Origin of the sequence: Paenibacillus sp. ClWae2A (assembly GCF_032452295.1) — a bacterium.
Taxonomy (GTDB): Bacteria; Bacillota; Bacilli; order Paenibacillales; family Paenibacillaceae; genus Paenibacillus.
Window position 1 is genome coordinate 57,672 of the sequence record NZ_JAULSQ010000004.1, and the last position, 230,686, is coordinate 288,357.

Genomic DNA, 230,686 nt, shown 5'->3' on the forward strand with positions numbered 1-230,686 from the left:
AGTAATTTTGAGCCAGAGTATACGCTGATAGGTTTTGTGATTGGCCCCGATTTGATCGGGAAGGTTACAAGCCCAAGTCCACCCGCTGTAAAGTATGAATATCCATTTGCTACGGTTGGGTCACCATATCCATTCAGACTGTGAAATTCTAAATTTGAATCGTCTCCATGCAGGAAGATTTCAGTTCGGTTGTTAACAGGTTGCCCCTGCTCATCGTAGACAGCCAACGTATAATTTAGATAACCCGAATAGGAAGAAGGCTGGGATGCCGCAATTAACTGGACATGATGTGCGGCAGTTGCTGGTTTATTACTTTGAATATTGAGAATATTAATTAGATTGCCAGATATATCAGGGATAGAGTTATCTGGAACCCATGCTATTCCATCCGTTTCAGCGTATCCCCCGACGATCTTTTTATTAATATCCATGATAGCTTCTACACTGCTGTTAACTCCGATATCTGGAACCTGTACAACTTCTCCACTGGAATACCTGAAGAATACTTGAGTACCTTCGTTCGGCTTATCATTGGGATATTGTACTATAATGGAACTTTTGTTGGTTACACATCCGCTTAATAAGACTGCAAACAAAGCCAGTACTAATCCTGCTTTTCCTATTTTGAATCTGTTCATCTTCAATCTTCATCTCCTTATATTCTGGTTACTACATTTTAAAATAAGTATATCTGGCTCCAATGACGGCAAAATGACAAAACCCATAATCAAGCGTGAGTAGGCTCTTGGTTATGGGTTTATATTGGTTATTTTTAGATGTTTGACATTGGCTTCTTGCGATAATATACTTAGTACACCTAATTAATTGTGCATCTATTTAATTGTACTGCTATTTAATAGATGTCCTATGATGTTGGATGTCTATGGAATGATAAAGAAAGAAGGAGGAATCCATTATGACTGATGTAGATCCGGTAGCTCAGAAGCTTTTGTACTCCATCATGCAGTTTAATAAAGGCAAATGGAGGCAACATAAACCTCATGGGCGCAATCACAATGAAATTATGGTGCTGGCTTGTTTGCTGCATGGTACGCATCCGGGAGAACGTCTGGATTGGCGGGATAATCCGCCAGATTTTGAGAGAGAGCTGAATGAGAGTCGCCCAGGGCTAAAAGTATCGGAAATCAGTTCGTTACTGCGGGTGAAATCACCAACGATAACCCCGGTTATTCGTGGGCTTGAGGACGAAGGGCTGGTGGAACGAACGATGGACCCGAAGGATCGCCGTGCGGTGCGTATCACCATTACGGAGGCAGGGCGAAACATTATTCGGGCGGCACATGAGGAGCGCATGCAAACGTTCAACCAGCTCGTCGAGCATTTGGGTGAGGAAGAAAGCATTCATTTGACGGAGTTGTTGACCAAGGTTTATACCTTTTTTGATACAGTGGTTTTCCAACAGACGGAGACGTCCACACAAGGAGATGATACGCCATGATGAAACTGTTTCGCATGCTGAAGCCTTACCGAATACCGATTATCTTCATTCTGGTTTTGGTACTGTTTCAGTCGCTTGCTGAATTGTACCTGCCTACACTAATGGCAGATATCGTGAATGACGGCATTATTAAAGGAGATATCCCGTATATCTGGCAGATTGGTGGATGGATGCTGGTTATCGCGATTGGCGGAACAGCGTGTTCGGTGATCGCCAGTTACCTCTCATCTCGAACAGCGGGTGGATTTGCCAAACAACTGCGTAGCAGAGTTTTCCGCCATGTGGAGAACTTCTCGCTCCAGGAGTTCGATAAGATGGGTACTGCTTCACTGATTACGCGTACGACGAATGACATTACGCAGGTACAGAACGTACTTACGATGATGCTGCGTATGATGATTATGGCTCCGCTCATGTGTATCGGGGGGATCTTCATGGCGGTATCTCAGGACGCCAAATTATCTACGATTTTCCTGGTCGTGCTTCCGGTACTGGGTGGAGCCATTGCGCTAATTGGTGCCAAGGGTTTACCTTTGTTCAAAACCATTCAGAAAAAGCTGGACCGACTCAACCTGGTGCTGCGGGAGCAGTTAACAGGGATTCGGGTTGTTCGTTCCTTTAACCGTGGGGAGCATGAGAAAGTGCGCTTTAACGGGGCAAATACAGAACTGAGAGATTCATCGATCAAAGTTAATGTGCTCATGGCGACCATCATGCCTGTGATGATGCTGGTTATGAACTTTTCGATGATTGCCATTCTTTATTTTGGTGGAATGCGGATCGATAGTGGCAATATGAACATTGGTGCATTGATTGCCTTCATCCAATATGCAATGCAAATCATGTTCTCACTGATTATGGTTTCGATGATCTTTGTTATGATCCCAAGAGCTTCAGCATCGGCAGAACGGATCAACGAAGTGCTTGATATGCAGCCGGATCTTAGCAATCCCGAGCAGCCTCGTGGCATGAAATCCATGCAAGGTATGATTGAGTTTGACAATGTAACTTTCCGTTATCCGGGCGCAGAGAATCCAGCTTTGTCCGATATATCCTTCACAGCTCGCTCAGGTGAGACAACAGCCATCATTGGCGGTACGGGTTCTGGGAAATCGACATTGCTCAGTCTTATTCCACGATTTTATGATGTGACCGAAGGCAGTGTTCGGGTAAATGGTACGGATGTGCGTGAGCTTCGGCAGGAAGATTTACGTGCCAAAATTGGCTTTGTACCACAAAAGGCAGTCCTCTTCACGGGTACAATTACGGAGAATATTCGTCACGGGAAAGACGATGCCACAATGGATGAAGTTGTTCATGCGGCTCGTACGGCTCAGGCAGAGAACTTCATTACCGAGATGAAAGATGGATATGACAGCCTGATCGCACAAGGTGGTAACAACGTATCTGGTGGACAAAAGCAACGTTTGTCCATCGCCCGTGCACTTGTTCGCCGTCCGGAAGTCTATATCTTTGATGACAGTTTCTCTGCTCTCGATTTCAAAACGGATGCTAAACTTCGTGCTGCGCTGAAGTCCGAAACGACAGAAGCGGCTGTGCTGATTGTTGCGCAACGCGTAAGTACAGTAATGGATGCCGATCGCATTCTGGTTATGGATGAGGGCCGAATTGTCGGTTCAGGAACACATAAAGAGCTGTTGGAGCACAATGAAGTGTATCGCGAGATTGTATCCTCCCAGCTGACAGAGGAGGAGATCGCATGAGTGAACGTACAGAACGCAAGTCGCCTCGTCCCCATGGTGGGCCGGGTCCAGGTCCCGGAATGGGCATGCGACCTCCCGCTGAGAAAGCAAAAGATTTCAAAGGCACACTGCGGCGCTTGATTCGTTATCTCCAGCCTCATAGTTCTCGTCTGCTAGGTGTGCTGGTTGCAGCCATTTTGAGTACCGTATTCAGCATCATCAGTCCAAAAGTTATGGCAGAAGGAACGGATATTCTCAGTAAAGGCGCCATTGCCATCCTTCAGGGTGTACAGGGAGCCGGGATTGATTTTCCTGCATTGATGAAAGTATTATACCTGCTTGGCGGACTCTATCTGTTCAGTGCTGCATTTATGTATGTTCAGCAATACCTGATGGCTGGTGTAGCCCAACGTGTTGTGTATGACATGCGTGAGCAGATCAGTGCGAAGGTTGGACGCCTTCCTTTGAAATATTTTGACTCCCGCACAACTGGGGAGACACTTAGCCGTGCCACAAATGACGTGGACAATATCAGTAATACACTTCAGCAAAGTTTGGCACAGTTCATTACGTCTATCGTCACGATTGTCGGCGTAATTATCATGATGCTGACGATTAGTCCATGGATGACGCTGATCACGATTTTGACCTTGCCACTTAGTGTGGTTGTTGTCATGCTGGTCGCTTCCCGTTCGCAAAAACACTTTGCGGGTCAACAGAAATCCCTTGGGGAATTGAATGGTCATGTCGAAGAGATGTACACGGGACACAAGGTTGTCAAAGCATTTGGACGTGAAGAACAATCGGTACAGCAATTCGAGAAGGTCAATGAAGAACTGTATGAATCCGGCTGGAAAGCCCAGTTTATCTCCGGTATTATCATGCCGCTCATGAGTTTTGTCGGTAACCTGGGTTATGTGTTGATCTGTGTGGTTGGTGGGATTTTCGTTACACGCGGATCGATCTCTATCGGGGATATTCTGGCCTTCACACAGTACTCCCGTCAATTCACACAACCGATTAACCAGATTGCAAATATCTCCAATATTATTCAATCTACGATTGCTTCGGCAGAACGGGTATTCGAGTTGCTGGATGAAGAGGAAGAAGTTGCTGAGTCCAGACAACCTGTGCAATTACAGCAGCCTAAAGGTGCAGTAGCATTCCAAGGTGTTAATTTTGGATATAAAGAAAATGAACTGCTCATTCATAACATGAATATTGATGTAAAACCGGGACAGACGGTAGCCATTGTTGGACCAACGGGAGCCGGTAAAACAACCCTGATCAACCTGTTAATGCGTTTCTACGAAATTCAGGATGGTCGGATTACGATTGACGGTGCCGACATTAAGGACATGGAGCGTGGCAAGCTGCGCAGTCTGTTCGGTATGGTGCTTCAGGATACCTGGTTGTTCAATGGAACGATTCGGGACAACATCGCCTATGGTCGAGAAGGTTCTACGGAAGAGGATGTAATCAAGGCAGCCGTTGCGGCACATGCGGATCACTTTATACGTACACTGCCTGATGGATATGACACGGTGCTGAATGAAGAGGCGTCGAACATCTCTCAAGGGCAGAAACAGTTGCTGACCATTGCAAGAGCGATTCTGGCGAACCCGGCCATCCTCATTCTGGATGAAGCGACGAGTAGCGTGGATACACGGACCGAAGTGTTTATCCAGAAAGCAATGAATGATCTGATGAAAGATCGCACAAGCTTTGTCATTGCACACCGGTTGTCTACCATTCGCGGCGCCGATCTGATCCTGGTTATGGATCATGGTAATGTGATTGAACAGGGCAATCATGAGGAGTTAATGGCGAGTCAAGGATTCTACGCCGATCTGTACAATAGTCAGTTTGCGGAGCAACAACCGCAGGCGATCTGATTATAGATGTAACTAACAAGAATAGCCGGGAGCATCCCTAGGGATGCTCCCGGCTATTTGTCGTATCTCCAGAGGATTGACGCTGAGATATGAAGTATTTATTTACTGATCCTTAGAATCCTTCGCAGGTTCATCAGCGTCGTTGCTAGAGATCGACTTTACTTCTACCTTCGCGTCGTCGCTGTTAGCTTCCTCCAACGCAGACGGAGCGGGTTCACCCGGAATCAATTCGCGCTGCTCAATCATACGTTTCACAACCTCATAACAGTCATCCACATGTTTGTTACCCACATAGCGCATGGCTGTGAAGCTGAGTGCGGCAGCCAGTCCCTGTCCAGCAAATGGGACGAATTTGGCGACGGATTTGGTAGCTACGCGTACGCCAACTCTTTTCAGAACCTGTACCACCAATTCCTTGGTGATCATACGACCAATGACTTTGCTTCCGATGGACATGACGAATCCATAGATCATGGATTTGGTCTCGGGGTCCATGCCGTCCAGCTGTTTTTGTGATAATCCGAATTTATTGTTAATGGCAGGCAACAGCTGCATCAGCATCCCCACATCAGCCAGTACATCTGTACCGGGCAGCGGAACGAGTGTTGTACCGGCAGATGCGGTAGCTCTTTTGCGAACCATGGTACGGCATTCCTTGCGAACTTGCTCCAATTGTTCCAACGTTGCCGGAATCATAGGGAATCCCTCCATTCGTATATGGTATAGATATAACCGTTTTGACTCGATTTGAATGGGTTCTCACCAGCAAAATTTGCAGCCTTATGACATTAAGGTGCGGAGAAACCCTTTTTCTCATGCATACATCTGGTTAAACAAGGAAATGGTTTTATAAGATAAACGGGTCATCTAGCTATTACGAATGAATGAGGATTAGGATGCATACCTGATTGGGAAACCTATTCGGATTCATGATGAGTGCTTAGCGTAGGGCTTGTTTACGGCTTCAACCTTTGTGGGTAAAGGTTAACAAGCGTTGGAATGGAGGAAGAGGGATGGAGTTTAACAAAGCGTTGTTAATTCATCATCATCATTCGGGCAAGGCCAATCGTGAGCATACAGTGGGCCTTGTGGCTGGTGTGCTGGCTCCCGCTGTCCATGAACTCGTCATTGTGCGTACGGATGAACCTGGTGAAGGAGAGAAGTTGTGTCGTGAGCGCGGGGAACAATTCGATGTGGTGTTTATCCTGGGTGGGGATGGCACGGTGCATGAATGCGTGAATGGACTGGCTGATCTGCAACATCCTCCGTTGATTGGTACATTGCCTGGAGGCACGTGTAATGACTTTGCGCGTTCGCTCGGCATTTCACCGGATGCAGAGACTGCGGCACAAGAAATGCTGGCAGGTCGAGTGGTATCCATTGATGTTGGACAAGCCAATGATCGGGTGTTCACGAACTTTTTCGGTATTGGCTTAATCAGTGATGCTTCGCAGAATATTAACGAGAATCTGAAAGGCGCGCTGGGGAAGCTCAGTTATTTTATCAGCACCTTACAGACAATTAGTCATACAGAGCCGTTTCGATACCAACTGGAGGCGGATGGGAAAGAGATGGAAGGCGAAGCGGTGATGATCTATGCAGCCAATGGCCGTTTTCTGGGAACAAATGCATTGCCCTTTGCACCGGATGCGTTGCAGGATGGCGAACTGGACGTGCTCATTATTCATGAGACAGGCATTCCGCTGCTGCGAGAGATTCTGTCACACAAGCCAGAGGGGGAATGGCAACCTCAGAGTGAGAGTATTTCATACTTCAAGGCATCTACGTTAAAAGTGAAGACCGATGCGCCGATGTCAGCCGATACAGATGGCGAATTGTACATGAAGACACCCGCCGAGCTGTCGGTGCTGACGGGTCATCTGAATTTTCTAACCGGGGAGGGTTATTAGATCCCCCGGTTTTTTGGTTTGATTTTAGCTGATTGGAAACCTAAACATTCCCTGCCTGATCTTTCATATGACGTTGTCTAAACTCATCCTCCAGCATGCTCATCTGAATGGCATCATGGTATTGATGGTTGTAAAACAACACATCCCGCTTCACACCCTCGCGCTGGAATCCAAGCTTCTCATACGTGCGAATGGCTCGCTCGTTGAAGGCGTACACTTCAAGCTCGATTCGATGCAAATTACAGATGCCGAAGCCGTAGTTCAGCATAAGCAGCAAAGCCTCGCTACCGTAGCCTTTTCCTTGATGCTCCGCCTGACCAATGGCAACCCGAATATGTGCACTGCGATTCTTGGCATGCATGTCCATCAGGACGACATCTCCGATGATCTGGTCATTTTCCTGTAATGCAATAAGTAGCATGAGTCTGGTGTCATCTTGTGCAGCGCTCTCAACATAACGTTCAACCTGAGCGCGTGTGAAACTGTTCTGTGTTCCTGTCAGCCTACGCATCTCGGCGTCAAACAGGCCAGGGAAATAAGCTTCCACATCTGTAATCTCGAAAGGGCGCAGGTATATGCGCGACGTTTCTAGCAGACGGGGGATGCGTGGTGATGGTTTTGGTGGTGACATGGTTGTTTCCTCCTATAGGTTCAAGGCGGGACTTATCGAGATGGCCCTGCCTCTTAAAGTTGGCGTTACATATTGATGATGACATGAGTATATCTCAATACTGTATACTTCCAAATATACAGTTTTAATTAATTTTACAGGACAGATGAGGTGTACATGATGATTACATTACCGAAGTTGGATGAGAACGATAGTGCGCCAATCTATGTACAGCTCTCGGATCATATCAAAAGGGAAATCATTCACGGGGATTGGGCTGAACATAGCCGATTGCCTTCGGTGCGAAAGCTTGCCGAGATACTTGGGATAAGCACCACTCCGGTGGAATGGGCCTATCAGCAATTAATCGCCGAAGGATATATATACAGTCAGCCACGTCGGGGCTATCGGGTTCGTGCCATGGTGGATAGCTATGGTGCTATGCAGATTGGGCAAACAGATAAACAGACAGCCAGACACGCTACCCTGACCCGAACGACGTGGTCAGATCATCAGGCCATACGTCCTGCCCGAGCAGTTCAATATGATTTTCATATGTCACGCAATGATTTCAGCCTGTTTCCAATTGCCAAGTGGCACCAATATGTTAATCGAATCTGGCGGGAAGAAGCGAAGGAGCTATTGTTCTATGGAGACCCTCAGGGAGAATGGGGACTACGATGTGAGATTGCTGTCTATCTTGCGCAGTTCAGGGGAGTTAGTTGTTCTCCCGAGCAGATTGTTGTTGGTGCTGAACAGCATCTGCTAATGTCTCTATTAGCACAGACCCTTCTTCACAAAGGAGAATCAACGCATTCCATCGGTGTAGAGAATCCAGGATACCGACTGTTACCCGGCACATTCCGGAATTATGGCTATCAGGTTGTCCCGATATATCTGGACCCTGAGGGCATAAACTTGACGGAACTGGAACAGGCCGGGGTGAAATTGGCGGGTGTGTCGCCCTCTCACCAATTTCCACTAGGTATGACCATGCCGATTACTCGCAGATTAGCGTTGCTGGATTGGGCGGAACGAACAAAGGCATACATTATCGAGGATGATTACGATGGAGAGTTCCGGTATCATGGAAGACCAATCCCTTCCATGCAGGGGCTACGCGAGAGAAGTCGCGTAATTTATATGGGTGGTTTCTCGCAGGTGCTTGCACCTGCTCTTTGTATCCATTAAATGGTGCTTCCGAGAGAATTAATGGATGATTTTCGCGAAATGTATAAGACTATTCTATTCGAACAGTCAGCTTCACGGCTCCATCAACGGACATTGGAGATGTTCATGCGTGAAGGGGAACTGGGCAAACATATTCGTAAAATGCGTAATGTCTACAAACGAAAGCATGATCTGATCGTTCAGGCCATTCATCTGCATTTCGGGGATCGGGTTGAAATAAGGGGTCAACATTCTGGATTCCATCTGGTATTGCGAATGGCGACCAAACAGTCAGCTACAGATTTGGTAACCGCAGCGATAGAGGCAGGGATACAGATCAGTTCAACGGAATATTTGTGGGCAGACGGGAGCGAACCAGTAGATGGCAAAAGAGAGTTCATTATCGGTTTTGCCGGAATAGAACCGGAACGCATTGACCCGGGTATTGCCGCATTGGCTAGAGTCTGGGGCGATTATTAGTTCCGCCTAACAGCGCCATCCAGAAATAGCCCCACCAGTTCCCGTGCAAGTTCCTCGATGCTGCCGCCATTCATGTTGCGTACATCTTCGCGGTTCGCGAGCATGAGCAGTGACGTAAACGCATGGGCAAGTAGCATGGGGTTCCCGACACGCAAATAACCATTGTCCATCTCCTGCTGGAAGTGGGTTGCAAGCACTTCGAAGATGCGAACTTCGGCTTCCCAAATCTGGGCGAGTTGCTCTGTGTCCAGATGTTTCTCGGCTTCTCGCATCATGGTTTCCGTTTCAATATGGGAGTGCTGCATCTTCGCTTCAGCAACCTTAACCAGTCGTTCTTGCAATGAGCCGGGTTCTTCCAGACGGAGCGAAGTCTGCTGCATGCCCATCGCCATCATTCGGGTAATGGCAACGGTGAACAGATCGGCTTTGCTGGAGAAGTGATAATAGATCGATGCTTTGGTTACATTGCATAATGAAGCAATCTGCTGGAGAGAGACGGGCTCATACCCGTATTCCATAAACAATCGTGAAGCTGTCATCAATATGTTGGATTGCACAGATGCTTGATCCACACCTGTTTTGGGTCTACCCGGTGAACGGGGAATGTTTGTTTTTTTGCTCATAAGTACATACCTCTTTACGTATTTAATTGCTTGTTAGAAGTGTTCACAAAATTAGGCATTGCAAAATTAACCTTCCGGTATATATAATTAACTCGATTATACTATGACCCGTGGTTCATTACTACACCATCATATATATTAGGGCTTCATAGAAACAGAATAGGGAGATGAAGAGACAATGCAGGAAGGTTCGGGTTACGGCCGCTGGGTTGCCGGCAAACGAAGCAAATGGATTACGCTGTTGGTATGGATCATTATCGCCGTTGTGCTTGGCATGGTATGGCCTGCTGTAGGTGATCGTGAAACCAATAACGCACAGGATCTTAGTGAATCTAAACCATCGGTTCAGGCAGCTGCGCTTGCCGAGAAGGAATTCCCTGGCGGTGAAGGATTGCCCGCGCTGATCGTATGGCGTCAAGCTGGCGGTCTGACGGATGAGCAGATTCAGAACATTCAGGCATTAACGGAGCGACTGGATCAAGATCCGGTAGAGCAACAGCAGTCCGTTGTGCCACTCTATCAATTACCACCACAGGCATTGAAAGGCCAGCTTTCGGAAGACGGAAGTACTTTGGTTATGCCACTTTTCTTCAATGAAGGTGCCGATTCGGAACAATTGAAGGAAGCTATTGAAGCACTTGAGCAAAAAACACAAGACATCTTCGGGGCAAACCCGTTCGATGTAGCCATAGACGATGCCAATACACTGATTGCCCGTGTAACAGGGCCAGTAGGGATATCCATTGATGCGAGCGGACTATTCTCCTCCGCCGATGTATCCTTGCTGATTGCTACGGTTGTACTGGTATTAGTACTGCTGTTGTTGATCTATCGCTCGCCGGTACTGGCGATTATCCCGATCATTGCCGTTGGTTTCGCATATATGGTGACAAGCCCGATTCTGGGATTCATGGCGGATCAAGGCTGGATTACGGTGGATGCACAGTCGATCTCGATCATGACTGTATTGTTATTTGGAGCAGGAACGGATTACTGTCTGTTCATGATCTCCAGATACCGCCAAATTCTCTATCATGAGCCGGACAAAAAGAAAGCCATCTTCCAGGCAATTACCGGATCTTCCGGCGCCATTGCCATGAGTGGATTCACGGTCGTTGCAGCACTACTGGTGCTGTTGCTGGCTGAATATGGTGCATATCATCGCTTTGCCGTACCATTCAGTCTGTCCATCTTTATTATGTTTATTGCAAGTCTGACGCTGGTTCCGGCACTTCTCGCAATCTTCGGCCGGGGTTCATTCTACCCGTTCGTACCGCGTACCCATGAGATGGAAGTGGAGCGTGCGAAGAAAAAGGGTAAACCGGCTCCTGCCCCACGCAAAGTGAAGGAAAGCTGGATTGGCCGTGTTGTAGTAACAAAGCCATGGACCGTTCTTGCAATTACGTTGGTATTGCTGGGAGGACTGGCGGCATTCTCTACTCAGGTTAAATTCACGTATGATCTGTTGTCTTCCTTCCCGGAAGATGTGCCTTCCCGTGAAGGCTTTACAGTCATCGGCGAGCAGTTCTCCCAAGGGGAACTGGCTCCAGTGAAAGTGATCGTTGATGCCGAAGGCAAAGAAACCGATCTGAAGCAGCGTCTCGAATCGCTGGATTACATTAGCAAGGTTGGTGACGCTCAGCAGGGTGCCGAAAATGCCAACATTACCGCCTATGACGTGGAATTCAATCTGAATCCATATTCCATGGAGGCGATGCAGCATATTCCGGATCTGCGGGCTACTGCGGAACAGGCGCTTCAAGCTGCTGGAGTAACCAATGTGGACGGTCAGGTCTGGATCGATGGTCAGACGGCTGAACAGTATGACATTGAAGTCACCGGAGAACGGGATGCCAAGATCATTATTCCGGTCGTGATCGGTATGATTACATTGCTACTGTTGTTGTACTTGCGTTCAGTTGTAGCCACGGCGTACCTGATTGCAACGGTTGTTCTGTCATATTTCTCTGCACTGGGTCTGGGTTGGATTATTATTCACTACGGTCTTGGCGCAGATGCCATTCAGGGAGCGATTCCGCTGTACTCTTTCGTATTCCTTGTGGCACTGGGTGAAGACTACAACATCTTTATGATCTCAAGCATCTGGCAGAAACGCAAAACGATGCCGCTCCGTCAAGCTATCAAAGAAGGCGTTGGCGAGACAAGTTCCGTGATTACCTCTGCGGGTCTGATTCTGGCAGGAACATTTGCAGTACTTGCAACCTTGCCTATTCAGGTATTGGTGCAATTCGGGATTATTACGGCTGTGGGTGTCATGCTGGATACCTTCCTGGTTCGTCCGTTCATGGTGCCGGCAATCACAACATTGCTGGGCAAATGGGCTTTCTGGCCAGGCAAGTATGTTCCGATTGCAGAGAAGAATGAGGAGAAACAGACCCAGTCCATGTAATGCATGGATTGGTGAGATGGACAGCGGTGCTTCAAGCCTGCTGTCCATTTCTTTATTTTCCTAACGATAATGACCTTAACCAGTTGTCCTCCTGAGATGGAATGGTGGAACTGTAAAATATCCGCAGGATGAGGTGTGATCCTTAGTTTCTTTGCATGGGGAAGGTTTACGTAGCCAAGTGTTTTGGGACATAATAGAGGAAGCGTCGGCCTTGGGCAGACGGAAGAATTAACAACAATGGGATAACCAGGGGAAGGATGAAAGCAAGCATGACGAACCAACTTAATGTGTATTTCAACCATGACGGCGGCGTAGATGATCTCGTATCGCTGTTCATGCTTCTGCAAATGGACAATGTACATGTAACCGGCGTATCGGTTATTCCGGCAGACGGATATCTGGAGCCAGCAACAGATGCCAGCCGTAAAATTATCGATCGTTTCGGTACATATTCCGTAGAGGTATCCAAATCCAACTCCAGAGGGAAAAATCCATTTCCTCCAGCGTGGAGACTGCATTCCTTCTATGTAGATGCACTTCCTGTACTGAACGAATCCGGTAAAATGGAAGCACCACTCTCTGCCGTTCCGGCACACCAGCATCTGATCGAGAAAGTGCGCAATACCGAAGGTAAAACGTTGCTCCTGTTCACAGGCCCACTGACTGACCTTGCGCGTGCACTGGACGAAGCACCAGACATTGAAGAGAAAATCGACAAACTGGTATGGATGGGTGGCACATTCGAGCGTGGTAACGTTGAAGAACCTGAGCATGATGGTACAGCAGAGTGGAACGTATTCTGGGACCCGGAAGCGGCTTACCGTGTATGGCAGAGCGGCATCCAGATTGATCTGGTTGCACTGGAAAGCACGAACAAAGTACCTCTGACTCCAGCCGTTCGTAACCGCTGGGCAGCAGAACGCCGCTTCGAAGGCGTTGATTTCCTAGGGAACTGTTACGCAGGTTGTCCACCACTGGTGTACAGTGAGACAAATTCCACATACTATCTGTGGGATGTGCTGACAACGGCTTCCGTTGGACGCGAGGACATCGTGAAGAAGAAAACCGTAAACTGTATTGTCATCCCGGATGGTCCTAGCCAGGGCCGCACGGTGGAGCAAGCAGACGGACGTCCAGTACAACTGGTGTATGATACCGATCCGGAAGCGTTCTTTACGTACATGACGGACTTGGGTAAAAAAGCTGCTCCGCAGCGCTACTAATTGAGGCAGCCTCAGGGCTTGCCATCCTTAAAGGTACAACAAAAATAAAGCCGCAGGCAGTGGTCTGGGTATGGGGTTGAACCCCATGATCCCTCCCTGCCGTGCGGCTTTTTGTTTTGGGCTGATCTGCAATCTAAGCTACCCGCTATATTTTAAATCGACTAATCAATCCGTTCAGCTCACTGGACAGTACCCGGAGAGATTCGGCGGATGCACTCATCTCATCCATGGATTGCAGTTGGCTTCCGGTAGCATGCGACACCTGTTGGATACTTGAAGAGGATTCGCGTGAGATATGTTCCATATCCTCCACAGAAGCGGACACTTCTTCTGCACTGGCAGACAGCTGCTCGGATGCTGCGGATACTTCGTGCAGACGTTCATTGATCGTCTCAATCCCGGTATGAATGGATGTGAACGAACGGCCTGCCTCCTGAACAACAGCAAGACCGGACTGGACTGCTGATGTGCTGGCTGACATATGTTCGGACAACAGGGCAGTCTGGCGTGTCATCTCGGCGATCAGTTCTGTTACATATTGGGACGATTGCTCTGATTCCCCCGCAAGTTTACGAACCTCTGAGGCAACTACCGCAAACCCGCTGCCATACTCTCCTGCACGAGCCGCTTCAATACTTGCATTAAGTGCGAGCAGATTGGTCTGTGAAGCGATGCCTTTCATCAGGTGTGCCACCGACTCAATTTTACCTGAGTACTGCTCCAGCTGAGATGTGGAGGCAACCATCTGCACATTCGCCTGATGAATTTTGTCCATGCTGTCAATCGCCGTGTTGATGTTGGCTTGACCTTGCACTGCGTTATTGGTTGTTTCCTGTGAGACATCCGCGACCATAGAAGAAGAATTTGCAATGTGCTGCATGCTGCGCGTAATCTCTTCCATGGCTACGGTAACTTCGCCTGCACGTGCCACCTGTTCGGTAGCTCCACTGGCCGTATGATTGGTATGTTCGGCAATACGCTGACTGGCTTCCGCAGTCGCCTGCGAATGTTTCGATACACCTTCTGCAGCTTGCAGCAGAGAATCGGAGCTTTGACGGATGCCCGTCATGACATCACGGGTACCTGTAACCAGATGTTTGAACTCGGAAGCGAGTTGTCCCACCTCATCCTTGCGGCTAAGTTCAACGTTAACGGTCAGGTCGCCTTTTCCCACCTGGGTAATTAACTTCTTCAACTTCACCAATGGTCGGGTCAAGTAATGGGCGAATCCATACACCAGCAAGACACTAAGCAGTACAATAGCCAAGGCTGTCCAGATCATGGTCATACGGTTGCGAGACATCAGTTCATAGACCGCAGTGGAGTCCAGATCCGCACCGACCAGCCCCAGTACTTTTCCGTCATCTCCATGGATCGGCACATACGCAGTAATGGTAGCGCCATATTCATCCTGTGTGAGTTCACCCCGAATAGGCTCATTCTGTTCAAAAGCTTGCAGCATTCCTTCATAATGGGTCTCTTCTGGGGAGCCGTAAGGGGAGAAGTCATCCTCTGCCACATCGGCAGCTGCCCCATCCACAACATAGAAGTATGCATTTGTTCCATTTTCTTCGCGTGTACCAAGTGTATACAGATATTTGAGCCCATTGGCCTCGCGCAGTTGACTGAGCTGCTCACGCAATGTACCGTAATACGCTGTCTCGTCCTGTCCGGTACTGAGTGGTGCATACAGAGAGGTGTCAATTAATGCAGCTGCCCGTTCAGCTACAGCCTGTGCCTGCATCCCCATCGATTGTTCGACTAACTGGGCAGATGAACGGTACATGGTAATGCCAAGAACCGCACCCGCGGCTAGCATCAGACAGGAAAAAAATAAAAAGATCCTCATAAACAAACTGTTCATTGGTAAAAGTGTTCCCCCTTGATCTGTTGAATCAATCGTCTCTTTGTCTCTTTACTTGGTGCTCGTCGTTCTTCTTTGGTTCGGTATGTATTGTATATCAAATATACAGTTTTCTACTTGAAATATCGGCATCTGGTCGATAAAGAATTAGCCCCCGAGTCAATTTGATCCGGGAGCTAATTCCGTTTCAATCCGATACTGACCATGCCTATCATTGGAAAAAACCTCATTGTTACAACTTAGAGGGGCTTAACATGACTGAGTGATTACCTCATTACATTGTTCCGCCGCCCTGGCGAACAGAGGCAGGAATCTTTTCAGGTCCCTGATTAATATATTTATTGATAAAAGTACCCACCTTGGCATCGTCGAATTGGTCGAGCTTCATCGTTTTGGTCCATGCGGTCACCACGACTTCACTGCCTTCGGGAATATCCTTATTGGGTACGGCGAGTATACCTGCCCCGGCTTCGCGGAATTTAGCAAGGTATTTCAGATGCTCCTTCAATTCATCGCTTGCGTTTTCACGATAATAGATGATGATGTCCCCATGCTCCAGATTGTGTACCAGGTAATTATAACCCGGGAAGTTGGTGTAAAATCCAAACTTAATATCATGCGGATTATGCGGCCCTGAAGTCGGGATCTTCATCTCATACTGAATAGGGTCCTCCGTATGGTCAGCTCCATAATATTTATCGTCAGTCACGTCGATTGTCGCGTTGGATTCCAGATCAGCCACATTATATGTTTTACCTGTCCCTTGCATGAAGAACAAGCCAAACGTAACAATCGACACAGCCATCATTATATGTGCAGCCAGCCGAAGGGATCGACTTTTTTTCTGGATGTCCGCCCGTTCTTTCTTTTTCATGTGGCCCAGGATTTTGCCCTGTGTGCGTGATGCCCAGATATAGGCGGCGATGGAAAACAGCAACACGATCATACCTACGATGAGCCACAGGTAGGATGTGCCAGCCTCGTGATCCATTTGCATATGATCCATATGAGTCATGTCCATTGAGAGTTCCTCTGCTTTCTTTGTAAAATGAGTAATTAAAACACTACACAATGTAGTGTTATTGGCAATGGTAATCCACTCAATACGTAACGGGAGTTGCTAGATTCGGGTGTGTTACGTAAATAAGAACATACCTGTTGCACTACACATTATAGTGTATGATACATGCTCGGCGCAACGCCGCCATAGAAAACCTAAAAAAGGCCTTCCTGGCATGAGCAAGGAAGGCCTTAATATAAATCCAAAGAGTCAGGAAAATTAATATTTATTGGAATAACCATTTACACGAAACGTAGAGGACAGAAAGAACCTGAAGAAGCGGAAGCGTTCGCCTTTATCTCCAGATTTTCACCTTTGTAAAAGTGAATAAAAAAATCTGGAGATAACAGCGATCGGAAGGTTGTTCTGTCATCGAAGTAACGAGTGTGAACAGCTTTATTCCAACTGAACTATTTTAAAGACGACCAAACGGGGAAAGCATCAGGCTGATCAGTCCAACAATAATCTCACCCAGCGATTGATACAGAATAAAGAACACGACCGCATTGGCGATCAGCACACTGTACATGCTGTCGATGGCTGCTTTGGTGCGATTCAGTGGATATTGGAACAGCACCGAGTTCAGAGCGACAAAGACAATGATATACGAGACAGCGAGCAATGAGATTGCGATAGAATACGAGATGATAATAAACAAATTCGCCAGAACAAGGGATACGACAGCAGGAACAAGCAATGTACCGAACTGGGCAACCAGTGTTTTGGGACGGAAGGTTATTTTTTCAATCTTCAGAATAGCGTACATCAGTGCAATAGAGGCAATCAGGATAATGACGGTGAACAATAGCGGCCTTAAAAATCCACCAATGAACAAGCCGTCCATGCCTATGCGACTAAAGGTAATTAAGAAGTATGTAGAAGATAGAACTGCAATCAGTGCCATCGTTAGCCATCCGTTTAGTGAATGCTGGTCGCCAACGGTTTTCATCGTCTGATAAGGACGGGCCAATACACTGAGGAAATAGGATAGATACTGTTTACTTACTTCTTTGGCTTGCTGAACTTTCTCATTCTGCACGATATTATTCCACTGATTGGAGCTATTGTCTCCTGCAGAAGCATGGTCAGTGGTGCCTGTTGATTCTCTTGTCTGTTCCTTGTGAATAGATACGGATGGTGTGTTGGATGGAGCGGATGCCTGGGAAGATGTAGCCTGGGTGCTGGACCAACGGGTATATTCGGGTTCGGAAGCAGCAGATTCCGGGTTTGGTACAGGAGTGGGTGAAGAGGTGGTTTGCGTTAGATTAGAGCCGCACCTCTCGCAAAAATGAGCATCTCCATTTTCATGATTACATACTGGACATTTCATGGGTTAAGCCTCCAATTTCTAGAAAATAAAAACATGTCAACATTGTGTCTCATTTTAACGGTTAATGACGAAGTTTGTCTATGTTTCGCAGGAATTAATACCCCAAATACACGACGTGAAATCAGGGATAAGCCTATCTCTTATTTTCATATTGACATAAGGATAACGCGGACTTATGATGTCATTACCGAAATTGATAATCATTATCAATAAGAGAACGTTTATCAAGAGATTGTACGTCGTGGCATTTGTGCACAAAAGGTTGACCTAATCTGCATATTTAATAGGGAGTGTATCATGTTGAAAAAAATATTGGCATTGCCAGCTGTTGTGCTGGCTACTTCGGTTTTACTCGCCGCTTGCGGCAATAATGAGGCTGCTTCAGACCAATCTTCAGAGACACCGGCCGTTGTTACTGAAAGCCAAACATCTGCGGATAGTGGAAATACAGCAGGTCAGGATGCAACGGCAGGCGATTATACCACAGCTGTTGACGGCTATCGCACGTTTGCTATACAACAGATCGATGAATTTGTGAAGGAAACGGAAAAGTTCACCGATGCAGTAAAAGCCGGAGACTTGGACACCGCAAAATCATTATATGCTCCAGCTCGTATGTACTATGAACGAATTGAACCGGTAGCCGAGGCGCTGGGTGATCTGGACCCGAATATTGATGCGCGTGACGGAGACGTTGAAGCGGCCGACTGGCGAGGATTCCACCGAATTGAGAAAGCATTGTGGGAAGATAACACCACTGAAGGCATGACAGAATATGCGGATACACTGCTGAGTGACGCGAAGCTGCTGCGGGCCAAGGTCGAGACGATGGACATTGATGCCAGCCTGATGGTGACGGGTGCGGTGGAATTGTTGAACGAAGTATCCTCCAGCAAGGTGACGGGGGAAGAGGAACGTTACTCGCATACGGATCTGTATGATTTTGCAGCGAATGTGGAAGGTGCACGCGAGATCTATAATCTGCTCAAGGATGATTTGGCTGCCAAAGACAAGGACCTGAACCAGCAGATTGCAGACCGATTTGATGCGCTGGAGAAAGAACTCGCGCCATTCAAGGATGGAGACGGATACGTTTCCTATGAGAAGCTGAAGGATGAGGACGTACGTAAACTGAGTCAGAATCTGGATGCGCTTGCGGAGCCACTGTCGAACATGGGACAGGTACTGGGAGTGTAGAACGATGACCGACAAGAAGGAAGATTCGCTAAAAAAGCCGTTGTCACGGCGTGAAATGCTGAAGCTGACCGGCGTAGCCGGTCTCGGTCTGCTTATAGGCGGGGGCGGAGCCAGCGGCCTGATGGCGCTGGGTCGCAAGAGTCTCCCGGCATCTGCTGTGGAGCAAGCCTCGCCGAATGAGAAGGGCTTGCCCTTCTATGGTAAGCATCAGGCGGGCATTATCACCCCGGCTCAGGATTTCATCTGCTTCGCCGCCTTTGATGTGACCGCGGGCAACGTGGAGGAGTTGCGCCGCCTGTTCCAGAATTGGACAGCGGCTTCCGCCGCCATGGCTGCCGGACAGATGATCGGCGAACATAATACCACGCTGAATACGCCGCCCACCGATACGGGCGAAGCGGCAGGCCTGACACCGTCACGTACCACGTTGACGTTCGGTGTGGGGCCCTCTTTGTTTGACGGGCGCTTCGGATTGAAGGGCCCGAAGCCCCGGGGGCTGCGTGATCTTCCGGCTTTTGCCGGTGATGCGCTGGACCCGCAGTGGTGTGGTGGCGACCTCTGCGTACAAGTCTGCGCAGACGATATGCAGGTCGCCTTCCATGCCATCCGCAACCTCGCGCGTATTGCGCGAGGGCATGCGGTATTGCGCTGGACCCAGGAGGGCTTCCAGCGCACGGGCCGAGCCGACCCTGCGGGTGGAACACCGCGCAATTTGCTCGGCTTCAAAGATGGCACCGGCAATCCCGATACCTCGGATGCGGTGCTCATGGACCAGACCGTCTGGGCACAGCCAGCGGATGGTCCGGGGTGGATGGCCGGCGGCAGTTATATGGCCGTCCGCCGGGTTCGCATGCGTGTGGAGGTCTGGGACCGCTCCACACTGAAGGACCAGGAGGCGACCTTCGGACGCCACCGGGATAGTGGAGCGCCGCTGGGCAGCCGTGGAGAGTTTGATCCGGTGGATCTGCAGGCGAAGTCGTCCGGCGGACAACCCATCATTCCGGCAACCTCGCATCTACGTCTTGCCAAAGGAGATGGCAGTCAGCAGATTCTGCGCCGCTCTTACTCCTATTCAAGTGGATTGGATGCCAAAACAGGGCAGCTGGATGCAGGGTTGCTATTTATCAGTTACCAACGGGATATGGACAAGCAGTTTATTCCGATTCAGGAACGACTCGCGAAGAATGACAAACTGAACGAATATACGGTGCATGTCGGCAGTGCGGTGTTTGCCTGTTTCCCAGGATGCTCGGAGGGAAGATATATTGGGGACACGCTGTTCTGATGGAGCAGCAGGATCAGGTTAGGTTCCAATCATGAGGAGGAGCGAAAATAAGATGAACATGGGAATCGCACACAAGCAATCGCTAATCAGGAAACGTACAAGAAGAGGATTGCTGCGTATACCATTGACTATGCTCATATGCCTGATGATCACATCCGGGGTGACAGGCTATGTGCCTGACAGTAATGTCGCCTATGCTGCCAGCTCATCTTCCAAGGCAGAGCTTGCTGTGGAAGATCTACTGGATTCCCTGCTTCCGCCTGTGGGAAGTGCGCTGGTGGAAGCTGGTCAAGGCAAGCTTACGGAAGCGATTCGGGATGTAGGCGAATTCCAAGAGTTATGGAAGCAGGCAGGTACACTGCGACCGGAACAAAACGCAGATCAGGTAAGCGGCTTGGCGGTTACCGTAGACAATACCTTGGCGAAGGCCCAAGAGTCTTTGCAAAACAAAGATACGGATACAGCTAAACAGGCGCTTGCGGACCTGGCTCGTGCAACCAATCAATATATTGAGGCATTTCAGGGTACGGAAGAGAGCAGTGATGCAGGTCGGAAAGCGGCTGAAGGACTGTTGCCTGATGCTCGTAACAGTCTAAGCGCAATGGAACAGGGCGACTGGACTCAGGCCGAGACCGCCTACAAACGAATCGTTACCGCTTGGAAGGGTACAGAAACTCCGATTCGTCAGGATCATTTTGGCGTATACAGCCAATTGGAGAAAGAGATCAGCTTAATTCGTGTTGCGATGCAGGCCGAGCCCCGCAAGGAAGCAAAAGCAACCGAGCAGATGCAGAATCTGGTCACGTTGCTGACAGATTACAGTGCCGGAACGCTCAAGGAAGGTGAAGTTGAAGACACCACAGCCGATTCGGGCGTGTCCTCACTGGCCGATCTGCTGAAATTGCTAGAACAAGTCCAGCAGCAGATTGAGGCGGGAGACACGACTGCGGCTGCTACGGGGCTGGAGCAGTTTATCGTCACTTGGCCATCGGTGGAAGGGCAGGTGCAGATCTCTTCTCCCGCTTCATATAAAGCGATTGAGAACGAGATGACGGAAGCTTCTGGATATCTCGTGTCGAATCCACCAAACACAGCGAAGGCAACCGAGGTGGTCTCTCGCATGATAGACCGACTGGAGCCATTAACCGCCGCGACCTCTTATACGGCATGGGATGCGGCGTTGATCCTGCTCCGCGAAGGTCTAGAAGCCATTCTGGTGTTGGCAGCTTTGCTGGCTTATGCCAAGAAAAGTGGGCAGTCCGCTGCCCGCCGCTGGATCTGGGCTGGAGCAGGTAGTGGTCTCGTGCTCAGTGCTGTAATGGCAGTTGTTCTCACACTCGTTCTGGCTGCGGCAACTTCAGGCAGTACTCGCGAAATGATTGAAGGGTTTACTGGCCTGGCAGCAGTGGTTCTAATGTTGACCGTAGGGCACTGGATGCACAGTAAATCCAACGTACGATCCTGGAATAGCTATGTGCAACAACAGGTAGGTGGTGCGCTGGCACGCGGAAGTTTATGGTCTCTTTTTGCCGTAGCAGGACTTGCCATATTGCGAGAGGGCGCGAAGACTGCCATATTTTATATCGGGATGGCACCTGCAATAGAGCTGTCACAGTTACTGATTGGGATTGGCGCAGCATTATTAATCCTGATTATTCTGGCGATAGCCATCATTCAGTTCAGTGTGCGTCTGCCTGTACGCTGGTTTTTCCTGACGGCTACGTTGATGATCTATTATCTGGTATTTCGTTTTCTTGGGGAGAGTATACACGCTCTTCAAGTATCGGCAACGATTGGCGCACATGTTGCTCCTGAATTGCCTACACTTAGCTGGCTTGGTATGTATCCAACCTGGGAAACGTTTATCCCGCAGATGTTGGTGCTGATTTTTATGATCTTCAGCTTGATTCGCACGGAAAAACGTTCAGCAAGAGGTGCCTCGAAAGTCTCTGCCTGAACAACACGCTAGAATTTCAGACATACTATGATGATATTCAACCGTATCTGATCTCTTTGGAAGGGAGAGGAAGATGCGGTTTTTTTCCATCGATTAGATCCTGACGAATATGATGAATGCGCGGATAGAAGCCTGGGCTTTAGGATATAATTTCAACTGTAGTATGCTTCTGTACACGTTTATGTAAACATATGAAAAAACGATAAGATCATGGCAATGTTCGCTTCTGTGTGTGATTTACATGTTAAGTATATCTTTTGGGTTGCTCATTTCAGAAGATTTATGTATAATCAATCGTGTTAACACGTCGAATGTACGGTAGTAAGAGATGTGGGTGAGTTCATGGAACTACTGGACAGCAATGAGAGCAAGAAGAAGATGTGCCAGTATTATAACGAAATCTCGAAGGAACTGTTCGGATTTGGCACCACTCTCCTGAGAGTGACCATTGACCAGAATATTGTGACCTTCTACGCGAAGCACCGACGTTCACCGCGCTCTGACGCCCTGGAAGGGGAGGCCCCCGGCTTAAAGCTGGAAGTGGACTTCCGCATGTCTGTCTTATATAAGAAGAAATTCCGGGAGAAGCTCGAGCAACACATGGGTTTGCCAATTGAAGCTATATTACGGGATTATGATGCGTCCACTCAGTGGGCGATCACAAATGTGATTCTGGAACAAGCCTAAGGGTGGATCGGCAGGATTGATTCTTGTTGAACCATACGGAGGATGTGGTCCGGATTCATGATGAGGTTCCGTACAATTTCATATGATGGCGTCTGTCTTTGGATTGATTCTGAAGCAGAAACCGATGATGTACCGGCAGCGGGTGTCGCTTTCCTTTGTTTACGAAGAAAAGTGTTCTTGTTTATACAAGAGCACTTTTCTTTTTGTTTTTTAAGTCGAGCTAACCCTGTATAACACATCATATTCTTCGAAAATCAGGAAGACCCTTCGATCGCTGTTATCCCCGGATTTCTTTTATTTCCTTTAAATAAGGGAGAAATCTTGTGATAAAGGCGAACACTTCGTTTCTCCAGGTTCTTTCTGTTTTCTACGTAAGATGTGTTATCAATTTAGTTCAACTTAATGGTTGGGTTGTTAAAACACATATATCAGGGGGAATCAGGATCATGATGAAAAAGTGGATTAGCGGTTTGGCAGCAGTGGCAATGACATCGGTATTACTTGCAGGTTGTGGCAGCACAGAGGATGCAACAAGCGGTTCAGGCAGTGGGGGAACAGCAGCGAACAAACTGGTGATCTCCACTTGGGGCTTCTCGGAAGATTTCTTCAATGAATCGGTATTCGGTCCCTTTGAAAAAGAACATAATGTAGACATCGTGCTCGAAGTCGGCAATAACGCTGAACGTCTGAACAAAATCCGTCAGGGTACATCAAATGTCGATGTCATCTACCTGTCTGACTACTATGCACAACAAGGTATCGATGAAGGTCTGTTTGAGAAAATCGACCGTTCCAAAATTCCAAATGTAAATGACATTTATGATATTGCCAAGGCACCACTTGGTGAAGATTATGGCCCGGCCTACACGGTTGGACAGCTCGGTATCGCTTATAACCCGGACCTCGTATCCAAAGAAGTGACTTCATGGAGTGACCTGTGGGACCCGGCGTTCGAAGGTAACCTGACTATCCCGAATATTACGGCAACGGCTGGCCCAATGGTTGTGGATGCAGCTTCCCGTGTAGCTGGGAACGATACGTTTAATGAAGATGCGGCATTTGCTGAATTGAAAAAACTGAGCGGCAATGTGGTGAAATTCTATAGCCAAACGTCCGAGTTCGTGAACATGTTCTCCCAAGAAGAAATTGCGGGTGGACCGATCATGGAAATGTATTTCAAAGATCTGAAAGCAGCCGTGCCTAATGCGAAGTTTGTTACACCTAGCGAAGGTGCATATGCCGTGATGAACACAATCAATGTCGTGAAGGGCAGCAAAAACAAAGAGCTGGCTGAAGAGTTCATCAACTGGCAGCTTAGCCAAGATGTACAAGCAAAATCTGCTAAAGCTAAAGTCGATTCCCCGGTTAACACGAAGGTTGAACTGACTGCTGAAGAAGCAGAAGGCGTAACATATGGCGCTGACGTTGTTGAAAAGCTGAACAAGCTGGATATGGAATTCGTGAATCAACAGGTTAAAGGCTGGACAGATCGCTGGAACCGCGAGATTGCACAATAAAACATGTAACCGACTAAATAGTTATCTTTGATCTATATAGTTTAACTAAACTTTTTACACGAGAACGGAGAGGGCAGAAATAACGTGAAGAAGCGAAGCGTTCGCCTAAAAGCTTTCTGAAAGAAAGCTGCTTCGGAAGCACGCGCTATCCCCGGATTTTCCCCTTGAAGAAGGGATTCAAAAAATTCTGGGGATAACAGCGATCGGAAGGTTATTCTGTCATCGGAGTGGTAAGTGTAAATATTCTTTAGTTCAACTTATCATTTGCAGCAAGCAACCATATCACCGCATAGGAGTTGAGAACGGATGAGTGAAGCGCGTAATCGAATCATTATGGATGTGGACACGGGGATTGACGATGCACTGGCGATTTTGCTGGCGGTCAAAAGCCGGAAGCTGGACATCCTCGGCATCACCACGGTTTGTGGGAACGTATCACTCCAGCAGGCAACAGAGAATACGTGCAAAATTCTTGAACTCGCGGATGCACCTGAAATTCCGGTCATTGCCGGAGCAACTGGACCACTCACTCGCAAGTCGCATTATGAACACCGGGTACATGGACAGGATGGATTGGGCGGCGCGCTGCCTGATCCGGCTGTTTCCAAGCAAGCCGAGGAAGGTTTTGCGCCAGACTTTATCGTAGAGCAAGCCAAGTTATATCCGGGCGAATTGACATTGATCATGACGGCCCCGTTAACGAACCTGGCACTCGCGTTGATGAAGTGTCCTGAATTGCCTTCTTTATTGAAGGAAGTCATCTTCATGGGTGGTGTTGTTCGCGGACATGGCAATATTACACCAACCGCCGAGTACAACACATACGCTGATCCAGAGGCCGCACGCATCGTATTGCACGCAGGCATCGAGAAGCTTACTCAAGTCGGACTGGATGTGACGCGTCAAACATTGCTGAATGAAGCAACGATTGAGCGTCTCACACATCCTGCACTGCGCGCGTACGTTGCTCAAAGCACGGAGATTTACATCAACCGTTACGAACAAATGAACGGCGTCCGCGCGTGCGCTTTACATGATCCACTAGCCGTGGGCGTAGCCCTTGCCCCGGAACTGGTAGGACGCAAATCGTATTACGTCGATGTCGAAACCGCCAGCCGCCTGTGCGATGGTCAGATGGTATGCGACTTCCAAAACCGTTTGGGCGAGCAGCCCAACACCCTCGTCTGCGAAACCGTAGACGCAGAAAGCTTCCTTGAACTGTTTATCAACGCATTAAATGCGTAGCTATGATAGTTAAATTCATGTTTTACACAATAACGTAGTGACAGAAGAAAGCTGGAGAAGCGAAGCGTTCGCCTTTATCCCCGGATTTCACCTTTTCAATAAGGATCAAAAAATCTGGGGATAACAGCGATCGTAAGATTCTTCTGGCACGGAGTGAGCTAGTGTAAAGTTGTGCTTTTAACGTGTGAATTAAACCATTTTACAAGTCAGGAGTATCGCGATGAAGAAATCAGTAATCTACTGGCTATTGCTGCCGGGATTCGTGTTTTTGGCGGCATTTATGATCATTCCGATTGTCCTGACGATCGGGTCGACGTTTTTCCAAGAGAACTCCTTCACGTTTGAAGGATACATGCATTTTTTCAGAGACCCATATTTTTTGAAAATATTGCTTACGACGCTGCAAGTCAGCGTGGTCACCACCATCGTCTGTGTGGTGCTCGGATTCCCGACAGCTTATTATATTTCGCAGAAAGCGCCGCGCCGCAAAGGCATTTTGCTGGCACTGGCGATCTTCCCGCTGCTGACGAGCCCGGTCGTGCGCTCGTTCAGCTGGATGATTATCCTTGGACGCAAAGGGCTGATCAATAACACCCTGGTTGGTCTGGGCATCGTGGACAAGCCGCTGGACATTCTGTATACGCCGGCAGCCATGATGATCGGTCTGACGCACCTGTTCCTGCCACTGATGATTATCTCTCTGGTGGGCGTATTGGAGAACATTGATGGCGATCTGCTCAAAGCAGCACAAAGTCTGGGCGCATCGCGCATTACGGCATTCCGCCGGGTTGTGTTCCCGCTGGCTGTGCCAGGACTTGTGATCGGAGCCGTGCTTGTCTTTGTCGGAAGCCTGACGGCGTATACCACACCTGCCCTCCTTGGAGGCAAACAGCGTGTAATTGCTACGTTCCTGTATCAGAACGCCATGACCCTCAACGACTGGTATCTGGCCTCGGTTGTTGCCGCGATTATGATTGTAATTACATTTGTCGTGGTTGGTGTCATGAACAAAATGGCCAAAACTTTAAATCCGAAGGGGTAGACATATGCGGGAGAAACATATCGGGCTGGGCCTGTTCAGTCTGCTGGTCTTTATCTTTCTGCTGGGCCCGCTTCTGATCATATCGGTCACTTCGTTTGAACCGGGAACGGTACTCAAATTTCCGCCGGAAGGGTTCTCCTTCCGCTGGTATGAGAATATTTTCAACACAGGCGGTTTCCTTCGCACATTCCAGACGTCCATCATCATTTCCCTGCTGGGGAACCTGTTGGCACTGGTGCTTGGAGTTCCGGCTGCGTATGCACTCAGTCGTTACGATTTCAAAGGCAAGTCCGTGCTGAACGCACTGTTCCTGTCACCGGTACTGATCCCGGGAATCGTGCTTGGTTTTACATTGATGAAATACCTGATCGTAATCTACCATCTGCCGATGTATCTCGGATTGTTGATCGGTCATACGATTATCATGCTTCCATTTATCATTCGGGTTATCGCATCGAGTCTCTCAAGCTTTGATTTTGCAGTGGAAGAAGCTGCGCTGAGTCTTGGTGCGGGACGGGTAAGAACGTTCTTCACGATCGTGCTGCCTAACATCCGCTCAGGAATTATTGCTGCGGTGCTGATTGCCTTCTTGGAGTCGTTCAACAACGTGGACATCTCGGTGTTCATGACCGGACCAGGGGTAAGCACATTGCCAATTCAGATGCTGACGTATGTGGAGAATTATTTTGACCCAACGATTGCAGCAATTTCCGTGCTATTGATGGTACTGACCGGACTTTTAATGTTCGTGATCGAACGGATCATGGGCGGATTTTCATACTTTACTAAACGTTAATTGGAGGCGCAGAACGCTATGGCATTGCTGACATTAGACCACGTATCCGTGGCATACGATAAGCAGACAATCCTGAAGGATTTTCAGTTGGAGCTGGAAAAAGGTAAACTGCTCTCCCTGCTCGGACCGAGCGGTTGCGGCAAAACAACTACGCTGCGCCTCATCGCCGGATTTCTGGAAGCATCACAGGGCAAATTTATGTTCGGCGGCAAGGATTATACGAAGGTTCCGGCGAACAAGCGGAACTTCGGATTTGTATTTCAGAGTTATGCGTTATTCCCGCATCTGTCTGTCTATGACAACGTGGCCTTTGGCCTGCGGATGCGTAAAGTCAAAGACAAGGATATCTCTTCCCGTGTGATGCGAATCCTGGAAGTGGTTAACCTGAATGGATTTGAGAAACGTTTTCCACAAGAACTGTCCGGTGGACAGCGTCAGCGTGTAGCAATTGCTCGTGCATTGGTCATTGAGCCTGACCTGCTCTTGTTCGACGAACCGCTCAGTAACCTGGATGCCAACCTGCGCCTTAACATGCGGGTGGAGATTCGCCGGATTCAGCAAGAACTGGGCATTACAACGTTGTATGTCTCTCATGACCAGGAAGAGTGCTTCTCGATCTCGGATCAGGTAGCGATTATGAACAAAGGCGTGGTCGAGCAACTCGACCGCCCGGAAACGATTTTCAAATATCCGGCAACGGAGTTTGTAGCACGATTCATCGGGTTCCATAATTTCATTGAATTCGCTGAGCGTACTGATGCAGGTGAAGTGATCACACTGAGCGCAGGTGGACGAACATTTACTGCAACAGCACATCCCGGAACAGCACGCCCCGGTGCTCGTAAAGGCGCGATTCGCCCAGATGATCTGATCGTTAGTGGAGATACTTCTGCGGATGTGGTGAATGCTTTGCCGGGGATTATCAAGGTCAGCACGTATCTGGGACGCAGTTATCAGTATGTGGTTGAGACGGAACTTGGTGACTTTACGGCCAATCAGGAGATGGAAACGCCGTACCTTAGTGGGCAGCGTGTTAATCTGATTTTCCCACAGGACAAGCTTGTACTGGTGGAGTAGTCGTGAATGTAGAGAATAGCTTGAAGAAATAAGAGCAGTAAAGAAGGCATTTCATACGATGATTCCGGACGAGGCAGTGTTGCGCCATCAAGTGCAGTACAGCAGAATAAAGTGCAGGTTCATTGTCCGGTTCGCATCGCGGTGAAATGCTTGTGAAGAAGGAGATTATGCCCCATGCGTGCAAATCAACTGATTGTGAATGTACATGTGTATAACAGTTATTATAAACGGTTTGAAATGAACAACGTTGCTGTGTTGGGCGGCAGATTCCTGTATGTTGGACCCGGTGGACCTGAGATGATTCAGGCAGACGAAGTCATTGATGCGCGGGGAAGATACATGATTCCTGGCTTGATCGATATCCATCTGCATATCGAAAGTACAATGGTGACACCAGAAACTTTTTCCCATGGTCTGATTGGCTGCGGGGTAACGTCCATTGTAGCTGAACCTCATGAGATGGCGAATGTATTTGGGCTGGAGGGTGTGCAGGAGATGATGGCTGCGAGTCGGGAGACGACGGTGGACATGTTCTATGCGATCCCAAGTTCCGTTCCGGCAACCCCGATGGAGACAACAGGTGGTTCGATTGAAATCGAAGATATGGACGTGTTGCTCGCCACTGGCGAGATCATCTGTCTGGGCGAGATCATGAACTATGTTGATGTCATCCGTGATCCGGAGTGCAAGACCAACCAGATTTTACAGCATATTCGCAAAAACTATCCCGATCTGGTGATCGAAGGTCACACACCGAAACTGCTTGGACTCGATCTGCATCGACTGATCTACGCAGGTATTGATTCTGATCATACTCATCAGAGCATTGAGGGATTACAGGCGCGGATTGCGGCGGGTATGTTTATTGAAATTCAAGAGAAATCAATGACCCCGGAAGTCATGGAGTATCTGATTCAACATGATGTGGCGCAGCATTTCTGCTTTGTAACGGATGATGTGATGCCGGATTCACTGGTGGAGCATGGTCATTTGAATCATATCGTACGTAAAGCGATTCAGATGGGGATGCGCCCGGAAGATGCGATCTACGCTGCAACGTCTACCCCTGCTTCCCGGATGAAAATGACCGATCGTGGCAGCGTTGCCCCAGGCAAAGTGGCCGATTATGTGTTGGTATCCAACTTGGAGGATCTCTCTATTGATCAGGTGTACAAAAACGGCCGCAAAGCTTATGACGATTATGAACCGTATAAGCAGGAACGGATCATCGGGCAATTTCCACCTCACTTCTATAAGAGTGTGCAGCTGGAGAAGCTGGGCCAAGCAGATTTTGCAATTCAGTTGTCAGACCCAAAAGTCAGCGGATCAGGTGTAAATCTCGCTGGTGAAGGTGAGTACCAATGCCGTGTGATGATGGTGAAGGATGGTTCTACTTTTGTGGAAGAACATATTGCACCGGTTCAGTCTTTGGATGGCGAATTGTTATGGGAAGAAAGCGGATATGCGCAAATTGCGACCTTTGAACGTTATGGAGTGAACGGCAATCGTGCACACGGTCTGATCGGTGGAGACACCATCAAACGCGGCGCCATTGCAACGACATATTCACATGATAATCACAACCTGCTGGTTGTAGGACGTAATCGTGAGGATATGATATTGGCAGCTAACAAGGTGATTTCGAGCCAGGGTGGTTTCTGTGTGGTGGAAGACGGCAAGGTGCTGTCCCATCTGGAACTTCCTGTAGGTGGCATTTTGACGGAAGAACCCCTTGCAGTGGTGTCCCATCAAGTGAAGGAACTCAGAGCAGCCATGTTGTCTCTTGGATATGTGCATTACAACCCGATCATGTCGATCAGTACTCACTCGCTTGCGGTAAGTCCGGCGCTGAAGATCACGGATCACGGTCTGATTGATGTGAATGCAGGTAAGCTTGTATCGTTGATTGTATAGACTGAAGACACATATGTCGTGAAAAAACACCCTATTTCACAATTGTGAGCTAGGGTGTTTTTGTCTGTGCTTGTTGGAATTATTATTTTAGCAACTTCTCTGGGTTCTTCACTTTAATGGAAACAACTTCGCCGCAATCCAGACAAACCGTGTACATTTTTTCCACACCGAGAGTCATTTTCTTATCCAATGGACGAAGGTTGATGTAATCCGATGCTTCTACGAAAGATGTTCCTCCGCAATCATGACATTTCTTTTCTGATATACTCATAAGTTCATTCCACCTTTTAATCATTTGTAATGTGTTCATTAATATAATATTCATTAAATGGAAATACAAAATTATCTAATTATTCATCGTAGATTAGGGTCCGTTAGTCCGTGTAACCTAAATTTTTATTTTGCCTTCTAAAGTCCACTCCAAATATTTGGACACTGAAGGTGCGACCCATTTTCGGCTGTCATTTTCATGATTCCACACAAACACGTCATCTCTACACGTTCCATCCCCTGTCACAGGAAAAGCAAATAAATCCCCAATCCCACTTTCCCCGAAGAAGAGCAGGTGATCAAAGGGCATGTAGTAATCTTGGGAGTGGTCATCCCGATAATGTCTGTTTTCATTCTTAATTCGATCTTCTGACCAGATAAGTCCCAAATCGTAAATAGCTCTGACTCCATTGGTTTCGAGCAATATTTCTTTTAATTCACGAGGGAGCGTAACCTGTAAGGAGTCTTCCACCTTTGCAATGTCATCACCAGATGCAGGGGGACTGAACGTATACTCCTTCGAAATGCTATGAAGATGCTCTTTCCACATGAATAAAGGCCTCCTCGATATGTTCTAACTGTCAGTAACGAATGAAACGGTATGTAATTGATTGAAAAAAGAAGTCCTTCTTAACTTAAAAGGCTACTGATTTTGATGTAGCGCAGTAATGTTATGTAAGGACTACTCTTCTAACTCCAGTTTACCAAGTTAGCCAACCGCTCGTTCGTTTATAGTTGTGCAGAAGATCGTATTGCTCGTGGTGCATGAGACGCTTCATTTTGGTTCTATACAGACGATAATCATGTTTACGATCGGGTTTACTTTCTTTGTTGTAATGCGTGCTCTTGATTCCTTTACGGTGATCTTTCAGCTTTTCTTTTCTTGGATCAATGAACTTCTTGTTGTGTCTCTGTGCAAAAGCTGTTTCATTTTCCCATGATTGAATCTCTTCCTGTGTGAACATCTTCATCCCCGTTGTACCGGGCTAGATTTTGGCTTGAGTAGCCAGTGCCTTGAGCACAACTAATAGAAGAAGAATTTTGGGTTGAACATCGTCATCACCTCAGATTTAATTATTTTAACATATAAAGCCGTCCGATCAATTCTGGTCTAAGCGTTATTATGGGCACTGTTCTGGAGTAGAGATGATCACGAAAAAAATACCTTTTGGACGAGGCATAGGAATACATATATAGTAGTAAGAAAAGAGTGTTTGGACGCAAAAGCAGGAGGATAGACAACCATTATGAGTGAAATAAATAATGCTAAAACCATATTTTTCGACGTGGATGATACCTTATATGATCACTTGCAGCCGCTTCGTGGCGCGTTGCAAGACGTTCTCGGCTTGCCGGATGACTTCCCTTATGCTGAGGCCTATCACCGTTTTCGTTATTACAGTGACTGGTTGTCTGCACAAGAAGATTTGTCTGCTGTACCGGAGCCAGATGCGGTGGAGCGAATGCGCCATCGTAGGTTTGAGTTGACGATGGAGGAGTTTGGACTCCCCTTACAGTTGGGACAGGCTGAAGAACTGCAAGCACAGTATCTGAGCAGACAGTTCGAGATTGTACCTTTTCAAGGAGCATATGAGCTGATAAGAAGGCTTCAGGCAGAAGGCCATACCGTTGGACTAATCACCAATGGAGAAGGAGAGCATCAGCGCCGCAAGCTTGAAGCACTGGATGTGCTCAGTCTCGTGGACGAGCATATGGTCTTCATCTCCGGTACGTCTGGTTATGCGAAGCCGGATCGCAGGTTGTTCGAATATGTGAGTCAGCAGTCCGGGACAGATGCCCGTTCCAGCTATTACATTGGCGACTCGTGGCGTAATGATGTGGTAGGTGCAGTGGATGCGGGCTGGACAGTTATCTGGTTCAACCATCGGGAGGCGCTGCCGGAGTCCGATCATCAACCCCATTTTGTAGCACGGAGTTATGAAGAAATCAGTCGTATTCTGACTTTTGAATATGTTCGAGTTTAAGGAGATTTATGTTTAAAGGAGCAGTCCTGTTACCGTTTTTAGGTGCAGGTCTGCTTTTTTTAATTGTACTTTCTATAAAGGCACCAATAATGAGGCGTCTAACTCCTCGCTTTCAATTACAATTGCCATGAGTCCAGCTTCTGTTTTGGTTTCGTGCCATTCATGTTTATCCCAGAGTACGGCCTCGCCACAATGCACTTTAATGTATTCATTTGCTTCGCCTCTAACCCAACCCTCTCCGCTTACGATCAAAAGGAGTTGAGGAACCACAGCTTGGTGATAACCTACTACTCCACCCTCAGCCAAGTGCATACATCCTATATGGGCTTCTTTATGGGTCTGCGTAATACGTGACATTACGAAATTAGATTCGAATTTGGTAATCTTTTTGCCTGACTCTTGTTTAAATTGAAATATCCTCATGTTTACCTCCGCAATAGTGACTAAGTTAACTTCCTATAATGGTAACTATCTTTAATCTTTATGATGGGTATCATCCTATTCCACTAATTTATGGATAATCCAATCAGATGAGTCTATCATAGCTCCAATCATTTAGGAACAATTTGCTTACATTCATCATTTTGTTAATTGTCTGTGCCAACGTTTCTATGAAGCTCTGCTTCATGAAATCTTCATTCGAAAGAGTAGTTCAGAGCCTTCCCAAACAGGATATGCGGTGTTATAATTAAAACAAGATTTAGATTAAGTCTAAATTAAAATGAACGAATCAAAGTAGTCCATAACAATCATTCAAATTCTATTTTTATATTCGAGAGGGGATAAATTCCATGAGCACAATCCAAACTAGAAACAACACTTTTGCTAACAACGCCACAGCACTTCAAGATGTCCTGAACCGTCAAATCGCAGGCTGGTCCGTACTGTACACGAAACTGCATAACTTCCACTGGTATGTCCAAGGACCTCATTTCTTCACACTGCATGCCAAATTCGAAGAGCTGTACAACTTGGCTACAGCAAATATGGACGAAGTTGCAGAACGTTTGCTGGCTATTGGTGGACGTCCGGTGGCTACGATGGGTGAACAGTTACGTCTGTCTCCGATTGAAGAGGCACAAGGCCAGTTGTCTGCTGAGCGTATGGTAGAGTCGGTGGTTGCTGATCTGCGTACGATGGTGGATGTGATTCATCAAGGCATTCACGAAGCAGGAGAAGCAGAAGATAACGCAACGGAAGATATGCTGATTGGATTCACTGCTGCACTGGATAAAGAGGTTTGGATGTTAAACGCATTTTTGGGCAAATAAGCAAGGTTACCCTTCATCCTGACAACGATATGTAGAGTCCGTGAACAAAGTGTCCGTTCGCTTACAAATCCGGTGCGCTTGCCGTATAATGATGGCATTCAAGATGTACAGAATGGTGGAATGAATAATGCGGTCAGACCTGGAACAATTGCAGGAAGAAGCTGAACGGTTTATATATACATGTTATGAAGAGCTGGGCTATTCGCGTGAAGACGCGCAGGCCCGGCTTGCTGTCGTTATGGGCGAGATCGAAGTAACGGGTACTTATGTGCATACCAAAGAGGAATTGGAGCAGGGTTGCAAAATGGCCTGGCGGAACAGTAATCGCTGCATCGGACGGCTGTTCTGGGACAAACTTCGGATCGTGGATGCCCGTCATGCCGATACGGCAGGAACGGCAGCGGATGCGGTGATGAATCATATTCATGTGGCATCCAACGGAGGCAAAGTAATTCCGATGATTACTATCCTTCCACCGGATGGGCCGAATGGAGCTCCGGTACGTCTCTGGAATCATCAGCTTATTCGATATGCAGGATATGAGACGGAGCAAGGCATTATTGGAGATCCTGCTTCGGTGGAACTGACCAAGGCGGCGATGTCACTTGGCTGGCAGGGGGCAGGTACCTCATATGATGTATTACCGCTTATTATTCAGGCACAAGGACAAGCGCCAGAGTGGTATGTTGTACCCGAAGAAGAGATTGTGGAAGTGATGATTGAACACCCGGAGCGAGTGGAGATTGCGGAGCTGGGCATGCGCTGGTACGGTGTACCGATGATCGCCGATATGCGACTGGAGATTGGCGGTATATCCTACCCGGCAGCGCCATTCAATGGTTGGTATATGGGTACAGAGATCGGCGCCCGTAATCTCGCGGATACGTTCCGGTATAACAAGCTGCCTGCGGTGGCAGCAGCATTTGGATTGAATACGTCGAGTGAAACGACATTGTGGAAGGACCGGGCTTTGGTGGAGCTGAATGTAGCTGTGCTGCATTCGTTCAAAAAAGCAGGCGTGAGCATTGTGGATCACCACACGGCGGCAGCGCAATTTGCTATGTTTGAACAGCGGGAAGAGAAGGCTGGGCGTGAGTTGACCGGGGATTGGGTGTGGCTGATTCCGCCGGTATCTCCGGCGACAACGCATATTTTCCACAGCTCCTATCGTAATGAGATTGTGAAGCCGAACTTTTTACATCAGGATCAGGCGTATACCCTGAAAGATGGCGTGGCATCTGCCGCAGAGCCGCGAAATAGCGAGCAGCAGAATGCACAGGTAGAGAATCACCAGCCACAGGCCGGAGATGCACCAATGAAATGCCCGTTTGCACATTAAATTGTGCAGGCGGGTTATTTTTTGTGATCCTTTTTTATCAAACGAAGAACTACCCCTCTTTCAATCGATACCGACTTCGCATCACAGCCTGAACTACAATGGCAGCAGCAATCAGCACCAGATTGAACACAAACACGGAGTACAGCGAGCCAACTTCCGTAAGCAACGCAGCAACCAGTGGAGATACGATGGAGCCGATCTCGGCCGCAGAGACAATTTTGCCTATAACGGAGCTTCGACTCTCATCCGGGATATGATCACCAATATGAGCAAAGAACGAATCCATGTAACATGCACCGCCAACCCCGCCAATCAGCATGCCAACGTAGACCCATAGATGGGAGGACGTGCTTAGAAATACAGCGACTTCGATTCCAATCAGGAACATACCGAGCATGCAAAGCAACAAACGATCGCCCATCCGGTCAGAGAGATAACCGACAAATGGGGCAGCAGCAAGCGTAGAGATCCCTGAGACGGTGAAGGCGAGACTGGTTGCAAAGGGGTCCCAATGCATGATGTGAGCTGCATACAGTGCAAAATAGGTGAGGAATACCGCATAGGCGCTCATCTCCAGAAAATGTACTGTACCGTAGCCAATCAGCTGTTGCCGTTGTGTAAACTCTGTAGTTGGGCCAATCGTTGTTGATTCGGGAGCTTGATTGAATAGGGAGGTATACTCAACAGGGGAGTCAATAATAGTGTCATCATCTGAAACGTCATCTGTAGAGAGTAGTGAATGTGTTAAGTTGTCCAGAGGTTCTTGGTTCACAGTAGCCAAAGGTTCTTCTAATTGATAATCACTTAACGTCCCCCCAGATTCATGATTAGCCCTAGCTTGTGACGTCGTCTTAATCCCCATCGCAGCGACCACGGCCATCAGACAACAGACGGTAACGAGCAGAAAAGGAACCGACAAGGGCCAGTGCAGCGCGAGCCAGCCACTTATGACCGGACCGAGTACCATACCGCCGCCCTCACTGCTGCTGATATACCCATTGTACAGGCCGCGGTTGTCTACATTACCCCCATCTCCGATGATGGATCGCACAACGACAGTAAGCCCGGTGGAAGCGAGTCCTTGCAGCAGTCGGAGCAGGCCGAACAACACCGCAGCGGAAGACACCGCGAAGCCGCCCATGCAGACAGCGAGCAGGATCAGCATCAGGATGAGCGCATTTTTCCCTCCGAGCTTTTTATAAATTGCCGCAGCAGGAACGCCACCAATCACTTTCCCCACATAAAAAAGTGCAAAAATAACCCCCATCATCCAGCCGGACAGGCCGAATTCCTCAATAAACAAAGGAAACAGGGGCAGGATCATGAATCCTCCCATCTGACTTAAGAAACAAATGGTCATCAGCAAAGGCAGGTTACGACGAATATCCAAGAGCCAAGACTCCTCTCACACATAAAATGGAATCCCAAACGTGTTTCATTTACTCCATATGGGTACGTATTATCGACATTACCCGTAATGTATGCAGAATTTTAAAAAATAAGAAGAAATGACACGCGGCGTTTACATCAAAACCATTGCGGATATACCTGAATCATATATAATAGATGGGTTATCTATAAGGATGCATGAACGAAAGTGTACAGAATTAAGAGGTACCTCAAGTATAAGGGGGCGATGTGAAGCATGTTAGAACAACAACCGATTATCCGCTTCGAAGCGGTGACTCAGCAATACGATCAGGATGAAGCCGTATTGAAGGCAGTCAGCTTTGAGATTGAGCGGGGTAAATTTTATACGCTTCTTGGCCCATCGGGCTGCGGGAAAACAACGATATTGCGGCTGATTGCCGGTTTTGCGGAGCCGACACAGGGCAGTATTTATTTTAATGGTGCGCTCATCAACCGGGTGCCTGCCCACCAGCGGCAGGTGAATACCGTATTTCAGGATTATGCGTTATTTCCACATTTGAATGTATTTGAGAACGTAGCTTTTGGTTTGCGGATCAAAAAGATGAAAACGGCTGAAATTCGCAGCAAAGTGTTGGAAGCCCTCAAGTTCGTCAATCTGTCCGGATATGAGAACCGCGAAATTGGTGAAATGTCTGGCGGACAACGGCAGCGTGTTGCGATTGCACGCGCAATTGTGAACGAACCCGAAATTTTGCTGCTGGACGAGCCGCTCTCAGCACTCGATCTGAAGCTTCGGACTGAGATGCAGTACGAGCTGCGCGAGTTGCAACAGCGACTGGGCATCACGTTCATTTTTGTTACGCATGACCAGGAAGAAGCCTTGGCGATGTCCGACGAGATCTTTGTCCTGAATGGCGGCGTGATTCAACAGAGTGGTACACCGAATGATATCTATGATGAGCCGATTAACCGCTTTGTAGCAGACTTTATCGGGGAATCGAACATTGTATCGGGCAAAATGAAGCAGGACTTTGTGGTGGAATTTGCTGGCGCACAGCACGAGTGTGTCGATCAGGGTCTCCAGCCGGATGAGCCGGTAGAGATTGTCATTCGTCCAGAGGATCTGGAGATTACAACCGAAGACCAAGGCAAGCTCAAGGTCAATGTGGACTCCCAGTTATTCCGCGGGGTGCATTACGAAATATCCACATACGATGATGCGGGCAATGAGTGGCTTGTTCATTCAACGAAGAAAGCCGTTGTCGGTGCGCGGATTGGACTTTATTTTGACCCGGAAGCTGTACACGTTATGCGCTTTAACGAGACCGAGGAAGAGTTCGACAAACGACTCGAAGCCTACCAAGAGGCCGCTCATGCAGACTAAAGCCAGCACACGCAATGCGTATCTGATTCCATATGTATTATGGATGGTGTTGTTTGTTGTGGCGCCGGTTCTGCTGGTCATCTATTATTCATTCTTCGATGTGGAAGGTAACTTCACGTTTGGCAACTACGCCCGGTTCTTTACACCGGTGTACTTGCAGATGACGCTCAGTTCGTTCTGGTATGCATTTCTGATTACGGCGTTCTCGCTGCTCATCTCGTATCCAACGGCATATATGCTGACCCGGACGAAGCATAAGCAGCTGTGGTTGCTGCTGATCATTCTGCCAAGCTGGATCAATCTCTTGTTAAAAGCGTATGCCTTCATCGGCCTGTTTGGAACGTATGGTCTGACCAACTCCCTGCTTGAAGTTGTGGGGATTGGCACACAGCAGATTTTGTTCACCGACTTCAGTTTTATCTTTGTCTCGGTGTACATCTTCATTCCATTCATGATTCTGCCGATCTTCAATGCGCTGGAAGAAATGAACCCATCGTTGATCTATGCGGCGCGGGATCTGGGTGCCTCATCGTGGCTGACTTTCCGCCGGGTTATCTTTCCGCTGACCATTAGCGGGGTGAAATCAGGCTGTCAGGCTGTATTTATTCCTGCGCTGTCTCTGTTCATGATTACCCGCCTCATTGCGGGGAACCGTGTAATTACGCTGGGAACAGCGATCGAACAGCATTTTCTCGTCACCCAGGACTGGGGGATGGGTTCAACGATTGCCGTCTTTTTGATTATTGCGATGGCGATTATTATGTTCCTGACTGGATCAGGCAAGAAGGAGGTGCGTAATGGGAAGAAACGGAAAGCTGTCTAACGTCTATCTGGCCGTTGTATTCGCCATACTGTACGCACCGATTGCGTACCTGATCTTCTACTCCTTCAATAGCGGCGGTCACATGCGCAGCTTTGAAGGATTCACGCTCGAATGGTACAGAGAGGTGTTCGCCGATACACGGCTGCTCATCATTGTGCTAAATACATTTATCATTGCGCTCCTGTCATCGGCGATCTCAACGATCCTAGGTGTAGCAGGAGCACTGGCGATCTACCATGTGCGTCGCAAACGGACCAAGAACACCCTGCTGTCACTCAATAACGTGCTGATTGTTAGTCCGGATGTCATCATTGGTGCATCGTTCCTGATTCTGTTCACCATGATTGGAATCAAACTGGGCTTCACTTCGGTCCTGCTATCTCATATCGCATTCAGCGTACCCATTGTCGTGATCATGGTCCTGCCAAAGCTGCAGGAGATGAGCCCAACATTAATGGATGCGGCACGCGATCTGGGTGCTGGATCATGGCAGATTCTGACGCGTGTGGTGCTGCCATACGTGAAACCAGGTATTTTTGCCGGATTCTTCATGGCCTTGACGTACTCGCTCGATGATTTTGCGGTAACATTCTTTGTCACGGGTAATGGATACTCCACACTCTCGGTAGAGATATACTCCAGAGCAAGGCAGGGCGTATCGTTGTCCATCAATGCGTTGTCTACCCTGTTATTCCTGCTCACGGTGCTGCTGGTGGTTGGATACTACTTCATTAACCGCCGTGCAACACGGATACCACCCGGAGGAAAGGGGCTGCGTCCATGAAGCAACTGGTACGGACATTTGCGCTTGTATTCGTGGCCGCTTTTGCCCTGATGATTCTGGCTTCGTATCTGAACAAGAGTCAGGGGTATTCTGGCGGCAACACGCTGACCATCTACAACTGGGGAGATTATATCGACCCGGATCTGCTCAAGGAATTTGAGGATGAGACTGGCATGAAGGTCATTTATCAGACGTTTGATTCGAATGAAGCGATGCTGACCAAGATTGAGCAGGGCGGTACTACGTTTGATGTGGCGATTCCTTCCGAATATGCGATTAGCAAAATGAAAGAAGAAGACCTGCTCGTTCCACTCGATCATAGCAAATTAACCCATCTGGACAACATTGATCCGCGGTTCATGGACTTGTCCTTTGATGAAGGTAACAAGTACTCCATCCCTTATTTCTGGGGAACGGTGGGAATTGTGTACAATCCTGAGCTGGTGGATGGATTGACGTTTGATAGCTGGAATGACCTTTGGGACCCACGTCTAAAAAACCAGATCCTTCTCCTCGACGGTGCACGCGAAGTCATTGGTATGGGATTAAACAGTCTCGGGTATTCCCTTAACGATACCAACGAAGATCATCTGCAAGAAGCGCTGAAGAAACTGTCTACATTGACACCAAACGTCAGAGCAATTGTGGGTGACGAGATCAAAATGTTACTCGCCAATGAGGAAGCAGCCGTTGGGCTCGTTTGGTCCGGGGATGCATCCGAGATTATGGATGAGAACGACAAGCTGGATTACATGGTGCCGGAAGAAGGCTCGAACCTTTGGTTCGATAACATGGTTATTCCAAAGACGGCGAGTAATATTGAAGGGGCACACCAGTTTATCAACTTCATGCTGTACCCGGAACATGCCGCCCGCAATGCCGAATATGTCGGGTATTCCACTCCAAACGCCGAGGCGCTTAAGCTGCTGCCAGAGGACATCTCCGAGGATGAACGGTTCTATCCAGACGAGACACTGACAGGTAAGCTTGAGGTCTACGATAATCTGGGCAAAAAAATGCTCTCGCATTATAACGACCTGTTCCTGGAGTTTAAAATGCACAGCAAATAACCGCCAATAACGTGTGCACAGTTCGTTAGATTTGCAAAAAAGACAAAAAGGTTGCTGCTCGTCATTTCAATTGAATGACGGGCAGCAACCCTTTTTTTACCTACTTCAGAGCAAAAGCTCAGGTTATATTATTTTCATACACACGTTAACGGAGGGGACAGAAACAACGAAGGAAGCGTAGCGGTCGCCTTTATCAACGGATTTTCCCATTTCAGATGGGATTCAAAAAAATCCGGGGATAACAGCGATCCGAAGTTGTTCTGTCACCGCAGTGATCAAGTGGAAACGAATAAAGGGTTACATGCGCTTTTTGCGACCCACCATGATCCAAGCCCCACCCATAATCAACACAATCGCCACGAAAGGCTGGATAAAGCTCAAGCTGCTCAGCATCGTGCCAATCGACATCACGGCGAAGAACAGCAGTGATATAACCGTTAGAATGTTGATCGGGATCAGCAACCATTTGTTCCGACCACCGAACCAGTATAATTCAAACAAACCAACAGCTACAGCCAGAATGAAGCCCGGCCACATCGTACCCCAGTTGTTAAACAGCATGGCGATCTGACAGACAATACCAACCGTGAGCAACAATCCACCGGGTACCAGCAGTCCAACCCCTCTGCCAATCATGGAGAAGTAGAGCCAGTGGAAGAACAGTCCTAGTGGAATCACGAATAACGTGGGCCAGAAGGTCGCGAAGATTGTACCCGGACCGAGTGAACCTCCCTGGTTCAGAATCAGGTACACGCCCAGCAAAATGAGAACAGGCGCAAGGATCGTACGTTTAGCCATAATATCTCTCCTTATCAATACAAGATCAATTTCTGAACGGTTGTATGTAGAGCAATTACTTTGTTATTCACAGCATACCATGAACTGGAAAAGTCTATCCTCCGTCTTTGGAGTTAAAATGAACCTAGACCAAAGTCTAGGTTCGAAAGATGCTCAGCCGCTTTTTCATGCAAACAATCCGTGCCAAACGGTGGTGAACAAGTTACACAGAAAAATGTGATTTAGGCTTGCATGTTGCAAGAGAGAATTATCATTGCTTTCGTAGCAGATGCTCCCAGTTTGTAGGGAATCCCAAAAGGGATATATCAACTATAGTGTGAGCTTCGATTAATGAGGATAGCTCAGTCACCCAACTATCCCAGATTGTTCTATCCTTTATCAGGTACTTCGCATTGTAGATAGCTCCAAAAAGAAAGGCTTTGTCTAAGCCTAATAATTCATCATTTCGTGTGTATCTTATGGTAACAGGGATTCTATAATTAAAAAGTCTGCTGTAGTGAGCACATCTATTCCTAAAAACAGTTAAGACGTGGAACCAGTTCTCAAGTTCCCTATAACTTATGTTTCGAGAAGGGTAGTATTCTCGATCAATAGACTTTTTGTCAGACGTTTTGAGATTTTTATAGAGTGAGGACATCATAGAAATTGTACTGACTTCAAAGGCCGCCCAGATAGGATATCTATCTTGGTAATTCTCTCTATGATGAGCAATAAGCACTTCTTTGTGCTGTTTTTGAATGCATTTTTGCAAATCCTCCATAAAACGTTGGTGAAATTGAATTTTAGAAAAATTAGCGGCATTCGTATATCCAAGAGCACCGTACTTGTGGGCGAGCTTGTATGAAATCTGTGATCTTAAGGCAATCTCGATGTACTCGACAATCTTCATAAAGTGATTTCTAAGGGCTGCATCAAACAAATAATGCTTATACACTTTGTTGAAAGTCGTTCCTTCAATGTAGTTGTCCGAGGTATCCTGTTTAAAAGTTAAGGCATATGCAGTAAACCTGTAATAGTGAATGCGTTTCAGGATTGTAATCGCTTCTACATCATTTTCAATTGTCATTTTTCGGTTTTTAAACTTTTCGAGCTGTTCTTCATATGTAGTAGGCGCTTTCATTTCACGTAGCTGAACATCATCTGGCAAGGAAAATACCCCCATAACGCAAAAATGTCTCGCCCTGTTCCACATGCATAAGCAGAGGTGCGGGCGAGATCTGTTATTAACAATATACGATTCGTTGACTGTTTAGTCAACAGTTAAACTTAAATTGAGCAACTACTGAATGGTAAAGCTGAGTCATCCAAAGCGAAGCTTGTTATTTCACCACATCCGAATGTTTCTTGCCCCAGCTGTTCACACCGTCATCCTCAATAATGGAGATGGCAGCGTCGGCGATGTCGGGGTTCGTCATCAACTTCTCCTGAATACGGAACTTGATGTCATCTGCATCAGCCAGGCTGAGTCCTTTGGTCAACTCAATCAGACCTTCAACATGATAATAACGGCCTTCCTGAATGATACGCATCATCTGAATGTCGGCAACGTGTGTGTCTGCCAGAATGGTTTGGGACACTTTGTCCTCAATATCCTGAGGAGCCGCTACACCAATCAATCCGATCATATTATCGTAACCGACACGGAAGGCTACAGCGATCATCAGACATCCAATAATCGTTGTCACAATGCCATCGAGCAATGCAAAATTGGTTAATGCAATGACTACAACGGAGATCAAGGCGAGTGTCGCACCGAGTACTGCTACAACATCTTCGTAGAATACGAGACGGGTTGGTGGCGCAGCACGGCCTACATTTTTGATGGCAGCAGGGACCAAGGCCAATCCGGCGGCTTTGGGTGCGCGTGCTTCTTTGAGGATTTCCTTCATGGCTTTGATCAGGATGGCCCCGTCAATGACAATGTTCAGAACAAGCACTCCGATGTTAATCCAGAGACCGCCGGTATGACCAACAGGATGCTGCAACAGATGTATGCCTTCATGGATCGTTTCATACGCCATAATGGTAACAACAATCACGGCGATCATGCAGAAAATGTTAATGACCCGTCCGAATCCGGTCGGGAAGCGGCGTGTAGGTTTTTTCTCGGACAACACACTTCCGACAAAGACAAACCCTTGGTTAATGGCATCAGCGAGTGAATGCATCGCCGAAGCGAACATGGCGCCACTGCCACTGAATAGGAAGGCTCCCCCTTTGCACACCGCAAGAACAGCATTACCTGCCATCGCTACGGCGGAGGATGTGTTTCCTTTTTTGACGAGAGACATAAAGCTCTCAGACTTCGGTTGTTCAGCCACTTCGTGTGTTCCTCCCAGATCAATGTATTAGGTGTAGAAAAGGCAGTTTATCTATACAGCATGTGCATTTCCACTAAATGTTATTATAACCGCTTTGACATATCCCAGCATTATGCAAAAAAGGTCATATCATCATGTGCATCTCAGTACTCAATGGCCTCCAAGGCACGTAAATTCCGGTTGGACTGTTCCAACAGTTCCGTAAACGTCCCAGCGACATAATATACAAAATCCGGGTCATGTACGTACATAATAATTTGCCCAACCCTTCCTTGCTCTGTCGGATCAAAATCGAACATCAGATACAGTGAGCCACCTCCAAGCATGCCAAACGTAACCCAATTCTTTTGAAAAAGGTAGGGTTTGATTCGGGGATCAAGCTCACGGATCTCTTCTTCGGTAAAATAATCATCCATGCGGTTCTCCACCAGCGTGGACTGCTCCTTTTGAATCTTTTCCAGGGATAACAGGTAAAATGGCTCGGACTCTCGTCCTTCCTCGAGGCTTGGATACAAGACGTGAAAGGCATAACCGCTCCCATTTTTACGTTTATAAAACGCACGAAAATCAGCAGGTAATCGAATACCGTGTTCCTGCTCGAATGCGTCGAGCTGCTCATCCGTCACGCCTTCAAACTCGCGATATGCCTCCAAGAGCTCCCGGTTTTCCTCATCTTGTACCTTCTCCTCCAGCAACATATCCAGTTCATCCATCAATTCATATATACGCTGTTCTGGCATCCAATTCCCTCCGTATGAGCTATTCAGATAATATGGTGAGTGATATGCGAGCAAACTGTGCCTGATATCACCTCATATTATAGTTATAATCCGGAAAAGCACACAAGAAACCGGAGTCCTTGCTTACATGCAACAATGGTCTCATTATTTATAGGCGGTAACAAAAAATAAAGCGTGGGTTACAGGGGCAATCCCTGTAACCCACGCTAATTATTTATCTACTTTATAAATGAAACTAATCTTTTACACGAAAACGTAGAGGACAGAAATAACCTGAAGAAGCGAAGTGTTCGCCTAAAAGCTTTCTGCAAGAAAGCTACATCGGAAGCATACGCTTATCCCCAGATTTTCACCTATATATAAAGTAAATAAAAAAATCTGGGGATAACAGCGATCGGAAGGTTGTTCTGTCATCGGAGTAGCGAGTGTAAATACTTTAGTTCGTTTTATAGAGTCCTCTTTAATCAAACTTCCAGCAGGACAAGCTCAGGTTACCATACTGATAGGCTTTGAACAGGAGTGATGCCCGCTTGTTCTGATCTCCCGCACCCATGGCGAGTAACAGCGGTACAAAATGCTCCGGCGTAGGCACGGCGGCTTGAGCTGAAGGTGCCAGTTTATCATAGGAGAAGAGAGACTCCGTATCCCAGCTCACCAGCTTGTCATGCAGCCAGTTGTCGAACTCTGATGCCCACGGGTCAACGCCGTTACTTTCCCAGTTCAATCGACGTAGATTGTGGACGGTTCCTCCGCTGCCAATGACCAGAATGTCTTGCTCACGCAAGGAAGCGAGCGCTTGTCCGACCTGATATTGCTGCTCACCTGTCAGATAGCGATTCACGGACAAGGCAATTACAGGAATATCCGCATCTGGGTAGAGTAGGCGAAGAACAACCCAAGCGCCGTGATCCAGGCCACGAATGTCATCCGTCTGTACCGGAATCCCGGCTTCTGTGAATAAACGCTCCACTTCGGCAGTGGTTTCTGCCTGCCCTTGAGCCGGATACTTGATCTGGTACAGCTCTGGCTGGAAACCGCCGAAATCATAGATGGTTTCATAATTGGCTACCGAGGATACAAGCTGAGTTGTGGATTCCCAGTGAGCAGAGAACAATACGATTGCTTTAGGTTTTGGCAGTTCCTGTCCAAGTTTCTGCAAAAATTCAGTGTACACATTCTCCTCCAGTGCCAGTGATGGGGCACCGTGAGCAATAAACAGAGATGGCATCATTATGAATTCAGTCCTTTCGGGTCTTCGGTAGTCAGATTTGCATCCGTCCGAAGCCAGTGTTGGAATTGTTGATATAGATCGGGGGTCACCTGGTGTCCACCGTTGTAAGGTACATATGTGACGTGATCGGTATGTTGACGAAAGAAATCGGCGTTATCTTCGCCCAGTTGCAGCGGGAATAGATGATCCTGATCCCCATGCGAGATGAACACAGACAGCTCCGAATCGGGTTGCAGCTTGTACTCGTCTTTCACAAATTGCGGGATGTACCCACTCATCGCTACAATGCCTTTAATGGCATCTCCCATAATCAGCGATAAAGTCATCGCCATAATGGCGCCTTGGCTGAATCCGGCGATATAACGCCGCGTGGGATCAATAGCATATTTGGCGGACAGATCAACAATCAACTGTTGCAGTCCCTGAACGGAGGCATCATACAATTCACGGATGGGGTTGCCGATGCTTTTGATCTGAAAATAAGCATAACCACTACCCTGAACGATAGGCCCACGGATGGCAACAATAATAAAATCAGACTGCATAGGCTCCATTAATCGAAGCATATCCTGTTCATCTGATCCCATTCCATGTAAGGCGAAAATGACAGGATAACGTTGATCTGGATTGTATTGAGACGGTAATCGGACTTCATGTATATAAGGAGAATTCATTGAAAACACCACCTGATGAGGATTGAGTTAATATATCGACCCGACGATAAAGTTCACTAATATGAAATAAATATTCTTATTTATGAACAAAATTTATCATGGTTTGATTGTAGGGTCAATACTTTTTTTGTATGATGAATATATGTTGTTTATAAGAAAAGTTAAAAACAGTTAATAGATAAGTCACTGCGAAGGATTCATATCTTATTCCCAAGGACGTGATCAGGATGTTAAAGCGTATCGTGCCTATTTTGAGAATATTTGATGAAAATAAAGCTAAAGAGTTCTACCTTGAATACTTGGGTTTTCAATTGGATTGGGAACATCGATTCGAACCGGATATGCCCTTATATATGCAGGTTTCGCTTGATTCCATCGTGATTCATCTGTCCGAACATCATGGAGATTGTACACCTGGAGCTGCCTTGCGCGTGGAAACGGATAACTTGGATGCATTACATGGTACACTTCGTCAGAAAGAGTACAAACATGCGAGACCCGGTATCGAGGAGACCCCTTGGAATTCAAGGGAGATGACCGTGACCGATCCGTTTGGTAATCGGATTATATTTGTTGAGGCAAGCGCCGAATAGATAACCTGGAATAGCTAAGATTACGCCTGGTATCTGATATAGATCAATAGAAGGGGAGGGACGCGATATGGATATTGGCTTGGCTATTCGTACGATCCGCAAGCAGAAACAGATTACGATCATGCAGATGTGCGAGGGAACGGGGTTGTCCAAAGGTTTTATCAGCAACGTAGAAAATAACAAAACGTCACCTTCCATTGCTACGCTTGAAAGTATTGCGGATTATCTGGAAGTGCCACTTCCCTATTTGCTGCTGACACCGGAGCAACGGATGAATGTGGTACGTAAGAACGAGCGCAAGCAAACAACGGCCGGAAGCGGACAGATCAAAGTGCAGCATCTTACAGCCAAAGGTGCGATGCGTATGTCCATTGTGGAGTTGCCGCCAGGTGCATCGACCGGGGTAAGCAAACATGCGGGAGAAGAGAGTCATCTTTTATTGCAGGGCATGATTCGTGCGCAACAAGGTGAAGATGTGGAAATTCTGGAAGCGGGAGATTCGTTTACCTGGAATGCGATAGTGCCCCATGAAGTGACCAATATCGGTGAGGAACCTGCGGTGGTGCTCATTGCGGTGTCCAAAGAATTGGGTCTGGATCATTTGTAGAATAAAAAAAGGACGGCTTCCAAGTCATGAACATGCGAACATGCATACATGTACAACGGGAACGTCCTTTTTAATATTTCTAACGAACTGAGTGAGCCCTATTAGATCATTTTAAGCAGATTTTGAGATGTAACGAATCTCAGACGCTTTATTTCACTGCTGTGTGTGTAATTTGTCTACATTCCACAGACTTCTGGCGAAATAACGTCGCTGAGATTCGTTACGTTTCTCATTTTCTGCAAAAGAGCACAATAAGGTGCGAGAGATTCGTTAGAAAAATCAGAAGCACTCTGGCTATTGTGGATTGGTCGTCCAGATGCCTGCTGCTTTGACAAAGACACGGTCGGACAGCTTGAGCGTTGCGAGTGCAAGTTCAGCTACATCTTCCGCTTGCATCATGCGATCTTCGTCGCCAATTTTCAGTCCGGCATTGGTCGCTAGCTCCGTATTGACTGTACTTGGTGTCAGTGCAGTCACACGAATGTTGGACTTACGCACTTCCTGCATCAGAGATTCAGTCATGCCTAGTAACGCAAACTTGGATGCACAGTATGCCGAACCTGTAGCGAATCCGCGCTCACCTGCAGTGGAAGCAATATTGATAATGCTGCCGCTACTTTCCTTGATCATGCTTGGAAGGACAGCGCGTGTGACGTAATATGTACCCATAACGTTAACATGCAGGATGCGTTCCCACTCTTCCGGCTCCATCTCCATGAACGTTCCGAACTTTCCGATCCCCGCATTATTGATAAGGATATCCACCGCGCCAAGTTCCATCTCAATAGCTGCTACAGCGGCTTCCGCTTGTGTTCGATCCGAGATATCTGCTGCAGCACTGGTTACCTTCACACCGTATTTTTGACTAAGAGACTGTTGCAGAGCCTGAAGATCGGAAGCGGTACGTGCAATAAGGCCGAGGTGCACACCTTCTTTGGCAAGTGCTTCAGCGATCGCACGACCGATACCTTTACCGGCACCTGTGATGATAGCTGTTTTATTTTTAAGTTCCATGTGGGTAATTCCTCCTTAGAATTGGACTGGCATTTGATTATACTATATTACCCACAGTTCGGAAATTTGCTTCATCATTATTTGGTAATCTCGATGCTGCCAGAAGAGGTACGGGCCTTGATCACTTCCCGGCTCACCATTGGCGATTCAGGTACATCGACACTTCCGGAAGTAGCCTTGGCGTCATAAATTCCGTCAAAATCGGGTGCAGCTTGAATGAAAATATCTCCTGATGTTCCAGACGCATTAATCGGGGCGGAATGGGACTGTTCAATATGAATGCTACCCGAAGTGAATTGAACATCGGCTGCACCGTTTAATTCAGTGATCTCAATATCTCCTGATTTAATCTTACTGTTTACTTGACCAACTACCTGATCAGCAGTGAAGCTTCCGGATGTCTGTTTCACGGTCATGTCTCCATTAATCATGGAAGCGGTAATGTCCCCCGAAGTCAGAGCCAACTCAATATTGGGTACCTTGATGTTTGCTAGACGTATGGAACCTGAGGTGTTATTCAGCTCAAGCTGATGGGCGCTCAGATCCGTTAGATCCCAGTCACTTGAAGAGGAGTCCAGCTTAACCTCATTTAATTGGTGTCCTTCAGGCAGGGCAACGGTTATTGTGGAGTCTTGATCATTCCAGTACAGGGTGAAAAATTGCAATCGTTCACGTTCTGTCTGTGCCAGATGGAATGTGCCGTTGGATATGGTGGCCTGTTCGAAGCTTTTGACTACGGCAGGGTCCCATTTACCATCCACTTCGATATAACCATTCGAATCCGGGCTTATGACAAATTCAATATCTGCACTGAAATTAGCATTCATGATAATGTTCTGCAATTCATCTGCTTTGAAATCCCATCGTTTAGAATAATGCTCCCGTTCATCCCCGAACTGAACGCCATAGATGGATGTCCCAAGTAAACCTATTCCGATACATATCACGGCAAGCGCAAGCCATTTCTTGGTACTCATGAGGAAACATCTCCTTTCATCATATTTTTATTCCATTGAATGTATTGAAGAGTAGTGTTTTTGAAGGCTCTAAAAACATACTTCGATGCGATGGCAAAACAAATGCCGACACCGAAGGCCCCAATCGCAACGAAGATCTCTGCTTTATCGAGTTGGCTAAGGAATACAAAGTCCACAACCGCTGCCACAGGAGCCAATACCAGTAAGGACAGGCTGGCGAGCGTAAGCCATACTGACCATAGCGTGAGACCAAGAGGAATGCCAAGTATCAAATTCAGGAATAACAGGCCAACGGCTGTGAAGAAGTTGCGAGTGGCTCTGGTGCTGTTTCTGGGGGATCGCATCTCGCGATACGTCGGTGCATAGAACGCGTCTGAACCCGGCGTATGAATGTCATAACGATCACCGAGTGCTTCCTTGGCGATCTCTTCCGGCTGTCCCAGTTCCCGAGCGATCTCTTCTTCCAGTCTGCCTTCTCTGAGCCCAAGTTCGAAATGTTGATCATAATCTGCGAGCAATTCAGCCCGTTCCTGCGGTTCCATCGGCCGTAGATGAATTTCCATGGCCTGCATAAATTGTTGTCTATTCATTGTGAGTTCCTTCCTCAATCAGATTTGCGACATTGCGCACAAAATCATTCCACTCTGTCGTCAGTGCCGTCATGTAGTCGCGACCTGTATCGGACAGTCGGTAATACTTGCGCGGCGGTCCTTCGCTTGATTCTTGCAGATAGGTGGTGCAGTAACCGTCATTTACAAGCCGGCGAAGCAAGGGATACAGTGCACCTTCAGCAACTTCGATATGTTTGGAGACCGCCTGAGCCAGTTCGTAGCCATACCGATCCTGGCGGTTAATTAATACCAGGACGCACAGCTCCAATACTCCTTTTTTGAACTGGATGTTCACATTCACACAGGTTCCTCCTTAGTAGCTTCATTTATAGCTAGTGTATATTATTCAGTAGTGGTGAAGTCATCATAGCATCCGGTACTGTTTAATGCAAGGTAGTGATTTTAAAATAGGTCCTGATCATGATATATCGATAATATGTTTGTTTTAATACTGTTGCTTAGCTGAAGCTGTCTGTTTAGCTATAATTCAGCATACGCAAAAACCGGATCGGTTACTTCCGTCTGGAGGCGGATTCCGATCCGGTCTGTGAGATGAACTTTTGTTTCTTTGGTTTACAGGTTAATCGCTAGATGTGGGTTATTCTTGTGCATCCAGAACTTTAAGGTCTTCCACAGCAGGGCCCTCAATGACATGGCCTGCATAATCGAAGCGTGAACCATGGCATGGGCAATCCCACGAACGCTCGCCCTCGTTCCATTCGACTTCGCAACCCAGATGGGTGCAGGTGGTATCCACCAGAAACAGCTTGCCACTGGTGTCCTTGTAGGCGCCAGCACGTTTGCCATTATGACGAACGACGGCTCCTTCGTCTTCACCAATATCGCTAACCTTTTTATGCACAATGCCTACTTTACCGGAGATTAATTCCTTTGCTACATTCACATTTTCCACAATAAAGTGTTTCATACCAGGATCGGCCTTGAATCTTGCCGGATCGAATATGGCAGCATGAGGGTTGTCACGTCCAGTGATGCGATCTGCAAGAAGGTGTCCTGCCATCGTGCCAGTTGTCATTCCCCATTTGGCAAACCCGGTCGCCACATAGACTCGTTCATGTCTTCCGGTAATCGGTCCGATGTAAGGCACCTTGTCGATGGAGATCAGATCCTGGGCTGACCAGCGAAAAGGAATGTTGCGAATGCCAAATGTCTCTGCTGCGAACTGCTCTAGGCGTTCATAATGACCAAAGGTACAGATGCCTTGTCCAGTTTTGTGATTTTCACCGCCAAAGAGGATAAGTTCCTTACCATCATGTAAGACGGTACGCAAGGAGCGGTACGGTGTATCGTCCGAGATGTACATGCCACCCGCATAGGCTTTCTCCGGTTCGACTAATACAGCGTAGGATCGTTCGGCGTGTAATCGTGTGAAATAAAATCCGGGATCATAGACGGGAAAATGAGAAGCCACGACAATATGTTCCGCTGTTACGGATGGGCCATCTCCATAGGTTCTGACATGCAGGGAAGCATCCTCCTCCACATCGGTTACGGTGGTATGCTCATAGATACGAACCCCTTGTTTCACAGCGGAATCGAGCAAGTAGTGCAGGTAGGCCAACGGATCAAACCGTGCCTGACCCGGCATGAGAATACCTGCCCTTGCGGGAACTGGAATAGGGAGTGGGTCTACCCACTCACCAGGGATATTGAGTTTGCCATAGGCGGTCAGCTCGATCTCCAGTTTTTTGATGTTTTCCTCCGATTGAATGTAGACGTAGGCATCTTCCTCTGCCCACTGGCAATCAATCTGTTTTTCCTTCACCAGATTGCGCATCCACTTCGCGGCATCGGCATTGCCTTCATAGTACATCCGAGCCTGTTCTTGTCCGAAGTGATGCATAATTTCATCAAATATGACGCCGTGCTGTGCAGATATCTTGGCAGTGGTATGACCGGTCGTGCCATCCAATACTTTTCCAGCTTCTAGCACGACTACACGCATACCCGTCTGCGCGAGCAGATAGGCTGTAGTGATCCCGGCAATACCGGCACCAATAATCGCTACATCCGCGGTGATATCTTCGGTCAGTTTTGGATAGGCATCGAATTGATGCGTAGCACGCCACAGCGATTCGGGGACCGGGGGCAGACCCGTCTTGGGCTGCTGATTGTCGCTCATTTTTTTTCCTCCTTGATTATCTTCAATCTATCGCATGGGGTGTTGTTCAGCGCACATCGTTGTACTCATATTCATGATTGCCAGACTATGCCAGGAAAAAACGGTGCTGTTCAGATTTTGCAGGGGGGATGTTCACAATTTCCTGCACAAAACCTCTATTTTTTTTGTTAAACATGCTATATGATAGGATTACCGAAATCGTTTTAGGTTTTGAAAAGGAGATCAAGTTTTATACCTGTAAACGTTGATTATAAAAGGATTAATCTGTCCATCGGAAGAAAGATTTTATCCGAATTAACCCCCGTTTTTTCATAAGATATGTATTCGCTATCATTTTAATTAACTACCGATAACCAAAGGAGATTCCATATGAAGACCAACCAAACGAAATATCCGTTTCAGGATACAGCACTAGAGTTAGACATCCGGGTGAAGGACCTTGTATCCCGCTTGACTGAAGATGAAAAAATTGAATCCATGCTGCAGTATCAGCCGGCAGTAGAACGCTTGGGTGTGCCTGCATACAAACACGGTACAGAAGCGGCCCACGGCTTGGCCTGGCTTGGAGAAGCAACATCTTTCCCACAACCGGTGGGACTTGCATGCACATGGGATGCGGATCTGATGAAGGAGATTGGCTCCGTGCTCGGAGACGAGGCGCGTGTATTTTATAAACGAAATCCGGCCGCGAACGGTCTTACGCTGTGGGCACCTACTGTAGATATGGAACGTGACCCGCGCTGGGGACGAAATGAAGAGGCGTATGGTGAAGATCCGGAACTGACAGCCGAGCTGACGACAGCATTGGTCAAAGGAATTCAGGGCGACCATCCGAAGTACTACAAAGCGGTAGCTACTTTGAAGCATTTTCTTGCGAATAATAACGAAGTGGATCGTGTAAGCGGTTCGTCCAGCATTGATCCGCGTAACATGCGTGAATATTATCTAAAGGCGTTCGAGAAGCCATTTAAGGAAGGCGGCGCACAGTCCATGATGACGGCGTACAACTCCATTAATGGTACACCAGCGTTGCTGCATCCTTTTGTAAACGAGATTGTCAAAGGCGAATGGGGCATGGATGGTTTCATTGTCAGTGATGCAGGCGACGTAATGGGCATCAAGAACGATCATCAATACTATGATTCCCACACACCGGGTACGGTAGAGTCCGTAAAGGCAGGAATTGATAGCATCACCGATGATGCTGAGCTGTCCAAACAGGCACTGCGTGAAGGGTTGGAACAAGGTACACTCACGATGGATGACATCGACAAGGCATTGTTTAATACGTTCCGTGTGCGTTTCCGTCTGGGAGAGTTCGATCCGGAAGAAGGCAACCCATATGCGGCTATTGGTGAAGAGTCCATGATGACGGAGAAAGCAAAAAAATTGTCCCTCAGAGCTGCCAGAGAACAAGTGGTGTTGCTCAAAAACGACAAAGGCACGCTCCCGTTGGACAAAACAAAAGCTGGTAAAGTGGCTGTGATTGGTCAATTGGGTGGAACGGTCTATCGTGACTGGTATGCAGGCACCATGCCGTATAACGTATCCCCACTTGAGGCGATCCGTGGCAAAGTAGGCAACGACAAAGTGGCGTTCAAGGATGGTAATGATCGTATTACGTTAACTTCCGTGGCGAATGGGAAGAAGATTGGACTGGCGGATGGTGAGAAATCACCTGTTATTGCTTCGGGAGAAGCGGAAACGTTCATGGTGTCCGACTGGGGCTTCGGAAGTTATACCTTACAGGCGGAAAGCAACGGCAAATATCTGACCACAGATGAAGAGACCGTAACGGCTTCCGCAGATGAAGTGTACGGCTGGTTCGTGAAGGAAGTATTCCACCTGTTGCCACAACAGGACGGAAGTGTAGGTCTGACCACTTGGAATGGAAAAACGGTGACTGCACCTAATGGCGGAAACGATGCATTTGCAGTATCCGAAGAACTGAAGACCTTTGGTGCCACAGAGACATTCAAGCAGGATGTGGTTGTGAATGGACTTGAGGAAGCGGTAGCAGCTGCCAAGGCTGCAGAAACGGCGATTGTCTTTGTTGGTAACAATCCGCTTATCAATGGTAAAGAAGAGATTGATCGTCCAAGTCTGGATCTCGCCGAATCCCAGCAACGTCTGGTTGAAGCAGTCTATGCCGCGAACCCGAACACGGTAGTCGTTATCGTGGGTAGTTATCCGTTCACATCCAACTGGGTTCAGGAGAACATCCCGGCGGTATTGTACACTTCACACGCAGGACAGGAACTGGGTAACGCAGTAGCAGACGTACTCTATGGCGACTATGCGCCAGCAGGCCGTTTGAACATGACATGGGTACAATCAGCAGATCAACTGACCGACATCAAGGATTACGATATCATTCAATCCGGTCGTACGTATCAATATTTTGAAGGTAATGTATTGTATCCGTTTGGACATGGTCTGACGTATGCAACGTTTAAATACAGCAATTTGGAACTTAGCCCAGCTCAAGTGGGTACAGAGGGCAGCGTTACGGTAACTGTAGATGTAACCAATACGGGTTCAATTGCCAGCGACGAGGTTGTACAGTTGTACGTTCGTGCAGGCAAATCCCGGGTGAAACGTCCACTCAAAACGTTAAAAGGATTCCGTCGTCTTCATATCGAAGCGGGAGGTACAGTGAAAGTCAGCTTCACCTTGCCTGTTCAGGAACTGGCAATCTGGGATGTAACTCGTGATCGTTATGTCGTGGAAAGTGGAACTTACTCCATCATGGTTGCCAAGTCATCCTCTGATGTCCAACTGGTTGCAGACCTGACGGTAGAAGGAGAGACAATCCCTGCCCGTAATCTGGGTGTGGCTACTCGTGCTGAGAATTATGATGCTTACCTGGGTGTTGATCTGGATGAGAGCAAAGAGGGCGGAAGTGCTGTCCGTGTAGTTGGCGAGCAAGGATGGATTGCTTTCAAGGATGCCGATCTGGGTAGTGGGGCAGCAGCAATTGGAGCGCGTGTCTCTGCAGAACAAGCAGGTGCTGTGTTAGAAGTTCGACTCGGTTCACCAGACGGTACGCTCGCAGGACGTGTGGAACTGGCGCAAGGTGAAGCCCAGCAGTGGTCTACCGTGAAGGCTGAACTCACGGGTGTATCAGGTGCGCAGGATGTATACATTGTGTTGTCTGCAGGTGTGCGCATCAGTCACTTCGAGATTCGTTAAGTCAAATAACTCATGAAAAAGCCTCCGAACTTATTCGGAGGCTTTTGTTTGTTGTTTTCTATCAAACGCATTTTTTATCTTCATCAAACGTATTTCTATTTTCCGTCAAACGTAATCATTTTTTGCACAAATTGCTTCAATTGTTTGTTGGTTTCATTCAGCTGTTCAATTGTGCTCATAAAATTGTTTACGAGTTCAGCCTGCTCTTGGGAGCTTGCAGTGATCTCACCAAGTTCATTCTCCATGCCTTGAATGGATTGCCGAACCGAGAGAAGAGAATCTTCAATCCGCGCCGTTGCTTCTTTGGTATCCACAGACAGTTTGCGAATTTCTTTGGCAACAACGCCAAAACCTGCACCAGCTTCCCCTACACGAGCAGCTTCAATGGCTGCATTCAAGCCGAGCAGATTGGTTTGTTCGGAGATTTCACGAATGAAACTGGCAACCTGAGTGACATTTCCTGATTTCTGTACGGCTTGTTTGGAGTTGTTCCGGATCTCTTCGGTTGTGGCACTGAGTTCCTCGGAGTGTGCAGCTACATGCTGTACACTGTCAATTAACTGGTTGGTCAGATTTTCGGTAGCATCCATGAGCTGTTGCAGCTGGTCCTGGTCATCCATACTGTAGAGCAGGTTAAACAGGGCGATGACTTCACCTTTCTCATTTTTAATGGGAATAAAAGCCACGTCAAAAGGAACACCGAATAAATCTTTAGGATAGTGATCGAATCGTTTGACTGTACCGCCGTTGAGATCAGCAAAATTTCGATTTCCATCCAATAGAGGGTCGCCGGGTTGATAATTCAGTTGCTTTAACGATTCCCCTGCTGAGAAATATAGAAATTTCTCATGATCAATAACGGAGAGGGTTACATCCTGACGAATCGTATCTCGAAAGAAAGGCATACATGTAATTAATGCTTGAACAATATCCATATAAAAGATGATTCCTCCCTGGTTACCTTATGTAAACGGTTAAATTTTAAACGCTAAATTACTAACTACCTATATTATATATCGTCATGCAATAGAGAAGAAAATAGAGAGAATGGATAAAACTCATTTCTTTAAAGAAGGCGGCTATACGCGAAAAAGACACGAGTCCGCGGGGACCCGTGCTTTACTAATTGGTGAGGGGGATAAAACCAATGTTTACAGCATACTGAGCTGCATTGTAACGATGGTTCGAGTGGCTAGTGTTGCACTGACATCAATCAAACGCTGATTCCGGCTGCCGCGGAAGGGAAGGGAGACATCACGCTCTGCTTCAATGTATCGCCCGTCGATAATGACATCGCACAATCGGGCAAGCTCCGCTCTCGCAGGGTCGGTAATCAGTTCTTCATATTCGAATCCCGTGTAGGCCCATACCGTCAGATCAGGACGTGCAGCGCGGAGCTGCTGAACCCAGGATGTACATTCTGCTGCCGAGAAAAAGGGATCACCACCACACAACGTAACGCCGTCCAGCAACGGATGGGTCGTCACTTCATGCAGAATCTGCTGCTGCCGCTCCTCTGTAAAGGGCTCACCCGCTCGAAAGCTCCATGAATCCGGACTGAAGCAGCCCGGACAGGCGTGACGGCAACCGCTGATGAACAACACGGCACGCAGGCCTGTCCCTTCATTTACCGATTCCGGGATGTAACCATACAGATTCACCGGTGCTTCACCCGATCCTGCACTTCGGCCTGCTTCGCAGCATTGAAGCGTACTTTGTAATCTCCGGTCAGATAGCCAGTTACGCGGCGTAACCGTTGGAAGTGTACATGATTCTCGTGGGCTTCACAGCCTGGGCATACATCACCGATGACGCCTTCAAAACCACATGCAGGGCAGCGATCAATCGGATGATTAATGGAGAAATAACCGATATCCTGCGCCAGTGCATACTGTACAATTCGCAGGAAAGCTGCGGTGTTGGCCCGAACGTTTCCGTCAAGCTCCACATAGGAGATTGCACCCGCATTACATAACATATGGAACGGGGCCTCCAGTTCAATCTTCCGATAAGCTGGGAGAGTGTGGTATACCGGGATATGGAATGAGTTCGTATAATACTCCCGATCATTAACCCCGGCAATTAGGCCGTATCGCTCTCTGTCAATCTTCGTGAATTTGCCCGACAACCCTTCAGCAGGTGTGGCGAACAGTGTGATATTTAAGTTATGCTGCTCGCTCATCCGATCACAGAACTCTCTCATGTTCCGAATAATGTTGAGCGCTTCGCGATGCACATGGGGGTCCTGCCCATGATGGCGCCCATACAGAGCTGTCATACATTCGGCGAGACCGATAAAACCAAGCGATAACGTTCCATGCTTTAATAGATCGGCAACCGGCTCGTTCGGGCCAAGCTGTTCTCCACCTTCCCATACACCCTCCCGCATCATGAAGTCCGATGCCTTGGCAGGCTGTGCTGTCTGGATACGGTAGCGATGCAACAGTCCGTCAGCAGCATTATGCATCACGGATTCCAAAGCAGTATAAAAACCGGCCCGGTCAGCGACAGCTCTGGCACCTTGGCAGATGCCAAACCGAATACCCAGCTTGACGAGATTAATGGTGTTGAAGGACAGATTACCTTTACCACTTTGACGATTGCGACCAAACCGGTCTGCCAGTGTACGTGTGCGGCATCCCATAGTTGCGATGATCGTATCCGGATCTTCCGGATGATAGAAAGGCAGATTGAAAGAGGCATCCACATTGACAAAGTTAGGATACATCCGCCGGGATGAACAGGTGACTGCGAGCCGGAACAAATCATAGTTCGGCTCTCCTTGAGCCTGATTGATCCCCTGTTTACATTGGAAAATATGTTGAGGGAACACGGGAGTCTCCCCGTTGCCCAGGCCACGAATGGTTGCTTCCAGCAACGAGCGTGATACCAACCGTCCTTCTGCTGATGTACATAATCCATAGTTCAGTGAAGTAAATGGAATCTGACCACCTGCCCGGCTACTCATTGTGTTCAAGTTATGAATCAGTGATTCAGCAGCTTGTCCTGTCTCCAGTTCAGTCTCTTCATAGGCGAAGGCATATGCACGTGGGCACTGATTCTTTGCTTCGATACTGTCCAGATGAAGCTGTTCATCCTCGAGCAGGGCATGCTCACCAAAGAGGCGTTGCCCTTTGCGATAATGTTTGCGGAAGGAACGCTGTACATAAGGGGCCAAATCCCAGTCAATCTTATTGGCCGATACACCGCCATATTGACTGTTCTGCTGGGATTGGAAGATGATCGCAACCAGGGCCATTGCAGACATGATCGTCTGAGGTGTGCGAACCGATCCATTGCCTGTATTGAAACCCGCAGCAAGGAGACGGTCAAACGGTATAAAGATGCAGTTGGTTGTTCCGAGTGCATACTGATCCAGATCGTGTACATACAGATCCCCATTCTCCACAGCTTGGGCAAGCTCTTCCGGCAACACATGACGCAGAGCATGCCACTTGGCTGTCTCCGAACCGAGCCTGCTCATCTTGCCGCTGAAGGAGTCCCCGTTCAGATTCGCATTTTCCCTCAGCGTATCGGCGTCTTCTGCGCCAATAATTCGTCTTCCCAGGTCGGATAATAGATCGGATGCCGGTGGAGTGGCATGCTCAAGCATGTTCATGTAAGGTTCCTCCTAAAATGATTTTGGTTATCATTCAATTTCCACATAACACTATATGTAGGTTCGTATTATCCATTTATAAACTATATGTGGTTTTTTGGGTGTGATAATGGTCACACAACTTATTGGACCGAGTGGACTTTCCTTTAATTGCTGCGGATAAAGGTTTCCAAAGCCTGAGTAGAAGCGTATAATTTCTAGTTATCCTGCAAGGATAATATTCGAAGTTGTACAAGATGGACTTTAATCAAGCTGAAAAGGCGATTTGCAAACCATTTTCCGTTATTAAACCATCAGTTCAAGACCTGCTTTTGTCCAAAAACGGGCTATCGGCAGGCAGTATGATTCTCTTTTACTTTTACGGTGTTAATCATATAAGTATAGATTGTGACAGCTATTCGGATTCTTGATGAACCCTTGTACGTGATTAAACATTCTGATATACAGATTTGAAAGTGCAGCTAAGACAAAAGGGGTGGATCATGGGGACGGCAGAAGGCATTACGAGAGGCTTCTATGAGGATATAAAGGAAGCTGCGGCCCATATCGTAGACGTATTAAGTGGTATATTGAAGGTCAATACCATCTTTGTTGCCACGAATGACGGGGTGACCAATGTCATTTTGGAGGCCTTCAATCGTACGGAAGAGTTAGTTGTTAAAGGCAGTGCACTTCCATTTACGGATTCATATTGCAGCCTGGTATTAAGAGACAACGGTAGTGTTCTTACGATCCCGGATACATCTGAACATCCGATGACACGATCCATGGGCGTTACGAGCGGACTTGGCAATCGCTTCTTCGTGGGCGTGCCTATTATGAAAAGATCGGGCGAAACATTTGGTACCATCTGTCTGATGGATGATCCTGGTTATGTGATCAGCGAAACCGATATGAAGACACTGAAGGCGATGGCTGTATTCCTGGGCTATGTTGTCGATCTGGAAAGCACATTGCATGTTCAGGAGCGGAAATTGAGTGATTCGGAACAAATGCAAGAACAGCTTCAGGCGGAGAAAGAACGTGCCGAATCCGAGGCCATGACCAAAACACAGATGTTGAAGCTGATGAGTCACGAGATTCGCAATCCCCTGAACGGTATTTTGGGACTGACAGATCTGATGCGCACACCGGATATGCCCGAGGAGCAGTCTGAATATGTGAACATGATTGAGACAAGCGGCAATATTTTGCTTTCTTTGCTGAATAATATGATGAATTTCAACATTAATGAAGCAGGTAAAACGGTTATACATGATGATCCGTTTGATCTGGTAGGCACCATTGAGAATACCGTGTATCTCTATGCCGGCATTGCGACGGGCAAGAACATTGAGCTGGGATTAAATCTTGAACTGAATGTATCCCAAGTGTTCGTTGGTGATGAAGTCAAGATCGGACAGTTGCTTGCACACGTCATTCAATATGCTCTCGATTCAACGCGTGAGGGTTCCGTTCTGATCACAGCAGTGGTGAACGGAGAAGAATTGGAGGAGACCGGGACACTTCTGCTCAAGGTGAAGTATACGGGTCAGATGTTATCGGACAAGAAGACACAAACCTTTAACAGCCAGGATGAAAATTTGAATATCCAAAAACTGATTGGAAGCAATCTGGGTTTAGCTGTAAGCCAGAATCTGGCCATTCTCATGCATGGCCGTATTCAGGTGAGTAGTGTGGAGGAAAATGAGACGGAATTCAACATTTCCCTTCCGTTACGCAGATACTGGGAGTTACCTCAACTCGCAAGTGTTCAGCAGCGATTAAAAGGGAAAAAGGTGTTGCTTGCCAAGGACCCTGACATTTTGCAAGGTGTCTCTTCCCTGATGCGTAGGTGGGAGATGGATGTACACATGACCTCAGGTTTGACAGTAGCACATGATTGGATCAAGGAAGGATTCATGCCGGATGTAGCCGTTGTGGATATGGGGTTACTGGAAGGTGGCGCGGTTGATTTTGTACATGAACTGAAACAGCGACTGGAGAATTTGCCCGTCATTGTTCTGGTTCCCTATGGGATGCACATTGAATTGCATGAAGCAGAAGCCTTTGATGCTGTTCTGACAAAGCCAGTCAGACAGGCTGATCTGTTGAATGCATTGAGTATTACTTTGCCTTAGATCATGATCAGAGGACAAATCTTTATTCAGCGCACCGGTTGTTGGTGCGCTTCTTCGCATCTTCCATTGCATTTTCCATTTTCTGAGCCAAAGCCCTTTTATTCCGAGCTGGTTACGTTACAATAGGATATGAACTTCATCTTTATAACCAACAGAGGAGGATATGCAATCAATGGATTATCGCAGATTAGGTGGAAGCGGACTGAAAGTGAGCGAGATCAGCCTGGGAAGTTGGCTGACGTACGGAGGGTATGTGGAACGTGAAAATGCGGTGAAATCAATTGAAACTGCATTTGATGAAGGCATTAACTTTTTTGATACAGCCAATGTATATGAACGGGGTGCAGCAGAAGAACTGCTTGGACAGACGCTCAAAGCATATTCCCGTGACTCTTATGTACTTGCAACCAAAGTATTTGGCAAAATGGGTGATGGTCCGAATGACCAGGGGTTGTCTCGCAAACATATCAAGGAGCAATGTGAAGCCAGCTTGAAGCGCTTAGGCGTTGAATATGTGGATATCTATTATTGCCATCGTTATCATACCGAAACACCAATTGAAGAAACACTCCGCGCGCTCGATGATCTGGTACGCCAAGGCAAAGTGTTATATGTTGGCGTCAGCCAGTGGACTGCGGCTCAGATGGAAGCTGCATTGGGTACAGCAGACCGTCTTCTCCTGGATCGCATCGTGGTCAATCAGCCGGTGTACAACATGTTTGACCGTTATATCGAAAATGAAATTATCCCGCTCGGTGAGCGTAAAGGCATCGGACAAGTCGTATACTCCCCGCTTGCTCAAGGTCTATTGACCGGGAAATATACGTCCGTTTCCGATATCCCAGAGAATAGCCGTGCGGCTAAGCTAGGATGGGACGAAGGAAAGATCAATGCGGATCGTATCGGGAAAGTTCGTCAACTGATTGAAGTGGCGGACAAGCTGGATCTGAAGGTTGGCCAACTGGCCCTTGCCTGGATACTGCGCCAGAACAATGTATCCAGTGCACTTGTAGGGGCGAGTCGTCCCGAGCAGGTAAAAGAGAACGCGGCTGCATCTGGCGTGAAGCTGGATGCTGCCATTGTCGAGGAGATTGAGAGCATCCTTGCTTGATCTTCTGTCAGCACACAAGCTGAGATGATATGCAATGATCCATAAAAGCAAGGGATGTCCTGTGCGCCTGAATAGGCGAACGAGACATCCCTTTTTTGAGAACGTTGAAAGGTTAGATTATTGAAAGGTAAGATCTTACATTAAAGTGTAAGAGGCAAGGAACGAAAATTTAAGGCACACACACGGTTACGCCCTGTATTCTTGGCTTCATATAAAGCACGGTCGGCCTGTTCGAAGAAGTCGTCATCGTCATGAGCATCACAATGATCCGGATACACGGCTACACCAATGGAGATGGTTAGACGTGTTGTGTGTCCGTCGGGCAGAGCAAAATGGTATTTCTCTACCGCCTGCCGGATAGATTCGGCGGTAGCCAAGGCCTGACGTTGTCCACAGTCAAGCAAGAGAATGGCGAATTCTTCCCCACCGTTTCGTGACACGATATCGGCAGAACGTGCATGCTCAACGAGCAGTTGTCCAAGTTGCTTCAGGACCGCATCGCCGGCAGAATGACCATAGGTGTCATTTACCTTTTTGAACCGGTCAATATCGATGGCCAGCAAGGACAGCTTTTGTTGGTAATCCCGCGCATGCTGAAGCTCGGATTGAAGTGATTTTTCGAACTGTCGTCGATTGCTAAGGTTGGTAAGATGATCAGTAGATGCTCTTCTCTCCAATAGAAATAACATTTCATTGGATTTATTAATGAATTCTGCGATGAAATAGATAAATAATCCACCGACAAAGGAAATAGTCATTTGTAACGGATATACCTTCATTAATGAATTCATACTGTCCGTGTTCAACATAAGGATGATAAAGATTAACGTTATGCCGAGCAGATTCATCGTAATTATTTTGGTCAGTCTGGACCAGGAAGCATAAGCAAAGTATACACCGGACAGTCCGATCAGAGTCATGACAAATCCTGCATCTATGGCAGAGGATGATATGCCAAACATCAGAATACGAAGGACCGAGATAACAAGTCCCGTAACGACTGAAGCTAGCCCTCCCAGATATACCGCTGCGGTAACGATGGCCAGATGCCGTAGATCAACAATCGTAGTCTCGTTCAGAGGGAAGGAATAGTTCATGAGTACTGTGCCATATATACCGAATAATAAGCCGCCGATCAACTGAACACGTAACGAGGGAAAAGGCAATCGGATACTATAGAACTTCGTGATGATCCCGGACACATACATAAACGTAATCATGACACAGATATTAATGAAAAAAGTGCTAAACAACCGACATTCCCCCTTTTTACGCACATCTCTATATTTTATCTGAAAAGTGGTGCTGTAGCGAACCATATTATCCCAAATTTATGAGGCGATTGCTGGGAAAGGTATTTTATTTGCATATCCAGGATGTTGGAGTGATATTGACTTCAATATACAATAAGATTTATACTTAATCTAAATCAAAATTTATTTCTTCATTTTTGGGAAGACCATCATAAGTAGAAGATCAGTGTCTAACTTCATATAAAATGGATCAATAATAAAGGAGAAATGGTTGTGAGAACTTTAAATCTAACGATACAACGGCAAGCGGTATATGATGTGGTGCGCCATTCAGAGGATCACCCGACAGCTGCTGATGTCATGAACCGACTCGTGGAACAAGGATATAATCTGGCCTATGGTACGGTGTATAATTCTCTTCGTTATCTAACGGACAAAGAATTGATACGGGAGCTTAAACTGGGAGAGACAGCAAGCCGGTACGATGCCCGTATGGATGATCATCAGCACATTATGTGTGAAGTGTGCGGCAAAGTGGACGAGGTGATGACGGAAGTTCCTCCACAATGGATGAAACAGGTAGCTGAAGAAACCGGATATGCAATCGATCATGCTCATGTGGTCTTTGGAGGTGTCTGCGGGGAATGCAGAAACAAACGGATCAAGTAAAAATAAAACTGCCTGGCCGCCGTTTACCCCTTAGGGTTAAACCAGCCTTGTCCGATTCAGCACCTCTTGTGGACAATTGTCCTGTTACACGGCGTGTTATTCTGATCAGCCCGATGCCGGGGCAGGTTCATGAACTGGTAAAAGCCTTAACGGATAGCTGCTTTGATGTACTGGTCTTTCATCGCTGGGAACCGGATCTGCATGAGCGTCTTGTCTTTGATCTGTTGATATATGATCTGTCTGTTGCCGGAACGATCGATGCATTTGCCGGCATTAGCAGCCGATTGAATCGTGAGGCTGAGCATACAACCCCTTGTCTGTATCTGGTCGGTGAGAAGATGATCGGCAGCGCGAGTGGACCAATGCTTCAGGAGGAATTGCTGGTGTGGCCTGCACGCCCGCAGGAAGCACTTTACCGGGTGCAGCGCATGATTGGCAACAGTCCTGCTTTGCCCAACCGTGGATTTTTGCCTGAAGAAGGGCACCGTATCGGTTTCAAAGATCTGTGGCTCGATCGTGAACGGATGAGTGTGCAGCGCGATAATAACCGGATTCATCTAACGAAGACCGAATATGATCTGTTACTCAAGCTGATTGATGCCAAAGGTGCGGTCATTTCCCGTGAGGAGATGCTCAGCGATATCTGGGAGACTGATTTTACAGGTGGAAGTAACGTTGTCGATGTTCATATCAAAAGCTTGCGCAAAAAATTGGGCGATAATGCGTCATCGCCGCAATATATTGTCACTGTAAGAGGAGTGGGCTACCGCCTGGCGGATTAGTCCGCTTTTTTTTGTTTAATTTTATCGTTCACCTCATGTGTTTTCGGGTAAAGCCTAATAGATAGAGTAAATCCGAATCACTTTCGTAAAAAGATGTTCATAGTTCATTCATGAAGTGGTGAAGAAACTCATCTTAATCTCATGTGAACCTCATGCAAGAGCAGAGTGGGACATGTTAGAATCAATTTAACAGTTAGATCAAGTCTAAATGTATATTTAAACCGAAGCCGAATATGATTTTAATAGTAGATATATAACAGCCGTGAGACCCATTAGAGGAGGACGACATGATGACCGAACGTATGACAACGAATCAGGGAGCACCTGTAGGTGACAACCAGAATTCCCGCACAGCAGGCAGAAGAGGGCCGACACTGCTTGAAGACTACCATCTCATTGAGAAAATAGCCCACTTTGACCGTGAACGTATTCCCGAAAGAGTCGTACATGCAAGAGGTGCCGGAGCTCATGGTGTATTCACGCTGGAGCAGAGTATGAAGGCTTATACAACAGCGGACTTCCTGCAAGATCCGGGTACGGAGACGGATGTACTGGTTCGTTTCTCAACCGTTATTCATGGTACGGGATCACCAGAGACTGCACGAGATCCGCGTGGATTTGCCGTCAAATTCTATACACGGGAAGGCAACTATGATATCGTCGGCAACCATCTGCCTGTGTTCTTCATTCGTGATGCCATGAAGTTCCCTGACATGGTGCATTCCTTGAAGCCAGCTCCGGATACGAATATTCAGGAACCAGCTAGATATTGGGACTTCATGACTCTCTCACCAGAATCAACGCATATGATGACCTGGTTGTTCTCTGATCTGGGCACACCGGCCAGTTATCGGGAGATGGATGGATTCGGCGTACATGCTTTCAAATGGATCAATGCACAGGGGCAGGTCCATTATGTAAAATATAAATGGGAATCTGTACAAGGGGTGCGAGGCTTCTCTCGTCAGGAAGCTGCTGAGGTACAGGGCCAGGACTTTAACCATGCTACCCGTGATCTGCGTGAACATATCAAGAACGGGCAATACCCGCAGTGGAAGTTACAGGTACAGCTCTTGAAGCCGGAGCAAATGGATGATTTTGCTTTTGATCCACTCGATCCAACCAAAACATGGCCTGAAGATGTATTGCCGTTCCATACGGTAGGGACCATGACCCTGAATCGGAATCCGCAAAACTTCTTTGCTGAAGTGGAACAGGCGGCCTTTTCTCCTAGTGCGCTTGTACCTGGAATTGAGCCTTCCGAAGACAAATTGCTGCAAGGACGCCTATTCTCCTATCCAGATACACAGCGTCACCGGCTTGGAACGAACTATTTGCAAATTCCGGTGAATTGCCCGTACGCACCTGTTCGTAATCATCAACGTGATGGACTCATGAATGTGAATCAGGATCCATCTCCAGTGAACTATGAACCCAACAGTTCCGGAAACAGACCGCAGGAAGATCCGGCATACCGGGACAGTCAGGTTCCATTGCAAGGGCATGTTACACGCGAGAAAATCGAGAAAACGGATGATTACACACAGTCAGGGGAGCTTTTCCGTTCATTTACCCCTGTAGAGCAGCAACATTTGCTGGATAATCTGATCAATGACCTCAAGGGAGTATCTGTCGATATTCAAATGCGTGCCCTGTGCCACTTCTTCCGGGCGGATGGACAGCTTGGCGGACGTTTGGCTCATGGACTCGGTGTGGATATTTCTGCACATATGCCGTCACAGGATGGAAAATAAGTTACATTTTGACCATATTATCGCAACATCATAATGACTGATATTCAGTGAAGACCGGGCAAACCGTGAACGTGCGGAGTTTCCTGGTCTTTCGCTTTTTTTTGGTGAAATGGAAAACAAATTTACAAATCATTTACATAAAATAGCTGACATAGAGGTTGACTTCTCATTTGATGGCACTACAATGGGTAGTGTGAGGGGTGTCAGAACATGAGAATACACAATTTCAAAGTGGGTGAGCGTGGGCTCAACCGATTTTTCGGTCCGCTGGAGGCCAAGATCATGGACATTTTATGGGCTCGTCCTGGCAGCAGCATCCGTGAAGTGCAGACTGCACTTGAACAAGACAAAGACGTCAATTTTAATACAGTCATGACCGTGATGAACCGGCTCGTGGACAAGGGACTTCTCGGAAAGTCTCAGAAGGGCAGAACATCTTTGTACCAACCGGTACAGAGTAAGGAGGAGTTTATGAACGACCAATCCAAGGAACTGTCACATGAGTTGGTGGATGAATTCGGAGCTCTGGCATTGAATCATATGCTGGATGCGCTGGACGAAGCAGATGCGGGTCTGATTGAACGCCTGGAACAGAAGATCAAACAATGGAAAAAGGATAGCGATTAAGATGTGGAAGACCCGCTCGAAACTTTTGTTTACCGTCGGGTTTGGCATTCCGTTACTCGTGTTCATGCAGATGTTCATGTACGCGATGTACAAAATTTTTGGCTGGGATATCCCGTTTAACTTGCTCTGGCTCTGTAATCATTGGATGAGTCGACTGGGATGGTTATCCGTGGGACATTTCCTGCTGGCACTGGTATTGCTGACATTTGCGGGAACAGGCTGGTTGCTAACGGTGCGTATGATGAAAACGAGAGCAGCCGTACGTAAACTTCGCTCCATGGAAGTGCGTGCATTGTCCCGCAAATTGGAGTCCAAGTATCACCATCTCGGACAGCCGGGATTCATTGTGGTGGACAAGTCATCTCCGGTTGCATTTACAATTGGTTTATGGAGACCTTGCATCGTACTCTCCACGGGGCTTCTGACGATGCTGGATACAGAAGAGGAGACGGCAGTTGTGTATCACGAAGTCCATCATCTGTGGCACCGTGACCCACTGAAGACGACACTGTTATCGGTATTTGCAATCATGATGCCGTATATTCCCGTATTGAAGCATACTTCGAAACATTACAATATCGTTAGAGAAATTCTGGCAGACAATGAGGCCATTGAGCGTACAGGCAATGTGGCAGGCATTGGCAGTGCTTTGCTCAAGCTGCTCCGTGCTTGTCCTGAACCTTGGGGAGCCAAAGAACTGACCGTTCAATCCTCATTTGCGGATACGTCGGTGAATGTCCGAATTTCACGTCTGCTGGACCCAGAACAGGACGTGACGCTGAGGTTGCCACGCTACGCCGTTCTGATGTCGGCTACTGTTTTCCTGTTGCTGTCTATCTTGTTTGTTTGGTCCATTGGATGAATCAACTTAGCTAAATGCGAGTTCGTGTATAACACTAGGAAGGATGATGAACATGAATAATAAAAGTGTAGAGATTGGATTATTTTTCTCAAGGATTATGATCGGATTGATCTTTGTATTGCACGGCTGGAGTAAATTCGAAGGTGGAATCAGCGGTACAGTAGGTTTTTTCGAAAGTATCGGTATTCCCGGATTTCTTGCATCCGTTGTAGCCATTATTGAGTTGGTGGGTGGTGCAGCGATGATTCTGGGTCTGGGAACACGTGTGTTTGCTGCCCTGTTTGCCATCGTGATGGTTGGCGTTCTGTTTACAGCCAAAATGGGTGAGCCGTTCCTGAGTGGTACCGAGTTAGATTACCTGCTGCTGGCGGGTTCCCTGACACTGCTCTTCACAGGAAGCCGCTTCCTGGCCGTGGATTATCTGTTCTCCAGACAGGGGAGCGCTCGCCAGAATGTGAGTGCTTGAATTGACTAACGATTACTAAAAAATAATGAAGTGCAGGATGAGTCCTGTAACGAGGTTCTTTATTGGCCAGGCCGGTTCGGGAATTGTATCTGCGAACCGGGCTGATCAGTAGAGAACTTTTTTCGTTTGGACGACATGCCTTTGGTTTGTTACAATGAGAATAAGTATGCTACTAAGAAAAAATAAGGAGGATGCATTTTATGATTAACGTCATTCCATCCGATGCCCGCTCCAGCTTCGATCGAGGCTGGCTCCGTGGTAGTCACAGCTTTTCTTTCGGAGAATACCAAGACCCGGAGAATACGGCGTTTGGACCGATGCGGGTAGCGAACGACGATGTGATTGCGCCTGGTCGAGGTTTTGGGGCTCACCCGCATAGTGACATGGAGATTGTATCGATCGTACTCAGCGGCAAGTTACGACATGAAGATAATCTGGGCAATGTAGCCGTTACAGGCTTTGGCGGTATCCAGCGGATGTCAGCAGGCAGTGGCATGATTCATACCGAACATAATGCATCCGATACCGAAGAAGTACGTTTGCTTCAGCTCTGGTTCATGCCACAGACAAAAGGGTTGGAGCCCTCCTATGAGACGACATCATTTGATCCAGCGGCATTGGCAGGAGCACTCGTGCCGATTGTATCGCCAGATGGGGGACCAAGAGTTGCGACCATTCATCAGGATATGACGATCTACCTTGGCCGATTAGCCAAAGACGAAACGTTAACCTTTAATCAGGATGCAGGCCGCCGAATGTACATTTTCTCCATCGAAGGCAAGCTGGGATTGGATGGAGAGTACCTGTTGAACGAAGGCGACACGGCTCGTGTGGAACAGCGGGATTCAATCGAACTGCAAGGAAACGAAGATACGTTCTATATGATTATTGATTTGCCGTAGATGGCTGATGAAATGAACTCCAAGATGAAGGAGGATATACACATATGGCGCAACAGGAATGGTTTATGGTCAAACATGCGGTGACCGGGCGAGGATTGGCTAATAGCAAAACAGATTCGTTGTCCTACCGATTCCAACAGGAGGGTAAAGGTTTCATATTTACCGTTACGGGCCTGGACAAGCAGATTGTGGAACAGATTATGGAGCTTAGACAGGAGCTAAACGTATTTCGCTTCGTCCAACGCAAGGATCAGCCCCTTTTGAAACACTGGTACTATGTAGACGGTGAACGGGTAGTCTACGACAGGGAGAGTCACACGCTAAGCATCTATGCGAAGTCAGAGATTCGTTATGTGCCTGAAGATTATTTTGCGGACTAACTAAAATAGGTTGAACAGTTTTTTGAATAGTTAAGGAGGTCTCTGTTAAATACAGAGGCCTTTTTGCTGTCTGAAATTAGAGGATTTAATCGTAATTTTGCAAAAAAGACCACATAATTCCCCGCTATCTGGCACAAGCTACCTTGTATAAAAAACAAGAACGGAGGGGCGGCATATGGCGGACAAAACATCTGGGAAAGACAAGTCCCGACAACCGGGACGAGCTTCAGAAGAGAAAAAACATATCCCTTTGGGACTGCCGTCCCCGCCTTTTCTGCGGCAGCCGATTAGTGCAGTACATGCAACTCAGATTCAGGCGGTAAAGGAGATCTTTTCCGATTGCTCGGATGTGGTTTTTCGCAACGTTATGATTACGCCGGAAGTGAAAGGACTGCTCGTCTATATTGAGGGTATTGTCAATTCGGCTGATATCCAGGAACACATGCTGCGTCCGATTATTCGTGGGCTGGTACAGCAGCGTACAGATGAACCTGATGTTCCACTGGATGATACAACCGTTGAACTAACACAGGTGAAGCGTGTGAAAACCTGGGCCACCGCGGCTGAAGGGGTGCTGGCATCCTCCGCACTTCTGGTGGTCGATGGAAGTAGCGAAGCCTGGATGTTCAACGTCAAAGGCGGCGTCAGACGTGGCGTGGAGGAACCTCAGACGGAATCCGTAATTCGGGGACCACGGGAGGGATTTACCGAAACACTGCGCGTGAATACGGCTTTACTGCGGTTCAAGCTGAAAACCCCCTCTCTCAAGATGGTAAGTATGACACTAGGCACAGAAACCAAAACCGATATTGTTCTGACCTATCTGGACGATATTGCTGATCCGAAGTTGATTCGGGACGTGAAGAAACGTCTGGAAAAAATAAAGATCGATGGCATTCTGGAGACGGGTTATATTGAGGAACTGATTGAAGACCACCCGTATTCTCCATTCCCGCAGATGCACTATTCCGAGCGCCCGGATACAGTAGCAGGTAACTTGTTGGAAGGACGATTTTCCATTTTAGTAGACGGCACTCCCTTTGCGTTAATTGCTCCAGTCACGATGTGGCAGATGCTTCAGGCCAGTGAGGATTACTATGAACGATTCTTCATCAGTAATCTGTTGCGTTGGATACGGTTTCTGTTCGTAGCTATTGCACTTTTCCTCCCAGCGCTGTATATCGCCATTACCACATTTCATCAGGATATGTTGCCCACCACGCTAATTCTGAGTATTGCCGGTGCACGGGAAGCCATCCCTTTTCCGGCTTTGGTGGAAGCCCTCATCATGGAGCTATCATTCGAAGCCCTCCGTGAAGCGGGGGTCAGGTTACCGAAAACAGTCGGTCAGGCAGTCAGTATTCTCGGTGCGCTTGTGATCGGACAGGCTGCAGTACAGGCAGGGATTGTGTCCGCACCGATGGTTATTATCGTATCCATGACAGGTATAGCTTCCTTTACAATTCCGCGGTTTAACTTTGCGATTACCGTACGTCTATTGCGATTTCCGATCATGTTATTGGCGGGTATGCTTGGACTATATGGCATCGTCATTGGCTTGGTCCTGATCTCGGTGCATCTGACACAGATGACTTCGTTTGGTGTACCTTATCTGTCAGGTCTTAGCCCGTACAGTAAGACTGATACCAAGGATATTCTCATTCGTGTGCCGTGGTGGAAAATGATCCATCGTCCTTCTACGGTTCAGGATAACCAGAAACGGATGAAAGACAAGATCAATGGTTCGCCTGAAGCTGAGGAAGGATGGTGAACACATGTTTCTTATTCGAAAAATTAGAGCCGCATTGATTTTGCTCCTGTGTACCCTTTTAATAGCCGGATGCTGGGATCGTAAGGAAATTAATGATATTGCCTTTGTGATTGGCGTAGCTGTTGATAAGGAGGAAGACAATTACAGATCCAGTCTCCAGATTGCACTTCCCGGTCAATCCGGTTCTACGGGCAGTTCGGGAGGTGGCGGCGGTACAAGCGGGGACAAATCATGGTTCATGTTGTCCAACACCGCGAAGACACTGAGGGGGACTACACTTGAAGGCCAAAAAGCACTCTCACGAACGATTTATTATGCGCATCGTCGTACCCTGCTTATTGGAGAGGACCTTGCCCGGGATGGCGTGGCTCCGATGCTCGATTTATTTACACGTTACCCGCTCAACCGATTCTCTGCATTACCGGTCGTTACGAAAGGTGCGGCATATGAAGTCATGGATACGGATGCACCTATAGAGAAGTTTCCATCCGAGATGGTGAGAGAGTTGTGCTTTCTAAATATGCGTAACCCACGTTCTCTTAAAACGTTCACCGATGCCATTCTTAGTGAAGGGGTAGATCCCTTCTTGCCTGTAGCTTCCAAAGTGGACAATGTCCCAAAAAATTGGAAGGATGCCAAATCAAATATCAAGCTGGATGGATTGGCCATTTTTAAAAAAGACAAGTTGGTAGGCATGATTGACAAGGCTCCCGCTGATGCCCTGATTCTCGCTATGGGGGAAGCCAATGCACCAGAAATTATGGTCAAGGCTCCGCGCGGAGAAGGAGATATATTCATCAAACTGAACGAGAACCATTCTTCACTGCACCCCAGTGTCAAGAAAGAAAAGGTCACTGTGACCGTTCAATTGTACGCCAAGGGAGTAGTTGTAGATAACGAATCAAATTACGGTGATCTGCGTGAAAAAGAGATTTTGAAATTAAATGACGCGGTCCACAAAAAAATAAAAGAGGATATCGTTGAAGGGGTTCGATTAATTCAAGGGAAATATCATGCCGATATTCTCGGGATTGGTCGGTCGATCCATCAACACTTGCCAAAAGAGTGGGACAAAATGAAGGATCGATGGGATGATATCTATCCTGATGTTGAGGTGAATGTTATCCCCCACGTCATCATTGAAAATGTAGGGGTAGTCAATAAACCGATCGGTGTCATGGAGGAGGATATCGTACATGATTAAACCACTGTTGTTCACCTATTTGGGGATGGTCATCATGGTCATCGCGATGGACTTTAGACATCTAAAGCAGGCGGCAGTTATTAATCGCTGGTTATCCTATGGGCTGATTGCATTGGGGACAGGCATTTGGTTCTATGTAACCCATCTGAGCAAAACCTTTTATATTTCCGTATGGATCAGCCACGTCATCCAGCGATTCTTACCGTTACCATAGATACGGACTAAGGATGGTACGGAGTAAACTTTGAATGATGGGAAGGAGGTACTGTATGAATCAAAGTGTGACTTCTCGACAGATTGTACTACTCGTGCTGCTGCTCAGTATTACGGGCACGTTGATCCAACCCCATGCACAGGCCATTTATTACGCGGAACAGCACGCTTATCTCTCGTATGTGCCAGTTGTTCTCGTGATGATTATATCCATGTGGATGGTAAGCCGAATTCAGCGGAGATTTCCGAATCAGGATCTATTTGAGGCGCTTGCTGAGCGGTTCCCCTTTATGGGAAGGCTCGCAGGCGTAATGTACATTTTGTTTTTTTTCTTCATATTCGCTAGAGATATCCGATTAATTGGTGATTATGTAAGTATAACCTTGCTAGAGACAACGCCGATATCCATTGTGGTATTGTCACTCATGATTATGGCGGTATTTATCGTCAGAGGTGGGCTTGGTTCGTTGATCGGAATGTCAGAACTATATGTTACCCTGTTCCTGTTGAATTCTGTAATTTTGCCTTTTATGCTGATTCAGCAGGTGAATATGGATAATCTGATGCCCTATTTTCATCTCGATATGGCAGGTGTAGGCAAAGGGAGTTGGTACATATTTTCTTTTTATGGCGAGATGATCGCCTTACCTTTTGTCGTTAAGGGCAGTGATTTTCGCTTCAAGCCTGTGTTATGGGGCATCATTATCTCGGGATTGCTGATGATGCTGATTATGGTGGAAACCATCACGTCGATTGGTGTGCCCATTGCCTCCAGACTCGTATACCCTTCGTATGAACTTGCAAGGCAGCTGCAAATTAGTGATTTTCTGGATCGGTTTGATCTGGCGTTAGCAGCGGCAACCTTGCCTGCCATGATTACCAAAATTGCATTTGATCTGTACTTTGTCTGTTGGGGACTGAAGCGAATGATTCCGAAGGTTTCGGGAAAGGTCATGACAGGTCCGGTGGCACTGTTAGGCTTTGTTTGTGCATTCTGGTTTTTCAAAAACGCCATTCAGCTTTATCGTTTTACCCGGGAATGGACATGGATCGCCATTGTTTTTGAAGTACTGTTCCCTATGGTGCTGTTTCTTTTCCTTCGTCCTCGCAAAAAGGATAAAAAAGAATCTACCCAACAGAGATCGGGAGAGCAGTCCAAGAAAGAGAAGCATGAACAGGGACAAGAATCCTCTGATTCGGAGAAGAACGGAGAGAAAAAAAGGCAGGATTCTCATGGTGGAGAACTCCAGCCTTCCTGATACATTCCATCAAAAATCCTTATAGATGAAACGGGCAAAAAGAGGGTAAGCACAGTTTCCCTTGGCAGAAGTACCCTGTATACTGTAGTCAGACTGATGAACATTCGGCTGGACTAACGGGGGGAACATGAATGGCTCAACATTTGGCAGGTGTACGTGTAGCATTGACAGGACCACGAAAATCGAAAGAAATGTCCATACTGGTTGAAAAAATGGGCGGTATTCCGCTTGTGCGACCGGCACAGGGAACGGTATTTCTGGATGATCGGAGTATCAGGGATGGGCTGGTATCCTGGATCTCAGACCCGCCAGACTGGGCGGTGTTAACAACGGGTATGGGATTGGACGCGATATTTGAAATGGCCGAGGATATGGAAGTGGCGGGACAGTTGCTGGATGCACTGTCGGAATCCTCGATTGCGGCGAGAGGTTACAAGACAGTGAATGCACTGAAAAAGCGCAAGTTAACGCCGCTAGTACGGGACGATGATGGCAGTACGGACGGGCTTATTCGTGAATTTGCCCCACATGATCTCGCAGGAAAAAAGGTTATGTTGCAGCTTCATGGGGAGACAGCTCCCAAACTTGTCGCATGGTTGGAAGAACAAGGCGCAATCGTCACACAAGTGCTTCCTTACCGCCATGTACCGCCGGAAGAGGCAGAACTGGAACAGCTATTGAATGAAATTCTAAAGTTCGAGGTAGATGCTGTTGCGTTCACAAGTGGACCGCAGGTCCGATTCCTGGCACAATATGCGGCATCGCAGGACAAGCTTGAGCCGATGCTTGCAGCCTTCAGACAAGGTGTAATCCCTGCGTCTGTAGGTAAAGTTACAGCAAACTCCATGCGTGAAGAAGGCATTGAGGCACTGGTCATTCCGGAGGAAGAGAAGATGGGAGCACTCATCGTTGAGCTGGGACGTTACTTTGCGGCAGGGCGTGCGGCCAAGATTAGTGGCTTGCAATCCTAGATAGCAATGACTATGAATGAACGTATTCAATTATTAGGTTAGTGGATGGTTGAAAACGAATCGTATATGTGTATGTTACTTCTGGTTCTGATCCGTTTTTTGGATCAGGACTTTTTTCTGTTTTGTCTGAAAATAGAAGAACGGACAAGTATCATAAGCATGGACATTATTTCCTGAGCGGTGTTATTATGAGAACAATATTGAATGAAAACAAGCAAGGTGCTCTTGCGTGCAGCAAGAGGTAACAGGGAATCGGGTGAAAGTCCCGAGCGGTCCCGCCACTGTAATGGTGAAGCCCTTTTTGATTCAAGTCACTCGGCAAGCCGGGGAAGACAGAAAAGGAAGCTGATGATCCAAAGCCAGGAGACCTACCTTGCATGTGTCACCGAACCCTTCGCGGAAAGGAGTGGTGTACGAAGAATCAGGAAATGGGCGAACAAGCGGTTCGCCTGGCTGGCCCCCCCTTGGGCCACATAGTCACAGGATTACCCTCTGGGAATCTGGACTGTGTTCTTGAGTGTACGTACATGCGTATCCCATCCGTTACAAGGATGGGATTTTTTTGTTTTTTTTTGATAAATGTACATCCTTGCGATAACCAACCATATGTCGGGAAATTGCAGGTAGAGGATAAATTGGTTTGATCATAACAGGTGGTTGATGAGAGGGTCTGGTTCGGTAGTCTGAGTAAACAGAGCTGACGAGTTGAACATGCAGTACAGTTCGGGAGAAGGTCGGCATAGCCGCCCTTCTTCAATGTTTGGATCAGTTCGACAAGTGTGATGGAGGAGGAGAAGCAATGCAAGATCAAGGCAAGTTGCTGATTATCGGGTTTGGTCCGGGAGCCATGGAACATATCACGAAGCGGGCACTCGAAGCACTTCAGGAGAGCGAGGTTATTATCGGATACAACACCTATGTGGATCTGATTCGCCCTCTGTTGAACGGGCAAGCGATTGTGCGCACAGGCATGACGGAGGAAGTAAGCCGTGCACAAGAAGCGGTCAGACAGGCGGAGATGGGCAAAATTGTTGCCGTAATTTCCAGCGGTGACGCAGGCGTATATGGTATGGCGGGTCTGGTGTACGAGGTGCTGATGGAGCAAGGCTGGAAGCCGGATACGGGTGTTGCCGTCGAAGTTATTCCGGGCGTGTCGGCCATTCAGTCTTGTGCATCACTGCTTGGTGCTCCCGTCATGCATGATGCATGTACGATCAGCCTTAGTGATCACCTCACGCCGTGGGAGACCATTATTCGCAGGGTCGAAGCCGCAGCGTCCGCTGATTTTGTCATTGCCCTGTACAATCCACGCAGTGGACGACGCACACGCCAGATCGTGGAGACACAGGAAATGATCCTGCGTTATCGTGACCCACAGACCCCGGTAGGTCTGGTAAAAAGTGCATATCGTGAGCGTCAGGACGTTGTCATGACCACACTGGAGGATATGCTGAATCATGATATCGGCATGCTGACGACTGTGATTATCGGCAATTCTTCGACCATGATGTACGAAGGACTCATGGTCACCCCTCGCGGGTATCAGCGAAAATACACGCTGAACACCGCGGAACAGTCGCTCAGACCTCATGAGCGACTGCGCACGGAAGCCGAGCCATGGTCGCTCGGCGCAAGGGACGCCCGCGCTGCCGCCTCCGGCGAGGCAGCGGGCCAGAGCGCGGCCAGCGTTGCATCGGCCGCGCAGCCACAGGCGGAGCCAGCCCTGCGCGGCGCCAGCGCCGGAGCGGGCACGGCCCCGCAAGGGCAGCCGCCCGCTGGTGCAGGGGCTGCTGCCGCTATGCCTGCGGCAAGCCTGGCGAGCAGCGCTGGCACCGCCGTGCTTGCCGGCGAGCGACCTGTGCCCGTTGCGGCAGAGGCCGCTACGGGGCGAGTCGCCGAAGCGCCACGCGCTGGCGCAGCTGAGCTCGCTGCCGAGGCGCTGACACGGCTCGCGGCAGGCGGCGCGTTCGCGGGCGAATCGGCGAGCCGCTGGCTGGATGCAGCAGCGCCGAGCCATACGGCAAGTGCATCGCAGGCTGCGACCGCAACAGCGGTACGCACTGCGCCCGAGCCTGGGCGCAAGGCGCCGCTGTTCGAAGTCGGCGTGTCGCCCGGCGTGGGCAACAAAAAATTCACCGCCACCCAGATGGCGCTGCTGGCGCAGTGTGCAAGTGAAGATGGCGAACTGGAGTACACGCCGGAGCACCAGATTATTCTGAGAGTGCCGACATTTGAACCGGACTCGCTGGTAGAAGAGCTGCGCGCAGCCAATTTTATCGTTGTACCGATTGGAGATGTCATCAAGGTGAAGGCCTGTGACTTCTGTAACATGGAGAAGGACGATGCTGTCCCGATGGCTAACCATTTACAGGCCGTGATTGGCGGTCTGGGTGCACCCAAAGAAACAAGTGTGGCGCTGAATGGCTGCGGTATGGCATGTTACGGGGCAGTGCTGGAGGATATCGGCATCGTGTATCGCAAAGGTGCATATGACCTGTTCCTCGGTGGCAAGAAATTCGGCCGCAATGCTCACCCTGCCCAGCCCGTAGCGGAGGGAATTCCGGGTGACCAGATTGGTGGCATTGTGGAACGCATTGTAGCCGATTACAAGGAAAAAGGTCATCCGAATGAGCGATTCCACAAATTCTTCAAACGAGTTGGTGTAATTCAGGGCTTCCGCCATGTGGATGCACCGGTCACGGTGGAAGTAAACCCGATATGCGGTGACTAAATCCGTACTAATTCCTGTTTAAGTTCTGATTAAGTCCTTAATTGAATCGCCTCCTTCGGGGAGACGTGATGGTGTAGCTTGTCAGGGATCTAATATTTTGCAATATGCGCTGGATTTCAGCTGACATAGATGGATTGATTTTTACGAGTAATGTATCGCATGGATTGAATGATTGGTTTGGCGTAGTTTTTGCCGGATGAACTGGATTGGCGAATGAATATGAAAAGTCTGATCTGCGAGTCAGACGGGGGAGGAATAACAAAAGATGGATGCAATATTGTTGGTGGGACACGGGAGTCGTGATCCCGAGGGGAACCGGGAACTGAAGGAGTTTGCAAATGAGGTAGCAGCGAAGGCACCGGAGAATACGTTGGTGGAGACCTGCTTTCTGGAGTTAACGAGACCAAGTATTGCTGAAGGTGTTACCGCTTGTGTGGATCGAGGAGCAACACGTGTCGTGTTGGTGCCGATCATTCTGTTTGCTGCCGGTCATGCCAAGATTGATATTCCTAACGCCATTGACCGTGCCAAGGCACGTTATCCGCAGGTGGAATTCGTATATGGTCGTCCCATCGGTGTTCATGAGAAAGTTGTTCAGATCATGCAGACCCGTCTGCAAGAAGCACAACCTGTACTTGTCGCATCCCAAGGCGGTACAGCGGTAGCGGCTCCACCAGTTCCGGTGACGGATGAAGAGACCGCAGTACTGGTGCTTGGACGGGGAAGCAGTGACCCGGATGCCAACAGTGACTTTTTCAAAATGACCCGGATGTTATGGGAGAAACTGCCCTACAAGTGGACGGAAAGCAGCTTTATCGGTGTGACTCAGCCCTCATTCCCGGATGGATTAGAGCGCTGTCTGTTGTTGGGTGCAAAGAAAATCATCATCATGCCGTATTTCCTGTTCACAGGTGTACTGATCAAGCGCATTGATGAAATGACTGCGGAATTTGCAGCGGCGCATCCAGACATTCAGGTTGAGGTTGGTGGATATTTTGGCTTCCACCCGAAGCTGGTTGAACTGGTACTGGAGCGGGCCCATGAGGGGTTATATGGACGTGTAACAGCCAACTGTGACAACTGCCAATTCAGGCTGGAAGCAGCCAAACACCACCATCACCATCATGATCACGACCATGGGCATGACCACGATCACGACCATGACCATGATCACCATCATCACGATCACGATCACGACCACGACCACGACCACGACCACGACCACCATCATGAACACAGCCATGCGCACAATCACGATCATTCGGATCATGATCACTCGCATCATCATGATGAGCATGACCATCAGCACGTACATACACACGAGGATCACGCGCATAAGCATGACCACGATCATGATCACACTCCTACTGCCGTCGATCGTCAAGCGTCACTCGATTATCATCATGATCACGATGAAGAGTTGCATCATACACATCACGAGCACGAAGGAAATCGGAATAACCCTAACAACGAGGCAGAAACGGCACAAAGAGATGCTTCTCCCGATCAGGCACAGGTTGCAGCAACTTCGGAGCAGGTGAATCGTCCATGATCTTCATGTTGTGTGGTACGAGTGATGCAAGGGAACTGGCTCTACAGATCCAGCAGCAAGGTGCAGATGTGCTGACTTCTGTTGTAACCGACAGTGCGGCGAATAGCCTGACAGAGGCTGGATTACCTGTTCGGACAGGCCGTTTGACCGTGGAAGCGATGGTGGAACTGGTGCGTGAAAAAGGTAGCCGCGCCATCGTGGATGCAAGTCATCCGTTTGCCGAAGAAGCACATGCCAATGCGATGGAAGCAGCCAAACAGGCGGGCATTCCATATATTCGTTATGAGCGCACGGGTCTGGCGTACGATGATCATGCGTTGCTGCATGTCGTGTCTTCCTACGATGAAGCGGCACTCAAGGCCAAAGAACTCAAGGGCTCGGTCATGCTGACAACAGGTAGTAAAACGTTACAGATTTTCACCAAGCACCTGCTCGGTGATCCGGACATTCGCCTCGTTGCCCGCATGCTTCCACGTCTCGATAATATGGAGAAATGCGATGAGCTTGGTGTGGAACAGCGCAATATTATTGCGATGCAGGGACCCTTTTCCCGTGAAATGAATGAAGCCTTGTATAAGCACTATGCGACGACTGTTATGGTTACCAAGGAGAGCGGCAAGACCGGAGCGGTGGATGAGAAAATCCAATCTGCACTCGAACTGGGCATTCATGTCGTGTTGATTTCACGCCCCGAGGCTGAATTTGGAACAGTGTTTGATCATTTTGAAGGTGTACTGGATGAGCTGAAGCGTGTATTGGTGCAGTAAAACACCCTAATAGTCTTAATTTGAATAATGAATTTTTGAATGACAACACCATTTGAAGGAGTGAAATGCACATGGATTTCAAAACGGAATTTAAACCGTTGACTGTACAACCTCAGGAAATTGAGGGCAAAAGCTTTGAGATGATCACGGAGGAACTGGGCGAGCATCCGTTCACGGCTGAGCAATATCCAGTGGTACAGCGTGTCATTCACGCCTCGGCTGACTTCGAACTGGGCCGCAGTATGGTATTCCACCCGGATGCCATCCAAGCAGGGATTGCCGCACTTCGCGCCGGCCAATCCGTCATCGCTGACGTACAGATGATTCAGGCTGGCGTGAGCAAAGATCGCATTCGCGGTTTTGGCGGAGATGTGCATGTACATATTTCCGATCCCGATGTGATGGAGGAAGCGAAACGTTTGAACACCACTCGAGCAATCATCTCGACGCGTAAAGCAAATCAATTATACGAAGGCGGCATCTACGCCATTGGTAACGCACCAACAGCATTGCTGGAACTGATCCGTCTGGTCAAAGAAGGCGAAGCCAAACCGGGCCTGATCATCGGTATGCCGGTCGGATTTGTATCTGCAGCCGAGTCCAAAGACGAACTGCGCAAACTCGACATCCCGTTTATCACCAATATTGGCCGTAAAGGTGGTAGCACCATCGTCGTAGCTGCCCTGAACGCCATCTCCCTGATGGCTGTTAAGGCGTAGTTGTAATAAGTAAACGCCCGCAGGTTATTGGAAAGAGCTAATTAACTTTAACGAATCCCACAGGCCTTATATTGCGGATTATCATCCATTTCATATTTTAAAGAACCTGAGTAAAGCTATTCCGGTGGAAACCGCCAAAAAGTAGTGAAAACGCATCTTTTTAATGCAATAACGTTACTACGATTCGTTACATTTATTGTTTGTGAAATTTGGCCCCAATAGCGTCTCCTTGGTTCGTTAAAATGTAGACGATTCAATCGAATGCTAAACAGTCACAAAACCAAGTAACTACATTCTGGCATGGAATGATCAGTTACCCAAAATAAACCTCAGGGCACTGTGTAGCCCAAGAGGTGGCATTACGCACTGTGCCAGGTGGATGCAGACGCAGGTAGCAGCGAAGGGGAGAACAGCGATCATAACAAAGATCCGTCCCCAGAGCGGTCCACCAAAGGCGGAAGTGTACACAGTCGCAAAACCGTGTAACTACATTCCAAGCCAAGTCCTACTGGCATGGAATGATCAGTTACCCAAAAAACCCTCAGGGCCTTGTTTAGCCCAAGAGGTGGCACTGCGCACTGTGCCAGGTGGATGTAGAAGCAGGTAGCAGCGAAGGGGACGGAATCGATTCTGAAGAAGCGGAGCGGTCGCCTTTGTCTCCGGATTTCTCCCTTTAGAAAAGGGGAATCAAAGAAATCTGGAGACAACAGCGATCATAAGAACGATCCGTACCCGTAGCGGCCACCCAAGCTCCCAAAGCCACCACCCACACACGCAGCGTAATGCCACCTCATTTAAACTAGCTAATTAAAGGACGGGAGGTTCAAACCCCATGATAGGCGGCAATACACCAGACCCCGACAAACCAATGCGTTCCGGTTTCACCACAGGAGCATGCGCCACAGCCGTTGCCAAGGGAGCGACGCAGCACCTGTTAACAGGTGTTATTCCGGCACAGGCCGTGGTTTCGTTGCCCGCGGGCTTTGACCACTCGTTCGAACTGATCGAGCAGGAATTGACCGATGGCGTAGCGACCTGTGCCACCATCAAGGATGCCGGGGATGACCCGGACGCCACGCATCGAGCGAAGATCGTCGCACATGTGTCCTGGCGGGACGAGCCGGGTATGGAGCTGGATGGGGGCATCGGCGTAGGTCGAGTTACAAAGCCCGGATTGCCCGTGCCTGTAGGCGAAGCGGCAATTAATCCCGTTCCGCGCCGCATGATTACCGAAGCCGTCACCCAGGTGCTCGCCGAACATGGCACAGCCAGAGGGGTGCGGGTTGTGATCAGCGTGCCGGAAGGCGAAGAGATGGCCAAGAAGACACTGAATTCCCGTCTGGGCATTCTGGGCGGCATCTCTATTTTAGGTACACGCGGCGTGGTCGTTCCGTTCTCCACCTCTGCTTACAGAGCGAGTGTGGTCCAGGCCATCTCGGTTGCGCAGGCTTCCGGCTGTGAACACATAGTGTTGACCACGGGCGGCAGCAGTGAGAAATACGCCATGAAAATGATGCCCGAACTGCCGGAGGAAGCTTTTATCCAGATGGGGGACTTTGTTGGCTTTGCTATCAAACACGGTAAACGACTGGGCATGAAACGCATCACGCTGGTCGGGATGCCCGGTAAATTTGCCAAAGTGGCTCAAGGCGTCATGATGGTGCACTCCAAGAGTGCGCCGGTGGATTTTGGATTTCTTGCGTCCGTGGCCCGCGAGACCGGAGCTGGAGATGAACTGGCGCAAGCGATCGAGGAAGCCAACACGGCGACTCAAGTGGCGGATATGATGACCGAGGCCGGGTATTTACCCTATTTTGAAAAGTTATGTACATACGCCTGTCGGCACTGTTTGGAACATGCAGGAGGCGGCGTGACGGTGGAAGTGGTATTGGTAACGATGAAAGGAATGGAACTGGGGAGGGCGGAAATCAGTGAACTCGAAGACAGCAACTGGAGCAAAGAATCGTAAAATCCGCATTATCGGCGTGGGTGAAGAAGGCGCGGCAGGATTAACAACGGAGAGCCTGAATCTCATTCAGGAGGCAGATGTACTCGTTGGCGGAGAGCGCCAGCTACAGTATTTCCCGGCATTTGCAGGTGAAAAGTTAGCGATTAAGAGCGGTTTAAGCGATCTCGTTGTGAAAATAAAAGCGTTGCAGGCCACACACAACGTTGTTGTGCTTGCCTCGGGAGACCCGCTGTTCTACGGCATCGCCGGGTACTTAGCGCGCAAAATCGGCCCGGATCAACTGGAGATCCGGCCTAATCTCAGTTCGCTGCAGCTGGCATTTGCCCAGCTTGGCGAGAGCTGGCACGATGCCGTGCTCGAAAGCGTGCACGGACGCCCGCTCAAGGGCCTCGCACAGCGCATCGATGGCAAAGCCAAAGTTGCGCTGCTCACGGACGAGCACAACAGCCCCGCTGCGATCGGGGCTTATCTGCAACAGTTCGTCATGACTGAGTATGATGCCTACGTTGCCGAGAACCTGGGCGGGGCAAATGAACGTGCCCGCCATTACACCCTCGACGAGCTGGCGGCAGCAGAATGCAGCCCGCTGAACGTCGTTATTTTGCTGCGCCGCAAGGATGCACCTGCGCCGCGCAGAGGGTTCGGTTTTGCGGACGAGGAATTCCATCAGCGCAAACCGGAGAAAGGCCTGATCACCAAGCGCGAAGTCCGCGCATTCAGCTTGGCTGAACTGCGGCTTGGCGTGGACAGCATTGTGTGGGATATCGGCGCAGGATCAGGCTCAGTGGCGGTAGAATGTACACGGCTCGCGCCGCAGGGACAAGTCTTTGCCATCGAAAAAAATGAAGGGGACCTCGTGAACATCGAGGCCAACCGGATCAAATTCCGGACAGACTTCACCGTCCTTCATGCCAAGGCACCAGCAGGGCTGGACGAACTACCGAATCCGGATGCGGTGTTCATTGGCGGCAGCGGCGGCGAACTCGCGCAACTGATCACCTTGTGTGCGTCCCGGCTACGCCCGGAGGGACGCATTGTCGTGAATGCAGCGACCATCGAGACGCTGCATGACAGCATGAAGGCCATGCGCGAAGCAGGCCTTGACCCATCGGTGACGTTACTTCAGACGGCGCGCAGCAAGCCGATCCTGAACATGACCCGTTTTGACGGATTGAATCCGATTTACGTGATCACAGGACAGCACACAGTAACCGAAGAAGCGGAATCCGCAGACGGAGCAGAGTGATTTTTCAATGAGCGAACAAGGGGGAGAATAACATCAGTACAACAACAGGAAGTACTACATGGGAAATCACAGATACAGATGTGTCGTTGAACGGTAAAACCGTAGGTACGTTGTATGGTGTCGGTGTTGGGCCGGGAGACCCGGAGCTGATTACCGTGAAGGCGTACCGGATGATCCGGGAATGTCCAGTGGTCGCTTACCCGAAGAAGCGCAAAGGCGGTAAATCGTACGCACACGAGATTGTGGAACTGTATGTGAACCCGGAAGAAAAAGAGATGCTCGGCCTGATCTTCCCAATGACCAAGGACCCGGTTGTGCTTGAACGCGAGTGGGGCAAGACCGTTGAAGCATGCTGGGGTGCGCTCAAGGAAGGCAAGGATGTGGCCTTTGTAACTGAGGGTGATCCTAACCTGTACAGTACATTTATTCATTTGGCACGGTTAATGCGAGAGTTGCATCCTGAAGTGCCGATTAGTTCGATCCCAGGCATCTCATCCGTGTTGGGTGCAGCGGCAGCGCTGGATATCCATCTGGCAGACGGAGACGAACAGGTGGGCATTATTCCGGCTACGGCAGATAAAGAAGCGATGCGACAGGCGATTGAGCATCACGATACGATTGTATTTATCAAAGTGGCAAAGGTGCTTGACCCGATGCTTGAATTGCTGGACGAGATGGGACTTGGCGGCAAAGCTTCGGTCGTTACCAAAGTCACTTCTCCATATGAACTGGTCTGGCGTGATGCCCGTGAACTGAAAGGGCAGGAGCTGGAATATCTAAGCCTGATGGTGGTGAGCAAATGAAGACATTGGAAGCGAAAGTTTACATTGTAGGTGCAGGCCCGGGTGACCCGGAACTGATTACGGTGAAAGGTTCAAACATTTTGAGAAGTGCGGATCTGGTGCTGTATACGGATTCCCTCGTGAATGATGAACTGATTGCGACAGCGAAGCCCGAAGCAGAAGTGCTGCAAAGCTCTGGCATGGATCTGGAACGTCAGGTTGAGCTGATGTGTGAAGCAACTCGTGCGGGTAGAAGTGTAGCCCGTGTACATACTGGTGACCCAGCAATGTATGGTGCAATTTTGGAACAAATGGTACTGCTGAAACAGCAGGGCGTGGAATATGAAATTATTCCGGGTGTGAGTTCGGTCTTTGCTTCAGCAGCTGCATTAGGGGCTGAACTCACCGTACCAGAACTGACGCAGACCGTAATTCTGACACGTGCAGAAGGTCGTACCCCTGTGCCTGAACGGGAGAAACTGCGAGATCTGGCATCCCACCACTGTACGGTGGCGCTCTTCCTGAGTGCAACTTTGGCGAAAAAGGTCGTGGTTGAATTCCTCGCCGCAGGCTGGAGCGAAGATACACCTGTGGCAGTCGTACAGCGGGCAACATGGCCTGATCAGAAGATTGTACGGACCACGCTTGCTAATCTGGCCGCCGATCTGCGTGCCGCAGGCATCACAATGCATGCAATGATCTTGGCAGGCTGGGCGCTTGACCCGGATCTCGTGAACCGGGATGCCCACCGTTCCAAGCTCTATGATAAATCCTTCACCCATGGCTATCGCAAGGGAGTGAAGTCCGGTGAGTAATCCGTTTGCAGCCGTTGCCATCACGAAGCATGGTGTGGAGATGGTGCGTAATCTGGCAGGACAGTTCCAGGGAACAGACGTGTATTATATGAGCAAGTTTGCTCGTGGCGATGAAGAGCAGTTGGGTTATGAGCTGTTTGAAGGCTCGGTGAAGCTGATTTTACCTGAATTGTTCAAGCGATATAATGGCATCATTCTGTTTATCTCACTGGGTGCAGTTGTGCGGATGATCGCTCCGATTTTGGTGGACAAAAAAGTCGATCCCGCCGTACTGGTCATTGATGACCGCGGCGAAAATGTCATCAGCGTGCTGTCTGGTCATCTCGGCGGCGCGAATGAGTTAACTCGTCAGGTCGCGGAAGTACTCGGCGCACGTGCGGTCATCACGACAGCTTCAGACGTGCAAGGCACTATTCCGGTGGACATGTTTGGCCGGGAGCTGGGTTGGATCGTGGACAGCTTCGACAAAGCGACACCTGTCAGTGCGGCTGTTGTGAATGAAGAGCCTGTAGCTCTCATTCAGGAGACAGGGGAGCGGAACTGGTGGAAATATAACAAACCTGTGCCGGATCATATCCGTGTCTTCAGCAGTTTAGAGGAAACGGAATCATTCCCGTTCAACGCTGCACTGGTCGTCAGCGACCGCCTGCTTTCGGCAGAAGAAGAGGAACGTTTTCTCACGAATGGCGTACTGTATCGGCCAAAAAGCCTCGTGCTCGGCATGGGCTGTAATCGCGGCACATCTGTAGAGGAATTGGAGCAGGAGGTCCTCGCCACCTTGGAGGAATTATCCCTTTCCGTGAAGAGCGTGCGCAACATTGCTACGATTAATCTGAAAAAGGATGAAGAAGGCCTGTTGGCTCTATGCGCCAAATACGGCTGGGAGCTGGTGACCTACACTCCTGCGGAACTGAACACGGTGAAGCTTGCGAATCCATCCCAGACGGTATTCAAATATACCGGAGCATATGGCGTAAGCGAACCTGCGGCGTTGCTCTCCTCGGGAGCCGATCATTGGCTGCTTGAGAAGAAAAAGAGCGGTAATCTGACGATCTCCGTTGCCCGGGTTTCATTTGAGTAGAGATATATATGAAGTGAATCTACTTTACACAATAGCACTGCGATGACAGAATACCCTAATGAATAAAGAGTGTGCATTAATCTTGACCGCATCGCTATATGATGCGGTTTTGTTATCTCGAAGAAAAGGTGGAAATGACGATGACCATTACAAATCGTAACACCAGACCCCGACTGATCATTGCAGGCACCGGAAGTGGTGCAGGGAAAACGACAGTGACCTTGGGGCTAATGAGAGCACTAGCTCAGCGTGGTTTGAGTGTACAAGGGTTCAAATGCGGCCCGGACTATATTGATCCTACATACCATACCGCAGTCACGGGCAGAGCGTCACGTAATCTGGATGCATGGATGACATCGCCTGAATACGTGAGAGATACGTTCGAGAAGGCATCGGCGGGACATGATATTTCCATTATCGAGGGCGTTATGGGCCTCTATGATGGCAAAGATCCGCTCAGCAATACAGGCTCAACTGCAGAGATTGCTCTGGTCACGCAGACCCCTGTGATCCTGGTTGTGGACGTACGCAGCATGGCTCGCAGTGCGGCCGCAATTGTGCTGGGTTTTCAACAGTTGGAGCCTGAATTATATATTGCAGGAGTGATCGTCAACCGGTGCGGAAGTGCGGGTCATTATACCATTGTGAAAAAAGCCATTGAGCAAATGTGTGGCATTCCGGTGGTTGGCTGGCTGAAGCGGGACGAAGACATGTCCATCCCGGAGAGACATCTGGGCCTGGTGCCTGCCATCGAGCGCGGTGAACTGGAACCATTATTCCAACGTGCAGCCGATGTGTTAATGGAAGGTACCGATCTGGATCTTCTGCTGGAGCTGGCAGCAAGCGCCCCGCCGTTAAATGCAGAAGAAGTGAGTCCTGCAACTAATGCCTACACGGACTCAGCTAATGCTGAATCAGGCTCGAATTACGATTCACATTCCGATTCACATTCCGATTCAGTGATCCACGTTAATAATCGACATGTATCATATGAGGTGCAGCCTGTCATTGCCGTTGCACGTGATGCGGCATTTAATTTCTATTATCCCGATAATCTGGAATTGCTCGAAGCAGCCGGGGCCCGATTACAATACTTCAGTCCGCTCGCTGGTGAAGGTATTCCAACGGATGTGGATGGCATCTATTTGGGTGGCGGGTTTCCAGAGGAGTTTGCAGCAGAGATTGCCGGTAACCAAGGGTTCTTGGAAGGACTTCGACAGGCGGCACAATCCAACATGCCTTTATTTGCCGAGTGTGGTGGTTACATGGTGCTTGGGGAAACGTTGACCAACCGTGAGGGAATTACTTTCGACATGGCGGGCATTATCCCCGCACAGGTGCAGATGCAGAAGAAGCGAGCTGCGCTTGGCTACCGTGAAGCGAGTAGCGTTCAGAATTCCTTTTTGCTGAAAAAGGGTGAAGTACTTCGGGGTCATGAATTTCATTATTCCACGATGACCTATCGTGATGAAGAAACGATCCCTTATGCGTATGAGACCAAGGGGTTGCGCGGCCTGAAGCAAGAAGGGTATGCGGCAGGCAACATCGTGGCGGGGTATACGCACGTTCATCTGGGCTCTTACCCTGCGGCCGCTCGAAGATGGGTGGAACATTGTTTAGCCTATCGGCAGGAGCGATATATACAGAGATAATAGCAGCTATTTATAGCTCAAATAGATAGCTGAATTCAATAAGCAGAATGGCTCTAATCTTACTTTTACCTCATGAGTCTTTGGTCGTGAAGTTGGCGATCCCATTCTGAATTAAAGGTTTTCAGATGAATATGTGGAATGAATAAAAGACAGAATCATTTTGCGAGGGAGGGACATCATGATGAGAACCGTATGTGTAACGGGAGCTGCCCGGGGATTGGGATTGGCTTTGACGGCACAGATGCTGAAGAGAGGGTATCTCGTATATGCGGCCGGTCTGGACGTGGAAGATTCCGAAGGGATTCGTATGCTTGCAGAAGGATATCCTGACCATCTGCGCGCCATCGAACTGGATATCGCGGACGACCTGTCGGTAGCTCTGTTCACGGAGACATTGAAGCTGGATACGAATCATTTGGATATGCTAATCAATAATGCGGCTATACTAGGGAGTATTACGGATCATATCCGCGGGCCGTTGAATATGGCGGAGATGGCTGAAGTATTTAATGTGAACACCTTAGGTACACTGCGTGTGACTCATTCCCTGTTACCCCTCCTTCTTCAAGGACAGGTCAAGCTGATTGTTGATATCTCTTCCGAGGCTGGAAGTATAGAGCAATGCAGTCGGGATGGGTGGTTTGCCTATTGTATGTCCAAAGCTGCTTTGAACATGCAGGCCCGTCTTGTGCACAATGGTCTGAAGGATGTAGGCGGACAAGTGATGCTTGTGCATCCCGGTTGGGTACAGAGTTATATGCGGGGTGAATTGGATGTTGCTGCGGATCTCACGCCCGAGCAATCTGCACAGCATATCGCAGTACTTATCGACCGCTATGAACAGTTTAAAGGAGATCAGCCCGCATATGTGGACTACAAGGGAGAGAATCTTCCCTGGTAGTTGGTTTTATACAGTGAGGTGAACAAGAAAGGAGATTGATTGAATGGATCATCGTAAAAAAGCGTTGCTGCTTGGCGATTATACACATCCGGACTGGCACCCGCTTCAGGGGGTGGATGCGGAGATCAGCCGAATTTTCCATGATACTATGACTGTACAATGCAGTGAGAATCGGAATATGTTGCTGCAAGAAAATATAACCGGGTTTGATGTATGTATCTCATACATGGACGATTGGAAGGGGAAAGTCTCTCCACAGCAGACAGCAGGTTTGTTGTCCTATGTAAGTAATGGAGGTGGACTGGTCATTATACATAACGGTATTTCGCTCCAAAATCGTTATGAGCTCAAACAGATGATCGGTGCCAAGTTCCTACATCATCCGGCGTATGCACCGCTTGAATTCACTGTAACGGCGGAAAGCCATCCAGTGACGGAGGGCATTTCGAGTTTCACAATGGAAGAAGAGCCTTATCAGTTCGAGTTTGGTTCTTTTGCCGAAACGAAAATATTGCTGGAATATCAATCTGAAGATGGACCGAAGCCTGCGGTTTGGGCGCATCGATATGGAGTTGGACGTATTGTTTATCTGATGCCGGGTCACCATGTGCCGTCTTTTGCGCACGAAACGTACCGCAAGTTACTTCTGCAAGCAGGCAAATGGGCTGCACGTTACGTCTGATCGGACTGGCATTTTTGCATGAGGAGTATAAGGGGTATAATATAGAGATCAACGAAGAGGAGGATGACAAAAATGAGCGATTTGTTCAAAAAGGCGATCTCGTTAGGGCTTGGTCTTACTGTCGTAAGCAAAGAGAAAATTGAGAAAACCGTGGATGATTTGGTCAAGCGCGGGGAACTTGCACCCGGTGAATCCAAAGCTTTGGTTGAACGCCTGATGGAACGGGGCGATGAAGAGCAAGGCCAGTTCAAGAGAGTGATTCAGGAACAGGTCAAGCGTGTGCTTCAGGAAGCTGGTGTGGCATCCGAAAGTGATGTAACGAGTCTGGAACAGCGTGTTGCCGTTCTGGAGAAAAAACTTGCCGAACTGGGTCACTCACCACAGCTTCAACCTGATGAATCCCCAGCTCCACTTGAAGTTCCTCCTCCTCTCAAAGGAAACGAGATCGAGTAGATGGCAGTGCGAATCAAACATGTCGGCAGATACCGTGAAATTGCCATGGCGCTCGTGCGTCATGGCTTCGGTTATATGGTCGAGGAGCTGGGTTTGTTCCAGTTGCTGGCTCTGCCCAGACGGTGGATGTCGCGTGAAGCACACACCACCAAAACGCTGAGTGAACGCATCAGGCTTGTGCTGCAGGAGCTGGGGCCAGCTTTCGTCAAGCTGGGGCAACTCGCAAGCACAAGGGCAGATCTATTGCCTGAGTCTGTCATTCGCGAGCTGGTGAAGTTGCAGGATCAGGTCCCGCCGTTCTCTTCCGAGACGGCACGGGGTATTTTGGAACAGGAATTGGATACACCGCTGGAGGAGATCTTTTCCCGGTTCGAGGATACCCCTGTAGCTGCGGCCAGCATTGGACAGGTGCATCTGGGCAAACTTCGAAGCGGTGAGTCGGTAGCCATCAAGATTCAGCGGCCGGGCATATCGCGTATTGTGCAACGTGACCTGGATATTTTGCGTGAGCTGACAGCCATGGCCGAGAAGCGATGGGATTGGGTGAAGCAATATCAGATTCCGCAAATGGTAGAAGAATACGCTCAGGCATTGATGGCTGAGCTGGATTATACGGTCGAAGGCCGGAATACGGAAAAGATTGCACAGCAATACCAACAGGACAACAAGGTGAAAATCCCGACAATTTACTGGGATCAGACTTCCTCCCGTGTGCTTACTATGGAGTATATCGAAGGTATCAAACTCAATGATCGTGAAGAACTGGTCAGACGCGGTCATGATCTGAATAACATTGCAGAGCGGTTGGTGGATTCATTATTGAATCAGATCTTTATTCATGGATTCTTCCACGCTGACCCACATCCGGGCAACCTGATGGTATTGAAGGATGGACGTCTTGCCTTTATAGACTTTGGTATGGTGGGCAGTCTGAGCGATGAGATGAAACAGCAGCTTGCTTCGCTTATTATTGGGTTAATGCGCAAAGATACGGACAGTATGATCCGTGCCATTGAGAAGCTTGGCATGATGCCAGATGACATGGATCTGCGTGGGCTTCATGTGGATTTGGACAAGTTGCGTACCAAATATTACGATATTCCCTTTTCCAAGATTAGTGTGGGTCAGGCGTTAAATGACTTGTTCGGCGTAGCCCAGAGGCACCGGGTTGTGATGCCTGCGGATATTCTGCTGCTCGGTAAGTCGTTGCTAACGATGGAAGGTGTGATCGAGCATCTCGATCCTTCCCTGAGCATTGTAGATATGGCCGAGTCTTTTGGGCGGAAACTGATCAAGGAACGTTTTAGCGCCGGAAGAATCAAGAATCGGTTGTTCCGCAGTGCGGCTGATATGGCCGAGAGTGTCATTGGTCTGCCAGGGCAGTTAAGGCAGTTATCATCCATTATTAGCAAAGGCAAGCTGAGGCTGGAGATCAGTGTCCCTGAACTCGATGCACTCATGCGCAGAATGGACCAGATCAGCAATCGGCTGTCCTTCAGTATTGTGTTACTTGCTTTTTGTATCATCATGGTGGGCTTGATTATCGGATCTTCGATTAGTCATCAATCCACGATGCTATGGGATATTCCGGTCATTGAGATTGGTTTCCTGGTCGCGATACTGATGGTGGCTTTCCTGCTCTATTCGATATTCAAATCAGGAAGATTCTAGCATAGCATTGCGAGAATACCCGTAAAGAGACTTTCTTCAAAGGATCTTTGCGGGTTGTTTTTTGTGAATAAAGAATGGGTGAGTAATTCATAGAAAGATTAAGATAATAGAAGAAAAGGTTCTATTTTTTCGCCTTAACTGTGTTAGTACATATCCAGTCCTGTGACTATAATAATAGGTCAGTACATTAACGGACCCGGTTTTTCTGAGAGGGGAAAACCTATGGGCATCAGGATCAGCTCCTGATGTCGCAGGAGTAAGACAAACTGAAGCCAGTAATGGAATACCAGCTGTACACACTGGAACGGAAAAGACATGAGTGCTCATTAACCCGTCAAGGTTATACGGATGGTGAAGAATGATGTAACTCAGGCAAGAGCATACGAATGATGCGGAGAGGAATCCGTTGTTTTGTGCTGTCCTGGGTAGTTGGTTAGTGTGAACGGCTTCCGTTACGCTTCAGCAGGATTGTCCATTATAAGGAATACACGTAGGAGGAACGGCAAGAACATATGAATACTTTAAAACAACAATGGTTTGGCAACATTCGCGGAGACGTGCTGGCAGGCATTACGGTAGCGCTGGCGTTAATTCCGGAAGCCATTGCTTTCTCCATCATTGCCGGTGTCGATCCGATGGTCGGGTTGTACGCTTCGATTACGATTGCGATTGTGATCTCGATTGCTGGTGGAAGACCAGGTATGATCTCGGCGGCAACAGGTGCCATGGCGGTACTAATGGTTGGACTCGTCAAGGATTATGGCGTGGAATATCTTTTTGCGGCTACGATTTTGACGGGCATTATCCAGTTTCTACTGGGCATATTCAAGGTTGGGCGGTTTATTACGTTTGTGCCTCATTCGGTACTGACCGGATTCGTGAATGCACTGGCTATCCTGATTTTTATGGCGCAGTTGACCCACTTCACGGGAGCGAACTGGATCATGTATGCGATGGTGGCGGGCACGTTAGCGATCGTTTATATTTTGCCACGGTTTTTCAAAGGCGTTCCAGCTCCACTGATTGCAATCATCGTGATGACGATTATTACCGTGGTGTTTCATCTGGATGTAAGAACGGTCGGCAATATGGGGAATATAACGAGCACTCTGCCGATGTTCCATTTGCCGAATATTGCATGGACTTGGGACACGCTGATGATTCTGCTGCCTTATTCATTCACTATGGCACTGGTTGGTTTGCTGGAATCTCTACTGACCGCAACCATCGTGGATGAGATGACCGAGACCAAGAGCAGCAAGAACCGTGAGGTGCGTGGTCAGGGTATCGCAAATTTTGTGAACGGTTTGTTTGGCGGTATGGGCGGTTGTGCGATGATTGGGCAGTCGGTCATTAATGTGAAGTCTGGCGGACGTGGAAGATTGTCTACGTTTACTGCGGGTGCGTTTCTCGCGATCCTGTTGCTGCTGTTCAGCGGTGTGGTGAAACAGGTTCCGATGGGTGCGCTCGTCGGTGTAATGTTTATGGTGTGTATCGGGACATTCGACTGGAGTTCCATCAAAAATATTGCCCGTGTTCCGCGGGCGGAAGCCTTTGTCATGATCGTGACGGTGGCAATTGTAGTCTATACCCACGATCTGTCGATCGGGGTCATGGTCGGCGTTGTGCTCAGTGTGCTGCATTTTGGCTGGAAACAGACCAAGATCCGCGTACAGGCGAGCCAGGAACAAGGGCAGAAAGTATACCGGGTTCACGGACCGTTCTTCTTTGGTTCTTCCTCCCGCTTCGTGGATGAGTTCGATGCAGAGACCGATCCGAAGGAGATCACGATTGATTTTGGAGGCTCACATATCTGGGATAATACCGCGGTTGTGGCTATTGGCAAAGTGAAGTTCAAATACGCGAAGCTTGGCAAAACCGTGCACCTGCGCGGGTTAAACGAGGAGAGTTCCCGTATTCTTGAACGGAGTGGATTTGCTACAGCTGGCGGGCACGGTTCGTAATTTGGTTGGACGAAGGTGCAAGTCGAAATGTGGTTATGCAGATAAGGTGAAAACTCAAAGTGAGCGGACATTAGATATCCCTATGTAGAGACAACATAAAAAGATACTTTTTAAACAGAGGCGCACTTTTTCCCTAATGTAAATCGGGGAGAGGGCGTCGTTGTTTTTTATAAGAGAATGTGGTCTGTACTGCGAAGTAGTAGTAGTAGTAGTAGTAGTAGTTCTAGTAGAAGTATAGGTAGTGTTGGTTGTTTTTGGTTGATAATGATGGTGTTGGTGTTGGTGTTTCTAGTTCTTTTTTGTAGTTGATGTTCTGGTTCTAGTAGATGTTGTTATTGCTGTAGCTGATGTTACTGTGTTGATGCTTGTGTCCTTCCCTATGTGTAAATTCTAACGAACCTGGCACGTCTTATATGGGGTTATTTCATGTTTTCGTTATTTTAACGAATCTTAGACATCTTATTATGCTGATTCCACCCATACTGATGCCGTTTCGCGGGTATTTCCGAGTAATAAGGTGACTGGAGTTCGTTAGAAAATTCAAACGGCTCTAATTGTCGGAATAGGGTGTCCTGGATTCGTTAGAATTAGTGGTACGTGAGAGGTTCAGCGTAAGAGTTATTTTCAAACCGCGAGAAATCTTGAAAGAGTTATTCCAGATACCTTTCAATTCCTGAAACTTTTGCAAAATAGCTTCCTTTTGATCATTATTTAGGATGACCTTCACAACAATTTATAGAATCATAGCAGCTATCTCTATCTCAACGATATCTCTCAACTATCCTGGGATTATGAACATAACGATCCATTACATCCATCTCAAAAAGTACCATAGACAGTGTGACCCGCTATGCCCTCAGCCTGACCACGTGCAGTTCAATCCTCAATCCCATTCTACAGAGTTAAAGTCATACTTCGAGCTAGCGCCTTAGCTTGCTCCACTCATCATCATTTTCAGAGAGGCTCCTATAGTTACTGTCAAAATCAACCTCAAACTCACTTGGTCGATACAAGTTACGCTGATCTTGGAATTTTGTGCTACAAGTTGGGGGTGTAACGCTGTATCCCCTTTTGTTTTGCTTGACTAACGTGTAAACTACAGGGTATGGAGAAGAAGAGCAACGAGTGGATTGCTTTTTAAAAAATTCATTTCATAATCATGATTGAACTAAGGAAAACTAGTCTTGATGGCAGATACTGATAAAGAAGTCATTATGAAATGGACTTATCTAAATGAATATACAGAGGTGTAACGATTGGCAAACTTTGAACAACTAGGCATTCGCCCGGAATGGTGCGAGATCCTTAAACATCAGGGCATCGCCGTGCCGACTCCGGTACAGGAGCGTTCGATTCCGGTACTGCTGGGTGGACGCGATATTATCGCCGAGGCACAGACAGGAACAGGGAAAACGCTGGCATTTTTGCTGCCGATTATTCAGAAAATTAACGTATCCGACCGTTCTCCGCAAGCGCTGATTATTGCGCCTACGCGTGAGCTTGCGCTGCAAATTACGGAAGAAGCGAAGAAGCTCACGGCAAACGACGATAAACTGCACGTGCTTGCTGTATACGGCGGGCAGGATGTGGACAAGCAACTGCGTAAATTGCAGAACGGTACCCAGATCGTTATTGGTACACCAGGTCGACTCCTGGATCACCTGCGCCGTGGCACGTTGAAGCTTGATAATGTGAAAAAACTGGTGCTGGATGAAGCCGACCAAATGTTGCACATGGGCTTCCTGGACGATGTGGAAACGATTCTTAGTGAGCTGCCACACAAACGTCAGACAATGCTGTTCTCAGCAACGATGCCAAAGGGTATTCGCAACCTGGCGAAGACCTATATGAAAGATCCGGAAGATGTGAAGGTATCTTCTCAATCTGTTATTCCGATCAAACAGATTCGCCAGCAAGTGCTGGAATGTACGGATCGCGGTAAATTAGAAGCACTTCGCGGCATGATTGATACGTATCGCCCATACTTGGCGATTATTTTCTGCCGGACCAAGCGTCGTGCATCCAAGCTGAACCAAGATTTGCGTGAAGCAGGTTATGCAAGTGATGAACTTCATGGAGATCTGTCCCAATCCAAGCGTGAGAACGTAATGAAAGCGTTCCGCGATGCCAAACTGCAAGTGCTGGTTGCTACAGATGTAGCTGCACGTGGACTTGATGTTGAAGGCGTAACGCATGTATTTAACTACGATATGCCGCATGATGCGGAAAGTTATATCCACCGGATTGGTCGTACGGGCCGTGCAGGCGGTACAGGTCTTGCTGTAACGTTTGCAACAGAGCACGACAGACCGGAACTTGCACGTATTGAACAAGGTATCGACCAGAAGCTATCACGGATCCAGTGGACGAGCGAAGGTCCAATTGCTTCAACTGGAGCAGCTAGACGTTCCATCAACAGTCAAGGGGATGACGAGCGTTCAGGCGGACGCTCTTCCGGAACTGGCAGTGCCCGTCGCGGTGCAGGCCGTAACGATCGCAGAGATGGCGGACGTGGGGGGCGTGGTTCCCGCGGTGGCGAAGGTGGACGCAGTGAAGGCGGCCGCAGTGGTGGTCGTAGCGGTGGCCGCAGCAGCGACAGCAGTCGCGGTGCAGCAGGCCAAGGTGGACGCGGTGCGGGTCGCAGTGGCGACGAGCGCAGCGCAGGTCGTGGTTCCGCGCGCAGCAGCGACAGCAGTCGCGGTGCAGCGGGCCAAGGCGGCCGCGGTGCAGCTAGCAGCGGATGGGCTGGCCGTAGCGCCGACAAGCGCAGCTCCGGGCGCAGCAGCGAAGGCTCTCGCCGTCCGGAATCCGCAGGACGCGGACCGGCGAAGGGCGACCGTCGCGATTCTCGTCGCGGACGGTAAAGCCTTGACGCAAGCGGCGGAGGTAGCCGCACTTGCGCAGGCACCATGCCATGCCACAGCGTTTGGCATGGCACATATGAGAGGGTTCGGGTACAGATGTACCGAACCGTCAGATCAAGGGTCGTGACGGAACCACGTCGCGGCCCTTTTTTCACCAGGACAGATGATCATTTCCGCTTATTCTTTCTGTCATCTGCGAGTGCCTGTTTGCGCGCCTGCTTGATCCATGGAAGATGCCATTTAGGGATGCCCCATCTAGTTTTTCTTTCTGTACGTGTACTGCGTATAGCACGTGGCAGACTTCCATAAAATTCAAAACACCTCATCCTAGACCTAAGGATGGGGTGTTTTTGGATTAATTCTTATATCATTAGAATCATAACCTTCGATCTGTGGTGCTGACGCGCATGCAGGGATGGATGAAATTGCATTCGTCTATATACAGGGAGTGAGTTTGCACTAAACTACGTTTTTCTTTCTCAATATATCATCCCTACAGCTGAACATCTGCGTATTGATCCCGATATTTCTCGTTATACACCCGGCCTACTGACTCTGCCAATCCCCCGCGTGCCTTGCTCGGATAGCGTTCAATCGTGTGATAGAGCCGCATGAATCGATCCTTGGGCATAAAGCGGGCGTAGCGGGTAATAAGACTAGGGAATAACTCAATATATTTGCTCTTGCGCACGGCAGCAGCAGCTACGGCTGTAAGTATCTGAATTCCATTGTGAAGCTGTAAAATGTTCACTTCATAGGTCGCGATATAACGAATCGCATCTTCACGGATCAAGTCCGGCTTAAGCCGCGCAATCTCACCGATATATTCAGCCAGCAGCCGCTCGAAGCTGCGTAACAGCAAGGGCTTGAGTTGCAGATCCATGTCACTGCGCAGGACAAAGGATTGTAACAGCGCAACCTGTTGCAGTCGAATCCGGTCATTGTAGACGAGGGAGCCGATCTCGCGGAGCATCTCATAGGCAAGTGCTTCATCCTGCTTTCGGGCTTCGGCGACCAGAGCCCAGTTGCGGTTGATTCCCTGGCGGATGAGTTCCTCATCCTGTTGCAACGTGCGCTTCAACTCGCGCTGCTGCTCTACCTCGAATGAACGTTTCTGCATGAAGATCAGTAAGGCCAGAAGCAGCAGGGAAACGCTGGCTGCCGCCATGGTCTGATCTATGGTCTCACCAAAATAGGTGGCCGCTGCACCGAACAATACCGTAATGAACAGGTCGCGTGCAATGCGGCGTTTCACACGGGAAGTTGCCTTCGCCTGAACGGAATTGAGGGTACCCCGGCCACAGGCCGTGCACTCCTCTTCCCACAGGCAGGTGTACTGTCCACAACGGGTGCAGACTTGCAACTTTTCATAGGCATAGGTCGTTCGTTGAAATGGTCGTATGGATACAACTAGTTTAGTACTCATGCTCAATCACGCTCACCATTCAGAATAGTGTAGAGGGTACGATCCGTGTCTTCGCTGGAGACCGGTTTCCGCCGATGAAGCTGGAGTGCAATTACCTTTATGATGACAAAAAGAAACAATATGGCGAGGCATCCGTATGTAACCATAATTCGTTCCCTTCTATGGCTTGGTAAACAAGCACTGTTATATTGCAGTTTGCTGGCAATAACTATATCATATTTCCATAGTTGGTACTTTTGTGCCAGTTCAAGGCATGAAATCGTCGATTTTTGTCAGTCATTACAAAACTGTAACTCAAGATAGGGGTGCTTTTCAGAATTTGTTAGTAGACTGTTAAGATTTCCTTAAGGCTTGACGCCTATAATAAACTATTCCCATTTTAATCTCAAACGTGAAGGAGTACACCCAATGCTGCGGACACGCAAAATACGCTGGCTCAGCGGAACGATGGTTCTGCTGGCAATTCTAACGCTACTGTTACCTCAAGCGTTGCTGCCAAAAGCTGCAGCGGCTCAGGCACAGACAAGCGGAATCGATGCGGTACTTGTAGCCGATGTAAGTAACTCAATGAATACAAGTGACCGTGACAAGATCAGTAATGAAGCCATGAAAATGTTTATTGATATGCTGCCAGTCCAGGGGGACAAGGTAGGGATTGTCGCTTATACCGATCAGGTGGAGCGGGAAAAGGCTATGCTGGAGATTCAGTCCGATGCGGACAAGAGCAGCCTGAAGGATTTTATTGATCAGCTCGGCCGGGGGCCATATACCGATGTATCTGTAGGTGTCGCCGAAGCCGTGAACATACTGAATCATGGTGCAGATCCATCCCACTCGCCAATGATCGTGCTGCTGGCGGATGGCAACAATGACTTTAACAAAACCAAAGGCCGTACACAGGCACAATCCGATGCTGACCTGGCAAAAGCCGTGAAGGAAGCACAGGATCAGGGTATCCCGGTGTATACGATTGGACTGAACGCGGATGGCAAGTTGAACAAAAATGCACTCGCAGACCTGGCCCAGCAGACCGGAGGCAAGTCATTCATTACCGATACGCCGGATGATCTACCACATATTTTGAGTGAGATCTTCGCCGATCATGCCAAACTGAATGTGGTGAAGCTGCCCTCTGTAACGGGAAACGGCAGTTATCAGGAAGTTACCGTGAATGTACCGAATGACAGTGTATTGGAGGCAAACATTTCGATCATGTCCTCGAAGCCGGTGGAAGTGCAATTGACGGACCCTTCCGGACAAGCCGTGGATCTAAACTCAGACGCAGCAAAGCTCTCGACGTCGAAGAGTTATTCACTCGTGAAGCTGTTGAAACCCCAAGAAGGTGACTGGAAACTTCGGGTAAAAGGGGCTCCGAAAGACAGCATCGATATCAACCTGTTGTTCAACTATGATCTTCAGCTCGTTGTGGACCCAATTAAGACCAAGTCCTATACCAAAGGGGACGAGGTTGATCTTGCAGCCAAACTGGAGAATGGCGGTCAGCCGCTTCAGGATAATGATCTGTATGCAGATATGAAGGCCACGCTGGTCGTGAAAGATGTGGATACGGGCAAGAGTGAAGAACAATCGCTGGAAAACACAGGTTCTGGTTTTGCCGGAACGTTTGAAGTACCAGACAATCATAACTATGAATTGGTCATCCGTGCGGAAGAAGACAGCTTCTACCGTGAAAGTGCGCCGATTATGATCAACGCGAGCGGAGCAGCCGGAAGTGGGACTCAACCAACAACGCCAGGCGGTGAACAGGAGAAGCCATTTCCTTGGTTGCCTGTCATCCTGGGTGTTATAGCCCTGATTGTGGTCGGTGTTGGTGTCTGGTTCCTGATGGGTTGGCTGAAACGCAAAAACCGGGGTTTTGTAGGTCAGATGATTGTGGAGATTCGAGATGAGAACACGGGAGACAAGTCATATCCACAATATAAAAAGCTGGTATCCTTCCGGGGCAGATTCCATCTGCATCAGTTGTTGCAACTGGACCCTGAGCTGAAGGAAACCGAAAAATATGTATTTACGCCCAGCAATGGGGATCGAATTATAATCCGTAACACCGCAGGCGGTACGCTGGAGAAATCCGGTCGTGCAGTTGATGCAAGCTCAGGCGTTGAACTGAAGAACGGTGACCGACTGAGCATCCCGCTGCAACAGGCGGACAAGACCATTTTAATTGAGTATCTGGTGTAAGTTGATTGTTTGGTTTAAAAGGAATGCAAATTTAAGTTGGATATAATTGTTTACACGAGAACGGAGAGGACAGAGAAAACCTGAAGAAGCGAAGCGTTCGCCTAAAAGCTTTCTGAAAGAAAGCTGCATCGGAAGCATACGCTTATCCTCAGATTTTCCCCTTTAGAAAAGGGAACCAAAAAAATCTGAGGATAACAGCGATCGGAAGGTTACTCTGTCATCGGAGTGGCAAGTGTAATGAGTTTGTGCCCAACTGGTCTAACTAAAGGGAGGACATGGAATGAAACCGATTGTTAGAGAACATATTCAGCAACTGGATGTATCACTTGGCGGAGGTATTGTCAGTGAGAAGATCAGAGTTGATACAATTGATAACCCCATTCTGATTATTGGTCTGGGGGGAACGGGAATTGACGCGCTGCTGCGACTGAAATATCAGATCAATCGTCGTTTCAAGCTGCCACAGGACCCGGTGTCCAAGAAGAAAATGGACAAGCCGGACAATGTGGAGTTTCTGGCTTTTGAAACGAACGAACAGGATCGCGCCAAAAAGTATAAAGGAATCGGACTTGATCCGATCAATGAATTCGTGCTGCTATCCAATGCCGAGATCGGCGGACTTCTTCAAAACCGCAGCGTGCTGGAGCCATATATTACAGACTGGCTGTCTCCCGAACTGAGCATCACGGACGGCATGAATGGCGCCGCAGGTGTGCGTCAGGCTGGACGTCTGCTCCTGTTCACGAAGATTAATCAGGTCGTGCAGGCCATCGATAAAAAGATCAAAACCTTATCTGTAGGCACCAACAAAAAACTGATGGTATTCCTGCTGACAGGTCTGTCCGGCGGTACAGGCAGCGGCTGTTTCCTCGATATTTCCTATATCGTGCGTGGCATTATCGAACGTGATCACGGCTCTGCCGGGATTGATCGCGTGAATACGCTTGGATATCTGTTCACACCAGACGTGAACCTGTCCAACAAAAGCTTGAGTGAACACACTCGCGAGTATATTCGCAAGAACGGATATGCTGCGCTCAAAGAGCTGGATTACTGGATGAACGTGGATAGCCGTGGTGAGCGATTTACACAAAAGTACGGCAATATTTTAACCGTCAACTCACCACTGCCGCCATTTAACCTGTGTCACCTGATCTCTGCGACGAATACCGAAGGCAAACTGCTGGAGAACGCCTACGATTACTGCATGAACGTCACGGCCGAGAACATTACCAACTTCATGGCAAGTGAGGAAAAGCAGTCTGGTGAGGAGTTCGCGATCCATGACTATATCAGCAACATTCGCACCAACATTGCACAGATGAACAAGGTGTACCCGGCTAACTATGATTACAACATCATTGGTGCATCTTCGGCTGTACTGCCAATTGAAGAGATGACCACCTATCTGGCTTACCGGATGTTCGACAAAATGAACACCATGTTCTCCAAAGCACCGAACCAGGAGGACACCGAGAAGTTTGCCCGCAAGCTGGGTATTGATCTCGAAAGTGTGGTCAAGTCCTTTGAAGCGCGCGTGCCAGAGCCACTGCCTGGTTATCAGAACAGCGAACGTCTATCTTATGGCAACGTGGTGAAATCACAGGTTGTGAACATGGACACCGAACTGGAACAGAACTTCCTGGCGCGTGCTCGCGAGGAATATATCAAGGCGAAGAAACAACTGCCGGGTGAGATTGCCGGTCAGTTCACCGAACAGATCCGGCGTATGTTTTTGCATCCCGAACAAGGTCCGTTCTATGTCTCCCGTCTAATTTATACGGAAAAAGGCTTCTGTGTACTGAAGATGATTCAGTCGTACATCGAAACTTTGCGTGAGAATGCCTTCCGCATTCCGCGTGATATTGAAGCAGCTCAGGAGCAGTCCGAAGAGAAGCTGGGCGATGCGAAGAGTGCTTTTGTCTCCAAAGAGAAGAAAAAGAATGCTTATATTGAAGCAAAAATTCATGAGTACTGGCTGCACGCCGACGTGGAACGCAATGATCAGATGATCGAGTTCTATGAAGATCTGTATGAGTTGCTGAACCAGGAAAACAGCCGCATTTATAACGTATTTACCGAAACGTTGAACGCCCTTAGCTCGATATTCGCCAAGAACGGTGATCTGTTGACACGCGGCGAAGAACAAGCCGATCATAAAGGCAACAAGACATATTACTGGAACGTCGTAAGTGTCCCGGATATCGTCAGTGTGGTGGATGGGCTGTTGGATAAGCGTGATACAGATGATCTGATCCGTGACTTCTCCCGTGAATTGCTGGAAAACTCCAGCCAGTGGGTGAAAGAAAACGAGATTGATATCGTCAGTTCCATCTCTGACTTCCTGAGTGAGAAATTTGGTGATCTGATTACCCGATCCATGGAAGATTTCCTGGTGATCAAATACGGTCAGGATGAGTCGGTTGAGAAATTCGTGGAACGTTTCATTGCTGGCAAGCTGGATGATGAGGCCGTTCCGGTGTTTAATCTGAGCAACAGTACGGGCAGTCTGCATTTCCCTTCATGGGGATTTGTATCGGTACCGGCACAGGCGCCGGGCATTCTGAAAGGGATTCGTAATTATCAGAACAATGCGGTAGGCAAGTCTCATTTTACCGTCAAGGAAAGTGAAGTTCGCAACCGGATTTTCTGGCTGAACACCCGCAACGGGGTACCACTCTTTGTGTATACACCGCTCAAGGTATATGAGGAAAGTTATGAACGTACCATTTTGGACAAAGAAGGCATTGGTCGTCACTTGGTGCAAACGGAGAAAAACAACTGGACCTATCTACCGTCTCCGATTCCGGAGAAATCATGGGGAGATGTGTACGAGAACGCCCGCGTGAAGCAGTATAACGCCCGTGTACGTAGCGAATTCGAGCAGGCGCTCGGATACAACATCGTGACAGCCAAATCCATTGATGAGAATACAAGTAACCGGTATGCGATTGTGACAACAGAAGCGTTTGATCTGTCTGCCAAACTGGGAGCCTACGACATGCGTCTGACGTCCACTACGCCGAACCTCGGGGAAGTGAAGCGGGCGGTGATTGAGCTGAAACGTCTGCAATCCGAAGGGTTGCCACGTGTAGGGGTTAAGGATATTTTCGGCAGTATTAATGAAGATATGGCCAAAGAAAACCTGGTACGCTCTCCGCAACTGATTGCACGTGTCCGTGAGGAACTTGCGAAGATGAATGCCATCTCAGCCAAAGTCGCCGAACTCGAAGGCATTCTTGCCCAGTACCAGGACGAGGAGCAATGGTATGACCGCTTCATCGAAGCGTTATATACCGATACCATCGTCAAAAAAGGTGCGCTCTACGTCTATGACCGTGACCCGGAAGAAGACGCATGGGAGCCGTTCGCAAACTTGATGAAGAGCCGTAACTTTGCCGAGTATGAAGTGTTTGGCAACTTCCGCGGTCTGGCGGAGAAGGATCGCAGTACATTGCTGCGCAAAGCCTCCCGCCGCGATAACGATCTCACGGCTTCAGAGGATATCACCCCACTGCTGACAAAGCTGGATGATCTAGCTGGGCTGTTCATGGAATCGCGCGATCGTCTCGAATACGAGCGGGTAGAACTGGCTAACGGAGAAGACATCTATCAGTTCTACAGAACGATGTCGTCCAAGTTGAACGACATTCGCAGAAGGCTGAAGTAAGATGGCGGCCGGGATGGAGTTCAATTCGAACAATACCCTGAGGCGCGATCTGGAGGATTATGCAGCGCAGTATGCAATAGAGCAGGAGCGTCAAGGCAGCCTGGGGGATGGACGCAGCAGTATCCATTACCCGGCGCTGTTCCTGTTTGTGGGTGATCTGGTTGCACCTGCTGTGTCTGCTGTGCAGGAGATCAATCGGCTGAAATGGGATAACGGAGACGGTGTGGTCTACGTTCAGATTGGGACAGAAGATCAGAAAGCGGGTTCGGGTGAAACGAGGAATGGTGGCTCTTCCGATGACGCTCAGGTGACTCTTCACCGCTTGCCTTTGTCCACTGGGCAGACAGAGCGACCATCCAAAACACGGCGTAAGGATGTGCACCACAGTTTCCACGAATCGGATCAGGCGCTCTACGATCTGAATCGTACGCTTCGGCGGGTCAGTAACCGAATTGCCGAATATGGACGGTTATACTCGTCATTTGATCGGATTTACGTTACGGTGGTAACCAGAGCGGATGATCCGTTGAATGTATTGTTGCCAGAGCTGACCAAGCTGACGGAGACCATTTTGTCCCAAGCCTTCAAGTCCGTGCAGACGGATCTGCATGTGTTGGTCAGCGAGATGGAACAGGTAGATTCCTTCGGATATGCCAGCGCAGCAGGCCTCGCTTTTCTGCGGGAACTGGATTATATGCAGTCGCTGGACTACACGTTCAGCGGTAAACTGCTGGTAACGGAGGATGGGATCTCCATTCCGGTTACACATCCCGCTTCCCCGTTGTTTGATCTGGTATATCTGTTGTCCGACAAAAATGAGCGTGGAACCGGCGTTCCCGGTGGTTGGATCGAAAATGCCGAGATCATCTGCCGCATCTGCCTGTTGAAGAACAGGAAGCAGGATGTGGATCACTCGGGTAGCGTTTCAAGCACGGGAGCGAACACGTACAACAATACATCCTTTAAAAACAATATTCGTACCACCTCTGATCAGCATGGTTATGCAAGTGCGGGTTTTGCCGAGATCAGGCGGCCAAACAAGCCAATTGCACTGGCGGTGTTATATCACATGTATCGGTATCTGCTCGCACGCATGCGGCAAGAGCCGGATTGGAGCATTAAGGACAAGCTCGCTTTCTTTGGACTGGACGCAGCCTCAGTGGAACGCAAAGTCGAAGGCCTGCTGCCCAATGAAGATCTGGTTAGTGGCATGAGTGGCATCATGACGCATAATGTCAGTTTCTCCGATCTGAAGCCGCTCTCACTTCGTGAAGCGGAGAGAGCGTTGTTTGGACAAGGAGCTGAAGCGTACTTCCGCGATAACGTTGTTCGTCTTGTCGAAGAGCGTGTGCGCGAACGCAGCTCTGGCGGCTCTCTGCGCCGTCAGGCCGAACAGTCCCGCGCGGAGCATCCAGAGGTTGGTTACTTCCAGTGGGCAGCCTGGAGTGACAGTGAGCCTGGCAGTGTACGTGAAGCGCTGCTCGGACTGATTCGGGACAAATCGATGCAGCTTGAATCGGCACGTGCTCTGCTGGAGCAACGTCAGCAAGAGCGAGTGGAAGATCAGTCGTTCAAACGAGCGTTGTTCCGTGATAAACAGAATGTACGCAATCTGATTGACTGCATGCTCGAGCGAGTATATGTACCCAAGGTAGAATTACTGCGACTGGAAAATGAATTACATCTGCTGCGCATCTACGATACGGAGATGGAAGAGCTTCACCGTTTCAGTCGCCACGTCACAGTAGCACTTGAAGCGCTGGAACGCACACTGCGAGAGACAGCTACCCAAAGTATCGCTGCTGCGGATGAATACATTGGACAGAACGTGATGGAGTACTACGGCAAAGTGACGGAAGAGCTAATCATCGACCTGGAAGCCAAACGCGGACGGGACGTATGGTTTGAGGACCGTTACATGGGAGACATGAACCGGCTTGCCACAGAAGGCGATGATCGTCTGTTGAAACGGATGATGGAGGTATGTCACTCGTTGCTGCTTACGGCCGAGCCGTTGCGACTGCCATTTGAAGAAGAGTTGTTGCAGCGAGCCAATGTAACGATTGCCTACGGAGACAAAGACGTATTAACCCGGGATGATCTGTTCCGCAGGTTGTACCACACGCTGGAGGATCAGGCGGTTGTTCGGGTCCGGGTATTCGATTATACGCAGGAACATCGATATGAAGAGAAGTATTTCTTTGGTGATCATCATAGTGCTTTCATGGACTATGCGGCACATGCCGAAGAGACGTCACGCATCTACAAGCTGGGTGTAGTGTACGAAGAACGCAGCAGTGGTGTAGAGAAGCTGAATCTGATGGGAGGTTTTCATCTGGAGGATCTCATGGTGTATCGGAACGGTAAGGTATATTACGACTCATATACGGAAAATGGCTATGAACTTCACCCCGCAGGTCTGGTGGAGAAGTTGTCACCCATCCGTTAAGACGTCTGGCGGCATTATGGATGGAAGGGAGGTACAGATTGGCTGCTGATGCGAAGTTGCGCCGAGCAAACCCGATGTTTGTCTGCGACTCCGTGATTAGACGCGGATCTGTTTTACATCCAGGACACCGAATAATTACCCGAATCAATTTTGTATTAACTCAGCCTGCTTACGGCTGGTATGGAAAGGATGCATGTGGACATGCAGCGAAAAATCAATCTTCTCCTGGTCCTGTTCAGCCTGATTGGCGGGGCAGTGGGCTTTGCGGCAGGAGAAATCATGCTGCGTCAATGGCTTGGGGAGATGCCACGTCTGTTGCTGATGGGATTATACTTTGGCGTACTGGCGCTGAGTGTGGGATTGTTCTGTTTGATCGCAGAGATGATCTCACCCAAGCTGAATGGTGCTTCATGGAAGCTCCGGTATCTGGGACTGTCGTGGAAATTGCTTGTTCCGGCAACATTGGCTCTGTTGTTTGTTGTTGGATTAGCCCTCCAATTGCTCTATCAGATCAATCCAGGCGGTGCGAAGCAAGTAAAAGATATTATACTGATGATCGACAACTCGGGCAGCATGAATGATACAGATCCCGATAACGGACGTTTTGAAGCCGCCAAGACACTAATCAGCCAAATGGAGAGTGACAAACAGGTAGCTGTCATTACGTTTGATGACCAGCCGCAGTTATTGCAGCCGTTTATTGCGCTGGACAGTGAAGCGGCCAAAAATGAGGTGTATAGCAAAATCGATGGCATTGTCACGACTTCGGGCGGCACCAATTTTGATGCCGTGCTGCGGGAAGGCATGGAACAGATTCAGGGCAAACAGGACCAAAAACGCGGTACCGTCGTCATCTTGTTATCCGATGGCTTCAGTGAAGCGGACACGACCGATATTTTGTCCCAATATAACAAAGAACAAATTTCCATTAATACAGTCGGCCTCAGTCTGGTGGACCCATCAGGAACGGATCTGCTGCGTAATATTGCCCAGCAAACGGGTGGCATGTACTATGATGTACCGGATTCCGGTGGTCTGAATCTGGCATTCCAGCAGATCTACGATACGATTGATGAACGGACACTGGTAACGGAGCGTACAGGTATGATGGAGCATAGCGTTTATCTGGCGATTTTCCGTGTAGCAGCAGTGTTACTGATTGGAGTAGCACTGGGTGTGTCACTCGGACTCGTGTTTGATAACCGTCATCTCGCGCTCAGCTTTGGTATTGGTGGTGCGGTGTCGGGTCTACTGGCAGGGCTTCTGCTGGAGTGGGGACTCGACGGCTCGAACGTGGGTGATACATTCGTACGTCTTGGTGCGATGCTCATTTTGTCTGGCGTATTGACCCTCTTCTCCTGGATTGTTCCGATTAAGGAGAACACGCCGCGGAAGAGCAGGGGTCGTCGTGAAGCTGGCGGCGGAACTTCTTCTGCCGAAGGGTTTGGTCAGAGACCTAGAGATACACGCAGCAAAGGATTCTAACGTCGGGAGGTCAATGGAAATGCGGTTTACGGATGCAGACCCTTCGACACCCTTGATTCGAAAACTGACACTTGCGGTGGACGAAGGACGTTGTACACTTCGCTGGCTCTGGCCGGAACGGGTAGAAGCTGTTTATGTGGAACGGCTGGAGCTGGATATGATGAGCGATGATCGTACCGGGAAAGAGCCTGCACAGGGCAAGCTGAAGCTGTACACGAGAGAGGAATATAAGGCGAGCAATGGTTACACGGATCGGATCACAGGTTTTGGTGCCATCAAATACACAGTGTATGTGTGCCAGATGGAGGAAGAGGGACCTGTACTGATCCGTCAACGAGACGAGGACAACATGGTGATTGCAAGCGCAGGGAAGGCGGACATCCGCTTTTCCATTCGCTACAAGAGCGGTTTTTTTCAGAAACGAAAAAGTGTATTGATCACCGTCACAGCGGAAGTACCTGTTCCGAAGGAAGCACTCTGTTATGTTCGCAAACAGGGCGGGGTTCCGCTGAATAAGGAAGATGGTACGGTGTATCCTTTTGTGAGTGATTTTGCTCCCGGAAGAAATGAGATGCCGCCCGTTGAAGTTGCCAAGGATGATTATGTACGATTATTCTTCACGGACGGACCGAAATATGGAGCCGCCTATCGGCTAATATCAGACTAGATAGTTGGACTAGCGATTGGAAGGTTACTCTGTCATCGTAGTGCAAGTGTAAATCACCTTAGTCTGACTGATCAGGGGAGGGGAGTGGCTATGAGCTTTTTTAGTCGGTTTTTGAAGAGACAACAGCCGGAGGAACGTCCGCTGTTTTATGATATTGTGTGCCCTTATTGTTTCAGCAAGTTTTCACCGGAAGAGGTCGTGTTCCGCGCCGCCCATCACCGCGATGATGATGAGGACTACGCACTCGGGGAAGATGCGAAGTTGAATCGGTATCGTGAAAGATTCGGACTCGATACGGTATTTGATATGGAGGCCGTATTGGCTCCGCATGATGTACCGGAGGAACACCGGATTTATTCCGATAACATCGTGATGGGTCTGAACGATCGGTACGGTGTCGTTACACGTCGCCGGTTGTGTCCGCAATGTCATAACGAGCTACCTGTTACGGCAGGTAAAGCACCGAGCAATATCATTTCCATTATTGGTGCATCCCAGGTGGGTAAATCTGTCTACATGACTTCATTAATTCATACATTGCAGCATTATACGGCCGATCATTTTGACGCGGCTTGCATGCCACTGAATGCAGAGATCAGCCGCCGATTCCGTGCGGATTATGAAGAACCGTTGTTCGAACGGGGCGATCTGCTGGATTCCACGCAAAAGGAGAAGTTGCAGGAGCCGTTTATCTTCCAGTTTGTGTTCAAGGACGAAGATAAAGCGCCGCTGACCCTGGTGTTCTTTGACGTTGCGGGTGAAGGTATGGTGGAGCAGGATTATCTCGGACTTCACGGGCAGCATATCAAGAACTCGGCAGGTATCCTGTTTATGGTGGACCCGCTTCAGATTCGTTCGATTCGGGACAAAATTCGCATTAACCTCGGCAATGAGCCGGGAGAGTGGACGCCACGATACGATGAGCCGCGTGATGTGGTGCTGACGATGTTTGGAGATTTTATCGCCTATCAGGACAAAGCCAAGACCAATATTCCAACAGCCGTTGTGCTCACGAAAAGCGACATGCTGCATTCCCTCAAGGATGAAGAGGGGGATTATATCAAATCCAACAGTAACGTTTTCCGCAACATGGTGCACCGCGATTGGTTCGACTTAACAGAGTTCGAGAATATCGACGGGGAGATCCGGCGTTTTATCGAGAAGGTGGATCGTCCATTCAAGGGCACGATGGATGTGTACTTCAAGGATACAGCCTATTTTGCAGTATCTGCGCTGGGCAGCAATCCGGTGGATATGAAATTGCAGGGTGTGGTTAGCCCGATTCGCGTGGATGAACCTTTCCTGTGGCTGCTGTACAAGCTGAAGTACATTGAGGGGAGAGTGGGATGATGCGTTCTTCCGTAACCCCGCCCATTGAACAACAGTTGTATACCCGAGAGCGGCGCGGGGTGTTTCGCACAACAGAGGGGTTTGATACGGTTGCGGCATCGCCGGGACTGGACCCTTCTTTTATCAAAAAAGTGCTTCACCCCTACTGTGTCTATGACGCTCCAGCGGAGCTAACAGGCCGTAGCGAGAAGGACGAGACGAAGTTTCCGGCTTCCATTCACCTGCTTCATCTGGAGAGTGGAGAGACGATTCTTGGGCAAAATGTGTACCAGTCTGCGGATTTCACCGGGCTGCGCAGTGCCTTTTTTGCTCATAACTACGTCTTGTCTCCCGAACGCTCGGAAGAGCAGATGAAACAAGGCGGCTGGCTGGATGCCGTGTTCGCCACGTCCTATGACATCGAACAAGGTACAGTATTGCCGACGCTTGCTGAATTGCCTATATCGCAGGGAAACGGACAGGGTGCGGCAAGAGATGCAGGTACTGGACAAGAGGGATGGACTCAACCTGGGGGAAGTCTTACGGCCGATTCATCGCCAAGCCAGATGCTGAGTGCCTTGAAGATGAACGAAGTGCTGTTCAAGCGCCTGCTCTATGCGGTTATGCAGTCTGTAGCGACACGCAGAAAAGTATACATTGCGCTGGACCTTCCCGCAGAGGAAGTGACCGCAGGGGCCAAAGGATTGTTACGTTTGCTCTACACAGCGTTACCATATGCATTCCGACGGCAGCTGGGATTCATGACGTTTACCAAGGAGCCACAGGCCAAGAAGGGCATTCACGTTCAGTTTGTAGAGCGGGGGACCTTGCGTCCGAAAGACCGGAATACGGAGAAAGATTTCACCTTTGATCTGGTATCTGGCAGAGTGACACATGCGGATGCATCTGTGGCGAAGTTACCTTATGCGGAATTCGCCTGGGCCTTATTGCAGGAACCTCGTGCTGCGGATGCGTTCTATACATTTGCGGATGAAATGTTGTCCGGCATGGAGCCTGGAAGGGAGCTTTCCATTGAAGCCTATGGCGAACTCTCCGTGTTCTATGCTCTGGAACAAGGCATGGAAGACCTGTATCTGGATAACAAAAGCCATGTCCTTAGTGGTTTGCTGACCTATTTGAAGCCGGATGGTGGATTGCAGCAACGTTCCCGCCTGAACGAGCTGTTCCTGACCTTGCTCAGCCGGGAACTGGACAGCGTGAAGCGTGAGAACGTACCCGAAGAAGACGTCGCAGCTCGCATTGGAGAATATTTCAGTGTTGCCGCGCCCGTGGTGCAATCCCGGATTGTGGACTATTTCATCTACGGTGTGAATAATGCCCGCGCTCAGAAGCGTATGCGTGCTGTACAGGAATTGTATGCTGTGCTGGATCGGGATCCGCAGCTGAATCGAGCTTTCTTTGACAAAGTGCTGGCCAATGAATCGCTCACCAAGTTATTGTTCGAACCTTATCTGGACAACCAGCTGAAACGCACCGAATCGGCAGCGAATGTTGTGGAAGTGATCCGAAGATGGGTTACATCCCATCCATCTGCGATTCACTACAGCTTCTTGCTGGAGCGGACAGCCAGTGAGCTGCGTGAACGGTTATGTTCTGCACCTAATCCTGTGCATTCTGCAAATGAATCGCTCCAGCGGGTTAGTGTGCTCGACAGGGTATCCGTGGAAGATACTTATGGTACAGGCATTACGGCACGAATTGGCCAATCTGAAGCTACAGCCCGCCCTAATCGAAAAGGGGGATCTTCGTCTGCCATTCAAGATCCGGCATATCAGGAGGAGTTAAGCCGCCTTGCTGACAAGCTCGCTTATGTCATTAACCTGTTTATGATTCAGGATCTGGATCTGGAACGGGTTAACCGTGAACAGCTGCTTAGTATCGATATTTTGCAGCATGGCAATGAGGTTCGGGATTGGGCGGCACGTCAAGGGTCGGATGTATCTGCTCGGACGAACATGATGCTGGCTGCGAGAGCGTGGCTTAGTGGTGAAAGCAGTGACGAAGAGGAGCTGGAGGCACTCTCTCTTGCAGAGCGTAATGAACTTCAGCGCTGGACGCGTCGCTGGCTTGCCGGAGAGTTGCAGGCTCATCCGGGGATAGCGGCCTATGAAGCTTTGCCGATGGCTTTTTATCGGGGAGGAAGCGGTAGCAACCGACTGGATTATCCTGGCCTGATTGAATTCATCCGCACCAATGCAAGTCGTGCTGAAGGGCTGTATCCATTTTTCGAATGGTCGGGAGATCATCGAATGTTTGTCCGGGGGTCCAATGCGCATAAAGGATATGCGGATGCCATCGTGGCGTATTTCAAAGCCCATGACCGTGAAGCTTTCAAGTCGAAGTCGGCTTTCAAACCGTATTATGCGAGAGCCAGCAAGACAATGAAGCCCGTCTATGACCGTGCGAAGACGGAGTTGTCCTCCCCACTGGTGCGGATGTTAACGGGCAAAAGGAAAAATCTGTTCGGATTAATCCTCTTGATCCTGGTTCTGGGTATTGCTGGCGGTACATATGCATGGATGAAAGATTCTGTAGAACCGCCAGCGGCATCCCCTCCATCTACCCAGGAGCCTGTCATACCGGCTGAACCCGAGGTACAACTCGCGGAGCAGATTGCTTATATGATTCCTGCGAGTAAACAGGAGGGTACGGAATCACTTGCTCAACTGGTGATCCGTTTCAGGAACGATACGGGAAGCACTGAGTTTGAGCAAGGCAAACTTCAATTGACGATGAAGGATGGCAGTACTCAGGAGTTGGATACAACAGGCAAGTGGGAGAGCTTTAATCGGAATGAAGAGCTAGATACCCAAGATGCCTCTGATGGGGGTCCAGGAAGTATTTCCGAAGGAAGCACGGATGGCTCCTCAGCGGGAAACGCGGGGAACACAGAGCAGACGGAGGATGGCGATCAGCAGACAGATCCTTCAACATCGGGTGATTCCACTTCAGATCCTGCTACCGATGCAGATCAAGCTACAGGTTCGACATCGCCTGACACATCAGTATCCAATGAACAGGATGCGGATGCGACCACTCCTGCACAGATGTCTATTGGAGAGGTAGATCGTCTCTATCCGTATGGATTGCAGATCGATCTTCCAGCAGATGTTGATGCCGAGGATATTGCCAGTGTACAGAGCACTCAGGGCGGGATGACTATAATCCAATTGATGCCTCAGCCTAACTAAGCTGTAAGTCATATTACTAGAGCATGTAGCATAAATTTATTAAGTGTTTTTTGATCAAATAATAAAGAATGCTGACTTCATACCTTATTAAACGAGCGTATGTGAGATGACCTTGAACTTTAGATTTCAAGGTCATCTATTTTTTTTATAGCGCAGATGAATATATTGAACTAACATTTACACAAAAACGGAGAGGACAGAAATAACCTGAAGAAGTGAAACGTTCGCCTAAAAGCTTTCTAAAAGAAAGCTACATCGGAAGCATATGCTATCCCCGGATTTACTCTTTAAAAAAGGATCAAAAAATCTGGGGATAACAGCGATCAGAAGGTTGTTCTGTCATCGGAGTGGCCACATTCACAATTCAGACACAAAATTTGCGATTCAAGAGTTTGAAAAACAGTCAGAAGTGATAAAGTGCGCGGAATGAATGAGAAAAGATCTCATGTGTACTTGGGAAAAGAGGGAGATTTCTGCTACAGAAAGACCAAATAAAGCACGAAAAGAGAAGAAAATTTGGTTTTTTATGTTGACAAATGATAATGATTATCAGTATCTTTAGTGTATAAGATGTTAGCGTCGGAAATACACAGAATTACAATTTCGTTTTTGTTGTCATAGCCGGATTACATAATCGGGATAAATGAGAGAGGGATGATCGCATGTTTCGTCTGGAGACGACCAAGCTGGATATCGCTTATGAGGAAAGACTAATTGTAGAGGATCTGAATATCCAGATTCCCCAAGGAAAAATTACAGCACTTGTTGGAGCCAATGGTTCAGGGAAGTCAACCATCCTGAAAACGATGGCACGCATTATGGCTCCAAAAGCAGGTAATGTATTGCTCGACGGGAAGTCCATCCATAAACAGTCCACGCGTGAAGTTGCCAAGCAGCTTGCGATTTTGCCACAGAATCCAACAGCCCCTGAAGGACTTACCGTTACTGAACTGGTATCGTATGGTCGCTTTCCTTATCAAAAAGGATTTGGCTCCATGCGCGCGGAAGACAAACGCATGATTGAATGGGCTATTGAAGTGACAGGCATGACAGAATTCCACGATCGTCCGATTGATCAACTGTCCGGTGGACAGCGTCAACGTGCCTGGATTGCCATGTCCCTTGCTCAAGAGACGGATATCCTTTTCCTGGACGAGCCTACAACATTCCTGGATATGGCTCACCAGCTTGAGGTACTGCAACTGCTGGAGCAGCTGAATGCCACAGCTAACCGTACCATTGTTATGGTTGTACATGACTTGAATCATGCTTCCCGTTATGCACATCACATGATTGGTATCAAAAAAGGTAAAGCCATTGCTCATGGTTCACCTGTGGAAGTCATGAACTCGGATGTGCTTCGTGAAGTATTCAACATTGAAGCAGATATCGTGATTGATCCGCGGTCCGGTGTACCGCTCTGCTTGCCATACGCACTTGCCGGCGAACGTCAGCAATCGAAGACGCCAGAGCAAATGGTCATGAACAGTGCGATGGTTCATGCTGGAGGACGGACAGAACCACGTGTTCAAGCGACAGGAAGTTAACGAAATGGGCCATATGTGGTCCTTACATTATAGAATGAAGCCGCTGTGCGCTATCGTACGCGGCTCTTTTGCATTCATGGGGAATTTACAACTCGGGGGAGCAAAGGGGACGGGTAGACCCGGGATTTGGTAATCGCATCGGATCAGGTCTATAATAATAGGACAGGCTGTGGGTTCATTGGTTATGCCAACGTGCTCGCGACAGCCCAAACCAACATATGTCATGGGAGGAATCAGTCATGTCCGTATATTCATATCAGGCGGTAACCACCGCTAACCAAGAGGTCTCACTGGATCTGTATCGAGGTAAGGTATTGGTCATTGCCAATACAGCCAGCAAGTGTGGGCTGACCCCGCAATACGGTGAATTGCAAAAGCTTTATGATCGTTATCGCGATCAAGGCTTGGTTGTACTTGGTTTCCCTTGTAACCAGTTTGGAGGGCAGGAGCCAGGTACAAGTGAGGAAGCGGAATCATTTTGCCAGATTAACTATGGGGTGAATTTCCCGGTGTTTGCCAAGGTAGATGTGAATGGTGAGGATACTCATCCCCTGTTCCAATACCTGAAGGAGCAACAACCCGGCGTAAGTGAAACAAGCGACATCCAATGGAACTTCACTAAGTTCCTTGTTAACCGTGAAGGTGAAGTGGTAGGTCGTGTTGAACCAAAAGAATCTCCCGAGACAATGATTGCAGATATTGAGAAATTGCTTGGTTAATACATGAACGTTTGAGAAGCCTGTCCTTGCATGTGCAAGGACAGGCTTCTTTGATTATTTTATATACGTGGCTTTATTCTCTTCACAGGTAGGAGTTGGCTCCATGAAATCAACCCTGTAATGAAGCCTTTTATTTTTTGTATAAGTCAAACATGAAGGCAGGAGACGCCTCTAATTTTATACATCCACACTTTGTTCGTACAGGGATCGCGGAAGCCATTACATAGCATAAACCGACACAAATCTGGGGACAATGAAACCAATAAGATAAAGGGAAGAAATGCTTAAATACAGGGAAGTGACCTCTTTCGACAAACTTTTTTTCCTCAACCTATTGTAATGTGAAAAAGATCACATTATAATGAGTGTATAAAGTGAAATAAATCACATACACAGTTTCGATTAAGAAGTGAAATATTTCACAACCATAATAACCTTATATTCAAACTCATTTATATATTTCGAGGAGGAACTATTAATGAAAATCGCAGTTATCGGATGTACACACGCAGGGACCGCAGCCATCGTAAACACCGCCAAATTGTACCCGGATGCTACCATCACCGTGTATGAGCGCAATGACAATATCTCCTTCCTATCTTGTGGTATTGCGCTCTACGTAGGTGGGGTTGTGAAAGACCCTGACGGTTTGTTCTATTCTTCGCCTAATCAATTGGCAGAGCTTGGTGTTGAGACCAAGATGCTTCATGAAGTTACAGCAGTTGATGCCAAGGGTCATACCCTTCAGGCTAAAAACCTGCAAACCGGGGAAGAATTTGAAGATACGTTTGACAAACTGATCGTGACAACGGGTTCATGGCCTGTTGTTCCGAAGCTTGAAGGCATCGAGATGGACAACATTTTACTTTGCAAAAACTACAATCACTCCAACACAATTATTGAAAAAGCCAAAGATGCCAAACGTGTTACGGTTGTAGGTGCAGGATATATCGGCGTAGAGCTGGTGGAAGCTTTCCAAATGAACGGCAAGGAAGTTACCCTGATCGACAGTGTGGACCGTATTTTGAACAAATACCTGGACCCTGAGTTCACGGATGCGATTGAAGATACGTTGACTGGACGCGGCATCAAGTTGGCTCTCGGTCAAACGGTACAGAAGTTTACTGGAGAGAATGGCAAAGTGACCAAGGTAATAACGTCCAAAGGGGAGTTCGAAACTGATCTGGTTATTCTGTGCATTGGTTTCCGTCCAAATACAGAGCTGCTCAAAGGCCAAGTGGATATGCTGCCAAACGGCGCGATCATCGTGGATAAATATATGCAAACGAGTCAAAAAGACGTCTTCGCTGCGGGTGACAGCTGTGCTATTCACTACAACCCAACAGGCAAAGCATCTTACATTCCGCTGGCAACCAACGCCGTACGGATGGGTACACTCGTAGCCCGCAACCTGGTTCGTCCTACGACACCATACATGGGTACACAAGGAACATCGGGTATCAAAATTTATGAGCAAAATATCGCGGGTACAGGGATGACGGAAATGTCTGCTGCTGACGAAGGTCTGATTGTTGAATCTGTCGTACTGGAAGACAGCTACCGTCCAGAGTTCATGCCAACGGCTGAGAAACTGTTGCTTAAAGTGGTATATGAGCAGGCTACTCGTCGGATCGTTGGAGCACAGGTGATGTCTCAGGTTGATCTGACGCAATCGATCAATACCATCTCTGTCTGCATTCAGAACAACATGACCGTAGATGAACTGGCCTTCATCGACTTCTTCTTCCAGCCACATTACAACAAACCATGGAACTTTCTGAACACGGCTGGTCTGCAAGCACTGCCTTCAATAGAAGTAAAAGCACCAGCAATGGTGTAAGCAAGCAGAATAGATGGTTGAACAGAGAGCGTGATATACAACAGACCAAGAGAATGGATTACAAATTAAAATAGATTATCAAGACGAGAAGAAGACTGGCGAATATATCGTCAGTCTTCTTCTTTTGTGTGTGGACTGTTGCTGTGTGTATTGCAGCTAGAGTAAGTAAATAATATGAAAGTGTACATACCGCATAAGTTGGCAAATAAATAAGACCAGCCCACTCTTGTGAAGTGGGCCGATCTTTGAGCTAGCTCATAATCTTTAGATTAGATCGGATTTGCTTAATAGGCGCTGAATCAGAGTTGCTACCTCTGCACGCGTCACATTGGCTTTTGCTGCAAGCTGACCATCACTACGTCCGCTGATGAGGCCTGCCTTAGCTGTCAGTGCAATGTTTCCCTTCGCCCAATTGCCAGCATTAGCGCTATCCTTAAATGCAGAGAGAATCTCGTTAGCATCCAGATTAGCATACTGGTCTGCAAGACCGGTCAACTTCATCGCTCTCGCGATTAATGTCATAGCCTGTTCCCGTGTAATTGTGTCATTCGGACGGAACGTACCATCCTCGAAACCGTTAATCAATTCGTAGGAAGCCGCGGTCTGAACCGCACTGGAATACCAATCCTTCGTAGTGACATCCCGGAATGGTTGTGGACCTTCACCCAGCTTGAGACCCAATCCACGTACGATGATGGCTGCAAACTCAGCCCGTGTAATCGCTTTGTCTGGATTGAAGGTAGTATCGTTGACACCCTGGATGACCATCCGGGAGCCCATATCATTTACCGCATCTTTCGCCCAATGATTCTCCACATCCGCAAATGTTAGCGGGTTCCATACAATCCCGTACGTGCTGTTCGTCAAACTGTTAATCTCGGCATAAAATGTTCCTTTATCCAAGATAACCTTAGTGGGTACATGTCGTACTGTTCCGTCAGGCTCTACGACAATCCCGGTAGTAATCTTATTCGGATCGATCTCGGCTGACAATGCAATTCTGCGTTCAACGTATGCGTTGAACTTCGTGATTTCAGTTGTTTGGCCGTTGTATTCACCAGATACGGTGAAATCAACAGGTGAAGCTATGAGTGTAAAATCACCTTGAGCTGCTGCATTCACTGCAACCTGATTCATGTTATCCGAAGAATTGGATATCGTAATACGAACCACGATATCTCCCAGTTTCAGGTCGCTACCGAGACTTTTCGCGACAGCATCAATGTTAATCTCTGAGGCGGGGAGCGTATAACTCGCCTGATCTGTCTGGAGAACAAGCGTTGCCGACAGACGCTCCATACTTTTCACCGACTGACCGTTTAACTCGCCAATGATGACATTGGAGGATGATTTGACAGGAATGGTGACGATTGCCCGAGGGCCCTCGGCATTCAGCTTTGCTTGCAATCTCGCTGGATCCACGATAAGTGTCGTGGTTTTAACACCACTCGTTTCCGTTGTTTTCATCTTCCCTGCATTTTCAGTTTTGCCGTTGACGATTATGATGACATCTTCGTTGCTTGCATTGTTAGTACTGTTGTTACCGTTATTTGTGTTCGGATTCGTGGTGCTGCTTCCCCCAGAAGGTGGAGAGACGACGGGAACATCAGGATTATTGGTCCCTGGTGCAGGCTCATTTGTTACTACAGATGAAGTCCATCCGAATTTTACAATCTTGCCTTCGACATCTACCTCAACAATAGCGATTTTATCTCCGTTTGCTGCGTTGATTAAACCATTGTTCGGCCAGTTTTCGTAGCCTGTAGCTACATCACCAATAGATGGAATGTTGATATTTCCGCTACCGAAATTTTTGTAAACGAAGCGGTGTCCATTAACCTGAATTGCAGGGATTACTGTAATGAGCGTTTTTCCGTTATTTGTTGACCCGCTAGGATCAACAGCGACCACGATCAGGTCGGTTGCAAGATTCGCAGTGAACTGAAGTGTTGTCTCCGTTCCGGCTGGAACAGATCCGTTCGCAGCTACACGCACCTTAACTGTATGTTCACCGCTGAGGTCAGGCGTAGTGGAGCCATTATAGTGGATAAAAGTCCCATTGTCGATTTGATATTCCATGGAAGTGTTCAAACCGATAATGGTGTTGTTCTGGTCATCCGCAGTGACATTCGGTGCAGCAGGGATCGATGCACTGGAACCTACAGTTACTGGTGTTTCTGATGATGCAAACGTAGAGGAGGTTGCTTTGGTACGCACATAATACGTACTTGGCTCCAATCCTGTAACGGTTGTGTTAGCGATAGCTGTCCATGAGCCGTTGATGTCTTTTTTGTATTCCATCTGATCGGTTACATTCGTAAGGGTTCCATCATGAGCACCGCTCAATGTTTCATCGGTCTTGCCGATGTCAGTTGGAGCCGCAGGACGCGATGGAATCACCAATGTTTGAGCTGAGCTATCTGTAGTCGTTGTGCCGTTACCTATTTTCACGATAGACAACGTGGTACTGATCCAGCTGTTGTTTATCGTGATCTGACCTGAACCATCTGCAACGGCACTCGCGCCGTTGATGGAATATGGAGCGTTAGGTACGAATCCTGTTAGTTGCTCATCTGCATAGCTGATGACAGCGGCTGGTGTTGCTTCTGGTGTAGCAGACGCCGAGCCAATGGTCACTGGTGTTTCCAGTGATGCAAACGCAGCAGAGGTTGCTTTGATACGCACATAATAACGATCTGGTGAGAGATCCGTAATTGTAGTGTTATCAACAGCTGTCCATAAGCCATTGACGTCTTTTTTGTACTCCATCTGATCTGTGACATTTGTGATCGTTCCATCACTCGCTCCATCAAAGGTTTCATCGGTCTTGTCGATTCCGGGTGGAGTCGCAGGACGCGATGGAATGATTAATGTTTGAGCTGAACTGTCCGTTGTTGTGATGCCGTTACCTGTTTTCACAATGGACACCGTAGTTCCGATCCAACTGTTGTCTATGGTGATATATCCTGAACCATCTGTAATAACGTTCGCTCCGTTGATAGAGTAAGCTGTATTAGGCACAAGCCCAGTCAATTGCTCGTCCACATAATTAATTACAGCGGCTGGTGTTGCTTCTGGTGTAGCAGATGCCGAATCAATGGTCACCGGCGTTTCCAGTGATGCAAATGAAGAGGAGGTTGCTTTTGTACGCACATAATACGTACTTGGCTCCAATCCTGTAACAGTTGTGTTAGCGATAGTTGTCCATGCGCCGTTGATGTCTTTTTTGTATTCCATCTGATCTGTGACATCGGTAATCGTTCCATCCTGAGCGCCAATGGATGTTTCATCGGTCTTGCCAATGCCAGTTGGAGTTGCAGGACGAGATGGGATAACCAATGTTTGAGCTGAACTTTCTGTAGTTGAGGTGCCATTGCCCGTTTTTACGATAGACAACGTAGTTCCGATCCAACTGTTGTCGATAGCGATATGACCTGAACCATCCGCGGAAGCACTCACTCCGTTGATTGAGTAAGCAGCATTAGGAACAAGTCCTGTCAATTGCTCATTTACATAGCCGATTACAGCGGCTGGTGTCGTTTCAGGTGTAGCTGTACGGTTCACCGTTACTGCATAATATTTCACAGTTGTGTTATCGGCTGCCGTCACCTTAATGTATGCAGTGGTAGCTCCACCTGCGGTGAGCGGGATCGTTGAGTTGCCTGTAACTGCACCTGTGGAATAATCGCTATCACTGAACAACTCAATCTTGGCCTGATTGTCTGCAAGTACAAGATCGGCAAGTCCCAGTGTTGAGGTCGTGTCAGATACGTTCACTGTCCAGCTAACCGCTGTTCCAGATGTTGTTCCATCTCCGCCTCCTGGAGCACTATCAGTCTGTCCAAGTACATTGGTTAGACCAGCGTTGTTACTGCTCGGTACAGCATCTCCGAGTACAATCCGTGCGTTGTCATTACCCGCAATATAGAACTTTCCGTCATGATAATAAACGGTGTTTAACCCGTCGCCGCTTATACCTAATGTGTTCTCATCGTAAGAGGTCCAGTTTACTAGGTCAGAAGAAGAATACATCATGTACTTAAGTGTAGTTCCTTCTAAAATCCCTGTAGCTACATAGATGCCATCACCGTATGCAATTGATTTTAAGTAAACTGAATTGACATTATCAAGATTAGTTTTGGTCCAGTTCGTGCTGGCGTTCAGGACACCAGTCGTTTCTAGCACAATAGGTAACGAATAATCATCGGAGCCAACAATCACATATTTTCCATTCACATAGGTAATATCGTTTATCATGTAATAATTATTGAAAATCTCATTATCTGAGTCGATTATTTGATTCCAATTCAAACCGTTCGTATCCGACTTCCAAATTACTCCGTAACCTGTGGCGATATATTCACCGTTGGCATACTTCACATTAAATATATCCCTGTCTGGCAGTCTGATATTTGTACCCTTTGTCCAAGATAATCCTTCAATGGAGTTGAGCGTATCACCTGTATCAGTTACTGCAACAAAACCTCCACTTTCACCATAGGTCAGCGCTATTACTTTGCCTGTTACATCTGCGGGAAGATCACTGAGTGTCCAATGTTCACCATCGGTGGATACCCCGATTTTTTTACCCATGGCAACAAAAGTGTTATTCCCGTAAGCAACTTTGGAAAAAGCCTCCTTGGGCAGTAACTGGTTGGTTGTATTTAAATGCTCCCAGTCACTCGCGGAATGCAGTATAATGCTATCGGTTGCACTTGCACCGGAAACGCCTACAATTACCCATGTGTTTCCATTGTAAGCTACACTCTGCAGATTAGCTGCGATCTTTTCCCATTGGGATTTGTCGGCAGTAACAACAAGGCTATTCGGAGCGGAGGTGACCAGGACCATACCCGTTCCATTTGAAGCTACAGATTGGATGGTCATATTGGTTACTGTGGTTGCTGGAGTCCAATTCACGCCGTTATCTGTAGAGTAATCCAGTTTTCCAGCCTGGCCGAAACGATAAAGTGTCGCGCCATCTTGCAGTATGCCGAATATACCATTATAGGAGGCGTCGGCTGTAAACGTTATTCCGTCACTGCTGGAGTAGCCATTTGTTTGGCTTTCAAGCATGTGAAGCCTACCATTGTAGACAGCGAACTCTCCCAAGCCATATTTGCCTATGAATCCGTTCGTCCAGCTTGTCCCGTTACTGGAGTAAGCATATCCGCCTAATACGTTACCACCAACAACATATCTGCCAGAGATATAGGCCATGTCCGTCAAATTAAAGGAGGTGCTTGTTGTTGTATTTGTGGGCCAAATTCTAGGCAGGGTACTCCATAGTGTCCATGTCATCCCATCCGAGGATGAATAGATAATACCGATATCATCATTACGGTTATTCGTAGGATGTTTACCGCCTACAGCATAAAACTGGTTGTTAATATAAACGACCTTTTGCATAATGTTGCCGTCAATTACAGACGATTTATCAACCCATGTCTCGCCATCAGACGAAACGATCAATCTGGCTTTGGAATTGGGATTGTATTCTGTACCAACCGCAACATATATATTGTTTTCATAAACGAGGCTATTCCAAGTTGTTTTTTCGTTAGACACGCCAGTATTGACTACAGTCCAATTTAATCCATCTGTAGATTGCACAATGCGTCCCTTTCCACCCACTGCGGTATACTTCCCGTTAGCATAAACAACGCTTGTCAGATTACGATCGACATTGTTATTAACCGCGGATAGTATGTTCACATCTCCGTTAGTGGAAGCATGAGCTTGGGGAAGAAGGACATTGGGGAGAACAAGAGTGAATATCAAAGCATACATCATAACTGTTCTCCAGCGTAAAGATTGTTTGAACATGATTAAACCTCCTAGTGTCCGTAGATATGTTATGGAATGACCTACAGAACATCATTTTGATGACGTACACAACATGGAACTGTTCCTGACCCAAATCCAACCCTGCCCAACAGATGTAAATTCAATATTTGTGCCTATTATACAAATTGATTCTGAACAATTTCTGAACAATTTCCTTCATATATATAAGTTTCTATACCAGTCTCATTTAAACGAAAATAACGCCTCTTAAATGCATCTTTATATTCAACATTGTGATAATTTGCACAAAGTTTCGCGTTGTACCAATATACAATTGAGATATGGCATTCAACACATAAACAATGAAATTCAGGTGGTTTTCCCAAACGATGAACAATGAAGGAGAGGATGAATGATATGGCAGCAAAAACACCTCTTGAGGTTGCACAATATACGGCGCAAACAGGCATGAAGAAGGCTCAATATCCGGTGTCTTCTGTACTGGTGCTTAGTTTTCTGGCAGGGGCTTTTATTGCGCTGGGTTTTCTACTGGACATTCGGGTAATTGCTTCTGCGCCGGCAGAGTGGGGTAGTCTGGTCAATCTGATTGGAGCGGCAGTGTTCCCGGTTGGATTAATCTTGGTACTCATAGGTGGTGGAGAGCTGCTGACAGGTAACATGATGGCCGTTCCACTTGCAACGATTGCACGAAAATTATCCGTGGGTAGTATGTTGAAAAATCTAACCTTAGTGACGATTGGTAATTTTGTTGGAGCTTTGTTTGTCGCGTACGCGTTTGGGCATGTGCTGGGTCTGACCGGAGAGGGTGTATATCTGGCAAAAGTGGTGGATATGGCTGGGCATAAGCTGCATGACGGTTTCCTTCAGGCTTTTATCTCTGGCATCGGCTGTAACTGGCTGGTGGCGCTGGCCGTGTGGCTATCTTATGCTTCGGATACGATGAGTGGCAAGGTACTAGGCATTTGGTTTCCAACGATGGCATTTGTGGCGATTGGATTCCAGCACGTTGTGGCCAATATGTTCCTCATCCCGGCGGCTATCTTCGAAGGACATTATTCGTGGGGTCAATATGTGATGAATTTCATTCCGGTATGGCTCGGGAATCTGACTGGAGGTGCTCTGTTTGTAGCTGCAGCCTATTGGGTGGTGTACCTGCGCCAAGCTGAGCCAAAAGTGAAGCCAGAGATGGCGACGTCGATCGAACCTGTGGAGACGGAGGCCAGAGCGATGTGGAGCAAGCAGGCGTAGCGTGGCATATATACACGTACATGTATACACGCATAATTGAACATTCATGTAGAAGTGAAGACGATTCTGATCTTGCGCGGTTCATGGCGAATATGCTGTGACGGAACAGGGGGGGATCGTTTTTTTTGTATGAGGTCCTTGTTGGAGTTTAACGCAAAATAAATTCGCCATGACAAGGTTCGGGGGAACGAAACCTGTTCATGGCGAATTTCGGGAGTGGTCCATGATATGGCATGAGGAGGAAGTGGGGAAACACTAGCCTAATGCCTTATTTTTAATTTACCCCTGAATTCTGAAGTTGAATCAAACTCAAAAACATTTTTTTGAAAATATTTTGAAGCCGCTATAGCGGCGAATATGAAGCAAAAACATACTGTTCTCTTTACGCGATTACATCAAAGAAGATATGATATAGGGATAGCTTTTATAGAGGGGAGCCTTACGATGATCGATCAGGAGAATGGTATATTTGCGGCGGTGTGCCCGCTCGACTGTCCGGACACTTGTGGTCTGTTATTACATAAAGAGAACGGAAAAATTGTGAAGGTGGCAGGCAATCCGGATCATCCCATAACCAAGGGTGCCATCTGTAATAAAGTTAGGAATATGACTGAGCGGGTATATCACCCCGAGCGTCTACAATATCCGATGAAACGTGTAGGAGCCAAAGGGGAAGGGAAGTTCGAACGAATCAGTTGGGATGAAGCGATTCACGAGATTACGACCAAATTCACTGCATTGTCCGAGACTTACGGCCCGGAGAGCATCCTGCCCTACAGCTTTTACGGTAACATGGGCATTCTCGGCGTAGACGGCATGGATCGACGTTTCTTCAATGCGCTTGGTGCGAGTGTACTGGAGCAGACGATCTGTAACTCTGCTGGAAATACCGGCTGGAAATATACGATGGGTGCCAATCGTGGAACGGTGCCGGAAGATACGGAGCATGCGGATCTCATCCTGGTGTGGGGCGGCAATATCGTCAGTACCAATATGCACCAGGTCGTTTTGGCGGAGAAAGCCCGCAAGAAAGGTGCCAAGATCGTCGTCATCGACGTTCATCGCAATCGTACCGCCCAATGGGGCGACTGGTTTATTCCTTTGTACCCGGGCACGGACAGTGCACTGGCGTTGGGCTTGATGCATGTGTTGTTCGAACGGGGACTAACGGATGAAGCGTTTATGCAAAAGTATACGATAGGTCATCAGGCACTACGTGATCATGTCCGCAGTTACACCCCTGACCGCGTTGCACGTATTACGGGCGTGCCGGAGGAAACCATTGTGGAGCTGGCCGAACTATACGGCAACGCACAGGCAGCCCATATTCACATCGGCAATGGCCTCCAGCACCATGATAATGGGGGGATGAACGTGCGTAGCGTTGCATGTCTGCCTGCCATTACAGGGCAATGGCTGAAGCAAGGCGGCGGTGCTGTTCGTACGAACAGCTACGCGAGCACGAATAGCGACGCGCTGGAACGTCCGGAGCTACGGCAGAATCCGGAGCCGCGAGTGGTGAACATGAACCGGATTGGTGAAGCGTTGCTGGAAGCAGAGCAGCCAATCCGGGCTATGATGGTCTACTGCAGCAATCCACTGGTGGTGGCACCGGATACCGAGCGGGTGGAGCGAGGTTTTGCACGGGAAGATTTATTCACGGTTGTGCATGATCTGTTCATGACGGATACGGCGAAATATGCAGATATCGTATTACCAGCCACATCTTCATTTGAAGCGACGGACCTGTACACCTCTTATTGGCATCAGTACGTTCATCTGCAAGAGCCAGTAATTGCACCGATTGGGGAGAGCAAGAGCAATGTGGAACTGTTCTCAATGCTTGGGCAGGCTATGGGGTACGATCCTGCAATCTTCGGAGAAACGCCGGAACAGATGATTGAGGACGCACTTCAGGGCACAGGCAACCCCTACATGAATGGGGTCACGTTGGAAGGACTGAAGGAACATCGATTCGTGAAGCTGGATATGACGCCATATGCTGCATATCTGGATCAGCTGCCCACACCTTCAGGCAAAATTGAATTGTATTCCGAGACGATGGAACAGAGAGGGCTTCCGCCGCTCCCTACCTATAGTGCTCTGGTTGAAGGATACGATGGGGAGCATCCGGCTGGACCTGCCGATACGTATCCATTGATGTTCCTGTCGCCGCCAAACCATAATTTCCTGAACTCCACCTTTGGTAATTCAGCCAAACATCAGCGTTTGGAAAAGATGCCTCTATTGCAGATACACCCCGAGGACGCCATCCGTAGAAACCTGGAGGATGGAGATGCAGTAGTCGTATGGAATGATCGTGGGCGCATTGAACTTACCGCCAAAGTAAGTGAAGCCATGTTGCCGGGAACCGTCATCAGCCAAGGCTTATGGTGGGATGGTGACGGCAAGAAGCAGCGAGCGAATTCACTGACGTCCAATCGGTTGTCGGACATGGGGAACGGGGCGACCTTCTTCTCAGCCACTGTTGAAGTGAAGCGTCAATGAGTGTGCTTGCAGCATGATTTTTTTGAGGTAAGATGAACAAAGGCTAGAATTTGAGCAGAATTATAGTGCAATAGATGTAACACTTCATAAAACCTTCGCTCTGGCTGGTTATGGTTATGCCGTCAGGGCAAAGGTCTATTTTTCATGGCCATTTGTTTGTGCAGAGGTACTAAGGAGAATGAATTAACGATGATGAGATGGCTGGATAACTATCCAAAAGAAGTGAGAATATTTTTATTAGCAAGTCTGGTTAACGCAACAGGCAGTGCCTTGATGTGGCCGCTGACCACCATGTATGTGTTTGATGAACTTGGACGGACGATGGCAAACGCGGGTTTTGTGATCCTCATTCAGTCACTGGGTGGCATCTTTGGACAATTGCTTGGTGGTTCGTTGTACCATCGGGTGGGCGTGAAGAAGCTGATCATTGGTTCACTGGCTCTTAATGCGTTAGGTTTGTTTGCGTTGCCTTGGATTAGTGCGTATTGGGTCGTATTTATATGTGCCATGGGCTGGATTGGGCTGTTCAGTTCATTGTCGCTGCCAGCGATTCAAGCCTTTATTGGCTTCCGGTTTGCGGAGCGACGCGGTGAATTATTCAATATTATCTATGTGGCGAACAATATCGGGGTGGCGATTGGTACGGCGCTGAGCGGTTTTCTGGCTGACTTTTCCTATCACCTCAGCTTTGTACTGAACGGGGTGACCTCAGCCGGATTTGCAATTTTCTTCTGGTATTATCTGTCGCGGGTTGAACCGGATCAGGGGGAAGTACATCTGACGAAACGGAAAACCGTCCCCGATGGGCCGGGCGTCTGGGCATTGCTGGGTAATACCCGATTATATCTGTTTATGAGCTTGGGCGTGCTCTTCCTGTTATTCGGCAACTCCATCTGGAATACAGGCGTGTCTCCATATATCATCTCTGAGGGTATGGAAAAAAGAATGTACGGTCTGCTCTGGACCCTGAACGGGTTGCTGATCTTTGTGGGCCAACCTTTTACCAGCTGGGTGAAACGGACCATGGCCCGTACCTCCACTGCCCAGATGACCGCGAGTGCCGTATTCTATGGCATGGCCTACATTGTGATGATTACCATGTACAGCTATCCGGGCATGGTGCTCGCAATGGTACTGGCCACGTTTGGAGAGATGTTGATCTCCCCTGCAACACCTGCGTTTATCTCGGAGCATGCGGGCAGGGCGGCACCTTTTTACATCGGGATATCGGGTGGGATCGGTGCGGTTGGACGGGTTATCGGACCCTATGCGATGGGGGTCATGTATGACAAACAGGGACTTATTCCTGTAGCGTGGCTGGCAACAGGCACAGCAGCTATTGCGGTACTTGGTTTTGTACTGCACGCAGTGTTGAACCGTAACCGTGAAGTGAAGGAGTATGGGATGGACGCCTAGCCTTTTTGGGCTGAGTCGTATGATGAAGGGAGAGGACAGGTTAGAGTGGAGGAGAAAAGAAAGCTACTTTAACCTGTCAGATTATCCCTTAGATTTATATTGACAAAAAAATCTTTTTATGCTATAATTTACATATTAAAACATTCCGTATATACTAAGGTTCTCCTGGCCAAGGGGAATCTTATTTTTGTTTGTACGGGAGGATGAAATATGATGAAGCAAAATGAGTCTAGCATTACATCCTTGATTTCAGCTTTTGGTCGATCTTACCACTGCCAATACGATACACCTCTTATTTTGGATGATTATATAGCCAGTGCACTTATCACTCCTCAAGAGTTTTCGGATATCCGTGAGAATATGATTCAAGGTATCCATTTTTTCAACCCGGACATGGCTCATCTGATCAAGGACGACCCGGATGAGATACTGAGGTGGATTGTACAGACCCAGCTTGCTCCAACCCCCTTGGCACGTGCCGCATATTGCGAACGAGTGCTGCTTCATGAAATGGCATTGGGAGGCACGCAATATGTAATACTTGGAGCCGGTCTGGATACGTTTGCGTTTCGGTATCCGGAATTAAAGGATAGACTGAACATCATTGAAGTGGATATCCCGGCCACACAGCAATTCAAACGCAGTCGGCTGTCGTCCGCGAAACTACCTATTCCATCCAATCTGCACTTTGTGGCTATGGATTTGACCTATAAGGACTCCCTTTCAACACTCGTGACTGAAGAGTTAAGTAGAGAGAAATCTTTTGTGAGTCTACTTGGCGTCTCTTTTTACTTGACCAAAGAAAATTTGTCCCGGATGTTGCAAATGTTGTTTACGAAACTGCCTTCCGGGAGTTCAATTGTTTTTGACTACGCTGACGAACATCTTTTTGATACAAAGGGCATATCTAATCGCGTGGACCATATGATCCAGATGGCAGCAGCTGGTGGTGAGCCGATGAAATCCGGGTACGCATATGCGGAGATGGAGGCCTTGCTTGATGAAGCGGGGTTGCTGATCTATGAGCATCTGACTCCGGAGGCGATTCAGGAGCAGTTTTTCCAGGAGCGAACCGATTATCTAAGGGCATTTGAAACGATACATTTCATTCACGCAGTAAAAAAATAAATCGATCTGAACATATAGGGTCACCTAGATAGCCCGCATTTGCATAGCAGCGACCAACCTTCACCCTGTGGCAGGGTGAAGGTTGTTTGGTTTGAACGAAGGATCACATAGACCATGATTCGGTAGCCAATAACATCACACGTGATACAAATGTTCAGCAATCAGACTTGTTATAGTTCAATTCCATGTCAATCAACGTTCTCCCCTCTATTTGTGCATAATGCTCATATAATAGAATGGATCTGGTTAAAGGCAGGGGGATGCATACGATGTACAAGGTTTTGTTGGTCGATGATGAATTTATGATCTCGGATGGGATCTCCAGTGTTGTGAACTGGACCCGATTAGGAACAGAACTGATCGGCATTGCTCAAGATGGATTGGAAGCGCTCGCCAAGATCGAGCGGCAATGCCCGGATATCATCATCTCGGACATTCGCATGCCGGGAATGGATGGGTTACAGCTGGTTGAAGCAGTGGCGGAGAAGTATCAGCATATCTCGTTTATCATGCTCACAGGTTTTACGGAGTTTGAGTATGCGAAGACCGCCATGCAGTATGGGGTGAAGCATTATTTGCTCAAACCCTGCAGTGAAGAGCATCTTGTACAGGCTATCAGTGAATTGGTCAGTGAGAAGCGAGAGTTGACCGATCAGGAACATTTTGTACAGTCGATCCAATATAATCTGGAGCGTGTACTGCCACATGCCAAGGAATATTTTCTGAAAGAACTAGTCACGAACAGAACATACGGGGTCAAGGAATGGAAGTATTTCGAGGAACTATTCGATGTACAGTTTCAGGATCAGCGTGTGCGGTTGCTGCTGGTAGAGATTGAGGGGGATCATGAGTATTTACACTTGTTCGCGGTGAAGAACATTGCCGAAGATATTTTTCACAATCCCATCTTAAGTGCCACGGTTGGAAGGCATGTGCTACTAATTATGGAGGACAAGTTGTCTGAAACGCAGTTGTTCAATAATATCGATGAGATTCGCGCCACATTTACCCGATATTATCATGACGATCTCACGATTGCGCTGAGCGAGTCAGGAGATCTCTTGCAGGCACGCCATTTGTACATGCAGACGCTGGTTTATCTCAATTACCGCTTTTACCTCGGTGAGGGCAGTCTTATTATGGAGCGGGATGTCTACTCTCCCGGGGAGCGCACCCTTCCTGAATTCGAATACGACCCGGAGCGGATGGTTACTGCAATCAAGGCGGGGCACTGGCAGGAAGTTGGATCAGAGCTGAACCGGATGTTTCAGCTGCTTGCCAGCTTGCGATACGATATATCCCAAACGAAGTCCTATCTTATTCAGATGTTTATGGAGATGATTCGACTCAGCGGCTCTGCCGAGATGAAAAGGTATATGGATCAGTTGCCAGGCATGATTGAATCTAGCACCCTACATTCTTTTCAACAGTTTCTGCTTGCTGTCGGCAAGGAAATCACCCTGCGCCGCTATGAACAACATCGCTCCAGACAATCGCAGATGGTAGGTAGTGTGAAACAGTTGGTAGAGAAACGCTACAAGGACGAGACATTAACACTCCAGTCCATCGCTGGGGAGATATACATGAATCCAGACTACATCGGCAAAATGTTCAAAAAAGAAACCGGTGAGAAATTTACAAACTATGTGTTAAGCTACCGCATCCGCAAAGCATTGGAACTTCTGGAGCAGGACGGGAACTGCACTGTATCCTGGCTTGCCGAACAGACGGGGTTTGGTGCCAACTGGCCATATTTCAGCAAAATGTTCAAGAAATACACGGGATTCTCCCCTTCCGAGTATAAAAAAGTACCCTAGGACAGCGTCGCTGTGGCTTCTACATAGCTAATTTTTATATCCGATCTACATCTAATCTGTGATCGGGCCCTGTATGCCATTCATCGGCAGCAGGGTCTTTTTTTGTCGGACGGAACTCGGTTTTGAACATCCATTTATCGGAAATGAGCATGGGAAGAAAAGGCGCTCGATTCTATCATTAGAAGTGTCATGTTAAGTAATGAACATCGAGTGGAGGTTGAGTGGATGGAGCTGAATCGAAGCCGGGGGATCGAACCTGGGCGTTTGAAGCCAGCTGGCAAATGGAGTTCGGTGAAAAAGGAACTTGTCCGCAACAGATACGTTTATCTGATGCTCGTTCCTGTTGTAGCCTACTATCTGATTTTCAGCTATGGGCCAATGTACGGGCTACTGATGGCATTTCAGGAATCCTACAACCCGATCAAAGGAATCTTGGCAGGCGAATGGGTCGGATTTGACAACTTCACCATGTTTTTTGAAAGTTATTATTTCTGGCGACTGATTAAGAACACACTGATTTTGAGTTTTTACAGTATTGTGTTTGGTTTCCCGGCTCCGATTCTACTAGCACTGCTGCTGAATGAAGTCCGGAAGAAGTGGTTCAGAGGTGCAGTACAGACCATCAGTTATATGCCGCATTTCATCTCGGTTGTCGTCGTGGTTGGAATGTTGAAAACGTTCTCATCTCTGGATGGTGGGTTATTTAACGTCATTCGTGACTTTTTCGATCTGCAGCCGATTATGTTTTTGGCGGAAAAAGATATGTTCCGTCCGATGTACATTCTGTCCAACATATGGCAGGGCGCAGGCTGGGCCTCGATTATCTTTTTGGCAGCACTAAGTGGTATTGATCCTCAGTTGTATGAGGCTTCCAAAATTGACGGCGCAGGCCGCTGGAGACAGCTGTTACATATTACACTGCCGGGCATTATGCCAACGATTGTGATCATGTTAATTCTGCGTATGGGGGCGGTCATGAATGCAGATTTTCAGAAAATATTGCTGATGCAAACGGCACCGACCTATGAGACATCGGATGTCATCTCCACCTTTGTTTATCGATCCGGTATTTTGGAGGGCAACTATACGTACTCAACCGCCATCGGACTATTTAACGGCGTCATTAATTTCGCGCTGCTCATTATCGCAAACGCGATCAGCAGAAAGCTTAACTCAATCAGTCTATGGTAATCGGAAGGTGAAGCGATGAAACAGTCTATAGGGGAACGACTTTTTGATGTATTTAATACACTGCTTCTCTTGGTGATCATGGTTTTATGCTTGTACCCGATGCTGTACGTGTTCAATTCTTCAATCAGCGACCCGGACCAGATGCTGCGTTCCCGTTCACTGATGCTCATTCCTGAAGGTTTTCAGCTGGGAGCGTACAAGTCGGTATTTCAGGATACTCGCATCTATACGGGATATATGAACACCTTGTTCTATGTTGTGGTAGGTACCGCGATCAATCTGCTCATGACTTCGCTGGCTGCATATGGGCTATCACGTGGTGATCTGATGGGCAGAAAAACGCTGATGAAGTTAATTACCTTCACGATGTTTTTCGGCGGGGGTATGATTCCAACTTTTCTGCTGATTCAGAATCTGGGCATGGTGGATACCCGTTTTGCGCTTATTATTCCGGGTGCCATCAGCACATTCTATTTCCTCATTATGAAAACAAACTTTGAAGGCATTCCGATCAGTCTGATCGAATCGGCGAAGCTTGATGGTGCAAATGACTTTCTGATTTTGTTCCGGATTGTACTGCCTTTGTCGAAACCGATCCTGGCGGTTATGATGCTGTATTATGCGGTTGACCATTGGAATGATTATGTCGGACCGATGCTCTACCTGCGCAGTCAGGAGTTATATCCGATCCAGATTATTATGCGTGATATTCTGATCAGCAGCAGTACAGAGGCCATGGGCGCTGGCGCCGATACTGGCTTCGCCATTGGGGAGAACATCAAATATGCGACCATTATTATCTCCACGCTGCCGATTATGCTGGTATATCCGTTCATCCAACGTTATTTTGTTCAGGGCGCTCTAATTGGTGCTGTGAAACAATAAAAAATGTATCCTATGGAGGCGAATTACGTGAAAAAAAGAATGGGGTCCATCCTGTTGTCATCGCTACTTACCATGTCTTTACTGGCGGGCTGTACGGGGGATAATGAACCAGGTAACGCAGAGCCAGCAGAAGGAACAGAACCTGAAGTTCAGGCGTTGACCGAGATTCCGCTACCGATTACAAGTGAGCCATTTACCATTGACTACTGGCGCGCCAATGATGCCAAACTGACAGCTTCCTTGAACAATTTTGGCGATATGGCGGCTTATAAGGAAAAGGAGAAGCTGACAGGTATCAAAGTGAAGTTCACGCATCCTCCGCTTGGACAACAGCGTGACCAGTTCAATCTGTTGATTTCTACGAAGGAGCTTCCGGACGTCATTTATTATAACTGGGCAGATGCCGTTGGCGGACCGGAAAAAATGATCAAGGATGGTCGAATCATTCGATTAAACGAACTGATCGACAGTTATGCACCGAACTTAAAGCGGATTATTGAATCCGATCCGGATGTGAAAAAGCAGATTGCACTCGACGATGGCACGATCTATATGTTCCCGCTGCTCAAGCTTGATGCATTGAAGCTGAATGCGACTTCCGGTTTAATTATGCGCCAGGATTGGCTTGATAAATTGAATCTCAAAGTACCTACGAACATTGATGAGTGGTATACGGTACTCAAGGCATTTAAGGAACAGGACCCTAACGGCAACGGCAAGCCAGATGAGCTGCCATTCACAGGAAACTGGGGGCCGGGTAACCTGACCAAGCTCCATGATTTTGCCGCGGCCTTTGGTGTAATTGGTGGCTTCCAGATGAATGGAGACAAGGTGGAGTTTGGACCGATTCAGCCGGGCTACCGTGATTTCTTGGAGACCATGGCCAAGTGGTACAAGGAAGGGCTGATTGATCCCGAGATCATGACCAATGACGGTAAAGCTTTCGATTACAAGGTCACCAGCAATCTGGCAGGCGCATATCAGGGCGGTGTGTTCAGCGGCATGGGGAAATATTTCAATCTGATGAGAGATACGGATCCGAACTTTAACGTGACTGGTGTACCATGGCCTGTATCTCCGGATGGAACTTCGTATGCGACATTTAATCTGGATGCCAAAGTGTTGTCTTATGGTGAGGCTATTACGGCTTCCGCAGACGAAGACAAATTGAAATATATTGTTCAGTGGATGGACTACAACTATAGCGAAGAGGGTAGTGATCTGTTCAACTTTGGTATCGAAAATGACAGCTATGTTCGTGACGGGGAAGGTGTCAAATTCACAGATACCATCATTAATAATCCGAACGGTCTGACGTATGACCAGGCACTGGCTTCTTATGCCTTATCCATTATGGACGGTCCGATCAATCAGGATAGCCGTTATCTGGATGCATTATTATTTGACGATGGACAGCGTGCGGCAAATTCGGAATGGATGAAAGCAAGCTCTGGATTAACACTTCCACCAATTCGTTTGTCAACAGATGAGGTAAGCACAAGTACATCCATCATGAGCCAGGTGAATACGTATTTGAATGAAACGATGACTGCCATTATTAGCGGACAGAAACCGATCACCGAGTTTGACAAGATGGCCGAAACGATCAAGAGCATGGACATTGACCGGGCGATTGAGGTTCATCAGGCTGCGTATGATCGATATCAGTCTAAATAATGCGTGAGAAATCGAGCGCTAAAACTTTGGGAAAACCTTCCTGTATGTGATATACCTAGTAGTATCACGTGGTTCAAAGGAGCGCTTTGGTCATGACAGCCTACCGTAAACTCAGCATCAAAATGAAAATGTTTCTGATGATTATGTTCATGATGGCGTTTATCATCATCCTGGCGTTTGGGTCCTTGTATTATACGTACTCCGTTTATGACAAACAGCTGTTTGAGAAGTCGTCCCGACTTCTGAACCTTTCTTCGTCTACAGTGGATGTTGAACTCCAGAAGTTGGAAACGTTATCATTAAACATGATTTCCGATACGCAGATTCAAAGAGCCTTGAAGTCGTTGCTGGATGACGATAGCGCATATTCAAGCTTTATTGAACGAAAGAAGATCACGGATCAGTTATGGGAGCATATTAGTGGGGCTGCACGTTATGTGCAGTCCGTTCATCTGATTGATTCCAGGGGAAGAGTGAATAAATATGGCGAGACACTAACTGTATCCCAGGAAAAATATGATCGGATGATTGCGGCTGCGGAGCAGGCCAATGGTGCAGTACGCTGGTTATACCCGGATGACGATGACCCGATGCTGGTTATGGTCCGTCAGGTGCGAGCCTACGAACCGATGACCCTGGAATCGGTAGGCATACTGTTTCTGCGTATTAATATCGAGCGACTTGTTGAGGAGTATGCGGGCATTGATAGCCAGGACAGTGACATTATTTTAAAAGCAGGCAGTGATGTGGTGTATCCTTATCGCCAGCTTCCAGAAGCGGTGTCCGCGGGACTGAATCCACTCCCAGGCAGTGGGGGATATGAGATCAAGAATCTGGATGGGAGGGAGATATTCCTTTCCCAGAAGAAATCCGCCTATACCGGCTGGGTTTATTATAATATGGCCTCTTATGATGAAATTTTTGAACGTATTATATGGTTGAAAAATAGTTTGATTGTTGTTTATCTTATCGCCATTCTGGTTGTTCTCGCGCTTGGTATGGTGTTCGCACGCAGTCTGACAAGGCCGATCAGGCAGCTCATCAGTCAGATGAAGGAGGTTCAGTACGGGGATCTGGAGAATATGGATGCCAATCTGTCCATTCCAACACACCAGCACATGGATGAACTGGGGTTACTACAGCGTACGTATCGAATGATGATTACGCATATTAATACATTGATCAAAGAAAATTATGCAAGCCAGCTGGTCATTAAGGAAACAGAGTTCAAGGCATTACAGGCGCAGATCAATCCTCACTTTCTGTATAATGCGCTGGATTCGATCCATTGGCTCGCCAAAAAGAACAGGCAGGAGCAAATCTCCAGTATGGTGCTGTCACTTGGCTATTTGCTGCGTTCCTCCATCAGCTTCAAGCAAAATATCATTACGATTGCTGAAGAACTGGAGATCGTCAATCATTACATCACCATTCAGACCTACCGTTTCCGGCAGCGGCTGGATTTCCGTATGGATGTGCCTGCTTCTTATCTGGGTTGTGCCATTCCCAAGTTGACCCTACAGCCACTACTGGAGAATGCCATCCAATACGGTTTGGAACCACAGGTTGGATCATGTCTGATTCGAGTGTATGCCGAGATATCAGGTGGCATGCTGGCCCTTATCGTGGAGGATCACGGTCCCGGCATGGAACCCGAATATGTGGAACAGGTGCTGCGCGGTGAAGTGAAGACCAGAGGAACAGGTATTGGTCTGCTGAATATCAGGGAGCGGGTACGTCTGGCTTTTGGCAAAGAATATGATGTTCTGCTGGAGAGCAAGCCGGGGCGTGGAACGAGAGTAACGGTGCTGCTGCCACCCCCATCACCAGGTAAGGAGGAGAAGCTATGGGAAGATGGATGCGAATAATAGGCATGCTCTGCCTTATGCTGACTCTTCCTGGCTGCGTGAACCAGTTGGATCAAAGGCCAGGCATGATTGTGGAAGAAGAGCCGATAACGCTGCGAATCGCTTGGTGGGGTGGGGAGTTTCGCAACAATGCCACGATAGCTGTTATCGACCTGTATGAGAAGTTGAATCCACATGTGAACATCGAATACGAATATAGCAGTTTCAACGAATACTGGAGAAAACTTGCCCCGCATGCAGCAGGCAATGCGTTGCCCGACATTATTCAGATGGACATCTCCTATCTGTCCCAGTACAGCTCGTTGCAACTGTTGGAGGACATGACGCCGTACATGCAGAGCGGACTGATCGACACGACAGATATTGAGAAGGAACAGCTGGAGAGTGGTAGCCTGAATGGAAAAACCTATGGTCTCAGTTTGGGGGTTAACGCCATGCTCAGCATCTATGATCCGGAAGTGTTAAAGGCCCATGATATTGAATTGCCAACGGATACGTGGACATGGGCAGATTTTGACCGGATGGGCGAGCAATTGCTCGGGAAAGGCATCTATCTGGGAACCTATTTTACGCCGGAACAGTTTTTCGCGTATTACTTGAGACAGTACGGTTCCAAGCTGTACGCCGAGGACGGCAAGAGATTGGGGTATGAAGATGATGGGTTGTTTATTGATTACTTTGGCAGGATGCAGCAGCTCGCGGAGAAGAAGCTTATTTTTGCACCGGATATCTGGACATCAGATATTGGCCAGCCTGATAACGACCCGTTTTATCTGGGAGAGGCTTTGTTTAGCTGGGGGTATTCCAACCAATTTATCAGCACCGCTCAGCGTTATGGCAAGCCATTAACCATCTCCCCGATGCCTGGGCCAAACAGCCAGGATGGATTGTTCTTGAAGCCAGGCATGTTTTTCTCCATGGCGGGTAATTCCAGACATAAGGAGGAGGCGGCCAAGTTCATCAGCTTTTTTGTGAATGATTTGGATGCCAATCTGCTGCTCAAAGGAGAGCGGGGGGTGCCCGTCTCATCCAGTGTCAAAGAGCGGATGAAGCTGGTGGTTGAACCGGAGCTGGCGCAGGTGTTTGACTATATTGATTGGGTTGCGGATAACAGCACTCAGATGGACCCCCCTGATCCTGTAGGTGCATCCGAGGTTACTGCGGTGCTGCGTGAGTTGTATGATCTGCTGTTGTTTGGCAAAATTACGCCTGAGCAGGCGGCGAAGGATTTCCGTGAGCGGGCAAACGCAATTCTGGGTGGGAAGTTATAAGAATGGACTAGATCATATATGTATTTAATGGGCTTGGGGCTGTTGTCGTTCACAAGCTCAACCTTCATTCTACTCGGGTGAGGATTTTTGTTATGGAATGGTGTATATTTCCTCTAGTATAATAAAAATGGGTAGTCGTCCTATCTGTAGATTAGATAGATTCTACCCATATATTAATGGATGAGGAGTGTCAGGACATGTCCATACATCAGATAGGTCACAAGGTGTATTTTGCAGATATACAAACGAAGTTGCCTCAGGAAAGTTGGATGTACACTCATAATGAAGCGCACAACGGTGAATTTGAAGCCGAGGAAGTATGGTTACATTCTGGTGACCTTCATATCAGTGAACTGTTGTTGGATGAAGGACCCTTTTTGATCTTGGTTGAAGGAAATCTGACAGTGGATCGTTATATTGGAAATACAAGTTCCGACGCGGCCAGTTCAAATCTGGTTGTACTTGGGAATCTCATAACGCCCTATATGATCGTGGGTGGGCAGGAAATATATATTACAGGTAATCTCTATGTGGAGGATATGTTCTGGGGGGATTATAACCATGGAGAATTGACAGTGAGAGGGAACGTAGAAGGTGGATTGCTGGTAAGTACCGAGCAATATACGATTCAGGTTCAAGGACAGCGTAATGTGAAGCGTCAGCTTGAAGAATGGGAGGATCTCGGACCATGGCGGGGCTTTGACATGTTGGCATTATTGGTTCCTGAATGTGTGATTGATGAAGATACAGAGCCGTTTCCTTGGCGAGAAGAAATGTTAAAGAGGCTGCAGCAAGGACAACCTGTAATCAACCGAAAGTACATTCATGCTGATGAATCAGAGCCAGATGTGCCGGATTGGTTCGAAGATCATCGGATTACTGCTGAGAACATAGAGCGTCTTACTCATCCATCTTTGTTGCCTGTAAGAGAGGAGGATGAGCTACTGAACAGCTATGAATTTTGGTTGGACGAGCAATTTTGCCGAGTATCGGTCTATGGAGATGAGCATACGGAGGGGTATTTCCGCAGTCTGTATTTTCAGGATGACCACAATTGTGCATTGTTGCTTAAGATGGAGCCATCAGATGAAGGTTCCAACTCACCTGATAAACATATTGTACGACCGGGTAAACCTGTCTGGATGATCTCAGGAGCATATCGTTATCTGCACAATGAGAATTCGGAATGGAACGTATTCTCGGAGAACTCACCTGCTGATATTCAGCAGTTAAGCGAGCAAGGATGGAGCACCTTGTTGCAGTCTGTATCGAATTATCAGTATGCCCGTTCCTTAATTTCGCAACAACTGATCCATGATTTGTTAGCACTGCCTGTCGTGGAGCCATATGACGATTATTATGATGATGATCGGCACGGACTGTGGATTGGAGAGTTATATTTTGCATTTCGACAAGCAGGTCAGATGTCTAATGGTGTTCCCCAGCCAGCCATGCTACGTATTGGAAGAGAGTATGTGGATGCTCAAGGGGAGACGCAGGTGGAGAAATACTATTATACCCTGCACCAACATGCGGACGGCTCGGAAAGTGTGTTGATCGAATACTCGGCTCAGAATGACGAGGATGAGGAAGAAGAACCGTTGTTGCTTGAAATTCATTATATAGGCGGCTCTCAATTACTACATGCCGTTCAATTGCTCGAACGTGGACGCCAAGTGCTCATTCAAGCAAATGAAGATCTACTGAATGGAGAGCCACCGTACGCTGCTGAATCATTTGCGAAGCGATTCTGGAAATCAAAAGGATATCTGAAATGAATAAAACAACCTTCACCTCTAATTTTGAGGGAAGGTTGTTTTGTCGTTGTATTTAGCCAAATTGGGCTTGATGCAGTCGGCTGTACGAGCCTTTACGTGCGAGCAGTTCTTCATGACTGCCTTGTTCAGCGACGCTGCCGTTCTCCACCACTACGATGCGATCCGCGTGTCTAATAGTCGCTAGTCGATGGGCAATCACCAAAGTTGTACGTCCCTGAGCCAGCTCGGACAAGGCCAGTTGAATGGCGGCTTCCGTCTCGGTATCAAGTGCGGAAGTGGCTTCATCCAAAATGAGAATAGGCGGGTTCTTCAGGATCATTCTTGCGATGGATAGACGTTGCTTCTGTCCGCCGGAGAGTTTTACGCCACGTTCACCGATCATGGTGTCTAGTCCATCTGGCTGGGATTGTACCAGTTCTTCCAGTTGGGCCCGGCGAATGGCTTGCCAGATTTCTTCATCCGAAGCATTTAGCTTGCCGTATGCAATATTTTCACGAATCGTTCCGTCAAACAGGAAAATATCCTGCTGCACAATCCCGATATGGGAGCGCAATGATTCCAGCGTCATGTCCTTCACCGGGATGCCATCGATGGAGATATGTCCTGCATCCACATCGTAGAAACGTGGGATCAGACTGCATAACGTCGTTTTACCCCCGCCTGAAGGTCCAACTAGAGCAACCGTCTGGCCTGCCTGAATATCCAGATTAACCTGAGACAGTGTAGGTTTGTGTTCTCCGTAAGAAAAGGTAACGTTATGGAAGGCAATATCGCCTTTTACCTCCGGAATCGGTTTTGCCTGGGGTGTATCTTCTACATCCGGTACGGCCTCAAGAAGCTCCAGATAACGTCTGAATCCGGCGATGCCTTTGGGATACGTCTCAATGACGGAGTTAATCTTCTCGATCGGTCCAAGGAATACATTGGATAACATTACAAAAGCGATGAACTCCCCGTAAGTCATACTTCCTTGAATGACAAACCAGGTTCCACACACCAGTACAAACAGTGATACAAATTTCATCAAGATAAAACTGAGTGAAGAGTTCCAGGCCATAATGCGGTAGGTGATCAGTTTGGTAAGCCGGAAACGTTCGTTGTTCTCAACGAAACGTCCTACTTCATGTTTTTCATTGGCAAAAGCCTGTACCACACGGATGCCGCTCACATTGTTCTCTACCCGTGCATTATAATCGGCGATATCCGCAAACATACGCTTGAATGCCTTGGACATTTTGCGACTGAAATACAGCGACAGGTAGATCATCAGCGGCACAATGATAAACGTCATCACAGCGAGCTGCCAGTTGATTCCCAGCATAATGCCGAAAGCTCCGGCGAGTGTCATGAAGGCTATGAATAAGTCCTCTGGTCCGTGATGCGCGATCTCACCAATATCCATCAGATCGTTGGTCATGCGGGAGACCAGATGCCCGGTCTTATTGTTATCGAAGAAGCGGAAAGACTGCTTTTGTACACGCTGGAACAGTTCACGCCGCATATCGGATTCGATGTTAATGCCGAGTTTGTGGCCCCAATAGGTCACTGCATAATGGAAAAAGGAACTGAGCAGGTAGATGCCGAGTAATCCGACACACGCTGCTAAGATCATGGACCAGTTGCCAGCCGGAAGCAGTTGATCGACCACCCGGTTTACGGCGAGTGGAAAGGCCAGCTCCAGCAGCGCGGCGGCGATGGCACAGGAGAAGTCTAATATAAAGAGCCTTTTATAAGGACGATAATAAGACATAAAACGGCGAAGCATATGTATACCCTCCTCATTCTCGATATGACACAAATGCCCGAGCAGGCTGATCAGCCTATCCGGACACCTGTATTCATGCTTATGTTATTTACGATTTTGCTCGGCACGTTCTACGATCATATCGGCGAATTCTTCAGCCTGACCTTGAATCGCAATCGGGTCGAAGTACCAGTAACGGTCTTCCAGTAATTCGTATACCTGATTGTTTTTCACTGCCGGCAAGGATTGCCAGATGGAGTCGCCTTGGTAATTTTTATTGTTCTCTCCAACGGTTAAGAAGATATGATCCCCTGCATAATCACCAACAACTTCACGCGAAATCTCTTTCCATTGGGTATCACCCATCAGTTCTTTTTTGGTGATCTCGAGTGGGGCAAGTTGCAAAGCACTGTAGACCGCTTGTCCGCCTCGACCAAAATTGTCTCCATATCCATAATAACTCTTGTCGGATACTTCAAGGATGGAGAAGGTTTCCTCCGGTTTGATGACGGTTTTCACCTTAGCACGAGCGGCTTCAATCCGTTCGTCGTACGTTTTCAGCCAAGCTTCGGCTGCTTCGGATTTGTTCATCAGCTCTCCGAATCCCCGAATTTCGTCATGTACATTGGTGAATGTACCATAAGGAATCACTACGGTAGGTGCGATCTTTTGATAACTCTCAATTTCGCTGGCCTGGTCGGAGTAGGTAATGATCAGATCCGGATTCATGGCAATGACCTTCTCCATCGAGACCGCTGCCCGATCACCGATACTTTCAATGCCCTCCACCTGATCTGCATAGAACGGGTTTTCCAAATAATATTGAACAGCACCAACGGGTTTCACACCCAGTGCAAGCAGATCACTTACGTACATATCGGTAACGATCCGTTTCGGTTCAGCCGGAATTTCAACATCCCCGCTTAATGACTTGTAGATTCGTGTAGCATTCGAATTGTTCGAACCGGACGCCGTGTCTGTGTTCGTCTCGGAAGAGGCTGTTGTCGTTTCGGTTCCCGCTGCCGATGTCTGTTCAGTGGCAGTCGAGCCTGTTCCGCTGCTACAAGCAGTCAGAATCATAATGATGGCGAGCATAAGCAGCAAGCCGGAAAAGCGTTTTTTTGCAGCAAACATATTCTTGTTCCCCCTATGTATAATCAATAATGATTATTATTCTCATTAATAACATAGAGTAAGATGTGAGTTTTGTACATGGACAACTATGATCACTATCGCATGGACAATTATGATGTCAGGTGATGCATGATATGCTGCAACTGCTCCATAACGGACAAGGGATCAAATCCGTAGAACATGTCGGCATCAATCTCGTATACACGTCTTTCACGAACGGCGGAGAGGGTGCCCCAGGATTCCTGATTCAGCAGGTTATCCAGCATTTCTCGTTCGGTCGTTTCCTCAGGGTAGGCGACAAACATGTGATCTGCTGCATACAAGTGAATCTCAGACAACGGAACATGAACGTACCCCGTGAGTAACTGCCCATCCTGCTCCATACGTGACGGTGGAGTGAAACTTAGCGATTGATACAGCACATGAGAAGCTCTGCCCCAGCCATGACCATAGATATAAGCGCCGTCCTCTCCAATCATAAACATGCAAACGGCGGACCCACGTGTCCCTTCCATCCATTGATCCAACACATGATTGGCCTCTTGCTCAAGTTGATGATATCGATTTAATAACGCCTGTGCATTGGACTCAAGCCCGGTAATTCGGCCCAGATGAAGAAGCTGCTCCTGCCAATCAAGTTCCTCAAAGGGCATCAGAATGGTCGGTGCGATCAGACGTAGTTCATCAGAAGCGGGATGTGGTGCATAGCCGATAATGACATCAGGATGAGCATTCGCAATCAGTTCCGGATGTTTAACCAGCTCATATTCGGAATGCTGCTCAAATTGTTCATGACCATCACGACGATGTTCATCCATTTTTTCTTCCATCCAGCTTGCTACGGCGCCCATGTGGGGAGTGTGGCCCAGTGCCAGAAGTGAGGCTGTATAATTGTAAGTCAAAGATACAATCTTCTTGGGCATTTTCCGGTAGTGCGTTGGTGCCGAGCCAACCATCTGTTTGAATTTGCGGCTGAGATAGAAAGTGTCTCTGTAGCCTGTCACTTGTGCTATCTCCTGTAGCGTAGGATTCGCGAACAACAGATGCTCCTGAGCCATCCTGATTCTGAGACGGGTCACATATTCAACAAAAGTAAGACCTGTATGTTTCTTGAACTCCCGTGAGAAATGCTCGGGACTTACATTTGCATCTCGTGCCAATTGTTCGCGGGTCAGCGGATGTGTATACATCTGATGGATATGTCTGAGCACGTTATCGAGCCAAGAGTGATCTTCATAAGCAGAATGGGCCACATGATCTTGCAAGATGTCCAGTAACTCATAGAAAAGCATATGTGGCCTGAAGGGGCTGGAATCATGGCCTGTCGAACAGGCTTGAACCAGCTCAACTGCCTTGTCAGTGAGATTGCGGCTCACAATGGGGGCTGGTAACCCGAAAGGCCAGAACAGCTGTTCATTTTCAGTAGGTTCAAAAGCAATAGCAATGCCCTGTATTGGCGACAGAGAGCCGCGCTTGTTCTCGTGCTGAAGCAGGTTTCCGGCTTGCCGAACCACTGCGGAGCCTGCATTTAATGTCAGTTTTCCCTCTGCACTCATGATCCTGACCTGGCCAGCAGTAACGACGTATAGTACATGAAGTGTGTTCCACATTTCATCTATACGGGAGAATGCCTCGCGGTCGTGAAGCTGCACTAGATGGCACAGCTTGAAGAGGGCAACAGGTACGGACTGAATCTTCTGCAAGGAAATGGGACGGGACAGCGATTTTTTATGATACGTGGGTTTGGAAATATTCATTAGATAACTGTCTCCTTACATAAGTCAGCAGGGGCATTATTCGTCTCATGCCCTTTGTATACTGGCGTAATTCTCGGATCTCGACTATTATGCAGTATATACTATAAACGGAGTGACGTGGATGGACAGATTGGACAAATCAACTTTTTCTATGAAAAATAGATAAAGTGGTTGAAATCGCTATCAACACCGACTATAATGAAAATGTCGAAACGTTTCAATCTAGCGTTTACTGCCAGTTTCATTGTATTAGGCACGAACTGTTTATAGAGCGCCAGATTGAAAGACGTGTCATGACCATCACTAATGGTATGGATTGTAACGGGACGCATTCAACCGTGGCCCCATAAGGATGGGAACGAGGATTTTTTTTGAGAATACCTCGAAACGTTTCGATTGACATCCATCGCTATGATATGTATAAAGATTAATAAACGATAATGCAGGATTTAGTGGTTGTTCTAACCATGTACCGTATAAAATGTGGGTAACCTTGAATTTGTTCTTTATAGGTTCAACTAAACTTTTTACGCGAGAACGGAGAGGACAGAAATAACGTGAAGAAGCGAAGCTAAAAGCTTTCTGAAAGAAAGCTGCATCGGAAGCATATGCTGAGCCTTTATCCCCGGATTTTCCCTTTCCAAGAAGGGAATTAAAAAAAATCTGGGGATAACAGCGATCGGAGGGTTATTCTGTCATCGGAGTGGTAAGTGTAAATATTCTTTAGTTGAACTTATATATAGTTTAGAAGGAGCGAACGTGGAATGGCAACGATTAAGGATGTGGCAAAGCTGGCAGGTGTAGCACTCTCGACTGCTTCCTATGCGCTGAGCGGGGATAGCAAGGTTAGTGCCAAGACCAAGGCTAAGGTGCTGGAGGCAGCACGAGAACTGAATTACCGCAAGAACGGCTTTGCCATGGACCTGAAGCGGAGCCGGACGAACACGATCGCTTTGATCCTGACAGACCTGTCGGGCCCGTATTACTCGGAGTTGATCCGTAGTGTACAGGATGTAGCCCTCGCGAACGGGTATGACCTGATTGCATGCAGCTCCATGGGTGGACGGGATTCAACGGCAGTACGATTTTTGCGTGAAAAAAGAGTAGATGGAGCCATCATTCTGGCGCATAACATCCATGATGATATTCTGGTGGAATCTGCCGGTCATCGCTTTCCGATCATTGTGATGGATCGTCAACTGTCGAGTGACCATTTGGTTAACGTGCTGGTGGATGGAGAGCAGGGCGGTTATCTCGCTACGCACCATCTGATCCAGGCTGGACATCAGAAGATTGCATATATCAGTGGTCCATCCAACTCGTATGACAACGCGCTCCGTTACCAAGGGTATCTGCGAGCGATGCGGGAAGCGGGACTTGAAGAAAAGTCCAAATGGCGTCTGAACGGCAACTTTGTGCGTGAGGGCGGATACAGTGCAACCAAAATGATGATGATGCAGGGCGATCTTCCCTCAGCGGTATTTTACGGTAACGATGAGATGGCCATTGGTGGCCTGAAAGCATTGGAAGAGCGTGGTATATCGGTACCGGATGACATTTCCGTGATCGGTTTTGATGATATTCAGTTGTCCGAATATGTGCATCCACCGCTGACAACGATACGCCAGCCGAAGCATGAAGCCGGGTCGCTCGCCGGACATCTGTTATTCCAGATGCTCAATGGCGAAGCGGTTGACCCTTCATATACGTTAACAATTAATATGATCGAGCGCAGCTCTGTACGTTCGGTTTAGACCAAGTCTGAACAACAAAGAACTGCCTGCATGCTGAAGTAAAAGTTTAATGATGGGGTTATCGTCCGGACGGGCTGTAAAAAGCCGGTTTGAAGAGGCCCCTATTCTTTTTCAGATTCATCGAAACGTTTCGATTTTAACTAATTCAAGGAGTGAACCTTATGACAACGATGATTAATGAACCGATCCGGTTAAGTGCCGGGGAGTTATCCTTTACCTTTTTGAACAGTGGCGACCTATACCAGGCTACATCCGGTACAACGATGTTGAACCAGTTGCTCAGCAACCAGATTGATGGATCACTGAACAACCTGTACCTGCGTGTACATGAGGGAGAGAATATCAGCTCGTTCCCGTTGCTCGGTGTACGTTCGAATAGCAAAGTGATTACAAGCAAAGCACAGTCCAGCAACCAGTTAATCTGGGAGGGCACAGTCCAGCTGGAAGGCAGTGAACAGGGCATCGGCTACCAGGTCGTATTTACGGCTACACCGCAAGGTGTCTGGTTCTGGGATGTGAAGCTTACAGGACAACAACATAACGTAGATGTAGTATACGGACAGGATGTAGGGCTTGCTGATCCAGGTACGGTACGCAGTAATGAAGCTTATCTGTCACAATACATTGACCATACGGTGTTTGAAGATGAAGCGAAAGGTTATGTGGTATGTTCCCGTCAAAACCAGCCTCAGGGCGGTGCATTTCCGTATATGCAACAAGGTTCCCTGACCAAAGCAATCGGTTATTCCACAGATGGATTCCAATTCTTCGGTCTGTCGTACAAGGAAACGAATCAACCGGAGAGCTTGAATCGCCCAACGCTGGCAAATGAGACGTATCAGTATGAATTTGCCTACACGGCATTGCAATCTGAACTGCTGAATCTAAACGGAGAAGCTCAGGTGGTCTTTTATGGACTGGCGAAGCCTAATCATGCCGAAGGAATCTCTGCACTGGAATTCGGAGATGAAGTTACAGCAGCATGGAATGAAGTACAGGCTCTGACTGTGGAAAATGGCGACACGTTGGAACAGGTGAAACTGTCTTCCTTCCTGGGTGAACCTCTGGTTACGCTTGATCTAACACAAGATGAGATTCATGATCTGTTCCCTGATCGTCATCAGGAAGAGCATAGCGGTGAGGAACTGTTATCCTTCTTCACAGGCAGCTATGAACATATCGTTCTGAAAGCAAAAGAATTGCTCGTAGAGCGTCCGCACGGTCACATTCTGATGAGTGGTGGCAACGTGCAACTTGGGGCACAGGTTATTACGACAACGTCGTATATGTACGGTATTTTCAACTCACAGCTCGTTATTGGTAACACCAATTTTAATAAAATGATCAGTAATGCCCGCAATGCATTAAACGTGCCGAAAACGGCGGGACAACGCATCTATGTGGAAATGGACGGACAATATCGTCTGCTGACGATGCCTTCCCTGTTCGAGATTGGCTTCAACTATGTACGTTGGATCTACAAAACGTCATCCGATACGATCATCGTGACGAACTACACAGGGGCACACACCACTGAAGTGAGCATGAACGTACGCTCCACAAGTGGCACGGCATACCGTTACCTGGTAACAAACCAGATTACGATGAATGTGAATGAATACGAATATCCGCTGCATATGACGCAGGATGGCGATACTTTGATCTTCAAGGCTGATCCACAAGCGATTAGTGCAGGAACATATCCAGATCTGCAATACCGTATGTCGGTCGATGGCGCAGCTGTAAATGTAGGTGACGAAACGTTGCTGGCAAGTGGTATCCGCAGTGGTTCCGCATCACTGGTTACGCTTAGTCTGGAAGCAAGTGCTGAATGGACGCTGAAGGTACAAGGGGTATTGGAAGGCCAAGCGGACAGCGGAGTGGTAGCAGGTTCAAACCTGACGTTTAAAGAGGAAGTGCAGGCATACCGCGAGTTCTTCGCAGGTGTGATGAACGGGTTCCGTTTGTCCCGTGGCGAAGGTCAGAGTGCAGAGGATCTGTTCAAAGTAAATGCGCTGGCTTGGTGGTACACCCACAATATGCTGGTTCACTACTCTGTGCCTCACGGTTTGGAGCAATATGGTGGTGCGGCTTGGGGTACACGGGATGTGTGCCAAGGCCCGGTGGAGTACTTTATGGCTACGCAAAAATATGAGCAAGTTCGCGATATCATCAAAATGGTTTATACCCACCAATATGAAGATGATGGCAACTGGCCGCAATGGTTCATGTTTGATAAATACTTTGCCATTCAACAAGAAGAGAGTCATGGCGATATCATCGTATGGCCGTTGAAAGTGCTGGCGGACTACCTGACAGCGACTCGCGACTATGCAATCCTGGATGAGAAAGTACCTTATACCGTTAAACATAGCTTCGGGTTCACGGAAGAGACGGCAACTGTACTGGATCACGCGAAAAAAGAGATCGAATATATCCGTTCACACTTCCTGCATGATACGTTCCTGTCTTCCTACGGAGATGGCGACTGGGATGATACGCTCCAACCAGCCAATGCACAGCTGAAGCAATACATGGTGAGCAGTTGGACTGTGGCATTGACGTATCAGTCCGTGAATGTGCTCTCGCAAGCGCTGAAATTCAAGAATGCGGACTTTGCACAGGAGCTGGACGTGCTGGCTCAAGGCATTCGTGAGGACTTTAACCGTTACATGCTGGGCACAGATGTGATTCCAGGCTTTGTATACATGGAAGAAGCGGACCAAGCGAAGCTGATGCTTCATCCAACGGACACAGAGACAGGCATTCAATATCGCCTGTTGCCAATGACGCGCAGCATGATCGGTGAATTGCTGAATGCGGAGCAAGCAGAATCGCATTATGCATTGATCCGTGAACAGTTCCTGTGCCCGGATGGCGTGCGTCTGATGAATCGTCCGGCTCAATATGCTGGCGGAGTAAGCACACACTTCAAACGTGCAGAACAAGCATCCAACTTCGGACGTGAGATTGGTTTGCAATATGTGCACGCCCATATCCGTTACGTGGAAGCGATGGCGAAGCTGGGTAAGACAGATCAGGTGTGGAATGGTCTTGCGATGATCAACCCGGTTGGTATCGGCGAGGTTGTACCTAACGCGGAGATTCGTCAAGCGAACTCGTACTTCAGCAGTTCGGACGGCAAGTTCAATACGCGCTATGAGGCACAGGAGCATTTTGACCAACTTCGTAAAGGGACTGTACAAGTGAAAGGCGGATGGAGAATCTACTCCAGCGGCCCTGGAATCTACATGAACCAGCTGATCTCCAATGCGCTTGGCATTCGTCAAGAGGGCGGCGATCTGGTCATTGACCCGGTATTGCCAGCTGAGCTGAACGGCATGCAATTCGAATTCGAGTATGCAGGTGAGCCGGTGACGTTTATCTATCACCTGAATGAGGGTGCTGTGAGCCGTGTAGCGGTTAACGGCAAGGACATTCGCACCGAGCGTACAGCAAACCGTTATCGTCAGGGCGGTGTCTGCATCTCGCTTGATGAGTTCAGACAGGCACGCAGTGCAACTGAGCGTACGGTTGTTGATATCTATATGTAATCTCATAGCATGATGTAAACCAAGGTCATCCTCCTTTATTCAAGGCGGGATGGCCTTTTTGGCATATGCTCATAAACCACTAGCGCAGTGGAACCGCCAACAACGTATGTAACAGCTCGTTATGCTGTACATGCTTCGTTACGTAGCCCTGTAGTTCCAGCCAGCGGCACAGCTCATCCAGCAGAGGGAAGTGACGCTCGCGCAAGGCACGCAGTTGTTCTTCGTGTCCTGATAACTCAGCTTCACGGACATACGCCTCGCGGTGAGCAGCATCGACAAACATCAGATCGGTTAGACCGATACGTCCGCGCGAGGTTAAAACACGCTGCATCTCCTGTAATGCTAATAGTTGCTGATCTGGACTCAGATGATGGAAAGCAAAGCTGGATACAACAAAATCGAAGGAATGATCGGCAAAAGGAAGCGCCAGGAAATTACCAAGTTTCACATGCATCTCAGGATATTTGGTACGACATCTGCGCAGCATCTCCCGGGATTGGTCGATTGCAGTCATGTCTGCGCCGTGCTGTAGCAATTTCCCAGCCAGATTACCTGTGCCTGTACCAATATCGAGTCCTTTCTCACCAAGGGCGGGAGAGATCCAATGAGCTGTCTGTTCGAGCGCTTCGTCATAGTTGTGATACAGATAAAAGGAAGACTGTACCGTATCCTTGGATGCGCTTAGCGTGGGATGATCTGCATTATGGTGTGGATGTGAAGCTTCAATCTCATCGCTTATAGGCGAGGCGTTGTCTGAATGATGGCTGCCCTCTGAATTGGCTTGTCCATTACTGGCACTTCCCGCCGCCTGCACTCGCTGATCGTGGATGGCTGCCTGCGTGTCATAATTCCACCGATCATGCCAGTTCTGCCGTGCTTCGCGCAGGCGACGGGCACTGTCCGCGAGATCGTGCAGATGGCTGACATCCAACGGACCATCCTGACGATTCAGGTCAATCATGCGCTGGGTTGTATCCATCATCCGTTTTAATTCAATCCACTGGGCATACATGACGGCCTGTTGCAGCTCCAGATATTCTTCCAGCCGCTGCTGGTTCCCCTGATCAATCTCTCCGAGCGCGTGTGTAATATCCTGCAGGGACATGCCAATCTCACGCAGCGCAGCAATGGTCTGAAGTCGCCAGATATCATTCTCGGTATAGGTACGATACCCGTTACTGGACTGTTTGGCGGGTAGAATTAGTCCTTTTTCCTCATAAAAACGAATGGCTCTCGCCGATATACCGAGCCTGCTCGCTGCCTCTTTGATATTCATTATGCATCCCCCTCCTTATCGAATTAGTATAAACCATGACGTTACGGCAAGGTTAAGTGTTTAATTCATTTTGCGAAAAGGTTCAATACCGAGTGGAATTTTAGTCAAAGCTGAGGCTATGCTACAATATATAGAACAAAAAAACTTAAATTGTGAAGTAAACGAACAATGTCTTCCTATTCCTAAGTTTCTCAACGTTCTTAACTCTCTTGACTTTCCCGACGTTGTAGCGCACAGCGTTGTCGACTATAGCACGAAAGGTTGAATCATTATGCTTACCAGCCATACATTTACGATTCGTCCATCCGAGATTAAAGATGCAGCCCAGCTAATGGAGTTGGACACCTTGGTATGGGACAAATACACCTCTCCTGCACCGATGCAATGGCGCTCCAGACAGCAATATCTGCAGCATTGTCCGCCAGGCAGTCAATTGATTGCCGTACAGGGAGAGCGGGTATGTGGTTATGTGGGCTTCCAGCCAGCCACAGGTATGCCTGTTAACCGTCATGTCTACGAGATTCATATCGCAGTTCATCCTCATGATCGGCGTTGTGGCATTGCTACAGCGTTGATGGATGCCATCAAGCAGCATGCGGCCCAACAAGGCGTTCGCAAGCTCAGGCTGCGTGTGCTTTCCAGCAATCCGGGAGCGATCACGTTTTATACACAGTGTGGATTTGTGACGGAAGGCAGGCTGGTGTCCGAGTTTTATATCGGAGGCAAGTATGTGGACGATATTCTTATGGGTTATTTTATCCAGACCAAATAGAAAGTAGCTGAGGAGGAACAACGATGGACATGGGACTTCAAGGTAAAAAAGCACTGGTCCTGGCTTCCAGTCGAGGGCTGGGCAAAGCGGTAGCCGCTCAATTGGCAGCAGAAGGTGCTGACGTCATGCTTGCCAGCCGGAGCGAAGAAAAGCTCGCAGCAGTGAAGCAGGAGCTTCTGGCGCTTGGTGGTGGCGGACGTGTAGAATACTTTGCAACCGATGTGACACGCAAGGAAGATATTGAGGCTCTGATTCATAAGACAGCAGAAATGTTCGGGCAGATTAATATTCTGGTGAACAACTCGGGTGGCCCGCCATCGGGTTCATTTGAGTCACTGACGGATGAAGATTGGGAACGTGCATTTGAATTAAATGTACTCAGTTATGTAAGGCTGATTCGTGGTGCGCTTCCTTATATGAAAGAAAGCGGAGGACACATTGTCAATATCGCTTCAACTTCGGTGAAACAGCCCATTCCGGGTCTGGTGCTGTCCAACACGTTCCGTACCGGCGTGTTTGGATTGGCGAAGACGTTATCCCAGGAGCTCGCTCCATACGGAATTTTGATCAACACGGTGGCGCCAGGGCGTATTGCCACAGACCGTATACGTGAACTGGATGCAGCACGGGCAGAGCAGAACGGAGTCAGTGAGGACGAAGTCTCTGAACAGTTCCGCAAGGAGATTCCACTCGGCCGTTATGGTCAACCGGAGGAGTTCGCCAAAGCGGTGGTGTTCCTGTTATCCGGGGCCAATACGTACATTACCGGAACCTCATTGATCGTGGATGGTGGCATGGTCCGAGCCCTATAAAAGTCATGGATACAATAAAATACCCTCTGTCACCACATTCCGTGGAGATCGAGGGTATTCGTGTTGATCTATTATGTTGGGAGAGATCACTCCCGATTCATTATGTAGGCGAATTAGCGCAAGAGTTCCCATTCATGCTGAAGCATGCCGTACACCGCATGGTTCACGTAACCTTTAGGCAGTTTCTCTGCCTGACGAATGACACCCTCGAGAACAAATCCGAGTCTTTCAGGGATGGCGCGACTCCGTTTGTTGTTCGTTGCCGAGCGAATCTCGACGCGATTCAGATCCAGGGTCACCAGTGCATAGTCAACCAGAACGCGACAAGCGCTTGTCATCAAGCCCTGACCCTCAAAACCTTTGCCGAGCCAATATCCGATGCTTACCGAGCGATTGGTCCAGTTAATTTCGTGGAATCCAATGACGCCGGCTAGATCCCCTTTTGACCATACTCCGGCGGTGAAGCCGCCATTTTCAGCACCTTGTTTTAAAGCGTTAGTAATGAAGTTCGAGGTGTGTTCCACTTCTGTCACATGATCCACCCACGGCAGCCAATGTCTCAGTTGATCCCGCGAGCGATCTGTGAGTTCGAACAGCGGTTTGGTGTGTTCCATGGCCAACGGCCGGAGTTCGGTATATTCATCCAGTGAATAGGTAAACATGAATGCAACCTTCTTTCTTTGTATAGTGTTGTTCAAAAAAGTCCACTTTTGATTACGAATTATGCCTAGCGGCATTATCAGCATCGAATATGAAATTCAGATTTTTTGAACACGTATTTGTAGTGGATTAACGGGAAGTCTTGGGTAACTTTTGCTCCAGTGCAAACAGGTCTTCTTCCATCGAGGCCATGCGTTGATTGACTGTTGTGCGTGCGTCACGGAGTGCCTGATTATATATGTAGGGAGCGAGCTGTGTCATGAACAGATCGAGGACACCCCAAGCAGCCAGATCACCCAGTTCTTCGCCACGTTCCTCTTCGAAATACGACTGGATGGTGCGAATGGCTTCATCCTGCTGTTCTTTGGTCAGTTTAAGCGTGTTCAATGGGAAACCCTCCCTTTAATTTGTTTTTACTATCATGCTACATGATTCGAGCGAACCCGTCAAAATGGTTTTGGGCCTATTTATTCATGGCCTGATCCTGACTTTGGTGCCTTCTTTATTGAACTCCTTCCCCGTTAAAGGTATATTTAAATGAAACGCGTACGAAACTTTCCAAGAAAATAGTTTTTTTCAGGAAATGACTTCGTTATTAAGGAATTATAGCCGGAATTGCTGCAATTCCCTAAGGCTCCAATCCATTCATGAAAGGTTTGATACCTGTGGACAATCGTACAACCCCACCTAACTTTATCAAAAATATTATTACCGAAGATCTCCGGTCTGGGAAAGTCCAGGAAGTTATTACCCGTTTTCCTCCGGAACCGAACGGTTATCTGCATATTGGCCATGCCAAGGCGATCTGGATCAACTTTACGCTGGGCGGCGAATTTGGCGGCAAAACGAATCTGCGCTTTGATGACACGAATCCGGTCAAGGAAGATGTAGAGTACGTTCAATCGATTCAGGAAGACGTGAAATGGCTCGGATACGAGTGGAACGAGAAACGTTTTGCCTCGGATTATTTTGATGAGATGTACAACCGTGCTGTCTTGTTGATTAAAAAAGGTAAAGCCTACATCGACGACCAAAGCGCCGACGAAATCCGTGCAATGCGCGGAACGCTGACGGAGCCGGGTAAGAACAGCCCGTACCGTGATCGTTCGGTAGAAGAGAATCTCGACCTGTTCACACGTATGCGTGCAGGCGAATTCAAGAACGGGGAGAAAGTGCTGCGTGCCAAGATCGATATGTCTGCACCGAATATCAATCTGCGCGATCCGGTGATTTACCGGATTTCACATGCACACCATCATAACACGGGCGACAAATGGTGCATCTATCCGATGTACGCCTTCGCTCACCCGCTCGAAGATGCGATTGAAGGCGTAACGCACTCCCTTTGTTCCCTGGAGTTCGAGGATCAACGCCCATTCTACGATTGGGTTATTGCCGAATGTGAGATGGAGAGTAAGCCGCGTCAATACGAATTTGGCCGCCTGAACCTGTCCCAGATGGTGACAAGCAAGCGGAAGCTGAAACTGCTTGTGGACGAAGGTCATGTGGATGGATGGGATGATCCACGTATGCCGACAATTTCGGGTCTGCGCCGCCGGGGATATACACCGGAAGCCATTCGTGATTTCGTATTTGAGACAGGCATTTCGAAGAGCCAAGGGGTTATCGACTTGCAAACGTTGGAGCACTTTGTACGTGAAGACTTGAAACTGAAAGCTCCGCGCACGATGGCTGTCCTGCACCCGCTCAAAGTAGTCATTACCAACTACCCTGAAGGGCAAGTGGAATGGCTTGAAGCAGAGAATAATGTGGAGAACCCGGAGATGGGCAATCGCCAAATTCCGTTCTCCCGTGAGATCTATATTGAACAAGACGATTTCATGGAAAATCCACCGAACAAATACTTCCGTTTGTTCCCTGGCAACGAAGTTCGTCTGAAACATGCATACTTCATCAAATGTAATGATGTGATCAAGGATGCAGAAGGCAATGTGACCGAGATTCATTGTACCTATGATGTGGAGACAAAGAGCGGCAGTGGATTCACAGGCCGTAAAGTTAAAGGCACGATCCACTGGGTAGAAGCCACTCAAGCGGTACCTGCTGAATTCCGTCTGTACGAGCCGTTGATCCTGGATGAAGCACCGGAAGCAGAGGTGGAAGTGGCAGTAGCCGGAGCTGAAACTGAGGTTGTGGAAGAGCAACCGGAGAAAACGTTCCTGGATCAACTGAACCCGAACTCCCTTGAAGTTGTTCACGGGTTTGTGGAACAAGAGATGAAGGAAGCGAATGCTCAGGATAAATTCCAATTCTTCCGTCATGGTTACTTCAGTGTAGATCCAAAACATTCCGAGCCAGGACACCCGGTATTTAACCGGGTCGTATCCCTGAAAAGCTCGTTCCAACTGCCGAAGGCGTAATGTGAAGCGCATAGGTGTAGGACGATAGGTTAGCAGTAAACTTAAATCTATGAACGTAAAAGGCGTCTCCAGGGCATTAAGCCTATGGAGACGCCTTTTTCTCATGCGCCTGCAATTGCTAAAGAAGGTTGTACTGGTACAAGTCCTGGTTCTGTGTGGATACACAAGAAAATAATTATTAATACAACGGGATACTAAAATGAACATTTTTCCAACTTTCGACGTTTAAGTTAATGTGAACAATAATTTCAAGGAGGAATCAAGATGAAGCGATTTGTTTCTTTATTGTTGATGTTAACTTTAGTTGTCTGTGTAGGATCCGTTGCATCTGCTGCTTTGGACCAATCCCTAATGGATCTCCCTTTTAAGGAACGTGCGGCGAATGTGTATAATTCATCACTAAAAAAAGTTGAACTAAGTGTCATAAAGGAAGGAAAGTCAACAAAAACAACTTATAATTCCATTTATATCCCAGTGAAAGATATTTTTAAACGATCCGGAGCAACGTTTAAATGGGATGGAAAGAAAAAAATCACCACGATTAAAAATGAAGGACAAGAACTGATTCTTAATTTCTCTGGCAAAGAAATCACAGCGGGTAAAAATCAAGTTGTGCTCCCTCAAGAGTGGGTACAGTTGAAACACGGGGTCTCGAGTATTGATGCTTTTGTCTTAGTATATATTTTTGAATATGCTGCTGACGATTCCGATCAGGAAAGATTGGATTGGGAAGAGAAACTGAATTTCTTGGATATCAAAGGTACAACCGGTATTCCAGGATTAGATAAGTATATGCATGTGTTTGTTCAGTTTAATGATTAGTTAAAATCTATAGAGCAACTAGCATCGTATTCATATGGTGATAGAACGAACTACAGCTCCGCTTTATCCCCGGATTTTACCCTTTGAAAAGGGAATCAAAAAAATCCGGGGATAACAGTGATCGAAAGATTCTTCTGTCCTCGTAGTGCTCCAGTGGAAATCCTTCAACTTTTTCTAACAAAAGATTATCGGTCCTCATCCATATTACCCATCTCCGTCAATACAACCGGCTGATAGCCATTACGTCGATTCGACAACCACATGATGCCGAATCCGACCGCACCAATAAGCGAGAAGAACACACCAATACTATACATGATTTCCGCACCGAAGCTTTGGAACAACCAGCCCCCGAACAGACCGGCAATAACGCCCGAGAGACCGCCCCAGGCCATTGTGTAGACCGCTTGACCGGAGGAACGATAAGGTCTTGGAATGAACAGCATGGTCAGCTGCGTGCCTACATAGAAGTATCCACCAAACGTAATGGAGTGCATCAGCTGAATGAATACAATCTCCAGTGGATTGTTAGCCAGTGCCATGAGCTGCCAGCGCAGTGCAAACAGCAGACTGATCAGGATGAGAGATGCCAGGAGCATGCTCATTTTGCGTTTGAGCAAGCGGTCGAGCAGCAGGAATACGCCGACTTCGAGAATGGATGAGGTGAAGATGGCCCAGCCGACCATCTGTTTGTCGCCACCCATTTCTACAATATATAGTGACATAAAAGTACTGTTCATTGCATTTGGCACCGATACGAGTACACCCAGGCCGATAAATGCCATAAAATACGGATTGAACATGACTTTGCCAAACCGCCTAAAAGTAACCACGGGTGTATCCGAAGCGATCGGCTGTCTGGGCAGAAATACGGATAATACAAAGGCGGTGGCAATCATGCACGCAAATATAATGGATACACTGCCGATGCCAAAACGGTCAATGAGCGGTCCGGCTGCGACGGCAGTCAGTGCCCAACCAAGCGAACCCCAGAGCCTGAATGACCCAAATTTTTGGGTTGTACCATCGATATATCCGAGAATCAGGCTATTGGTTTGAGCAAATAATGGACTTTGAAAAAAATAAAAGAAAATCATGGCTACATAGATCCATGTATAAGTGGGCGCATAGAATACACCCTGGGCGAGCACAAATGTGCCTCCCATCATAATCATCAGAATGATGCGAATGTTCCGAGATTTATCGCTCCAGAAACCCCAGAACGGGTTGGCAAACAAGGATACAAAGGGTCCAATAGCCATCAGACTGCCAATCTCCAGTTTGGTCATACCAATCTCTTGCAGGTAAAGCTGCAGGAATCCGGCGAAGATCGAGATGGCTCCATATATGAAAAAGTTATATAGTTTCAGAGAAAACAATGAGGGATTGCCTCTTGAAGGTGCAGGTCTGTCCAATTAAGCCATTCCTTTCAAATGCATATTGTTCAATGTATCATTTGTTGAAAGGGGATTCAATCTATAGAGATTGTTGATCGACTGATATAATAATCCCACATCGTTACTAGGAGGGAGGATAACAACATGAACACGCGTGAATGGACAGGCATCATATTGGCAGGGGGGTTATCCAGCCGCATGGGGACCAACAAAGCCATGCTGGAACTGAACGGTTCCGTTGTCCTGCAACATGTCACAAATGCCATGAGACCCGCAGTATCCCGTATCATCGTGGCTGCCGGACCCAATGTGACAACCTACGGTGCAATGGGCTACGACTGCGTTCAGGATCACTATCCGGGGAAGGGGCCACTCGCCGGTCTTCACGCGGCGCTGGAAGCTTCCGATACAGACTGGAATCTGGTATGCGCCTGCGATATGCCGCTCCTGCAAACGTCTTTTTTTGATGAACTAAAAAAACTGGTCGAATCGCGTAACTCATATTCTGTTATCGTTCCACGCGTGGATGGACAGGTCCACCCTCTTGCAGGGGCTTACCACATACGAGTGCTCCCTGATCTGGAGCAGCGTCTGATACAGGATCATCTTCGAGTCATGCGATGGCTTGAAGAGATCGGTTGCTGTTATGTCGAAGCGGAAGAGCTTGAGAGAACTGGCGTTCATCAAGTAGCGATGCAATTGAGTAATATGAACACGCCGGAAGAGTACAAACGTATCCGTAATCAAGATTCTGGACTCGATTCCGATCTGTAGGATACAGGATCACTTGATGCATCTGCATGATGATTGCGATATTGAAGCGGGCTTTGGCCTGTCCAACGTTTGAATTGTCTGCTGAAATGGGACAGATGGGTGTAACCCAGCTTCCACGCAATTTCCCCGAGCGACAGCTCTGGCTGCTCGATCAGTACCTTGGCCTCCTGCAACTTCAAGTTGGATAGGTAAGCCCTGGGGGATCGCCCGTACACCTTGCGAAAGACCTGTAGACCATATCCCGGGCTGATGCCAAAAGAGGATATAATCTGCTCTACTTTGACCGTGGATACACTGCTTTCCTTGGTTCGAAGCTGGGCATGGAATGCCTGCTTGATTGCCTCCGCTATAGCTCCCGCATAATGCATGGCTGTTGGAGCTGGTGCATGTGAAGCAGCAACGGAAGTGGTGGACTCCGGTTCATTGTCAGCGGCTTGGGATAACAGGGCGAACAGTTCAAACATGCGGGCCTGCATGATCATTTTGTCAGTGGACGTGTAGGCCTCAGATACGTTAATCATCCCCATCCAACTTTCCAGCACAACGCGCATCTTCCTATTATCTGCCGTACCTGCTGCGTAGATTCGGCTGTGCTGTGACATCAGCTTCAGGGTGAAGACTGGATCATCCACATTAAAGTGAGCGCTAAAATAAGTCATGCCTTCCGTGGATACACATTGATTCGTATGTTTGAACCCGGGAGGAATGAGAAGAATGGAACCTTCCTCCACGGTATAGGTATAACCATGAATCACACTCTCCTGCGTACCTTCGATGATCAACATAATCTCAAAGCCCGGATGAGATTCCTCCGGCATCGCCCATCCATAGGGTACTTGTTGGCTGTGCGCACCATAGAATTTGATGTTACAGTCGATAATAGGCAGCCAGTGGGCCAGCGTATGGTGAGGCATTTCTCGGAGCTGTGATCGGATATCCATCATATTCACCTCGGAAAAGGGTAAAAACAACTTGCCTTATACAATCGGCACCCGTAGTATACTTCATTATAATCAGTTTAACGCAAGCATGGATAATCCATGGAACACATCAGTGTTTGAAGTGGTTGCTGAACAATCTAAGTTCTCCAACCAACAATAATGTAAACGCTACCATTATGGATTGGAATATGTCAACTCTTGCACACGTCAAGATCATTATATTATCCACCTAAAAGGAGATTAAATCATGGACAAATTATTATATGGCGTAGCTTACTATGATGAATATATGCCTTACGAAAGATTGGACAAGGACATTCAGATGATGAAGGATGCAGGGATCAACGTGGTCCGTATTGCAGAATCAACCTGGAGTACCCATGAACCGCAGAATGGCGTATTTGACTTCTCTTCCGTGGATCGTGTGCTCAATGCCATGCATGAGGCGGGGATTCAGGTTATCGTAGGAACACCAACGTATGCTGTTCCTACATGGATGGTCAAGGAACATCCAGACGTGCTGGCTACCACTTCACAGGGACCTGGCAAATATGGCGCAAGACAGATCATGGATATTACACATCCAACCTATCTATTCTATGCCGAGCGGATCATCCGCAAGCTGATCTCTCGGGTAAGCGCACATCCAGCGGTAATCGGTTATCAGACAGATAACGAGACGAAGCATTACAATACAGCCGGAGATAATGTCCAACTGCAATTCGTTAAATATATGCGGAACAAGTTCAGCTCCCTGGATGAGCTTAACAAGGAATTTGGCCTCGACTACTGGAGCAATCGAATCAATAGCTGGGAAGACTTCCCGTCTGTTGTAGGAACGATCAACGGCAGTCTGGGTGCTGAATTTGCCAAGTTCCAGCGGCAACTAGTAACCAACTTTTTGGCATGGCAAGTGGGAATCGTGAATGAATACAAACAAGAAGGACAGTTTGTTACCCAGAACTTTGACTTTGACTGGCGTGGATATTCGTACGGCATTCAAGGGGATGTGGACCATTTTGCCGCATCGAAGCCTTTTGACATCACCAGTGTGGACATCTACCATCCTTCCCAGGATGATCTGACTGGCATTGAAATTTCATTCGGCGGTGATGTGGCGCGTTCGACCAAACAATCGAACTATCTGGTGCTGGAGACCGAAGCGCAGGCGTTCTGGCATTGGGTTCCCTATCCGGGACAGCTGCGTTTGCAGGCATTCAGTCATCTGGCATCAGGGGCGAACATGGTCGCTTACTGGCACTGGCATTCGTTGCACAATTCTTTTGAGACGTACTGGAAAGGATTGCTCAGTCATGACTTTGAACCGAATCCGGTGTACAACGAAGCAAAGACCATTGGCAGGGATTTTGCCCGTCTCAGTCCAAAGCTCGTGAATCTGAAGAAAAAGAATCGGGTGGCGGTGCTGTTCAGCAACGAGGCCCTGACATCCATCAAGTGGTTTGGTTTTAACTTCACCAGTGACAAGAACTACAATGACGTGGTGCGTTGGATGTACGATGAATTGTACAAGATGAACATTGGCTGTGACCTCATCGACCCATCGGTTGAGAGTTATGCGGAATATGATGTGCTCGTTGTACCTGCTCTGTATGCTGCTTCGGATGCACTGTTGGAAAAATTAAATCAATTCGTACAGGATGGCGGACATATCGTCTACTCGTTCAAAAGCGGATTTGCAAATGAGCATATCAAGGTACGCTCTACCCGCCAACCCGGCCTGATCAGTGAGGCATGCGGGATCAGCTATAACCTATTTGTAGAGCCAAAACATGTGTCACTGCGGGATGATCCATTTGGAGTTGGTGAAGAGCAGAACCAGATTCATACCTGGATGGAACTGATTACACCAACAACGGCTGAAGTGCTTGCTTGGTATGATCATCCACATTGGGGCGAATATGCGGCAATTACCCAGAATGCCTATGGAAAAGGCAAAGCAACCTATGTCGGCTGTTACACCAGTTCTGCGGTGATCCGTAAGGTATTGGAACGTGTCATGAAGGAAGCAGGCGTATGGGGAGCGGATCAGGAGCTGGCTTTTCCTATCATTGTGAAGACAGGTGTGAACGATCAAGGGAACACGATTCGCTACTATTTCAATTATGCGGATGAGGCAACATCCTTCGTGAATGCTTATGGGGAAGGGACCGAACTCCTGGCAGGAACCCCGATTTCTGCGGGAGAGAAGATCGAACTTGAGCCATGGGGCATACGGATTATTGAACAATAATAGGAAATAATAAACAAACGAATACAAAGACCAAAGCGCCCTCGGCTTCCATGCTGGGGCGTTTGTCTATTTTAGCTCAGGAGTGGATGCGCTGTGTTTACCGAATGTTATCGGAAGCTGATAGATCCTTTCAAACGCAGCATTCGCAATAAATTGATTCTTACCATGACACTGCTGGCTGTGCTGCCCGTCATTGCCATGACAGCTATGGCAGCCGAGAATACCCGCTCTTCCATGGAAGAGGAGATTATGGAGACCAACCGGGCTAATATGAACTGGGCCTCTATCTATCTGGGTGAACAGTTTGCCCGCATGAACAATATTATTTATTCGATTCAGATCAGTGACGAGTTGCATCAATATCTGGCGTTGAACCAGGAAGCGCCGGCAGCCAGCCGATTCGATGAACAGAAGGCCATGTTCAATATGCTGAACAGTGTATACTATTCTGCCGGCAATTATGTATTTGGCGTTGAACTGTATCTGAAGGAATTGGACACTCTGTTCACATTTAACTCCATGGATTCTCGCATCAAAGCGGTATCGGAAATACCGGAAGGATATCATGAGCTTTTTGCACAACATAAAGATTTTACAATTATCAATGATCCGGACGATCCGCAGAAGTTTCACATGACCCGCAGCATGAACCGCTTCGAGGATCAGGCACAGATTGGCGCCATCAGTCTGGAGGTCAAGTGGGCTGAGTTTAACCAGACCCTGGAGCTGCTGGATAGCCGGGGAGAATATGCGGTATACATTGCTGACAGCGCGGGCAGTCCGGTCTATCAGCCAAATCAAGAGATTCAGCCTTCTGCGGAAGCACTGGAGAAATTGGCAGGCACAAAAGAAAGTTCGGGGTTTATACGTACAGCCAAAGAATACGTATTCTTTCATTCCATTGAGCCGTCAGGACTACGTGTGATCAAGATTGTACCTGCCCATGTCATTAATGAAAGTGCCTTGGAAACGATGAAATATGGATTGGTTGTAGGTGGCCTGGCAACCGTCATTTCTGTGGGACTGGCTGCGCTCGTGGCCTGGCGTACATCCAAGCCCATTGTCAGATTGGCGAATTCCATGAAGGGTATTCAACTAATCAAGGACAGGGAAGTGGTGCGAAGCGGCCGGGTAGATGAGATTGGTCTGCTGGAGAAAAATCTGCACGGCATGGCTAATCGTATTCGGGAACATATTCGTGACAACTACCTGATGAATCTGGAGAAGCAGACGGCCGAGCTCAAAGCACTGCAATCCCAGATTCATCCCCATTTCCTGCAAAATACACTGCAGATGATTGGCGGCATGGTCTACTCGCAAAAACCGGCTGACAGTTACAAAGTCATTCGAGCCTTAAGCGAGATGTTTCGTTATATTGTGCGAGCGCCGGATGGACTTGTCCCTCTACAGTCTGAACTCGATCAGTTGGAGCATTATATGCTGATTCAGAAGCAACGTTTTGCCGGCAGGCTTGAATATACACTTGAGATTACCGGAGAACTTCGGGCGTGTTATATCCCCAAGTTGTCTTTGCAACCCATTGTGGAGAATGCATTTTTACATGGTCTGGAGAAGAAACAGGGCGAATGGAAGCTGGGCATTGAGGTCGTCTGTGAACCTAAAGAGGTAACCATTCGAATTCGTGATAACGGTGTGGGTATGGATGCTGAGAAACTAACGGAGATGAAATCCAGACTGGAGCGGCTTACCCGGCAGGCAGATCGGGTGTGGAGTTCAGGTACAAGTATTGGACTGGTCAATGCGGCCTCACGAATTGTAATGCATTTTGGACCTGAATACGGGATGAGCATGGAAAGTGAATATGGACAGGGGACGAGCGTTACGGTACGAATCCCCTGCAATACAGGAGGCGAAGCCTTGTGACAAAGGAACTGTACAGAGTGCTGCTGGTGGACGATGAACCGTGGAACCGGGATATTTTGCGCAATCTCGGAGATTGGAATGAACTCGGCATGACCGTTGCAGGTGAGGCTGAGGATGGTGAGCAGGCCATACAACTGGTGAAGCAGCATCAGCCTCACATTATCATTACGGATATGCGAATGCCCGGCAAAGACGGTGTGGAGCTGTTACAGACGCTGAGCGGACAGTACCCACAGATCAAAGTGATTGTGGTGAGCGGATATGATGACTTCAATTATGCAAAACATGCGATCCGCCATCGGGCTGCAGATTATCTGCTCAAACCGGTGAATCCGGATGAACTGAATGGTGTACTGGCTAAATGTGCAAAAGATTTGGAAAAGGCTGAATCTGCGCCTGAATCATGGGAATCGTACCCTTCTTCGTTCGCAGGTGAGTTCTCCCTGTTTCAGCAGCAGGCCCGCCTGCGGTTTAATGACCTGAACGGTCAGAGTCTGCGGGAGTGGTTCCAGCAATTGCAGCAGAAGCTGGAACGATGCGAGATTAACAGTCCTCGGCAACTTGGACGGGTAGCCTATGAATTACAAGCTTTGTTGGATGAACTGTGCGTCTCCAATGGCTTGTACGAGCGGCCCGAAGCAACGGCGCTACCTCCTTCAACAGCGCTGGCTTCCATCGAATCCACGATCACATGGATTTCGACTCCGTACTATGAGGCTTTGGAACAGCTCATTGCTCAGCGCAAGTTCAAGAACAAGCTGAACCTGAATGAGGTGAAGCAATACATTGAGCAGCACTGTATGGAGATGATTACGCTGGAGCAACTCGCCCAGATCTTTTTTGTCAGCAAGGAATACCTCAGCAAGGTATTCAAGAAAGAGTATGAGGTGAACGTGACCGACTATGTTGTCCAATTACGTATGACGAGAGCGAAGGAATGGGTGATGGATGAACAGATTCCGTTCAAGCATATTGCCGAGATGGCGGGTTATGAGGATGTGTCCTACTTCTATCGAGTGTTTAAGAAGCATTTCGGAGTTTCACCGGGAGAGATGCGGAAGGGACAATCTCGTATGTGAGGCAATTCAGGCAGTAGCACGGAATGAGTCCTCTGATAGAGCATTTGAAGCTGGAGTAAGGTTTAAAATAATCCAATACACAAGTCTAATTTTGTCCAATGAAGCGCTTTCATTTTCTGATATATAATGAGCCTATGAAAGACAAACCAGTTACACACCGGGAGGTCATAAGAGATGAAAGTATGGAAAAGCGTAGCAAGTGCGGTACTGGTCAGTGTTCTTCTCGCAGGTTGCGGTTCCAATGCAGGAACGGACAATGGGCAGGAGGAATCGGCGTCAGGCAGCACGGTATCACTCAAAGTATTCATTGCACAACCTCGGCTGAAAGAACACTACGATAAATATATAGAACAGTTCAAAGCCAAGGAGAAAGCAGAGAAAAACATTGAGGTGAACGTGCAACTGGAGATGCCGCCTGCGGACAATGCACCTCAGATTCTGAAGACTCGCCTCGCCTCTAATGATGCTCCGGATGTGTTCGCCCTGCATGCAGTCAATGAGATTCCATCATTCAGCAAAGCGGGTTATCTGGAAGACCTGTCGGACCAACCTTTTGTCGATAAGTTGCTGGATTCGGTTAAACCTTCCGTAACGGATGCAGGGGGCAAAGTCGTGGCTGTTCCTTTGGAAACGCTATCATGGGGCTATCTGTACAACAAGGATATTTTCAAAGAGCAGGGACTGGAAGTACCAACGACTTTAACGGAGATGAAAGTGGTCGTGGAGAAACTCAAAGCAGCCAACATTACGCCGTTTGAACTGTCTTACAAGGAAGCCTGGATTCCGCAACTGTTCCTGCCACTTACTGTAGGTGCATTGACGCAGTCGGAGCACAAGGACTTTGTGGAGAAAATGAATCAGGATCAGGCCTCCTTCTCCGATATGAAAGCATTATTCGATGTCTTTGATCTGGTGAATGCAAACGGAACAGAGAAAGCACTTGAAGTGGGTGCGGATGACGGTGCGGCAGCCTATGCTTCAGGGAAAGCAGCGATGTGGATTCAAGGACCGTGGTATGCAGAGACCATTCTGAAATCCAACCCGGACTTGAATTTCGGTGTAGCACCGATGCCGATCAATGACAATCCGGATGATACCAAAATCAATCTCAGTACCACTACTTCACTGGCAGTATCGTCATCTAGCAAGAACAAAGAAGTGGCACTCGATTTCGTGAACTACATTCTCGATGACAAGGATTCAAGTGCATTCTTCGAAGCACTCAAGTTCAATCCGATTGCCAAGATCCATGACTTCAAGAGCTTCCCGTGGGTAGACGATGCCCAGAAATATGTGAGTGAAGGTAAAGCTTATGAGGACCCATCCCTCCCTCAAGCGGTGAAAGACGAGTCAGGCAAAGCGTTGCAAGGCTACTACTCTGGGCAATTAAATCAACAGCAGGTTATCGATGCGCTCGACAAGGCGTGGAAATCCTACAACAAAGTCAACAAGTAAGGAGTTGCGAGAAATTTAGTACCTGCTTTTGTTGGCAAAATCTCAACGGTTTTGGGAGTTTTGCCAACAAATTAGCGGTACTTTATTTCGTCGCAGTCTCCAAGCAGATGATATGGCAGGCAGAACGTTCTTCGTTCCCTCGTTTACGATCATCCGCTTCGAGTGAAAAGGGGGAGAACCAATGGCTACGAATGTGTTCAAGAAGTATCTGTCACTGCTCGCGTTCACTGCGCCTGCCTTTGTCATCTATGCGATTTTCCTGCTGTATCCCACGTTTAGTGGCATGTTCTATAGTCTGACGGATTGGAACGGACTCAATCGGGATTACAGCTTTATTGGTCTGGGCAACTTTGTGGAATTGTTCAAAGAAGATCCTGACTTTCTGAACTCCCTGTGGTTCACGATGAAATATGTAATATTTATGCTGATTCTGCAAAATGGAATTGCTTTGCTGCTCGCCGTGTTCATTGAGTCACGGACGCGCAGCAAAGGGCTTTTCCGGACGCTGTTCTTCATGCCTAACATGATCAGTACAATCATCAGTGCTTTCATGTGGACCTTCATCTTCTCTCAGGTGCTGCCACAACTCGCAGAGAAACTGGCTTTTTCGTTCCTCGACCAGCAATGGCTGGGTGATCCGAAGTTTTCATTTTACTCCATTCTGATCGTATCGCTCTGGAACGGTGTAGGGTATATGATGATCATCTATCTGGCTGCTCTCCAGGGTGTGCCGAAAAGCCTCAAGGAAGCGGCTGTTATTGATGGGGCCAATGCATTCCAGGTGCTGCGCAATGTGGTGTTGCCGATGATTACTCATGCCGTGACCATCTGTTTCTTCCTGACGCTGAACGGAGCATTCAAGGTGTTCGAAGTGGTGTATGGACTGACTGGTGGTGGACCGGGCCGGGCCACGCAGGTGATCACGATGAATATCTATGAAGAAGCTTTCTCCAACAACTTCAGATACGGCTATGCTAGTGCCAAATCGGTTGTACTGTTTATCATCGTACTCATCTTTACACTCATCCAGATCACCGTCATGAAGAAGAAAGAGGTGGAAGCATGAGGATGCAACGACTGAACAGTTATCTGATTCGACTGCTGCTGATTCTGGGCTCTCTCGTTGCCATGCTGCCGATCTACATGGCGGTTGTGAACTCTTTAAAAACACAGGGTGAAATATTCCAATCCTTTATCGCGCTGCCAACAACGTTGCACTGGGAGAATTACTCGGACGCGTTTAACAAAATCAATCTACTGGGCAGTTCGATGAACTCGGCAATTGTATCCTTTCTGGGGATCGGGGGAATTGTCTTCTGTGCCTCACTTGCGGGATACAAGCTGTCACGTACCTCTGGCCGCTTGAGCAACCTGATCTTCTTCCTGTTTGTTGCGTCCATGCTGGTGCCGTTCCACTCGATCATGATTCCGCTGACCCGGGTAGCCAAAGGCATGGGTGTACAGGGAAGCACGTACGGGTTGGCCCTGATCTATATTGGGCTTGGTGTGAACATGGCAATCTTCCTCTATCACGGGTTTGTGAAGTCTATTCCACGTGAATTGGAGGAGTCGGCTCAGATTGATGGATGTAATGAGTTCCAGACGTTCTTCCAGATTATCTTCCCACTGCTGCTTCCGATCACAGTCACCATCGCGATTCTGGACTTCCTGTGGATCTGGAATGACTTCTTGTTGCCACTGCTCATGCTAACCGATGTGAATCGTTATACGCTGATTCTGTCCACGAACATGCTGTTTGGTGAATATAACAAGGAATGGCCGTTGATTCTATCATCCCTGGTACTGACTGCGATTCCGGTTATCCTGATCTATGCGTTCTTCCAGAAGTTCATCATGGAGGGGATTGCTGAGGGTGCTGTAAAGGGGTAAAACAATCGAAAGAATACCTCAGTTTCACCGGTAGCTACGTGCTTAAGTATTCGAACACACTTATGAAACCTACGCTAATATCCTTGATCTGAAGGACATGGTCCTTTCAGGTCAAGGCTATTTTTTTGGTTGTGAAATCAGGAACCAACATTCGAAGTCAGGGGCCAGAATCCATGAGCCTGTGGACAGCTTCTGCGAGGCATTGCAGTCCACGCTCCATCTCATCAGGGGATGCATAGGCGTAAGAGAGTCGAATGTGACTCGCATCCAGCCGGTCATACAGATAGCCCGGGTGAATAAGTACATCCTGTTCCAGACAGGTATGGAACAATTGGCGGATGGAGAGAGGGGATACAGTGAATTGCAGCCAGATATAAAAGCCGCCAGCAGGTATGTTCCACTCCGCAATCCTATGAAAGTGCTGTTGCAACAGATCCAGCATGAAGTCTCTTCGTTTGCGTAACTCAGGGCGAAGGCGTTCCATATGTCCAGCATGATGTCCTTCGGCGAACCATAGGGCAGCAGCTTCTTGAGCGAGTGAACTGGTGCCATAATCGGTCTGCATCTTGATATCTGCGAGACGGCGAATGACCGGCTCTGGCCCAACCAGCCATCCGAGGCGCAGACCGGGACTGACTGCCTTTGACAGGGTGCCCATATGCAGCACCCGTCCTTCCTGGTCACGCGCCTTTAGTGATGACGGAGGAGGTTTATCCAGCCACAGATCACTATAGGCGGCATCCTCCAGTATGGAGATGCCTAATGTTCGAGCAGTGGTCATCAGTTCTTCCCGGCGGCGATCACTCATGACAGAGCCTGTGGGATTGTGAAAGCTCGGGATCGTATAGAGAAGCGAGATGTGGTCTTGATCTTTTACATGTTGCGCAGCATCCTCCAGACGTGCAATGTGTAGGCCTTCGTTATCCATCGGGATACCGCTCATTTTCAACCCCGCTGATTGAAAGGCGTGAATCGAATAGAGATACGATGGTTTTTCCAGTAGAACTGCTGATCCACGAGGGAGAAGTCCGACCGAAATCAAGTGAAGTGCCTGAAGAGAGCCGGATACAATCAGTATGGAATCTGGAGAGGCTTGAATGCCAGTTGTCTGCAAATGGATGGATAAAGCTTCACGAAGCTCCAAGCTTCCCTGAGGTTCCAGATAGTTCAGTGTACGAGAACGATGGGACAGTTCATACAGAATGTCGTTAAAAGCATCCTGAGGCATCAGCTCCGGGGCAAGCTCCCCTGTACCAAGCCGTATGATGTCAGGTCGGAATTCAGCCTGATTAATCTGCTGGATCTCGGGCAGGTTGGGATAATACCAACCCTCCTCAATGGCTTCGTTCCAGTTGGGCATCGCTCCGTGAGCCATACCATGCCAACCGGAGCCGGAAATATAAGTTCCCCCACCATGTCTGCCTTCAAGCAGACCAGCGGCGGTCAGATTATCAAGGGCAGTGACCAATGTACTGCGGTTTACCCCCATGGACTCAGCCCATATTCGCTGTGAGGGGAGACGGTATCCTGCTGACCATTCGCCCGTTGTGATTTTCTGGCGGATATAGGCTTCAATCTGGCGATATAAGGGCAAGTCGAGAGAAGGATTCGGCTTCCACCCCATGCTTAGCCGGGAATCAGAACGTTCCATGACAGGCAGAATCACCTCCGTTTGAATTTACACTTGGTACTTCGATGGCAGAACAACCTTCCGATCGCTGTTATCCCCAGATTTTTAATTTGCTTTTATAAAGGTGAAAATCTGGGGATAAAGGCGAGGTGTATGCTTCCGATGCAGCTTTCTTTCAGAAAGCTTTTAGCTTCGCTTCTTCAGGTTATTTCTGCCCTCTCCGTTTACGTGTAAATTTTTATTTTTTATATAGATAACTTCTGAAATGACACTTAGTAAACAACACTATATCATTTGGTTGGGTCCGATGCCATCCAAGTGGTTGGTTACGTCAGTTATCATCTGCCCTACTATGGAACACAGAGATAAGGGGGAAGCACGATGGAGGTTGTTATTCACGCAGTGATTCTGGCGTTTGGCCTGATCTTGCCACTGGGTGTGCAGAATGTATTTATTTTTAACCAGGGCATGAGCCAGAAACGTTATATACATGCCCTGCCTGCTGTAATAACGGCAGGGGTCAGTGATACGTTATTGATCGGGGCAGCCGTCGGAGGGGTATCACTTATTTTGCTGCAATGGCCATTACTGGTGAATGTGTTGTATGGCGCAGGAAGCTTGTTTTTGCTGTATATGGCATGGAGTATCTGGAGGTCGTCCGAATCTGTGGAAGGTTCGCAGACGGTAATGTCAGCAGGGCAACAGATTGCGTTTGCCGCATCGGTATCTTTACTCAATCCCCATGCTCTGCTGGACACGGTTGCCGTGATTGGCACCAGTTCACTTCAGTATGAAGGGGTGGAGCGCATGTATTTTGCCCTGACAGCCGCCGCTGTGTCGTGGATATGGTTCTTGGGACTTGCAGGCGCAGGCAGGGTGATTGGGAGAACGGATCGAACTGGACGCATCAGTCTGGTGTTTAATCGGTTGTCCACTGTGGTCATGGTCGGGCTGGCATGTATGATGCTGTGGAAGCTCATCTATTCCTAGAAGGACCGTGATGTGGCTGGCACAACTTGTTAAAATAAAAAAACTCCCCGTGACGTTAATCGCGCGGGGAGTTCAATATGAGTGCTGAATTTGGTGATCAGTATAACCTGCTGATCTAGTTATTAAGTTGGAACATGTAGTGCTCGATAATGCATTGGTATTGCATGACTTATATATGGTTGGTCAATCGTAATCGGATCTACTCTGCCTTCAGCAGCATGGATTCAATAAACACTTTCAGATCACGGCTTACGCTGTTCAACTGATCAATGATCTCGCTGAACTCGGTTACCAGCACAGCCTGTTGATTACTTGACTGTGAGATGGAGGTGATCTCATATTCCATCTGCTGGATGGAAGTTTGGACATCCTTCAAGGAACGTTCGATGTTCACCGTCGCCTCTTTGGTGCTCGTCGAAAGTTTGCGTACTTCCGATGCCACAACACCAAATCCTGCACCGGCTTCTCCTGCCCGGGCGGCTTCGATAGCCGCATTCAAGCCGAGCAGGTTGGTTTGCTCTGAGATCTCACGAATGAACGAGGCAACCTTGTTTACTTCGCCTGAGTTCTTAACGGCCATGCGGGTATTGTCCAAAATTTGCATGGAGGAGGCCATCAGCTGCTCGGATTGGGCAGCGACCGTCTGCACCATGTCCGTCAATCTGCCACTGATTCCGCCTATTAAATCGGTGAATTGCCCCAGCTGTTCTTCATTTTTAAGAGAGCGAGCAATGGCAAATATGCCAACGATATTCCCTTCCTCATCCCGAATCGGGGTGGATGCCGTATTGATGGGTGTACCATAGTGTTGGGCATCTATACTGTAGGAGGAAGTCTCGCCGTGTATAAGTGCTTGGCGAATTGTTGGATCTTCAAGGGCGATGGGATCGCCTACCTTTAAGCCCAGATCAAGATCATTGCTGGGGGAATAATACCGGACCTGCTCAGTATCGTTGACTGCTATCATGATATCCTGTTCTTTTAGCAAAATTTTAAAATACGGGCTTGCTGCAACGAGTGCTTCAACGATGTTCAATAAGGTTCAGCTCCTATAGTGTGTGTGTGCGTGCATATCATCTAAATGTATTGTATATACATCGTCAGAATTATCGGAATCTTGAAGACCCAACAAGGGCAATAAGACATATTAATTAAATTTTCAACAAATGAAACAGGAGAATTGATGATTTTCAGGAATTTATGAAAACATAACGAAAAAGCAGGCGAGAACAATCAAGTTCTCGTCTGCTTTGCTATCCACTTATTCTGTGCAATGCTCCATTTCCCGTATTTACGTAAGGGTTCACCTCATCCGTTGTGTGTAGAGGTCATCCTGACGGTACAGATATATATCCATACGCAGGAGTGCGCTATTGAGTTATTTTACGCACTGTTACTATCCGCCAATCTGGGACATGCGTCGTACAGTCGGCGTATGAGATTGCATTTTTTGTTCCAAAGCCAGAGCCATCTCATGGTTCTTTGGTTTCGTACCCAGCGCTTTGAGGAAAAGCGCCGCCATGGCATCCGGATCATCCACGAAGCGACGAACATTATACTCATCGGACCAGTAGAGGCAGGCTTTGATATGTCCGTCAGCGGTCAGCCGAAGTCGGTTGCAATTGTCACAGAAGTGATCGCTCACGGGATGAATCAATCCAAATGTGCCTTCAGAGCCCACAATTTTCATATTGCGTGATGGGCCATTGCCCGCAGGGCCTGTTGTATTTTCTACCACCCAACCCGCTTCAGCGCATACATCTGTCACGGCTTCCAGCGGCAAATAAGATTTGCGCCATGAATCCGAAGCCTGTCCAATCGGCATATATTCAATAAAACGCACATGAAGAGGCTGATCAATCGTCATAGCAATAAAATCTTTGATCTCATCATCATTGATACCCTTCATCAGCACAACATTCAGCTTGATCGGAGCAAGGCCAGCGGCTGTTGCAGCTTCAATGCCTTTCAAGACCTTGTTCACATCTCCGCCGCGGGTAATCATGGAGAAGCGATCAGCGCGCAGGGAATCCAGACTGATGTTAATCCGGTTCAATCCAGCGTCTTTCAACGCCTGAGCTTGCTTATCCAGTAGGAGAGCATTGGTAGTCAGTGCAATATCGTCAATCCCGTCAATCGCCGAGATCATGCCAACGAGCTTGTGCAGATCCTTACGCACCAGCGGTTCGCCCCCAGTGAGCCGAACTTTACGCATGCCCATCGGAGCAAGCACCTTCAGCACCTGTACGATCTCTTCATAGCTCATGATCTCATCATGTGGAGCAAACTCCATGCCCTCCGCAGGCATGCAATACACACAGCGTAAATTACAGCGGTCCGTAACAGAAATACGGATGTAGTCATGTATCCGGCCAAATGAATCCTGAAGCAGTTCCATGCAGACCACCCTTTCATCGGTTCAGATTGGAAATCTTCTATTATAAATGATACGACAATTTCAAAAGGAACAGTTGCATCAAATTTTAGCTATTTCTCCAATCCGCGTCAACGATGACGTCAGATGACAGCATTTTTGGCGGGGTGGTTCAGATGGAATTGTCCCACGAGCTGTTGCAAAAAGACCGTAATGGCTTCCACGTTATGGGAAGAATGCTGAACCTGTAACATATCATGGATCAGCTCCATCATCTCGGCTTCTACCTCAGCAGAAGTCGCCCGATTTTGATGGCTGATTGCAGCAATATTCTCCATCAGCATGACTACTTGATCCACGACTTGCGTGCGCTCAGGTTCATCAGCGGTAGCATTTTTCAGAAGTTGCGAAGCGGCCTGAACCAGTGTCGTTCCTTCAGCAAGTACCTGATCACCCTCTGTGATTAATTGGGATGCAGCTCCTGCAGCCGTTGAGATTCGGTCCAGAATCTGATGAATATTTTCAGTTGAAGAGCGGGATAACTCGGCCAGCTTGCGGATTTCCCCTGCCACAACCGAGAAGCCTTGGCCATGTTCGCCCACGCGTGCAGCTTCAATGGTAGCATTCAGAGCCAGCAGATTGGTCTGAGCTGAAATTTCATCAATGACAGCCAGTGCGCGGTAAATTTCTTTCATCGTATCGATGAAGGACAGGATGGTACGGTTGGTATCGGACACCGCTCCTGAGATTTGGGTCATTTTGTCGCCGATTCGTTCCACTTCCTGCTGGGCCACGCCGATCTGTTCGGTTGCAGAGGTCTCCAGTTGTTGCAGCGTTATGCGCATGTGATCGGCAGCGATCCTGGCCTGGTCGAGATCTTCCAGTTGGGTGCGAATGGCTTGAATCATCGAACCCAGCTTGTGGTTCACGCGCTCAGTAGTACCCTGGGTTGTCTCTGTTGAGGTTCGCATCTGATACTGATTATCCATAACGTCTACCGTGGCAAGTTGTACCTTCAGCATAATGCCTTCCAGAGAGTCAATCATGTTGTTGATCCACTTCGCCAGTTCACCGGATTCGTCTTGGGCAAAAGCAGACGTGTCCAGGCGCTGGGTCAGATCACCTCTGCCTTCGGCGTTAATTCGAATAAATCGGCTGATGCGACGCAAGTCTTCATGAACCCGTCGATATTGGCTACGATGCAGCTGTAATGCAGTGAAGAATCCGAATAACACATTAAAAGCTGCCATTGCTGCCGCATTCCATCCGCTACCAGTGAAGGCATAGACAAGAGCTGCTCCTGCAACGCCTGACAAAAGCGTGAAGAGACTGTGCTGCTTGAACTGTCGCCAGCCGATGCTTCGTATCCGATACACTTCCTCCAGATCCCCTTCACACATCATGCCCCAGCGATCAGGACAGTGTGGCAACTGGAAGGTGATGCCTTTGCCGATCACAGAAATATGGCGGTAATCCGAGTAGCCGGGAAAAGCTACGAACAGATTGGAACCATTCTGAATGGTGTTTGCTACCCCGGGGTGTAGTTCTCCAGTCGACGGATCAGTGAACATAAGTTCCAGCTCGGTATGCTCCTTAACGGAAACGATACCCCATTCGGTGGTGACACCATCTTTGAGATTTTCCCCATGGGTAAAGGTACGATCTTCGAAGCGGCTTCGGGATAAGGCGGTGCCGGGTTGCAGATGGGGCCGTAATATCGACTCAGCCATAAAGAGGTAATTGTCACCAGAATCGGGATAGATATGACCGGATTCTCGTTGGATCAGGTCACCCAGTACATCCCCGGGAACACGGCTGCATAATGAACCGACATATCGACCATCCTGCAGGATTGGGGAGATAAACAGCAAGGTGACATCATCGTGAAAAGCGGACGAACGTGGACCAATATCCAACGTCAGTGGATCAGAATAAGGACCATACAAGCATTTTTTGCCCTGACGATCTGCTCTGGAGTATTTCAATCCTGGTCCAATTAATGCTTCGTGATCCTTATAGATCTGTCCAATATGTTTCTTATATGTAGAGAATACCACCTGATTCTGTTCGTTCAGCATGAATAGCTCCGTACTGTCAACGGCTCGATTATAACTGGATTGAAACCATGTATCTAATTTGCTTAGTTGCTGTGAATCTTGTAATACATCCTGTAATTGGACCGACTGTAACTGTTGGAGCAAACGATCCAGGTGGTTCCATTGTTCATCTGCCCAGTCCATCATAAGCTGCCGTCTCGTTTCGGCAATTCCCTCAAAAATCTGTTCCACATCTTCCTTTATATGTGCGTTCAACCGATACGATCGCCAGAGCGGCAATCCTTTTCTCCATCCCAGCCAATCAAACATCATGACCACCCCGATTTCTGGATTCTCTATTCAATCTTTATACAAGAAAATGAGCAAGAATACGAGGGCATATGTCATATTTTCCGAATATTTATTCAATAAATACAAATGATCGTGCGTTTGTTGTTAGGTGAAATGTATGTTAACTATTTACGAAGAAAACTCACATGTATGTATCTGAGAATCCGTCTCATTTTACATTGTGTAACATAAACAGGCCCATACTCAAAACACACTGTATAATGTAATCCCTGCCCAAAGCGATATAGTATTATCTAACAAGCAAAACCTGTTACGTTCGTGTATATAAACCTCCCATTCAGCCTTGGTGTGTAATGAAAATAACTTCCACAAAGGAGAATGCCCATGTCCTCCGCACCCTCAGCCACAGTCCCCGAAGCCTGCCATATTGATGTAGATCATGTGTCCGTTGTTTTTGGCACAGGTACACAGCAAGTCACTGCCTTGTCGGATGTTACATTCCAGATCCAGTCCAATGAGTTTGTCTCGCTGCTGGGCCCTTCCGGCTGTGGCAAGTCGACCTTGCTCAGGCTGGTGGGTGATCTACTTCAGCCCACCTCAGGCACCGTTCGCATTGCAGGTCAGGAGCCTGAGCGGGCCCGGCTACAGCGACAGTTCGGCATTGTCTTCCAGACACCAGCCTTGTTCGATTGGCGCACCGTTCGTCACAATGTGGAATTGCCCTTGGAACTGCTCGGTACCCGCCGAAAGGAGTGCCGCCGCATTAGCGGTGAACTGCTTGAGATGGTAGGGCTAACCCGCTTCGCCGACCATTATCCATGGCAACTCAGTGGAGGGATGCAGCAACGTGTATCCATTGCACGAGCCCTTGCGCTTGATCCGCCATTGCTGCTCATGGATGAACCCTTCTCCGCCCTGGACGAATTCACCAAAGAAAAACTTCAATTGGAGCTGCTTGAGATCAAGCGCTCAACAGGCAAGACCTTCCTCTTTGTCACACACAGCATCCCCGAAGCCGTATTTCTGTCCGACAGGATCATCGTGCTCTCGGCACATCCGGGGCAAGTACATTCCATTCATTCCGTCAATCTGCCTTCCGAACGTCATAGTGAACTGAGAGAAACGGAAGATTTCTATCACATGATCACAACCATTCGCAACTGCTTCTACGAGGAGCGTGATGAATCTCATGTCCCTGCGGTTCTTTAAACCGGGATATCGATCCTGGGTTGTCATCTGGATTATGGCCATATTGGTGCTATGGGAAGGAATCGCCTGGATACTCCAACTGTTCTTGTCACCCCAGCAGGCGGCGTCTCGCCTTCCTTATCTGCACGAAGTCCTTGCAGCCTTGTTTCGTTACTCGAGTACGCTCGCAGAGCAGGGGGCTGTCACGTTTGGCAATGCAGCCATTGGTTTTGGAGGGGGAACGTTGCTTGGTCTGGGTCTGGCTCTACTCATGAGCGGTGCCGTCTGGCTAGAGCGCACGTTATCGCCATATGTTGTCTCCTCACAGATGGTTCCGGTTATTGGTCTCGCACCAATTGTGTACGGGATCATCCACAATGCGGAGTGGGCCCGAATTGTTATGGCCGCGTATGTCACTTTCTTCCCGATCATCATCCATACATTAAAAGGATTGAAAAGTGCAGCACCAGAGCATCTGGAACTTATGCGTTCCTGTGGAGCTTCACTGACTGCACGATATATCAAATGCCTGCTGCCCTCAGCACTGCCGGGACTATTTTCTGGTATGAAAATAGCCGCTCCGCTCGCGGTGACTTCCTCCATCGTTGTGGAATTGATGGGCGCTCCCGACGGACTCGGCGTCCTGATGGTCAGTTCGTTATATTACGGTCATGCCCAAGTTGGCATGTTCTGGGCCACCATCATGCTTAGCATTGGCATTGGCCTGATCTCGTATCTGGCCATCAGTCTGGCTGAACGTTGGCTAACCCCCTGGCAGCCTGAATTCAGGGCCAAAGGAGGCGATGCCACATGAGTGAAGGTAGAGTTTTGCAACGGAAGCGGGATGAAGGTGTGGCAATTGCTGCTGTAACTGGAACAGCTACGCCCCTCACTGGCTCACAGATGACATCTGCTCCCGGATCGGAAATTCATGGACTACAGGGACAAGCCGAAAAGGCCGGATCGGGCACTGGCGTTCGCGGGCGCTCGCTCGTACTGAGCATGCTCCCTTGGGGTGCAGGTGTGTTATTTCTCTCCCTTTGGCAGCTCAGGTTGTTTCATTGGATATTCTCGCTGGAAAGTTACCAACTGCCTGTACCTTCCGCGATTGCGATATCCATCCAGGAAAATGCCAATATGCTCTTTCGTTACGCGATGTACAGCGGAACGGAAATGCTGGGTGGTTTCCTGCTAGGTTCTCTGCTAGGCGCTCTGGCGGCTGCGGGTGCATCGTTCTTTCCCACAAGCGGCAGGGCGGCGGTTACGGTTCTGTCGGCACTGAACGCCGTTCCGATCGTGGCTCTTGCCCCGATTATGAACAATTGGTTTGGTGACGGAATCTGGTCCCGTATTGCAGTCGTCACGGTGATTACGATGGCGGCCATGGCCGTCAGCCTGTTCAAAGGGCTGACTTCCATTCAACCACAGTACAGTGATCTGCTGAGTGGCCTTGCTGCGGGTAGGATGCAGTTTTTTTGGAAGCTAAGACTGCCTCACGCGCTACCTTCCCTCTTTGCCGGACTGAAGATCAACATGTCGACCAGTATTATCGGGGCCATTGTGGGTGAATTTTTCATCGCCTCCCAGGGACTGGGGTACTTGCTCTCGGATCAGATCCGACTGGCGAACATGCCTTTGGCCTGGTCCTGTATTGTCATCGCTGCCGCGCTCGGTATTGTGTTGTATGAAGTGGTTGTCCTGGCAGAAAAGCGACTCATTCCGTGGAATCGTGCACGCACTGAACACTAACGTATATCATTGTACCAACCATAGATCGTAATACCTGATAGAGGTTGTTCAAAAAGTCCACGGTACTGAAAAGCAGACTTTTTGAACACGGACTGATGCTTGAAAAATCGTATATACACAGGGGGTTGTTCTGTACATGTACAAAACGTTGAAGTCGGGTTTGCTGGTATTGGTCCTGTTGGTTGTTACGATGCTGAGCGCATGTTCTACGAAGTCCGAGCCGGCAGCTGAGCCTGTTGCCGCGAGTTCAGGAGGGACGGGTGAAGCAGATCAACCCTTAACCAAAGTGAAAATTCAACTGAAATGGGTGCCTCAGGCGCAGTTTGCCGGGATCTATGCAGCGAAGGAAAAAGGTTTTTTTGCAGATGAAGGCATTGATGCCGAGATTATTCCGGGTGGTCCGGATATCGTGATTGAGCAGCAGGTAGTCAATGGTGCGGCCGATGTGGGGATCACCGGAGTGGACAGTTTGCTGGTCAGCCGGGATAACGGTCTGCCACTCGTCTCGCTCGCCCAGATCTCGCAGAAGAGTAGTTATCGCTTGATTGCCAAGAAGTCCCTAGGCATTACTGATCCGGCTCAGATGAAAGGCAAGAAGGTCAGTACCTGGTTTGGCAGTCAGCAGTTTCAGGTGCTCGCGTTCATGGAGAAGAATGGCCTGGACCCGAAGAAAGACATTGAACTGGTGAAGCAGGGATTCACGATGGATCAGTTTTTCAACGATCAGGTAGATGTGGCGACGGCAACGATCTATAACGAATTTCACGTGGTGCTGGAAAGTGGAACAAAAGAATCCGATCTGGATGTGTTCAACATTGAAGATGCCGGTGTTGGCATGCTGGAGGATACGCTGATTGCCAAGAAGGAATGGGTAGACGGCAACCGTGAGCTTGCGGTTAAAGTGACCCGTGCCATTCTGAAAGGTTGGAATTACGCCATCGACAATCAGGATGAGACGGTGGATATCGTGATGAGTAATGTGACGGAGGGCAGCACCACCCGCGAGCATCAGGTAACGATGCTGGAAGAGATTGCAAAGCTGATTCGCCCGGAAGGATTTACGGAGCAGCAAGTTGGCAGTTTTGTGGATGAGTCATTTACCCGAACTGCGGATATTGCACTGAACTATGGCTTGATCAAAAAAGCCGCAAATCTGGATGAAGCGCTGGAGAAAAGCATCTATGAAGAAGCGGTGAAATAAGCGTGGACCAACATTACACGAGAACGAAGAGTGCAGAACCAATCTGAAGAAGCGAAGCGTGCGCCTAAAAGCTTTCTGAAAGAAAGCTGCATCGGAAGCATATGCTTATCCCCGGATTTTTCCTTTAGGAAAAATGAATCTAGAAAATCTGGGATAACAGCGATCGCAAGATGGTACTGCAATCGGAGTGGGCAAGTGTAAAGCATATTGGATCAGCTTATAGAAGGAGGAGGAGGAGGACGAATGAGTTCTGTAGATCAGCAGCCTCAGCCGCTTGGCGGTACGAAGGAAGAATGGCTGGAGAAGGATCGCAAATACGTATGGCATCACATCTCGCCTCATAACGATCATCCAATGATTGCGGTAAGTGGAGAGGGCAGTTGGATCACCGATCAGGATGGTACGCGTTATCTGGATGCGATGTCTGGACTATGGTGTGTGAATGTGGGGCATGGCCGTGAGGAGATTGCGAGAAGTGCCTACGAACAGATGAAAGCACTCGCTTATGTACCGATGACGCAGAGTCACGAACCGGCGATTTTGCTGGCGGAGAAGCTGAATGACTGGTTAGAGGGGGAGTATCGAATATTCTTCTCCAACTCGGGTTCAGATGCAAATGAGGTGGCTTTCAAAATAGCCCGTCAGTACCACCATCAGAATGGTGAGCCTACTCGTCACAAATTCATTTCCCGTCACCGTGCCTATCACGGTAACTCCATGGGCTCGCTGGGCGCGACCGGGCAAGCCGCTCGCAAGATCAAATACGAGCCGCTCGGCGTAGGTTTCTCTCATGTTCCACCACCATATTGTTACCGCTGTCCGTTTGGACGAAACAAGGATGGATGCGGACTCGAATGTGCAAACATCTATGAAGAGGTGATTCGTTGGGAAGGGCCTGAGACGGTTGCCGCAGTGATTATGGAGCCAGTGATCACTGGGGGCGGCATGATTGTCCCACCGCCGGATTACATGCGCACCGTACAAGAGATCTGTCAGCGCTATGGTGTGCTGCTCATTGTGGATGAGGTAATCTGTGGTTTTGGCCGCTCCGGGCAGAAGTTTGGTCATCAGAACTATGGCGTACAGCCAGATATTGTGACGATGGCAAAAGGCATGACCAGTGCGTATTCACCGCTATCAGCAACGGCAGTGCGAGCCGATCTGTATGACACGTTCCGGGAACCCGGACCGGATGCCCATTTTCGCCATGTGAATACCTTTGGCGGGAATCCCGTATCCTGCCGGGTGGCACTCGCGAATCTGGAGATTCTGGAGCGAGAGAATCTGGTCAGCCGCGCGGAGGAACTGGGTTATCTGCTTCGTGAGAAGTTGGAGCCGCTGCTGGAGCTGTCCATTGTGGGGGATATCCGTTCATTTGGATTCGCCTGTGGGGTGGAATTGATTGAAGCAGATGGTTCTCCTGCGGAGGCGGATAAAGTAATGAAGGTACTCGCCAGTTGTAAAAGGGACGGCATCCTGATTGGCAAGAACGGCGATACCGTGCCGGGGTTTGCAAACATTTTGACGATCTCCCCACCGTTTGTCACCACTGAGGAAGAGTTGGATCTGATCGCTGGAAGTTTGCTCGTTGCGCTGCGTAGTCTGGACGCAGGTTAGTTGCCATACACAGGTACGACAGGCGTTTACGGTTAAGCAAGCAAAATGAAAATTTTCATATCATTACGCGAAAATAAGCGCAAGGAGGCGAGGAAGGATGCAGACCACAACAGGCAAAGTCATTAATCAGCTTCGGCTGAATGAGCGAATTGAGCAGTTGTCACAGATTGGCCGAATCGCGGAGACGGGTGTTTGCCGACTTGCCCTGACCCCGGAAGATATGGACGGCATCATTCAGGTTCGTCTCTGGATGGAAAAGGCCGGTCTGACGACGCGACTTGATCCCTTCGGCAATCTGATTGGTCGTCTGGAAGGTGCGGATGAGGCCCTGCCAATCCTCATGATTGGTTCCCACATCGACTCTCAGCCATATGGCGGTCGATATGATGGAGCAATCGGTGTGCTCGGCGCACTCGAAGCCGTGCAATGCCTGATCGAAAATGGCATTCAGCCCTGTATGCCAATTGAGGTGATTGCTTTTTGCGATGAAGAGGGTTCCCGTTTTAACAAAGGCCTGTTCGGCTCGCGTGGCATAACCGGTCAGTTGGAAGAAGGTGAACTGGATCGGCAGGATAAAAACGGAGTGACCCGCCGGGAGGCACTGGAAACCTTCGGTTGTTCTCCTACGGATTTTGAAGAAGCGATCTATCCGCCAGGTTCCATAGGCAGTTATCTGGAGCTGCACATTGAGCAGGGACCAGTGCTTGAGGCTCTGGATGCTCCAGTAGGTCTGGTGACAGGCATCTCGGGCCCGCTGTGGCTTACGGTGACGATGAAAGGCATGGCGGGTCATGCCGGCTCCGTTCCGATGGGAATGCGGCATGATGCTTTGGTAGGCAGCGCCAAAGTCATTGCGGCTTTTGACGATATGGTGAGAGAAGACCCGGAAGCTCCAACCGTAGGTACGGTGGGAAGTCTGAGGGTGTTTCCAGACTCACGGAATATCATCCCGGAGGAAGTCAGCTTCACCGTTGATTTGCGAGATATGGAGATGGAACGCAGGAATCGGCTTAAAGCCCGATTGATGAACATTTTGGATGACGTGAGTTCCCGATATGGTCTAACTTACTCGCTGACAGAGGATACGAACAGTGAGCCGAGGTACTGTGCAGAGCCAATCATGTCGGTGATTCGTTCATCCGCGGAAGAGATCGGGGTTACTTTGCCAGAACTGATGAGTGGTCCGTTCCATGATGCGTTGGCCCTTTCGCTTGTGTGTGATTATGGCATGATCTTTGTCCGCAGCAAGGACGGCATCAGTCATCATCCCAGCGAATATTCCTCCCCGGAGGATATTGGACTCGGCACGGAATTGTTATATCGCACCATTCGGAGGATGTGCAGTGGAGAGAACGGACCAACCATTTTACCTGAGGAGGCGTTGTGAGGTTATGGGCAAAATCAGCATCGGATTAATCCAGGCTTCTCATGAGATTGAGGGTTCGGCTCCCGTTGAGGTGCACAAAGAAGCGGCGATTCAGAAGCACATTGCGCTGGTCCATGAAGCTGCTGCAAGAGGCGCCAAGATCATCGGATTGCAGGAAGTATTCTATGGGCCGTACTTTTGTACAGAGCAAAGTCCCAAATGGTATGCATCCGCTGAACCTGTGCCGGAAGGGCCTACGACCAGACGTTTTCAGGAGCTGGCGAAGGAGCTTGCGGTGGTGATTATTTTACCCGTGTACGAAGTGGAGGGCATTGCTTCGTATTACAATACGGCAGCTGTCATTGATGCAGATGGTACGTATCTGGGCAAATATCGCAAACATCATATCCCGCATGTGGAAGCAGGTGAGGGTACGAATGGGTTCTGGGAAAAGTATTATTTCAAACCAGGTAACCTCGGGTTTCCGGTATTTGATACGGCCTACGCCAGAGTGGGTGTGTACATCTGTTATGATCGTCATTTTCCGGAAGGCGCTCGATTGCTTGGGCTGGCAGGGGCAGAGATTGTGTTTAATCCGTCTGCTACGGTTGCGGGGACATCGGAATATCTGTGGAAACTGGAACAGCCTGCTCACGCGGTAGCTAACGGCTATTATGTTGCAGCGATCAATCGGGTTGGCGTGGAAGCACCGTGGAATATGGGTGAATTTTATGGACAGTCGTATCTGGTCGATCCGCGAGGCAGAATGGTTGCAATGGGCAGCCGTGATCAGGATGAGGTCGTCATTGGCGAGATGGATACGGAGATAATTCGTGAGGTACGTAATGTATGGCAGTTCTACCGTGATCGCAGACCGGAAACGTACGAACATCTGGTTAGTCTGTAATAGTGGCTGGAAGCTAGCACGAATCAAACTTCAGGAGGTGCATGACATTGATGAACAGCTCAGGAACAACGTTATCCGATTATGGGTGGGAGAGTCGGTTTGCCGAGATGAAACCCGTTATGACTGGAAAGGAAGCGATGGAGGAGTCAAACCGCTGTCTGTACTGTTACGATGCACCTTGTATCAAAGCCTGTCCGACCGACATCAACATCCCTTCGTTTATTAGCAAAATATCCACAGGGCACCTGAAAGGTTCGGCCCGTACCATCATGGATGCAAATCCGGTTGGAGCCAGCTGCGCACGTGTCTGTCCCACAGAGGAATTGTGTGAAGGTGCATGTGTTCTGAACGAATCGTCGAAGCCGATTCGCATTGGTGACTTGCAGCGTTACGCCACCGACTGGGCGCGGGCGAAGAATGAGCCGTTATTCCAGGCAGCACCTGCCAATGGGAGAACCGTTGCTGTTGTGGGAGCGGGGCCAGCAGGACTGTCGGCAGCACGTGAACTGGGGCGTGCAGGATATGAGGTGACGATCTATGAAGCAAAACCCAAAGGCGGGGGGCTGAACACGTACGGCATCGTATCCTTCCGTTTGCCCGAATCGGTTGCGCTATGGGAAGTGGAGCAGGTGGAGGCACTTGGTGTACAGATCCGTTATGGGGTGCGTATTGGTGTGGATATCCCTGCTTCGCAGTTGCTGGAGCAGCATGAAGCGGTCATTCTGGCCTGTGGCATGGGTTCAGTACCTATGCTGGGCATTGAAGGGGAGACATTGGAAGGTGTCTATGATGCGATTGAACTGGTGGAGTCTACCAAGCAGGGTGTTCCACCTGCATTAAATGGTTTGAAGGTCGCCGTTATTGGCGCGGGCAATACGGCGGTAGATGCAGCGACCTGTTCGGTGCGTCTTGGTGCCGAGCGGGTGCAGATGTTATATCGGCGCGGGGAAAGCCAGATGACGGCGTATGCGTTTGAATATACGTTTGCCAAGCAGGAGGGCGTGGAGTTCCGCTGGTTTACGATGCCGCAGCGTATTATTGGAGACGAGAATGGTCGGGTTCAGGCTGTGGAATGTGTGAAAATGGAACTGATTACCCCGCCTGGTGGTGGACGCGCGTTGCCTGTACCTGTGGAGGGATCGGAGTTCATGATTGAATGTGATACGGTCATCCGGGCGATTGGACAGCATCGTTTATTACCATTAATTGAAGCGTTTGGTCTGCGTCACCACTGGGGTGTCGTCGAGATTGAGCCGCATACGTATCGTACCTCGCATCCTCAGATCTATGCGGCAGGAGATGTTATTTTTGGTCAGGGCCAGGGTGAGGCGATGGTTGTCTCAGCTGCACAGCAGGGTAAGCTGGCTGCTGCGGCAGTCGTGAAGGCGTTGCCTGGACAGGTGGAAGAGACTGCGTGAGCAGTTCATCGAATCCTTGTGTCCCTGGCGCGCTAACGAACCCTACGCACCTTATAGTGGTGATTATGGAGGATTGGAAAATCTAACGAATCTCACACGTCTTATGTTGAAGAACACCTGTTGAAATGAAGCTGAAATGAGCTAATACAGCAATATAAGCTTTCTACGATTCGTTAGATTTTGAAAGTGCCGCAAATGAGTCAAATAAGAGGTGTACGGTTCGTTAGAATTTAGGTGTTATCTCGAAACACCATTACTACGCAGAGGTCCTGAGCACGACCAAATATTCCAGTGTAACTAAGTAAGTTCAAACAACACCAAGGAGGGATCGTTATGGCTGACTTATCCATTAATCTGGCAGGTATTCGATCACCCAATCCATTCTGGCTGGCTTCTGCACCACCGACCAATACGGGATATCAGGTCCAGCGTGCGTTCGAAGCGGGCTGGGGTGGTGCGGTGTGGAAGACGCTGGGTGAGCCAATTATCAATACATCCTCGCGTTTCGCGGCGGTCCATTTTGGTGGACAGCGGGTGGCGGGGTTTAACAATATAGAATTGATATCCGATCGTCCGCTGGAAGTGAATCTGCGGGAGATTGCCGAGACCAAGAAGCGCTTCCCGGATCGCGCGGTTGTCGCTTCACTGATGGTGGAACCTACGCGGGAGAAGTGGCATGAGATTGTGAAAAAGGTGGAAGCCGTCGGTGTCGATGGCCTGGAGCTGAACTTTGGCTGCCCGCATGGCATGGCCGAACGTGGTATGGGAGCTGCCTCTGGTCAGCAACCTGACCTCGTAGAACTCCAGACGATGTGGGTGAAGGAAGTGGCAACCACACCGGTGATCGTCAAACTCACGCCGAATATCACGGATATTACGGCAACCGCCCGGGCAGCCGTCCGCGGCGGCGCAGATGCGATCTCCCTGATCAATACGATTAACTCCCTGGCAGGTGTGGATCTGGATTCGTGGAATACCGTGCCGCATGTGGGCGGCAAAGGAGCACATGGCGGATACTGTGGCCCAGCCGTGAAGCCAATTGCACTGAACATGGTTGCCGAGTGCGCCCGTAATCCGGAGGTGGGTGTGCCGATCTCGGGTATTGGTGGCATATCCGACTGGCGTGATACGGCAGAGTTTCTGCTCATGGGTGCTACAGGGGTTCAGGTATGTACCGCGGCGATGCATCATGGATTCCGCATTGTGGAGGACATGATTGATGGGCTGAACGATTATTTGGATGAAAAGGGTCTGAGCAGTGTAGCAGAACTGGTAGGTCAGACGGTTCCGCGTTACTCGGATTGGGGCAATCTCGATCTGAACTACAAAGTGGTCGCCCGCATCAACCGCGATGTTTGCATCAATTGCAACAAATGCCATATTGCTTGTGAGGACACCTCGCATCAATGTATTGATATGTTGACCGACCCGTCCGGTTCCTATCTGGAAGTGGTGGAAGAGGACTGTGTTGGCTGTAATCTGTGTTCGATCGTTTGCCCGGTGGATGGGGCAATTGAGATGGTTGAACTTGTGCCTGAGCAGGAACCTGTAACCTGGAATGAACGTCAGTCTGCAATTGCCATGCTGCAATCTGTTATAGATCAATCAACCAAGGAGGCGATATCATGAGTACCCGCAAATTGATTCGTAATGGTGTGTTGGTCACAGCGTCAGATACCTTTGAAGCAGATATTTTGATCGAAAAGGGTAAAATCACACAGATTGGCATCGGACTGGTGCCTGATGAACGAACGGAAATTGTGGATGCAGCAGGCTGTTATGTCATTCCGGGCGGTATCGATCCACATACCCATCTGGATATGCCATTCGGTGGGACGGTAACGGCGGATGATTTTGCGACGGGAACAACAGCAGCAGCCTTTGGCGGTACAACAACGATCATTGATTTCTGCCTGACACAAAAAGGCCGTCCATTAATCGAATCCCTTCAGGAGTGGCATGCCAAAGCCGAGGGTAAAGCCGCCATCGACTACGGTTTCCATCTCATGATTGGGGAGATGAACGATCAGGTGCTGGAAGAACTGCCGCAGATCATTGAAGAAGAGGGTGTGTCATCCTTTAAGGTGTTCATGGCGTATAAAAACCAGTTTCAAGCCGATGACGGGATTCTCTTCCAGACGTTGCAAAAGGCAAAAGAGTACGGCGCACTCGTCATGGTTCATGCCGAGAACGGGGATGTTATTGATCTGCTGGTTAGACAGGCGCTCGCCGAAGGGCGAACGGAGCCGATTCATCATGCGTTGACTCGTCCATCCATGCTGGAGGGAGAAGCGACAGGCCGGGCGGCCCGTCTGGCTGCACTTGCGGATTCACAGTTGTATGTGGTGCATGTGACCTGTGCGGAGGCTGTGGAGCAGATCGCGCGTATGCGTGAAATGGGATACCGAATCTGGGGGGAGACCTGTCCTCAGTATTTGACGTTGGATCAGTCGATCATGGATCAGCCGGACTTTGAGGGTGCAAAGTATGTCTGGTCACCACCGCTGCGGGAAGCGGCTCATCAGGACGTGTTGTGGAATGCATTGAAAAGCGGTCAGTTGCAGACGATTGGCTCCGATCATTGCTCGTTTAATTTCAAAGGGCAGAAGGACCTGGGCAAGGATGATTTTAGCAAAATTCCGAACGGGGGGCCTGTCATCGAAGATCGCCTCAGCATTCTGTATTCTGAAGGTGTGGCCAAGGGGCGGATTACGCTCAATCAGTGGGTCGATCTATGTTCGACAAGAGCGAGCAAGTTATTTGGATTATTTCCGCAGAAAGGGACTCTGGCTGTAGGGACAGATGCGGATATCGTTATTTTTGACCCAACTGTAAACAGGGTGATTTCGGCAGATACGCATCATATGAATGTGGATTACAGCGCATTTGAAGGCATGCAGGTACAGGGATGTCCAGTGACGGTGATGTGCCGCGGGGAGTATGTCATTCGAGATCGGCAGTATGCCGGAACAGCAGGAGCAGGCCAGTATGTGAAGCGCAACAAGTATGATGCAGGCGCACCCATACCGATGAAACAGCCTGTGACAGCAGTGAATGGAGGGAGAAGCTGATGTCGGATCGTGATATGTTTGAAGCCGAGAGGATCATCATAGAGCGAATGGTTGCGCAGGGTTATCGGATCTATGCGGTACGGGAACATCTGGAGGGTGCTCACGTCATATGGGGGCACCCGGATCTTCCCGAAGAGAAACAAGAGCAATACGTGGGCACAGCGTCTGGACGGAAATGGTTCAGTCACATCCTGATTCGCCAGCTTCAGGAGCAGCGGGGAGCGTAGACCATGCTGAAGCCTTCATGCGATCGGGCCGTGTACGTACTCATAGGCATAGAGTGCAAGTTCGATCGCTACCCGCTTCTCTGGGAGGATATAGTCTTCTCCCAAAAGGGCTTCGATTTTGTCCAAACGGTGATACAGTGTCTGTCTGACGATGTATAGAGCGGTGGCCGTCTCTTGCTTGGAGCAGCACAGGACCAAATATTGTTTGAGCGTGCGTAGCAGCTGACCTCCTTTCTCTATATCGTAACGGATGAGCGGCCCCAGATATTCTTCGATGAAATCATCCAGATTGCCACTCTGCTTCATGCTGGCGATGATGCGGTAACAATGAAGATTGCTGTAAAAGGGCTGCTGCATCACACCGATATCCTTCTGAATTCGCAGTGTCTCCTTCGCGGATTCCAGGCTGTCCTTGAGACGGGAGAGGTCTGTGCAACTATGACCGATACCGAACAGGCCTGAGAAGAGGCAGTGGGACTGTTCCTGCTCGTGCTGCTGCAGCTGTTCGATGCAGCGCCAGAGACTGCTTTTGCGCTGAGATCCAGGTAATGGGTCGAGAATGATAAGAATGATCTGGTGATTCAGAACGGTGCTGTAGAGGGTGAAGTTCTCCCGAGCGAACACGGAACGGGCGACGATGTTACGTTGGATTAATATCTTCTGAAGTCTGAGACTGTCTGTGTATGCGGGGTTGCTGTCGAATAGGATAATGCACGCTTTGCTCGTTGCAAGAAGGGGATTGGCTGTGGAGACATATTCATGGATTTCCTTCGTGGAGTGATGTCCGTTAAGCCAGTCGATGACCCACATATCTTCCTTATAGCGACGCTTCTCTTCCATGTATTTGGTTCGCATCCAGTCCTGGGCAATCGCGGCCGCGCACCGTTCCAGTGCCTGAATGACGAATTCATCCGAAGGATTGAGGGGTATATTTGAATCATGCTCCGGCAGTTTTTGGTGCATCAGCACAAGGTCGGCAAAGGTGTAGTCCAACGCCTGAACAGGCAGATAGAATAGATGGCAAGTGTTACCGGTTAGTGGGACTTCCTTTGAAATATCTTCATGATCCGATCGTCCTCGTTGCAAAAACCAATCCTGCCGACGAATCTCCAGCTGCTCTGGAGAGCAATAGGGAACGCTACTCGCTTCCCCTTCAAGTGGGTATAACGCCACGGCACATCCGGTTGTTCGTGACAATAATCGAAGCAGAGGTTGTACGCCATCTCCATTCAGAAGAAGTTGGTTAAACGAGGTGGTGAGACTATCGAGTTCCGCGATCATTCGCTGATGACTACGAATCAGGGTGAAATGCAGGTCTTGCGTAATATCGATATAACGGACTTGTTCGTGGAACCAGATCAGAGGGAAATCCGCGGCAACTGCTATTTCCTTCATGTCACCGAGTTGCGACTTGGTGTGATCCCCCAGTTCCATGCAGAGTCCCGCAGCCCCACGTGCAATTAACTGACGCAGAAAAGACAGACCTTGCTGCTCGCCTTCCTGCCAGCCAATGCCTGTCGTAAGCACCAATTCCCCGCCATTGAGCAAGTCCCCTACCTCAGGGACTTCCATGATATGAACCCAGCGAACATACCGCTCCAGTGCACGATCACTGGCCAAAACTTCCGCCTTGCGAAACACGGGGCGTTTTAACATGTCTCTGACTTGAATATGAAGCGTTGTCTCCCCCACACAACCACCGTCCTTCCCCAATAACATGTGATCTATCTGGAGTCTGGAATCCGTCAACTTGCATAATTAATCCATATTATAAGTCGATTTACAGCCGATGGGCTGAAATCTAACGTTCATTTGTTTCAAATGACAAATGAATCTGTGCTTTTTGTAATTTTGATTAAAAGTAGCATTTCTGTGTCAGTCTATGTCTCGTGTGAATTTACATAAAAAAAGCCCCTTAACATCACATCGGAAAACAATCATTCCAATATGCGCTAAGGGGTGAGAAGCTAAATATTATAGTCTGTATTTAAGTTGTACTCGAACCGTTACATGAGCACGACCAACGACTTCTTAATCTTCAATTCTTTTCTTTTTAAATTTCATCAGGAACTCATACACAATCGGTACGATAACCAGCGTGAGCAGCGTGGAGCTGATCAGACCGCCGATTACGGTAATGCCCAATCCTTTCGAGATGATACCCGCACTTTCTTCGAGACCTGTTACCAGTGGCAACAGGGCACCAATGGTTGCGAGAGCGGTCATCAGAATTGGACGCAGACGAGTTGCACCGGCTTCCAGCAAGGCTTCACGGGTAGGCATACCCTCTTTTTCCTTGTGAATAACACGGTCAATCAACACGATGGCGTTGGTGACCACTATTCCGATGAGCATGAGTCCACCCATCATTGCGGAGACGTCAAGCGTACCACCAGCGATGAACAGACCTACCATAATACCAATAACCGTAAATGGCAGGGAGAACAGGATTGCGAATGGTGCCAATCCGCCGCCGAATGTAACAACGAGCACGAAGTATACAATGGCGATGGCCGCCAGCATAGCGAGACCAAGTTGAGTAAAGGTATCATTAATCTGTTCGGTTGTACCGCCGAACTTCACTTCAACGCCATCAGGCAGATCCAGCTTGTCAATCTCAGCCTGTAAGTTACTCGAAGCCTTCTGTACATCGGAAGCCAAGATGTTGGCTGTGACTTGCACGACAACTTTACCATCAATTTGCATGATGGAGTTCGGGGACGTACCTTCTTCCACTTTGGCAACATCTTTGATCGGAACTTGGATGCCGAGTGGTGAAGTAACGGTCTCATCCTCAATCTCATTAATACTGCTGAATGTTTTGTCGTCTGTCTCTACATATACTTTATACGTTTTATTATCGATATCCACTTCCGTGAGCACAGGACGTTCCCGTGCCGGGCTCAGTGCCATAGCCAGTTGGCCTGCAGTCAGGCCCAGGGAACTTAGTTTCTCCTGATCTGCAACAAGCGTATACTGCCCGTAAGTGTCAGCGAGTGTTGTGTCTGCTTTTTCAAAATTATCCTTATCCGCTTCAACCAGTTTCAGAATTTCATCCGATACAGGTTTGAGTTGCTCTACATTATCGCCATAGATGGACAGGCTCAAGCCACTGCCACCCAGACCCCCGGACATATCAAGCTCACTCCATGTTCCTACGCTAACTTCCTTCTTCAGACCTTCTACAAGCTGTTCCTTCACTTGAGTAAAGTCTTTCGTATCTTCGTTATATTCAATATAGAATAGAGCCGAGTTGGAACCACCGCCACCCATGCTGCTCAGTGGATTGCTTCCGCCGATGGAATATTGCATTTTCTCCAGACCTGGTTGTTTGAGCAACCACTTCTCGGCAACGAGTGCTTCTTTTTCTACATCTTCACGCAAAGCTCCGGTTTGTGGACTGTACGTAATGGTCACATATTTATCCTGTTGTTCGGGCAAGAAGCTTGCACCGATGAACGGGTACAGGAACAAACTGCCGACCAGCAGGATCACTGCAATACTGACCGTGATGAGTTTGTGTGACAGTGTCCAGTTTAGCAGGCGTTTGTAACCTTCCGCCATTTTTCCTGGTTTTTCTTCGTGATTCTGCTTGTTCTTCAACCCTTTACGGAACAGGGTATGCGCGAGCATCGGCACAATGGTAATGGCAACGATCAGGGATGCCAGCAAAGCGAATACCATGGTCAGTGCAAATGGCGTGAATAACTCACCGACCATACCGCTTACCAATGCCAGTGGCAGGAATACAGCAATTGTTACGATGGTGGAGGAAAGAATTGGAATGAACATCTCGCGAGTTGCTTCGCGGACCAGTTCACGGCCTTTCAATTTCTCGCCTTTGAGTGTTAATCTGCGGTAGATGTTCTCGATAACAACGATGGAGTCATCGACAACCCGTCCGATGGCAACCGTCATGGCACCCAGCGTCATCATGTTCAAGGTGATGTCCATCATATTGAGCGCAGTCAATGCCATGAGCAAGGAGAGCGGGATCGAGATAATGGAGATAATGGTTGAACGAATATTACGCAGGAAGAGCAGGATGATCAGGATGGCAAACAAGGCGCCAAAAACGGCTTTGCCCAGCATCGTGTTCACCGAGTCCTGAATCGGCTTACCTTGGTCGAGCAGGACAGTCAAATCTGCGTTTTTGAACTGCGTTTGCAATTCTTCTGCTTTATCTTTGACTGCGTTAACGACATCAACTGTGTTGGCATCGTTGGATTTTACAATGGAAATACCGATCGATTCCTTGCCGTCTGTCCGGGAAATGGATTCCGCTTGACCGATGACTTCGATCTTGGCAATTTCACTTAATTTTACTGTAGGGATACCAGCTGCGTTGGCAGCACCTGAAGGGTTACCCACACTGGCATTAGCGCCAGCAGCCTGGCCCGTTCCTTGTGAAGCACTTGGAGCGGTACCTTGACCTGCTTGGCCAGCTGCCGAAGATTGACCAGTTGGTGCTCCAGAGCCTTGTGGAGCCGCGCCTGCACCATTGCCTGTGGAAGCACCGGCACCGCCGGGTACGACTGGAATGGCGAGGTTTTTCAGATCATCAATATCGACGATGTTTCCATCCACAACAACGGCTTTCTGGGATTTATCCAGTTCGAACAGTCCAAGGGGTACACGAATGGATGAACCTTGAACGATACCGTTTACCGTATCTTCCGTTAGGCCCAGCTCGGCCATTTTGGCTTGATCAAACTTCAATTGAACTTCTTTCACATATTGACCGGACACCTGAACCTGAGCTACACCGTCAATATCTTCGAGTGCAGGCTGAATATCCGATTCAACCAGTCGTGTCAATTGTTCCAGGTCGCCCCCGTCCTTGTCGGACAGGCTTAGAGATACAACCGGGAAAGAGTTAATGCTGAACTTGGAAATGGTCGGTTTTTGCACGCTGTCAGGCAATTGAACCTCATTTAGTGCCTCACGAACGGTTGCCGTTGCGTTGGTCAGATCTGTACCATAATCAAATTCGAGTGTGATGGATGCTGCATTCTCCATAGAAGTGGAGGTAACGGTCTTCACCCCGTCTACATTGCGCAGCTTCTGTTCCAGCGGCTTCGTGACATCTTCAACAATTCCCTCCGGTGCAGCCCCCGGATCAATGGCAGTGACATTCAGAAACGGTACGTTGATGTTCGGAATCGTTTCTTGTTTCATCGTCAATCCGCTGTACAGACCTGCGAAAGAGATGATAATTGTCAGAATCCAAATCGCAAACTTGTTGTTCAGTGAAAAATTAATAATACCTTTCATACGATGGTTTCTTCTCCTCTCTGTTTCTCCTGTTTATATGTGTGACGAGTCAGCCTGGATAAACCGGCTATACTTGGCATCCAGACTGTGCTTAAGCTCAGAGTGCAAAGGTTTGATGGCAGATACGCTCTCCAAATTGTGCATCATGCCGAGAAGGATGGCACGCCGCGGCGTGAATTCCATCATCTCCTGTCTGAGAATGGCGATGGTTTCGAGCACATCATTCTTTGTTTGCCCTGCGGGCAAATCGGAACCAGCGATATCCTGCATTTGCTTGATGATGTGAATGGGATGACGCATCACAGTGGAGTCTGTGTTTGGATCACTACTCCATGCGGGCCAGTCTTCCAACAAAATCAAAGGCGCAGGGCGCTGATCGAGCAATCCGTAAGCTGCATAATCAATCATTTGCAGCATGTTGGCTGCCATTTTGGAGACGGTAAGGGAAGGCATTTCCGTAAACCAGATCTTAACGTAGGAGAGGAACAGACCCTGTATGAGCAAAATAAGATCTATCGTATAGGGTTCAATCTCCGGTCCGTACATATCTTCCAGTTTGTCCTTGAAACCGTGTAGTGTAAGGATCTCCAGATCTTTATGCTGCGGGTTGCATTTTTCCTTGCGATGTGGCTCATCATTCATCATCATGCTTTGCATTTGCACACGTAAAAATTCCTTTAGCTCGGACACATGGCCGAGCAGTGTCTCAATCTGTTTGTGTGAACGTTCTCTCGGAGTAAGGTCAGCTTCATGTTCGATCTGGGATAGTTCGTCTATGAGCGTAAATAAGCAGTACTCCATCGTGCTGTCTTCCAATTCCTCTTTGGATTTGAATATAAGGTAAAGGCTTCCCTTGGACATCCCGCATATCTCTGCAATCTCCTGCATGGAGGTTGCGGCACTGCCTTTGGCCGAGAATAGCTTGAGCGCTGTAGTAATGATGAGTTTTTTCTTCTCATTCATCTCATGTATAGGGTTCATTAACGATACTTTCACCTCATAAGGGAACTTGTGAGTTCTTGAATTGACTTTAGGGTCAAACCAAGTATAAACGATCTGGTTGCAGGAATTCAAATGGGAGTAAATTGGAAATTAGAGCGGAGAAAAGAGGCTGATCAAAGGGAAGTAGAGACGGCAAGTAACAAGGTGCAGCTTGTATGTATGTACGATATCGATAAGGTATCAAGAATGGATAAGTTAGTTTACTCCAGTAAAGGCGTACAAGGCGAGTATAATAATGGCGACAAAAGCGATGAGATAAAAGATGGCTATGCCGATCAGAAGGGTATACCCTGTAAAAGAACCCATGCGTGATAATATCTTTTTCATGATTACGACATCCTTTCTTACGTAGCAGCGTGTAGAGAGGTTCCCTATTTATATCATATCCCAAAAAAGACGACTTCCTGATTGAAGTCGTCTAATTTATATTACTAAATTTAATAGATATCATAATGGAAGCTAAGAATTACACGATAACAGTGATCGGAAAGTGGTACTGCAATCGGAGTTATAAAATGTAACTTCATTTCGCTTTCGTTATGTGATCAGTTTTAGCCCAACCGCTGCCACCAAAATCATCGCGATAAACAGGATCCGCTTCGCTTCTTTCCGTTCACCGAACAGGAACATGCCTGTTAACGTACTGCCTACCGTCCCGATCCCCGTCCATACCGCATACGCTGTGCCCATAGGAATGGACGTCATGGCGTAGGACAACAGCGAGAAGCTGAACACAAACGATACCAGCATCAGTACGATATAAGGCCAGCCTTTTCGAGTCGAAGCACCATTGATACCGATCACGCCAAAAATTTCACATATCCCGGCACCTACAATTGCCATCCAAGCCATTACGCTGCACCTCCTTGGGCTTCTTGCTGGTCGGTAACCAGTTTCAGCCCGATTACGCCGCAGAGCAGCAGTCCAATGAGCAATACTTTGGCCAAGCGGAACGGCTCACCAAACAGTACCATTTCCGTAAGGACGGTACCCGCCGTACCAATTCCCGTAAAGACGGCATACACCGTACCCACAGGCAGTCTTTTGGAAGCAGCAATGATTAGCCCAAAGCTGATCACGATGGCAATCCCCGTCAAAGTCCACTCCCAGGCATTGGAGGCATGTTTCAGCCCGCTTACCCAGACAATCTCAATAATTCCACCGATAAATACATATAACCAGTTGCGGTTCATGATGTTGAATCTCCTTCCGGCACAACGCTGTGTGCCTCTTCGTTCAGATGATGAATGCCATGCCAAAAGACAGGCCAGGATGCTTCCAATCGTCTCTTGTACCGACGTGAGCTTCCATAGATAATCTCCACGGTAATGCCGTCGAGAAACGTCATAAATGCAATGGCGGCTTGTTCCGCGGGAAGGGGCGGTATATCTTCATTACGCATTGCCCTTTGCAGCAGACGAGTCAGTGCACGTTCCATGCCATCGATAAACGGATATACCTGATCCATCACTTCGCCATACAGAGAAAGGGGTGGGTAAAAACAATTACGCAACATCAATCGAGCCGAAGCATGGGCATTGTATTCTTGTTCGAACCAGATCAACAAGCCTTTCAGCCTCTGCTCCAATGGCAGATCCGCATGATCACGGAAATATTCCAGTGTGTGCCGTTTTACCTCGTCAAAAGCAAAGGCCAGGGTGTGCAAAAACAAGTCGTCCTTGCAACTGAAATGCGCATATATGGACGGTTTTTTAATCCCGACTTCATCAGCAATAGCTCTCAGAGAAGCTCCCTCATAGCCATCTCTGGCAAAATGGAACAGGGCTGCATCCCGAATGGATTCAGCAGTCATCAGATCACCTTCCTAACGGTCGTTAGGTAATTATATTTTCACACTTCACATCGCCTGTCAATAAAAAATCTCCACCTGCACAATAGAGTTCAGGCGGAGATAACAGGTATAAATTTGGTTTCTGATCAAAAGGTCGTAAGACCCAGAATCAGCTGCAGCTTATATAGGATACCTTTCAAAAACGTAGTCTTCTCCTGAAATTCATCCAGGTTTAGCGTAAACTCGGCATCATCATTATTCCAAATACGCTCGAAATAATTCGCGATATCAAGTGTGAACTTATTGTCTGGAGGAGCAGCAACCCATAGATCATTCTCCAGATTGTAGTCATTCATGTTTCGAGGTGTGAAGTTGGTTGAACCCCCGAGGACAATATGATCACCGGTTGCTTTGGCAAGATAGATCATCTTGGTGTGGTACTGCTCCTTTGTGGTGTTATACCAGCGAATCTGAATTTTACCGTCGGATTTGTCATGCAATTCAGCAGCGACAGGACGGTTCGGAATGCCGATCTTTTCCTGACCAAAGGCATTTTCATTTGGATCAAGTACAAGCCGGATCTCGGTTCCTCGTTTTGCGGCTTCCAGCAGGGCTTCCAATACTTTCGGAGAGGCCACATAGAACATGCCCATCCATAAGGTGTCACCTTTGCCAGCCTGATTGATCTCCTGAAGTACAGCGTCATTCACTTTGCCTTCAGTTAAATAGCGAATTCGTAGGTCTCCCGTGTTTGAATCCGTGGAAGGCGCTGTGTAGGCAGGAACCTGGCCCCCGCCTGAGATGTCGAGAACAGCTTGCTCAGACTGAAGAATATCGCCAATGATTGGACCTGTTACTTCAAATGCAATATTTGAGTGGTAGGCACTCGCATCATGAATATTGCCAGAAGAGACAATCGCCTTCTTCTCACTAACAACAACTTTGCGATGATTGGCTTTCACATTAAGCAGCTTGAGATAGGATCGGACCGTTACATCCGGACCATCCGTGGCCATCAGGTTTTTGATCCAGCCATCCCCGGATTGGCCGAACCATTGGAAAAAGGTCCGCCAGACCGCAGAATATACCGGAGTTGAATCACGTAAAGGGTCCACGTCCGTGATGACCACATGAATGCCTGCTTGTTTCATTTGTTCCAGCAACGGATTGGGTGCTGAGTTATAGTTGGTATTTACTTCATCTGTAATGAACCAGATATCCATATCAGGATGCTGATTTTTTTTGGTGACCAGAGCTTCGGTGAATTCAGTACTCACGGGAGGAAAGTTCTGTCCCTTGTGCTGATAATTATTGAACAGGAACATATCCACCAGGACAAACTGCTCTGCTTCCTCCACAATCTGCATCATGCGCTGGAAGATCTGCTGTTCGTGCTGCATCTGTCCGTCGGAGGAAGGATATGTGAGGTCATGCAGGAAATCGACTTGATCCACACGATACTCCGGACTTTCGTAGGAAATGCCCGATGGTAATGGTTTGTAGGTCTGATAGAGCATGACGGCGATGAGCCATAGGACCAATAGGGCGATCCCTGTTCGTATGTATGAAAATTTGCCGCGTGAAGACTTGCGGTCTGATGTATGGCGGCGTAATGAGACCAACGGTGGACTCCCCCTTCTGTACTTGCTGACTTCTATTACCACACGGATGATAACGTTGACGCAGGACAACCCAGTAGAATAACGGATGTAGCGGTAAAATGCATATGGCAAAATTGGCAGGATGCAATCGACAGGTGTCTGAGCGTTGTGTATAATGAGTGTATTATTTTTGTAGAATGTTAGGGTTTTCATATGCCTGACAAGGACGGGGAACCAATGATATAACCTGTGAAATCTGGACATTCAGGAAAGAAAGTGGGTAATAAGGTGTATTCCATCAAACAAGTCGCAGCCATGCTCGGTATCCCGACGGTAACACTCCGGGCTTGGGAGAATCGGTATAGTGCGGTCACCCCTGAGCGGACGGAATCGGGTTATCGAATGTATACCGAAGAGAATGTTGCGGATCTGCGCTGGTTGAAAGAACAAGTTGAGCTGTATCAGACCAATATCTCGGAAGCGGTACGGATGTTAAAACGAAACAAATTAAACCCACCCGAGGCGGCTATGCCTACTCCGATCATGGCTCCGGTGCCTACGATGGAAGAAGCCTACGCACGTATGGCAGATCAGATCTATGACTCGCTCTACAACTTTCAGGGTGAACGTGCCAATGGTCTGATTGATTTTGGTTTCACCATGTATGGATATGACTCGATGTTCTATCATGTGCTGGTACCCATTCTGGTTCGGGTTGGAGATGCATGGGAGCAAGGCAGGGCTTCGGTGGCTCAGGAACACTTCATGACACAGCTGATATCACAGCGATTTTATCAGTTTTTCCATCTGTTCCCGATCTATCCGCATCTGCCCAAAGTTCTGGCGTTGTGTCCGGAAGGGGAGCACCATCAGGTTGGATTGCTGCTGTTCTCTCTCTTTATGCGTAAAAATGGAGCGGAAGTACTGTATCTCGGTGCGAATACGCCAGAAGAAGGTATCTTCCCGATTGTTCGGGAGCAAAAGATCAAGTTGGTCTGCCTTTCGATCACAAGTCCTGGGCTTCTTGAACGGTGTGATCAGCTTATAGAGCGGATTAAAAACGAGTTTCCAAATATTCGCTTCGTACTTGGTGGAAAGGGCTACGAGCGTGCAGAACATGCTCGTTACCCGCAATGGATTATGCCAGAGGATTCGGCGGATTGGCAGTCATGGATAGAACGTGAGTATCTCGCAGATCGACCACCTGGTGCGAGGTTTGGACAGGCAAATAATTAGACATAATCTCAAATGATATGAATAGGTTACTGTATACAGGACATCCTTTGACGAAGTGATCAAGGGATGTTTTTTGTGTTTTATATAAATTGAACTAAAGAATATTTACACTTGACACTCTGATGACAGAACAACCTTCCGATCGCTGTTATCCCCAGATTTTTTTGATTCCTTTATAAATGGTAAATCCGGGGATAAAGGCGAACGCTCCGCTTCTTCTGGTTTTTTCTTTCCTCTTCGTTTCGTATAAATGTTTAGTTCAATAAGTAGGTTGATATAGCATTTTGACCAGTGGGTCATTTTTTGGTTTACAAGGTCGTATAATATTTGTATTATATTTGTATAATGTTTTTGCTAGTTACCGCTTAAAGTGTTCTTGGGCGGTTTAATAATAGGTTAGGGGCTAGAGAACTATAGGAATTCCCTACATAGAAAGGTGAGTGGCATGATACCGAATCAACAACGCAAACGTGCAGCTGTCATTGGCGCAGGTCCAGGTGGACTTGCAGCAGCGATGTTATTGTCCGGTCAGGGGTACGAGGTAGATGTGTATGAGAAACAGCCAGTCATCGGGGGGCGTTCTGCCAGATTGGAACTGGGTGAATATCGATTCGACCGGGGTGCTACATTTTTGATGATGCCTCAGCTGATTGAAGAGATGTTCGACGTGGTGGGACGTAAGTTATCCGATTATGTGCATATGAAAGAGCTAACCCCACTGTACGCACTGAACTTTGGTGATAAGGTGTTCACGCCTTCTCGTAATCGGGAAGATACAGCTGCACAGATTAAGGAATTGTTTCCGGGCAATGAAGACAATTACCTTCGGTTCATGCAAGAAGAAGAAGTGAAATTTGGCAAAGTCATGCCTTTGCTCCGCCGTCCTTTTGGCAAGCTGACTGACTATTTGCGCAAAGATGCGGTAACAGCTCTACCCAAGCTTGATGTCCATAATACAGTCTATGGAATCTTGTCCCGCTATTTTACAGATGAGCGTCTACGCTGGGCATTTACATTCCAATCCAAATACCTTGGCATGTCTGCCTGGGATTGTCCGGGAACCTTTACCATACTATCGTTCATTGAGCACCACTACGGATTGTTCCACCCCATTGGCGGTGTGAATCGGATCTTCCAAGCCATGGCTGATGTCGTGGAAGAATACGGAGGACGCATACATACTTCTACTCCGGTAAAACAGGTCATTGTTCGCAATGGTCGGGCAGAAGGTGTGTTGCTCGAGAACGGTGAACGCATCGAAGCGGACCATGTGGTGGTGAACGCCGACTTTGCACATGCGGTTAACCATCTGTTCGAACCAGGCGTGCTTAAGAAATATACCCCGGAGAAAATGAAACGCAAAAAGTATTCCTGCTCTACAGCAATGCTGTATCTGGGCGTGGATGGTGATGTGGACCTGCCGCATCACTCGATCTATTTTCCCGAGGACTACCGGTTGAACGTTGATGAGATTACAAAGCACAAAATGTTATCAGCCGATCCATCTCTATATATTCATAACCCTTCCAGACTTGATTCGACGCTGGCACCGGAAGGGAAATCTGCTTTGTATGTTCTCATGCCTACGCCTAACCTTACCGCAGACATTGATTGGGAGGCAGAACGAGAGAATGTGCAAGAGGCCATGATGAAACGCATGGAAGGCATTCCTGAGCTGGCAGACATACGCAGCCGTATTGAAGAATGTATGCTGTTCACTCCACTTGATTGGGAGACTGAACTGGATGTGTACCGCGGAGCAACGTTTAATATGGCACATAACCTGGGTCAGATGATGTATCTGCGTCCCCATAACCAGTTTGAAGAGTTGAAAAGTGTATGGCTGGTAGGCGGCGGAACACATCCGGGCAGTGGGTTGCCCACGATTTTCGAATCGGCACGGATCAGTGTCAGACTGATTCAGGAAGAGGACGCACGCACAAGCTCCAAACCATCCTCTTATGTGAAGACGGTAGAAGCCGGAGGGCATTCATGAAGCGGGCCGCTATTGTAGGGGCAGGGATTGGCGGACTCACTTCGGCACTGTTATTGAACCGTCAGGGATGGGATGTCACCGTGTATGAACGGGGTTCCCGCGTTGGCGGACGTATTGGATATGAGCAGGAAGGGGAATACCGGATCGATCAGGGGCCAACCATCGTGCTGCTGCCGGAGATGTTACTTGGCATACTGGAAGAAGCAGGCGTAGATCGTTCGAAGATTGAGTTACTTCGCTGTGATCCGTTATACAGAGTGCACTACCACAGTGGTCGTGTCATGACCAAGATGACCTCACGTGAAGAGCAGACGGCGGAGATAGAGCGTTTGTTCCCGGGAGAGAGCCGAGGATTCACACGGTTCATGAAAGATATGGACACGTTGTTTCCGGCAGGCCGGGCAGCGTTTCTGGAAAGGGCTTTTCCGCGCAAAAGGGATTTCTTCACCCCTTCGCTCATGTCCCTCATGGGCAGATTGCGTGCACACAAAAGTGTTCGGAAAGCGGTAGGCGATTATTTTGAGCACGAGGAATTGCTCGACGCATACTCACTGCAAAGTCTATACATCGGTGGATCACCGTTTGGGACGCCGGGTATCTATTCCCTTTTACCTTACGCAGAGCATGAATATGGCATCTGGATGGTCAAAGGTGGATATGCAGCATTGCCGGCTATTCTGGAACAGGAACTGATATCACGTGGTGGACGTGTCGTGCTGAATTCGGAAGTTACCGGGCTCAAGATTAAAAATGGTGTATGTGAAGGTATAGAAACGGCAGCAGGCGCAGAAAATGTGGATGCAGTTATCTACAATGGTGATTTCCCCCATCTATCAGGTTTGCTTGGACAATCACCAGAGGTATCGCGGAAAAGAAAACCGTATCGTCCCTCTTCCGGATGTGTATTGCTCTATGTGGGCGTGGACAAAACCTGGGAAGATGCAACGACACACCAGTTCTTCCTGCCACCGAGTCTTGAAGGCAGTTTGCAGGAAGTGTTCAATCAGCGACGCATTCCGGCAAAGTCCTCATTTTACGTATTTAATCCGGTCGCATTGGATGAAACTGCAGCGCCTCAAGGACAGAGTGTATTGTATTTCCTCATTCCCGTACCAGATGCCGAAGGTGTCGACTGGGATCAGGAGAGTGAAGCATTGGCAGAACGTGTACTGGAAGAAGCGGAGCAACGAGGGTTCCCGGGACTTCGTGCAGCGATCAAGTGGAAAAAGGTACGTACACCCGCTGACGCAGAGCGAGACGGGCTCTATGGGGGCGGAAGCTTTGGCATTGCGCCAGTGTTGTTCCAGTCCGGTGTATACCGACCACAACCCAAACCATTTCCCAATATACAGGGATTATATGCCGCAGGAGCATCTGTACATCCAGGTGGCGGAGTGCCGATCGTAATGCAGAGTGCACGTATGGCCGTCAATCAACTCATGAAGGAGATGGGAACATGAATGAAGCGATTTTGAGCAGGTGTGAAGAGTTGATGCAAAAGGGTTCTTCCTCTTTTTATCAGGCCTTTAGAGGGCTGCCTAGTCCACGTCGGGAAGCGGTATATGTCATTTATGCCTTCTGCCGCATGATTGATGACAGTGTAGACGAGCCGGAACACTCGCCTTATACGATTCACGAGATCCATGATTTGTTTGATCGGCTAGACGATGCGGAAGGACACTTTATCTGGCCCGCACTGAGATGGTTGTTCAGCAGTTTCCCTCATCTGGATAAGGGACCATTCTTCCGACAGATGGAAGGGCAGCTCACAGATCTTAAAGTAACGCATTATACAACGATGCAGGAACTGGAGCATTATTGTTATCTGGTAGCCGGAACCGTAGGCGAGATGTTGTTGCCTGTATTGAGAGATGATAATGGCGCAGAAGTAGCCATGAACGGGATTGCTTTGGGTAAAGGGATGCAGATCGTTAATATTATTCGGGATGTTGGTGAGGATCGGGCCAGAGTGCGTCGGTATGTTCCGCTGGAGATCATGGAGAAGCATGGTTACACCGAACAGGACTTTGAAGACGGGGTCGTGGACGAACGTTTTATTGCCATTGTTCATGAATTAAAAGCTGCAGCATTGAACTGGTTCCGTATTGGCATGGATCGTCTGGATACGTATCCGACGGAAAGTGCGTTTTCCATCGAGCTGGCAGCAGCCTTTTACTCCACCATTCTACACGCGGTTGAACGCAACGATTATGACGTATATACCAAACGGGCATATGTTAGCGATGAATTGAAACTGGAGATGCTGGGTGCAATTGTAAAACGTTACCCGATGCTGGCCTATCAAGCCTCCCGAACGGCGGTATCCTGATGATCCAGTGGCTTTACTGGGCGTGGTATGTCATTGGAGCAACCTTGATGCTAACGATCGGTGTGCCGGACGTATTGTCCTTTTCGAATGGTTTATTTCTAATCTTCTATGCATTGTATGTGCTGGATCTGATCTATCAAGGGCGTAATCGGACAGGCCTGTCCGACCAGTCAGTCATCTGGCTGAAACCAGGACTCTGGATATCCTCTGTGATCATCTGGCTTGGAGGTATGGGCGTAGAGTGGGTAGGAGTGCATACGCATTGGCCCTTTGGTGAGTATGCTTACTCAGACTTCTTCGGGATTCATCTGTTCAGTGTGCCGGTTACGCTGGGTTTCGCCTGGATCGCAGTGGTGGGTAACTCGGCGCTGTTAAGTGGCGGTGGTTCAACCTGGACTGGCAAATTGCTTCGAGCAGTGAAGACCGGGTTCTGGGCGATTGTTCTTGATCTGGTACTCGACCCTGTTGCGCATGCGAGAGGATTCTGGGAGTGGCAAGCTCCTGGTGGATTTTACGGTGTTCCGTGGACCAATTACATAAGCTGGTTTATCATGGGTGCATTCCTGTCCCTCTTCCTTCCGGCCATGCCTAATGACCGTAGCTCATTGCTGCGTGCAAAATGGTTGTATCAGCTGTTTATTCTTCTGTTCGGCCTGCTTGCTCTAAAGGAAGGAATTACGGGCAGCTTTATCATCGCCATTGCTGGGGTGCTTCTTGCCGAAGGGAGCTGGCTCTATGATTCGCGCCGTAAAATCAAAACCGTTTAATTATATTTTTGCCTTATACAATCACTATTATCTGCTACGTCGGCGCTTCCGCTCCTTCACACTCACAGGGTCACTGGACCCGCAGGTGGACATCAGGGACAACTCCCCGATTGATCCGACTCGTCCGGTGATCTACTTCATGAACCACAGCTCCTGGTGGGATGGTCTGCTGCTCTATCATGCGGCCAGGCAGACATCGCGGGGTGATCATTATGTGATGATGGAGGAGCAGCAGCTTCAGCAATATACTTTTTTTCGAAAATTGGGTGCGTATTCGATCAATAAGGAGAGTGCATCCGGTATTCGGACCTCTCTACAGTACACCAGTGAACTGCTGGATTCGGGCAAAAGGGTCTGGATTTTTCCGCAAGGAGAAATTCTGCATCAGGAGGCTAGACCGATTCAATTCCGTCCAGGCATCGGATTGTTGCTTCGTCGCTCTCCGAATGCCATCGCCGTACCGGTAACCTTGTGCCATGGGATGGTTCAGCATGATTTACCGGAAATATCGATGCAGGCGGGCTCTCCTGTGGTAGAAGACTGGAAGGTGTGGAAGAGTGAAGAGATTGCCTCCAGACTCGGCAGTTTGTTGGAAAAGCAACTAGACGATCATAGATCAGAGCTTATACGGATGGGGCAGGGAAGTTTGCCAGATGCGCTTCCGCTGATTCGTCATGTACGTTCGACAAGTGAAAAATACGATGCGGCACGAAAGCGGGTGAACCGTTAGGATGAATGCATCTGAAGTCTTCTGGATTGTGCTTACATTCATATTGGGCATACAGTTGCTGTTCGCTCTATGGAATGTCTCCTGTCTACCGAAAGTGCGTTCATTCCGGGCAGACAAGATACAACCACCAGACCTTCTGGTCTCGGTACTGATTCCAGCCAGAAATGAAAGACTACATATCGAAGGATGTCTGGAAAGTGTGCTTGCGAGCGATACAATGGGATTCCGGATGGAAGTATTGGTGCTGGATGATCGCTCCGAAGATGAGACAGCGGCCATGGTACAAGCGATTGTGGATCGCGATGCACGTGTGCGTCTACTGCATGGTGTTGATCTTCCCGAGGGCTGGATGGGGAAATCCCATGCGTGTCACAGGCTGGTTCAGGAGGCCAAGGGAGAATGGTTTATGTTCGTGGATGCGGATGTGCGTCTGGAGCCAAGTGCCATTCGGCAGACTCTTGCGGCAGGGTGTGAGCAGAGCGGGGGTCTGGTAACCGGTTTTCCTTATCAGGTAACGAAGACGTGGATGGAAAAGCTTGTTGTACCGATGATGGTCTTCACCATCATCAGTCATCTGCCCATTTTTATGATACGCAGATCTTCCAGTCCGATGTTTGTGGCCGCTACGGGGGCTTTTTTGCTGATTCATCGCTCCAGTTACGAAGCATCCGGCGGTCATGCTGCCATTCAGGCACATCTGGTGGATGACATGAGTCTCGCCAAAGCGGTCAAGCGTGCAGGTCATCCCGTGATGCTGACAGACGTGCATGACGTAACAAATACCCGGATGTATCAGAACGGGGCAGAAGTATGGAACGGATATAAGAAAAATATGTACGAAGGTATGGGACGCAAAGACGTACTGCTGCTTGGCACGATGTTAATGTATACGCTGATGTATATTGTGCCCCCGCTGGGCTTGATTATTGGACTCTTGATGGGCAGTTCGATGTCCTTTGTGTATGGATTGTTAGGAACATTACTAGGTATGGCTGTGAAAAGAGTAGCGGATCATGCTGGCGGACAACCGTGGTGGCTTGCCCTTCTGCAACCGGTCAGCATGGCCTGTGTCATTGCCATCGGACTTGCTTCCTGGCAGGCAGGCCGCTCCGGCAAGGGGTATGTATGGAAAGGTAGGCGGTACAGTTGAGAGGTAACGTCATTATAATCGGTGCAGGATTCGGAGGTCTGTCGTGTGCGATCCGACTGGCTTCTCAAGGTGTGCAGGTAACCATTCTGGAACGGCAGGAACACGTAGGTGGCAAGCTGCAGCAGATTGAGCGGGACGGGTATCATTTTGACCGGGGACCGAGCACGATCACGATGCCGTCCACCTTTCGTTCCGTCTTCGACCATGCGAGTGTAGCAATGGAAGATTACGTACAGCTATATGAGTTAGAGCCGCGCACACGTAATGTATTCGCAGATGGCACAGTGGTAGATCTGTCAGGCAATCGCGGGTGGATGAAGGAGCAGATCGCAGCGTACAGTCCGGAGGATGCGGCTCGTTATAATGCATTTATGGATGAGTCTGCTGCACTGTATGCGGAAGCCAATCGTCACTTTCTGGGTAAGTTGCTGCTGTCTCCTTCTGACAAATACAATCTTCAGATGCTCCGCAGCCTGCTCCGTGTGCGGCCAACAGTGAAGCTGGATAAGCTGCTGCGTTCGTATTTCCAACATCCGCATACGCTGGCTATGTTCGGGCGGTACGCGACCTATGTGGGATCATCGCCGTATCAGTCGCCTTCCATCTTTGCCATGATGGGTCATGTGGAAGCAGAAGTGGGCATCTATGGAGTCAAAGGTGGAACGTATCAACTGATCGAAGGAATGACTCGGCTGGCACAGGAAAAAGGCGTACAAATTATTACAGGCACAGAAGTCCGGCAGATTGTTGTCCGAGATGGTAAAGTGGCTGGCGTGGATACGGATCAAGGCTTCCGGGAAGCCGACCAGGTGGTTGCCAATGGCGATGTGCTTAGCGTGAATCGACTGCTGCTCGCACCGGAACATCGGAAAGAGATGAGCGATGCCCGCATACAGAAGTATGAGCCATCAATCTCGGGATTTGTGACGTTGGCGGGAGTGCGAAGACAATATGATGCATTGTTGCACCATACTGTGTTCTTCCCGGAACGTTATGAACCGGAGTTCGACCATATTTTCCGTGAACGTAAAATGCCTGCTGATCCCACAATCTACATCTGTTATTCCGGTTATTCGGAAGCAGGCATGGCCCCGGCGGGAGCCAGTAACCTGTTCATTCTGGTTAATGCCCCGTACTTGTCGGATTCATGGAATTGGGAGGAACAAACGGAACGTTACGGTGCGTTTGTGCTGGAACAATTGGCGGCGAGGGGAATTACCGGGTTGAACCAATCCGAAGTGCTGATCCGGTACACGCCACGAGATATCGAACGGGATACTTTGGCGCATCAAGGATCGATCTATGGCATTTCATCCAACTCGGTGAAGCAGACCTTCATGCGACCGGGAAACCGAAGCAAAGATGTACAAGGACTCTGGTACGTCGGCGGAACGACACATCCAGGCGGCGGAACCCCCATTGTGACGTTGTCCGGACAGCTTGTTGGTGAGCAGTTGGCATCGGAAATCTTGAGATAGTTCGTTGTGCAGATGATGGAGTGGAAGTGCATTCTGTTGATCCACACCTATGTGCGTCGTCCGTGCTAATTAACTTTGAAGATGCGATGGATGATCCCTGCTTTTGAGTAAGCATAAGATAGTGGTGCTCCGAGATTTAAGTGAGACATTTGGTGTCGGGGCATCCTTTCCATAGCTGGATTGGAACGTTATACTGGATAGAGTTATGCTGCAATGCTTATTAGATGAATGTTTTTGTCTTTTGCATAAGACATATATACATAGAAGCTAGGAAGAGGCAGGTTATCCTGTCGATCCGCACGATTCTCACATAGGAGGTCTCATCATGAATGAACAAGAGCGAGCCGGCGAACGGCTGCTTCCCGAAGTGGCTACGGGAGAACGGAAGCTGGAACACGTGCGCCTCTGTCTTGAGGAGAATGTGGCAGGAGAAGGGGTAACCAGCGGTATGGAGCGGTTTGCGTTTCGCCATCACCCACTGCCGGAACTGGATTTTGAAGAGGTGCATCTGGAGACTTCGTTTATTGGCAAAAAAGTACGCACACCCTTGCTCATCAGTTCGATGACGGGTGGAAGCAAAACAACGGGCGCCATCAATGAGCGCCTCGCCCGAGTAGCGAACGCCAGAGGCTGGGCGCTCGGCGTAGGTTCGATCCGGGCTGCCGTGGAACAGCCGGAACTCGCGAGTACCTTCGATGTGCGGCGCTGGGCACCGGACATCCCGGTCATTGCCAACCTGGGCGCCGTGCAGCTGAACTATGGTTTCACAACAGCTGATTTCCAGCGCGCCGTAGATATTGCGGGTGCGGACATGCTCGTGCTTCATCTAAACACATTGCAGGAAGTTTTCCAGCCGGAAGGCAACACCAACTTCGCCGGATTATTTCAACGGATTGAGAACTTGTGTCGTGAGCTGGACGTGCCTGTTGGCGTAAAAGAAGTAGGTTTTGGCATTGATGGTGTGACAGCTCAACGCCTATATGAAGCTGGTGTCGCGTTTATCGATGTAGCCGGAGCAGGGGGCACAAGCTGGGTACAGGTGGAGAAGTACCGCAACAATAACCCGGTACGCCGGGCAGCTGCTGAAGCTTTTGCTGACTGGGGCATTCCCACAGCGGAGTGTATTCAGGAAGTACGAGCGCTGAATCCTACTGGTGCCCTGATTGGCAGCGGTGGACTGCACACTGGCGTGGATGCGGCCAAAGCCCTCGCGCTCGGTGCCGACCTGGCAGGTTTTGGCCGATCTCTGCTCGAATCCGCAGTCGCTTCCGATGATGCACTGAATGAGCGGTTGGAACAGGTCGAATTCGAGCTGCGTACCGTGATGTTTGGCATTGGCGCAGGGCGGATTGAGGATTTGAAACAGACGGAGCGGCTGGTGGAACGGCGGCAGGTAAAGTTTTGAATTATGAAAAGATCTAATGTCCTGTCTTATATAAGGAACAATTTATTCCCGTTGTGCACATGCTTGAATTAATAGCTATTATCATAATCAGGTTGCGCATTAAAAAACACACTCCCTTTGGAGTGTGTTTTTTAATGCGCAACCCATTTTTTTAGAAATTGATGAAGTAACTTTTTTCGTGCTCGCGCCAACTTCTGACTTATGGCTTGCTCGGAATGACCCAGCAGTCTTGCGATCTCTTTATAAGACATTTCTTCAATATAAAAAAGGGTGATGATGGTTTGATAGTCCTGTTTTAACTCTGCAATGGCATTTCGTAGGGCTTCGTCTCGCAGCTTTTCTTCGACTTCAAGATCAACACTAATTTGTTGTACTGCAAGCGTCTTATTATCTTCAATTAAGGAATCTATGTCTGTTGACTGACGGTCCATTTTTGTTTTTCTTAAGTAATCCAGAGCACTATTACGAGTAACTTGTCTTAACCAGGCTTTGGAGTTATCAATTTTATACTTATTGACATTGGAAATGACTCTCAGAAAGCTTACTTGAATGATATCCTCCGTTAAAACATGGTCTCCGCCTAACAAATATGTAATATCTTGATGCACCAAATTATAAAATGAACGATAGACTGATTTTTGTAACGGAGGGGGAAGGTCGTAATAACTTTGGTGGAAAAGATAATTCAAATCCAAGATACCCAATCCTTTCTTACATATTTTAGTTAATGAAAGAAAACAAAGGTCATTCTTAATGTTATAGCATATTTAAGGATAATATAAGCTAATTGATTCAGTAAATACATAATTATGGAATTTTTTTGATAAAAAACGTTAGGTGAGGAGATAAACTGGAGTCTCTATATTAGTAACAACATTGAGATTAGCTTTATTGAGAGGAGGACGAACTTTCATTACACGAATTAACTGTTTTTTTACGGTAGAGATTTTTTTTGAAATATCAATAATGGAGGAGTGATTTTAACATGAATAAGAAGAAGTTACTGTTAATTGGATCTTCTGCTTGTCTCGCGCTATTCTTATCCGTTGGTGTTGCTGGTGCGAATTTAGGAAATATCTTACAGAAGCACTTAGTGGAGGATGAGGCGGTTCTGCAAAATAATATCAATAATATGAGTAATGAACAATTAATTGATGAAATTGATAACTTGGCTACTACAGTCGGTCAACCTTCAACACTGGCTAAGAACAATAGTGTTGGTCAAAATGAGATTAATACCCTCATTCCTTTTGTATCGGCGCTTTTCGAAAGAAAAGATCAGTTGAAAGATGAAGATATTCTTAAGATCGTTGCCGATAATACAAAGACAGTCATTACACGTGAAGCGCTAGTGGATCTGTATGTGCTTAAACATGAACAAAATAAAGATGGTGGGGAACTAAAACAAATTCTTCTTCAAGATGGTATTGATGCACAAGTGAAATCGAGAATTGTTGCTACAGCTGATTTCACTTTAGATGATGTGGGATTATTAAAAGAAATTATTCATGAAGACGATGATATTCTTGCATTTAATGGTTTGAAACGTTTAAGTAATATCAATGTAAGCGAGGCTTATGGAATTTCAGAGAGCATCTTGTCTAATATTGAAGAGCAATCTCCAAATAAAATTTCTGCTGCGTTAAGAGCTACAGCAAAGTATCTTAAAAATGAAAGTCAGTCTACCTTTCAAAAAAATACAGTGGATCTAGAAGCTGATTTCATTGACACCAGTTTTAAAATTATAAAATCCAGCAATGATGAAGTTCTTAAAGATTCTGCAATTTTCGCCATTTCCGAGATCGGAAGTCAAAAGGCTATTACACAGATTATCGAAAGCGATTTAGTCGAACAGGAACTTAAAGCTTTTGCGGTCGATCAGAACTTTATCACTCTAAAAGAGATACTTACAGGGAATCCAACAGATGATGAAATTAGAATCGTAGTCTCTGCTTTAGAAATATTACCGATTGTGGACTTGGTTGAACCACTTAGTGAAGTAATATCAAGTATTAGTGATCCAGATTTGAAGAAGCGGAGCGAAGAGGTCATCATTGTGGCTCAAAAGGAAGGCATTAACGGAAATTATAAATGGGCTGAATGAAAATATATGAAAGAGAGGCTGATTATTAAATGAAAACAATTAGCAGGAAGTTATCTCTAATTCTATTTGCTATCGTATTCTTAGGAACTTCATATACTGGAGGTGGAACAGCTGATGCAGCTACTGGAAATCAAGGGTACGCTGCATATAGAGACGGAGTGTTTTTTGGATTTGACTGGCATGCAGGATTATGGGATGAACCTTCAACAAGCTATGGACTTCCTATTCTTCATGCTCCAGGAACAGGTGGTGAAGTGAGATGGGACTCATGGTCTAACTTCATTGATGGTAATACGTTTAAAGGGACCTATCGACCTAATACAGCTCCTTCTTCAGCTCAGAGAGATTTGTTTGTTGCTATGGGCAGAAATCTGCGTACACAAAATATTTCTTATAACTTGGCTTACCAGGTATATTATAGTACTGGTAGTGCAAGTACGTATGTTAAGTATGATGAAGTGAGTTCTATGCGGTGTGATGGTGTTATTGAATATATTTATGAATGGTACAGTTTTAGAGTATTTGGAAATGATACTCAATGGGATGTCACTAAAAATGATTTTTGGATCAGGGACCAGCACAGTGGAACTCTGATCACTCCCAAAAAACAAGTGAACTACCTGACAGCGATATAATGGGGAAATATAAACATTTACTTCTAATGCTTCTGATCGTTGTTCCTTTCACTATTATTAATTTTAGTTCATATTTGAAAGGGCATACTCCGAGTATCTTTCAAGCAATAGCATCGATACTCTTTATCCTTTTATGGTTTGTTTATGGCATAATGCAAAGTGACAAATACAAAGAATATGCGTTGCTCTCTACTCTGTTTTGGTTAGCAGGTGTAATTTTACTTACTATAGGATATTTTGCGAATTCGGCAATTATATTTATTCCTGCGACTATTATTTGGGCAGGCCCGGTTTACGGAATAAGGTATTTCTTAGAGCTACCAGCTAATCTTGTTTTTGCCTTAGTGAGTATTGTGATAGTTTATGTGAGTAGTATTGTGGGTGTTTTATTGGGGAAACTTTTAAAAAAAGGTCCGTAACCTTTGGGGAGAAATGATATCTTATACATCTAAAACACCAAAAGTAGCTTCCGAATTGGGAAGCTACTTTTGGTGTGTAAACTTATTTATTGGTGTGAGGTACATTGTAGCTGTAATCGCCCCTCTTTGGATGTATGCAGAATACTCAAATACCAAGAAACGAACTTGATTGGAAAGGCCCCATTGACCTACATACATTCCTCTTTCACAGTGACATTCTCATTGGTTACAGTAACGTAGGAGTTACCCGATAAGTATTCCGTATAACCGCAAACCGTTTTGGTATAGGTTTTACCGCGGCTGTCCGTAAACGTTAAGGAGACTGCGCCCTCCCCGGAAAGTTTCAGCTGCGGGGCGAATTTCACGTTTGACCCGCTGGAAACATCCTTATCGAATATGTAGGTGGAGCCACTCTCGTTGGTGTTATACGATTCGCCTTGGACGAGGTTAGCCTGAATATCGGTGAGATTATAGTCGGACTGATTGTGGATTGTGATTCTCAAGTGGCGGAAGGGATCGACTGCATTCAGCAGGATCTTAAAGGCGATGATGCCTATGACGAGTACGATGGCGGACAAGATAATCATTTTCCTTTTAGAGAATCGGCGACGTGTGTACAATGTAATGCACTCCTTTCCTATGAGGTATAAACGACGGGAGGAGATCAAAAGTTATAGATAAAATGGATACATATGAAAATTGGAGTTCAAATCGTCAGAAATTACTTCATGCGCCAAGCGGGAGAACAGGATACAATAAGATACTAGCAGTGCCAAAAGGACTGCACAGAGATCCTACATAATGAAGATCACTCAAAATAAGGAGGGGAATAAATTGAAACTTTCTCCAATGAATCAGCAAGATTATGCGAGTTTTCGCATTCGATCCATTAAGGATTTTGCACAGGAAAAAGTAGAAGCGGGCACTTGGGCGGAGGAAGAGGCGCAGCAACTGGCGGAGGAATCTTATGAACGTTATCTGCCAGAAGGTTTGAACACAACCGGAGCGTATCTCTACAATTTGGTGCATCCTGTGGACGGCAATGTGGGATATATCTGGTTTAATATCACGGATAATCGTCGTGGCAAAGATGCATTTTTGCTGGACATTGTGGTTGAAGAAGCACACCGCGGTAAAGGGTATGGAACAGAGACGATGGAGGCGCTTGAACAGACGGCCTTGAGTCTTGGTGTGGATCGCATCGGTTTGCATGTGTTTGGACATAATGTGCGGGCGAGTAGCCTTTATCGCAAGATGGGATATGAGGTAACGGATCTGACGATGTACAAGGAAATCAAAGGGTAAACCAATAGCGGATGGGACTCTGGTCGAATTGGCGAAGTTCCTTGATGCCTTGAGGTTTGTCATATATAATGTATAGGATTATCCATACCGAACAAGTAATCAATGAGGAGTTGTCATATACATGGCTTTGAAAGCTGGAATCGTGGGTTTGCCTAACGTTGGTAAATCTACATTGTTTAACGCAATTACACAAGCAGGTGCCGAATCGGCAAACTATCCGTTCTGTACAATTGACCCTAACGTGGGGATCGTTGAAGTACCAGATGAGCGTTTGGACAAACTGACAGAACTCGTTATACCTAAGAAAACAGTACCAACAGCGTTTGAGTTTGTAGATATCGCTGGTTTGGTTCGCGGTGCGAGCAAAGGCGAAGGTCTGGGTAACAAGTTTCTTGCCCACATCCGTGAAGTAGATGCAATTGTACACGTGGTACGTTGCTTTGTAGATGAGAACATCACACACGTCGATGGGAAAATCGACCCGGTAAGCGACATCCAGACGATCAATCTGGAGCTGATCCTGGCCGATATCGAGAGTGTTGAGAAGAAAATCGATCGCTCCAAGAAAAACATGAAGGGCGGCAACAAGACTGCCTCTCAAGAAGTAGAAGTGTTGGAGAAAGTGAAGGCTGTTCTGTACGATGACAAGCCGGCACGCAGCATGGAACTTACGGATGACGAGCTTCTGATCATACGTGATCTGCACTTGCTTACCCTGAAGCCTGTTCTGTACGCAGCCAATGTAGCTGAGGACGAAATCGGCGACGTGGCGAACAATGCTTACGTGCAAAAAGTAAGAGAATTTGCAGCTGCTGAGAATGCAGAAGTAGTGCCAATCAGTGCGAAGGTTGAAGAAGAGATCTCTGAGTTGGAAGGCGAAGATAAACAAATGTTCCTGGAAGAACTCGGTATCGAGGATTCCGGTCTGAACCTGTTGATCAAAGCGGCTTACAAATTGCTCGGTCTGTACACATACTTTACAGCAGGTGTACAGGAAGTTCGTGCGTGGACAATCCGTAAAGGTACAAAAGCGCCTGGCGCAGCGGGTGTCATCCACACTGACTTCGAACGCGGATTCATCCGTGCAGAAGTTGTTTCCTACGACGATCTGGTTGCAGCGGGTTCCATGAACGGTGCCAAAGAGCGCGGACAACTTCGTCTTGAAGGTAAAGAGTACGTTGTAAATGACGGCGACGTTATGCACTTCCGTTTCAACGTATAGGTTGTTACACCTTTATATGTAGATTTAATAACCAAAACCCTACGATCTTCTCGTGAAGTTCGTGGGGTCTTTGACTTAGGACGCAACGGAAAAATAGTCTTCCATGAGAAACGAGTTATTTATTTCATAATCCAAAATCAACTGCTGGAATAGATTTGTGAATAGTAATATTATGGTATAATAGAAGAGACAAAGTAACCGGTGGATTATCGACACGGCGATGCTTACCCGAAAGGGGGTGACGCCGTGTCATTTCTTGCAGTAGTGCAGCATTTCCTAGAAATTAGCGACAAGCTAATTAGTATTGCAGTGGGGTTAATAGCCCTATGCAGTGCGTGGAAAGTAGCGCGGAACAAGAAAAACCACCGGGATTAGGTTGGTCGCCTTGCAATCCGGTGGTTTTTCATTCGTTTGATTGAAATTCGCCGTGGTCGCCCACCGGTCTTTGTTAGAGAAGTCACGATGTTAGCGCATCGTGGCTTTTGTTTATTTTACACTTGCTATACTTGTATTATACCACAGTAGGAACATTTCGGAACAACATCGAACAACAATTTCAGTTTGTATTTTGCAGCACAAAAATTAGTTCATCCGCCTGCGGAACAGTTACTATTCAGAACCATAAGAATATGCTATAATTAAGAGTCGTATACCACGTTGAAATTCGCGCTTGAACAGATGAGCTGAAGCGGGTTTCATACAGGGTACACGAATTTCTTGATATCACTTTAAAAGTAAAGGATTTGATGACGTTGTAGCGATGTTATACGTCGATCATACATGAATGTGAATACATGCTGCGGTCAGGGGATTCGTGAGAATCCTGTGCGTTGTGGAATATAGATTATAGATGTAATTAATGTTGAATTGAAATAATTATTGAAAATGTGATGTGCTTGGACAAAATAATGCGTGAGGTGACTATACATGTTGGATAAATTACAGGCGTTAGCCGACCGTTATGACAAGTTGAGCGAGCTTTTGTGTGACCCGGATGTGGCAAGTGACAACAAAAAGTTGCGGGAATACTCCAAAGAACAATCCGATCTGCAACCAACTTATGAAGCGTACAATGAATACAAACAGGTAAGTCAGGATCTCGAAGCTGCGAAGGAAATGCAGGGTGAGAAACTGGATGATGAGATGCGTGAAATGGTCAAAATGGAAATTGACGAACTGAGCACTCGCCAGAAGGAACTGGACGATTTGATTCGTGTACTTATGCTGCCAAAAGATCCGAATGACGACAAAAACGTTATTGTTGAGATTCGCGGAGCAGCTGGTGGAGATGAAGCAGCGTTGTTTGCAGCAGATCTGTATCGGATGTACACACGTTATGCAGATGCACAGGGCTGGCGTGTAGAGCTGATGGACGTTAACACAAATGATCTGGGTGGATTCAAAGAGGTTGTTTTCCTGATTAACGGACGTGGCGCATACAGCAAAATGAAATACGAAAGCGGCGCACACCGTGTGCAGCGTATTCCGACAACCGAATCCGGCGGACGTATTCATACGTCAACTTCAACAGTTGCGGTTATGCCTGAAGCCGAAGATTTTGATATCGAAATCCATGACAAAGACATCCGTGTGGATACGTTCTGTTCCAGTGGTGCCGGTGGACAATCGGTTAATACCACGAAATCCGCAGTACGGGTAACACACGTCCCAACGGGAATCGTGGCGACGTGTCAGGATGGAAAATCACAGAACTCCAACAAGGAAAAAGCGTTGCAGGTTCTGCGTACACGTATCTTCGATATGAAACGTATGGAAGAGGAAGCGAAGATCTCTGTTGAGCGGAAGAGCAAAGTGGGAACAGGCGACCGCAGTGAGCGTATTCGTACGTACAACTTCCCGCAAAGCCGTGTGACGGATCACCGTATCGGTCTGACGATGCACAAGCTGGATCAGATCATGAACGGGGAGATTGAAGATATCTTGTCTGCACTTACGATTGCTCAGCAGACCGAGTTGATGGATAGAGGAGAATAATCTGTGACCCGCGCGCAGTTTGTCATGACGCCGGAACAGAGCTGTCGGGAAGCCTTCGTGGAGGCTTCCTCTTTTTTGGAGAAGTGCGGCGTGTACGAGCCGCAAAACAATGCCCGGCTGCTGCTGGAACATGTACTCGGCGTCTATGGCGCCGCGTATTACATGATGCAGCCGGAGCCTTTTCCCAGCGAGCATCGCAGCCGCTGGGAGGACGCCGTCACGCGCAAGGCTGCGGGTGAGCCGGCGCAATACATTATCGGCAGCCAGGAATTCTATGGGCTGCCGTTCGAGGTCACGCCGGCCGTGCTGATTCCGCGGCCGGAGACCGAGCTGTTGGTCGAGGCTGTGCTGCGCGAAGCCGACCGCGTGTTTCCAGACGGCGCTCCGCTCGCCGTCGATATTGGCACGGGCAGTGGTGCCATCGCGGTGACGATGGCTTCACTGCGCCCGCGCTGGCAGGTTGGCGCCGGGGATCTCTCGGCGGCTGCCCTGCAAGTGGCCGCGCGGAACGCGGCTGCGAACGGCGTGCAGATCGACTTCCGTGAAGGCGATCTGCTGGCCCCGTTCGCCGGGGAACGGGTGGACATCCTGGTGTCCAACCCGCCATACATCCCGGCGGCAGATATCGCCGGGTTGCAGCAAGAGGTGCGCGATCATGAGCCGCGCATGGCACTGGATGGCGGTCCGGACGGGCTTGCACCGTACCGCGCTATGCTGGAGCAACTGGCGCTGCTGCCTGCGCCGCCGCAGATCATTGGATTTGAGCTGGGCCAGGGGCAGGCTCGCGACATCGCGGCTCTGCTTGAAACGGCGGGACATTGGCCGGAAATTATCATTGTACCGGACCTTGCCGGAATCGAGCGGCATGTCCTGGGTGTTCGTACTTCGGAACAGGTGACGAAAATGTAAGGTTCCGCGGGTTTTCTTTTTGCCGTGAAATCCTCTACAATGAGATATACCGAAGATTTCTGAATGCTTGGGGGAACATAATTACATGCTGCACAAATTTAAAAAGATAGACTATTCTATTGTGTTTATACTGGTTATTCTGATGGTTATCAGTATTTTGTCGATTTACAGTACAACGTTTGGTCGTCCAAAGCTGGAGGGACTCCCGAAAAGTGCAGTGATCTTTTATATTTTGGGATTCGTAGCCTTTTTTGGGATGTCGATGATCAACTATAAATTCATAATCAAAAATTATTTATATATCTATGGCGTAGGTATGCTGCTGCTCATATTCGTTATGTTTTTTGGTAAGGAGTATTACGGTGCAAAAGGTTGGCTGTCCATCTTCGGGGTCAGTTTGCAGCCTGCTGAGTTGTTCAAATTATGCCTGATTGTATTTTTATCGGCCTTTTTGGCCCGAAAGAAGAATCGTCCGCTCTATTTTGGACGTGATGTTATTCCGATCTCACTCTGTGTTCTGCCGCCATTACTACTTGTATTGCTTCAAAATGACTTGGGAAATGCGTTGAGTTATGTTGTCATTCTTGTGGGTCTTTTATGGATCGGCAACATTAAATTTACGCATGCCCTCATTGGTTTTATTATTGCTGTGGCTACCTTTATCGGCGGTACACAGGCATATATTCATTATCATGATGAGATTGTTAAATTTCTGAATGACATTGGACGTTCACACTGGGCGGATCGTTTTGACCCCTGGCTTGTACCGGAGCTGACCTCAAGAGATGTACTCTGGCAGACGTATAATGCAAAGCTTGCGATTGGTTCTGGCGGTATTACGGGCAAAGGGTATATGGAGGGTACGACGATCCAGTCGAATCGGGTGCCGCTGGCCTATGCTGACTCCATCTTTGTTCAGATTGGTGAGGAATTTGGTTTCATCGGTGCCTCGGTATTGCTTCTCCTGTACTTTATCCTGATTCACAGGCTGGTGCTGATTGCACTGGAGTGTAAGGATCGTGCGGGGCCATACCTAATTGTAGGTATTATAGCGATGCTGCTCTACCAGATCTTTGTTAATATTGGCCCATTCATTGGTCTGATGCCATTGACAGGGATTACGCTGCCGTTTATCAGTTCGGGTGGTACCTCCATTATGCTCAACATGATCAGTATGGGGATTGTGATGAGTATCAAGGTTCACACGGAAGAAAACGAGGATATCCTCGGCTCTGCGGAACAACCGAGTATTACCGATTTGGTGATGAAGGTGCTAAGACGCAAGCCATCCCAGCAGGAGCAATAACGTTCTCGAATCCAACCTTGAAGCGGCACGTAAGATTTATGTATATAAGCTATATAAGTTGAACGAATCTTTTACACGATAACGGAGAGGACAGAAAAAACTGAAAAAGCAAAGCGTTCGCCTTTATCACCGGAGTTTCCCTTGAAAAAAGGGAATCGAAAAAATCTGGGGATAACAGCGATTGGAAGGTTATTCTCTCATCGTAGTGTCAGTGTAAATAATCCTTAGTTTAACTTATATATATAACTATAGAACCCTGGAACAGTTCAGCCCTATTCACTTAGGGATGAAAGTTTTGGGGTTTTTATTGTTTTTAGAGTGTGAGTCAGGCCATTGAATGGTTTAATTGTTACCCTGAAGCGATACAGATTTCCATTTTATTATCCAATTATATACAATGGTAATATTGAGTTCAATTGGAAATCATAGAATGTTAGATCAAGGGGATGGACTGAGTCATGGTGAGAATGTTGAAAAAGATGGACGGCGTGATTCTCTTCGTAATGCTGTTGCTCATGATTATTAGTGTATTTGCGATTTACAGCGGAACGCAGACAGATGCCAAACTGGCGAATCATCATGTCAAAACGATTTATTTCTATGTGGCCGGGTTCATTGCGGTGCTTGTGATCGGGCTTGTGAATTACAAGTTATACGTGAAATATGCGTTTTATTTGTATGGGTTGGGAATTATACTACTGATCCTGGCTAATGTCCTGGGCAGTTCTATCAATAACGCCAACGGTTGGCTAAAGCTGGGCGAGAACTTTTCTTTTCAACCGGCAGAGCTGTTCAAGATGATTCTGATTCTGTTCCTCGCCCATTTGATTGTGAAGAGACAACAAGGCACGCTGAAATTTTGGAGAGATATTGTGCCAATTGGCTGCTGGGCGTTTATTCCGTTTGCCCTTGTTATGGCTCAGAATGATTTGGGAAATGCGCTGGGGTATGTGGTGATTCTGGCTGCGGTATTCTGGATCGGGAATATGAGGCTGAAGCACGCATTGATTGCGCTGGCGATTGTGGGAGTGGCATTCTTTGGGTTTGTTAAAGCCTATACTTTCTACCATGATGAAGTGTTCACCTTTCTTGAAAAGATAAAACGTGAGCATTGGGCGGAGCGAATTGATCCTTGGCTTGTACCGGAAAAGGCTACCTCCAAAGCTTCCTGGCATACGAAAAATGCAGGTTTAGCCATCGGTTCAGGGGGCATCATCGGCAAAGGTTATTTGCAAGGAACATCCGTTCAGAGTGGACGAGTCCCCTATACGTATTCTGATTCCATTTTTGTCGTGATCGCAGAGGAGTTTGGCTTTGTTGGTGCTTCCGTCCTGATTCTGTTGTACTTTATTCTGATTCAACGTATGGTGCTGATTGCTCTGACCTGCAGAGATCGCGCGGGACCCGTCATCATTGTAGGTATTATCGGAATGTTATTGTATCAGGTATTTGAGAACGTGGGGGCTTTCCTCGGACTGATGCCACTCACAGGTATTACGTTACCGTTCATCAGTTACGGCGGAACCTCTTTGCTCATTAATATGGCTTGTATTGGTGTGGTCATGAGCATTAAGTTGTATGGACAGGAAGAGGAGGATGAACTTCTCATGGGGGAGCAGCAACCCCGGTTGTCGGAACGTTTATGGAATATGCTCAAGAAAGAGAAAAGTGCTGTGTAACTGTTGAGTCGGTGCAGTGAAAGTAAAGTGGTGGGACGTATAACGTAATCGTTCGTAGGAATGAAGAGGTTGATTTGCCCTGTAATCAGGTGCAGATCAGCCTTTTTAACATGACTGGTGAGAAAGTGTGAATGAGAGATAGGAGAAGAGAGAATCGATACAGAGGGTGTCTTCAAGCTTACCGTAAGTAGAGATGTACCTGAAAGAGTCGGGAACAGAGTGTTAAGCATGGTGCGGAGCTTCAGGTGCCAGCTGCTAGGAGTTAGGAGTTAGGAGCTATCGAACCTGGCGTGTCTTATTCGGGGATTTGTAGTGCCCGGAGAAAGCTAAGGAATCTGAGACACGTTAAATCAGCATAAACAGCCTTTTGTAGCGTGTTGGTCAGATGATTTTGGGGAATAACGTGTCTCGTGTTCCTTACCATTTCAAAAAAAGACCTGAAGGCCAAATAAGACGTTCTCGGTTCCTTAGAACATTGACTGTTCATTCGTGAGAGTCATTCGCCAGGGTCAGTCAGCACAGACTTCAAGGCTTTTTGGACGCTGACATTTGTCATCGTATAACTTGCCTGGGTTTAAACACACATTCTAGTAGTACGTGTTCAAAAAGGTGGGTTTTCAGTACCGAGAAGATGGGATGAAGCTAGAAATGGAGTAGTGGAGCGTAGGATAAACTACGTGAGCAACCAAAATGTCTCCTTCGGAAGCAACCTTCGTAAGCCTCTCGCTTATTTTGTCTGAATTTCATATTCGACGTAGATGATGCAGCTAGGCATCCTTCGTAATCAAAAGCGTTTTTTTTGAACAACCTCTAGTAGATTTATTGCAAATGCTAGGTTTACTTCCGTTTCTACCGGGCATACTGATAGACATGAGAGAGTTGCAGGTAGCGTGATCAGAGAGCCGAGGGGGAGAACGGAATGAGCAGACGAATTGTAAAGCAAATTGGACTTATTATTGTATGTCTTATGATGATTATCATGATGTGGGAAGGTCAGAAAACGGATGCAGCTGTGGCGGCCACGACGATTCCTGAACAATCGATTCGCTTGCGTATTCTAGCAAACTCGGATGCACCGGGCGATCAATTGGTGAAACGCGAGATTCGGGATGCTGTCGTTGCTCAAATGGGCGAGTGGGTAGCCGAACTGGAGAATCCGCAAAGTCTGGATGAAGCGCGCCAGGTTATTCGTGAGCATTTGTCCGAGATTGAGAATAGAGTAGGAGAAGAGTTGGCCAGTCGCGGTTTAAATTATGAGTATCAGGTGGAGCTGGGTTCCGTTCCGTTCCCGACCAAACTATATGGGGGTACCGTCTATCCTGCCGGAGATTATGAAGCGGTTCGGATCACGCTGGGGGAAGGCAAAGGTCAGAACTGGTGGTGTGTGTTGTTCCCGCCGTTGTGCTTCATTGATGCAGGGACCGGGGATGCACTGGCGAAACCTTCAACAGTATCAGCCGCCGCTGCTGAACCAGGAGATGCCGAGGCATCTGTGCAGGGAGATACACCGGAAGCAAGATTCTTTCTGTGGGATATGGCTGTGAAACTGTGGAGTTGGGTAACTAGTTTGTTCGCATAACAACGTATTTATACTATGGTAAAGGGCGGCTTCGATTCAGGGAGTTGCTCTTTTGGTATGAATCGGTGGCGAGCTTATAGTGAGACTCATTCGTGGAGTGAAGTGTGAAGGGCATCCGAGTTGGGACAGGTATGTTATAATTACATATAGTGCGTGTTCAAAAAGTCTGGCTTTCAGTACCAAGAAGATGGAATGAAGCTAGAAATGGAGTAGCGGAGGTAGGAAAACTACGTGAGCAACCACAATGTTCCCTTCGGAAACAACCTTCGTAAGCCTCACGCTTATTTCTGCTGAATTTCATATTCGACGTTGATGATGCTGTTAGGCATCTATCGTAATCAAAAGCGTACTTTTTGAACAACCTCTTATATTGAATATGGATATGAACTAACCTACTTGAATTTTAGGAATGATGATATATGAGCAGAGAAAACGAACCAGTTCAACACACCTCTGAGATGAGGGATGGTAGAGAAGAACGTGATATGAAAGCTCCGGGAGAGCCAGTCACCGAGATGTGGGATGTACGTGTCTTGGTGAGAGCTGAGAACGATCACGGATTGGGTAATATTGAAATGTTGGATGTGAAAAAGGGGAGCGCCGATCAACAGGCGCTCGCCGACTTGCAGGCTGCCGCAGCCTGCATTCGTCAAGGTCAGACGGTAGCCTTTCCGACCGAGACGGTCTATGGCCTGGGTGCCGATGCACGTAGCACAGCAGCCGTGGAGGCCGTATTTGTCGCCAAAGGCCGACCTTCCGACAATCCACTGATTGTGCATATCGCGCACCGTGACCAGTTGGATGCTCTGGTCACGGAAGTGAACGAAACAGCCGAAGCGCTGATGGCGGCCTTCTGGCCGGGACCACTGACGCTGGTGCTGCCGGTTAGGCCGGGGGCGGTGTCCCCGCGTGTCACCGCCGGTCTGGACACGGTGGCCGTGCGCATGCCGGACCATCCGGTGGCCTTGCAGTTAATCGCGGCGGCGTCATGCCCTGTGGCTGCGCCAAGCGCCAACCGCTCCGGGCGGCCAAGCCCGACACTCGCGTCTCATGTGCGCGAGGATCTGGATGGCCGCATCGGCGGCATTGTGGACGGCGGCCCCACCGGGGTGGGCGTCGAGTCCACGGTGGTGCAGGTCGGTGACGACGGTACCGTCACCATCCTGCGCCCTGGCGGCATTACGGCGGAACAGCTGTCCGCCGTTGCCGCCCGTGTCGCCACGGACCCCGCGCTACTCGCGGAGGGGGCCGATGGCGTGGGCAGCCAGGCGCCGCGCTCGCCGGGCATGAAGTACACGCACTACGCACCCGCAGGGGCGCTGTGCGTGGTAGAGGGGCCGCCCGCAGCGGTGGCGGCCTGGATCAGCGCCGCCCTCGCAGAGGCGGCGCAGCGCGGAGAGCGCACCGCGGTGCTGGCGTTCGCCGAGCACGCGGAGCAGTACCGCGCCGATGCCGTGTTCTCGCTGGGAGACGCCAGCGAGCTGGAAGAAGCAGCGCGCCGGCTATACGCCGCGCTGCGCAGCTGCGATGAGCAAGGCGCCACATATATTGTGGCTGAAGCCTGCTCACGCGAAGGGCTGGGAGCAGCCGTCATGAATCGGCTGCTCAAGGCTGCGGGGAACCAACTCATACAAGTTGGCAACCAGCAACCCTCTTAACCTCTCCTGATCATACAGTCAGGGGAGTTGCTTAACTTTTTCCAAAAAAAAAAATCAAGATTCTATAAAGCCAGCATCCAACCATAGATCCGTCGCCGTTTGCCTTTCATCGGTCATGTTTAGGTCCTTGTCCGCATATCGTGTACAAGAACCTTTACGTGACTTGGGGGTATGGGGATGTGGGATGTGTCTGCCCATGTAGGGCAGTTGGTAACCATTTTGATCATGGCTGTTGCGCTTGGCCTCGATGCGTTCTCACTCGGAATCGGAATTGGCATGAAGGGCATCCGGCTGCGGGATGTATTGCGAATCAGTACAGTAACGGCGCTATTTCATATCATCATGCCGCTCATCGGCATGTATATGGGCAAATACGTCAGCTCCCTGCTCGGTGACATTACGACGTATGCGGCAGGTGGATTGCTTGTTTTGCTGGGTGCTCATATGATTCTAAATGCATTCCGTGAAGGCGATACAAAGCTGGTTGACCACCGTTCCCTACTGGGCGTTGTTTTGTTCTCCCTTAGTGTAAGTGTGGACTCGTTTTCCGTTGGTGTGTCCCTGGGGATGTTTAGCAGTGATCTAATCTTAACCGTACTTGCTTTCGGGTTGTGTGGCGGGGTGATGTCGGTTATGGGTCTGCTATTAGGCCGTCGGGTGAGCCAGAATCTCGGGGATTATGGCGAAGCTATTGGTGGCGCAATCTTGCTTGCGTTTGGACTTTTGTTTATATTTTAGAATAAAACTTGAGATATCATATCAATCGCATCATATGTAAAATGGGGAGGCTAACACAATGAAACATATTTTATTCGTATGTACAGGCAATACGTGCCGCAGCCCCATGGCAGAGGGGCTTTTGCGAAAACTGGCATCGGAGCGCGGCATTCAGGTGGAGGTTCGTTCCGCAGGTGTGGCAGCAACGTCGGGTATGCCGATCTCCCGTCATGCGGAAGCAGTTTTGAGAGATCATAACGTTGAAGGTCCACCTCATTCCACACAGCTTAGCTCTAACCTGGTAGGTTGGGCCGATCTGGTTCTTACATTAACACGGAGTCATAAGCAGCATGTCATGCAGGTGTTTCCCGATTCAGTCCACAAAACCTATACATTGAAAGAATATGTGGAGGATGATGAACAGGTATTAAGTGATGTTCAGGAGTTGGACAGCCTGTTTGCAACGCTGGAGATGAAACGTGCCCTTGGGCAAGAGATTCTGGCATCGGAGCGTGAGCGAGCCATTGAGATTAGACAACGAATCCCAAGTTTCGACATCTCTGATCCGTTTGGGGGAAGCCGTGATGATTACAATATAGCTGCAGCTGAGATTCGGACGGCATTGGACCGGCTTTTGGATAAGCTGGGATAAATCTGATTCTGCGGGGCAGGTTATAGAAATAGGACATGTGATGTAAATTAACCGTTGATTTTAGCCGCGGGTTGTTTTATGATGAAGGGGAAAACAGGGATCCGGTGTAACTGGCGACGAAGTGGGCATAACCACGATGGAGCACCGGAACAAACGGCCGGTCGCCTGGGCAAAAGAGCAATTCTGCGTTACCCGCAGACTGCTCTTTTTTTCGTCTTTCATCTGATTATTCGCTATAATAGTACCTGAGATGCCGTGCAAGAATACGAAGGACAGCCAAGAGACAGCGGGCATGATTTTATCGGGAGGCGATGATAGGATGACTATAGAGTTAGATTCGGAACAACCCGGATTGCAGGAACAGACCGCGTCTATTCTGCATGAACTGGCGCTTGCTGGACAGCTTGGGCCTGGACAGATCGTTGTGATCGGTACAAGCACAAGTGAAGTCGCAGGCGCTCGGATTGGTACGAGTGGTGCCATTGAAGTGGCACAGCAGCTTCTTGCGGGTATACGCGAGGTGCAGGAGGAATTCGGTTTTGACACGGTATTCCAATGTTGTGAGCATCTGAACCGTGCGCTGGTAATGGAGCGTTCTGTGCTTACTCGTCTTGGATTGACCGAGGTTGGTGCAGTACCCGTGCCCAAGGCCGGAGGTTCAATGGCATCCGCAGCATATCGTTCGCTGACCGATCCATGCCTGGCTGAACATGTGCAGGCCCATGCGGGACTGGACATTGGGGAGACGATGATTGGGATGCATCTCCGGCATGTAGCCGTACCCTATCGTACAGCGCTCCGCTATGTTGGAGATGCACGTGTGACCACAGCGTTGACTCGTCCGAAGTTGATTGGCGGCGAACGCGCGGTGTATCGTATGGAAGAACAACCAGATTCGACATTTTGTGACTGATATCTTCAACCAATATAAAGCTAAATTAGACTTTACACGAAAATGGAGAGTGCAACACCAATCTGAAGAAGCAAAGCGTTCGCCTTTATCCCCGGATTTTCCCCTTATTATAAGGAGTTCAGAAAAATCTGGGGATAACAGCGATCGGAAGATGGTGATGCAATCGAAGTCAGGAGTGTAACCACTGTAGTTTCGCTTTATAACTTCACTTATAACTGGGAGGAATTTAATCATGGAACAATTGCGCAAGAATGACCCGGCAGTACTGGAAGCGATGAATCTTGAACTGAAACGTCAACAGAACAACATCGAACTGATTGCATCCGAGAACATCGTAAGTGAAGCAGTAATCGAAGCATTGGGATCTGTTCTGACCAACAAGTACGCTGAAGGATATCCAGGCAAACGTTACTATGGCGGTTGTGAGCATGTGGATGTCGTTGAAGACATCGCGCGTGATCGTGCCAAAGAATTGTTCGGAGCAGAACACGTGAATGTTCAACCTCACTCCGGTGCACAAGCGAACATGGCAGTATATCTTGCAGCGTTGAAACCTGGTGATACTGTACTTGGTATGAACCTTGCCCATGGTGGACACCTCACACACGGTAGCCCGGTGAACGCATCCGGTTTGCTGTACAACTTCGTAGCATACGGCGTACAGGAAGATACATTCCTGATTGATTATGATGAAGTACGCAAAGCGGCTTTCAAACACCGCCCTCGTCTGATCGTTGCAGGTGCAAGTGCATATCCGCGTACCATTGATTTTGAAAAGCTGGCTTCCATCGCCAATGATGTAGGTGCTTTGTTCATGGTGGACATGGCTCACATCGCAGGACTGGTTGCTGCTGGTTTGCATCCAAACCCGGTTCCACATGCGCATTTCGTAACAACAACAACACACAAAACGCTGCGTGGACCTCGTGGTGGTATGATTCTGTGCCGCAAAGCATGGGCAGCAGCAATTGATAAAGCCGTATTCCCTGGTTCCCAAGGTGGTCCTTTGATGCACGTAATTGCTTCCAAAGCGGTAGCATTTGGAGAAGCTTTGCAACCGGAGTTCAAAACATATGCACAGAACGTTGTGAAAAACGCACAGGTTCTGGCTGAAACACTGATCGCTGAAGGATTGAACATCGTATCCGGTGGTACAGATAACCACTTGATGCTGATCGACACACGCAGTGTGAACATCACAGGTAAAGAAGCTGAGCATGTACTTGATTCCATCGGGATTACCGTGAACAAAAATGCAATTCCATTCGACCCGACAAGCCCGTTTGTAACGAGCGGTATTCGAATTGGTACACCTGCTGCAACTTCCCGTGGCATGAACGAAGAAGCGATGGTAGCGATCGGTAAGATCATTGCTAAAACATTGAAAAATCCAAAAGATACAGCGAAGCTGGATGAAGCCCGTGCAGAAGTGACTGCACTGACAGACCAATTCCCGCTCTATACCGACCTTAAATACTAAAAAACTTTGCTCATGCTGTTTGTATTTGAGATGTTCTTAAAATGGGATACAAAAAAACGAAGCAGACAGAATGAGACCGCAGAAGCGAAGCGTTCGCCTTTATCCCCGGATTTTTCCCTTGTTAAAAGGAGAATAAAAAAATCTGGGGATAACAGCGATCGAAGGATCATTCTGTAGGCGGAGTGCCATTGTATTCATCATTTTCATTTTCTCAATGACATAACAGCATGAGCAAAACAGGACCGGATGGATCATTTTCCGGTCCTGTTTTTTATAGGATTCGGTATTCTGTAATGATTGGGTGCCCTTTGATGGTGTAATTCGTTGTTGGTGATGATATAATATACAGGATTTATCGAGCCCATGAATGGTGGCTAGGTATATTTGGAAATGCTGAACATGAAGAACTTACCGGAGGGACAAATTAGATGGGAAAATTAGTAATATGTGATCACCCTTTGATTCAACACAAACTGACGTTTATACGCGACATGCGTACGAATACGAAAGATTTTCGTGAATTGGTGGATGAAGTAGCAACGTTGATGGCTTATGAGATTACAAGAGATGTGGAACTGGAAACGATTGATGTACAGACACCTGTAGCTGCAACACAAGGTAAAGTCATCTCTGGACGTATGCTCGGACTGGTGCCGATTCTGCGTGCAGGACTCGGAATGCTGGATGGCGTTGTGAAATTGTTGCCAGCGGCAAAAGTTGGACATGTTGGTCTGTTCCGTGACCCGGAAACACTGCAACCGGTAGAATACTACACCAAACTGCCTACAGACGTAACAGAGCGTCAATTGATTGTAATTGATCCGATGCTGGCAACGGGTGGTTCGGCAATTGCAGCTATTGACGTGCTCAAAAAACGTGGCTGTACCCAAATCAAAATGATGAACCTGGTTGCAGCACCGGAAGGCGTAAAAGCTGTGCAAGATGCACATCCCGATGTGGACATCTATGTAGCAGCATTGGACGACCGTTTGGATGATCATGGTTATATCGTTCCAGGGCTTGGAGATGCAGGAGACCGTCTATACGGCACTAAATAAGCATATTGCATGCGGAGTAGAAAAGGGGCTTTGCTCGAATGTCCAACAAAATTAAAGTCATGACGATTTTCGGGGTGCGTCCGGAAGCCATCAAGATGGCTCCGCTTATTTTGGAATTGCAGAAACACCCTGAGTCTATTGAATCTATTGTTTGCGTAACTGCGCAGCATCGCCAGATGTTAGATCAGGTACTTGAAGTTTTCGACATTCATCCCGATTATGATCTGGATGTGATGAAAGACCGTCAGACATTGAATGAAATTACGATTCGTGTATTAGGCGGTCTGGAGCCAGTATTGGCTGAAGCGAAACCGGATATTGTACTGGTTCACGGGGATACATTAACTACCTTTGTGGCGAGCTATGCAGCATTCCTGCAACAGATTCAGGTAGGGCATGTGGAAGCGGGGCTGCGGACGTGGAACAAGCTGTCTCCATATCCGGAAGAGATGAATCGTCAGCTGACGGGAGTACTGGCTGATCTACACTTTGCGCCTACGGATTGGTCTTCTTCCAATCTTGCCAAAGAAAATAAATCAGAGTCTAGTACGTACGTCACAGGCAACACGGTAACAGATGTGTTTCAATATACAGTACGGGAGGACTACACACACCCGGTACTTGATTGGGCCCAAGGCAAACGCCTTGTGCTGATGACAGCTCATCGCCGTGAATCTCAAGGCGAGCCTCACCGCAACATTTTCCAGGCCGTCAAACGGATTGCTGACGAATTCGAAGATATTGCCATCGTGTACCCGGTGCATCCAAGTCCTGCTGTGAAGGAGCCGGCTCACGCGATTTTGGGGAATCATCCCCGTATTCAATTAATTGATCCACTAGACGTAGTGGATTTGCATAACTTTTACCCGCACACTCACTTGATTTTGACCGATTCAGGCGGTTTGCAGGAAGAAGCGCCTTCGTTTGGTGTCCCTGTGCTCGTATTGCGAGATACGACAGAGCGCCCGGAAGGTATCGAAGCTGGAACGCTGGAACTGGTAGGTACCGAAGAGGAACGTGTGTATGAACGGACCAAAGCTCTGCTTACAGACAAAACCCTGTATGCAAGCATGAGTCAGGCTGCCAATCCATACGGTGATGGACATGCTTCGGAAAGAATTGTCAATGCGATTTTGCACCATTTTGGTGTAAATAGTGAGCGTCCGGAATCATTTCACAGAAAATTCAAAAAATAATACAATTTTTCTGACGGATTTATAAAGGGCATAGCATACAGTTAAACTGTACGGTTTACGCGGGTTTATGG

Annotated in this window: 182 protein-coding genes, 1 pseudogene and 2 riboswitches (1 of these 185 running past the window's edge); of the genes and pseudogenes, 131 read left to right on the forward strand and 52 right to left on the reverse strand. The window is 48.2% G+C overall.

The genetic code is table 11. From position 1 onward, the window contains the following. Positions 1–638, reverse strand: partial view of an S-layer homology domain-containing protein gene (locus QVE09_RS14990; RefSeq protein ID WP_315937427.1) — the beginning only. The gene continues 1,357 nt to the left of window position 1, outside the view; only the first 638 of its 1,995 coding nucleotides appear in the window; the start codon lies at positions 636–638; its stop codon lies beyond the left edge, outside the window. A gap of 278 nt (positions 639–916) precedes the next feature. Here QVE09_RS14990 and QVE09_RS14995 point away from each other — a divergent pair, with 278 nt between their 5' ends. The 3 genes from QVE09_RS14995 to QVE09_RS15005 are packed head-to-tail and all read left to right on the forward strand — an operon-like array spanning position 917 to position 5,057. Further along, positions 917–1,459 carry a MarR family winged helix-turn-helix transcriptional regulator gene (locus QVE09_RS14995; protein ID WP_315937428.1) on the forward strand — a complete coding sequence of 181 codons (543 nt, stop codon included), beginning with the start codon at positions 917–919 and terminating at the stop codon, positions 1,457–1,459. Beyond that, a complete protein-coding gene (locus QVE09_RS15000) occupies positions 1,456–3,183 on the forward strand; it encodes an ABC transporter ATP-binding protein (RefSeq protein WP_315937429.1) in 1,728 nt (575 codons plus the stop codon). The genes QVE09_RS14995 and QVE09_RS15000 overlap by 4 nt, the downstream gene beginning before the upstream one ends. Then, positions 3,180–5,057 carry an ABC transporter ATP-binding protein gene (locus QVE09_RS15005; RefSeq protein WP_315937430.1) on the forward strand — a complete coding sequence of 626 codons (1,878 nt, stop codon included), beginning with the start codon at positions 3,180–3,182 and terminating at the stop codon, positions 5,055–5,057. The genes QVE09_RS15000 and QVE09_RS15005 overlap by 4 nt, the downstream gene beginning before the upstream one ends. Before the next feature lie 102 nt (positions 5,058–5,159). On the opposite strand, the gene QVE09_RS15010 is transcribed toward QVE09_RS15005, so the two are convergent. Beyond that, positions 5,160–5,753 (reverse strand): hypothetical protein, encoded by a 594-nt coding sequence (locus QVE09_RS15010; RefSeq protein WP_315937431.1) that lies wholly within the window; start codon positions 5,751–5,753, stop codon positions 5,160–5,162. 317 nt (positions 5,754–6,070) lie between these two features. On the opposite strand from QVE09_RS15010, the gene QVE09_RS15015 reads away from it, so the two are divergent. Further along, positions 6,071–6,967 (forward strand): diacylglycerol/lipid kinase family protein, encoded by an 897-nt coding sequence (locus QVE09_RS15015; RefSeq protein ID WP_315937432.1) that lies wholly within the window; start codon positions 6,071–6,073, stop codon positions 6,965–6,967. 40 nt (positions 6,968–7,007) lie between these two features. Here QVE09_RS15015 and QVE09_RS15020 read toward each other — a convergent pair whose 3' ends face one another. After that, positions 7,008–7,598, reverse strand: coding sequence for a GNAT family N-acetyltransferase (locus QVE09_RS15020; RefSeq protein ID WP_315937433.1), 591 nt, complete (start codon positions 7,596–7,598; stop codon positions 7,008–7,010). A gap of 156 nt (positions 7,599–7,754) precedes the next feature. On the opposite strand from QVE09_RS15020, the gene pdxR reads away from it, so the two are divergent. Together pdxR and QVE09_RS15030 are read left to right on the forward strand one after the other, a co-directional pair. Next, positions 7,755–8,768, forward strand: a complete 1,014-nt coding sequence (gene pdxR, locus QVE09_RS15025) for a MocR-like pyridoxine biosynthesis transcription factor PdxR (RefSeq protein ID WP_315937434.1) — start codon at positions 7,755–7,757, stop codon at positions 8,766–8,768. 39 nt (positions 8,769–8,807) lie between these two features. Beyond that, on the forward strand, positions 8,808–9,227 hold the full coding sequence (locus tag QVE09_RS15030; RefSeq protein ID WP_315937435.1) for an aminotransferase-like domain-containing protein: 420 nt from the start codon (positions 8,808–8,810) through the stop codon (positions 9,225–9,227). On the opposite strand, the gene QVE09_RS15035 is transcribed toward QVE09_RS15030, so the two are convergent. Next, positions 9,224–9,850: a TetR/AcrR family transcriptional regulator gene (locus tag QVE09_RS15035; protein WP_315937436.1), complete on the reverse strand. Its 627-nt coding sequence runs from the start codon at positions 9,848–9,850 to the stop codon at positions 9,224–9,226. The genes QVE09_RS15030 and QVE09_RS15035 overlap by 4 nt on opposite strands. A gap of 178 nt (positions 9,851–10,028) precedes the next feature. Here QVE09_RS15035 and QVE09_RS15040 point away from each other — a divergent pair, with 178 nt between their 5' ends. Continuing rightward, complete coding sequence (locus tag QVE09_RS15040) at positions 10,029–12,260, forward strand: MMPL family transporter (RefSeq protein WP_315937437.1); 2,232 nt, start codon at positions 10,029–10,031, stop codon at positions 12,258–12,260. A 269-nt stretch (positions 12,261–12,529) separates the two neighbouring features. Next, positions 12,530–13,483, forward strand: a complete 954-nt coding sequence (locus tag QVE09_RS15045; RefSeq protein ID WP_315937438.1) for a nucleoside hydrolase — start codon at positions 12,530–12,532, stop codon at positions 13,481–13,483. 145 nt (positions 13,484–13,628) lie between these two features. On the opposite strand, the gene QVE09_RS15050 is transcribed toward QVE09_RS15045, so the two are convergent. The 3 genes from QVE09_RS15050 to QVE09_RS15060 all read right to left on the reverse strand — a co-directional run bounded on the left by QVE09_RS15050 (position 13,629) and on the right by QVE09_RS15060 (position 17,737). Further along, positions 13,629–15,347 (reverse strand): methyl-accepting chemotaxis protein, encoded by a 1,719-nt coding sequence (locus QVE09_RS15050; protein WP_315937439.1) that lies wholly within the window; start codon positions 15,345–15,347, stop codon positions 13,629–13,631. 274 nt (positions 15,348–15,621) lie between these two features. Continuing rightward, a complete protein-coding gene (locus tag QVE09_RS15055; RefSeq protein WP_315937440.1) occupies positions 15,622–16,368 on the reverse strand; it encodes a DUF3105 domain-containing protein in 747 nt (248 codons plus the stop codon). A gap of 454 nt (positions 16,369–16,822) precedes the next feature. Beyond that, on the reverse strand, positions 16,823–17,737 hold the full coding sequence (locus tag QVE09_RS15060) for a hypothetical protein (protein ID WP_315937441.1): 915 nt from the start codon (positions 17,735–17,737) through the stop codon (positions 16,823–16,825). Positions 17,738–18,034: 297 nt separating this feature from the next. On the opposite strand from QVE09_RS15060, the gene efeO reads away from it, so the two are divergent. From efeO to QVE09_RS15110, 10 genes are all read left to right on the forward strand, one after another. Beyond that, a complete protein-coding gene (gene efeO / locus QVE09_RS15065; protein WP_397387046.1) occupies positions 18,035–18,934 on the forward strand; it encodes an iron uptake system protein EfeO in 900 nt (299 codons plus the stop codon). Between the two features lie 4 nt (positions 18,935–18,938). Beyond that, complete coding sequence (gene efeB, locus QVE09_RS15070) at positions 18,939–20,219, forward strand: iron uptake transporter deferrochelatase/peroxidase subunit (RefSeq protein WP_315937442.1); 1,281 nt, start codon at positions 18,939–18,941, stop codon at positions 20,217–20,219. A gap of 52 nt (positions 20,220–20,271) precedes the next feature. Further along, positions 20,272–22,176 carry an FTR1 family iron permease gene (locus tag QVE09_RS15075; protein ID WP_315937443.1) on the forward strand — a complete coding sequence of 635 codons (1,905 nt, stop codon included), beginning with the start codon at positions 20,272–20,274 and terminating at the stop codon, positions 22,174–22,176. Positions 22,177–22,518: 342 nt separating this feature from the next. Further along, positions 22,519–22,863, forward strand: a complete 345-nt coding sequence (locus tag QVE09_RS15080; protein WP_017691786.1) for a Na-translocating system protein MpsC family protein — start codon at positions 22,519–22,521, stop codon at positions 22,861–22,863. Between the two features lie 449 nt (positions 22,864–23,312). Next, the gene (locus QVE09_RS15085; protein WP_315937701.1) at positions 23,313–24,380 is read left to right on the forward strand and encodes an ABC transporter substrate-binding protein; all 1,068 of its coding nucleotides are present in this window, start codon (positions 23,313–23,315) and stop codon (positions 24,378–24,380) included. Between the two features lie 306 nt (positions 24,381–24,686). Next, a complete protein-coding gene (locus QVE09_RS15090; RefSeq protein WP_315937444.1) occupies positions 24,687–25,625 on the forward strand; it encodes a nucleoside hydrolase in 939 nt (312 codons plus the stop codon). A gap of 220 nt (positions 25,626–25,845) precedes the next feature. Beyond that, positions 25,846–26,667: an ABC transporter permease gene (locus QVE09_RS15095; protein ID WP_036612869.1), complete on the forward strand. Its 822-nt coding sequence runs from the start codon at positions 25,846–25,848 to the stop codon at positions 26,665–26,667. 4 nt (positions 26,668–26,671) lie between these two features. After that, the gene (locus QVE09_RS15100; protein WP_017691790.1) at positions 26,672–27,463 is read left to right on the forward strand and encodes an ABC transporter permease; all 792 of its coding nucleotides are present in this window, start codon (positions 26,672–26,674) and stop codon (positions 27,461–27,463) included. An 18-nt stretch (positions 27,464–27,481) separates the two neighbouring features. After that, positions 27,482–28,540: an ABC transporter ATP-binding protein gene (locus QVE09_RS15105; protein WP_315937445.1), complete on the forward strand. Its 1,059-nt coding sequence runs from the start codon at positions 27,482–27,484 to the stop codon at positions 28,538–28,540. Positions 28,541–28,714: 174 nt separating this feature from the next. Beyond that, positions 28,715–30,454, forward strand: a complete 1,740-nt coding sequence (locus QVE09_RS15110; RefSeq protein ID WP_315937446.1) for an adenine deaminase C-terminal domain-containing protein — start codon at positions 28,715–28,717, stop codon at positions 30,452–30,454. A gap of 82 nt (positions 30,455–30,536) precedes the next feature. Here QVE09_RS15110 and QVE09_RS15115 read toward each other — a convergent pair whose 3' ends face one another. The 3 genes from QVE09_RS15115 to QVE09_RS15125 all read right to left on the reverse strand — a co-directional run bounded on the left by QVE09_RS15115 (position 30,537) and on the right by QVE09_RS15125 (position 31,689). Then, a complete protein-coding gene (locus tag QVE09_RS15115) occupies positions 30,537–30,725 on the reverse strand; it encodes a hypothetical protein (RefSeq protein ID WP_036612861.1) in 189 nt (62 codons plus the stop codon). Between the two features lie 117 nt (positions 30,726–30,842). Further along, positions 30,843–31,274 (reverse strand): SMI1/KNR4 family protein, encoded by a 432-nt coding sequence (locus tag QVE09_RS15120; protein ID WP_036612858.1) that lies wholly within the window; start codon positions 31,272–31,274, stop codon positions 30,843–30,845. A 151-nt stretch (positions 31,275–31,425) separates the two neighbouring features. After that, a complete protein-coding gene (locus QVE09_RS15125) occupies positions 31,426–31,689 on the reverse strand; it encodes a hypothetical protein (protein WP_051447285.1) in 264 nt (87 codons plus the stop codon). Positions 31,690–31,971: 282 nt separating this feature from the next. On the opposite strand from QVE09_RS15125, the gene QVE09_RS15130 reads away from it, so the two are divergent. Next, positions 31,972–32,709: an HAD family hydrolase gene (locus QVE09_RS15130; protein ID WP_315937447.1), complete on the forward strand. Its 738-nt coding sequence runs from the start codon at positions 31,972–31,974 to the stop codon at positions 32,707–32,709. A 72-nt stretch (positions 32,710–32,781) separates the two neighbouring features. On the opposite strand, the gene QVE09_RS15135 is transcribed toward QVE09_RS15130, so the two are convergent. Continuing rightward, on the reverse strand, positions 32,782–33,132 hold the full coding sequence (locus QVE09_RS15135; protein ID WP_315937448.1) for a cupin: 351 nt from the start codon (positions 33,130–33,132) through the stop codon (positions 32,782–32,784). A 368-nt stretch (positions 33,133–33,500) separates the two neighbouring features. On the opposite strand from QVE09_RS15135, the gene QVE09_RS15140 reads away from it, so the two are divergent. Further along, complete coding sequence (locus QVE09_RS15140; RefSeq protein ID WP_017691795.1) at positions 33,501–33,980, forward strand: Dps family protein; 480 nt, start codon at positions 33,501–33,503, stop codon at positions 33,978–33,980. 127 nt (positions 33,981–34,107) lie between these two features. Next, the gene (locus QVE09_RS15145; protein WP_315937449.1) at positions 34,108–35,319 is read left to right on the forward strand and encodes a nitric oxide synthase oxygenase; all 1,212 of its coding nucleotides are present in this window, start codon (positions 34,108–34,110) and stop codon (positions 35,317–35,319) included. Between the two features lie 49 nt (positions 35,320–35,368). Here QVE09_RS15145 and QVE09_RS15150 read toward each other — a convergent pair whose 3' ends face one another. Continuing rightward, positions 35,369–36,709: an MFS transporter gene (locus QVE09_RS15150; RefSeq protein WP_315937450.1), complete on the reverse strand. Its 1,341-nt coding sequence runs from the start codon at positions 36,707–36,709 to the stop codon at positions 35,369–35,371. 255 nt (positions 36,710–36,964) lie between these two features. On the opposite strand from QVE09_RS15150, the gene QVE09_RS15155 reads away from it, so the two are divergent. From QVE09_RS15155 to QVE09_RS15170, 4 genes are read left to right on the forward strand one after another with little or no spacing between them, the layout of a single operon-like run. Further along, complete coding sequence (locus QVE09_RS15155; RefSeq protein ID WP_315937451.1) at positions 36,965–38,074, forward strand: ABC transporter ATP-binding protein; 1,110 nt, start codon at positions 36,965–36,967, stop codon at positions 38,072–38,074. After that, entirely contained in the window at positions 38,064–38,897 is an 834-nt protein-coding gene (locus QVE09_RS15160) for an ABC transporter permease (protein WP_017691799.1), read from the forward strand. Before QVE09_RS15155 ends, QVE09_RS15160 begins: the two co-directional genes overlap by 11 nt. After that, positions 38,872–39,681, forward strand: a complete 810-nt coding sequence (locus QVE09_RS15165) for an ABC transporter permease (protein WP_062836831.1) — start codon at positions 38,872–38,874, stop codon at positions 39,679–39,681. Before QVE09_RS15160 ends, QVE09_RS15165 begins: the two co-directional genes overlap by 26 nt. Further along, positions 39,678–40,751 (forward strand): ABC transporter substrate-binding protein, encoded by a 1,074-nt coding sequence (locus QVE09_RS15170; protein ID WP_315937452.1) that lies wholly within the window; start codon positions 39,678–39,680, stop codon positions 40,749–40,751. The genes QVE09_RS15165 and QVE09_RS15170 overlap by 4 nt, the downstream gene beginning before the upstream one ends. Positions 40,752–41,048: 297 nt before the next feature. On the opposite strand, the gene QVE09_RS15175 is transcribed toward QVE09_RS15170, so the two are convergent. The 6 genes from QVE09_RS15175 to QVE09_RS15200 all read right to left on the reverse strand — a co-directional run bounded on the left by QVE09_RS15175 (position 41,049) and on the right by QVE09_RS15200 (position 46,515). Then, the gene (locus tag QVE09_RS15175; protein ID WP_017691802.1) at positions 41,049–41,549 is read right to left on the reverse strand and encodes a hypothetical protein; all 501 of its coding nucleotides are present in this window, start codon (positions 41,547–41,549) and stop codon (positions 41,049–41,051) included. Between the two features lie 250 nt (positions 41,550–41,799). Beyond that, complete coding sequence (locus QVE09_RS15180; RefSeq protein ID WP_315937453.1) at positions 41,800–42,696, reverse strand: Abi family protein; 897 nt, start codon at positions 42,694–42,696, stop codon at positions 41,800–41,802. Between the two features lie 172 nt (positions 42,697–42,868). Then, a complete protein-coding gene (locus QVE09_RS15185) occupies positions 42,869–43,870 on the reverse strand; it encodes a cation diffusion facilitator family transporter (protein WP_017691803.1) in 1,002 nt (333 codons plus the stop codon). Positions 43,871–44,013: 143 nt separating this feature from the next. Beyond that, positions 44,014–44,610, reverse strand: coding sequence for an SMI1/KNR4 family protein (locus QVE09_RS15190; protein WP_315937454.1), 597 nt, complete (start codon positions 44,608–44,610; stop codon positions 44,014–44,016). A gap of 460 nt (positions 44,611–45,070) precedes the next feature. Then, positions 45,071–45,841, reverse strand: a complete 771-nt coding sequence (locus QVE09_RS15195; protein WP_315937455.1) for a DODA-type extradiol aromatic ring-opening family dioxygenase — start codon at positions 45,839–45,841, stop codon at positions 45,071–45,073. Next, positions 45,841–46,515 (reverse strand): alpha/beta hydrolase, encoded by a 675-nt coding sequence (locus QVE09_RS15200; protein WP_315937456.1) that lies wholly within the window; start codon positions 46,513–46,515, stop codon positions 45,841–45,843. Before QVE09_RS15200 ends, QVE09_RS15195 begins: the two co-directional genes overlap by 1 nt. A 227-nt stretch (positions 46,516–46,742) precedes the next feature. Between QVE09_RS15200 and QVE09_RS15205 the strand changes: the two genes are divergently transcribed. After that, a complete protein-coding gene (locus tag QVE09_RS15205; RefSeq protein WP_315937457.1) occupies positions 46,743–47,108 on the forward strand; it encodes a glyoxalase superfamily protein in 366 nt (121 codons plus the stop codon). A 67-nt stretch (positions 47,109–47,175) separates the two neighbouring features. Further along, complete coding sequence (locus QVE09_RS15210; protein WP_315937458.1) at positions 47,176–47,715, forward strand: helix-turn-helix domain-containing protein; 540 nt, start codon at positions 47,176–47,178, stop codon at positions 47,713–47,715. Positions 47,716–48,009: 294 nt separating this feature from the next. On the opposite strand, the gene QVE09_RS15215 is transcribed toward QVE09_RS15210, so the two are convergent. From QVE09_RS15215 to QVE09_RS15235, 5 genes are all read right to left on the reverse strand, one after another. After that, positions 48,010–48,729 (reverse strand): 3-ketoacyl-ACP reductase, encoded by a 720-nt coding sequence (locus QVE09_RS15215; RefSeq protein WP_315937459.1) that lies wholly within the window; start codon positions 48,727–48,729, stop codon positions 48,010–48,012. 77 nt (positions 48,730–48,806) lie between these two features. Further along, positions 48,807–49,706, reverse strand: a complete 900-nt coding sequence (locus tag QVE09_RS15220) for a DUF4097 family beta strand repeat-containing protein (protein ID WP_315937460.1) — start codon at positions 49,704–49,706, stop codon at positions 48,807–48,809. Continuing rightward, a complete protein-coding gene (locus tag QVE09_RS15225) occupies positions 49,703–50,296 on the reverse strand; it encodes a DUF1700 domain-containing protein (RefSeq protein WP_315937461.1) in 594 nt (197 codons plus the stop codon). Before QVE09_RS15225 ends, QVE09_RS15220 begins: the two co-directional genes overlap by 4 nt. Further along, entirely contained in the window at positions 50,289–50,618 is a 330-nt protein-coding gene (locus tag QVE09_RS15230) for a PadR family transcriptional regulator (protein WP_315937462.1), read from the reverse strand. The genes QVE09_RS15225 and QVE09_RS15230 overlap by 8 nt, the downstream gene beginning before the upstream one ends. 297 nt (positions 50,619–50,915) lie before the next feature. After that, positions 50,916–52,460: an FAD-dependent oxidoreductase gene (locus QVE09_RS15235; protein WP_315937463.1), complete on the reverse strand. Its 1,545-nt coding sequence runs from the start codon at positions 52,458–52,460 to the stop codon at positions 50,916–50,918. A 369-nt stretch (positions 52,461–52,829) separates the two neighbouring features. On the opposite strand from QVE09_RS15235, the gene QVE09_RS15240 reads away from it, so the two are divergent. Next, the gene (locus QVE09_RS15240) at positions 52,830–55,652 is read left to right on the forward strand and encodes a glycoside hydrolase family 3 C-terminal domain-containing protein (RefSeq protein ID WP_315937464.1); all 2,823 of its coding nucleotides are present in this window, start codon (positions 52,830–52,832) and stop codon (positions 55,650–55,652) included. Positions 55,653–55,747: 95 nt separating this feature from the next. Here the strand turns inward: QVE09_RS15240 and QVE09_RS15245 are convergent, their stop codons facing one another. The 3 genes from QVE09_RS15245 to QVE09_RS15255 form a co-directional block, all read right to left on the reverse strand. Then, entirely contained in the window at positions 55,748–56,587 is an 840-nt protein-coding gene (locus QVE09_RS15245) for a methyl-accepting chemotaxis protein (RefSeq protein WP_036612816.1), read from the reverse strand. Between the two features lie 216 nt (positions 56,588–56,803). Then, entirely contained in the window at positions 56,804–57,313 is a 510-nt protein-coding gene (nrdG, locus tag QVE09_RS15250; protein ID WP_315937465.1) for an anaerobic ribonucleoside-triphosphate reductase activating protein, read from the reverse strand. Beyond that, positions 57,310–59,271 carry an anaerobic ribonucleoside triphosphate reductase gene (locus QVE09_RS15255; protein ID WP_315937466.1) on the reverse strand — a complete coding sequence of 654 codons (1,962 nt, stop codon included), beginning with the start codon at positions 59,269–59,271 and terminating at the stop codon, positions 57,310–57,312. Before QVE09_RS15255 ends, nrdG begins: the two co-directional genes overlap by 4 nt. A gap of 482 nt (positions 59,272–59,753) precedes the next feature. Here QVE09_RS15255 and QVE09_RS15260 point away from each other — a divergent pair, with 482 nt between their 5' ends. Both QVE09_RS15260 and QVE09_RS15265 read left to right on the forward strand, forming a co-directional pair. After that, a complete protein-coding gene (locus QVE09_RS15260) occupies positions 59,754–61,391 on the forward strand; it encodes an ATP-binding response regulator (RefSeq protein ID WP_315937467.1) in 1,638 nt (545 codons plus the stop codon). Positions 61,392–61,563: 172 nt separating this feature from the next. Further along, entirely contained in the window at positions 61,564–62,502 is a 939-nt protein-coding gene (locus tag QVE09_RS15265) for an aldo/keto reductase family protein (protein ID WP_047840782.1), read from the forward strand. Between the two features lie 140 nt (positions 62,503–62,642). On the opposite strand, the gene QVE09_RS15270 is transcribed toward QVE09_RS15265, so the two are convergent. Then, positions 62,643–63,755 carry a GGDEF domain-containing protein gene (locus tag QVE09_RS15270; protein WP_315937468.1) on the reverse strand — a complete coding sequence of 371 codons (1,113 nt, stop codon included), beginning with the start codon at positions 63,753–63,755 and terminating at the stop codon, positions 62,643–62,645. Positions 63,756–64,028: 273 nt separating this feature from the next. Between QVE09_RS15270 and QVE09_RS15275 the strand changes: the two genes are divergently transcribed. The 29 genes and pseudogenes from QVE09_RS15275 (at position 64,029) to QVE09_RS15415 (ending at position 97,464) form a co-directional block, all read left to right on the forward strand. Next, on the forward strand, positions 64,029–64,424 hold the full coding sequence (locus tag QVE09_RS15275) for a Fur family transcriptional regulator (RefSeq protein WP_036612807.1): 396 nt from the start codon (positions 64,029–64,031) through the stop codon (positions 64,422–64,424). Continuing rightward, complete coding sequence (locus QVE09_RS15280) at positions 64,400–65,206, forward strand: winged helix-turn-helix transcriptional regulator (protein WP_150365790.1); 807 nt, start codon at positions 64,400–64,402, stop codon at positions 65,204–65,206. The genes QVE09_RS15275 and QVE09_RS15280 overlap by 25 nt, the downstream gene beginning before the upstream one ends. 290 nt (positions 65,207–65,496) lie before the next feature. Then, positions 65,497–66,960, forward strand: coding sequence for a catalase (locus tag QVE09_RS15285; RefSeq protein WP_315937702.1), 1,464 nt, complete (start codon positions 65,497–65,499; stop codon positions 66,958–66,960). Between the two features lie 210 nt (positions 66,961–67,170). Beyond that, a complete protein-coding gene (locus tag QVE09_RS15290) occupies positions 67,171–67,587 on the forward strand; it encodes a BlaI/MecI/CopY family transcriptional regulator (protein ID WP_017691824.1) in 417 nt (138 codons plus the stop codon). 1 nt (position 67,588) lies between these two features. After that, positions 67,589–68,449: a M56 family metallopeptidase gene (locus QVE09_RS15295; RefSeq protein ID WP_315937469.1), complete on the forward strand. Its 861-nt coding sequence runs from the start codon at positions 67,589–67,591 to the stop codon at positions 68,447–68,449. A gap of 52 nt (positions 68,450–68,501) precedes the next feature. Beyond that, a complete protein-coding gene (locus QVE09_RS15300) occupies positions 68,502–68,915 on the forward strand; it encodes a DoxX family protein (RefSeq protein WP_091036057.1) in 414 nt (137 codons plus the stop codon). Between the two features lie 200 nt (positions 68,916–69,115). After that, positions 69,116–69,817 (forward strand): pirin family protein, encoded by a 702-nt coding sequence (locus QVE09_RS15305; protein ID WP_315937470.1) that lies wholly within the window; start codon positions 69,116–69,118, stop codon positions 69,815–69,817. 44 nt (positions 69,818–69,861) lie between these two features. Then, a complete protein-coding gene (locus QVE09_RS15310) occupies positions 69,862–70,197 on the forward strand; it encodes a hypothetical protein (protein WP_315937471.1) in 336 nt (111 codons plus the stop codon). A 175-nt stretch (positions 70,198–70,372) separates the two neighbouring features. Beyond that, positions 70,373–71,968, forward strand: a complete 1,596-nt coding sequence (locus QVE09_RS15315) for a spore germination protein (protein ID WP_315937472.1) — start codon at positions 70,373–70,375, stop codon at positions 71,966–71,968. A 4-nt stretch (positions 71,969–71,972) separates the two neighbouring features. After that, on the forward strand, positions 71,973–73,172 hold the full coding sequence (locus tag QVE09_RS15320) for a Ger(x)C family spore germination protein (protein WP_315937473.1): 1,200 nt from the start codon (positions 71,973–71,975) through the stop codon (positions 73,170–73,172). After that, positions 73,165–73,386, forward strand: coding sequence for a hypothetical protein (locus tag QVE09_RS15325; protein ID WP_315937474.1), 222 nt, complete (start codon positions 73,165–73,167; stop codon positions 73,384–73,386). Before QVE09_RS15320 ends, QVE09_RS15325 begins: the two co-directional genes overlap by 8 nt. A gap of 55 nt (positions 73,387–73,441) precedes the next feature. Further along, positions 73,442–74,644: a GerAB/ArcD/ProY family transporter gene (locus tag QVE09_RS15330; RefSeq protein WP_315937475.1), complete on the forward strand. Its 1,203-nt coding sequence runs from the start codon at positions 73,442–73,444 to the stop codon at positions 74,642–74,644. A gap of 131 nt (positions 74,645–74,775) precedes the next feature. Further along, complete coding sequence (locus QVE09_RS15335; RefSeq protein WP_315937476.1) at positions 74,776–75,615, forward strand: uroporphyrinogen-III synthase; 840 nt, start codon at positions 74,776–74,778, stop codon at positions 75,613–75,615. Between the two features lie 200 nt (positions 75,616–75,815). Next, positions 75,816–76,005, forward strand: a riboswitch (cobalamin riboswitch). A gap of 409 nt (positions 76,006–76,414) precedes the next feature. Then, entirely contained in the window at positions 76,415–78,346 is a 1,932-nt protein-coding gene (gene cobJ / locus QVE09_RS15340) for a precorrin-3B C(17)-methyltransferase (protein WP_315937477.1), read from the forward strand. A gap of 265 nt (positions 78,347–78,611) precedes the next feature. Beyond that, a pseudogene (locus QVE09_RS15345) lies at positions 78,612–79,664 on the forward strand (sirohydrochlorin chelatase); the annotation flags it as partial. 230 nt (positions 79,665–79,894) lie between these two features. Further along, positions 79,895–80,665: a precorrin-6A reductase gene (cobK, locus tag QVE09_RS15350; protein ID WP_315937479.1), complete on the forward strand. Its 771-nt coding sequence runs from the start codon at positions 79,895–79,897 to the stop codon at positions 80,663–80,665. 71 nt (positions 80,666–80,736) lie between these two features. Then, the gene (locus QVE09_RS15355) at positions 80,737–81,384 is read left to right on the forward strand and encodes a precorrin-8X methylmutase (protein ID WP_278297837.1); all 648 of its coding nucleotides are present in this window, start codon (positions 80,737–80,739) and stop codon (positions 81,382–81,384) included. 832 nt (positions 81,385–82,216) lie between these two features. Continuing rightward, positions 82,217–83,353, forward strand: a complete 1,137-nt coding sequence (locus QVE09_RS15360; protein WP_315937480.1) for a cobalt-precorrin-5B (C(1))-methyltransferase — start codon at positions 82,217–82,219, stop codon at positions 83,351–83,353. After that, positions 83,316–84,599, forward strand: a complete 1,284-nt coding sequence (gene cbiE / locus QVE09_RS15365) for a precorrin-6y C5,15-methyltransferase (decarboxylating) subunit CbiE (protein ID WP_315937481.1) — start codon at positions 83,316–83,318, stop codon at positions 84,597–84,599. The genes QVE09_RS15360 and cbiE overlap by 38 nt, the downstream gene beginning before the upstream one ends. A gap of 86 nt (positions 84,600–84,685) precedes the next feature. Further along, the gene (gene cobI, locus QVE09_RS15370) at positions 84,686–85,402 is read left to right on the forward strand and encodes a precorrin-2 C(20)-methyltransferase (protein WP_315937482.1); all 717 of its coding nucleotides are present in this window, start codon (positions 84,686–84,688) and stop codon (positions 85,400–85,402) included. Continuing rightward, positions 85,399–86,196 carry a precorrin-4 C(11)-methyltransferase gene (gene cobM / locus QVE09_RS15375; protein ID WP_076332461.1) on the forward strand — a complete coding sequence of 266 codons (798 nt, stop codon included), beginning with the start codon at positions 85,399–85,401 and terminating at the stop codon, positions 86,194–86,196. The genes cobI and cobM overlap by 4 nt, the downstream gene beginning before the upstream one ends. Next, complete coding sequence (locus QVE09_RS15380; RefSeq protein WP_315937483.1) at positions 86,189–87,277, forward strand: cobalt-precorrin 5A hydrolase; 1,089 nt, start codon at positions 86,189–86,191, stop codon at positions 87,275–87,277. The genes cobM and QVE09_RS15380 overlap by 8 nt, the downstream gene beginning before the upstream one ends. A gap of 140 nt (positions 87,278–87,417) precedes the next feature. Then, on the forward strand, positions 87,418–88,929 hold the full coding sequence (locus tag QVE09_RS15385) for a cobyrinic acid a,c-diamide synthase CobB (RefSeq protein ID WP_315937484.1): 1,512 nt from the start codon (positions 87,418–87,420) through the stop codon (positions 88,927–88,929). Positions 88,930–89,107: 178 nt separating this feature from the next. Then, complete coding sequence (locus tag QVE09_RS15390) at positions 89,108–89,830, forward strand: SDR family oxidoreductase (RefSeq protein WP_315937485.1); 723 nt, start codon at positions 89,108–89,110, stop codon at positions 89,828–89,830. Between the two features lie 43 nt (positions 89,831–89,873). Further along, positions 89,874–90,512 carry a ThuA domain-containing protein gene (locus tag QVE09_RS15395; RefSeq protein WP_076209723.1) on the forward strand — a complete coding sequence of 213 codons (639 nt, stop codon included), beginning with the start codon at positions 89,874–89,876 and terminating at the stop codon, positions 90,510–90,512. A 72-nt stretch (positions 90,513–90,584) separates the two neighbouring features. Further along, the gene (locus tag QVE09_RS15400) at positions 90,585–90,965 is read left to right on the forward strand and encodes a phasin family protein (RefSeq protein WP_253441470.1); all 381 of its coding nucleotides are present in this window, start codon (positions 90,585–90,587) and stop codon (positions 90,963–90,965) included. Then, a complete protein-coding gene (locus tag QVE09_RS15405) occupies positions 90,966–92,636 on the forward strand; it encodes an ABC1 kinase family protein (protein ID WP_315937486.1) in 1,671 nt (556 codons plus the stop codon). 512 nt (positions 92,637–93,148) lie between these two features. Next, positions 93,149–94,600 carry a SulP family inorganic anion transporter gene (locus QVE09_RS15410; RefSeq protein ID WP_315937487.1) on the forward strand — a complete coding sequence of 484 codons (1,452 nt, stop codon included), beginning with the start codon at positions 93,149–93,151 and terminating at the stop codon, positions 94,598–94,600. A 1,256-nt stretch (positions 94,601–95,856) separates the two neighbouring features. Further along, positions 95,857–97,464: a DEAD/DEAH box helicase gene (locus QVE09_RS15415; RefSeq protein WP_315937488.1), complete on the forward strand. Its 1,608-nt coding sequence runs from the start codon at positions 95,857–95,859 to the stop codon at positions 97,462–97,464. A 493-nt stretch (positions 97,465–97,957) separates the two neighbouring features. On the opposite strand, the gene QVE09_RS15420 is transcribed toward QVE09_RS15415, so the two are convergent. Both QVE09_RS15420 and QVE09_RS15425 read right to left on the reverse strand, forming a co-directional pair. Then, the gene (locus tag QVE09_RS15420) at positions 97,958–98,890 is read right to left on the reverse strand and encodes a hypothetical protein (protein WP_315937489.1); all 933 of its coding nucleotides are present in this window, start codon (positions 98,888–98,890) and stop codon (positions 97,958–97,960) included. A 2-nt stretch (positions 98,891–98,892) separates the two neighbouring features. After that, positions 98,893–99,036 carry a hypothetical protein gene (locus QVE09_RS15425; protein WP_315937490.1) on the reverse strand — a complete coding sequence of 48 codons (144 nt, stop codon included), beginning with the start codon at positions 99,034–99,036 and terminating at the stop codon, positions 98,893–98,895. A 262-nt stretch (positions 99,037–99,298) separates the two neighbouring features. Here QVE09_RS15425 and QVE09_RS15430 point away from each other — a divergent pair, with 262 nt between their 5' ends. From QVE09_RS15430 to QVE09_RS15475, 10 genes are all read left to right on the forward strand, one after another. After that, the gene (locus QVE09_RS15430; RefSeq protein ID WP_315937491.1) at positions 99,299–101,092 is read left to right on the forward strand and encodes a vWA domain-containing protein; all 1,794 of its coding nucleotides are present in this window, start codon (positions 99,299–99,301) and stop codon (positions 101,090–101,092) included. A 280-nt stretch (positions 101,093–101,372) separates the two neighbouring features. Continuing rightward, entirely contained in the window at positions 101,373–104,762 is a 3,390-nt protein-coding gene (locus QVE09_RS15435) for a tubulin-like doman-containing protein (RefSeq protein ID WP_315937492.1), read from the forward strand. A 1-nt stretch (position 104,763) separates the two neighbouring features. Then, entirely contained in the window at positions 104,764–107,211 is a 2,448-nt protein-coding gene (locus QVE09_RS15440) for a transcription initiation factor TFIID (protein WP_315937493.1), read from the forward strand. 201 nt (positions 107,212–107,412) lie between these two features. Beyond that, entirely contained in the window at positions 107,413–108,696 is a 1,284-nt protein-coding gene (locus QVE09_RS15445; protein WP_315937494.1) for a vWA domain-containing protein, read from the forward strand. Between the two features lie 19 nt (positions 108,697–108,715). Next, positions 108,716–109,363 (forward strand): beta-mannanase, encoded by a 648-nt coding sequence (locus tag QVE09_RS15450; protein ID WP_315937495.1) that lies wholly within the window; start codon positions 108,716–108,718, stop codon positions 109,361–109,363. Positions 109,364–109,453: 90 nt separating this feature from the next. Then, a complete protein-coding gene (locus QVE09_RS15455; RefSeq protein WP_024632789.1) occupies positions 109,454–110,713 on the forward strand; it encodes a TRAFAC clade GTPase domain-containing protein in 1,260 nt (419 codons plus the stop codon). Beyond that, positions 110,710–113,904, forward strand: a complete 3,195-nt coding sequence (locus tag QVE09_RS15460) for a GAP1-N2 domain-containing protein (protein WP_315937496.1) — start codon at positions 110,710–110,712, stop codon at positions 113,902–113,904. Before QVE09_RS15455 ends, QVE09_RS15460 begins: the two co-directional genes overlap by 4 nt. 662 nt (positions 113,905–114,566) lie before the next feature. Next, positions 114,567–115,451, forward strand: coding sequence for an ABC transporter ATP-binding protein (locus QVE09_RS15465; RefSeq protein ID WP_315937497.1), 885 nt, complete (start codon positions 114,567–114,569; stop codon positions 115,449–115,451). A gap of 239 nt (positions 115,452–115,690) precedes the next feature. Continuing rightward, positions 115,691–116,170, forward strand: coding sequence for a glutathione peroxidase (locus tag QVE09_RS15470; RefSeq protein ID WP_315937498.1), 480 nt, complete (start codon positions 115,691–115,693; stop codon positions 116,168–116,170). Between the two features lie 478 nt (positions 116,171–116,648). Then, positions 116,649–118,010, forward strand: a complete 1,362-nt coding sequence (locus tag QVE09_RS15475) for an FAD-dependent oxidoreductase (protein ID WP_315937499.1) — start codon at positions 116,649–116,651, stop codon at positions 118,008–118,010. 264 nt (positions 118,011–118,274) lie between these two features. Here the strand turns inward: QVE09_RS15475 and QVE09_RS15480 are convergent, their stop codons facing one another. After that, the gene (locus tag QVE09_RS15480) at positions 118,275–123,836 is read right to left on the reverse strand and encodes an S-layer homology domain-containing protein (protein WP_315937500.1); all 5,562 of its coding nucleotides are present in this window, start codon (positions 123,834–123,836) and stop codon (positions 118,275–118,277) included. Between the two features lie 378 nt (positions 123,837–124,214). Here QVE09_RS15480 and QVE09_RS15485 point away from each other — a divergent pair, with 378 nt between their 5' ends. The 11 genes from QVE09_RS15485 to QVE09_RS15535 all read left to right on the forward strand — a co-directional run bounded on the left by QVE09_RS15485 (position 124,215) and on the right by QVE09_RS15535 (position 140,605). Further along, entirely contained in the window at positions 124,215–125,066 is an 852-nt protein-coding gene (locus QVE09_RS15485; protein ID WP_315937501.1) for a formate/nitrite transporter family protein, read from the forward strand. 444 nt (positions 125,067–125,510) lie between these two features. Next, positions 125,511–127,574 carry a molybdopterin-containing oxidoreductase family protein gene (locus QVE09_RS15490; RefSeq protein WP_315937502.1) on the forward strand — a complete coding sequence of 688 codons (2,064 nt, stop codon included), beginning with the start codon at positions 125,511–125,513 and terminating at the stop codon, positions 127,572–127,574. A gap of 192 nt (positions 127,575–127,766) precedes the next feature. Further along, on the forward strand, positions 127,767–128,990 hold the full coding sequence (locus QVE09_RS15495) for an MFS transporter (RefSeq protein ID WP_315937703.1): 1,224 nt from the start codon (positions 127,767–127,769) through the stop codon (positions 128,988–128,990). A 213-nt stretch (positions 128,991–129,203) separates the two neighbouring features. Further along, positions 129,204–130,118, forward strand: coding sequence for a class I SAM-dependent methyltransferase (locus QVE09_RS15500; RefSeq protein WP_315937704.1), 915 nt, complete (start codon positions 129,204–129,206; stop codon positions 130,116–130,118). 269 nt (positions 130,119–130,387) lie between these two features. After that, complete coding sequence (locus tag QVE09_RS15505) at positions 130,388–131,935, forward strand: response regulator (protein WP_315937503.1); 1,548 nt, start codon at positions 130,388–130,390, stop codon at positions 131,933–131,935. Between the two features lie 330 nt (positions 131,936–132,265). Then, complete coding sequence (locus QVE09_RS15510; RefSeq protein ID WP_397387050.1) at positions 132,266–133,126, forward strand: ABC transporter permease; 861 nt, start codon at positions 132,266–132,268, stop codon at positions 133,124–133,126. A 15-nt stretch (positions 133,127–133,141) separates the two neighbouring features. Further along, a complete protein-coding gene (locus QVE09_RS15515) occupies positions 133,142–134,011 on the forward strand; it encodes a carbohydrate ABC transporter permease (RefSeq protein ID WP_036667808.1) in 870 nt (289 codons plus the stop codon). A gap of 27 nt (positions 134,012–134,038) precedes the next feature. Further along, positions 134,039–135,688, forward strand: a complete 1,650-nt coding sequence (locus QVE09_RS15520; protein WP_315937505.1) for a type 2 periplasmic-binding domain-containing protein — start codon at positions 134,039–134,041, stop codon at positions 135,686–135,688. A 92-nt stretch (positions 135,689–135,780) separates the two neighbouring features. After that, positions 135,781–137,556 (forward strand): sensor histidine kinase, encoded by a 1,776-nt coding sequence (locus QVE09_RS15525; RefSeq protein ID WP_315937506.1) that lies wholly within the window; start codon positions 135,781–135,783, stop codon positions 137,554–137,556. After that, a complete protein-coding gene (locus QVE09_RS15530; protein ID WP_315937507.1) occupies positions 137,535–138,827 on the forward strand; it encodes an ABC transporter substrate-binding protein in 1,293 nt (430 codons plus the stop codon). Before QVE09_RS15525 ends, QVE09_RS15530 begins: the two co-directional genes overlap by 22 nt. 197 nt (positions 138,828–139,024) lie before the next feature. Then, positions 139,025–140,605 (forward strand): hypothetical protein, encoded by a 1,581-nt coding sequence (locus QVE09_RS15535; RefSeq protein WP_315937508.1) that lies wholly within the window; start codon positions 139,025–139,027, stop codon positions 140,603–140,605. A gap of 52 nt (positions 140,606–140,657) precedes the next feature. Here the strand turns inward: QVE09_RS15535 and QVE09_RS15540 are convergent, their stop codons facing one another. The 3 genes from QVE09_RS15540 to QVE09_RS15550 all read right to left on the reverse strand — a co-directional run bounded on the left by QVE09_RS15540 (position 140,658) and on the right by QVE09_RS15550 (position 145,240). After that, complete coding sequence (locus QVE09_RS15540) at positions 140,658–142,370, reverse strand: ABC transporter ATP-binding protein (RefSeq protein ID WP_315937509.1); 1,713 nt, start codon at positions 142,368–142,370, stop codon at positions 140,658–140,660. Positions 142,371–142,454: 84 nt separating this feature from the next. Continuing rightward, entirely contained in the window at positions 142,455–143,483 is a 1,029-nt protein-coding gene (locus QVE09_RS15545; protein WP_315937510.1) for an ABC transporter substrate-binding protein, read from the reverse strand. Positions 143,484–143,593: 110 nt separating this feature from the next. After that, the gene (locus tag QVE09_RS15550) at positions 143,594–145,240 is read right to left on the reverse strand and encodes an ABC transporter substrate-binding protein (RefSeq protein ID WP_315937511.1); all 1,647 of its coding nucleotides are present in this window, start codon (positions 145,238–145,240) and stop codon (positions 143,594–143,596) included. A gap of 764 nt (positions 145,241–146,004) precedes the next feature. Between QVE09_RS15550 and QVE09_RS15555 the strand changes: the two genes are divergently transcribed. After that, entirely contained in the window at positions 146,005–146,994 is a 990-nt protein-coding gene (locus tag QVE09_RS15555; protein WP_315937512.1) for a LacI family DNA-binding transcriptional regulator, read from the forward strand. Positions 146,995–147,155: 161 nt separating this feature from the next. After that, positions 147,156–150,548, forward strand: coding sequence for a GH36-type glycosyl hydrolase domain-containing protein (locus QVE09_RS15560; protein WP_315937513.1), 3,393 nt, complete (start codon positions 147,156–147,158; stop codon positions 150,546–150,548). Positions 150,549–150,627: 79 nt separating this feature from the next. On the opposite strand, the gene QVE09_RS15565 is transcribed toward QVE09_RS15560, so the two are convergent. Further along, positions 150,628–151,824 carry a methyltransferase domain-containing protein gene (locus QVE09_RS15565; protein ID WP_315937514.1) on the reverse strand — a complete coding sequence of 399 codons (1,197 nt, stop codon included), beginning with the start codon at positions 151,822–151,824 and terminating at the stop codon, positions 150,628–150,630. A 271-nt stretch (positions 151,825–152,095) separates the two neighbouring features. Here QVE09_RS15565 and QVE09_RS15570 point away from each other — a divergent pair, with 271 nt between their 5' ends. Both QVE09_RS15570 and QVE09_RS15575 read left to right on the forward strand, forming a co-directional pair. Then, positions 152,096–152,596, forward strand: coding sequence for a GNAT family N-acetyltransferase (locus QVE09_RS15570; RefSeq protein WP_315937515.1), 501 nt, complete (start codon positions 152,096–152,098; stop codon positions 152,594–152,596). A gap of 23 nt (positions 152,597–152,619) precedes the next feature. Beyond that, positions 152,620–153,408, forward strand: a complete 789-nt coding sequence (locus tag QVE09_RS15575) for an SDR family oxidoreductase (RefSeq protein ID WP_315937516.1) — start codon at positions 152,620–152,622, stop codon at positions 153,406–153,408. Positions 153,409–153,521: 113 nt separating this feature from the next. Here the strand turns inward: QVE09_RS15575 and QVE09_RS15580 are convergent, their stop codons facing one another. Together QVE09_RS15580 and QVE09_RS15585 are read right to left on the reverse strand one after the other, a co-directional pair. Then, positions 153,522–154,070: a GNAT family N-acetyltransferase gene (locus QVE09_RS15580; protein WP_036612698.1), complete on the reverse strand. Its 549-nt coding sequence runs from the start codon at positions 154,068–154,070 to the stop codon at positions 153,522–153,524. 127 nt (positions 154,071–154,197) lie between these two features. Continuing rightward, positions 154,198–154,455: a DUF2164 domain-containing protein gene (locus QVE09_RS15585; protein WP_133386130.1), complete on the reverse strand. Its 258-nt coding sequence runs from the start codon at positions 154,453–154,455 to the stop codon at positions 154,198–154,200. Between the two features lie 260 nt (positions 154,456–154,715). On the opposite strand from QVE09_RS15585, the gene QVE09_RS15590 reads away from it, so the two are divergent. Together QVE09_RS15590 and QVE09_RS15595 are read left to right on the forward strand one after the other, a co-directional pair. Next, the gene (locus tag QVE09_RS15590) at positions 154,716–156,449 is read left to right on the forward strand and encodes a glutamine--tRNA ligase/YqeY domain fusion protein (RefSeq protein ID WP_315937517.1); all 1,734 of its coding nucleotides are present in this window, start codon (positions 154,716–154,718) and stop codon (positions 156,447–156,449) included. Between the two features lie 264 nt (positions 156,450–156,713). Next, positions 156,714–157,271, forward strand: a complete 558-nt coding sequence (locus QVE09_RS15595; RefSeq protein WP_315937518.1) for a stalk domain-containing protein — start codon at positions 156,714–156,716, stop codon at positions 157,269–157,271. A gap of 185 nt (positions 157,272–157,456) precedes the next feature. On the opposite strand, the gene QVE09_RS15600 is transcribed toward QVE09_RS15595, so the two are convergent. Further along, positions 157,457–158,650: an MFS transporter gene (locus QVE09_RS15600; RefSeq protein WP_315937519.1), complete on the reverse strand. Its 1,194-nt coding sequence runs from the start codon at positions 158,648–158,650 to the stop codon at positions 157,457–157,459. A 162-nt stretch (positions 158,651–158,812) separates the two neighbouring features. Between QVE09_RS15600 and mobA the strand changes: the two genes are divergently transcribed. After that, entirely contained in the window at positions 158,813–159,442 is a 630-nt protein-coding gene (mobA, locus tag QVE09_RS15605) for a molybdenum cofactor guanylyltransferase (protein WP_315937520.1), read from the forward strand. Here mobA and QVE09_RS15610 read toward each other — a convergent pair. After that, on the reverse strand, positions 159,412–160,383 hold the full coding sequence (locus tag QVE09_RS15610; protein WP_315937521.1) for an AraC family transcriptional regulator: 972 nt from the start codon (positions 160,381–160,383) through the stop codon (positions 159,412–159,414). The genes mobA and QVE09_RS15610 overlap by 31 nt on opposite strands. A gap of 247 nt (positions 160,384–160,630) precedes the next feature. On the opposite strand from QVE09_RS15610, the gene QVE09_RS15615 reads away from it, so the two are divergent. The 6 genes from QVE09_RS15615 to QVE09_RS15640 all read left to right on the forward strand — a co-directional run bounded on the left by QVE09_RS15615 (position 160,631) and on the right by QVE09_RS15640 (position 168,942). Further along, positions 160,631–162,634, forward strand: a complete 2,004-nt coding sequence (locus QVE09_RS15615; RefSeq protein WP_315937522.1) for a beta-galactosidase — start codon at positions 160,631–160,633, stop codon at positions 162,632–162,634. Between the two features lie 93 nt (positions 162,635–162,727). Then, complete coding sequence (locus QVE09_RS15620; protein ID WP_315937523.1) at positions 162,728–164,518, forward strand: sensor histidine kinase; 1,791 nt, start codon at positions 162,728–162,730, stop codon at positions 164,516–164,518. Further along, a complete protein-coding gene (locus QVE09_RS15625; RefSeq protein WP_315937524.1) occupies positions 164,515–165,597 on the forward strand; it encodes a response regulator transcription factor in 1,083 nt (360 codons plus the stop codon). The genes QVE09_RS15620 and QVE09_RS15625 overlap by 4 nt, the downstream gene beginning before the upstream one ends. Positions 165,598–165,771: 174 nt before the next feature. Further along, complete coding sequence (locus tag QVE09_RS15630) at positions 165,772–167,052, forward strand: ABC transporter substrate-binding protein (RefSeq protein ID WP_315937525.1); 1,281 nt, start codon at positions 165,772–165,774, stop codon at positions 167,050–167,052. A gap of 181 nt (positions 167,053–167,233) precedes the next feature. Continuing rightward, positions 167,234–168,118, forward strand: coding sequence for a carbohydrate ABC transporter permease (locus QVE09_RS15635; RefSeq protein ID WP_315937526.1), 885 nt, complete (start codon positions 167,234–167,236; stop codon positions 168,116–168,118). Continuing rightward, the gene (locus QVE09_RS15640; protein ID WP_315937527.1) at positions 168,115–168,942 is read left to right on the forward strand and encodes a carbohydrate ABC transporter permease; all 828 of its coding nucleotides are present in this window, start codon (positions 168,115–168,117) and stop codon (positions 168,940–168,942) included. Before QVE09_RS15635 ends, QVE09_RS15640 begins: the two co-directional genes overlap by 4 nt. Positions 168,943–169,099: 157 nt before the next feature. On the opposite strand, the gene QVE09_RS15645 is transcribed toward QVE09_RS15640, so the two are convergent. Next, a complete protein-coding gene (locus QVE09_RS15645; protein WP_315937528.1) occupies positions 169,100–170,593 on the reverse strand; it encodes an aminotransferase-like domain-containing protein in 1,494 nt (497 codons plus the stop codon). A gap of 360 nt (positions 170,594–170,953) precedes the next feature. Between QVE09_RS15645 and QVE09_RS15650 the strand changes: the two genes are divergently transcribed. Beyond that, the gene (locus QVE09_RS15650; protein ID WP_315937529.1) at positions 170,954–171,562 is read left to right on the forward strand and encodes a LysE/ArgO family amino acid transporter; all 609 of its coding nucleotides are present in this window, start codon (positions 170,954–170,956) and stop codon (positions 171,560–171,562) included. Positions 171,563–171,761: 199 nt separating this feature from the next. Here the strand turns inward: QVE09_RS15650 and QVE09_RS15655 are convergent, their stop codons facing one another. The 3 genes from QVE09_RS15655 to QVE09_RS15665 form a co-directional block, all read right to left on the reverse strand. Beyond that, positions 171,762–172,598 carry a methyl-accepting chemotaxis protein gene (locus QVE09_RS15655; protein WP_315937530.1) on the reverse strand — a complete coding sequence of 279 codons (837 nt, stop codon included), beginning with the start codon at positions 172,596–172,598 and terminating at the stop codon, positions 171,762–171,764. A gap of 360 nt (positions 172,599–172,958) precedes the next feature. Further along, complete coding sequence (gene moaA / locus QVE09_RS15660; protein ID WP_315937531.1) at positions 172,959–173,960, reverse strand: GTP 3',8-cyclase MoaA; 1,002 nt, start codon at positions 173,958–173,960, stop codon at positions 172,959–172,961. A gap of 119 nt (positions 173,961–174,079) precedes the next feature. Continuing rightward, entirely contained in the window at positions 174,080–176,302 is a 2,223-nt protein-coding gene (locus QVE09_RS15665) for a methyl-accepting chemotaxis protein (protein ID WP_315937532.1), read from the reverse strand. 366 nt (positions 176,303–176,668) lie between these two features. Between QVE09_RS15665 and QVE09_RS15670 the strand changes: the two genes are divergently transcribed. The 11 genes from QVE09_RS15670 (at position 176,669) to QVE09_RS15720 (ending at position 189,028) form a co-directional block, all read left to right on the forward strand. Beyond that, positions 176,669–177,493 carry an ABC transporter ATP-binding protein gene (locus tag QVE09_RS15670; RefSeq protein WP_315937533.1) on the forward strand — a complete coding sequence of 275 codons (825 nt, stop codon included), beginning with the start codon at positions 176,669–176,671 and terminating at the stop codon, positions 177,491–177,493. Beyond that, complete coding sequence (locus tag QVE09_RS15675; protein ID WP_315937534.1) at positions 177,474–178,286, forward strand: ABC transporter permease; 813 nt, start codon at positions 177,474–177,476, stop codon at positions 178,284–178,286. The genes QVE09_RS15670 and QVE09_RS15675 overlap by 20 nt, the downstream gene beginning before the upstream one ends. Next, positions 178,283–179,221 carry an ABC transporter permease gene (locus tag QVE09_RS15680; protein ID WP_315937535.1) on the forward strand — a complete coding sequence of 313 codons (939 nt, stop codon included), beginning with the start codon at positions 178,283–178,285 and terminating at the stop codon, positions 179,219–179,221. The genes QVE09_RS15675 and QVE09_RS15680 overlap by 4 nt, the downstream gene beginning before the upstream one ends. Positions 179,222–179,357: 136 nt before the next feature. Beyond that, positions 179,358–180,422, forward strand: coding sequence for an ABC transporter substrate-binding protein (locus QVE09_RS15685; RefSeq protein ID WP_315937536.1), 1,065 nt, complete (start codon positions 179,358–179,360; stop codon positions 180,420–180,422). A 243-nt stretch (positions 180,423–180,665) separates the two neighbouring features. Beyond that, a complete protein-coding gene (locus tag QVE09_RS15690) occupies positions 180,666–182,039 on the forward strand; it encodes an aspartate aminotransferase family protein (protein ID WP_315937537.1) in 1,374 nt (457 codons plus the stop codon). Positions 182,040–182,136: 97 nt separating this feature from the next. Further along, the gene (locus QVE09_RS15695; protein ID WP_315937538.1) at positions 182,137–183,426 is read left to right on the forward strand and encodes a M20 family metallo-hydrolase; all 1,290 of its coding nucleotides are present in this window, start codon (positions 182,137–182,139) and stop codon (positions 183,424–183,426) included. A 4-nt stretch (positions 183,427–183,430) separates the two neighbouring features. Continuing rightward, complete coding sequence (locus QVE09_RS15700; RefSeq protein ID WP_315937539.1) at positions 183,431–184,312, forward strand: nitrilase-related carbon-nitrogen hydrolase; 882 nt, start codon at positions 183,431–183,433, stop codon at positions 184,310–184,312. Between the two features lie 50 nt (positions 184,313–184,362). Next, positions 184,363–185,730: an NAD(P)-dependent oxidoreductase gene (locus tag QVE09_RS15705; protein WP_315937705.1), complete on the forward strand. Its 1,368-nt coding sequence runs from the start codon at positions 184,363–184,365 to the stop codon at positions 185,728–185,730. Between the two features lie 333 nt (positions 185,731–186,063). Further along, positions 186,064–187,359: an NAD-dependent dihydropyrimidine dehydrogenase subunit PreA gene (preA, locus tag QVE09_RS15710; protein WP_315937540.1), complete on the forward strand. Its 1,296-nt coding sequence runs from the start codon at positions 186,064–186,066 to the stop codon at positions 187,357–187,359. Then, the gene (gene hydA, locus QVE09_RS15715; RefSeq protein WP_315937541.1) at positions 187,356–188,801 is read left to right on the forward strand and encodes a dihydropyrimidinase; all 1,446 of its coding nucleotides are present in this window, start codon (positions 187,356–187,358) and stop codon (positions 188,799–188,801) included. Before preA ends, hydA begins: the two co-directional genes overlap by 4 nt. Then, entirely contained in the window at positions 188,801–189,028 is a 228-nt protein-coding gene (locus QVE09_RS15720) for a hypothetical protein (RefSeq protein ID WP_315937542.1), read from the forward strand. The genes hydA and QVE09_RS15720 overlap by 1 nt, the downstream gene beginning before the upstream one ends. Positions 189,029–189,043: 15 nt before the next feature. Here the strand turns inward: QVE09_RS15720 and QVE09_RS15725 are convergent, their stop codons facing one another. The 8 genes from QVE09_RS15725 to QVE09_RS15760 form a co-directional block, all read right to left on the reverse strand. After that, positions 189,044–190,720 carry a PucR family transcriptional regulator gene (locus QVE09_RS15725; protein ID WP_315937543.1) on the reverse strand — a complete coding sequence of 559 codons (1,677 nt, stop codon included), beginning with the start codon at positions 190,718–190,720 and terminating at the stop codon, positions 189,044–189,046. Between the two features lie 339 nt (positions 190,721–191,059). Continuing rightward, positions 191,060–194,302, reverse strand: coding sequence for an efflux RND transporter permease subunit (locus QVE09_RS15730; RefSeq protein ID WP_315937544.1), 3,243 nt, complete (start codon positions 194,300–194,302; stop codon positions 191,060–191,062). Between the two features lie 33 nt (positions 194,303–194,335). Continuing rightward, on the reverse strand, positions 194,336–195,283 hold the full coding sequence (locus QVE09_RS15735) for a TetR/AcrR family transcriptional regulator (RefSeq protein ID WP_315937545.1): 948 nt from the start codon (positions 195,281–195,283) through the stop codon (positions 194,336–194,338). 216 nt (positions 195,284–195,499) lie between these two features. After that, positions 195,500–195,631: a hypothetical protein gene (locus QVE09_RS15740; protein ID WP_315937546.1), complete on the reverse strand. Its 132-nt coding sequence runs from the start codon at positions 195,629–195,631 to the stop codon at positions 195,500–195,502. A gap of 210 nt (positions 195,632–195,841) precedes the next feature. Further along, entirely contained in the window at positions 195,842–196,156 is a 315-nt protein-coding gene (locus tag QVE09_RS15745) for a DMT family transporter (protein WP_062836933.1), read from the reverse strand. Continuing rightward, positions 196,156–196,497, reverse strand: coding sequence for a DMT family transporter (locus tag QVE09_RS15750; protein WP_091036235.1), 342 nt, complete (start codon positions 196,495–196,497; stop codon positions 196,156–196,158). Before QVE09_RS15750 ends, QVE09_RS15745 begins: the two co-directional genes overlap by 1 nt. Then, a complete protein-coding gene (locus QVE09_RS15755; protein ID WP_315937547.1) occupies positions 196,494–197,117 on the reverse strand; it encodes a TetR/AcrR family transcriptional regulator in 624 nt (207 codons plus the stop codon). Before QVE09_RS15755 ends, QVE09_RS15750 begins: the two co-directional genes overlap by 4 nt. Positions 197,118–197,242: 125 nt before the next feature. Beyond that, the gene (locus tag QVE09_RS15760; RefSeq protein ID WP_315937548.1) at positions 197,243–198,718 is read right to left on the reverse strand and encodes a phospholipase D family protein; all 1,476 of its coding nucleotides are present in this window, start codon (positions 198,716–198,718) and stop codon (positions 197,243–197,245) included. A 267-nt stretch (positions 198,719–198,985) separates the two neighbouring features. Here QVE09_RS15760 and QVE09_RS15765 point away from each other — a divergent pair, with 267 nt between their 5' ends. The 9 genes from QVE09_RS15765 to fni all read left to right on the forward strand — a co-directional run bounded on the left by QVE09_RS15765 (position 198,986) and on the right by fni (position 209,788). Beyond that, the gene (locus QVE09_RS15765) at positions 198,986–199,933 is read left to right on the forward strand and encodes a MerR family transcriptional regulator (RefSeq protein ID WP_315937549.1); all 948 of its coding nucleotides are present in this window, start codon (positions 198,986–198,988) and stop codon (positions 199,931–199,933) included. Between the two features lie 445 nt (positions 199,934–200,378). Further along, positions 200,379–201,929 carry a phytoene desaturase family protein gene (locus QVE09_RS15770; RefSeq protein ID WP_315937550.1) on the forward strand — a complete coding sequence of 517 codons (1,551 nt, stop codon included), beginning with the start codon at positions 200,379–200,381 and terminating at the stop codon, positions 201,927–201,929. Then, positions 201,926–203,389, forward strand: coding sequence for a phytoene desaturase family protein (locus tag QVE09_RS15775; RefSeq protein ID WP_315937551.1), 1,464 nt, complete (start codon positions 201,926–201,928; stop codon positions 203,387–203,389). The genes QVE09_RS15770 and QVE09_RS15775 overlap by 4 nt, the downstream gene beginning before the upstream one ends. After that, positions 203,386–204,258 carry a phytoene/squalene synthase family protein gene (locus QVE09_RS15780; protein ID WP_127549019.1) on the forward strand — a complete coding sequence of 291 codons (873 nt, stop codon included), beginning with the start codon at positions 203,386–203,388 and terminating at the stop codon, positions 204,256–204,258. Before QVE09_RS15775 ends, QVE09_RS15780 begins: the two co-directional genes overlap by 4 nt. Further along, entirely contained in the window at positions 204,258–205,025 is a 768-nt protein-coding gene (locus QVE09_RS15785; RefSeq protein WP_047840715.1) for a carotenoid biosynthesis protein, read from the forward strand. The genes QVE09_RS15780 and QVE09_RS15785 overlap by 1 nt, the downstream gene beginning before the upstream one ends. Then, the gene (locus QVE09_RS15790; protein WP_315937552.1) at positions 204,994–205,755 is read left to right on the forward strand and encodes a lysophospholipid acyltransferase family protein; all 762 of its coding nucleotides are present in this window, start codon (positions 204,994–204,996) and stop codon (positions 205,753–205,755) included. Before QVE09_RS15785 ends, QVE09_RS15790 begins: the two co-directional genes overlap by 32 nt. A 1-nt stretch (position 205,756) precedes the next feature. After that, positions 205,757–206,905 (forward strand): glycosyltransferase family 2 protein, encoded by a 1,149-nt coding sequence (locus QVE09_RS15795; protein ID WP_315937553.1) that lies wholly within the window; start codon positions 205,757–205,759, stop codon positions 206,903–206,905. Further along, the gene (locus tag QVE09_RS15800) at positions 206,902–208,383 is read left to right on the forward strand and encodes a phytoene desaturase family protein (protein ID WP_315937554.1); all 1,482 of its coding nucleotides are present in this window, start codon (positions 206,902–206,904) and stop codon (positions 208,381–208,383) included. The genes QVE09_RS15795 and QVE09_RS15800 overlap by 4 nt, the downstream gene beginning before the upstream one ends. A 325-nt stretch (positions 208,384–208,708) precedes the next feature. Further along, entirely contained in the window at positions 208,709–209,788 is a 1,080-nt protein-coding gene (gene fni / locus QVE09_RS15805; protein WP_315937555.1) for a type 2 isopentenyl-diphosphate Delta-isomerase, read from the forward strand. Between the two features lie 131 nt (positions 209,789–209,919). Here the strand turns inward: fni and QVE09_RS15810 are convergent, their stop codons facing one another. Then, the gene (locus QVE09_RS15810) at positions 209,920–210,483 is read right to left on the reverse strand and encodes an RNA polymerase sigma factor (RefSeq protein WP_315937556.1); all 564 of its coding nucleotides are present in this window, start codon (positions 210,481–210,483) and stop codon (positions 209,920–209,922) included. Between the two features lie 290 nt (positions 210,484–210,773). On the opposite strand from QVE09_RS15810, the gene QVE09_RS15815 reads away from it, so the two are divergent. From QVE09_RS15815 to QVE09_RS15825, 3 genes are read left to right on the forward strand one after another with little or no spacing between them, the layout of a single operon-like run. After that, positions 210,774–211,892: a hypothetical protein gene (locus QVE09_RS15815; RefSeq protein ID WP_315937557.1), complete on the forward strand. Its 1,119-nt coding sequence runs from the start codon at positions 210,774–210,776 to the stop codon at positions 211,890–211,892. Positions 211,893–211,921: 29 nt separating this feature from the next. Next, positions 211,922–212,527, forward strand: coding sequence for a hypothetical protein (locus QVE09_RS15820; protein ID WP_315937558.1), 606 nt, complete (start codon positions 211,922–211,924; stop codon positions 212,525–212,527). Further along, the gene (locus tag QVE09_RS15825) at positions 212,527–212,946 is read left to right on the forward strand and encodes a hypothetical protein (protein ID WP_315937559.1); all 420 of its coding nucleotides are present in this window, start codon (positions 212,527–212,529) and stop codon (positions 212,944–212,946) included. Before QVE09_RS15820 ends, QVE09_RS15825 begins: the two co-directional genes overlap by 1 nt. 188 nt (positions 212,947–213,134) lie before the next feature. Here QVE09_RS15825 and QVE09_RS15830 read toward each other — a convergent pair whose 3' ends face one another. Then, positions 213,135–213,566, reverse strand: a complete 432-nt coding sequence (locus QVE09_RS15830) for a hypothetical protein (protein ID WP_315937560.1) — start codon at positions 213,564–213,566, stop codon at positions 213,135–213,137. Between the two features lie 214 nt (positions 213,567–213,780). Between QVE09_RS15830 and QVE09_RS15835 the strand changes: the two genes are divergently transcribed. The 14 genes from QVE09_RS15835 (at position 213,781) to wecB (ending at position 230,615) form a co-directional block, all read left to right on the forward strand. Beyond that, a complete protein-coding gene (locus tag QVE09_RS15835; RefSeq protein ID WP_315937561.1) occupies positions 213,781–214,251 on the forward strand; it encodes a GNAT family N-acetyltransferase in 471 nt (156 codons plus the stop codon). Positions 214,252–214,372: 121 nt separating this feature from the next. Then, entirely contained in the window at positions 214,373–215,473 is a 1,101-nt protein-coding gene (gene ychF, locus QVE09_RS15840) for a redox-regulated ATPase YchF (RefSeq protein WP_315937562.1), read from the forward strand. 927 nt (positions 215,474–216,400) lie between these two features. Next, positions 216,401–217,468 carry a peptide chain release factor 1 gene (gene prfA, locus QVE09_RS15845; RefSeq protein WP_315937563.1) on the forward strand — a complete coding sequence of 356 codons (1,068 nt, stop codon included), beginning with the start codon at positions 216,401–216,403 and terminating at the stop codon, positions 217,466–217,468. Between the two features lie 24 nt (positions 217,469–217,492). After that, complete coding sequence (prmC, locus tag QVE09_RS15850; RefSeq protein ID WP_315937706.1) at positions 217,493–218,377, forward strand: peptide chain release factor N(5)-glutamine methyltransferase; 885 nt, start codon at positions 217,493–217,495, stop codon at positions 218,375–218,377. 85 nt (positions 218,378–218,462) lie between these two features. Beyond that, positions 218,463–219,683: an FtsW/RodA/SpoVE family cell cycle protein gene (locus QVE09_RS15855; RefSeq protein WP_315937564.1), complete on the forward strand. Its 1,221-nt coding sequence runs from the start codon at positions 218,463–218,465 to the stop codon at positions 219,681–219,683. Between the two features lie 458 nt (positions 219,684–220,141). Beyond that, a complete protein-coding gene (locus QVE09_RS15860; RefSeq protein WP_315937565.1) occupies positions 220,142–221,362 on the forward strand; it encodes an FtsW/RodA/SpoVE family cell cycle protein in 1,221 nt (406 codons plus the stop codon). A 919-nt stretch (positions 221,363–222,281) separates the two neighbouring features. Next, positions 222,282–222,941 carry a stage II sporulation protein R gene (gene spoIIR, locus QVE09_RS15865; RefSeq protein WP_315937566.1) on the forward strand — a complete coding sequence of 220 codons (660 nt, stop codon included), beginning with the start codon at positions 222,282–222,284 and terminating at the stop codon, positions 222,939–222,941. Positions 222,942–223,426: 485 nt separating this feature from the next. Then, positions 223,427–224,599 (forward strand): L-threonylcarbamoyladenylate synthase, encoded by a 1,173-nt coding sequence (locus QVE09_RS15870; RefSeq protein ID WP_397387047.1) that lies wholly within the window; start codon positions 223,427–223,429, stop codon positions 224,597–224,599. 177 nt (positions 224,600–224,776) lie between these two features. Beyond that, a complete protein-coding gene (locus QVE09_RS15875; protein ID WP_315937567.1) occupies positions 224,777–225,337 on the forward strand; it encodes a manganese efflux pump MntP in 561 nt (186 codons plus the stop codon). Between the two features lie 58 nt (positions 225,338–225,395). Further along, positions 225,396–225,968, forward strand: coding sequence for a low molecular weight protein arginine phosphatase (locus QVE09_RS15880; protein WP_036612575.1), 573 nt, complete (start codon positions 225,396–225,398; stop codon positions 225,966–225,968). A gap of 96 nt (positions 225,969–226,064) precedes the next feature. Next, positions 226,065–226,146, forward strand: a riboswitch (ZMP/ZTP riboswitch). Between the two features lie 141 nt (positions 226,147–226,287). After that, positions 226,288–226,881 (forward strand): TIGR01440 family protein, encoded by a 594-nt coding sequence (locus tag QVE09_RS15885; RefSeq protein ID WP_076254013.1) that lies wholly within the window; start codon positions 226,288–226,290, stop codon positions 226,879–226,881. A gap of 232 nt (positions 226,882–227,113) precedes the next feature. After that, positions 227,114–228,361, forward strand: coding sequence for a serine hydroxymethyltransferase (locus QVE09_RS15890; RefSeq protein ID WP_253441329.1), 1,248 nt, complete (start codon positions 227,114–227,116; stop codon positions 228,359–228,361). A 428-nt stretch (positions 228,362–228,789) separates the two neighbouring features. After that, the gene (gene upp / locus QVE09_RS15895; RefSeq protein WP_017691929.1) at positions 228,790–229,419 is read left to right on the forward strand and encodes a uracil phosphoribosyltransferase; all 630 of its coding nucleotides are present in this window, start codon (positions 228,790–228,792) and stop codon (positions 229,417–229,419) included. A gap of 38 nt (positions 229,420–229,457) precedes the next feature. Next, positions 229,458–230,615, forward strand: a complete 1,158-nt coding sequence (wecB, locus tag QVE09_RS15900; protein WP_036667768.1) for a non-hydrolyzing UDP-N-acetylglucosamine 2-epimerase — start codon at positions 229,458–229,460, stop codon at positions 230,613–230,615. Positions 230,616–230,686 lie beyond the last annotated feature (71 nt).

Coding starts and splice junctions, on each gene's coding strand:
- QVE09_RS14995 (WP_315937428.1), top strand. CDS start 917: ATGACTGATGTAGATCCGGTAGCTCAGAAGCTTTTGTACTCCATCATG.
- QVE09_RS15000 (WP_315937429.1), top strand. CDS start 1,456: ATGATGAAACTGTTTCGCATGCTGAAGCCTTACCGAATACCGATTATC.
- QVE09_RS15005 (WP_315937430.1), top strand. CDS start 3,180: ATGAGTGAACGTACAGAACGCAAGTCGCCTCGTCCCCATGGTGGGCCG.
- QVE09_RS15010 (WP_315937431.1), bottom strand. CDS start 5,753: ATGATTCCGGCAACGTTGGAACAATTGGAGCAAGTTCGCAAGGAATGC.
- QVE09_RS15015 (WP_315937432.1), top strand. CDS start 6,071: ATGGAGTTTAACAAAGCGTTGTTAATTCATCATCATCATTCGGGCAAG.
- QVE09_RS15020 (WP_315937433.1), bottom strand. CDS start 7,598: ATGTCACCACCAAAACCATCACCACGCATCCCCCGTCTGCTAGAAACG.
- pdxR (WP_315937434.1), top strand. CDS start 7,755: ATGATGATTACATTACCGAAGTTGGATGAGAACGATAGTGCGCCAATC.
- QVE09_RS15030 (WP_315937435.1), top strand. CDS start 8,808: ATGTATAAGACTATTCTATTCGAACAGTCAGCTTCACGGCTCCATCAA.
- QVE09_RS15035 (WP_315937436.1), bottom strand. CDS start 9,850: ATGAGCAAAAAAACAAACATTCCCCGTTCACCGGGTAGACCCAAAACA.
- QVE09_RS15040 (WP_315937437.1), top strand. CDS start 10,029: ATGCAGGAAGGTTCGGGTTACGGCCGCTGGGTTGCCGGCAAACGAAGC.
- QVE09_RS15045 (WP_315937438.1), top strand. CDS start 12,530: ATGACGAACCAACTTAATGTGTATTTCAACCATGACGGCGGCGTAGAT.
- QVE09_RS15050 (WP_315937439.1), bottom strand. CDS start 15,347: ATGAACAGTTTGTTTATGAGGATCTTTTTATTTTTTTCCTGTCTGATG.
- QVE09_RS15055 (WP_315937440.1), bottom strand. CDS start 16,368: ATGGACATGACTCATATGGATCATATGCAAATGGATCACGAGGCTGGC.
- QVE09_RS15060 (WP_315937441.1), bottom strand. CDS start 17,737: ATGAAATGTCCAGTATGTAATCATGAAAATGGAGATGCTCATTTTTGC.
- efeO (WP_397387046.1), top strand. CDS start 18,035: ATGTTGAAAAAAATATTGGCATTGCCAGCTGTTGTGCTGGCTACTTCG.
- efeB (WP_315937442.1), top strand. CDS start 18,939: ATGACCGACAAGAAGGAAGATTCGCTAAAAAAGCCGTTGTCACGGCGT.
- QVE09_RS15075 (WP_315937443.1), top strand. CDS start 20,272: ATGAACATGGGAATCGCACACAAGCAATCGCTAATCAGGAAACGTACA.
- QVE09_RS15080 (WP_017691786.1), top strand. CDS start 22,519: ATGGAACTACTGGACAGCAATGAGAGCAAGAAGAAGATGTGCCAGTAT.
- QVE09_RS15085 (WP_315937701.1), top strand. CDS start 23,313: ATGAAAAAGTGGATTAGCGGTTTGGCAGCAGTGGCAATGACATCGGTA.
- QVE09_RS15090 (WP_315937444.1), top strand. CDS start 24,687: ATGAGTGAAGCGCGTAATCGAATCATTATGGATGTGGACACGGGGATT.
- QVE09_RS15095 (WP_036612869.1), top strand. CDS start 25,846: ATGAAGAAATCAGTAATCTACTGGCTATTGCTGCCGGGATTCGTGTTT.
- QVE09_RS15100 (WP_017691790.1), top strand. CDS start 26,672: ATGCGGGAGAAACATATCGGGCTGGGCCTGTTCAGTCTGCTGGTCTTT.
- QVE09_RS15105 (WP_315937445.1), top strand. CDS start 27,482: ATGGCATTGCTGACATTAGACCACGTATCCGTGGCATACGATAAGCAG.
- QVE09_RS15110 (WP_315937446.1), top strand. CDS start 28,715: ATGCGTGCAAATCAACTGATTGTGAATGTACATGTGTATAACAGTTAT.
- QVE09_RS15115 (WP_036612861.1), bottom strand. CDS start 30,725: ATGAGTATATCAGAAAAGAAATGTCATGATTGCGGAGGAACATCTTTC.
- QVE09_RS15120 (WP_036612858.1), bottom strand. CDS start 31,274: ATGTGGAAAGAGCATCTTCATAGCATTTCGAAGGAGTATACGTTCAGT.
- QVE09_RS15125 (WP_051447285.1), bottom strand. CDS start 31,689: ATGTTCACACAGGAAGAGATTCAATCATGGGAAAATGAAACAGCTTTT.
- QVE09_RS15130 (WP_315937447.1), top strand. CDS start 31,972: ATGAGTGAAATAAATAATGCTAAAACCATATTTTTCGACGTGGATGAT.
- QVE09_RS15135 (WP_315937448.1), bottom strand. CDS start 33,132: ATGAGGATATTTCAATTTAAACAAGAGTCAGGCAAAAAGATTACCAAA.
- QVE09_RS15140 (WP_017691795.1), top strand. CDS start 33,501: ATGAGCACAATCCAAACTAGAAACAACACTTTTGCTAACAACGCCACA.
- QVE09_RS15145 (WP_315937449.1), top strand. CDS start 34,108: ATGCGGTCAGACCTGGAACAATTGCAGGAAGAAGCTGAACGGTTTATA.
- QVE09_RS15155 (WP_315937451.1), top strand. CDS start 36,965: ATGTTAGAACAACAACCGATTATCCGCTTCGAAGCGGTGACTCAGCAA.
- QVE09_RS15160 (WP_017691799.1), top strand. CDS start 38,064: ATGCAGACTAAAGCCAGCACACGCAATGCGTATCTGATTCCATATGTA.
- QVE09_RS15165 (WP_062836831.1), top strand. CDS start 38,872: ATGGGAAGAAACGGAAAGCTGTCTAACGTCTATCTGGCCGTTGTATTC.
- QVE09_RS15170 (WP_315937452.1), top strand. CDS start 39,678: ATGAAGCAACTGGTACGGACATTTGCGCTTGTATTCGTGGCCGCTTTT.
- QVE09_RS15175 (WP_017691802.1), bottom strand. CDS start 41,549: ATGGCTAAACGTACGATCCTTGCGCCTGTTCTCATTTTGCTGGGCGTG.
- QVE09_RS15190 (WP_315937454.1), bottom strand. CDS start 44,610: ATGCCAGAACAGCGTATATATGAATTGATGGATGAACTGGATATGTTG.
- QVE09_RS15195 (WP_315937455.1), bottom strand. CDS start 45,841: ATGATGCCATCTCTGTTTATTGCTCACGGTGCCCCATCACTGGCACTG.
- QVE09_RS15200 (WP_315937456.1), bottom strand. CDS start 46,515: ATGAATTCTCCTTATATACATGAAGTCCGATTACCGTCTCAATACAAT.
- QVE09_RS15205 (WP_315937457.1), top strand. CDS start 46,743: ATGTTAAAGCGTATCGTGCCTATTTTGAGAATATTTGATGAAAATAAA.
- QVE09_RS15210 (WP_315937458.1), top strand. CDS start 47,176: ATGGATATTGGCTTGGCTATTCGTACGATCCGCAAGCAGAAACAGATT.
- QVE09_RS15215 (WP_315937459.1), bottom strand. CDS start 48,729: ATGGAACTTAAAAATAAAACAGCTATCATCACAGGTGCCGGTAAAGGT.
- QVE09_RS15220 (WP_315937460.1), bottom strand. CDS start 49,706: ATGAGTACCAAGAAATGGCTTGCGCTTGCCGTGATATGTATCGGAATA.
- QVE09_RS15225 (WP_315937461.1), bottom strand. CDS start 50,296: ATGAATAGACAACAATTTATGCAGGCCATGGAAATTCATCTACGGCCG.
- QVE09_RS15235 (WP_315937463.1), bottom strand. CDS start 52,460: ATGAGCGACAATCAGCAGCCCAAGACGGGTCTGCCCCCGGTCCCCGAA.
- QVE09_RS15240 (WP_315937464.1), top strand. CDS start 52,830: ATGAAGACCAACCAAACGAAATATCCGTTTCAGGATACAGCACTAGAG.
- QVE09_RS15245 (WP_036612816.1), bottom strand. CDS start 56,587: ATGGATATTGTTCAAGCATTAATTACATGTATGCCTTTCTTTCGAGAT.
- QVE09_RS15255 (WP_315937466.1), bottom strand. CDS start 59,271: ATGAACATGCTTGAGCATGCCACTCCACCGGCATCCGATCTATTATCC.
- QVE09_RS15260 (WP_315937467.1), top strand. CDS start 59,754: ATGGGGACGGCAGAAGGCATTACGAGAGGCTTCTATGAGGATATAAAG.
- QVE09_RS15265 (WP_047840782.1), top strand. CDS start 61,564: ATGGATTATCGCAGATTAGGTGGAAGCGGACTGAAAGTGAGCGAGATC.
- QVE09_RS15280 (WP_150365790.1), top strand. CDS start 64,400: ATGCAGAAACAAACGGATCAAGTAAAAATAAAACTGCCTGGCCGCCGT.
- QVE09_RS15285 (WP_315937702.1), top strand. CDS start 65,497: ATGACCGAACGTATGACAACGAATCAGGGAGCACCTGTAGGTGACAAC.
- QVE09_RS15290 (WP_017691824.1), top strand. CDS start 67,171: ATGAGAATACACAATTTCAAAGTGGGTGAGCGTGGGCTCAACCGATTT.
- QVE09_RS15295 (WP_315937469.1), top strand. CDS start 67,589: ATGTGGAAGACCCGCTCGAAACTTTTGTTTACCGTCGGGTTTGGCATT.
- QVE09_RS15300 (WP_091036057.1), top strand. CDS start 68,502: ATGAATAATAAAAGTGTAGAGATTGGATTATTTTTCTCAAGGATTATG.
- QVE09_RS15305 (WP_315937470.1), top strand. CDS start 69,116: ATGATTAACGTCATTCCATCCGATGCCCGCTCCAGCTTCGATCGAGGC.
- QVE09_RS15310 (WP_315937471.1), top strand. CDS start 69,862: ATGGCGCAACAGGAATGGTTTATGGTCAAACATGCGGTGACCGGGCGA.
- QVE09_RS15315 (WP_315937472.1), top strand. CDS start 70,373: ATGGCGGACAAAACATCTGGGAAAGACAAGTCCCGACAACCGGGACGA.
- QVE09_RS15320 (WP_315937473.1), top strand. CDS start 71,973: ATGTTTCTTATTCGAAAAATTAGAGCCGCATTGATTTTGCTCCTGTGT.
- QVE09_RS15325 (WP_315937474.1), top strand. CDS start 73,165: ATGATTAAACCACTGTTGTTCACCTATTTGGGGATGGTCATCATGGTC.
- QVE09_RS15330 (WP_315937475.1), top strand. CDS start 73,442: ATGAATCAAAGTGTGACTTCTCGACAGATTGTACTACTCGTGCTGCTG.
- QVE09_RS15335 (WP_315937476.1), top strand. CDS start 74,776: ATGGCTCAACATTTGGCAGGTGTACGTGTAGCATTGACAGGACCACGA.
- cobJ (WP_315937477.1), top strand. CDS start 76,415: ATGCAAGATCAAGGCAAGTTGCTGATTATCGGGTTTGGTCCGGGAGCC.
- cobK (WP_315937479.1), top strand. CDS start 79,895: ATGATCTTCATGTTGTGTGGTACGAGTGATGCAAGGGAACTGGCTCTA.
- QVE09_RS15355 (WP_278297837.1), top strand. CDS start 80,737: ATGGATTTCAAAACGGAATTTAAACCGTTGACTGTACAACCTCAGGAA.
- QVE09_RS15360 (WP_315937480.1), top strand. CDS start 82,217: ATGATAGGCGGCAATACACCAGACCCCGACAAACCAATGCGTTCCGGT.
- cobM (WP_076332461.1), top strand. CDS start 85,399: ATGAAGACATTGGAAGCGAAAGTTTACATTGTAGGTGCAGGCCCGGGT.
- QVE09_RS15385 (WP_315937484.1), top strand. CDS start 87,418: ATGACCATTACAAATCGTAACACCAGACCCCGACTGATCATTGCAGGC.
- QVE09_RS15390 (WP_315937485.1), top strand. CDS start 89,108: ATGATGAGAACCGTATGTGTAACGGGAGCTGCCCGGGGATTGGGATTG.
- QVE09_RS15395 (WP_076209723.1), top strand. CDS start 89,874: ATGGATCATCGTAAAAAAGCGTTGCTGCTTGGCGATTATACACATCCG.
- QVE09_RS15400 (WP_253441470.1), top strand. CDS start 90,585: ATGAGCGATTTGTTCAAAAAGGCGATCTCGTTAGGGCTTGGTCTTACT.
- QVE09_RS15405 (WP_315937486.1), top strand. CDS start 90,966: ATGGCAGTGCGAATCAAACATGTCGGCAGATACCGTGAAATTGCCATG.
- QVE09_RS15410 (WP_315937487.1), top strand. CDS start 93,149: ATGAATACTTTAAAACAACAATGGTTTGGCAACATTCGCGGAGACGTG.
- QVE09_RS15420 (WP_315937489.1), bottom strand. CDS start 98,890: ATGAGTACTAAACTAGTTGTATCCATACGACCATTTCAACGAACGACC.
- QVE09_RS15425 (WP_315937490.1), bottom strand. CDS start 99,036: ATGGTTACATACGGATGCCTCGCCATATTGTTTCTTTTTGTCATCATA.
- QVE09_RS15430 (WP_315937491.1), top strand. CDS start 99,299: ATGCTGCGGACACGCAAAATACGCTGGCTCAGCGGAACGATGGTTCTG.
- QVE09_RS15435 (WP_315937492.1), top strand. CDS start 101,373: ATGAAACCGATTGTTAGAGAACATATTCAGCAACTGGATGTATCACTT.
- QVE09_RS15440 (WP_315937493.1), top strand. CDS start 104,764: ATGGCGGCCGGGATGGAGTTCAATTCGAACAATACCCTGAGGCGCGAT.
- QVE09_RS15445 (WP_315937494.1), top strand. CDS start 107,413: ATGCAGCGAAAAATCAATCTTCTCCTGGTCCTGTTCAGCCTGATTGGC.
- QVE09_RS15450 (WP_315937495.1), top strand. CDS start 108,716: ATGCGGTTTACGGATGCAGACCCTTCGACACCCTTGATTCGAAAACTG.
- QVE09_RS15455 (WP_024632789.1), top strand. CDS start 109,454: ATGAGCTTTTTTAGTCGGTTTTTGAAGAGACAACAGCCGGAGGAACGT.
- QVE09_RS15460 (WP_315937496.1), top strand. CDS start 110,710: ATGATGCGTTCTTCCGTAACCCCGCCCATTGAACAACAGTTGTATACC.
- QVE09_RS15465 (WP_315937497.1), top strand. CDS start 114,567: ATGTTTCGTCTGGAGACGACCAAGCTGGATATCGCTTATGAGGAAAGA.
- QVE09_RS15470 (WP_315937498.1), top strand. CDS start 115,691: ATGTCCGTATATTCATATCAGGCGGTAACCACCGCTAACCAAGAGGTC.
- QVE09_RS15475 (WP_315937499.1), top strand. CDS start 116,649: ATGAAAATCGCAGTTATCGGATGTACACACGCAGGGACCGCAGCCATC.
- QVE09_RS15480 (WP_315937500.1), bottom strand. CDS start 123,836: ATGTTCAAACAATCTTTACGCTGGAGAACAGTTATGATGTATGCTTTG.
- QVE09_RS15485 (WP_315937501.1), top strand. CDS start 124,215: ATGGCAGCAAAAACACCTCTTGAGGTTGCACAATATACGGCGCAAACA.
- QVE09_RS15490 (WP_315937502.1), top strand. CDS start 125,511: ATGATCGATCAGGAGAATGGTATATTTGCGGCGGTGTGCCCGCTCGAC.
- QVE09_RS15495 (WP_315937703.1), top strand. CDS start 127,767: ATGAGATGGCTGGATAACTATCCAAAAGAAGTGAGAATATTTTTATTA.
- QVE09_RS15500 (WP_315937704.1), top strand. CDS start 129,204: ATGAAGCAAAATGAGTCTAGCATTACATCCTTGATTTCAGCTTTTGGT.
- QVE09_RS15505 (WP_315937503.1), top strand. CDS start 130,388: ATGTACAAGGTTTTGTTGGTCGATGATGAATTTATGATCTCGGATGGG.
- QVE09_RS15510 (WP_397387050.1), top strand. CDS start 132,266: ATGCTCGTTCCTGTTGTAGCCTACTATCTGATTTTCAGCTATGGGCCA.
- QVE09_RS15515 (WP_036667808.1), top strand. CDS start 133,142: ATGAAACAGTCTATAGGGGAACGACTTTTTGATGTATTTAATACACTG.
- QVE09_RS15525 (WP_315937506.1), top strand. CDS start 135,781: ATGACAGCCTACCGTAAACTCAGCATCAAAATGAAAATGTTTCTGATG.
- QVE09_RS15530 (WP_315937507.1), top strand. CDS start 137,535: ATGGGAAGATGGATGCGAATAATAGGCATGCTCTGCCTTATGCTGACT.
- QVE09_RS15535 (WP_315937508.1), top strand. CDS start 139,025: ATGTCCATACATCAGATAGGTCACAAGGTGTATTTTGCAGATATACAA.
- QVE09_RS15540 (WP_315937509.1), bottom strand. CDS start 142,370: ATGCTTCGCCGTTTTATGTCTTATTATCGTCCTTATAAAAGGCTCTTT.
- QVE09_RS15545 (WP_315937510.1), bottom strand. CDS start 143,483: ATGTTTGCTGCAAAAAAACGCTTTTCCGGCTTGCTGCTTATGCTCGCC.
- QVE09_RS15550 (WP_315937511.1), bottom strand. CDS start 145,240: ATGAATATTTCCAAACCCACGTATCATAAAAAATCGCTGTCCCGTCCC.
- QVE09_RS15555 (WP_315937512.1), top strand. CDS start 146,005: ATGGCAACGATTAAGGATGTGGCAAAGCTGGCAGGTGTAGCACTCTCG.
- QVE09_RS15560 (WP_315937513.1), top strand. CDS start 147,156: ATGACAACGATGATTAATGAACCGATCCGGTTAAGTGCCGGGGAGTTA.
- QVE09_RS15565 (WP_315937514.1), bottom strand. CDS start 151,824: ATGAATATCAAAGAGGCAGCGAGCAGGCTCGGTATATCGGCGAGAGCC.
- QVE09_RS15570 (WP_315937515.1), top strand. CDS start 152,096: ATGCTTACCAGCCATACATTTACGATTCGTCCATCCGAGATTAAAGAT.
- QVE09_RS15575 (WP_315937516.1), top strand. CDS start 152,620: ATGGACATGGGACTTCAAGGTAAAAAAGCACTGGTCCTGGCTTCCAGT.
- QVE09_RS15580 (WP_036612698.1), bottom strand. CDS start 154,070: ATGTTTACCTATTCACTGGATGAATATACCGAACTCCGGCCGTTGGCC.
- QVE09_RS15590 (WP_315937517.1), top strand. CDS start 154,716: ATGAAAGGTTTGATACCTGTGGACAATCGTACAACCCCACCTAACTTT.
- QVE09_RS15595 (WP_315937518.1), top strand. CDS start 156,714: ATGAAGCGATTTGTTTCTTTATTGTTGATGTTAACTTTAGTTGTCTGT.
- mobA (WP_315937520.1), top strand. CDS start 158,813: ATGAACACGCGTGAATGGACAGGCATCATATTGGCAGGGGGGTTATCC.
- QVE09_RS15610 (WP_315937521.1), bottom strand. CDS start 160,383: ATGGATATCCGATCACAGCTCCGAGAAATGCCTCACCATACGCTGGCC.
- QVE09_RS15615 (WP_315937522.1), top strand. CDS start 160,631: ATGGACAAATTATTATATGGCGTAGCTTACTATGATGAATATATGCCT.
- QVE09_RS15630 (WP_315937525.1), top strand. CDS start 165,772: ATGAAAGTATGGAAAAGCGTAGCAAGTGCGGTACTGGTCAGTGTTCTT.
- QVE09_RS15635 (WP_315937526.1), top strand. CDS start 167,234: ATGGCTACGAATGTGTTCAAGAAGTATCTGTCACTGCTCGCGTTCACT.
- QVE09_RS15640 (WP_315937527.1), top strand. CDS start 168,115: ATGAGGATGCAACGACTGAACAGTTATCTGATTCGACTGCTGCTGATT.
- QVE09_RS15645 (WP_315937528.1), bottom strand. CDS start 170,593: ATGGAACGTTCTGATTCCCGGCTAAGCATGGGGTGGAAGCCGAATCCT.
- QVE09_RS15650 (WP_315937529.1), top strand. CDS start 170,954: ATGGAGGTTGTTATTCACGCAGTGATTCTGGCGTTTGGCCTGATCTTG.
- moaA (WP_315937531.1), bottom strand. CDS start 173,960: ATGGAACTGCTTCAGGATTCATTTGGCCGGATACATGACTACATCCGT.
- QVE09_RS15665 (WP_315937532.1), bottom strand. CDS start 176,302: ATGTTTGATTGGCTGGGATGGAGAAAAGGATTGCCGCTCTGGCGATCG.
- QVE09_RS15670 (WP_315937533.1), top strand. CDS start 176,669: ATGTCCTCCGCACCCTCAGCCACAGTCCCCGAAGCCTGCCATATTGAT.
- QVE09_RS15675 (WP_315937534.1), top strand. CDS start 177,474: ATGTCCCTGCGGTTCTTTAAACCGGGATATCGATCCTGGGTTGTCATC.
- QVE09_RS15680 (WP_315937535.1), top strand. CDS start 178,283: ATGAGTGAAGGTAGAGTTTTGCAACGGAAGCGGGATGAAGGTGTGGCA.
- QVE09_RS15685 (WP_315937536.1), top strand. CDS start 179,358: ATGTACAAAACGTTGAAGTCGGGTTTGCTGGTATTGGTCCTGTTGGTT.
- QVE09_RS15690 (WP_315937537.1), top strand. CDS start 180,666: ATGAGTTCTGTAGATCAGCAGCCTCAGCCGCTTGGCGGTACGAAGGAA.
- QVE09_RS15695 (WP_315937538.1), top strand. CDS start 182,137: ATGCAGACCACAACAGGCAAAGTCATTAATCAGCTTCGGCTGAATGAG.
- QVE09_RS15700 (WP_315937539.1), top strand. CDS start 183,431: ATGGGCAAAATCAGCATCGGATTAATCCAGGCTTCTCATGAGATTGAG.
- QVE09_RS15705 (WP_315937705.1), top strand. CDS start 184,363: ATGAACAGCTCAGGAACAACGTTATCCGATTATGGGTGGGAGAGTCGG.
- preA (WP_315937540.1), top strand. CDS start 186,064: ATGGCTGACTTATCCATTAATCTGGCAGGTATTCGATCACCCAATCCA.
- hydA (WP_315937541.1), top strand. CDS start 187,356: ATGAGTACCCGCAAATTGATTCGTAATGGTGTGTTGGTCACAGCGTCA.
- QVE09_RS15720 (WP_315937542.1), top strand. CDS start 188,801: ATGTCGGATCGTGATATGTTTGAAGCCGAGAGGATCATCATAGAGCGA.
- QVE09_RS15730 (WP_315937544.1), bottom strand. CDS start 194,302: ATGAAAGGTATTATTAATTTTTCACTGAACAACAAGTTTGCGATTTGG.
- QVE09_RS15735 (WP_315937545.1), bottom strand. CDS start 195,283: ATGAACCCTATACATGAGATGAATGAGAAGAAAAAACTCATCATTACT.
- QVE09_RS15740 (WP_315937546.1), bottom strand. CDS start 195,631: ATGAAAAAGATATTATCACGCATGGGTTCTTTTACAGGGTATACCCTT.
- QVE09_RS15745 (WP_062836933.1), bottom strand. CDS start 196,156: ATGGCTTGGATGGCAATTGTAGGTGCCGGGATATGTGAAATTTTTGGC.
- QVE09_RS15750 (WP_091036235.1), bottom strand. CDS start 196,497: ATGAACCGCAACTGGTTATATGTATTTATCGGTGGAATTATTGAGATT.
- QVE09_RS15755 (WP_315937547.1), bottom strand. CDS start 197,117: ATGACTGCTGAATCCATTCGGGATGCAGCCCTGTTCCATTTTGCCAGA.
- QVE09_RS15770 (WP_315937550.1), top strand. CDS start 200,379: ATGATACCGAATCAACAACGCAAACGTGCAGCTGTCATTGGCGCAGGT.
- QVE09_RS15775 (WP_315937551.1), top strand. CDS start 201,926: ATGAAGCGGGCCGCTATTGTAGGGGCAGGGATTGGCGGACTCACTTCG.
- QVE09_RS15780 (WP_127549019.1), top strand. CDS start 203,386: ATGAATGAAGCGATTTTGAGCAGGTGTGAAGAGTTGATGCAAAAGGGT.
- QVE09_RS15785 (WP_047840715.1), top strand. CDS start 204,258: ATGATCCAGTGGCTTTACTGGGCGTGGTATGTCATTGGAGCAACCTTG.
- QVE09_RS15790 (WP_315937552.1), top strand. CDS start 204,994: ATGATTCGCGCCGTAAAATCAAAACCGTTTAATTATATTTTTGCCTTA.
- QVE09_RS15795 (WP_315937553.1), top strand. CDS start 205,757: ATGAATGCATCTGAAGTCTTCTGGATTGTGCTTACATTCATATTGGGC.
- fni (WP_315937555.1), top strand. CDS start 208,709: ATGAATGAACAAGAGCGAGCCGGCGAACGGCTGCTTCCCGAAGTGGCT.
- QVE09_RS15815 (WP_315937557.1), top strand. CDS start 210,774: ATGAATAAGAAGAAGTTACTGTTAATTGGATCTTCTGCTTGTCTCGCG.
- QVE09_RS15820 (WP_315937558.1), top strand. CDS start 211,922: ATGAAAACAATTAGCAGGAAGTTATCTCTAATTCTATTTGCTATCGTA.
- QVE09_RS15825 (WP_315937559.1), top strand. CDS start 212,527: ATGGGGAAATATAAACATTTACTTCTAATGCTTCTGATCGTTGTTCCT.
- ychF (WP_315937562.1), top strand. CDS start 214,373: ATGGCTTTGAAAGCTGGAATCGTGGGTTTGCCTAACGTTGGTAAATCT.
- prfA (WP_315937563.1), top strand. CDS start 216,401: ATGTTGGATAAATTACAGGCGTTAGCCGACCGTTATGACAAGTTGAGC.
- prmC (WP_315937706.1), top strand. CDS start 217,493: ATGACGCCGGAACAGAGCTGTCGGGAAGCCTTCGTGGAGGCTTCCTCT.
- QVE09_RS15855 (WP_315937564.1), top strand. CDS start 218,463: ATGCTGCACAAATTTAAAAAGATAGACTATTCTATTGTGTTTATACTG.
- QVE09_RS15860 (WP_315937565.1), top strand. CDS start 220,142: ATGGTGAGAATGTTGAAAAAGATGGACGGCGTGATTCTCTTCGTAATG.
- spoIIR (WP_315937566.1), top strand. CDS start 222,282: ATGAGCAGACGAATTGTAAAGCAAATTGGACTTATTATTGTATGTCTT.
- QVE09_RS15870 (WP_397387047.1), top strand. CDS start 223,427: ATGAAAGCTCCGGGAGAGCCAGTCACCGAGATGTGGGATGTACGTGTC.
- QVE09_RS15875 (WP_315937567.1), top strand. CDS start 224,777: ATGTGGGATGTGTCTGCCCATGTAGGGCAGTTGGTAACCATTTTGATC.
- QVE09_RS15880 (WP_036612575.1), top strand. CDS start 225,396: ATGAAACATATTTTATTCGTATGTACAGGCAATACGTGCCGCAGCCCC.
- QVE09_RS15885 (WP_076254013.1), top strand. CDS start 226,288: ATGACTATAGAGTTAGATTCGGAACAACCCGGATTGCAGGAACAGACC.
- QVE09_RS15890 (WP_253441329.1), top strand. CDS start 227,114: ATGGAACAATTGCGCAAGAATGACCCGGCAGTACTGGAAGCGATGAAT.
- upp (WP_017691929.1), top strand. CDS start 228,790: ATGGGAAAATTAGTAATATGTGATCACCCTTTGATTCAACACAAACTG.
- wecB (WP_036667768.1), top strand. CDS start 229,458: ATGTCCAACAAAATTAAAGTCATGACGATTTTCGGGGTGCGTCCGGAA.